The organism is Streptomyces sp. CA-243310, from assembly GCF_050936775.1.
Taxonomy (GTDB): Bacteria; Actinomycetota; Actinomycetes; order Streptomycetales; family Streptomycetaceae; genus Streptomyces.
In genome coordinates this window covers 1,350,306-1,578,410 of sequence record NZ_JBNJMF010000001.1, presented here as the reverse complement: position 1 = coordinate 1,578,410, position 228,105 = coordinate 1,350,306, and the positions used below count along the sequence as shown (strand labels likewise).

Annotated in this window: 201 protein-coding genes, 3 tRNA genes, 1 pseudogene and 1 riboswitch (2 of these 206 running past the window's edge); of the genes and pseudogenes, 81 read left to right on the top strand and 124 right to left on the bottom strand. The window is 71.7% G+C overall.

The genetic code is table 11. The features are described from left to right. On the bottom strand, positions 1-1,092 hold the 5' portion of the coding sequence (gene glgP, locus ACQEVM_RS07475) for an alpha-glucan family phosphorylase (RefSeq protein ID WP_433076257.1). It extends 1,545 nt beyond the left edge of the window; 1,092 of the gene's 2,637 nt are visible here — the first part of the coding sequence; the start codon lies at positions 1,090-1,092; its stop codon lies beyond the left edge, outside the window. Positions 1,093-1,807: 715 nt separating this feature from the next. Between glgP and ACQEVM_RS07470 the strand changes: the two genes are divergently transcribed. The 5 genes from ACQEVM_RS07470 to ACQEVM_RS07450 all read left to right on the top strand — a co-directional run bounded on the left by ACQEVM_RS07470 (position 1,808) and on the right by ACQEVM_RS07450 (position 10,574). After that, positions 1,808-3,802, top strand: coding sequence for a maltotransferase domain-containing protein (locus tag ACQEVM_RS07470; protein ID WP_433076255.1), 1,995 nt, complete (start codon positions 1,808-1,810; stop codon positions 3,800-3,802). After that, complete coding sequence (gene treS / locus ACQEVM_RS07465) at positions 3,799-5,493, top strand: maltose alpha-D-glucosyltransferase (protein WP_053677523.1); 1,695 nt, start codon at positions 3,799-3,801, stop codon at positions 5,491-5,493. The genes ACQEVM_RS07470 and treS overlap by 4 nt, the downstream gene beginning before the upstream one ends. Before the next feature lie 351 nt (positions 5,494-5,844). Then, positions 5,845-7,305: a maltokinase N-terminal cap-like domain-containing protein gene (locus ACQEVM_RS07460; RefSeq protein WP_433076253.1), complete on the top strand. Its 1,461-nt coding sequence runs from the start codon at positions 5,845-5,847 to the stop codon at positions 7,303-7,305. Beyond that, entirely contained in the window at positions 7,302-9,587 is a 2,286-nt protein-coding gene (glgB, locus tag ACQEVM_RS07455) for a 1,4-alpha-glucan branching enzyme (protein WP_433076251.1), read from the top strand. Before ACQEVM_RS07460 ends, glgB begins: the two co-directional genes overlap by 4 nt. 297 nt (positions 9,588-9,884) lie before the next feature. After that, entirely contained in the window at positions 9,885-10,574 is a 690-nt protein-coding gene (locus tag ACQEVM_RS07450) for an XRE family transcriptional regulator (RefSeq protein ID WP_433076249.1), read from the top strand. A gap of 146 nt (positions 10,575-10,720) precedes the next feature. On the opposite strand, the gene ACQEVM_RS07445 is transcribed toward ACQEVM_RS07450, so the two are convergent. Continuing rightward, entirely contained in the window at positions 10,721-11,746 is a 1,026-nt protein-coding gene (locus ACQEVM_RS07445) for an ATP-dependent 6-phosphofructokinase (protein ID WP_053677521.1), read from the bottom strand. Between the two features lie 308 nt (positions 11,747-12,054). Between ACQEVM_RS07445 and pta the strand changes: the two genes are divergently transcribed. From pta to pyk, 3 genes are all read left to right on the top strand, one after another. After that, positions 12,055-14,145, top strand: coding sequence for a phosphate acetyltransferase (gene pta / locus ACQEVM_RS07440; protein ID WP_433076246.1), 2,091 nt, complete (start codon positions 12,055-12,057; stop codon positions 14,143-14,145). Between the two features lie 62 nt (positions 14,146-14,207). Next, positions 14,208-15,422 carry an acetate kinase gene (locus ACQEVM_RS07435; RefSeq protein WP_433076244.1) on the top strand — a complete coding sequence of 405 codons (1,215 nt, stop codon included), beginning with the start codon at positions 14,208-14,210 and terminating at the stop codon, positions 15,420-15,422. Between the two features lie 63 nt (positions 15,423-15,485). After that, on the top strand, positions 15,486-16,919 hold the full coding sequence (pyk, locus tag ACQEVM_RS07430) for a pyruvate kinase (protein ID WP_351384229.1): 1,434 nt from the start codon (positions 15,486-15,488) through the stop codon (positions 16,917-16,919). Positions 16,920-17,027: 108 nt separating this feature from the next. Here the strand turns inward: pyk and ACQEVM_RS07425 are convergent, their stop codons facing one another. From ACQEVM_RS07425 to ACQEVM_RS07405, 5 genes are all read right to left on the bottom strand, one after another. Then, positions 17,028-17,261, bottom strand: a complete 234-nt coding sequence (locus ACQEVM_RS07425) for a hypothetical protein (protein WP_433076242.1) — start codon at positions 17,259-17,261, stop codon at positions 17,028-17,030. 108 nt (positions 17,262-17,369) lie between these two features. Further along, positions 17,370-18,704 (bottom strand): hypothetical protein, encoded by a 1,335-nt coding sequence (locus tag ACQEVM_RS07420; RefSeq protein ID WP_433076240.1) that lies wholly within the window; start codon positions 18,702-18,704, stop codon positions 17,370-17,372. After that, positions 18,694-19,254, bottom strand: a complete 561-nt coding sequence (locus tag ACQEVM_RS07415; RefSeq protein ID WP_433076238.1) for a DUF6114 domain-containing protein — start codon at positions 19,252-19,254, stop codon at positions 18,694-18,696. The genes ACQEVM_RS07420 and ACQEVM_RS07415 overlap by 11 nt, the downstream gene beginning before the upstream one ends. A 100-nt stretch (positions 19,255-19,354) precedes the next feature. After that, positions 19,355-20,002, bottom strand: coding sequence for a DUF6230 family protein (locus ACQEVM_RS07410; protein WP_433076236.1), 648 nt, complete (start codon positions 20,000-20,002; stop codon positions 19,355-19,357). 617 nt (positions 20,003-20,619) lie between these two features. Further along, a complete protein-coding gene (locus tag ACQEVM_RS07405) occupies positions 20,620-21,609 on the bottom strand; it encodes a tetratricopeptide repeat protein (RefSeq protein WP_433076234.1) in 990 nt (329 codons plus the stop codon). A 353-nt stretch (positions 21,610-21,962) separates the two neighbouring features. Between ACQEVM_RS07405 and ACQEVM_RS07400 the strand changes: the two genes are divergently transcribed. Beyond that, on the top strand, positions 21,963-22,601 hold the full coding sequence (locus ACQEVM_RS07400) for a TetR/AcrR family transcriptional regulator (RefSeq protein ID WP_433076232.1): 639 nt from the start codon (positions 21,963-21,965) through the stop codon (positions 22,599-22,601). A 156-nt stretch (positions 22,602-22,757) separates the two neighbouring features. On the opposite strand, the gene ACQEVM_RS07395 is transcribed toward ACQEVM_RS07400, so the two are convergent. The 4 genes from ACQEVM_RS07395 to ACQEVM_RS07380 form a co-directional block, all read right to left on the bottom strand. Next, positions 22,758-24,458, bottom strand: coding sequence for an acyl-CoA mutase large subunit family protein (locus tag ACQEVM_RS07395; protein ID WP_433076230.1), 1,701 nt, complete (start codon positions 24,456-24,458; stop codon positions 22,758-22,760). 109 nt (positions 24,459-24,567) lie between these two features. Next, positions 24,568-24,897, bottom strand: coding sequence for a DUF3817 domain-containing protein (locus ACQEVM_RS07390; protein WP_053677720.1), 330 nt, complete (start codon positions 24,895-24,897; stop codon positions 24,568-24,570). Between the two features lie 68 nt (positions 24,898-24,965). After that, entirely contained in the window at positions 24,966-25,475 is a 510-nt protein-coding gene (locus tag ACQEVM_RS07385; RefSeq protein WP_433076228.1) for a MarR family winged helix-turn-helix transcriptional regulator, read from the bottom strand. A gap of 21 nt (positions 25,476-25,496) precedes the next feature. Next, complete coding sequence (locus tag ACQEVM_RS07380; RefSeq protein ID WP_433076227.1) at positions 25,497-26,762, bottom strand: MFS transporter; 1,266 nt, start codon at positions 26,760-26,762, stop codon at positions 25,497-25,499. 149 nt (positions 26,763-26,911) lie between these two features. On the opposite strand from ACQEVM_RS07380, the gene ACQEVM_RS07375 reads away from it, so the two are divergent. Continuing rightward, positions 26,912-27,919, top strand: a complete 1,008-nt coding sequence (locus tag ACQEVM_RS07375) for a DUF5937 family protein (RefSeq protein ID WP_433076226.1) — start codon at positions 26,912-26,914, stop codon at positions 27,917-27,919. Between the two features lie 162 nt (positions 27,920-28,081). Here the strand turns inward: ACQEVM_RS07375 and ACQEVM_RS07370 are convergent, their stop codons facing one another. After that, entirely contained in the window at positions 28,082-28,387 is a 306-nt protein-coding gene (locus tag ACQEVM_RS07370) for an MTH1187 family thiamine-binding protein (protein ID WP_433076224.1), read from the bottom strand. Next, the gene (locus ACQEVM_RS07365; RefSeq protein WP_365999309.1) at positions 28,384-28,728 is read right to left on the bottom strand and encodes a DUF3817 domain-containing protein; all 345 of its coding nucleotides are present in this window, start codon (positions 28,726-28,728) and stop codon (positions 28,384-28,386) included. Before ACQEVM_RS07365 ends, ACQEVM_RS07370 begins: the two co-directional genes overlap by 4 nt. 150 nt (positions 28,729-28,878) lie before the next feature. Here ACQEVM_RS07365 and ACQEVM_RS07360 point away from each other — a divergent pair, with 150 nt between their 5' ends. The 5 genes from ACQEVM_RS07360 (at position 28,879) to ACQEVM_RS07340 (ending at position 32,222) form a co-directional block, all read left to right on the top strand. Next, the gene (locus tag ACQEVM_RS07360; RefSeq protein WP_351757140.1) at positions 28,879-29,517 is read left to right on the top strand and encodes an AIM24 family protein; all 639 of its coding nucleotides are present in this window, start codon (positions 28,879-28,881) and stop codon (positions 29,515-29,517) included. After that, entirely contained in the window at positions 29,517-30,167 is a 651-nt protein-coding gene (locus ACQEVM_RS07355) for an AIM24 family protein (RefSeq protein ID WP_433076221.1), read from the top strand. The genes ACQEVM_RS07360 and ACQEVM_RS07355 overlap by 1 nt, the downstream gene beginning before the upstream one ends. Before the next feature lie 26 nt (positions 30,168-30,193). After that, positions 30,194-30,997 carry an AIM24 family protein gene (locus tag ACQEVM_RS07350; RefSeq protein WP_433079858.1) on the top strand — a complete coding sequence of 268 codons (804 nt, stop codon included), beginning with the start codon at positions 30,194-30,196 and terminating at the stop codon, positions 30,995-30,997. Positions 30,998-31,066: 69 nt separating this feature from the next. Next, positions 31,067-31,543, top strand: a complete 477-nt coding sequence (locus ACQEVM_RS07345; RefSeq protein WP_433079856.1) for a MarR family winged helix-turn-helix transcriptional regulator — start codon at positions 31,067-31,069, stop codon at positions 31,541-31,543. A gap of 112 nt (positions 31,544-31,655) precedes the next feature. Continuing rightward, on the top strand, positions 31,656-32,222 hold the full coding sequence (locus ACQEVM_RS07340; RefSeq protein WP_433076219.1) for a PepSY domain-containing protein: 567 nt from the start codon (positions 31,656-31,658) through the stop codon (positions 32,220-32,222). 87 nt (positions 32,223-32,309) lie between these two features. Here the strand turns inward: ACQEVM_RS07340 and ACQEVM_RS07335 are convergent, their stop codons facing one another. Genes ACQEVM_RS07335 through ACQEVM_RS07325 form a run of 3 tightly spaced genes read right to left on the bottom strand, consistent with a single transcriptional unit; the run spans position 32,310 to position 34,637 of the window. Continuing rightward, on the bottom strand, positions 32,310-32,384 hold the full coding sequence (locus ACQEVM_RS07335; protein ID WP_107089157.1) for a 50S ribosomal protein bL37: 75 nt from the start codon (positions 32,382-32,384) through the stop codon (positions 32,310-32,312). Positions 32,385-32,436: 52 nt separating this feature from the next. Beyond that, a complete protein-coding gene (meaB, locus tag ACQEVM_RS07330) occupies positions 32,437-33,417 on the bottom strand; it encodes a methylmalonyl Co-A mutase-associated GTPase MeaB (protein ID WP_433076217.1) in 981 nt (326 codons plus the stop codon). A gap of 11 nt (positions 33,418-33,428) precedes the next feature. Beyond that, entirely contained in the window at positions 33,429-34,637 is a 1,209-nt protein-coding gene (locus tag ACQEVM_RS07325; protein WP_433076215.1) for an acetyl-CoA C-acetyltransferase, read from the bottom strand. A 146-nt stretch (positions 34,638-34,783) separates the two neighbouring features. Here ACQEVM_RS07325 and mce point away from each other — a divergent pair, with 146 nt between their 5' ends. The 7 genes from mce (at position 34,784) to ACQEVM_RS07290 (ending at position 45,497) form a co-directional block, all read left to right on the top strand. Then, positions 34,784-35,224, top strand: coding sequence for a methylmalonyl-CoA epimerase (gene mce, locus ACQEVM_RS07320; RefSeq protein WP_433076213.1), 441 nt, complete (start codon positions 34,784-34,786; stop codon positions 35,222-35,224). Positions 35,225-35,761: 537 nt separating this feature from the next. Beyond that, complete coding sequence (scy, locus tag ACQEVM_RS07315; protein ID WP_433076211.1) at positions 35,762-40,297, top strand: polarized growth protein Scy; 4,536 nt, start codon at positions 35,762-35,764, stop codon at positions 40,295-40,297. Positions 40,298-40,491: 194 nt separating this feature from the next. Next, positions 40,492-41,430, top strand: a complete 939-nt coding sequence (locus ACQEVM_RS07310; RefSeq protein WP_053677477.1) for a cellulose-binding protein — start codon at positions 40,492-40,494, stop codon at positions 41,428-41,430. Between the two features lie 112 nt (positions 41,431-41,542). After that, positions 41,543-42,565: an ATP-binding cassette domain-containing protein gene (locus ACQEVM_RS07305; protein ID WP_433076209.1), complete on the top strand. Its 1,023-nt coding sequence runs from the start codon at positions 41,543-41,545 to the stop codon at positions 42,563-42,565. Positions 42,566-42,567: 2 nt separating this feature from the next. Further along, entirely contained in the window at positions 42,568-43,350 is a 783-nt protein-coding gene (locus tag ACQEVM_RS07300; RefSeq protein WP_433076207.1) for an ABC transporter permease subunit, read from the top strand. Positions 43,351-43,560: 210 nt separating this feature from the next. Then, positions 43,561-44,673, top strand: coding sequence for an ABC transporter ATP-binding protein (locus tag ACQEVM_RS07295; RefSeq protein WP_433076205.1), 1,113 nt, complete (start codon positions 43,561-43,563; stop codon positions 44,671-44,673). Next, the gene (locus ACQEVM_RS07290) at positions 44,670-45,497 is read left to right on the top strand and encodes an ABC transporter permease (RefSeq protein ID WP_433076203.1); all 828 of its coding nucleotides are present in this window, start codon (positions 44,670-44,672) and stop codon (positions 45,495-45,497) included. The genes ACQEVM_RS07295 and ACQEVM_RS07290 overlap by 4 nt, the downstream gene beginning before the upstream one ends. A gap of 65 nt (positions 45,498-45,562) precedes the next feature. On the opposite strand, the gene ACQEVM_RS07285 is transcribed toward ACQEVM_RS07290, so the two are convergent. Beyond that, the gene (locus tag ACQEVM_RS07285; protein WP_433076201.1) at positions 45,563-45,910 is read right to left on the bottom strand and encodes an ATP/GTP-binding protein; all 348 of its coding nucleotides are present in this window, start codon (positions 45,908-45,910) and stop codon (positions 45,563-45,565) included. A gap of 262 nt (positions 45,911-46,172) precedes the next feature. On the opposite strand from ACQEVM_RS07285, the gene ACQEVM_RS07280 reads away from it, so the two are divergent. Next, positions 46,173-47,192: an LLM class flavin-dependent oxidoreductase gene (locus tag ACQEVM_RS07280; RefSeq protein WP_433076199.1), complete on the top strand. Its 1,020-nt coding sequence runs from the start codon at positions 46,173-46,175 to the stop codon at positions 47,190-47,192. Between the two features lie 172 nt (positions 47,193-47,364). On the opposite strand, the gene ACQEVM_RS07275 is transcribed toward ACQEVM_RS07280, so the two are convergent. After that, complete coding sequence (locus tag ACQEVM_RS07275; protein ID WP_053677465.1) at positions 47,365-47,757, bottom strand: SCO5389 family protein; 393 nt, start codon at positions 47,755-47,757, stop codon at positions 47,365-47,367. Between the two features lie 220 nt (positions 47,758-47,977). On the opposite strand from ACQEVM_RS07275, the gene nucS reads away from it, so the two are divergent. Beyond that, a complete protein-coding gene (gene nucS / locus ACQEVM_RS07270) occupies positions 47,978-48,649 on the top strand; it encodes an endonuclease NucS (RefSeq protein ID WP_433076196.1) in 672 nt (223 codons plus the stop codon). A gap of 64 nt (positions 48,650-48,713) precedes the next feature. Here nucS and ACQEVM_RS07265 read toward each other — a convergent pair whose 3' ends face one another. The 3 genes from ACQEVM_RS07265 to ACQEVM_RS07255 form a co-directional block, all read right to left on the bottom strand. Continuing rightward, a complete protein-coding gene (locus ACQEVM_RS07265) occupies positions 48,714-51,287 on the bottom strand; it encodes an ATP-binding protein (protein ID WP_433076194.1) in 2,574 nt (857 codons plus the stop codon). Between the two features lie 195 nt (positions 51,288-51,482). Beyond that, positions 51,483-51,806, bottom strand: coding sequence for an STAS domain-containing protein (locus tag ACQEVM_RS07260; protein WP_053677459.1), 324 nt, complete (start codon positions 51,804-51,806; stop codon positions 51,483-51,485). Between the two features lie 156 nt (positions 51,807-51,962). Beyond that, complete coding sequence (locus ACQEVM_RS07255; RefSeq protein WP_351384173.1) at positions 51,963-52,811, bottom strand: 3-hydroxyacyl-CoA dehydrogenase family protein; 849 nt, start codon at positions 52,809-52,811, stop codon at positions 51,963-51,965. 441 nt (positions 52,812-53,252) lie between these two features. Here ACQEVM_RS07255 and ACQEVM_RS07250 point away from each other — a divergent pair, with 441 nt between their 5' ends. From ACQEVM_RS07250 to ACQEVM_RS07235, 4 genes are all read left to right on the top strand, one after another. Continuing rightward, positions 53,253-53,825: a cob(I)yrinic acid a,c-diamide adenosyltransferase gene (locus ACQEVM_RS07250; protein ID WP_053677455.1), complete on the top strand. Its 573-nt coding sequence runs from the start codon at positions 53,253-53,255 to the stop codon at positions 53,823-53,825. A 175-nt stretch (positions 53,826-54,000) separates the two neighbouring features. Continuing rightward, positions 54,001-55,197, top strand: coding sequence for a sensor histidine kinase (locus tag ACQEVM_RS07245; RefSeq protein ID WP_433076191.1), 1,197 nt, complete (start codon positions 54,001-54,003; stop codon positions 55,195-55,197). After that, on the top strand, positions 55,194-55,850 hold the full coding sequence (locus ACQEVM_RS07240; protein WP_433076189.1) for a response regulator: 657 nt from the start codon (positions 55,194-55,196) through the stop codon (positions 55,848-55,850). The genes ACQEVM_RS07245 and ACQEVM_RS07240 overlap by 4 nt, the downstream gene beginning before the upstream one ends. Positions 55,851-55,983: 133 nt before the next feature. After that, complete coding sequence (locus ACQEVM_RS07235; RefSeq protein ID WP_433076187.1) at positions 55,984-57,888, top strand: glycosyl hydrolase family 18 protein; 1,905 nt, start codon at positions 55,984-55,986, stop codon at positions 57,886-57,888. Positions 57,889-57,975: 87 nt separating this feature from the next. On the opposite strand, the gene ACQEVM_RS07230 is transcribed toward ACQEVM_RS07235, so the two are convergent. The 25 genes from ACQEVM_RS07230 to ACQEVM_RS07110 form a co-directional block, all read right to left on the bottom strand. Next, on the bottom strand, positions 57,976-58,425 hold the full coding sequence (locus ACQEVM_RS07230) for a DUF2550 domain-containing protein (RefSeq protein WP_053677710.1): 450 nt from the start codon (positions 58,423-58,425) through the stop codon (positions 57,976-57,978). 129 nt (positions 58,426-58,554) lie between these two features. After that, a complete protein-coding gene (locus tag ACQEVM_RS07225; protein ID WP_053677447.1) occupies positions 58,555-58,929 on the bottom strand; it encodes a F0F1 ATP synthase subunit epsilon in 375 nt (124 codons plus the stop codon). 128 nt (positions 58,930-59,057) lie between these two features. Then, the gene (gene atpD, locus ACQEVM_RS07220; protein ID WP_433076184.1) at positions 59,058-60,500 is read right to left on the bottom strand and encodes a F0F1 ATP synthase subunit beta; all 1,443 of its coding nucleotides are present in this window, start codon (positions 60,498-60,500) and stop codon (positions 59,058-59,060) included. Next, complete coding sequence (locus ACQEVM_RS07215; RefSeq protein ID WP_433076182.1) at positions 60,500-61,417, bottom strand: F0F1 ATP synthase subunit gamma; 918 nt, start codon at positions 61,415-61,417, stop codon at positions 60,500-60,502. The genes atpD and ACQEVM_RS07215 overlap by 1 nt, the downstream gene beginning before the upstream one ends. Before the next feature lie 20 nt (positions 61,418-61,437). Further along, positions 61,438-63,033 carry a F0F1 ATP synthase subunit alpha gene (gene atpA / locus ACQEVM_RS07210; RefSeq protein WP_433076180.1) on the bottom strand — a complete coding sequence of 532 codons (1,596 nt, stop codon included), beginning with the start codon at positions 63,031-63,033 and terminating at the stop codon, positions 61,438-61,440. A gap of 130 nt (positions 63,034-63,163) precedes the next feature. Continuing rightward, on the bottom strand, positions 63,164-63,979 hold the full coding sequence (locus tag ACQEVM_RS07205) for a F0F1 ATP synthase subunit delta (RefSeq protein ID WP_433076179.1): 816 nt from the start codon (positions 63,977-63,979) through the stop codon (positions 63,164-63,166). Further along, positions 63,976-64,521, bottom strand: coding sequence for a F0F1 ATP synthase subunit B (locus ACQEVM_RS07200; protein ID WP_053677437.1), 546 nt, complete (start codon positions 64,519-64,521; stop codon positions 63,976-63,978). The genes ACQEVM_RS07205 and ACQEVM_RS07200 overlap by 4 nt, the downstream gene beginning before the upstream one ends. A 40-nt stretch (positions 64,522-64,561) precedes the next feature. Beyond that, positions 64,562-64,810 (bottom strand): ATP synthase subunit C, encoded by a 249-nt coding sequence (locus ACQEVM_RS07195; protein ID WP_030008695.1) that lies wholly within the window; start codon positions 64,808-64,810, stop codon positions 64,562-64,564. Between the two features lie 75 nt (positions 64,811-64,885). Further along, on the bottom strand, positions 64,886-65,707 hold the full coding sequence (atpB, locus tag ACQEVM_RS07190) for a F0F1 ATP synthase subunit A (RefSeq protein ID WP_053677435.1): 822 nt from the start codon (positions 65,705-65,707) through the stop codon (positions 64,886-64,888). A gap of 225 nt (positions 65,708-65,932) precedes the next feature. After that, positions 65,933-66,379 (bottom strand): hypothetical protein, encoded by a 447-nt coding sequence (locus ACQEVM_RS07185; protein WP_433076177.1) that lies wholly within the window; start codon positions 66,377-66,379, stop codon positions 65,933-65,935. A gap of 276 nt (positions 66,380-66,655) precedes the next feature. Beyond that, on the bottom strand, positions 66,656-67,990 hold the full coding sequence (locus ACQEVM_RS07180; protein ID WP_433076175.1) for an MraY family glycosyltransferase: 1,335 nt from the start codon (positions 67,988-67,990) through the stop codon (positions 66,656-66,658). A gap of 116 nt (positions 67,991-68,106) precedes the next feature. Next, complete coding sequence (glyA, locus tag ACQEVM_RS07175) at positions 68,107-69,336, bottom strand: serine hydroxymethyltransferase (RefSeq protein ID WP_433076173.1); 1,230 nt, start codon at positions 69,334-69,336, stop codon at positions 68,107-68,109. Between the two features lie 91 nt (positions 69,337-69,427). Further along, a complete protein-coding gene (locus ACQEVM_RS07170; RefSeq protein ID WP_053677427.1) occupies positions 69,428-70,081 on the bottom strand; it encodes a low molecular weight phosphatase family protein in 654 nt (217 codons plus the stop codon). Further along, positions 70,078-70,725 carry an L-threonylcarbamoyladenylate synthase gene (locus tag ACQEVM_RS07165; protein ID WP_053677425.1) on the bottom strand — a complete coding sequence of 216 codons (648 nt, stop codon included), beginning with the start codon at positions 70,723-70,725 and terminating at the stop codon, positions 70,078-70,080. The genes ACQEVM_RS07170 and ACQEVM_RS07165 overlap by 4 nt, the downstream gene beginning before the upstream one ends. A gap of 46 nt (positions 70,726-70,771) precedes the next feature. After that, the gene (gene prmC / locus ACQEVM_RS07160; protein ID WP_433076170.1) at positions 70,772-71,617 is read right to left on the bottom strand and encodes a peptide chain release factor N(5)-glutamine methyltransferase; all 846 of its coding nucleotides are present in this window, start codon (positions 71,615-71,617) and stop codon (positions 70,772-70,774) included. A 49-nt stretch (positions 71,618-71,666) separates the two neighbouring features. Beyond that, the gene (prfA, locus tag ACQEVM_RS07155; RefSeq protein ID WP_351385456.1) at positions 71,667-72,746 is read right to left on the bottom strand and encodes a peptide chain release factor 1; all 1,080 of its coding nucleotides are present in this window, start codon (positions 72,744-72,746) and stop codon (positions 71,667-71,669) included. A 108-nt stretch (positions 72,747-72,854) separates the two neighbouring features. Further along, the gene (rpmE, locus tag ACQEVM_RS07150) at positions 72,855-73,073 is read right to left on the bottom strand and encodes a 50S ribosomal protein L31 (RefSeq protein ID WP_053677420.1); all 219 of its coding nucleotides are present in this window, start codon (positions 73,071-73,073) and stop codon (positions 72,855-72,857) included. Positions 73,074-73,263: 190 nt separating this feature from the next. Further along, complete coding sequence (locus tag ACQEVM_RS07145; RefSeq protein WP_433076167.1) at positions 73,264-74,370, bottom strand: LCP family protein; 1,107 nt, start codon at positions 74,368-74,370, stop codon at positions 73,264-73,266. A gap of 372 nt (positions 74,371-74,742) precedes the next feature. Further along, the gene (gene rho / locus ACQEVM_RS07140; protein ID WP_433076165.1) at positions 74,743-76,914 is read right to left on the bottom strand and encodes a transcription termination factor Rho; all 2,172 of its coding nucleotides are present in this window, start codon (positions 76,912-76,914) and stop codon (positions 74,743-74,745) included. Between the two features lie 461 nt (positions 76,915-77,375). Then, positions 77,376-78,302 carry a homoserine kinase gene (thrB, locus tag ACQEVM_RS07135; protein ID WP_433076163.1) on the bottom strand — a complete coding sequence of 309 codons (927 nt, stop codon included), beginning with the start codon at positions 78,300-78,302 and terminating at the stop codon, positions 77,376-77,378. Between the two features lie 315 nt (positions 78,303-78,617). Next, positions 78,618-79,688 (bottom strand): threonine synthase, encoded by a 1,071-nt coding sequence (gene thrC, locus ACQEVM_RS07130; protein WP_267798018.1) that lies wholly within the window; start codon positions 79,686-79,688, stop codon positions 78,618-78,620. A 6-nt stretch (positions 79,689-79,694) separates the two neighbouring features. Beyond that, entirely contained in the window at positions 79,695-80,987 is a 1,293-nt protein-coding gene (locus ACQEVM_RS07125; protein ID WP_433076161.1) for a homoserine dehydrogenase, read from the bottom strand. A 124-nt stretch (positions 80,988-81,111) separates the two neighbouring features. Next, on the bottom strand, positions 81,112-82,503 hold the full coding sequence (lysA, locus tag ACQEVM_RS07120) for a diaminopimelate decarboxylase (protein WP_433076159.1): 1,392 nt from the start codon (positions 82,501-82,503) through the stop codon (positions 81,112-81,114). A 19-nt stretch (positions 82,504-82,522) separates the two neighbouring features. Beyond that, positions 82,523-83,581 (bottom strand): ArgS-related anticodon-binding protein NrtL, encoded by a 1,059-nt coding sequence (gene nrtL, locus ACQEVM_RS07115; protein WP_433076157.1) that lies wholly within the window; start codon positions 83,579-83,581, stop codon positions 82,523-82,525. Between the two features lie 185 nt (positions 83,582-83,766). After that, positions 83,767-84,261 carry a response regulator gene (locus ACQEVM_RS07110; RefSeq protein WP_267798022.1) on the bottom strand — a complete coding sequence of 165 codons (495 nt, stop codon included), beginning with the start codon at positions 84,259-84,261 and terminating at the stop codon, positions 83,767-83,769. An 82-nt stretch (positions 84,262-84,343) separates the two neighbouring features. Between ACQEVM_RS07110 and ACQEVM_RS07105 the strand changes: the two genes are divergently transcribed. The 3 genes from ACQEVM_RS07105 (at position 84,344) to ACQEVM_RS07095 (ending at position 86,614) form a co-directional block, all read left to right on the top strand. After that, positions 84,344-84,415, top strand: a tRNA-Arg gene (locus ACQEVM_RS07105). Between the two features lie 726 nt (positions 84,416-85,141). Next, the gene (locus ACQEVM_RS07100) at positions 85,142-86,125 is read left to right on the top strand and encodes an XdhC family protein (protein ID WP_433076154.1); all 984 of its coding nucleotides are present in this window, start codon (positions 85,142-85,144) and stop codon (positions 86,123-86,125) included. A gap of 81 nt (positions 86,126-86,206) precedes the next feature. Continuing rightward, positions 86,207-86,614 (top strand): DUF6479 family protein, encoded by a 408-nt coding sequence (locus tag ACQEVM_RS07095; RefSeq protein ID WP_433076152.1) that lies wholly within the window; start codon positions 86,207-86,209, stop codon positions 86,612-86,614. 149 nt (positions 86,615-86,763) lie between these two features. Here ACQEVM_RS07095 and ACQEVM_RS07090 read toward each other — a convergent pair whose 3' ends face one another. From ACQEVM_RS07090 to ACQEVM_RS07075, 4 genes are all read right to left on the bottom strand, one after another. Next, positions 86,764-87,660: an ATP-dependent DNA ligase gene (locus tag ACQEVM_RS07090; RefSeq protein WP_433076150.1), complete on the bottom strand. Its 897-nt coding sequence runs from the start codon at positions 87,658-87,660 to the stop codon at positions 86,764-86,766. Next, the gene (gene ligD, locus ACQEVM_RS07085; protein WP_433076148.1) at positions 87,657-88,541 is read right to left on the bottom strand and encodes a non-homologous end-joining DNA ligase; all 885 of its coding nucleotides are present in this window, start codon (positions 88,539-88,541) and stop codon (positions 87,657-87,659) included. The genes ACQEVM_RS07090 and ligD overlap by 4 nt, the downstream gene beginning before the upstream one ends. A gap of 109 nt (positions 88,542-88,650) precedes the next feature. Beyond that, positions 88,651-89,814, bottom strand: coding sequence for a Ku protein (locus ACQEVM_RS07080; protein ID WP_433076146.1), 1,164 nt, complete (start codon positions 89,812-89,814; stop codon positions 88,651-88,653). Between the two features lie 93 nt (positions 89,815-89,907). Continuing rightward, complete coding sequence (locus ACQEVM_RS07075) at positions 89,908-90,735, bottom strand: nuclease-related domain-containing protein (protein ID WP_433079854.1); 828 nt, start codon at positions 90,733-90,735, stop codon at positions 89,908-89,910. A gap of 372 nt (positions 90,736-91,107) precedes the next feature. Between ACQEVM_RS07075 and ACQEVM_RS07070 the strand changes: the two genes are divergently transcribed. From ACQEVM_RS07070 to ACQEVM_RS07060, 3 genes are all read left to right on the top strand, one after another. Next, entirely contained in the window at positions 91,108-91,713 is a 606-nt protein-coding gene (locus ACQEVM_RS07070) for a hypothetical protein (RefSeq protein WP_433076142.1), read from the top strand. A gap of 177 nt (positions 91,714-91,890) precedes the next feature. After that, positions 91,891-92,700, top strand: a complete 810-nt coding sequence (locus ACQEVM_RS07065; RefSeq protein WP_433076140.1) for a hypothetical protein — start codon at positions 91,891-91,893, stop codon at positions 92,698-92,700. Further along, entirely contained in the window at positions 92,697-93,962 is a 1,266-nt protein-coding gene (locus ACQEVM_RS07060) for an ATP-binding protein (protein WP_433076138.1), read from the top strand. The genes ACQEVM_RS07065 and ACQEVM_RS07060 overlap by 4 nt, the downstream gene beginning before the upstream one ends. 371 nt (positions 93,963-94,333) lie before the next feature. Here the strand turns inward: ACQEVM_RS07060 and ACQEVM_RS07055 are convergent, their stop codons facing one another. Genes ACQEVM_RS07055 through ACQEVM_RS07045 form a run of 3 tightly spaced genes read right to left on the bottom strand, consistent with a single transcriptional unit; the run spans position 94,334 to position 96,298 of the window. After that, complete coding sequence (locus ACQEVM_RS07055; RefSeq protein WP_053676486.1) at positions 94,334-94,606, bottom strand: hypothetical protein; 273 nt, start codon at positions 94,604-94,606, stop codon at positions 94,334-94,336. Positions 94,607-94,616: 10 nt separating this feature from the next. Further along, a complete protein-coding gene (locus tag ACQEVM_RS07050) occupies positions 94,617-95,330 on the bottom strand; it encodes a TetR/AcrR family transcriptional regulator (RefSeq protein ID WP_433076136.1) in 714 nt (237 codons plus the stop codon). Positions 95,331-95,359: 29 nt separating this feature from the next. Further along, complete coding sequence (locus ACQEVM_RS07045; RefSeq protein ID WP_433076134.1) at positions 95,360-96,298, bottom strand: AurF N-oxygenase family protein; 939 nt, start codon at positions 96,296-96,298, stop codon at positions 95,360-95,362. Between the two features lie 188 nt (positions 96,299-96,486). Here ACQEVM_RS07045 and ACQEVM_RS07040 point away from each other — a divergent pair, with 188 nt between their 5' ends. After that, the gene (locus tag ACQEVM_RS07040) at positions 96,487-97,596 is read left to right on the top strand and encodes a ferritin-like domain-containing protein (protein ID WP_433076132.1); all 1,110 of its coding nucleotides are present in this window, start codon (positions 96,487-96,489) and stop codon (positions 97,594-97,596) included. A 34-nt stretch (positions 97,597-97,630) separates the two neighbouring features. On the opposite strand, the gene ACQEVM_RS07035 is transcribed toward ACQEVM_RS07040, so the two are convergent. Further along, positions 97,631-99,091: a penicillin-binding transpeptidase domain-containing protein gene (locus ACQEVM_RS07035; protein ID WP_433076130.1), complete on the bottom strand. Its 1,461-nt coding sequence runs from the start codon at positions 99,089-99,091 to the stop codon at positions 97,631-97,633. Continuing rightward, positions 99,088-100,461 (bottom strand): FtsW/RodA/SpoVE family cell cycle protein, encoded by a 1,374-nt coding sequence (locus tag ACQEVM_RS07030; RefSeq protein ID WP_433076128.1) that lies wholly within the window; start codon positions 100,459-100,461, stop codon positions 99,088-99,090. The genes ACQEVM_RS07035 and ACQEVM_RS07030 overlap by 4 nt, the downstream gene beginning before the upstream one ends. A gap of 104 nt (positions 100,462-100,565) precedes the next feature. Here ACQEVM_RS07030 and ACQEVM_RS07025 point away from each other — a divergent pair, with 104 nt between their 5' ends. The 3 genes from ACQEVM_RS07025 (at position 100,566) to ACQEVM_RS07015 (ending at position 102,697) form a co-directional block, all read left to right on the top strand. Continuing rightward, positions 100,566-100,958 carry a DUF6325 family protein gene (locus ACQEVM_RS07025; RefSeq protein ID WP_053676480.1) on the top strand — a complete coding sequence of 131 codons (393 nt, stop codon included), beginning with the start codon at positions 100,566-100,568 and terminating at the stop codon, positions 100,956-100,958. Continuing rightward, positions 100,958-101,344 carry a hypothetical protein gene (locus tag ACQEVM_RS07020; protein WP_433076126.1) on the top strand — a complete coding sequence of 129 codons (387 nt, stop codon included), beginning with the start codon at positions 100,958-100,960 and terminating at the stop codon, positions 101,342-101,344. Before ACQEVM_RS07025 ends, ACQEVM_RS07020 begins: the two co-directional genes overlap by 1 nt. Positions 101,345-101,515: 171 nt before the next feature. Continuing rightward, positions 101,516-102,697, top strand: a complete 1,182-nt coding sequence (locus ACQEVM_RS07015; RefSeq protein WP_433076124.1) for an NlpC/P60 family protein — start codon at positions 101,516-101,518, stop codon at positions 102,695-102,697. Here ACQEVM_RS07015 and ACQEVM_RS07010 read toward each other — a convergent pair. From ACQEVM_RS07010 to ACQEVM_RS06990, 5 genes are read right to left on the bottom strand one after another with little or no spacing between them, the layout of a single operon-like run. After that, positions 102,643-103,908, bottom strand: a complete 1,266-nt coding sequence (locus ACQEVM_RS07010) for a styrene monooxygenase/indole monooxygenase family protein (RefSeq protein WP_433076122.1) — start codon at positions 103,906-103,908, stop codon at positions 102,643-102,645. The two genes, ACQEVM_RS07015 and ACQEVM_RS07010, sit on opposite strands and share 55 nt — an antisense overlap. Before the next feature lie 44 nt (positions 103,909-103,952). After that, the gene (locus ACQEVM_RS07005) at positions 103,953-104,582 is read right to left on the bottom strand and encodes a GTP-binding protein (protein ID WP_433076120.1); all 630 of its coding nucleotides are present in this window, start codon (positions 104,580-104,582) and stop codon (positions 103,953-103,955) included. Further along, the gene (locus ACQEVM_RS07000) at positions 104,563-104,946 is read right to left on the bottom strand and encodes a DUF742 domain-containing protein (RefSeq protein WP_433076118.1); all 384 of its coding nucleotides are present in this window, start codon (positions 104,944-104,946) and stop codon (positions 104,563-104,565) included. The genes ACQEVM_RS07005 and ACQEVM_RS07000 overlap by 20 nt, the downstream gene beginning before the upstream one ends. Beyond that, entirely contained in the window at positions 104,943-105,416 is a 474-nt protein-coding gene (locus ACQEVM_RS06995; protein WP_433076116.1) for a roadblock/LC7 domain-containing protein, read from the bottom strand. Before ACQEVM_RS06995 ends, ACQEVM_RS07000 begins: the two co-directional genes overlap by 4 nt. Beyond that, on the bottom strand, positions 105,413-108,604 hold the full coding sequence (locus ACQEVM_RS06990; protein ID WP_433076114.1) for a nitrate- and nitrite sensing domain-containing protein: 3,192 nt from the start codon (positions 108,602-108,604) through the stop codon (positions 105,413-105,415). The genes ACQEVM_RS06995 and ACQEVM_RS06990 overlap by 4 nt, the downstream gene beginning before the upstream one ends. 397 nt (positions 108,605-109,001) lie before the next feature. On the opposite strand from ACQEVM_RS06990, the gene ACQEVM_RS06985 reads away from it, so the two are divergent. After that, positions 109,002-109,775, top strand: a complete 774-nt coding sequence (locus tag ACQEVM_RS06985) for a hypothetical protein (RefSeq protein WP_433076112.1) — start codon at positions 109,002-109,004, stop codon at positions 109,773-109,775. A 96-nt stretch (positions 109,776-109,871) separates the two neighbouring features. On the opposite strand, the gene ACQEVM_RS06980 is transcribed toward ACQEVM_RS06985, so the two are convergent. From ACQEVM_RS06980 to ACQEVM_RS06960, 5 genes are all read right to left on the bottom strand, one after another. Further along, positions 109,872-110,318 carry a MarR family winged helix-turn-helix transcriptional regulator gene (locus ACQEVM_RS06980; protein ID WP_053676472.1) on the bottom strand — a complete coding sequence of 149 codons (447 nt, stop codon included), beginning with the start codon at positions 110,316-110,318 and terminating at the stop codon, positions 109,872-109,874. Positions 110,319-110,441: 123 nt separating this feature from the next. Beyond that, positions 110,442-112,838 (bottom strand): endopeptidase La, encoded by a 2,397-nt coding sequence (gene lon, locus ACQEVM_RS06975; protein WP_433076110.1) that lies wholly within the window; start codon positions 112,836-112,838, stop codon positions 110,442-110,444. A 201-nt stretch (positions 112,839-113,039) separates the two neighbouring features. After that, positions 113,040-113,828, bottom strand: coding sequence for a DUF4097 family beta strand repeat-containing protein (locus ACQEVM_RS06970; protein ID WP_433076108.1), 789 nt, complete (start codon positions 113,826-113,828; stop codon positions 113,040-113,042). 64 nt (positions 113,829-113,892) lie between these two features. Continuing rightward, positions 113,893-114,735 carry a sulfurtransferase gene (locus tag ACQEVM_RS06965; RefSeq protein ID WP_433076106.1) on the bottom strand — a complete coding sequence of 281 codons (843 nt, stop codon included), beginning with the start codon at positions 114,733-114,735 and terminating at the stop codon, positions 113,893-113,895. A 148-nt stretch (positions 114,736-114,883) separates the two neighbouring features. Then, positions 114,884-116,308 carry a glycosyltransferase family 39 protein gene (locus ACQEVM_RS06960; RefSeq protein WP_433076104.1) on the bottom strand — a complete coding sequence of 475 codons (1,425 nt, stop codon included), beginning with the start codon at positions 116,306-116,308 and terminating at the stop codon, positions 114,884-114,886. 41 nt (positions 116,309-116,349) lie between these two features. Between ACQEVM_RS06960 and ACQEVM_RS06955 the strand changes: the two genes are divergently transcribed. From ACQEVM_RS06955 to ACQEVM_RS06940, 4 genes are all read left to right on the top strand, one after another. Beyond that, the gene (locus tag ACQEVM_RS06955) at positions 116,350-116,967 is read left to right on the top strand and encodes a hypothetical protein (RefSeq protein ID WP_433076102.1); all 618 of its coding nucleotides are present in this window, start codon (positions 116,350-116,352) and stop codon (positions 116,965-116,967) included. A 447-nt stretch (positions 116,968-117,414) separates the two neighbouring features. Next, positions 117,415-118,155, top strand: coding sequence for a response regulator transcription factor (locus tag ACQEVM_RS06950; RefSeq protein ID WP_053676466.1), 741 nt, complete (start codon positions 117,415-117,417; stop codon positions 118,153-118,155). Next, the gene (locus ACQEVM_RS06945) at positions 118,152-119,231 is read left to right on the top strand and encodes a HAMP domain-containing sensor histidine kinase (protein WP_433076099.1); all 1,080 of its coding nucleotides are present in this window, start codon (positions 118,152-118,154) and stop codon (positions 119,229-119,231) included. Before ACQEVM_RS06950 ends, ACQEVM_RS06945 begins: the two co-directional genes overlap by 4 nt. A 258-nt stretch (positions 119,232-119,489) precedes the next feature. Beyond that, positions 119,490-123,422, top strand: a complete 3,933-nt coding sequence (locus ACQEVM_RS06940) for a multifunctional oxoglutarate decarboxylase/oxoglutarate dehydrogenase thiamine pyrophosphate-binding subunit/dihydrolipoyllysine-residue succinyltransferase subunit (RefSeq protein ID WP_433076097.1) — start codon at positions 119,490-119,492, stop codon at positions 123,420-123,422. Between the two features lie 93 nt (positions 123,423-123,515). Here ACQEVM_RS06940 and fxsT read toward each other — a convergent pair whose 3' ends face one another. From fxsT to ACQEVM_RS06905, 7 genes are all read right to left on the bottom strand, one after another. Further along, entirely contained in the window at positions 123,516-126,518 is a 3,003-nt protein-coding gene (fxsT, locus tag ACQEVM_RS06935) for an FxSxx-COOH system tetratricopeptide repeat protein (protein WP_433076095.1), read from the bottom strand. A gap of 63 nt (positions 126,519-126,581) precedes the next feature. Then, on the bottom strand, positions 126,582-127,847 hold the full coding sequence (locus ACQEVM_RS06930; RefSeq protein WP_433076093.1) for an HEXXH motif domain-containing protein: 1,266 nt from the start codon (positions 127,845-127,847) through the stop codon (positions 126,582-126,584). Further along, complete coding sequence (locus ACQEVM_RS06925) at positions 127,844-129,103, bottom strand: FxsB family cyclophane-forming radical SAM/SPASM peptide maturase (protein ID WP_433076091.1); 1,260 nt, start codon at positions 129,101-129,103, stop codon at positions 127,844-127,846. The genes ACQEVM_RS06930 and ACQEVM_RS06925 overlap by 4 nt, the downstream gene beginning before the upstream one ends. A 130-nt stretch (positions 129,104-129,233) precedes the next feature. Beyond that, on the bottom strand, positions 129,234-129,374 hold the full coding sequence (gene fxsA / locus ACQEVM_RS06920; protein WP_433076089.1) for an FxSxx-COOH cyclophane-containing RiPP peptide: 141 nt from the start codon (positions 129,372-129,374) through the stop codon (positions 129,234-129,236). Between the two features lie 163 nt (positions 129,375-129,537). Next, on the bottom strand, positions 129,538-132,690 hold the full coding sequence (locus ACQEVM_RS06915) for an SAV_2336 N-terminal domain-related protein (RefSeq protein WP_433076087.1): 3,153 nt from the start codon (positions 132,688-132,690) through the stop codon (positions 129,538-129,540). A 5-nt stretch (positions 132,691-132,695) separates the two neighbouring features. Then, positions 132,696-133,706: an AAA family ATPase gene (locus ACQEVM_RS06910; RefSeq protein ID WP_433076085.1), complete on the bottom strand. Its 1,011-nt coding sequence runs from the start codon at positions 133,704-133,706 to the stop codon at positions 132,696-132,698. Between the two features lie 124 nt (positions 133,707-133,830). Then, on the bottom strand, positions 133,831-135,936 hold the full coding sequence (locus ACQEVM_RS06905) for a trypsin-like peptidase domain-containing protein (protein ID WP_433076083.1): 2,106 nt from the start codon (positions 135,934-135,936) through the stop codon (positions 133,831-133,833). A gap of 132 nt (positions 135,937-136,068) precedes the next feature. Between ACQEVM_RS06905 and ACQEVM_RS06900 the strand changes: the two genes are divergently transcribed. Continuing rightward, positions 136,069-136,254: a DUF6104 family protein gene (locus ACQEVM_RS06900; protein WP_030190019.1), complete on the top strand. Its 186-nt coding sequence runs from the start codon at positions 136,069-136,071 to the stop codon at positions 136,252-136,254. 111 nt (positions 136,255-136,365) lie between these two features. Here the strand turns inward: ACQEVM_RS06900 and sodN are convergent, their stop codons facing one another. Further along, positions 136,366-136,761, bottom strand: coding sequence for a superoxide dismutase, Ni (gene sodN / locus ACQEVM_RS06895; RefSeq protein WP_030036761.1), 396 nt, complete (start codon positions 136,759-136,761; stop codon positions 136,366-136,368). 123 nt (positions 136,762-136,884) lie between these two features. On the opposite strand from sodN, the pseudogene ACQEVM_RS06890 reads away from it, so the two are divergent. Next, positions 136,885-137,166, top strand: a pseudogene (locus tag ACQEVM_RS06890) (S24 family peptidase); the annotation flags it as partial. 20 nt (positions 137,167-137,186) lie between these two features. On the opposite strand, the gene ACQEVM_RS06885 reads toward ACQEVM_RS06890, so the two are convergent. Beyond that, the gene (locus ACQEVM_RS06885) at positions 137,187-137,894 is read right to left on the bottom strand and encodes a CGNR zinc finger domain-containing protein (RefSeq protein WP_433076080.1); all 708 of its coding nucleotides are present in this window, start codon (positions 137,892-137,894) and stop codon (positions 137,187-137,189) included. An 82-nt stretch (positions 137,895-137,976) separates the two neighbouring features. Between ACQEVM_RS06885 and ACQEVM_RS06880 the strand changes: the two genes are divergently transcribed. Beyond that, complete coding sequence (locus tag ACQEVM_RS06880; protein ID WP_433076078.1) at positions 137,977-138,747, top strand: class I SAM-dependent methyltransferase; 771 nt, start codon at positions 137,977-137,979, stop codon at positions 138,745-138,747. Between the two features lie 93 nt (positions 138,748-138,840). Here the strand turns inward: ACQEVM_RS06880 and ACQEVM_RS06875 are convergent, their stop codons facing one another. The 3 genes from ACQEVM_RS06875 to ACQEVM_RS06865 are packed head-to-tail and all read right to left on the bottom strand — an operon-like array spanning position 138,841 to position 141,533. Then, positions 138,841-139,593: an amino acid ABC transporter ATP-binding protein gene (locus ACQEVM_RS06875; RefSeq protein ID WP_351749335.1), complete on the bottom strand. Its 753-nt coding sequence runs from the start codon at positions 139,591-139,593 to the stop codon at positions 138,841-138,843. 11 nt (positions 139,594-139,604) lie between these two features. Next, positions 139,605-140,552: an amino acid ABC transporter permease gene (locus tag ACQEVM_RS06870; protein ID WP_433076076.1), complete on the bottom strand. Its 948-nt coding sequence runs from the start codon at positions 140,550-140,552 to the stop codon at positions 139,605-139,607. Positions 140,553-140,582: 30 nt separating this feature from the next. After that, the gene (locus tag ACQEVM_RS06865; protein ID WP_433076074.1) at positions 140,583-141,533 is read right to left on the bottom strand and encodes an ABC transporter substrate-binding protein; all 951 of its coding nucleotides are present in this window, start codon (positions 141,531-141,533) and stop codon (positions 140,583-140,585) included. A 525-nt stretch (positions 141,534-142,058) separates the two neighbouring features. Here ACQEVM_RS06865 and ACQEVM_RS06860 point away from each other — a divergent pair. The 4 genes from ACQEVM_RS06860 to ACQEVM_RS06845 all read left to right on the top strand — a co-directional run bounded on the left by ACQEVM_RS06860 (position 142,059) and on the right by ACQEVM_RS06845 (position 145,556). Then, the gene (locus tag ACQEVM_RS06860) at positions 142,059-143,261 is read left to right on the top strand and encodes an NAD(P)-dependent malic enzyme (RefSeq protein WP_433076072.1); all 1,203 of its coding nucleotides are present in this window, start codon (positions 142,059-142,061) and stop codon (positions 143,259-143,261) included. 478 nt (positions 143,262-143,739) lie between these two features. Further along, on the top strand, positions 143,740-144,702 hold the full coding sequence (locus ACQEVM_RS06855; protein WP_433076070.1) for a zinc-binding dehydrogenase: 963 nt from the start codon (positions 143,740-143,742) through the stop codon (positions 144,700-144,702). A gap of 84 nt (positions 144,703-144,786) precedes the next feature. Further along, positions 144,787-144,996: a hypothetical protein gene (locus ACQEVM_RS06850; RefSeq protein WP_053676451.1), complete on the top strand. Its 210-nt coding sequence runs from the start codon at positions 144,787-144,789 to the stop codon at positions 144,994-144,996. Continuing rightward, the gene (locus ACQEVM_RS06845; RefSeq protein ID WP_433076068.1) at positions 144,996-145,556 is read left to right on the top strand and encodes a Clp protease N-terminal domain-containing protein; all 561 of its coding nucleotides are present in this window, start codon (positions 144,996-144,998) and stop codon (positions 145,554-145,556) included. The genes ACQEVM_RS06850 and ACQEVM_RS06845 overlap by 1 nt, the downstream gene beginning before the upstream one ends. A 4-nt stretch (positions 145,557-145,560) precedes the next feature. Here the strand turns inward: ACQEVM_RS06845 and ACQEVM_RS06840 are convergent, their stop codons facing one another. The 3 genes from ACQEVM_RS06840 to ACQEVM_RS06830 form a co-directional block, all read right to left on the bottom strand. Further along, the gene (locus ACQEVM_RS06840) at positions 145,561-146,457 is read right to left on the bottom strand and encodes a helix-turn-helix transcriptional regulator (protein ID WP_433076066.1); all 897 of its coding nucleotides are present in this window, start codon (positions 146,455-146,457) and stop codon (positions 145,561-145,563) included. 1 nt (position 146,458) lies between these two features. Next, a complete protein-coding gene (locus ACQEVM_RS06835) occupies positions 146,459-147,379 on the bottom strand; it encodes a DUF4097 family beta strand repeat-containing protein (protein WP_433076064.1) in 921 nt (306 codons plus the stop codon). Positions 147,380-147,663: 284 nt separating this feature from the next. Continuing rightward, positions 147,664-148,596 (bottom strand): LysR family transcriptional regulator, encoded by a 933-nt coding sequence (locus ACQEVM_RS06830; RefSeq protein WP_433076062.1) that lies wholly within the window; start codon positions 148,594-148,596, stop codon positions 147,664-147,666. 207 nt (positions 148,597-148,803) lie between these two features. On the opposite strand from ACQEVM_RS06830, the gene snpA reads away from it, so the two are divergent. Then, positions 148,804-149,463 (top strand): snapalysin, encoded by a 660-nt coding sequence (snpA, locus tag ACQEVM_RS06825; protein ID WP_433076060.1) that lies wholly within the window; start codon positions 148,804-148,806, stop codon positions 149,461-149,463. A gap of 83 nt (positions 149,464-149,546) precedes the next feature. Here snpA and ACQEVM_RS06820 read toward each other — a convergent pair whose 3' ends face one another. The 5 genes from ACQEVM_RS06820 to ACQEVM_RS06800 all read right to left on the bottom strand — a co-directional run bounded on the left by ACQEVM_RS06820 (position 149,547) and on the right by ACQEVM_RS06800 (position 153,734). After that, positions 149,547-149,747, bottom strand: a complete 201-nt coding sequence (locus ACQEVM_RS06820) for a hypothetical protein (protein ID WP_433076058.1) — start codon at positions 149,745-149,747, stop codon at positions 149,547-149,549. A gap of 47 nt (positions 149,748-149,794) precedes the next feature. Next, positions 149,795-150,376: a dihydrofolate reductase family protein gene (locus tag ACQEVM_RS06815; protein WP_433076056.1), complete on the bottom strand. Its 582-nt coding sequence runs from the start codon at positions 150,374-150,376 to the stop codon at positions 149,795-149,797. 87 nt (positions 150,377-150,463) lie between these two features. Then, positions 150,464-151,057 (bottom strand): GNAT family N-acetyltransferase, encoded by a 594-nt coding sequence (locus ACQEVM_RS06810; RefSeq protein ID WP_433076054.1) that lies wholly within the window; start codon positions 151,055-151,057, stop codon positions 150,464-150,466. 175 nt (positions 151,058-151,232) lie between these two features. Continuing rightward, positions 151,233-152,282 (bottom strand): family 2 encapsulin nanocompartment cargo protein polyprenyl transferase, encoded by a 1,050-nt coding sequence (locus ACQEVM_RS06805; protein WP_433076052.1) that lies wholly within the window; start codon positions 152,280-152,282, stop codon positions 151,233-151,235. Positions 152,283-152,327: 45 nt separating this feature from the next. After that, on the bottom strand, positions 152,328-153,734 hold the full coding sequence (locus tag ACQEVM_RS06800) for a family 2B encapsulin nanocompartment shell protein (protein WP_433076050.1): 1,407 nt from the start codon (positions 153,732-153,734) through the stop codon (positions 152,328-152,330). A 224-nt stretch (positions 153,735-153,958) separates the two neighbouring features. Here ACQEVM_RS06800 and ACQEVM_RS06795 point away from each other — a divergent pair, with 224 nt between their 5' ends. The 4 genes from ACQEVM_RS06795 to ACQEVM_RS06780 all read left to right on the top strand — a co-directional run bounded on the left by ACQEVM_RS06795 (position 153,959) and on the right by ACQEVM_RS06780 (position 157,511). Further along, a complete protein-coding gene (locus tag ACQEVM_RS06795; RefSeq protein WP_433076048.1) occupies positions 153,959-154,420 on the top strand; it encodes an RrF2 family transcriptional regulator in 462 nt (153 codons plus the stop codon). Positions 154,421-154,562: 142 nt separating this feature from the next. Further along, positions 154,563-155,768, top strand: a complete 1,206-nt coding sequence (locus ACQEVM_RS06790; RefSeq protein WP_433076046.1) for a globin domain-containing protein — start codon at positions 154,563-154,565, stop codon at positions 155,766-155,768. 170 nt (positions 155,769-155,938) lie between these two features. Beyond that, positions 155,939-156,529: an N-acetylmuramoyl-L-alanine amidase gene (locus tag ACQEVM_RS06785; protein ID WP_433076044.1), complete on the top strand. Its 591-nt coding sequence runs from the start codon at positions 155,939-155,941 to the stop codon at positions 156,527-156,529. Between the two features lie 73 nt (positions 156,530-156,602). Next, positions 156,603-157,511, top strand: a complete 909-nt coding sequence (locus tag ACQEVM_RS06780; RefSeq protein WP_433076042.1) for a 1-aminocyclopropane-1-carboxylate deaminase/D-cysteine desulfhydrase — start codon at positions 156,603-156,605, stop codon at positions 157,509-157,511. A gap of 58 nt (positions 157,512-157,569) precedes the next feature. Here ACQEVM_RS06780 and ACQEVM_RS06775 read toward each other — a convergent pair whose 3' ends face one another. Further along, positions 157,570-159,150, bottom strand: a complete 1,581-nt coding sequence (locus ACQEVM_RS06775; RefSeq protein ID WP_433076040.1) for a Na+/H+ antiporter — start codon at positions 159,148-159,150, stop codon at positions 157,570-157,572. 55 nt (positions 159,151-159,205) lie between these two features. Between ACQEVM_RS06775 and ACQEVM_RS06770 the strand changes: the two genes are divergently transcribed. The 3 genes from ACQEVM_RS06770 to ACQEVM_RS06760 all read left to right on the top strand — a co-directional run bounded on the left by ACQEVM_RS06770 (position 159,206) and on the right by ACQEVM_RS06760 (position 161,110). Then, complete coding sequence (locus ACQEVM_RS06770) at positions 159,206-159,466, top strand: UBP-type zinc finger domain-containing protein (protein ID WP_433076038.1); 261 nt, start codon at positions 159,206-159,208, stop codon at positions 159,464-159,466. Between the two features lie 205 nt (positions 159,467-159,671). After that, positions 159,672-160,085, top strand: coding sequence for an anti-sigma regulatory factor (locus ACQEVM_RS06765; RefSeq protein ID WP_053676432.1), 414 nt, complete (start codon positions 159,672-159,674; stop codon positions 160,083-160,085). A gap of 11 nt (positions 160,086-160,096) precedes the next feature. After that, positions 160,097-161,110, top strand: coding sequence for an RNA polymerase sigma factor SigF (locus ACQEVM_RS06760; RefSeq protein ID WP_063839456.1), 1,014 nt, complete (start codon positions 160,097-160,099; stop codon positions 161,108-161,110). A 22-nt stretch (positions 161,111-161,132) separates the two neighbouring features. On the opposite strand, the gene ACQEVM_RS06755 is transcribed toward ACQEVM_RS06760, so the two are convergent. Next, a complete protein-coding gene (locus ACQEVM_RS06755) occupies positions 161,133-161,585 on the bottom strand; it encodes a hypothetical protein (protein ID WP_267797099.1) in 453 nt (150 codons plus the stop codon). A gap of 84 nt (positions 161,586-161,669) precedes the next feature. Here ACQEVM_RS06755 and ACQEVM_RS06750 point away from each other — a divergent pair, with 84 nt between their 5' ends. Further along, positions 161,670-162,635 (top strand): diacylglycerol/lipid kinase family protein, encoded by a 966-nt coding sequence (locus ACQEVM_RS06750; RefSeq protein ID WP_433076036.1) that lies wholly within the window; start codon positions 161,670-161,672, stop codon positions 162,633-162,635. A 319-nt stretch (positions 162,636-162,954) separates the two neighbouring features. Then, positions 162,955-163,212, top strand: a complete 258-nt coding sequence (locus ACQEVM_RS06745) for a WhiB family transcriptional regulator (protein ID WP_004937597.1) — start codon at positions 162,955-162,957, stop codon at positions 163,210-163,212. A 167-nt stretch (positions 163,213-163,379) separates the two neighbouring features. Here ACQEVM_RS06745 and ACQEVM_RS06740 read toward each other — a convergent pair whose 3' ends face one another. After that, positions 163,380-164,849 (bottom strand): sensor histidine kinase, encoded by a 1,470-nt coding sequence (locus ACQEVM_RS06740; RefSeq protein ID WP_433079851.1) that lies wholly within the window; start codon positions 164,847-164,849, stop codon positions 163,380-163,382. Positions 164,850-165,496: 647 nt separating this feature from the next. Here ACQEVM_RS06740 and nagB point away from each other — a divergent pair. Further along, the gene (nagB, locus tag ACQEVM_RS06735) at positions 165,497-166,282 is read left to right on the top strand and encodes a glucosamine-6-phosphate deaminase (protein ID WP_433076034.1); all 786 of its coding nucleotides are present in this window, start codon (positions 165,497-165,499) and stop codon (positions 166,280-166,282) included. A gap of 174 nt (positions 166,283-166,456) precedes the next feature. Here the strand turns inward: nagB and ACQEVM_RS06730 are convergent, their stop codons facing one another. The 4 genes from ACQEVM_RS06730 to ACQEVM_RS06715 form a co-directional block, all read right to left on the bottom strand. Further along, on the bottom strand, positions 166,457-167,947 hold the full coding sequence (locus tag ACQEVM_RS06730; protein ID WP_433076032.1) for a glycoside hydrolase family 3 protein: 1,491 nt from the start codon (positions 167,945-167,947) through the stop codon (positions 166,457-166,459). 6 nt (positions 167,948-167,953) lie between these two features. Next, positions 167,954-168,820, bottom strand: a complete 867-nt coding sequence (locus ACQEVM_RS06725; protein WP_433076030.1) for a carbohydrate ABC transporter permease — start codon at positions 168,818-168,820, stop codon at positions 167,954-167,956. Further along, positions 168,817-169,812 (bottom strand): carbohydrate ABC transporter permease, encoded by a 996-nt coding sequence (locus ACQEVM_RS06720; protein ID WP_433076028.1) that lies wholly within the window; start codon positions 169,810-169,812, stop codon positions 168,817-168,819. The genes ACQEVM_RS06725 and ACQEVM_RS06720 overlap by 4 nt, the downstream gene beginning before the upstream one ends. Positions 169,813-169,888: 76 nt before the next feature. Further along, positions 169,889-171,178 carry an extracellular solute-binding protein gene (locus tag ACQEVM_RS06715; protein ID WP_266949780.1) on the bottom strand — a complete coding sequence of 430 codons (1,290 nt, stop codon included), beginning with the start codon at positions 171,176-171,178 and terminating at the stop codon, positions 169,889-169,891. A gap of 290 nt (positions 171,179-171,468) precedes the next feature. On the opposite strand from ACQEVM_RS06715, the gene ACQEVM_RS06710 reads away from it, so the two are divergent. The 6 genes from ACQEVM_RS06710 (at position 171,469) to ACQEVM_RS06685 (ending at position 179,195) form a co-directional block, all read left to right on the top strand. Further along, the gene (locus tag ACQEVM_RS06710; RefSeq protein ID WP_053676497.1) at positions 171,469-172,233 is read left to right on the top strand and encodes a GntR family transcriptional regulator; all 765 of its coding nucleotides are present in this window, start codon (positions 171,469-171,471) and stop codon (positions 172,231-172,233) included. A 129-nt stretch (positions 172,234-172,362) separates the two neighbouring features. Then, positions 172,363-174,576, top strand: coding sequence for a carbon starvation CstA family protein (locus ACQEVM_RS06705; RefSeq protein WP_433076025.1), 2,214 nt, complete (start codon positions 172,363-172,365; stop codon positions 174,574-174,576). Positions 174,577-174,581: 5 nt separating this feature from the next. Beyond that, on the top strand, positions 174,582-174,779 hold the full coding sequence (locus ACQEVM_RS06700; protein WP_366147277.1) for a YbdD/YjiX family protein: 198 nt from the start codon (positions 174,582-174,584) through the stop codon (positions 174,777-174,779). A 151-nt stretch (positions 174,780-174,930) separates the two neighbouring features. Beyond that, entirely contained in the window at positions 174,931-175,428 is a 498-nt protein-coding gene (locus ACQEVM_RS06695; RefSeq protein WP_433076023.1) for a GNAT family N-acetyltransferase, read from the top strand. Between the two features lie 51 nt (positions 175,429-175,479). Next, a riboswitch (cobalamin riboswitch) is annotated at positions 175,480-175,603 on the top strand. A 167-nt stretch (positions 175,604-175,770) separates the two neighbouring features. Then, complete coding sequence (locus tag ACQEVM_RS06690; protein WP_433076021.1) at positions 175,771-178,179, top strand: ribonucleoside-diphosphate reductase subunit alpha; 2,409 nt, start codon at positions 175,771-175,773, stop codon at positions 178,177-178,179. Beyond that, on the top strand, positions 178,179-179,195 hold the full coding sequence (locus tag ACQEVM_RS06685) for a ribonucleotide-diphosphate reductase subunit beta (RefSeq protein ID WP_433076019.1): 1,017 nt from the start codon (positions 178,179-178,181) through the stop codon (positions 179,193-179,195). Before ACQEVM_RS06690 ends, ACQEVM_RS06685 begins: the two co-directional genes overlap by 1 nt. Before the next feature lie 237 nt (positions 179,196-179,432). Here the strand turns inward: ACQEVM_RS06685 and def are convergent, their stop codons facing one another. The 8 genes from def to ACQEVM_RS06645 all read right to left on the bottom strand — a co-directional run bounded on the left by def (position 179,433) and on the right by ACQEVM_RS06645 (position 187,188). After that, positions 179,433-180,068, bottom strand: coding sequence for a peptide deformylase (gene def, locus ACQEVM_RS06680; RefSeq protein ID WP_433076017.1), 636 nt, complete (start codon positions 180,066-180,068; stop codon positions 179,433-179,435). 67 nt (positions 180,069-180,135) lie between these two features. Further along, positions 180,136-181,131 (bottom strand): tetratricopeptide repeat protein, encoded by a 996-nt coding sequence (locus tag ACQEVM_RS06675; RefSeq protein ID WP_053676495.1) that lies wholly within the window; start codon positions 181,129-181,131, stop codon positions 180,136-180,138. Between the two features lie 105 nt (positions 181,132-181,236). Beyond that, positions 181,237-182,514 (bottom strand): HD-GYP domain-containing protein, encoded by a 1,278-nt coding sequence (locus ACQEVM_RS06670; protein WP_433076015.1) that lies wholly within the window; start codon positions 182,512-182,514, stop codon positions 181,237-181,239. Continuing rightward, entirely contained in the window at positions 182,511-184,148 is a 1,638-nt protein-coding gene (locus ACQEVM_RS06665) for an HD-GYP domain-containing protein (RefSeq protein WP_433076013.1), read from the bottom strand. The genes ACQEVM_RS06670 and ACQEVM_RS06665 overlap by 4 nt, the downstream gene beginning before the upstream one ends. 225 nt (positions 184,149-184,373) lie before the next feature. After that, on the bottom strand, positions 184,374-184,676 hold the full coding sequence (gene rsrA / locus ACQEVM_RS06660; protein ID WP_053676413.1) for a mycothiol system anti-sigma-R factor: 303 nt from the start codon (positions 184,674-184,676) through the stop codon (positions 184,374-184,376). Then, on the bottom strand, positions 184,673-185,317 hold the full coding sequence (locus ACQEVM_RS06655) for a sigma-70 family RNA polymerase sigma factor (protein WP_008741505.1): 645 nt from the start codon (positions 185,315-185,317) through the stop codon (positions 184,673-184,675). The genes rsrA and ACQEVM_RS06655 overlap by 4 nt, the downstream gene beginning before the upstream one ends. A 379-nt stretch (positions 185,318-185,696) precedes the next feature. Then, positions 185,697-186,353 (bottom strand): alpha/beta hydrolase family protein, encoded by a 657-nt coding sequence (locus tag ACQEVM_RS06650; protein WP_433076011.1) that lies wholly within the window; start codon positions 186,351-186,353, stop codon positions 185,697-185,699. A gap of 19 nt (positions 186,354-186,372) precedes the next feature. Then, on the bottom strand, positions 186,373-187,188 hold the full coding sequence (locus tag ACQEVM_RS06645) for an SOS response-associated peptidase (RefSeq protein WP_433076009.1): 816 nt from the start codon (positions 187,186-187,188) through the stop codon (positions 186,373-186,375). Between the two features lie 53 nt (positions 187,189-187,241). On the opposite strand from ACQEVM_RS06645, the gene ACQEVM_RS06640 reads away from it, so the two are divergent. The 4 genes from ACQEVM_RS06640 to ACQEVM_RS06625 all read left to right on the top strand — a co-directional run bounded on the left by ACQEVM_RS06640 (position 187,242) and on the right by ACQEVM_RS06625 (position 190,817). Then, positions 187,242-187,955: a M50 family metallopeptidase gene (locus ACQEVM_RS06640; protein WP_053676410.1), complete on the top strand. Its 714-nt coding sequence runs from the start codon at positions 187,242-187,244 to the stop codon at positions 187,953-187,955. Between the two features lie 65 nt (positions 187,956-188,020). Next, entirely contained in the window at positions 188,021-189,358 is a 1,338-nt protein-coding gene (gene aroA, locus ACQEVM_RS06635) for a 3-phosphoshikimate 1-carboxyvinyltransferase (RefSeq protein ID WP_433076006.1), read from the top strand. 8 nt (positions 189,359-189,366) lie between these two features. Next, entirely contained in the window at positions 189,367-190,377 is a 1,011-nt protein-coding gene (gene rsgA / locus ACQEVM_RS06630) for a ribosome small subunit-dependent GTPase A (RefSeq protein ID WP_433076004.1), read from the top strand. Between the two features lie 116 nt (positions 190,378-190,493). Beyond that, entirely contained in the window at positions 190,494-190,817 is a 324-nt protein-coding gene (locus ACQEVM_RS06625; RefSeq protein WP_433076002.1) for a DMT family transporter, read from the top strand. Here ACQEVM_RS06625 and ACQEVM_RS06620 read toward each other — a convergent pair. Beyond that, positions 190,783-191,343, bottom strand: a complete 561-nt coding sequence (locus ACQEVM_RS06620) for a TetR/AcrR family transcriptional regulator (protein WP_433079847.1) — start codon at positions 191,341-191,343, stop codon at positions 190,783-190,785. The two genes, ACQEVM_RS06625 and ACQEVM_RS06620, sit on opposite strands and share 35 nt — an antisense overlap. A gap of 137 nt (positions 191,344-191,480) precedes the next feature. On the opposite strand from ACQEVM_RS06620, the gene hisN reads away from it, so the two are divergent. Together hisN and ACQEVM_RS06610 are read left to right on the top strand one after the other, a co-directional pair. Then, positions 191,481-192,293: a histidinol-phosphatase gene (hisN, locus tag ACQEVM_RS06615; RefSeq protein WP_433076000.1), complete on the top strand. Its 813-nt coding sequence runs from the start codon at positions 191,481-191,483 to the stop codon at positions 192,291-192,293. 255 nt (positions 192,294-192,548) lie between these two features. Further along, positions 192,549-192,944 (top strand): CBS domain-containing protein, encoded by a 396-nt coding sequence (locus ACQEVM_RS06610; RefSeq protein ID WP_433075998.1) that lies wholly within the window; start codon positions 192,549-192,551, stop codon positions 192,942-192,944. A gap of 91 nt (positions 192,945-193,035) precedes the next feature. Here the strand turns inward: ACQEVM_RS06610 and ACQEVM_RS06605 are convergent, their stop codons facing one another. Further along, a complete protein-coding gene (locus tag ACQEVM_RS06605) occupies positions 193,036-194,505 on the bottom strand; it encodes a catalase (RefSeq protein ID WP_433075996.1) in 1,470 nt (489 codons plus the stop codon). Positions 194,506-194,647: 142 nt separating this feature from the next. Between ACQEVM_RS06605 and ACQEVM_RS06600 the strand changes: the two genes are divergently transcribed. After that, on the top strand, positions 194,648-195,064 hold the full coding sequence (locus ACQEVM_RS06600) for a Fur family transcriptional regulator (protein WP_433075994.1): 417 nt from the start codon (positions 194,648-194,650) through the stop codon (positions 195,062-195,064). 136 nt (positions 195,065-195,200) lie between these two features. Here ACQEVM_RS06600 and ACQEVM_RS06595 read toward each other — a convergent pair. Together ACQEVM_RS06595 and ACQEVM_RS06590 are read right to left on the bottom strand one after the other, a co-directional pair. Continuing rightward, positions 195,201-195,274, bottom strand: a tRNA-Met gene (locus ACQEVM_RS06595). A gap of 47 nt (positions 195,275-195,321) precedes the next feature. Further along, a complete protein-coding gene (locus ACQEVM_RS06590; protein WP_433075992.1) occupies positions 195,322-195,918 on the bottom strand; it encodes a TetR/AcrR family transcriptional regulator in 597 nt (198 codons plus the stop codon). A 107-nt stretch (positions 195,919-196,025) separates the two neighbouring features. Here ACQEVM_RS06590 and ACQEVM_RS06585 point away from each other — a divergent pair, with 107 nt between their 5' ends. Beyond that, entirely contained in the window at positions 196,026-197,102 is a 1,077-nt protein-coding gene (locus ACQEVM_RS06585; protein ID WP_433075990.1) for an FAD-dependent monooxygenase, read from the top strand. A gap of 57 nt (positions 197,103-197,159) precedes the next feature. On the opposite strand, the gene ACQEVM_RS06580 is transcribed toward ACQEVM_RS06585, so the two are convergent. The 3 genes from ACQEVM_RS06580 to ACQEVM_RS06570 form a co-directional block, all read right to left on the bottom strand. After that, a complete protein-coding gene (locus tag ACQEVM_RS06580) occupies positions 197,160-199,016 on the bottom strand; it encodes a tetratricopeptide repeat protein (protein WP_433075988.1) in 1,857 nt (618 codons plus the stop codon). A 227-nt stretch (positions 199,017-199,243) separates the two neighbouring features. Then, positions 199,244-199,317: transfer RNA gene (locus ACQEVM_RS06575), tRNA-Met, on the bottom strand. A gap of 52 nt (positions 199,318-199,369) precedes the next feature. Beyond that, positions 199,370-202,249, bottom strand: coding sequence for a UPF0182 family membrane protein (locus ACQEVM_RS06570; protein WP_433079845.1), 2,880 nt, complete (start codon positions 202,247-202,249; stop codon positions 199,370-199,372). 131 nt (positions 202,250-202,380) lie between these two features. Between ACQEVM_RS06570 and ACQEVM_RS06565 the strand changes: the two genes are divergently transcribed. Continuing rightward, the gene (locus ACQEVM_RS06565; protein WP_433075986.1) at positions 202,381-202,953 is read left to right on the top strand and encodes a PPA1309 family protein; all 573 of its coding nucleotides are present in this window, start codon (positions 202,381-202,383) and stop codon (positions 202,951-202,953) included. A 60-nt stretch (positions 202,954-203,013) separates the two neighbouring features. On the opposite strand, the gene ACQEVM_RS06560 is transcribed toward ACQEVM_RS06565, so the two are convergent. The 4 genes from ACQEVM_RS06560 to ACQEVM_RS06545 form a co-directional block, all read right to left on the bottom strand. Continuing rightward, positions 203,014-204,102, bottom strand: a complete 1,089-nt coding sequence (locus ACQEVM_RS06560; protein ID WP_433075984.1) for a YlbL family protein — start codon at positions 204,100-204,102, stop codon at positions 203,014-203,016. A gap of 104 nt (positions 204,103-204,206) precedes the next feature. Beyond that, complete coding sequence (locus ACQEVM_RS06555) at positions 204,207-204,404, bottom strand: hypothetical protein (protein WP_433075982.1); 198 nt, start codon at positions 204,402-204,404, stop codon at positions 204,207-204,209. 178 nt (positions 204,405-204,582) lie between these two features. Further along, entirely contained in the window at positions 204,583-205,044 is a 462-nt protein-coding gene (locus ACQEVM_RS06550; RefSeq protein WP_433075980.1) for a molybdenum cofactor biosynthesis protein MoaE, read from the bottom strand. Between the two features lie 212 nt (positions 205,045-205,256). Then, entirely contained in the window at positions 205,257-206,438 is a 1,182-nt protein-coding gene (locus ACQEVM_RS06545) for an SDR family oxidoreductase (protein WP_433075978.1), read from the bottom strand. Between the two features lie 192 nt (positions 206,439-206,630). Here ACQEVM_RS06545 and ACQEVM_RS06540 point away from each other — a divergent pair, with 192 nt between their 5' ends. Next, on the top strand, positions 206,631-208,070 hold the full coding sequence (locus ACQEVM_RS06540; RefSeq protein ID WP_433075976.1) for a zinc-dependent metalloprotease: 1,440 nt from the start codon (positions 206,631-206,633) through the stop codon (positions 208,068-208,070). Then, the gene (locus tag ACQEVM_RS06535) at positions 208,067-208,603 is read left to right on the top strand and encodes an NUDIX hydrolase (protein ID WP_433075974.1); all 537 of its coding nucleotides are present in this window, start codon (positions 208,067-208,069) and stop codon (positions 208,601-208,603) included. The genes ACQEVM_RS06540 and ACQEVM_RS06535 overlap by 4 nt, the downstream gene beginning before the upstream one ends. 113 nt (positions 208,604-208,716) lie before the next feature. Here the strand turns inward: ACQEVM_RS06535 and ACQEVM_RS06530 are convergent, their stop codons facing one another. From ACQEVM_RS06530 to ACQEVM_RS06515, 4 genes are all read right to left on the bottom strand, one after another. Next, the gene (locus tag ACQEVM_RS06530) at positions 208,717-209,472 is read right to left on the bottom strand and encodes an AIM24 family protein (RefSeq protein WP_351378343.1); all 756 of its coding nucleotides are present in this window, start codon (positions 209,470-209,472) and stop codon (positions 208,717-208,719) included. A gap of 17 nt (positions 209,473-209,489) precedes the next feature. Beyond that, complete coding sequence (locus ACQEVM_RS06525; protein WP_433079843.1) at positions 209,490-210,170, bottom strand: AIM24 family protein; 681 nt, start codon at positions 210,168-210,170, stop codon at positions 209,490-209,492. A gap of 20 nt (positions 210,171-210,190) precedes the next feature. Then, positions 210,191-211,864: a TerD family protein gene (locus tag ACQEVM_RS06520; protein ID WP_433075972.1), complete on the bottom strand. Its 1,674-nt coding sequence runs from the start codon at positions 211,862-211,864 to the stop codon at positions 210,191-210,193. A 134-nt stretch (positions 211,865-211,998) separates the two neighbouring features. Beyond that, the gene (locus ACQEVM_RS06515; RefSeq protein WP_433075970.1) at positions 211,999-212,595 is read right to left on the bottom strand and encodes a M48 metallopeptidase family protein; all 597 of its coding nucleotides are present in this window, start codon (positions 212,593-212,595) and stop codon (positions 211,999-212,001) included. 367 nt (positions 212,596-212,962) lie between these two features. Between ACQEVM_RS06515 and ACQEVM_RS06510 the strand changes: the two genes are divergently transcribed. Together ACQEVM_RS06510 and ACQEVM_RS06505 are read left to right on the top strand one after the other, a co-directional pair. Then, positions 212,963-214,123 carry a ThiF family adenylyltransferase gene (locus ACQEVM_RS06510; protein WP_433075968.1) on the top strand — a complete coding sequence of 387 codons (1,161 nt, stop codon included), beginning with the start codon at positions 212,963-212,965 and terminating at the stop codon, positions 214,121-214,123. Between the two features lie 102 nt (positions 214,124-214,225). Further along, positions 214,226-215,611 (top strand): ABC1 kinase family protein, encoded by a 1,386-nt coding sequence (locus ACQEVM_RS06505; protein WP_433075966.1) that lies wholly within the window; start codon positions 214,226-214,228, stop codon positions 215,609-215,611. A 251-nt stretch (positions 215,612-215,862) separates the two neighbouring features. On the opposite strand, the gene ACQEVM_RS06500 is transcribed toward ACQEVM_RS06505, so the two are convergent. From ACQEVM_RS06500 to ACQEVM_RS06480, 5 genes are all read right to left on the bottom strand, one after another. After that, entirely contained in the window at positions 215,863-216,069 is a 207-nt protein-coding gene (locus ACQEVM_RS06500; RefSeq protein ID WP_433075964.1) for a hypothetical protein, read from the bottom strand. Positions 216,070-216,168: 99 nt separating this feature from the next. Then, positions 216,169-216,501, bottom strand: a complete 333-nt coding sequence (locus ACQEVM_RS06495) for a hypothetical protein (protein WP_365998128.1) — start codon at positions 216,499-216,501, stop codon at positions 216,169-216,171. Beyond that, positions 216,498-216,869 carry a WhiB family transcriptional regulator gene (locus ACQEVM_RS06490; RefSeq protein ID WP_053676354.1) on the bottom strand — a complete coding sequence of 124 codons (372 nt, stop codon included), beginning with the start codon at positions 216,867-216,869 and terminating at the stop codon, positions 216,498-216,500. The genes ACQEVM_RS06495 and ACQEVM_RS06490 overlap by 4 nt, the downstream gene beginning before the upstream one ends. Positions 216,870-217,053: 184 nt before the next feature. Beyond that, on the bottom strand, positions 217,054-217,395 hold the full coding sequence (locus ACQEVM_RS06485) for a hypothetical protein (RefSeq protein ID WP_433075961.1): 342 nt from the start codon (positions 217,393-217,395) through the stop codon (positions 217,054-217,056). A 168-nt stretch (positions 217,396-217,563) separates the two neighbouring features. Continuing rightward, on the bottom strand, positions 217,564-219,729 hold the full coding sequence (locus ACQEVM_RS06480) for an ATP-dependent DNA helicase UvrD2 (protein WP_433075959.1): 2,166 nt from the start codon (positions 219,727-219,729) through the stop codon (positions 217,564-217,566). 158 nt (positions 219,730-219,887) lie between these two features. On the opposite strand from ACQEVM_RS06480, the gene ACQEVM_RS06475 reads away from it, so the two are divergent. Continuing rightward, positions 219,888-220,148, top strand: a complete 261-nt coding sequence (locus tag ACQEVM_RS06475; RefSeq protein WP_267800718.1) for a mycoredoxin — start codon at positions 219,888-219,890, stop codon at positions 220,146-220,148. Between the two features lie 171 nt (positions 220,149-220,319). Here the strand turns inward: ACQEVM_RS06475 and nudC are convergent, their stop codons facing one another. The 4 genes from nudC to ACQEVM_RS06455 form a co-directional block, all read right to left on the bottom strand. Further along, positions 220,320-221,267 carry an NAD(+) diphosphatase gene (gene nudC / locus ACQEVM_RS06470; protein ID WP_433075956.1) on the bottom strand — a complete coding sequence of 316 codons (948 nt, stop codon included), beginning with the start codon at positions 221,265-221,267 and terminating at the stop codon, positions 220,320-220,322. A 50-nt stretch (positions 221,268-221,317) separates the two neighbouring features. After that, positions 221,318-222,721, bottom strand: a complete 1,404-nt coding sequence (locus ACQEVM_RS06465) for a dipeptidase (RefSeq protein ID WP_433075954.1) — start codon at positions 222,719-222,721, stop codon at positions 221,318-221,320. A gap of 9 nt (positions 222,722-222,730) precedes the next feature. Then, on the bottom strand, positions 222,731-226,414 hold the full coding sequence (locus ACQEVM_RS06460) for a UvrD-helicase domain-containing protein (RefSeq protein WP_433075952.1): 3,684 nt from the start codon (positions 226,412-226,414) through the stop codon (positions 222,731-222,733). Between the two features lie 66 nt (positions 226,415-226,480). Further along, positions 226,481-228,105, bottom strand: partial view of an ATP-dependent helicase gene (locus ACQEVM_RS06455; RefSeq protein ID WP_433079841.1) — the end only. 1,726 nt of this gene lie beyond the right edge of the window; only the last 1,625 of its 3,351 coding nucleotides appear in the window; the start codon falls outside the window, past its right edge; its stop codon occupies positions 226,481-226,483.

Genomic DNA, 228,105 nt, shown 5'->3' with positions numbered 1-228,105 from the left:
GCCGGGGTAGGACTCGGCGCCCAGTTCGAGGATCCGGTCCACGGGCACGCCGGCCAGTTCGCCGCCCTCGCCGAAGTGCCGGGCGACCAGGGACCGCTCGAAGCGGTCGATGCCGGCGGGGACGGGGGTGTGCGTGGTGAACACGGTTCCGGCGCGCACCGCCTCGACGGCGGCGTCGAAGCCGAGCCCCGGCTCTCCTCCCAGTTCCCTTATGCGTTCGAGTCCGAGGAACCCGGCGTGCCCCTCGTTGGTGTGGAAGACCTCGGGGTCGGGGTGGCCGGTGAGCCGGCAGTACGTGCGGACCGCGCGGACGCCTCCGATGCCGAGCAGCATCTCCTGGAGCAGCCGGTGGTCGCTGCCGCCGCCGTAGAGCCGGTCGGTCACCTCGCGGGCGGCGGTGTCGTTGTCCTCGACGTCGGAGTCGAGGAGCAGCAGCGGCACCCGCCCGACGCGGGCCTGCCAGATGTGCGCGTGCAGCGCGCGACCGCCGGGCAGGCCGAGTGCCACCCGGGCCGGGCTGCCGTCCTCCTCGCGGACCAGGGAGACGGGCAACTCGTTGGGGTCGAGGACGGGGTAGTGCTCCTGCTGCCAGCCGTCACGGGAGAGGGACTGGCGGAAGTAGCCGTGGCGGTAGAGCAGGCCCACTCCGATGAGCGGGACGCCGAGGTCGCTGGCGGCCTTGAGGTGGTCGCCGGCGAGGATCCCGAGGCCGCCGGAGTACTGCGGCAGGGCTGCGGTGATGCCGAACTCGGGGGAGAAGTAGGCGATGCCCGCGGGGAGACCGCCGTCGCCCTCGTGGCTCTGGTACCACCTCCCGCCGTGGACGTAGTCGTCGAGGTCGGCGGCGGCCACGGCGAGCCGGCGCAGGAACCGGCGGTCGCCGGCCAGTTCCTCCAGCCGGGCGGCGGGTACGGCGCCGAGCAGTCGGACGGGGTCGCCGCCGGCGGCCTGCCAGCCTTCGGGGTCGACGGATTGGAAGAGTTCGCGGGTTTCCGCGTGCCAGGACCAGCGCAGGTTGCGCGCGAGGTCGGCGAGCGGCAGAAGGGGTTCGGGGAGGACGGGGCGCACGGTGAATCGACGGATAGCCTTCACGTGTTCCACCTTCGCAGGGGATGACGGATCGGAGCGGTCGCACCACGCTGTGCATCCGCGCATCGACCCCCGGAAGGCTAGCGGCGCCCCCGCCGCCCGGCCATGGCGCCTCGTCGGGCCGGGCCTCCAACGGGTCGTCCGGGGAAGGCCGCAGACGGCCGGCGACCGGCCGGCACGCCGGCCGCGGGCCGCCCGGTCCGGGCCGTCGCGGGGGTGGAAATCCGGCCGGATCCCCGCCCCGCGGACCACCGGGCCGCGTGTCCCGGTGCTTGCCGGGGCACACGAGATGCGCGGGCCCGACGGAGCGGAACAAGGGTGTCTGCGGGGCTCGTGAGGCAACTGGGACAGGGGGTGTGTCGCTGCACATCGGTCGGCCCTCGCCGACTTGACGGAGCCTCGACCGATCTCGATCCGGCCCTTCGTGATCCGCGTGCCACTACGTACGAGTAGTTAACCGGGCACGCGGGTTGGGCGGGACCAGAGTGGGAAGGGCTCCCCGGGTACACGCACGGCGCACCAGGCCCCGGACTCCGTCCGGAGGCAACCCCGCCCACCTCCCGCCACCCGAGTGAACGCGGACAGGAGCGGCCATGCCCGCAGCGCAGCCGTCTTCCGAGCGGCTAGAAACAGAGCGAACAGAGCGTGCACTGCCGGCTGCCCAGACAGTCGGTCCGTTGTCACCGAGCCCTGCGAACTGCCCCCAGGTGATCCCATCATGATCGGTCGCATTCCCGTGCTGGACGTCCGCCCCGCCGTCGACTGCGGCGCCAGACCCGCGAAGGCGGTTGTGGACGAGGTCTTCGAGATCTCGGCCACCGTGTTCCGCGAGGGCCACGACGCCGTCTCCGCCCACGTCGTACTCCGAGATCCGAGCGGGCGGCTGCGGCCCCCCGTACCGCTGCGCGAGCTGGCCCCCGGCACCGACCGGTGGGGGGCCCGGGTGTCCGCCGAGGTCGAGGGGAGGTGGACGTACACCGTCGAGGCGTGGAGCGACCCGCTCGCCACCTGGCGGGCCCACGCCGCCGTGAAGGTCCCCGCCGGGATCGACGCCGACCTGACCCTCCTCGAAGGCGCCGAGCTCCACGAGCGGGCCGCCGCGAAGATCCCCAAGCGGGACGGCCGGGCCCAGGTGCTGGCCGCCGCCGAGGTCATGCGCGACGAGGAGCGGGACCCCGCCGAGCGGCACGCCGCCGCCCTCGCGCCCGAGGTGGTGGAGGCCCTCGCCAGGCGGCCCCTGCGGGAGCTGGTCACCGCCGCGAAGGCCCTTCCGCTGCTCGTCGAGCGCAAGCGGGCCCTGTTCGGTTCCTGGTACGAGATGTTCCCGCGCTCCGAGGGAGCGGTGCTGGAGCCCGGCTCGGCCCCGGTCAGCGGGACCTTCCGGACCGCCGCCGAGCGACTGCCGGCCATCGCCGCGATGGGCTTCGACGTCGTGTACCTGCCGCCGATCCACCCCATCGGGAGCACCTGGCGCAAGGGGCCGAACAACACGCTGTCCGCCGGTAGTTGGGATCCCGGCGTGCCCTGGGCGATCGGCTCCACCGAGGGCGGTCACGACGCCGTCCACCCCGAACTGGGCACCATCGAGGACTTCGACGCCTTCGTCGCGCGGGCCCGCGAGCTGGGGATGGAGATCGCGCTGGACTTCGCGCTCCAGTGCTCCCCCGACCATCCGTGGGTGGAGAAGCACCCGGAGTGGTTCCGCCACCGCGCCGACGGGACGATCGCCTACGCCGAGAACCCGCCGAAGAAGTACCAAGACATCCACCCGATCCACTTCGACACCGACATGGCCGGCATCGTCGAGGAAACGGTCCGGATCCTGCGCCATTGGATGGATCACGGCGTACGGATCTTCAGGGTCGACAATCCGCACACCAAGCCTGTCGTCTTCTGGCAGAAGGTGATCGCGGACATCAACAAATCCGACCCCGACGTGATCTTCCTCGCCGAGGCCTTCACCCGTCCCGCGATGATGCGCTCGCTCGCCGCGGTCGGCTTCCAGCAGTCCTACACGTACTTCACGTGGCGCAACACCAAGGCCGAGCTGACCGAGTACCTGACCGAGCTGTCCGGGGACCGTTCGGCCTCCGTCATGCGGCCGAATTTCTTCGTCAACACCCCCGACATCCTCCACGCGTACCTTCAGCACGGCGGTCGCCCGGCCTTCGAGGTGCGGGCCGTACTCGCCGCCACCCTGTCCCCCGCCTGGGGCGTCTACGCCGGCTACGAGCTCTGCGAGAACACCCCGGTCAAGGAGGGCAGCGAGGAGTACCTGAATTCCGAGAAGTACGAGTTCCGGCCACGCGACTGGGCGACCGCCGACCGGGACGGGCTGACCATCGCCCCGCTGATCACGGCGCTGAACCGACTGCGCCGGCGCAACCCGGCCCTCCAGCAGCTCCGCGACATCCACTTCCATTCGACCGACAACGAACAGGTGATCGCCTATTCGAAGCACGCCGGAGCCAATTCCGTACTGGTGGTCGTCAACCTCGATCCGCACCACACCCAGGAGGCGACGGTCTCGTTGGACATGCCGGTACTCGGCCTCGACTGGCACGGGTCCCTCGCGGTGCGCGACGAGCTCACCGGCGAGACCTATCACTGGGGCAGGGCGAACTACGTGCGCCTAGAGCCGGGCCGCACGCCCGCGCACGTACTGGCCGCTCTGCGACCGTCCCCGCCCACCGGAGGGTCACCCATCACATGATGATCAACGATCCCGTCCACGACACGTTCGAGGACACCCCCGCCAAGGACCGCGATCCCGACTGGTTCAAGCGGGCGGTCTTCTACGAGGTGCTCGTCCGCTCCTTCCACGACAGCAACGGCGACGGCGTGGGAGACCTCAAGGGGCTCACCGCCAAGCTCGACTACCTCCAGTGGTTGGGCGTCGACTGCCTCTGGCTGCCGCCGTTCTTCGCCTCACCCCTCCGCGACGGGGGCTACGACGTCTCCGACTACACCTCGGTGCTCCCCGAGTTCGGCGACCTCGCCGACTTCGTGGAGTTCGTGGACGCCGCGCACCAGCGCGGCATGCGGGTGATCATCGACTTCGTCATGAACCACACCAGCGATCAGCACGAGTGGTTCCAACAGTCCCGCAAGGACCCCGACGGACCGTACGGCGACTACTACATGTGGGCCGACAACGACAAGCAGTACCAGGACGCCCGCATCATCTTCGTCGACACCGAGACCTCCAACTGGACGTACGACCCGGTACGCAAGCAGTACTACTGGCACCGCTTCTTCTCGCACCAGCCGGACCTCAACTACGAGAACCCGGCCGTGGTCGAGGAGATCATCTCGGCGCTCCGCTTCTGGTTGGACCTCGGCATCGACGGCTTCCGACTCGACGCCGTGCCCTACCTGTACGCCGAGGAGGGCACGAACTGCGAGAACCTGCCGCGCACCCACACCCTCCTCAAGCGGGTCCGCGCCGAGATCGACGCGCACTACCCCGACACGGTCCTCCTCGCGGAGGCCAACCAGTGGCCCGAGGACGTCGTCGACTACTTCGGCGACTTCACGAAGGGCGGGGACGAATGCCACATGGCCTTCCACTTCCCCGTCATGCCGCGCATCTTCATGGCGGTGCGAAGAGAGTCGCGCTACCCCGTCTCCGAAATCCTGGCCAAGACCCCGGCGATCCCGGACCGCTGCCAGTGGGGCATCTTCCTGCGCAACCACGACGAGCTCACCCTCGAAATGGTCACGGACGAAGAGCGGGACTACATGTACGCCGAGTACGCCAAGGACCCCCGGATGCGCGCCAACATCGGCATCCGACGCCGGCTCGCCCCGCTCCTGGACAACGACCGCAACCAGATGGAGCTGTTCACCGCCCTGCTGCTGTCGCTGCCCGGTTCGCCGGTGCTCTACTACGGCGACGAGATCGGCATGGGCGACAACATCTGGCTGGGCGACCGGGACGGCGTCCGGACCCCCATGCAGTGGACCCCGGACCGCAACGCCGGTTTCTCCTCGTGCGATCCGGGCAGGCTGAACCTGCCGGTCATCATGGACCCGGTCCACGGGTACCAGGTCACCAATGTCGAGGCGGCCATGGCATCGCCCTCGTCGTTGCTGCACTGGACCCGCAGGCTGATCGAGATCCGCAAGGCGAACCCCGCCTTCGGTCTCGGCTCGTACACCGAACTGCCGTCGTCGAACCCGGCGGTGCTCGCGTTCCTTCGCGAGTACGGGGACGACCTGGTGCTGTGCGTGCACAACTTCTCGCGCTTCGCGCAGCCCACCGAGCTGGACCTGCGGTCGTTCAACGGGCGGGTTCCGGTGGAGCTCACGGGTGACGTGCGCTTCCCGCCGATCGGCGAGTGGCCGTACCTGCTGACCCTGGCGGGACACGGCTTCTACTGGTTCCGGCTCCGCACCGAGTAGCACGCGGGGCCTTCGCTCCCACCGGAGCCGACGTGAACCGACGTCGGCACCGGGCCGGCGAGCCGAAGGGGCACGCCCGCGGAACGGGGTCGAACGCGCGAAGGAACGCTCCACAACAGCGCTTTCGAGCACGTACGACCCCGCGAGTCGGGCTGCCGGGCCCCGGGGCGAACCGAGCCCGAGGAACGGCCCGAAGAGCAACCCGAAGAGCAAAAGGCGCGCGAATGGGTCAATCGCCCGCCCCTGTACGGATCATCCATGGCCCGACACTCGTTCACCGCCGGACAGCAACCATCGCCATCCGGGACACTCTGCGCATTCTGTGACGGCCCGGGGAAAGGACGCGACGCCATGTCGGAGGCTGCATCCGCCCGGAGTCGCCAGGCAAGCCTGGCCGCGGTCCCCATCGGACCGCTCGAACCCATGCTGCGCAACTGGCTGCCGAGGCAGCGCTGGTTCGCCGGAAAGGGGCGCGCCATCACGCGCCTTCGACTGGTCTCGGCAGTCGAACTCCTGCCACCCGGGGCCTCCCCCGGGCTGCTGCACCTGCTCGTCGGCGTGGACGCCGAGGGCAGCTCGGACTGCTACCAACTCCTGCTCGGGGTACGCCCCAACCTGCCGCCGGCGCTCGCGCCCGCCCTGATCGGGCACGCGGAACAGGGACCGTACGCCGGACAGGCCGTCTACGAGGGACTCGGCGATCCGCGGCTCGCCGCGCTGCTGCTGGAACGATTGCGCTCCCCCGGAGTCCTCGGCCCCCTGCGCTTCGAGCGGGACCCGGGAGCCCTGATCCCGGCCGCGCCGACGCCCCGGCCGCTGTCCGGGGAACAGACCAACTCCTCGTTGATCTACGGGGATTCACACATCCTCAAGGTGTTCCGCCGGGTCGGCCCGGGAGTCAACCCCGACCTGGAGCTGCCCAGGGCGCTGGCCGCCGCGGGCTGTGCCCGGGTGCCCGCGCCGGTCGCCTGGTACGAGGCCGAACTGCCCGGTTCCGAACCGCTGACCCTGGGCGTGCTCCAGCCGTACCTGCGCGGCTCCGACGACGGCTGGCAACTCGCGCTGCGCCGGCTCGGCGCCGGGGCCGACTTCACCGCCGAGGCCCACGCGCTGGGCCGGGCCACCGCCGAGGTGCACGACGCCCTCGCCGACGCCCTGCCCACCGTGGCGCTGGGGCCGGAACAGACCGCGCGGCTCGCCGCCGGGATGACCGCCCGACTGGCCGCGACCGCCAGGGAGGTGCCCGCGCTGCGACCGTACGAGGCGGGGCTGCGCGGTGCCTTCGACGCCCTGGCCGCCTCGCGGGGCGGCGGGGTGTCCGCCCAGCGCATCCACGGGGACCTGCACCTGGGGCAGACCCTGCGCACCGTCGAGGGCAGTTGGGCGCTGATCGACTTCGAGGGCGAGCCGGCCAGGCCGCTGGCCGACCGGCGGCGCCCCGAACCGGCGGTGCGGGACATCGCCGGGATACTGCGCTCCTTCGACTACGCGGCCCGCTCCCACCGGCCGTTCGCCCCCGCCTGGGCGGACGCCTGCCGGGCGGCGTACTGCGAGGGCTACGCCCGCACGAGCGGCAGCGACCCCCGCGAGGACCCCGTGCTGCTGCGCGCCTACGAGACGGACAAGGCGGTGTACGAGGCCCGCTACGAGTCCCGGCACCGCCCCGACTGGCTGCACGTCCCGATGGCGGCGATCCGGCGCCTGTCCGAACCCCAGCGGCCCGCTCACCGGCCGGGACACCCCGTGTCCCCGCCGACCACCCCAGGCTCCACCACCCCCCATCCGAAGCCCCCGAGGAGGCCGCTCGCGTGAGCGCCGCACGACAGCCGTCACCGACCGTCCGCGACGAATCCGGGGTCACCCCCGAGCCCGTTCGGAAGGCCCGCGCGCCCCGGGCCCGCAAGGCCGCGCCACCCCACGGGGTCCGGCCGGCGCCCGCGCTGGGGGCCGAGGAACGTGCCCGGCTGCTGGAGGGCCGTCACCACGACCCGCACGCGGTGCTCGGCGCCCGGGCCCGGCGCGGCGGGGTGGCCTTCCGGGTGCTGCGCCCCTACGCGAAGGCGGTGACGGTCCTCGGCAAGGGGCTGCGCGCCGAGTTGTTCGACGACGGGGACGGGTTGTTCTCCGGGCTGTTGCCGTTGTCCGGCGTGCCGGAGTACCGGCTCCTGGTGGCCTACGACAGCGACGAGATCGAGGTCCACGACCCGTACCGGTTCCTGCCGGCGCTCGGCGAGTTGGACCTGCACCTGATCGGCGAGGGCCGGCACGAGGAGCTGTGGACGGCGCTGGGCTCGGAGCCGATGGAGCACCAGGGCGTGGCCGGCACCCGGTTCACGGTGTGGGCGCCGAACGCCCAGGGGGTGCGGGTCACCGGCGACTTCTCGTACTGGGACTCCGTGGCGTACCCCATGCGTTCGCTGGGCTCGACCGGGGTGTGGGAGCTGTTCCTGCCGGGTGTCGGCGAGGGCACCATGTACAAGTACGACATCACGCGCCCGGACGGCAGCCACACCGTGCGCGCCGACCCGATGGCGCGGTACGCGGAGGTCCCGCCGGCGAACGCGTCGGTGGTCACCGCCTCGCACCACACGTGGCAGGACACGCAGTGGATGGCCACGCGCGGGCTCCGTCCGCCGCACCAGGCCCCGCTGTCCGTGTACGAGCTGCACCTCGCGTCGTGGCGGCCGGGGCTGTCGTACCGGCAGCTGGCCGAGCAGCTCCCGGCGTACGTCAAGGAGCTGGGCTTCACGCACGTGGAGCTGATGCCGGTCGCGGAGCACCCCTTCGGCGGTTCCTGGGGTTACCAGGTCACCGGATTCTTCGCGCCGACGTCGCGGATGGGCACCCCGGACGACTTCCGGTTCCTGGTGGACGCGCTGCACCGGGCCGGGATCGGGGTGATCGTCGACTGGGTGCCCGCGCACTTCCCGCGCGACGAGTGGGCGCTCGCCGAGTTCGACGGCCGGCCGCTGTACGAGCACCACGACCCGCAGCGGGCGGCGCACCCGGACTGGGGGACGCTGGAGTTCGACTACGGGCGCAAGGAGGTCCGCAACTTCCTCGTGGCGAACGCGGTGTACTGGTGCCAGGAGTTCCACGTGGACGGCCTGCGGGTGGACGCGGTCGCCTCGATGCTCTACCTGGACTACTCGCGCTCCGAGGGCGAGTGGACGCCGAACGAGCACGGCGGCCGGGAGAACCTGGACGCGGTGGCCCTGCTCCAGGAGATGAACGCGACGGTGTACCGGCGGTGCCCGGGCGTGATGACGATCGCGGAGGAGTCCACGGCGTGGGAGGGCGTGACCCGGCCGACGGACGCGGGCGGGCTGGGCTTCGGCCTGAAGTGGAACATGGGCTGGATGCACGACACGCTGCGGTACGTGTCGAAGGAGCCGGTGCACCGCAAGTACCACCACCACGACATGACCTTCGCGATGGTGTACGCGTACAGCGAGAACTACGTGCTGCCGATCTCGCACGACGAGGTGGTGCACGGCAAGCGCTCGCTGGTGTCGAAGATGCCGGGCGACTGGTGGCAGCAGCGGGCGGCGCACCGCGCGTACCTGGCCTTCATGTGGGCCCACCCGGGCAAGCAACTGCTCTTCATGGGGCAGGAGTTCGCGCAGGGGTCGGAGTGGTCCGAGACGTACGGGCCCGACTGGTGGGTGCTGGACGAGTCCTATCCGGCGGCCGGTGACCACCGCGGCGTGCGCAACCTGGTGCGCGACCTGAACCGCGCGTACACGGCGGCGCCCGCGCTGTGGGAGCGGGACACGGTGCCGGAGGGCTTCGCCTGGGTGGAGGCGGACGCGGCCGACGACAACGTCTTCGCGTTCCTGCGGTTCGCCCAGGACGGCTCGCAGTTGTTGGCGGTGTCGAACTTCTCGCCGGTGGTGCGTCACGGCTACCGGCTCGGGGTTCCGGAGGAGGTCCCGCTGTGGCGGGAGGTCCTGAACACCGACGAGGAGCGGTACGGCGGCAGCGGTGTGCGGCACCTCCAGTCGCTGCGGCCCGATCCGGTTCCGGCACAGGGGCGGCCGGCGAGCCTGCGGCTGACGCTGCCGCCGATGGCGACGGTGTGGTTCAGGCCGTAGTCACGCCCCCCTTTTCCGGGGCCCTCGCCACCCCCGTGCGCGAGGGCCCCGGATGGGATCACGGACCGGCCGTATGGCCGGTTCACGCTCTGTGACGGGGATCACTCCACGAGTGCGGAGGTATCGGCGAAATGGAGTGGCTGAATCCGTACGCTGGAAATGGATCTTCCGACCACCCCGATTACCGGACAGTCGCCAGGAAACCGGCATAAAGCCCCGATTTCCATAGGACTTTCCTACGAGTTATCAGCTTGTTTGAATGGTCTGTAGTCGATATGGCTCAGCCACTCCTACGGTGTGCTTGTGCACTCCAGCCCCCCCTTCAATGCCCCCGCCGCGCGTCGCCTGCGCGCGGCCCTGGGCATGGCGCCCGGCCACGTCGCTTATGGCCTGCGCGCCCAGTACGGACTGAATGTCGCGCCCGAAACCGTGATGGCCTGGGAGCGGGGCGAGGTCTCACCCACTTCCACCGAGCTCACGGCGCTCGCCGGCGTGCTCTGGTGTTCCCCCGGGGAACTCATCGCGGAGCCGATCACGCTGCGGGAGCATCGAATGGCCAGGGGGATGGCCGCCGAGGAATTGGCCCGGCGCATCGGTTTGGAGACGAACTCCTACCAGAAAATGGAGGACACCGGCCGCTGGAAGGGAAACGAGCGGCAGTCCGCCGCCCTCGCCTCGACGCTGGGACTGACCCTGGCCCAGTTCGTGACGGCGACGGGCAAGCACGAGGAACTGGCCGATCTGTTGCGCAGCGCGGTCACCACCCGCTGGCAGGCCTACGGGAAACCGCTGTCCAAGATGCTGCCGGTGCCGAAGGCGCACCTGGAACGGGTGCTGGAGCGGCTGCACGGCGAGTACCAGTCCCGCATGGTCGCGACCCTGAGCTGGGGCGGCGGTGAGGGCACCGCCGGGACGGGCGATTCCGGCCGGGAGTACCTCGCGGACATCGTGAACCGCTTCTGGGCCGTCGCCGGCGGTGCGGAGTAGGACGCGTTCCGGGCGGTTCGGGAACGCGCCGAAACGGCCCGGGCCGGTCCGCGGGTGGACTCGACCGGGACCGTCCGGCGGGCGGTGCGGGACGCGGGCCCCGCCGGGGTGGACCGGTCACCGGTCGCAAGACGGCCGGTCGCCGGTCAGAAGACGGACTCGGCCTCGTACATGCGGTCCTCCGGGACCGTCTTCAGCTCGGTGACGGCGTGCGCCAGCGGGGCCATCACGATGTCGGTGCCGCGCAGCGCGGTCATGTTGCCGTACTCGCCCCGGTGGACGGCCTCGACGGCGTGCCAGCCGAAGCGGGTGGCGAGCACGCGGTCGTACGCGGTCGGGGTGCCGCCGCGCTGGACGTGGCCGAGGATGACCGGGCGGGCCTCCTTGCCCAGGCGCCGCTCCAGCTCGACCGCGAGGCGGTTGCCGATGCCGGCGAAGCGCTCGTGACCGTACGCGTCGATGGCGCCCTTCTCGTACGGCATGGAGCCCTCGGCCGGGTGCGCGCCCTCGGCGACGCAGATGACGGCGAACTTCTTGCCGCGGGCGAACCGCTCCTCCACCATCTTCACCAGCGCGTCCACCTCGAAGGGCCGCTCCGGCAGGCAGATCCCGTGGGCGCCGCCGGCCATGCCGGACTCCAGGGCGATCCAGCCGGCGTGGCGTCCCATGACCTCGACGACCATCACGCGCTGGTGGGACTCGGCGGTGGTCTTGAGGCGGTCGATGGCCTCGGTGGCGACCATGACGGCGGTGTCGAAGCCGAAGGTGCGGTCCGTGGAGGAGATGTCGTTGTCGATGGTCTTCGGCACTCCGACGACCGGCATCCCCGCCTCCGACAGCATCCGGGCGGCGGTGAGCGTGCCCTCCCCGCCGATCGGGATGAGCGCGTCGATGCCGTAGCGGGTCGCCAATTCGCGGGCGTTCTCGGCCGCTTCGTGCAGGCGCGCCCGCTCCATGCGCGCTGAGCCGAGAATCGTGCCGCCGCGCGCGAGAATGCCGCTGACGGCATTGATGTCGAGCGGGCGGAAGTTGCCGTCGAGGAGGCCCTTGAAACCGTCCTCGAAGCCGATGATCTCGTCTCCGTGACCGACCGCGGCGCGGTGTACGACCGACCGGATGACAGCGTTGAGGCCCGGGCAGTCGCCGCCTGCGGTGAGAACTCCGATACGCATCGTGCTGTGTCTCCTGCTCCTGGTCGTACCTGGCCGTACGCGTGCGGGCACACGGCCGTACATATGAAGGGCGTATTGATGAAGCCTGTCCGATTGTTCCATGGGCCGAGGGTGGGTCGCTCTACGCGCCACTACCCCCGACGGGCCTTTCGGCCCCCCTGGACAGGCCTTTTTCCTGGCGGGCGACCTATCTGCCCGCAGAGGTATTGTCAAGAGGTCAAGCCCATATCAACCGGGTCAACCGACTCGGAGATCCGCGCGCGGCGCCCAGGAACCGCGCCGCGGCGACACATGGACGGAGAGCACGCGTGACGCGCAGCGTGTACGTGACCGGTATCGAGCGGGGGGACGGCCGGCAGGTCGTCGAGCTGGGAATCATGGAGCTGCTGACCCGCCAGACAGCCCGGGTCGGCGTCTACCGTCCGTTGTTGCACGACGCTCCGGACCGGCTCTTCGACCTGCTGAAGGCCCGCTACCGGATCGACCAGGACGCGGCGACGGCCCATGGCATGGAGTACCACGAGGCCTGGGCCATCCAGGCCGAGAAGGGTACCGACGAACTGGTCTCCCGGCTCGTCGACCGCTACCACCGGGTGGCCCGCGACTACGAGGTCATGCTCGTCCTCGGCACCGACTACGCCGACACCAACCTCCCGGACGAGCTCGCGCTGAACGCCCGCCTCGCCAACGAGCTGGGGGCCGTGGTCGTGCCCGTCGTGGGCGGCACCAAGCACCCCGCCGAGGCCGTGCGCGCCGAGACCCGCAACGCGTACCGGGCGTACGAGAGCCTGGGCTGCCACGTCGTGGCGATGGTCGTCAACCGGGTTGTGGCCGAGGACCGGGACCACATCGCCGAGCGACTGGCCGCCCGGATGCCGGTGCCCTGCTACGTGCTGCCGGACGACAAGTCGCTCTCCGCGCCGACCGTCGCCGAGATCACCCGCGCGCTCGGCGGCGAGGTGCTGCTGGGCGACGAGGCCGGGCTGGCGCGCGACGCGGTGGACTTCGTGTTCGGCGGGGCGATGCTGCCGAACTTCCTCAACGCGCTGACCCCCGGATGTCTGGTGGTCACCCCCGGAGACCGGTCCGACCTGGTCGTGGGCGCGCTGGCCGCGCACACCTCCGGCACCCCGCCGATCGCCGGCGTGCTGCTGACGCTCAACGAGCGGCCGACGCCGGCCGTGCTGACGCTGGCCTCGAAGCTCGCGCCGGGCACCCCGGTGGTCTCGGTCGCCGGCAACAGTTTCCCCACGGCCGCGGAACTCTTCTCGCTGCAGAGCCGGTTGAACTCGGCGACCCCGCGCAAGCTGGAGACCGCGCTCGGCCTGTTCGAGCGTCACGTGGACACCGCCGAGCTGCGCGACCTGCTGTCGGTGGCGCGCTCCGAGCGCGTCACCCCGATGATGTTCGAGCACGAGCTGCTGGAGCGGGCCCGTTCCGAGCGCCGCCGCGTGGTGCTGCCCGAGGGCGCCGAGGAGCGGGTGCTGCGCGCCGCGGACGTGGTGCTGCGGCGCGGGGTCTGCGACCTGACCCTGCTCGGCGAGGAGCAGGCGATCGTGAAGAAGGCCGCCGACCTGGGCATCGACATCTCGGGGGCCCAGCTGATCGACCCGGCGACCTCTCCCCTGCGGGAACGATTCGCCGAGTACTACGCCCAAGTTCGCGCCCACAAGGGCATGACCGTCGAGCTGGCCCACGACGTGGTCACCGACGTCAACTACTTCGGCACCCTGATGGTCCAGGAGGGCCTGGCCGACGGCATGGTCTCCGGCTCGGTGCACTCCACCGCCGCGACGATCCGCCCGGCCTTCGAGATCATCAAGACGAAGCCCGACGCCTCCATCGTCTCCTCGGTCTTCTTCATGTGCCTGGCCGACAAGGTTCTCGTCTACGGGGACTGCGCGGTCAACCCGGACCCGGGCGCCGAGCAGCTCGCGGACATCGCCGTCCAGTCGGCCGCCACCGCCGCCGCCTTCGGCGTCGAGCCGCGGATCGCGATGCTCTCGTACTCCACCGGCACGTCCGGCTCCGGAGCGGACGTCGACAAGGTGCGCAAGGCCACCGAGATCGTCCGCGAGCTGCATCCCGACCTGCTGATCGAGGGTCCGATCCAGTACGACGCCGCCGTGGAACCCTCGGTCGCCGCGACCAAGCTGCCCGAGTCGGAGGTGGCCGGCCGCGCGAGCGTGCTGATCTTCCCCGACCTGAACACGGGCAACAACACGTACAAGGCCGTGCAGCGCTCGGCGGGAGCCGTCGCGGTCGGCCCGGTCCTCCAGGGCCTGCGCAAGCCGGTCAACGACCTCTCGCGCGGCGCCCTGGTCCAGGACATCGTCACCACCGTGGCGATCACCGCGATCCAGGCCCAGACGCAGCAGGCGCAGCAGCCGGCCGGCTGACCCGCAGGCCACCGCCACCGCCACCCCCACGAGTCCCCCACACACGAGAAGGCACCGCACCCGTGACCGCATCGCGCGTACTCGTCCTCAACTCCGGCTCCTCGTCGGTGAAGTACCAGCTCCTCGACATGGCGGACTCCCGCCGTCTCGCCGTCGGGCTGGTGGAGCGGATCGGGGAGGAGACCTCGCGTCTGGTCCACGAACCCCTGACCGGCCCCGGCGCCGCCGGCGGCAAGCGCGAGCGGGTGGGCGCGATCTCCGACCACGAGGCCGCGCTGCGGGCGGTGGCCGAGGAGCTGGCCGCCGACGGCCTGGGCCTGGACTCCCCCGAACTCGCGGCCGTGGGGCACCGGGTCGTGCACGGCGGCACCGAATTCACGCGGCCGACGGTGATCGACGACGAGGTGCTGGCGGAGATCCGCAGCCTGATCCCGCTCGCCCCGCTGCACAATCCGGCGAACGTGACCGGCATCGAGGTGGCCCGCTCGCTGCGCGCCGACCTGCCGCAGGTGGCCGTGTTCGACACCGCCTTCCACTCGACGATGCCGGAGCACGTGGCCCGGTACGCGATCGACGCCGAGACGGCGGACAAGTACTCCATCCGGCGGTACGGCTTCCACGGCACCTCCCACGCCTACGTCTCGCGGGCCACGGCCGAGCTGCTCGGCCGGCCGGTGGAGGACGTGAACGTGATCGTGCTGCACCTGGGCAACGGCGCCTCGGCCTCGGCCGTGCGCGGCGGGGTGTGCGTGGAGACGTCCATGGGGCTGACCCCGCTGGAGGGCCTGGTCATGGGGACCCGCTCCGGCGACCTGGATCCGGCCGTGATCTTCCACCTGGCGCGGGTGGGCGGCCTCTCGGTGGATGAGATCGATTCGCTCCTGAACAAGAAGAGCGGTCTGCTGGGGATGTGCGGCGACAACGACATGCGCGAGGTGCTGCGGCGCGCGGGCGAGGGCGACGAGGCGGCGGCGACCGCCTTCGCCGCCTACGTCCACCGTCTGAAGAAGTACATCGGCGCCTACTCGGCCGTGCTCGGCCGGGTGGACGCGGTGGCGTTCACGGCGGGCGTGGGCGAGAACGCCCACCAGGTCCGGGAGGCCGCGGTCGACGGGCTGGCCGAGCTGGGCCTCGCGCTCGACCTGGAGGCCAACGCGGCGCGGTCCTCCGAGCCGCGCCTGATCTCGACGGAGTACGCCCGGGTGGCCGTGGCCGTGGTCCCGACGGACGAGGAACTGGAGATCGCCGCCCAGACGTACGCGCTGGTTACTCAGTAGTCACTTGGACTTTCCACCAGACGGAATATTCCGCTGCGAAACAAACCGGATAGGATCCGCTCCATGCGCCGTTCCAAAATCGTCTGCACCCTGGGCCCCGCCGTCGACTCGTATGAGCAGCTGAAAGCTCTCATCGAGGCAGGCATGAACGTGGCCCGATTCAACTTCAGCCACGGATCCCAGGCAGAACACCAGGAGCGGTACGACCGCGTCCGGAAGGTCTCCGAGGACACCGGGCGTGCCGTCGGCGTCCTCGCCGACCTCCAGGGTCCGAAGATCCGCCTGGAGACCTTCGCCGAGGGTCCCGTCGAGCTGGTGCGCGGTGACGAGTTCACCATCACCACCGAGGACGTCCCCGGCGACAAGTCCATCTGCGGAACCACCTACAAGGGCCTGCCCGGCGACGTCTCCCAGGGCGACCCGATCCTGATCAACGACGGCAACGTCGAACTCCGCGTGACCGCGGTCGAGGGTTCCAAGGTCAAGACCATCGTCATCGAGGGCGGTGTCATCTCGGACCACAAGGGCATCAACCTGCCGGGTGCCGCCGTCAACGTCCCCGCCCTGTCGGAGAAGGACGTCGACGACCTGCGCTTCGCGCTGCGGATGGGCTGCGACATGGTCGCCCTGTCCTTCGTCCGCGACGCCAACGACGTCAAGGACGTCCACAAGGTCATGGACGAGGTCGGCCGCCGGGTCCCCGTCATCGCCAAGGTGGAGAAGCCCCAGGCCGTCGAGAACATGGCGGCCGTGGTGGACGCCTTCGACGCCGTCATGGTGGCCCGCGGCGACCTGGCCGTCGAGTATCCGCTCGAAAAGGTCCCGATGGTCCAGAAGCGGCTCATCGAGATGTGCCGCCGCAACGCCAAGCCGGTGATCGTCGCGACCCAGATGATGGAGTCGATGATCACCAACTCGCGCCCGACGCGCGCCGAGGCCTCCGACGTCGCCAACGCCATCCTCGACGGCGCGGACGCGGTCATGCTGTCCGCCGAGTCCTCGGTCGGCGCCTACCCGATCGAGACCGTCAAGACGATGTCGAAGATCGTCACGGCGGCCGAGGAGGAACTGCTCTCCAAGGGCCTCCAGCCGCTGGTCCCGGGCAAGAAGCCCCGCACCCAGGGTGGCGCCGTCGCCCGCGCGGCCTGCGAGATCGCCGACTTCCTCGACGCGAAGGCCCTCGTCGCCTTCACCCAGTCCGGCGACACGGCCCGCCGCCTGTCGCGCTACCGCGCGTGCCAGCCGATCCTGGCCTTCACCACCGACACCGGCACCCGCAACCAGCTCACGCTGAGCTGGGGCGTCGAGTCCTACGTGGTCCCGCACGTGGACAACACCGACGCGATGGTCGACCTGGTGGACGCGGAGCTGCTGAAGCTCAACCGCTACCACCCGGGCGACTCGATGATCATCACGGCCGGCTCCCCTCCCGGCGTCCCGGGCACGACCAACATGGTCCGCGTCCACCACCTGGGCGGCGACGACTCCCGCGCCTGACCGACCCGACCGGCCGGACCGACCCGACCGGCTCTGCCGCACAGAGGCCGAGGCCCGCTCCCCCGTGGGGGAGCGGGCCTCGGTGTTTGCGGGGGCTGCGTACGGCCGCTACTCCCCGCCGGGGTCGATCTCCCGGCCCGTGGAGTCCCAGACCCGCAGGAAGCCGTAGCCCTCCTGGGTCAGGATCAGGGCGCCGCCCCGGAGGTGGACCGAGCTCGGCGGATCGGACTCGGCGAACTCGACGTCGATCCAGTCGCCCGGAGGGACGAGGCACTGGCCGCCGATGATCTCGAAGTGGACCATCAGCGGTTCGTCGTGGTTGGCGTGGAAACGGGTTCTCATGGCACATCGTCCCAGTGCCGGAGCAACGATCGGGCAGCACACGGACGACTGAGGCCCGCTCCGGGAGGGGAGCGGGCCTCAGTCATGCGTGCGGGGTGAGCGGGGGTTCTACTCCGCCGGACCGATGTAGTTCTTGAGGCCCGGGACCGTGAGGTTGCCGCCGAACTGGCCGGCCTGGACGACCTTGACGTTCGTGAAGAACGCGAAGGGGACGTTCAGGGGCGGCGGGCTGTTCGGGGTGAACTCGATCGGGATCAGACCGAAGAGGTTTCCCTTGAGGCTCTCGGTGTACATCGTCACCGTGCCGCCGCGGATGGTGGACGTGGAGCCCGGACGCGACTTCAGGTGGGCGACGTTCCCCTCCTTGCCGACGGTCTGGTACAGGTCCTTGATGTCCAGGGAGTCCGCCGTGAACTTCAGGACCTTCTTGACCTTGCCGCCCGCCGTCTTCACCTCGACGATGCCCGCGTAGTCCAGGCCGTAGAGGGTCAGTCGGGAGCTGTCGAGGTACCAGGGCTCGTCGGGCAGGAGCGGGATGCCCGGCTCCAGCTTGGCGTCGGCCAGCGCCTTGGCGTCGAGGGTCGGGCAGGGGAAGGGTTCCTTCCCGTCCACGTCCTTGGTCGCCGAGGTCGAGGGAGAGGGGGACGGCGAGGTCTTGTCCTCGTCGTCGTCCTTCTTCTCGTCGTCCTTGTCCTTGTCGGCCTTGTCCTTGTCGGTGGCCTTGCCCGTCTCGTCCTTGGGGGACTTGGCGGTGTCCTTGACGCCCTGGGGCAGTTCCTCGACCTTGGCCCCCGCCTGCTTCGCCGCCTCGCGGATCGCGTCCGCCGACGGGTCGGGCTTGGGTGCGGTGGACGTGGTGGGCGCCGGGGTGGCCGGCTTCTGCGCGTCCTTGAGGGGCTTGCCCAGCTCGTCGAAGAAGTCCTTGACCTTGTCGCCCACACCCAGCGGGTCGAGCGGGTTCGTGGGCTTGGTCGCGGAGGCGGACGGCGGCGGGGAGGCGCTCGCGGACGGGGTGGCCGCCGGAGTGCTCTGCTTCGCCTTCTCGGGCGTGGTGGGCTTGGAGGCGGACGGCTTCGTACCGGGCTTCGGTGCCACCGCGCTCGCGCCGGGCGCGGGGGTCGCGCTCGGCGACGTGCTCGCACTGGCGCTCGGCGAAGGCGACTTGGAGGCGGACGGCGAGGCCGACTCCGCGGGCTCGTCGGACCGCGTCACGCAGGGACCGGGCGCGAAGGGGATGTCCTTGTCGTCGGCCAGGGCCAGCTTGGGGGCCATGCCCATCCCGACGAACACGGCGGTCGGCATGGCCGCCAGTGCCATCGTCTTGCCGACGGGTATCTGGAACTTGGTCAGCAGCGACTTCCTGGGCGCCGCGTGTCGCGGGCCTTTTCTCTCACGGGACTCCGCATCTGGGGCCGAACCCCGCTGCGTCTCGTCACCCCGCACTGTTCCTCCCGCCATCGGCGTGGGCAGTCGTCTCGGTCGCGTAAGCCGTTTCCGTGTCGCGGGGACCGGGGACGGCCAGGTACGCACCGTCCGCGAGCGCTTCGTCCTTGCCCGTGGAGTCGTCTTCTTCCTCGGCGACCGGCTTGCCGGGGGCCCAGGAGAGCGCGAGGGTCCCACCCAGCAGGGAGAAGAGGAAGCCGATGAAGAAGCCACCGAGGTTGGACACCGGGAGGGACAGCAGGGCCAGGAGGATCGCGGCGACACCGGCGAAGACCCGGATGGTCTGCTGGAACCAGAGGGCGAGGCCCAGGGTGACCAGCAGTACGCCGATGATCAGCGAACTGGAGCCCGTGGTCGTCGCCATGGCGAGGGAGACGTTGCCCAACCGGAGGTCCGCGTACGGGAAGTACATGATCGGGATGCCACCGACGAGGGTGAACAGTCCTGCCCAGAATGGGCGTTGACCCCTCCAGGCACGGAAGTGGTGGCGTCCCACGGTGAGCCAGTGGGCGTCTGCGTCTGCGGCGCGAACCGGGGCCTCGGGGTTCATGGACAACAGCTCCCTGGAAACGGTGGTACGGAAAACTGTGTGGAGACCGGGAGGGTCGGCGACGACATCCACCGGCCCTCCCGGCCACTCACCGGTCCGACTACTTGACGTCGGAGTCCTTGTAGCACGGCTGGTCACCACTGAGCAGGCGCAGCTTGAGGTCGGGCAGCGTGAAGGTACCCGCCGTCGTCGCCCACGCCTTCTGACGCACCTTGGTCAGCGTGGCCGTCTTGGCCCGCTGGGAGAACATGGCACCGTCGGACACCGAGCCGGGCTTCGGCTTGGTGGTGTGGCTGCCGTCGTTCACCGCGACACCGATGTCAAGGTCGGTGAAGGTGGCGTCCGCGTCCAGCTCGGCGACATCGAGGTAGATGTTCTTGGCAACGGCGGCTTCGCCCTTGTTGCCCGTCCGCAGCTGGAGCGTGATGTTGCCGAGCGGAGTCGGCGTCACCAGGGACTGGCACATGTTGGTGATCTTGGCCGAGCTGAAGCCCGAGACCGTCACCGGGTGGTAGGACTTCTTGTCGCTGCCAAGAGTGGCACCCTCGGCGATGCTGCCGTACTGGATCAGGTTGTCACCGACGAGCTCGTCGGCCGAGACCTTGAAGTCCTGGCCCGAGACGCTGAAGGACGCCGCGAGGGCACCCTGCGCCAGACCCACACCGACCGCGGCCGTGGCCGCGATGCTCGGCACCATGACGAGAGCGAAGCGCTTCCATCTGGTCCCACCACGAACCTGAGAACTCATTTTCGTTCCTCCTTCTCGGACGTACATCTCCGGTCCGGGCAGTGCCCGTCCTGGGATGGGAGAAGTGCTACGTCCTCGGGAAGAAGCGCGAGCGGCCGAGCCGCGACCAGGCCGCGTCCGTACACAGGCGTTCACCCCCGAGCGACAACCACTGGGCCACGCGTTCGCGCAACCTGGGGGGACAGGCCCTGCCGGTGCGGCAAGTACCCCCCTGTCCCACGGCCGGTGCCACTGCCACAGGCCGACTCGGTGGGGACCCTCCACCGCGGCTCCGGATGAGCGGCTCTGCGGGAAGGACCGAGCGTGGCCGATCGTGGTCCATTCACGGCCGGGGCACAAGGGGGTTCGTTACTGGCGGGTAACGGCTGGATAACCGGAGTGAGGCCCACTGTTGTCGGGGGGCAACGCAGGGTGTCACCCAGGGCCACGACAAACGGGGAACGAGCGAACCAACCGGACAGATCGCGGGGTTCGACTTACTGCGAGTAACAGCAGCCGGGATTACCAAGTTTTGGTAAAGGGCGGCCGCTGTTTCTCTCCGTGTCAATAAATCGTCGGTGACCCGTCGATCTCGGGGGACGCCCCCGGACCGGCCACGGACCGCTTCCGGACCGGACCTAGAAGAGCACCCGCGCGAGCGCCGTACGGGCCGCCGACACCCGGGGGTCGTCCGCCCCGATGACTTCGAACAGTTCCAGCAGCCTCAGGCGTACCGTGTCCCGGTCGTCACCGAACGTCACCCGTACGGTGTCCACCAGGCGACCGAAGGCGTCCTCGACATGACCGCCGACCAGGTCCAGGTCGGCCGCGGCGATCTGCGCCGCCGGGTCCTTGGGGTTCTCGGCGGCCGCGGTGCGCACCGCCTGCGGATTCATGTCCTGGACCCGGACGAGGAGTTCCGCCTGGGCGAGGCCCAGCTTCGCCTCGGTGTTGGCCGGGGAGTCGGCCAGTACGCTCTTGTACGCCTGGACCGCGCCGGCCAGGTCGCCCGCGTCGAGCGCGACGACGGCCGCCTCCAGCAGTGCGTCGTACGGGCCGACGGGCTCGGCGGTCTCGACCGGGGCCCGTTCGGCGCTCGGGTCGACCTGGACGCCGATGAGACCGAAGCGCTCCTCCGCGACCTGGACCAGCTGGGCCAGGGTCTCGCGGATCTGCTGCTCGGGGGCCGCACCCTGGAACAGGGGCAGCACCTGGCCGGCGACCACGGCGAAGACGGCCGGGATGCCCTGGATGCCGAACTGCTGCATGAGCAGCTGGTTGGCGTCGACGTCCACCTTGGCCAGGACGAGGCGACCGTTCGCCTCGACGGTCAGCCGCTCCAGGAGCGGGCTGAGTTGCTTGCACGGCTCACACCACTCGGCCCAGAAGTCGACGACGACGGGTACCTGGTCGGAGAGCTGGATGACATCGCGGTCGAAACCGGCCTCGTCTACGTCGATGACGAGCGCGGACGGCGGTACGGCGCCGGTGGGCGAGGCGTCCGCTCCGGCGCCGCCCTGGCGGTTCGCCTCGGCGCGCGCCTGCTCGGCCTTCGCCTTGGCTTCGCCGGCGGCCTTCACCGCGGCGAGGTCGACGACGCCGCTCATGGACATGTTTCTGGGCTGCATGCGTACATCCTCCCCCGTGTGCGCGCGCCGACGAAAAAGATCGGACAAGATCGCGTGAGGAATTCCCGCACGCACCCGATCGGTGTTACCCGTGGTGTTCGTGTTGCCTGTGTTGCCGCTGCACCGCTGCTCCCCCCGCTGACGCGGTGGAGCAGCGCCTGTGCCGCTTCGGTACTGCCTTGCTTTCCTGAGGTCGGCACCAGGTCCCCACCCGGCGCCCGTAGCCTTCGCGTGGTTGTCGCTCTTACGCTACGAGCCGTAGCGTAACTCCCCCGGACCTCCGGCGCTCCGTGATCTGAACCACAGTGAACGGGCCCCCGACGGCCCACCTACTGGCGGGTATGGTCACCGCCATGCGCAACCCCAGCCCCGGCACCAGCTCCCCGCAAGGCCGCACCGGCCGCCCCCGCAGCGCGGCGGCGGACGAGGCGATCCTCGCCGCGACGCGGGACGCGCTGGTCGAGCTGGGCTGGTCGAAGCTGACGATGGGCGACGTGTCGGCCCGTGCGGGCGTCGCGAAGACCACCCTGTACCGGCGGTGGGCGGGCAAGAACGAGCTGGTGGTCGACGCGGTCGCGGAACTCTTCGACGCGCTCGAACTGCCCGACCGGGGCTCGTTGGAAGCGGACATCGAGTACGTGGTGCTGCGGTTCGCGGAGTTGCTGCGGCGGCCGGAGGCCCGTACGGCCCTGATGGCGGTGGTCGCCGAGTCCACCCGGGACGAGGCCCTGCGGGACCGGATCCGGTCGGCCATCGTCGATCGGCAGAAACGTCTCGTCGTACTGGGGCGCGAGCGCGCGCAGGCGCGGGGCGAACTCCCCTACGAGGCGGACGAGTCCCTGGCGAACCACACCACGGACCTGATCTTCGACGTGATCGCGGGCACGGTGGTGCACCGGGCACTGGTCAGCTCGGAGCCGGTGGACGAGCTGTGGGTGGCCACCTTCACGGCCCTGCTGATGCACGGCCTCCAGGGCACGACACCGGCCTGAGCGGGCCCGGGGCCGCGACGGTGACCGAAGGGCCACGACCGCGACCGGTGCCGCGGCACACGCGAAAGCCGGCCGCGGCGCCACCCTGCGGGGCGCCACGACCGGCTGTCACGAACGAGGGGATCCCCTGCGGATCGGGGATCAGCGGATCGGGGATCAGAAGCCGGGCGGCTCGGTGTACGTGCCCCACTCGTCCCGCAGGACGTTGCAGATCTCGCCCATGGTGGCCTCGGCTCGCACCGCGTCCAACATGGCCGGGATCATGTTCGATCCGTCCCGGGCGGCGGCCAGCATGGTGTCCAGCGAGGCCTTGACCTTGGCGTCGTCACGCCGTCCCTTGCGCGCGGCCAGCTCCTCGACCTGGACGCGCTCCACCTCGTGGCTGACGCGGAGGATCTCCAGGTCGCCGGTGACCGATCCGTGGTGGACGTTGACGCCGACGACCCGCTTGTCGCCCTTCTCCAGGGACCGTTGGTAGGTGAAGGCCGATTCGGCGATCTCGCCGGTGAACCAGCCGTCCTCGATGCCGCGCAGGATGCCCGAGGTGATCGGCCCGATGGGGTGCCGTCCGTCCGGATGGGCGCGCAGTCCGCGCTCCTTGATCTGGTCGAAGATCTTCTCCGCGTCGGCCTCGATGCGGTCGGTGAGCTGCTCGACGTACCAGGAACCGCCCAGCGGGTCGGCCACGTTGGCCACGCCGGTCTCCTCCATCAGCACCTGCTGCGTGCGCAGGGCGATCTCGGCGGCCTGCTCGCTCGGCAGCGCGAGGGTCTCGTCGAGGGCGTTGGTGTGCAGCGAGTTGGTGCCGCCGAGGACGGCCGCGAGGGCTTCGACGGCGGTCCGCACGACGTTGTTGTACGGCTGTTGGGCGGTGAGGGAGACGCCGGCGGTCTGGGTGTGGAAGCGCAGCCACATCGTCTTGTCCGACTGGGCGGCATAGACCTCCTTCATCCAGCGGGCCCAGATCCTGCGGGCGGCGCGGAACTTGGCGATCTCCTCGAAGAAGTCGAGGTGCGCGTCGAAGAAGAAGGAGAGGCCGGACGCGAAGTGATCGACGTCCAGGCCGCGGGAGAGGCCCAGCTCCACGTAGCCGAAGCCGTCGGCGAGCGTGTAGGCGAGTTCCTGCGCGGCCGTGGCTCCGGCCTCGCGGATGTGGTAGCCGGAGACGGACAGCGGCTTGTAGGCCGGGATGCCGTTCGCGCAGTACTCCATGAGGTCGCCGATGAGGCGCAGGTGCGGCTCGGGTTCGAAGAGCCACTCCTTCTGGGCGATGTACTCCTTGAAGATGTCGGTCTGGAGCGTGCCGTTGAGCACGGCAGGATCGACGCCCTGGCGCTCGGCGGCGACCAGGTACATGCAGAAGGCGGGGACGGCGGGGCCACTGATGGTCATCGAGGTGGTGACGTCGCCGAGCGGGATGTCCTTGAACAGGATCTCCATGTCGGCGGCGGAGTCGATGGCCACACCGCAGTGTCCGACCTCGCCGAGGGCGCGGGGGTCGTCGGAGTCGCGTCCCATCAGGGTCGGCATGTCGAAGGCGACGGAGAGTCCGCCGCCGCCGGCGGCCAGGATCATCTTGTAGCGCTCGTTGGTCTGCTCGGCGTTGCCGAACCCGGCGAACTGCCGGATCGTCCAGGTCCGCCCCCGGTACCCGGTGGCGTGCAGGCCCCGGGTGTAGGGGTACTCCCCCGGCCAGCCGATGCGCTCGAATCCCTCGTACGAGTCGCCGGGTCGGGGCCCGTAGACGGGATCGACGGCATCGCCGGAGAGCGTCGTGAAATCGGCCTCGCGCTTGCGGGCTTTGTCGTACCGGGCCTGCCAGCGACGGCGGCCCTCCTCGATGGCGTCAGCGTCCATACTCATGAATTTACTAGGACGTCCTAGTAAATGTCGATGGCAAACCCCCGGGGAGTCGTCCCGGGGGTGTCCGCTCAGGCGTGCCGCGAGCCGCGCGCCGGCGCCGAGGCTAGGCCTTGGCGGTGGTCAGACCGTCTTCGACCAGCGGCTCGACCTCGGCGCGCACCTTGCGCTCGACGAAGAAGGCAGCGAGCGGAATCGTTCCGCTGACCATGACCCAGAGCATCTTGCCGAAGGGCCACCGGGCCTTGGAACTCAGGTCGAAGGCGAACACCAGGTAGATCATGAAGAGCACGCCGTGGGCCTGCGAGACCACGAAGGTCAGGTCGGCGCCCTTGTCGAAGCCGTACTTGAAGACCATGCAGGTGCACAGCACCAGCAGCATCACGGCAGTGACAAAAGCCATCACCCGGTACCGGGTCAGCACGCTTCGTTTCATGGCCACGAGCCTAACCGTCCGTTTTGCGCGATCTTGACGCGGGCCCCGTGACGGGAGCCGCTCTCGGACTACTTCTCGTCGAAGTCGCCGGCGGACACCCGCAGGGGGCGCAGCAGGGCGAAGATCTCCCCGCACTCCTCGGTGTCGTACGCCCCGAGACCGAAGTCGATCCCCATCAGGTCCCGGGTCGCCGCCTCGACGACCTCGCGGCCCTTGTCGGTGATCGACGCGAGCGTGCCGCGCCCGTCGTTCGGGTTGGGTCGCTTGGCCACGAGTCCGGAGCGCACCAGCCGGTCCACGGTGTTCGTCACCGAGGTCGGGTGGACCATCAGTCGCTCGCCGATCTTCGACATCGTCAGCTCGCCGGCCTGCGAGAACGTCAGCAGCACGAGGGCCTCGTACCGCGCGAAGGTCAGTCCGTACGGCTTCACCACGGCGTCGACCTCACCGAGCAGGATCTGGTGCGCCCGCATGATCGAGGTGATGGCTGCCATCGAGGGCACCGGACCCCAGCGGCGCTCCCAGAGTTCGTCGGCGCGGGCGATGGGGTCGAAGGGAAGGCTGAGCGGCTTGGGCATCCACCAGACCCTACCGGGCGGTCATTTGGCGGTCAGCCCCGTCTCATCCCTCGGCACTTCCGCGGCCGGGGCACAGGCGCGCAATTCGGCCAGCAGGGCCAGGACGACGAGGGTGCCGAGCACCCCCGACGCGGTGACGACGACGTGGACGGGCAGGAACTCGGCGGCGAGCCCCGCCAAGGCCATGCCCACTCCCTGGAGGGTCATCATCCCGGTCCCGAGCAGGGTCATCGCCCGACCGCGCAGCTCCTCGGGCACGGCGTCCACGTACATCCGGTCGAGCCCGAGGGTGTACGCGTGCGCCAGCCCGGCCAGCAGCAGCGCCCCGAGGGTGACGACGATGCCCGGCCGCGCCGCGTACAGCAGGAGCGGGGACAGGCCGGCCGCCGCGAGCGGGGCCACGATCCGCGAACGCGTTCGGGCGGTGAGTACGGAGCCCGCCCAGAGTTCACCCGCGATGGTCCCGACGGGCAACGCGCACATCAGCAGGCCGAGGGCGAACGTTCCGGCGCCGATGCCGGCGACGTACGGGGCGAGCAGCGCCTCGGGGACCACGACGAAGACCGGCGGCAGCCAGAACAGCAGGGTCAGCACGCGCGTCCGGCGGTGCCGGAAGACGGCCCGCAGGCCGCCGAGCGGGGTGCCGCCGGTGCCGGCGCGGGCGGGTCGGGCCGCCGTGCCGAGGCGCAGCAGGAGTGCGGAGGCCAGGAAGCCGGCGGCGGTGAGCGCGAGGGCGCCGCGGGGTGCGAGGGCGGTGAGCAGCAGCCCGCCGAGGCCGAATCCGATGAGTTGGGCGCTCTGCGCGACCATGCGCAGCAGCGACCGGCCGAGGACGAAGACGTCGCCGGCGCCGAGGATGTCGGCGAGGGAGGCGCTGCGGGCCCCCTGGAAGAGGGGTGCGACGAAGGACATGGCGCAGCGCAGGGCGAGGAGTCCGGCGACGGGGGTCGCGGGCAGGACCATGGTCGCCGCGCAGGCCGCGCAGACGAGGTCGCAGGCCACGAGCACCCGGCGGGCGGGGTACCGGTCGGCGAGCCCGGCGAGCAGGGTGCCGCCGAGGGCGTAGGGGAGGAATCCGAGGGCGAAGGTGAGCGCGCTCATCAGTGGTGAGCCGGTGAGCCGGTACACGAGGACGGTCAGGGAGATCTCGGCGACGACGACGCCGAGCACGGACAGCAGGTGGGCGGCGAAGACGCTCCGGAACTCCCGGACCCTGAAGACGGCCCGGTATCCGGAGTCGGTCGGGTCCGTCGTGTGATCGACGGCCGGTTGGTTGACGGTTGCCATGGGGCCAGCCTGGTCGGGGCCGGGCTCCCGGGGCAGGGATTCGTTCCCCGCCGAATCTTGGCCGCGCGTTCCCGTCGCGAGGGCCTCGGGAGGATCTCGGGAAGAATCGGGAGGGCCTCGGGAAGGCCTCGGGGACCTCGGGAGGGTCGATGCCGCTCCACTACCGGTTCGGTCCGGTGGACCTGCTGCGCTGCCGCTTCTCGATCTCCCCGCGCTGGGAGACGCACGAGGCGGTCCGGGTCCTGCTGTACCGGAACCGCCAGGCCTACCACCTGCCGTGGCTGCGGGGAATCCGTGAGGCGGCGGACGGGCTGGACCTGCGTCCGCTGTGGCTGCTGATGCCCAAAAAGGGCCACAATCCGGACTTTCTCAGCCCTCCGCCGTCCGGCCCGTCGGTGACCTTCGAGGAGGAACTGGCCCGGGTGCGCGCGGCCGATCCGGGCGCCGCCCGGGAGGACCTGCGGCGCTCCCTGGCGTGTACGCCGGGGGCGTTGGAGAGCGACATCGGGCAGCGGTTGCTCGCGGATCCGGAGCGGGCCGTGCGGGAGTTGGCGGATCTGCTGGAGCGGGCCTGGGCCTCCCTGGTCGCCCCGCACTGGCCGAGACTGCGGGCCCTGCTGGAGGCGGACGTCCTCTTCCACTCCCGCAGGCTCGCGGCGGGCGGGTTGGAGGCCCTCTTCGACGGGCTCCACCCGGACCTGCGGTGGTCCGGGGACACCCTCGTCGTCGATCGGCGCACGCACCACGACCGCTCGCTCGACGGCCAGGGCCTGTTGTTGATGCCGAGCGCGTTCGTGTGGCCCGAGGTGGTCGGGGGCTACGACCCGCCGTGGCAGCCGACGGTCGTGTACCCGGCCCGTGGCATCGGCGCACTGTGGGCGGCCTCGGACGGTCCGACCCCGCGGGCGCTCACCCGGCTGTTGGGGGCGGGACGGGCCGAGATCCTGCGCGCCCTGGAGGAGCCCGCGTCCACCTCGGCGCTGGCCGAGCGGCTCCGCCTGGCGCCGTCCACCGTGTCGGCCCACCTCAAGACCCTCCAGTCGGCGGGGCTCCTCCTCTCGTCCCGCCACGGCCACCGGATCCTCTACGAACGCACCCCCCTGGCCATCGCGTTGGCCGCGGGCGTCGATCCCGGGAGCGGGTCCGCCCCGTCCTGACGGGAGTCGCGCGGTCGCGCACGGCGTCGCGGACCGGGCCCTGACCTCGGCACGGGCGCCGTCCGGGTGGCCGTGCCGGCCCCGTCGGGCACGCGAAAGCGCCCCCGGTCCGGTCGGCCGGGGGCGCTTCGCAAGGGTGCGGGGGCTCAGCCCTCGGAGCCGTCAGCCCTCGGAGCCGGCGGCGAGGTGCCGCTCGACGGTGTCCACCTTGGAGGTCATCCCGTCGCTGACGCCGGGACGGATGTCGGCCTTGAGGATGAAGGAGACCCTGGGGGCCCGCGCCTCCACGGCGGCGACGGCGCGCCTCACCACGTCCATCACCTCGTTCCACTCGCCTTCCACCGTGGTGAACATCGCGTCGGTGCGGTTCGGCAGCCCGGACTCCCGTACGACACGGACCGCGTCGGCCACGTACTCGCCGACCTCCTCGCCCACCCCGAGCGGGGTCACGGAGAACGCGACGATCATGCGCGGGCCGCCTCGCGCGCCCGCGCGGCCAGGACGCTGTCGGCCTCGTCGCGCTTGAGCAGCCGGTCCCCGTACAGCCCGCCGAACGGCAGCATCGCCAGCAGGAAGAACAGCGCCACCTTCTTGAGGGGCCACTTCGCCTTGTTCCACACGTCGAGCAGGAAGACCGCGTAGATGACGAAGAGGATCCCGTGCAGGATGCCCAACGGCATCATCAGGTAGTCGATGTCGGAGACCCGGCTGAGCAGCGAGCCGAAGATCAGCAGGGCCGGGAACGACAGTGCCTCCGGTACGGAGATGAGGCGCAGCCGGTGCAGGGCGGAAGCGGTCTTGATGTCCACGTGGAACCTTCGCGGGAGGAGGCCGGGGGGCCTTCCCAGTGTCTCAGCCGCCCCGCGGGATCTTGACCGGGGTACCCGGAACGACCGAGTGTGGCGGATATCGGCCACGAAGCCCTGTTCGGTCCCGCGCTCTGCGGATAACGTCTTCCCGTGGCTCAGTTCCGACTCCAAGGCAGCAAGGTGCTCGCCGTCGACCTGACCGGGGACGCCGTCAAAGCGAAAAACGGCTCCATGGTCGCGTACGACGGCCAGATGGCCTTCAAGAAGATGTCCGGCGGTGGCGAAGGTCTCCGCGGGATGGTGACCCGCCGGCTGACCGGCGAACAGATGACGGTGATGGAGGTCCAGGGGCAGGGCACCTGCTTCTTCGCCGACCGTGCGAGCGAGATCAACCTGGTCAGCCTGCGCGGCGAGAAGCTGCACGTGGAGGCCGGCAACCTGCTGTGCACCGATGCCGGCCTGCGCACCGGCACGACCTTCACCGGCCTGCGCGGGGCGACGTCGGGCAACGGCCTGTTCACCACGACCGTGGAGGGCTCCGGCCAGGCCGCGATCATGTCCGACGGTCCGGCCGTGGTGTTGCGCGTCAGCGCCCAGTACCCGCTGTCGGTCGACCCGGGCGCGTACGTCGCGCACACGGGGGACCTGCGGCAGTCCTTCCAGTCGGGCGTGAACTTCCGCACGCTGATCGGCGAGGGTTCGGGCGAGGCGTTCCAGATCCGTTTCGAGGGCGAGGGCCTGGTCTACGTGCAGCCCAGCGAGCGCAACACCATCGGGGGCGACATCTGATGCCGTTCCGCGAGATCAACTCCAAGATGGTCGAGGCGCAGGTCGTCCCGGGGCAGAAGATGTACAGCCAGCGCGGCGCGATGCTCGCCTACCGGGGCGAGGTCTCCTTCACCCCGAGCCTGACCGGTGGTCAGGGCGGGGTCATGGGCATGATCGGTCGCCGGGTGGCGAACGAACAGACGCCGCTGATGTCGGTCGAGGGCAGCGGCACCGTGATGTTCGGCCACGGCGGCCATCACATCCAGGTGATCAACCTGACGGGCGAGACCCTGTACGTGGAGGCGGACCGGCTGCTCGCCTTCGACGGCACCCTCCAGCAGGGCACGATGTTCATGGGCTCGCAGGGCGGCGTCATGGGCATGGTTCGCGGCCAGGTTTCCGGCCAGGGCCTGTTCACCACCACCCTCAAGGGGCACGGATCCGTGGCCGTCATGGCCCACGGCGGGGTCGTCGAACTGCCCATCACCCCGAACCGGCCGGTACACGTCGACCCGCAGGCGTACGTGGCCCACCACGGGGACGTCAGGAACAAGCTCTCCACGGCGCTCGGCTGGCGCGACATGGTGGGGCGCGGCTCGGGCGAGGCGTTCCAGTTGGAGCTGTCGGGCCAGGGCGCGGTGTACGTACAGGCCTCGGAGGAGAAGCTGTGACGCATTACTCCGGAACGAACGGCCCCGTGCCCGGCGGACCGGGAGGTCCGACGGTCTTCGACCCGTACACGCTGCCCTCCGACGACAACGTCAACGCGTACACCTTCTGCGTGGAGCTCAAGGGGAGCCAGTGGTTCCTGCAGAAGGGGAAGATGATCTCGTACTACGGGAGCATCGAGTTCAACGGCATCGGCCACGGCCGCTTCGACCGGTTGCTGCGCACGAGCTTCCACTCGCCCCTGCACGCCGCCGACTGGGTGGTGGCAGAGGGTCAGGGCAAGATGTTGCTGGCCGACCGGGCCTTCGACGTGAACTTGTACGACCTGGACAAAGGCAACCTGACGATCCGGTCGGGCAACCTGCTGGCGTACCAGCCGACACTGGCGCTGAAGCAGTCGATCGTGCCGGGCTTCCTGACGCTGATCGGCACCGGGAAGTTCGTGGCCGCGTCCAACGGGCCGGTCGTGTTCATGGAGCCTCCGCTGCGGGTGGACCCGCAGGCGCTGGTGGGCTGGGCGGACTGCCCGTCCCCCTGCCACCACTACGACCACGGCTACATGTCGGGCGTGATCGGCGGCCTGCGTTCGCTGACGGGCATCGGCGGCTCCTCGGGCGAGGAGCACCAGTTCGAGTTCGTGGGGGCGGGCACGGTGCTGCTCCAGTCGTCGGAGATGCTGATGGCGGAGCAGGCGGTCGGCGCGGTCGGCGCCGGCGCGGCGACGGGCAACGCGCAGGGTGTTCCCGGGGCCGGTCAGGGGCCGCTCGGTCAGATCGGCGTGCCGCGGATGCCCGGACAGCTGGGTGATCTACAGAGGCGCTTCGGCCTGTGATCTCGAACTGCGATCGTCCTATTTTTGTACGCAATTCAACTTTTTAGGTAGAGTTCAGTCATGGAGACCATGGAGACCGAGACGGCCACGCGCTGGCTGACCGACGCCGAACAGTGCGCCTGGCGCACCCACCTGGACGTCAGCAGGCTGCTGATGCACCAGCTGGAAAAGGATCTCCAGCCCTTCGGCCTCACCAACAACGACTACGAGATCCTCGTGAACCTCTCCGAGTCGGAGGGTCACCGGATGCGGATGAGCGACCTCGCGACGGCGACCCTGCAGTCCAAGAGCCGGCTCTCCCACCAGATCACCCGAATGGAGGCGGCCGGGCTGGTCCGCCGGGTGAACTGCGAGTCCGACCGCCGCGGCCTGTTCGCGGTCCTCACGGACGAGGGCATGGAGACCATGCGCAAGGTCGCCCCCCACCACGTGGCTTCCGTGCGACAGCACTTCATCGACCTGCTGCCGCCGGCCGCCCTGGCGGCCCTGCGCGAGTCCCTGCGCCCCGTGGCGGAGCACCTGCGGGACAACCGCGGCAAGGCCTGACGCCCCTCCCCGCGCCGGATCCGGCGATCGATCGCAGAATGGTCGATATCGCCCGCCGGTCCGCCCGCCGAGCAACCGTAGGCGCCCGGGCCGGCCCGAGGAGGTACTGCCCATGAAGCGCAACGTGATCATCTCCGCGGCCGCGGCCGCCGTCCTGACGGTCGGCGGCCCGACCGCGGCGGCCGTCGCCGCCACCGGCACCACGGCCCTGACCACGACCACGGCCACCGCCGCCCGCGCCGACGTGACCGCAGAGAGCGCGAGCGACGCGGCCCTCAAGCACCACCCGGGTGTCGTCGAGTCCCTCGACAAGGACGGCACCGTCTGGCACGTCAACGTGGTCGCCAAGAACGGCAAGAACACCGAGGTCGAGGTCGACACCGCCGGCAAGGCCACGACGCGCGACACGGACAACGACAACGCCTCCGAGTACGCACCCCTGATCGCCGCCAAGGTCAACGCCAAGAAGGCGATGGCGGCGGCCCTCGCCGCCAACAAGGGCGCCAAGGTCTGGTCCGTCGACTGGGATGACGACGACGACAACGGCAGCACCTACTGGGACATCGAGGTCAGGTCGAGCGACGGCAAGACCAAGCACGTCCACGTCGACCCCACGTCGGGGAAGGCCACCGCGTCCTCGTCGGACTCGAACGACAACGACGACAACGACGACAACTAGGACGGGACGGGCCGGGACGGTCCCCGCGCCCCGACACGACGAAGGCCGCGCCCCGGCTCGGGGGCGCGGCCCTCTTCGTGGGCGCGGTCAGGCGTTGGGACGCTTGCCGTGGTTCGCCTTCTTCTTCCTGCGGGCTCGCTTCTTGTTGCCGCGCTTCGCCATGACACCACTCCCTTACAGGGGATCCTTCGGGCCATTCCGGGCGCTTGCCAGTCTAGGTTCGCCCCTGGGAGTCCGCATCGGTCAGCGTCGCCAGCAGGGCGTCCGAGGCCGCGTACGGGTCCAGCTCCCCCACGGCGACCCGGGCCGCGAGCGCGTCCAGGCGCGCGTCCCCGCGCAGATCCGCCATTCGGGCGCGCAGCGCCGTCACGGCGATGGTCTCCACCTCGCGGGCGGCACGGGCCGTGCGACGCTCGGCCAGCACACCGCGCTCGTCCATCCAGGCCCGGTGCTTCTCCAGCGCCTCGACCAACTCGTCGATGCCCTGACCCCGCGCGGCGACCGTCTTGACGATCGGCGGCCGCCAGTCGCCCCTGCCCCGGGACTCCCCCAGGCTGAGCATGTGGTTCAGCTCCCGGGCGGTCGCGTCCGCGCCGTCCCGGTCGGCCTTGTTGACCACGTACACGTCGCCGATCTCCAGGATGCCCGCCTTCGCGGCCTGGATCCCGTCGCCCATCCCGGGCGCCAGCAGCACCACCGAGGTGTCGGCCTGCGAGGCGATCTCCACCTCCGACTGCCCGACCCCGACCGTCTCGACCAGGATCACCTCGCACCCGGCCGCGTCCAGCACGCGGATCGCCTGCGGCGCCGCCCAGGCGAGCCCGCCCAGGTGGCCTCGGGTGGCCATGGAGCGGATGTAGACCCCCGGGTCGGAGGCGTGGTCCGACATGCGCACCCGGTCGCCGAGCAGCGCGCCCCCGCTGAAGGGCGAGGACGGGTCGACGGCGAGCACGCCGACGCGCTTGCCGGCCTTGCGGTACGCCGAGACGAGCGCCGAGGTGGACGTGGACTTGCCCACGCCCGGGGAGCCGGTGAGCCCCACCACGTACGCCCCGCCGGTGAGCGGTGCCAGGGCGGCCATCACCTCGCGCAGGTGCGGGGACGCCCCCTCGACCAGTGAGATCAGCCGGGCCACGGCCCGGGGTCGGCCTTCTCGGGCCTGGGCCACCAGTGTGGGGACGTCCACCGTCGTCATCCTCGTGACACCTACGCCTTCGCGCCGGGCACGCGCACGATCAGGGCGTCGCCCTGCCCGCCGCCGCCACACAGGGCCGCCGCGCCGACACCGCCGCCGCGCCGGGCCAGCTCCAGGGCCAGGTGCAGCACGACCCGGGCGCCGGACATGCCGATCGGGTGCCCCAGGGCGATGGCACCGCCGTTGACGTTCACCTTTTCCGGGGTCACGCCGAGGTCCTTCATTGACTGCACGGCGACCGCCGCGAAGGCCTCGTTGATCTCGATGAGGTCCAGGTCGGAGACCTCCAGCCCCTCCTTCTTCAGGGCGTGGAGGATGGCGTTCGACGGCTGCGACTGGAGCGAGTTGTCGGGTCCCGCCACGTTGCCGTGCGCACCGATCTCGGCGATCCACTCCAGGCCGAGCTCCTCCGCCTTGGCCTTGCTCATCACGACCACGGCGGCGGCGCCGTCGCTGATCTGCGAGGAGGTGCCGGCGGTGATGGTGCCGTCCTTGGCGAAGGCGGGGCGCAGCTTGCCGAGGGACTCGACCGTGGTCTCGGCGCGGATGCCCTCGTCCTGCGAGAAGACCACCGGGTCGCCCTTGCGCTGCGGGATCTCGACCGGGGTGATCTCGGCCTCGAAGACGCCGTTCTTCTGCGCGGCGGCGGCCCGCTGGTGCGAGGAGGCGGCGAAGGCGTCCTGCGGGGCGCGCTCGATGCCCAGGCGGGTGTTGTGCTTCTCGGTGGACTCGCCCATCGCGATGTTCTCGAAGGCGTCGGTGAGGCCGTCGTGGGCCATCGCGTCGAGCATCTCGATGGCGCCGTACTTGAAGCCCTCGCGGGACTTCGGCAGCAGGTGCGGGGCGTTGGTCATCGACTCCTGGCCGCCCGCGACCACGATGTCGAACTCCCCGGCGCGGATGAGCTGGTCCGCGAGCGCGATGGCGTCGAGGCCGGACAGGCACACCTTGTTGATGGTGAGCGCGGGGACGTTCATGGGGATCCCGCCCTTGACGGCGGCCTGTCGGGCGGGAATCTGGCCCGCGCCGGCCTGGAGCACCTGGCCCATGATCACGTACTGGACCTGGTCGCCGGAGATCCCGGCCCGCTCCAGCGCGGACTTGATCGCGAAGCCGCCGAGGTCGGCACCCGAGAAGGACTTCAGCGAGCCCAGCAGACGCCCCATGGGCGTGCGGGCCCCTGCGACGATCACCGAAGTGGTGTTGTTCGTTCCGGACATGATGGCGGATCCCCTTTCAGCGGGGAAGCTGAGGAGTGAACGAGGGTTTACCTGAATGTACTGAGCAGTACCCGCCCCGTCACCGGCCAGTCGGTGTGATCGCTGGCACGTTGCGTGACGCCCCTCCCGAGCTGTGCACTGGTCCCATGCTGACAAGAATCGACCACATCGGGATCGCCTGCTTCGACCTCGACAAGACTGTCGAGTTCTACCGTGCCACGTACGGATTCGAGGTGTTCCACTCCGAGGTCAACGAGGAGCAGGGCGTCCGCGAGGCCATGCTCAAGATCAACGAGACCTCCGACGGAGGTGCCTCCTACCTCCAGCTCCTGGAACCCACCAGGGAGGACTCCGCGGTCGGCAAGTGGCTCGCCAAGAACGGGGAGGGAGTCCATCACATCGCCTTCGGCACCGAGGACGTCGACGGCGACGCCGACGCCATCCGCGGCAAGGGCGTCCGCGTCCTGTACGACCAGCCCCGCATCGGCTCCATGGGGTCCCGGATCACCTTCCTGCACCCGAAGGACTGTCACGGGGTCCTGACCGAACTGGTCACCTCCGCCCCGGAGGCGACGGAAGGGCACTGAGGCCCGTGGCGGGTGTCGTCGAACGACCGGTCGTGACGCCTCGCGCGGGAGTTTGCGTTGCGTCATGCCGGCCGGCGCGCGACGTGGTTCCGGAACGGCTGTTTCCGCTGCCGGACGGGCCGGTGCAGGGTGCCGGCGGGTTCGGACACCGGCGCGGGGTCCGTGCGCGTGCGCGAACGCGGCACCCGTCCCCACGGGCGGCGGACCGGCGCCCGCCGCCGCCCGTGATCGACTCCGACCGTCATCGGTCGGCTTGTCTGAAGATCTGTTCGTACCCACGGGTACACCCCGCTCCGCCCCTGCTGACAGGCGTTCTTCGGGCTCCCAACCAGGCGATGCGCGCCCAAGCGCACTGATGTCCCGTTTCTCCGGCCGGTAGAGTGGCCATGGCTCGGCCGGGGTTCGGTGCGGAGACGGGGTCGGGGCCTGTAACCCCCGCCCCGCCATCTGACACCATTCCCCGGGGGCGTCGTTCAGCGGGCGAGCGATGCTCAATTGGGAGTGAGCTTGCGACCAGGGGACGGATGGGACCGCGCTGTGCGGGGCTACGAAAGCCAGGAGAGCCACCAGGCCGAGGTCGACCATCTCTCGCGCTTCGAAGCCGAGATGGAGCGGCTGAAGAAGGAGCGCGGGAAGGCCGTCCAACACGCCGAGGACCTGGGCTACCAGGTCGAGGTGCTGCGCGCCAAGCTCCATGAGGTACGCCGCAATCTCGCGTCCCGCCCCGCCTACGACGGCGCGGACATGGGCTACCAGGCGGAGCAGCTGCTCCGCAATGCCCAGATCCAGGCCGACCAGATGCGCTCCGACGCCGAACGCGAGCTGCGCGACGCCCGGGCCCAGACCCAGCGGATCCTCCAGGAGCACGCCGAACACCAGGCCCGCCTCCAGGCCGAGCTGCACGGCGAGGCCGTCAACCGTCGCCAGCGCCTGGACCAGGAGCTGAACGAGCGCCGCCAGACCGTCGAGGCGCACGTCAACGAGAACGTCGCCTGGGCCGAGCAGTTGCGCGCCCGTACCGAGTCCCAGGCGCGCCGGCTCATGGAGGAGTCCCGCGCCGAGGCCGAGCAGGCGCTCAACGCCGCCCGCGCCGAGGCCGCCCGGCTCGCGGAGGAGGCCCGCCGCCGGCTCACCGCCGACTCCGAGGCCGCCCGCACCGAGGCCGAGAGCACCCTGCTGAGGGCCCGCAAGGAGGCCGAGCGGCTGCTGACCGCCGCCTCCTCGCAGGCACAGGAGGCCACCGAGCACGCGGAACGGCTGCGGAGCAGCACCTCCGCCGAGGCCGAGCAGACCCGGCAGCAGACCATGGACCTCGGCCGCGTCGCGGAGTCCCGGGTCCAGGAGGCCGACTCCGCGTTGCGCACCGCGCGCGCCGAGGCGGAGACCCTTCTCACGGAGGCCAAGGAGAGCGCCGCACGGCAGCTCGCCTCGGCGGAGTCCGTCAACGAGCAGCGCACCCGCACCGCGAAGGAGCAGGTCGCACGGCTGGTCGGCGAGGCCACCAAGGAGGCCGAGGTCCTCAAGGGCGAGGCCGAACAGCTGCTGGCCGACGCCCGCGCCGACATGGAGCGGCTGCGCGCCGAGGCCGGGGAGCAGGCCCGCGCCGCCGCCGCCGAGGACACGGCGGCGCAGTTGGCGAAGGCCGCCCGCACGGCCGAGGACGTATTGAACAAGGCCTCGGAAGACGCCCGGGCCACCACCCGTGCCGCGTCCGAGGAGGCCGAGCGGATCCGCCGCGAGGCCGAGGCCGAGGCCGACCGGCTGCGCGTGCAGGCCGCGGCCACGGCCGACGAGCTGAAGGGCGCCGCGAAGGACGACACCGAGGAGTACCGGGCCCGTACGGTCGAACTCCAGGCGGACGCCCGCAGGCTGCGCGGCGAGGCCGAGCAGTTGCGCGCGGAGGCCGTCGCCGAGGGCGAGCGGATCCGCGGCGAGGCGCGCCGCGAGGCGGTCCAGCAGATCGAGGAGGCGGCCAGGACCGCCGAGGAGCTGCTGGGCAAGGCCAAGTCGGACGCGGACGAGCTGCGCGGCGGGGCGACCGCCGAGAGCGAGCGGGTCCGCGGCGAGGCCGTGGAACGCGCCGGCACCCTGCGCAGGCAGGCCGAGGAGACCCTGGAGCGCACCCGCGCCGAGGCCGAGCGGCTGCGCGCCGAGGCCGAGGAGGAGGCGGAGTCCGTCCGCGCCGAGGCCGACGCGGCGGCGCGGACCCGGCGCGAGGAGACCGAACAGGCGCTGTCGGCGAAGCGCGCGGAGGCCGACGAGGAACTGGTCCGGCTCCACACGGACGCCGAGAACCGGCTGACCACGGCCGAGCAGACGCTGCGCGACGCCCGGACCTCGGCGGAGAACATCCGCCGGGAGACCACGGAGGAGAGCGACCGGCTGCGCGCCGAGGCCGCGGAGCGGATCCGTACCCTCCAGGCCCAGTCGGAGGCGGAGGCGGACCAGCTGCGCACGGACGCGGCCGACGACGCCGGCCGGGTGCGCGCGGAGGCCGAGCAGGTCGCGGTGCGGCTGCGCGGCGAGGCCGAGGCCGAGGCCGAGCGGGTGCGTACGGAGGCGCAGGAGACCGCCGACCGGCTGCGCGCGGAGGCCAAGGCCGCCGCCGAGCGGGTCGCCGCGGAGGCCGCGGAGGCGCTGGCCGCCGCGCAGGAGGAGGCCGCCCGGCGTCGTCGGGAGTCCGAGGAGACGTTGGCGTCGGCGCGCACCGACGCGGAGAACGAGCGGGCCCAGGCCCGCGAGCAGAGCGAGGAACTGCTGGCGCAGGCCCGCAAGCGTTCCGAGGAGGCACAGGCCGAGGCGGTCTGGCTGACCGAGGAGGCCGAGCGGCGCGCGTCCGAGGTCGTGTCGGCCGCGGAGACCACCGCCCAGCAGGTACGGGACGCCGTGGCCGGACTGCACGAGCAGGCCGAGGAGGAGATCGTCGGGCTGCGCAGCGCGGCCGAGCACTCCGCCGAGCGCACGAGGGACGAGGCCGAGGAGGAGGCCGGGCGGGTCCGCGCCGACGCCCACGCCGAGCGGGAGCGGGCGTCCGAGGACGCCACCCGCCTGCGCAACGAGGCCCGCGTGGAGACGGACGCCGCGAAGGCCCTCGCGGAGCGCACGGTCGGCGACGCCATCGCCGAGTCCGAACAACTGCGCACCGACACCGCCGAGTACGCGCAGCGCTTGCGCACCGAGGCCACCGACGCGTTGGCCTCGGCCGAGCGCGACGCGGCCCGGACCCGGGCGGACGCCCGGGACGACGCCAACCGCATCCGCGGCGAGGCCGCGGAGTCCCTGGACGCATCCCGCGCCGAGGGCACCCGGATCGTCGACGAGGCCACGCGGCTGGCCGAACTGCACACCGAGGAGACCCGCGCGGCGAACGCGGCCACGATCGAGGAGGCCGGCGAGCAGGCCGCCCGACTCGCCTCCGAGGCCGAGGCCGCGGCCGACGCGACCCGCGCCGAGGCGGCGGGCACGCTCGACGAGGCCCGCTCCGAGGCGAACCGGCTGCGCAGCGAGGCCGCCGAGCAGGCCGACCGGCTCATCACCGAGGCGGCCACCGAGGCGGACAAGCTCACCGAGGAGACCCGCGCGGCGAACGCGGCCACGGTCGGCGAGGCCGCGACGGAGGCCGAGCGGCTGCGCACCGAGGCGGCACGGACCCTGGACGACGCACGCGCCGAGGGCGCCCGTCTGATCGGCGAGGCCGCGGCCGAGACCGAGCGCATGACGGTCGAGACACGGGCGGCCAACGACCTCACGGTCGGCGAGGCCGCGACGGAGGCCGAGCGGCTGCGCACCGAGGCGGCGCGGATCCTCGACGAGTCCCGCGAGGAGGGCGGCCGGATCATCGGCGAGGCCACCGCGGAGGCCGAGCGGGTCACCGAGGCCGCGAACGAGACGCTGGCGAGCGCCGAACGGGACTCCGAGCGGATGCTCGACGAGGCCCGCGAGGAGGCCAACAAGCGTCGCAGCGAGGCCGCCGAGCAGGTGGACCGGCTCATCACCGAGGCGGCCACCGAGGCGGACAAGCTCACCGAGGAGACCCGCAAGGACAACGAGCGGACGGTCGGGGAGGCCGCCGCCGAGGCCGAACGGCTGCGCACGGAGGCCGCCGAGGCCCTGTCCTCGGCGCAGGAGCACGCGACCCGTACCCGGTCGGAGGCCGAGCGGGTCAAGGCGGAGGCGGCGACCGAGGCGGAGCGCACCCGCACGGAGGCCCGTACGGAGTCCGAGCGGCTGCTGGACGAGGCCCGCGAGGAGGCCAACAAGCGTCGCAGCGAGGCCGCCGAGCAGGTGGACCGGCTCATCACGGAGTCCTCGGCGGAAGCCGAGAGGCTCACCACCGACGCGCAGCAGCAGGCCCTCGCCGCGACCACGGCGGCCGAGGAGCAGGCCGACGCGATGGTCGACGCGGCCCGCAAGGAGGCCGCGCGGATCACGTCGGAGGCGACCGTCGAGGGCAACTCCACGGTGGAGAAGGCCCGTACGGACGCGAACGAGTTGCTGGTCGGGGCGCGTACGGACGCCGCCGCCATAAGGGAGCGGGCGGAGGAGCTGCGCGGCCGGGTCGCGTCCGAGGTCGAGGAACTGCACGAGCGGGCCCGCCGCGAGTCGGCGGAGCAGATGAAGTCCGCGGGCGAGCGCGTGGACAAGCTGGTGCGGGCGGCGACCGAGCAGAGCGTCGAGGCCGACAAGAAGGCCAAGGAGCTGGTGTCGGGGGCGAGCAGCGAGGCCGGCAAGGTCCGCATCGCCGCCGTGCGCAAGGCGGAGGCGCTGCTCAAGGAGGCCGAGCAGAAGAAGGCCGAGGTGACGCGCGAGGCCGAGAGCACCCTCGCCGAGGCGAAGGCGGAGGCCGAGCGACTGGTCGACGAGGGCCGCCGCGAGCTGGAGGTCCTGGTGCGTCGGCGCGAGGACATCCAGGCGGAGATCTCCCGTGTCCAGGACGTTCTTGAGGCGTTGGAATCATTCGAGGCACCTTCGGGCGGCGGAAAGCCGACGGTCGGTGGTCAGGGCGCGGGGGGCGTGAAGGCCGGAGCGGCGGCGGGTTCCACTCGTTCGAGTGGCAAGTCGTCAGAGAGCTAGTCAACACATGAAGATGTGTGCTCCTGATGGAGGTTCAGGCGAACGGGTGACAAGCATTCTGTCGCCTTGCCACTCAAAAGGGGTGTCATTGTCCAGATCAAACGCGGATTGACTCGATGACACGCCGTCTGGGCGCCTAGGATTCCCCTAACACCTCACGTAGCACCTCATCGGTCTCATTCGACAGGAACCCCATGAGCGACACTTCCTCCCCCTTCGGCTTCGAGCTCGTGCGGCGTGGTTACGACCGCGGTCAGGTGGACGACCGCATTACCAAGCTGGTCTCCGACCGCGACAGCGCACTAGGACGTATCAACTCTCTGGAAAAGCGGATCGAGGAGCTGCACCTCGAAACGCAGAACGCCCAGGCGCAGGTGAGCGACGCCGAGCCGTCGTACGCCGGCCTCGGTGCCCGGGTCGAGAAGATCCTGCGACTGGCCGAGGAGGAGGCGAAGGACCTGCGCGAGGAGGCCCGTCGCGCGGCCGAGCAGCACCGTGAGCTGGCCGAGTCGGCCGCCCAGCAGGTGCGCAACGACGCCGAGTCGTTCGCCGCCGATCGGAAGTCGAAGGCGGAGGACGAGGGCGTCCGCATCGTCGAGAAGGCCAAGGGCGACTCCGCCACCCTGCGCTCCGAGGCCCAGAAGGACGCGGCCTCCAAGCGCGAGGAGGCCGACGCGCTCTTCGAGGAGACCCGCGCCAAGGCCGCCCAGGCCGCCGCGGACTTCGAGACCAACCTGGCCAAGCGCCGCGAGCAGTCCGAGCGCGACCTGGCCTCGCGTCAGGCCAAGGCGGAGAAGCGTCTCGCGGAGATCGAGCACCGCGCGGAGCAGCTGCGCCTGGAGGCGGAGAAGCTCCGTACCGACGCCGAACGTCGCGCGCGCCAGACCGTGGAGACCGCGCAGCGTCAGGCCGAGGACATCGTCGCCGACGCCAACGCGAAGGCCGACCGGATCCGCAGCGAGTCCGAGCGCGAGCTGGCGGCGCTCACCAACCGCCGCGACTCGATCAACGCCCAGCTGACCAACGTCCGCGAGATGCTGGCGACGCTGACCGGTGCGGCCGTGGCCGCCGCCGGCTCCCCGATCGACGACGAGCCCGTCACGCGTGGCGTTCCGGCTCAGCAGAGCCGCTAGTACGACACCGCGCGTAGGCGTTGTACGCCATTGCGCCGGACGGTTGGTACCGAGGGCCTTGTGTCACCTGTTTGAGGTGGCGTGGGGCCCTCTGCCGTTCTAGCGTGGCCGCATGATCGAGCTTGAGGGCCTCACCAAACGCTTCGGTGCGAAGACGGCAGTGGACAACCTCAGCTTCCGGGTCAGACCCGGGGTGGTGACGGGCTTCCTCGGCCCCAACGGGGCGGGGAAGTCCACGACGATGCGCATGATGCTCGACCTCGACAATCCGACCGCCGGGCGGGTGCGGATCGACGGGAAGCGCTACCGGGACCTGCCGGAGCCGCTCACGCACGTCGGGGCTCTGCTGGATGCGAAGGCCATGCACGGCGGACGCAGCGCGTACAACAACCTTCTGTGCCTGGCCCAGTCGAACCGGATCCCGCGGAGCCGGGTGTCCGAGGTGTTGGACCAGGTCGGACTGACGGCGGTGGCGCGGAAGAAGTCGAAAGGATTTTCGCTCGGCATGGGTCAGCGGCTTGGAATCGCCGCCGCTCTGCTGGGTGATCCGGAGATCTTGATGTTCGACGAACCCGTCAATGGTCTGGACCCCGAGGGAATTCTCTGGATCAGGAATCTCATGAAAGCGCAGGCCGCGGAGGGGAGGACGATCTTCGTTTCCTCTCACCTGATGAGTGAAATGGCGCTGACCGCAGATCATTTGGTGGTCATCGGACAGGGAAAGCTGCTCGCCGACTTGTCGATGGCCGATTTCATTCGGCAGAACTCACGGAGTTACGTACGCGTGCGCTCGCCCCAGCAGGAGCGACTGAAGGACCTCCTGCACGGTGAGGGCATCGACGCGACCGCCGTCCCGGCGACCGGAACGCTGGAGATCGACGGCGTGGAATCGGAGCGGCTCGGCGAGCTGGCGGCCCGGCACGGGATCGTGTTGCACGAGCTCAGCCCGCAGCGGGCGTCCCTGGAGGAGGCGTTCATGCGCATGACGGCGGACTCGGTCGAGTACCACGCCCACGCGGCGGGAACAGCCGGCGCACCCCCCGACCCCGGGGCGGCCGGCCCGGCACCCGGGCCGCCCGGTTCCGGACCGGCCTGGGGCTCGTCGTACGACGCGACACGACGGAAGGGGAAGTGATCATGGCTGATTTCCCCGCCGTCCTCGCGTCCGAGTGGACCAAGATCCGTACGGTGGCCTCGACCACCTGGACACTGGTCGCCGCCCTCGTGGTCACGGTCGGCGTGAGCGCCGGCATCTGCGCGTTCATCAACGCCTCGTTCGACGACATGCGCCCGGAGGAGCAGATCACCTTCGACCCGACGCTGTCGGCCTTCGCCGGGATGGCCCTCGGCCAGCTCGCCATGATCGTCTTCGGGGTGCTGGTCGTCGGCACCGAGTACAGCTCGGGCATGATCCGCACCTCGCTCGCGGCCGTGCCGCGTCGCGGGAGCCTGCTGCTCGGCAAGCTCATCGTCGCCACCGCGCCGGCCCTGGTCGTGGGCCTCGCGACCAGCTTCCTGTCGTTCTTCCTCGGACAGGCCCTGCTGGGCGGGCGCAGCGTGGGGATCGGCGAGCCCGACGTGCTGCGCGCGGTGATCGGCGCCGGGCTCTACATGGCCATGATCGCCCTGTTCTCCATGGGCGTCGCCACGATGCTGCGCAGTTCCATGCTCGCCCTGTGCGTGCTGATGCCGTTCTTCCTGATGATCTCCACCATCCTCGGGGCCGTCGAGGCGACTCGGAAGGTGGCCCAGTACTTCCCGGATCAGGCCGGCTCCCGGATCATGCAGGTCCTCCCGCCGGGCGCGGCGGGCGGGGACGCACCGCCCTACGGACCCTGGGGCGGCTTCGGGATCATGGCCCTGTGGACGCTGGCCGCCGTGCTGGCGGGGTTCCTGGTCCTCAGGAAGCGCGACGCGTGACGGCCTGGCCGGGCCCGGCCTCCCCCGTGTGAGGATCGGGCGCCGGCGGATGTCCGCCCCGAGACGGACGTCCGCGGTACTACGGGGGATCTTCGGGTTGGTATCAGGGCTGCGTCAGGGATGCCGGCCGAGACGGAACCGTAGGAGACTGGATATCCTCTTAACCCTTACACGGGCGAGAGTCGTACCGGCCTGCTAAGGGGCAGAACCATGATCGAGGCAGTCGGCCTTACCAAGCGCTTCGGCGCGAAGACCGCCGTCGACCAGCTGTCCTTCCAGGTCAGGCCAGGTCACGTCACCGGATTCCTGGGGCCCAACGGCTCCGGCAAGTCCACCACCATGCGCATGATCGTCGGGCTGGACAGGCCCACTTCCGGCCATGTCACCATCAACGGCATGCCGTTCCGCGACCTGCCGAACGCGCAGCGTCACGTCGGCGCCCTCCTCGACGCGAAGGCCATGCACGGGGGCCGTCGCGCCCGCACCCACCTCCTGGCCCTCGCCCAGCTCTCCGGCATCCCGGTGAAGCGGGTGGACGAGGTACTGGCCGTGGTGGGCCTCCAGGACGCGGCCCGACAGCGCACGAAGGGCTTCTCCCTCGGCATGGGCCAGCGGCTCGGCATCGCCACCGCCCTGCTCGGCGACCCCCGGGTGCTGCTCTTCGACGAACCCGTCAACGGTCTCGACCCCGAGGGCATCCTGTGGGTGCGCACGCTCATGCGGCAGCTCGCCGCCGAAGGCCGTACGGTCCTGGTCTCCTCGCACCTGATGAGCGAGATGGCGCTGACCGCCGACCACCTGATCGTGATCGGTCGGGGGCGACTGTTGGCCGACATGGGCACCCAGGAGTTCATCACGCACAACTCGGCCGGATTCGCTCGGGTGCGCGCGGCCGATACCGATCGGGATGGCCGGGACACGCTCGGTGAAGCCTTCCGCAAGGCCGGTGGCCGGGTCCTCCAGGAGCCGGACGGAGCCCTCCGGGTGACCGGACTGGACCTGCCGCGGCTGTCCGACCTCGCCCACGAGGCGGGGGTACGGCTGTGGGAGCTGTCACCGCACCGGGCCTCGTTGGAGGAGGCCTACATGCGGATGACCCAGTCCTCCGTCGAGTACACCTCCACCGACGACCCCCGGGCCGAGCTGTGGGAACCGGAACCGCTGAGCGTGCCGGAGTGGGAGGCGGACGCGGCCCCCGAGGTGCCGCAGACGGGGTTCTACGCGCCCCCGCCGCCCGACGCGGGCGAGCGGCCCTTCCTGATGCCCGGCAACCCCGGCGAGCTCGCCGGCGCCGCCAAGAGCAACCCCGAGGACACCCGATGACCGGCCCGACCACGACCGCCCCCGCCGTCCCCGGGGCGCCGCACGACGACACCCGGCCGCACGTCGGGCACGCGGTGGCGTCGGAGTGGACGAAGCTGACCTCGGTGCGCTCGACGATGTGGACCCTCGGGGCACTGGTGGTGATCGTCGTCGGCATCGGGCTGCTCTTCGTGTCCCAGACCGCGGACCAGGACTACGTCGCGATGCCGTTCACCACCCCGGCGCTGTTCGGCCTGTTGGTCGGCCAGCTCGCGGTGATCGTGCTGGGCGTCCTGACCATCACCTCCGAGCACGGCACCGGCCTGGTCCGCACCACCTTCACCGCCGCCCCGGACCGGCACCGGGTGCTCACCGCGAAGTACCTCGTCTTCAGCGCCACGGCCCTGGCGGCGACGGTCGGTTCGGTCTTCGTGGTCGCCGCCGCGGCGATGGCCGTGCACAGCGGCCCCGGCGCCGGCCCGCACACCTTCGGGGAGTGGAGCGGCGCGCTCGTCGGCTGCGTCTACGTCACGCTGCTCGGGGTGCTCGCCCTCGCCGTCGGGGCACTGGTCCGGCACTCCGCCGGGGCGATCACCCTCATGCTCGGCCTGGTCACGCTGCCGCCGGTGATCGGCGGGATGCTCAGCTACTGGGAGGCCTCGGCCCGGATCGGGGAGATCGTCCTGCAGTACAACGTCCCGGTGGCGATGATGCAGTTGTTCGGCATGCCGACGGGCGAGGACACGAAGGTGCCCGGCGACCTGCCCCAGATGCTCCTGCTCCTGGCGGTGACCGGCGCCGCGGTGGCGGCCTCGTACGTGATCGTCGACCGCAGGGACGTCTAGTACGACCCGACGTCGCGGTAGCGGGCACGAGGGCCGGGCCGGACTTTCGACGACGGGGACAGCGCCTAGTGCCGGGGCGCGTTCCTGGACCGCTGCACCCGCGAGGTGCGGCGGTCCTTCGCGTTCCAGCACGCCTTGTGCCAGTGCCGCCGGTCGTCCACGCCGCCGTACTCGGGCCAGGCCACCAGGTGCGGGGTGCCGGAGGGGATCTCCTGGTCACAGCCGGGGCAGCGGTAGCGCTTGCCCGCCGCGCTCGCGCCGGCGACGTGCCGGACCTTCCACTCTTCGCCCTGGTACTCCTCGGTCTGCTCCAGACCGAACCGGTCCAGGCCCCCCGAGCCCGACCCGGAGCCCGGGTCCGAGCGGTCGGACGGATTCCCCCCGCCCCTGGGGCGGTTGTGGCGCGGTGACACGTATACCTCACGGATGCGCGGACGGCAGTGACTTTCTCCCAGACTACGCGCAGCGAGCTCGGGTACCCGCAGGGTGTCCGGAGGAGGGTGGACCGAAGGACCCGCGACACGTCGGGCGGCATGACAATCCCAATAACTTTCCTGTCAGGCCGTGCCTTTGGCACTTGTCAGACGTTGTTGCCATCAGACGTTGATGCCATGAAACGGCACCGAGCCGGTCCACCTGGGGGAGGCCGCGCCGGCCGCGAGGAGGCTAAGGGCGATGCGCGTAGGAGCGTTTGTACTGGCGGCCCAGTTCCCGGGCCAGGGACAGGGGGAGGCGCTGCACCGGGCGGTGCGGACCGCCGAGGTGGCCGAGGAGGCCGGGCTGGACTCGGTCTGGCTGGCCGAGCACCACTTCGTGCCGTACGGGGTCTGCCCGTCGGCGGTGACCCTCGCGGCCCTGCTGCTCGGACGGACCCGTCGGCTGCGGGTGGGCACGGCCGTGAGCGTGCTGCCGAGCACGCACCCGGTGGCCCTCGGGGAGCAGGCGGCCCTGCTCCACGTCACCTCGGGGGGCCGGTTCACCCTCGGGGTGGGGCGCGGCGGTCCCTGGGTGGACCTGGAGGTGTTCGGGGGCGGTCTGGACGCGTACGAGAGGGGCTTCCCGGACGATCTGGACCTGGTGCGGCGGTGGCTGTCCGAGCCGCGCGTGGGGGCGGCCGGCGAGCGGTACGCCTTCCGCGAGGTGGCTGTCGTGCCGCGTCCGTCGGAGGCGTGGGACGGCGACGGGAAGGGGCCGGAAGTGATCGTCGCGTGCACCTCCCCGGCGTCGGTGCGACTGGCCGCCGAGCGGGGTCTGCCGATGTTGCTGGGCATGCACTGCGGGGACGAGGACAAGGCGGACATGGTCGCGCTGTGGCGGCGCACCGCGCGGGACGCCGGTCACGACCCCGAGGCGGGGCACGTGTCGGCGGGGGTCTGCCAGCTGGCGGACCGGACCGCGGACGCCAGGGAGACGCTGGTGAAGGCGATGCCGGGCTGGTTCCGGCAGGGGCTGGACGCGCACGTGACGGTGGACGGCCGGCAGCGCGCGATGCGCGATCCCGTCGCCTACACGGAGCTGCTGTGCGACCTGCACCCGGTCGGTACGCCGCGCCTGGCGGCGGACCGGCTGGCGGCGACCGCGGAGCGCACGGGCATCACCCGGTTCGCCCTGCTCACGGAGGGCTCCGGCGATCTCGCCGCGACGGAGGAGAACGTACGGCGCCTGGGCGCCGAGGTCCTGCCCCGCCTCGGTTGAGATCCGGGCCCCGGGCCGACGGCGGCCGGGGAACCGGAACCCGGGCCTGCCGCTCCGGTGTCAGTCGCAGCTCTCGCGACTCGGAGCGGCAGCGGAACACCGGTGGCGCCGGGGCCCAGGTCCTGTCGTCGAAGTGGCGCCGGGCGAAACCTCGACGACGGGGCGCCGGGGCCTAGCAGTCCCGCAGTTCCGGCGACTGGTTGAGCAACTGGCCCCGGATCGAGGTGAAACGGGCGTGCCTGTCATCCGATGAGGTATCCAGCGGGAACACGGCGACACGGTGACAGTTCTGGAATGCCAGACGCACTCCGAAGTGCCGCTGGAGCGCACCACGTATCGCGTCACTCGCGAGGGCGCGCAGCAGCTGCCCCCGCGCCTGCTCGTCCGGCGGCGGCGTCTGGTTGTCGGCGAACTCTCCGCCCTCAACCTCCAGCTGAGCCACCAGCGAGCTGATCATCTCCCATGCGTAGGGCAGGGAGGTCCGGACGCAGTCGACGAAGGCGGCTTCGTCGACCTCGCCTCGCTCGGCCTGTTCGAGTAGGGCCGGTGAGACGTCGAGCGACATGGGTTCTCCTCTCGTGACCCCGGCGTTCGGGTCGCCGGAGTCTTACGGGCAGGGAAGGAGAGTCGCGACGCAGTGTGCACGCTCGACGACCTCCCGCTATCCACGGTAGGCGCCCACCGGGTACCGCACCAGGAGAATGCGCATACAACGCGCCATCCGCGAACGGGGCTTTCACGGGCGAATCGCGTGGAGGCCTGCTCGTCGAGTAGCGTTGCCGACCATGCGTCTCGTCATTGCCCGCTGCTCCGTCGACTACGCGGGCCGGCTCACCGCCCATCTGCCCTCGGCACCCCGTCTGATCCTCGTGAAGGCCGACGGCAGTGTCTCGATCCATGCGGACGACCGGGCGTACAAACCGCTCAACTGGATGTCGCCTCCGTGCACCCTCAAGGAGGGGAGCGGGGATGAAGCCGGTGTCTGGACCGTCATCAACAAGGCGGGCGAGAAGCTCATCATCACGATGGAAGAAGTCCTGCACGACTCCTCCCACGAGCTGGGCGTGGACCCGGGTCTGATCAAGGACGGCGTGGAAGCGCACCTCCAGGAGCTGCTGGCCGACCGCATCGACACCCTCGGCGAGGGCTACAGCCTGATCCGGCGCGAGTACATGACCGCGATCGGGCCGGTGGACATCCTGTGCCGCGACGCCAACGGCGCGACGGTGGCCGTGGAGATCAAGCGGCGCGGCGAGATCGACGGTGTCGAGCAGCTGACCCGCTACCTGGAACTCCTGAACCGGGACCCGCACCTCGCCCCCGTCCGGGGCGTGTTCGCGGCTCAGGAGATCAAGCCCCAGGCCCGCGTCCTGGCGACGGACCGCGGCATGGACTGCGTGATCCTCGACTACAACGCCATGCGCGGCATCGAGGACGACAAGCTCCGCCTGTTCTAGGACGTCTCTTCTCGCGGCTTCACGGCCCCGTCGGCGATTGCCGGCGGGGCCGCACCGTTCTCCCCTACCGGGTCGTGGACGCCTCCGGGGAGGTGTCGCCGCCCGTGGGGCCGGTGGTGACCGGCGGTACGGTCGGCTCGGTCGGCGTCGGTTGCGGGGTCACCGGGGACGTGGACGGCTCGGGGTCCGCGGAGGTCGGCGACTGGACGGGTGTCGACGGCGGCGTGGAGGTGCGCGGCGTCGTCGGGGACGAGGGCCGGCCGGACGGCGTGCGCGCGGGCGGTGTCTTCCCCGTGCCCGGCACGGTGCCCGGATCGGGGTGGGTGCCCGACGGTGCGGGGCGGCTCGGGTCCGCCGGATCGGCCGGGTCGGATGTTCCCGGCTCGGGTGCGGAGGTCTCCGAAGGAACGTTCCCGCTGCTCTCCGTCACGGACGTCGGAGTGGTCGACACGGCCGGTCCCTGCGGCTTGTCGTCACCCGACGGCATCACCGCCAGGGCCACCACCGTGCCCAGCACGGCCACCGTCACCGCGCCGGCCGCGGCCAGCAGCGCCGTGCGGCGTCGGGACGCCGGGGCGGGCTGCGGCGGGGCGACCGGCGGTGCGGCCGGCTTCGCCGTGAGGGGGAACGCGTCGTCGAAGACCTCCGACAGGGCGGAGGAGGACTTCTGGTCCCCCCGCTGGATCACGGGGACCACCTGTGTGACGACCTCCCCCGCGGGCGGCGGCGGGGCCCCGGGCCCCGTCGAGGTCAGGGCACCGACCGGTCGCGTCGGCGGTGACGCGGGCGGGGCGTCGGCCGGGGGCGGGGAGAGGGTCGCGGGAAGGGACGCGGCCAGGGACGTCGGCAGGGACAGGGACGGGAAGGCCGTCTGCGGCGCCGGGGTCGGGTCCCCGGTCGGAACGGTGGCGGTCTTGGAAGCCGCGGAAGCCTTGGACGTCAGGGGAGCCGCGGGTGTGACGGGCGCCGTGGGCGCCTCCAGCCGCAGCGGCGGGGACGCCACGCCCCCCGCCGTCTCCCGGTCCGTGACCAGCGCCAGCGCCCGCCGCCCCGCGACCGTGCCCCGCTTGTCGGCGAGCGCGCCCCGCAGACCGATCGAGGCCTCCAGCTCCGCCCGGGCCCGCTCGAGCCGGCCCTCGCACAGCGCGAGCACGCCGAGCTCGTGGTGGAAGTACGCCTGTTCCGCGACTTCCCCCGCCTTGCGCGCGGCCTCCGCGCCCGAGCGCAGCACCCGCTCCCACGCCTCCCAGTGCAGCGACGCCGCGAAGGCCGGGGCGGCCGTGCGCGCCAGCAGTACGGCCGCCACCACGTCGGCGCCCGCCAGGGCCGCCAGTACCGCGTCGGCCTCCGCCGCGACCCGCTCCGGGGTCACCGTGGCGTGGCCGGTCCACCAGACGTAGTGCCGGGCGGCCGTGCGGGCCTCCTCGGCGGCGCTCTCCCCGTACCCGGCCTCCTCCAGCTGCCGGGCCACCCCGGGGGCCAGCCGGTAGCGCGGTCCGACCGGGGTGAGCAGCCCGCAGCCGAGGAGTTCCGCGACCGCCACGTCGGCGTGCGTGTCCCCCACCAGGGCCGGCAGGTGCGCGTGGTGGGGCATCTCCCCGCCGAGCGCGCACGCGATGCGCAGGGCGGCCCGCGCCGATTCGCTCACCCGGGAGGCGAGGAGTTCCGCCGGCGCGGCGGCCTCGGCCAGGGTGGGCAGCGGTACGTCGACGGGTTCGCGGGGGCGCTCCTCGAAGACCCCGGGCTCCTCCTCGTCGTCCGTCTCGTCGGTCCGGTTGAGTTCGTCCCGCTGTCGCAGCAGCGCGGCGGCCTGGACGAAGCGCAGGGGCAGCCCCTCGGAGGCGAACCTCAGGTCGCCCGCCCAGGCGCTCTCCTCCTCGGTCAGGGCGCGGCCGGTGAGGGCCTCCAGCAGCAGGACGCAGTCGGCCCGGCCGAGGCCCCCGAGGAAGACCTCCTCCAGGTGCGCGTCGTCGGAGGGGGACTTGGTGTCGGGGGTGGCGGCCAGCAGGTAGGCGCATTCGGGGGTGGCCCGCAGCAGCTCGTCGAGCGCGCCGCCGCCGAGTTCCAGGTCGTCGAGGAGGACGACCGCGCCGATCTCCTTCACCCGGGCGAGGAGCTCCGGGCGGTCGGGGAGTCGACCCGAGCCCTCGTACACGGCCGCGTAGAGCGCGTGGAGCAGTTCCGCGGGTTGCTGCTGCCCGTGCCCGGAGAGGCGTACGACCCCGTCGGGCGCGACGCCCTCGCAGGCGAGGGCCACCGAGTCGAGCAGTGCGGTACGGCCCGATCCGGCGGGTCCGGTCAGGCGTACGGAGCGACCGCGGCCCAGCAGCCGTACGAGTCGCTCCCGCTCCTCCTCGCGCTCCAGCAGGAGCCGGCCGGGGAGCGGGGTGCCGGGCAGCGCCGGCGGTCTCGCGGCGGCGTCCCGCTCGGCGCGGGCGGCCGGACCGCGCTTGGCGGGGCGCTCCGTCGCGGCGCCCGGCCGCAGGGGTTCTATCTCGCTGCCGTCGACCGGGTTGACGGTGAGGGTGAAGTCCCCCGCGGTGAGGGTGACGACCCGCGCGACGGGCCCGCTCGCGGGGCCCGTCGACGCCGCCGGGGTGTCCTCGCCCGGTTCGGACTGTCCTTGAGTTCGGTCCATGACCAAGTCCCCCGATCGCGTCGCGCGCACCGCCGCTGCCGCCGTCGTACCGCCCGGCCTTCGCTCGCACACGCCGCAGTCGCTACTGGTCCGGTTTCCGCCCGAACCCTAGACCGTGGCCGGCCCCGCCGGAACCGCCGGGGTGCCTTCACCACCGGACCGTTACGTTTCTGCGGAATCCGACGCACCCGGTCGTCACACCCGCGGCAGGGACTCCGCTTCCAGCCCGCCCTCGATGGCGAGGATCCGGTGCAGTCGGGTCGCCACCAGCAACCGCTGCATCTGCGCGGGCACCCCGCGCAGTACCAGGCGGCGTCCGCTCCGGCCGGCCCTCCGGTGGGCTCCCATGATCACACCGAGGCCGGTCGCGTCCCAGGAGTCGAGTGCCGTGAGGTCCAGCACGAGGTCGCCGTGGCCGTCGTCGAGGGCGGAGTGCAGGGCCGTACGGGCGTCCGCCGCGCTGCGCACGTCGAGGCGACCTCCGACCGCGAGTTCGGCGTGGTCGCCCCTGATGTGCATATGCGCTCCCGGCAGTCCTGCGTTCGTCTGGTCCGACTGGTCCGTGGTCGGCAACTCTCACTGCAACTGACTGCCTCAGGAGCAGGGAAGTTGCCGACCGTGAGCGAACCGATACCTAATTCACCCTGTCGGGCGAGGGCATTCGAACGATCGTGCTCAGTGCTTGTAGAAGCCCTGGCCGCTCTTGCGACCGATGTCGCCCGCGTCCACCATGCGGCGCATCAGCTCCGGCGGCGCGAACTTCTCGTCCTGCGACTCGGTGTAGATGTTGCTCGTGGCGTGCAGCAGGATGTCGACGCCCGTGAGGTCGGCGGTGGCGAGCGGCCCCATCGCGTGGCCGAAGCCCAGCTTGCAGGCGATGTCGATGTCCTCGGCCGAGGCGACGCCCGACTCGTACAGCTTGGCGGCCTCGACGACCAGCGCGGAGATCAGACGGGTCGTCACGAAGCCGGCGACGTCGCGGTTGACGACGATGCAGGTCTTGCCGACCGACTCGGCGAACGCCCGCGTGGTGGCGAGGGTTTCGTCGCTCGTCTTGTAGCCGCGCACCAGCTCGCACAACTGCATCATCGGGACGGGCGAGAAGAAGTGCGCGCCTACGACCCGCTCCGGACGCTCCGTCACGGCCGCGATCTTGGTGATCGGGATGGCGGAGGTGTTGGAGGCGAGGATCGCGTCGTCCCGTACGAGCTTGTCGAGCGCGCGGAAGATCTCGTGCTTGACCTCGAGCTTCTCGAAGACGGCCTCGACGACGATGTCGGCGTCGGCGACCGCGTCGAGGTCGGTGGAGGTGGTGATCCGGGCCAGCGCCGCCTCGGCGTCCTCGGCCGTCAGCTTGCCCTTGGAGACGAAGCGGTCGTACGAGGCCTTGATCCCGTCCGTGCCGCGGGTCAGCGCGGCGTCGGTGACATCACGCAGTACGACGTCCCAGCCCGCCTGAGCGGAGACCTGAGCGATACCGGATCCCATGAGTCCGGCACCGATGACGGCGAGCTTCCCAGCCACTGCACACCCCTCGTTCTCGCATACGGCCCAGTCCCATGGCCCCTCCGGCGGAGACTAGCGCCCGCGAGGGGTCGTGTGACCGCGAAGTAACACGCGTCACGTCTCATCTGACGGACATCACACCGGGACGGCTCAGCCGTACCCGCCGCCCCCCAACCGGTCGCCGATCGGCCGGAGTCGCCCGGCCCGGCGCTCCGCTCCCCCGACCCCGGCGGGCCGCTCGGGACGGCACCGGCCCGCCAAGACGGCGACCCACCCGGCCTGTTCGGCCCCGCTCCGGACGGCGAACGTGTCGGGCAAACCGCCTACTCAGGCCCGTACCACCATCTCTGGGCCGTTGCGTACCCTTTCGGGCGGGTCCGCGGATGTCGCCGGTGGAGGGGGCCGGGTGCGCGAGGGTCGCCGCACGCGGGTTTCGGGGTCGCTCACTAGGCTGGAGGCATGGTGAACCTCACGCGCATCTACACCCGCACCGGCGACCAGGGCACGACCGCCCTCGGGGACATGAGCCGCACGCGGAAGACCGACCTGCGGATCTCCGCGTACGCCGACGTCAACGAGGCGAACGCGGCCATCGGCACGGCCATCGCCCTCGGCGGTCTGTCCGAGGACCTGGTGAAGGTCCTGGTCCGGGTGCAGAACGACATGTTCGACGTCGGCGCGGACCTGTGCACCCCCGTCGTCGAGAACCCCGAGTATCCGCCGCTGCGCGTCGAGCAGTTCTACGTGGACAAGCTGGAGGCGGACTGCGACACCTTCAACGGGGAGCTGGAGAAGCTGCGGAGCTTCATCCTGCCCGGCGGCACCCCCGGCGCGGCCCTGCTGCACCAGGCCTGCACCGTCGTGCGGCGCGCCGAGCGCTCGACCTGGGCGGCCCTGGAGGAGCACGCGGAGGCCATGAACCCGCTGACGGCCACCTACCTGAACCGCCTCTCCGACCTCCTGTTCATCCTGGCCCGGACGGCCAACAAGGAGGTCGGGGACGTGCTGTGGGTGCCGGGCGGCGAGCGCTGACGAGTCCGCCGGGCGTCGGCCGGGCGGTCGCCCCGGTCAGCCGCCGCTCTTCGGGTCCGGCGCGGTGAGCACGAACAGGGCCGGCCCCGGCAGCGGTCGACTGCACCCTTCGATGTAGCGGCTCCTCCGCCCAGCCGGCGAGGCCCGGGAGCGCTTCACCCTGTTGGATGGGAACGTGCCCTCGAAGACCCGCGCGTCCGCCTTCCGCCCCCACCGGGACGACGTGCTGCTGTGCGTCGTCAGCGTGCTCGTCGGGGTGCTCCTGTGGTCACTCGGGGTGTACAGCTCCCCGAACCGGGACCTGTTCCCCGACTGGGCGGCCCTGGTCCCGCTGCTCCTCCTCGGCCCCATGGAGCTGCTGCGCCGCACCGCACCGCGTCTGACGCTGCCCGTGGGCACCGTCGGGATCGTCGCGGACCAGTTCACCGTCGGCAGCCTGGCCACGGTCCTGATCTTCACCGACCTGATGTACGCCGCCGTCGTGTACGGCAAGCCCTCCACGGCCCGGCGGCTCCCGGTCACCACCGGACTGATCACCATCGCCGTCACGATCGTCTCGGTGGCCTGGTTGCGCACCCCGCAGGCCCTGCTGATCGGCGTGATCACCGGCATCGTCAGCTTCGGTCCGGCGCTGACCGGCGCCACCCTGCGCAACCATCGCGAGGCGGCGGAGGCGGCCCGGCTGCGCGCCGAGCAGACCGCGCTGCTGGCCGAGATGGACCGCTCGCAGGCCGTGGTCGCCGAACGGGCCAGGATGGCGCGGGAGTTGCACGACATGGTGGCCAATCACCTGTCCGCCATCGCCATCCACTCCACCGCCGCACTGTCCATCGACTCCCCCGCGACCAGCCGGGACGCCCTGGGGGTGATCCGCGAGAACAGCGTGCAGGGGTTGGCCGAGATGCGACGGTTGATCGGGCTGCTGCGGGACGCCGGCGCGGAGCAGGAGCCGGTGGCGGTGCCCTCCCTGGCCGGACTGGACGTACTCATCGGCAAGGCGCGCGTGAACGGGGCCGGCAGCGGCCTGGACTTCGTCCTGGAGGACACCCACACCGACGGGGATCCGCTGCCCGCGCCCGTGGAGCTGGCGGCGTACCGCATCGTCCAGGAGTCGCTGACGAACGCCCTCAAACACGCCGTCCCGGGAATGGTCCGGGTCCGTCTGACCTCCGCGGACGGGCTGCTGACCGTACGGGTGGACTCGCCGTACGGAGAGCGGCCCGGCCCGCGCGCCCCCGGTTCCGGCGCGGGGCTGATCGGCATGCGCGAGCGGACGGAGCTGCTCGGGGGCGCGTTCACGGCGGGACGGGCCGGCACGGTGTGGCAGGTGCGGGCGTCCTTGCCCGCCGAGGAGAGGGCGGTGACCGGGTGACCTTCAGGGTCGTGGTGGCGGAGGACCAGCGGGCGGTGCGCGCGGGTCTGGTGATGATCCTGCGCAGTGCGGGCGACATCGAGGTGGTGGGCGAGGCGGCGGACGGGGAGGAGGCGGTCCGTCTGGCCCGTGAGCTTCGGCCGGATCTGGTCCTCATGGATGTGCAGATGCCGCGGCTCGACGGGGTTTCGGCCACGCGGCAGGTGGTCGCGGAGGGGCTGGCCGACGTGCTCGTGCTCACGACGTTCGATCTCGACGAGTACGTGTTCGGAGCGCTGCGCGCGGGCGCCTCGGGCTTCCTGTTGAAGGACGCGGAGGCGTCGGAGCTGATCGGGGCGGTGCGCACCGTCGCCCGCGGCGAGGGGCTGATCGCGCCCGCGGTGACCCGTCGGTTGATCGCCGAGTTCGCGACGCCGCAGCCGGTGCGGACGGCCGTGCCGCCGGAGCGGGCCGCGGCGGTGGCCTCGCTGACCCGGCGCGAGCGGGAGGTGTGGGGCTGCCTGGGCGAGGGCCTGTCGAACGCGGAGGTGGCTTGCCGACTGGAGATGGCGGAGGCGACGGTGAAGACGCACGTCAGCAGGTTGCTGGGGAAGCTGGAGCTGCGCAGCCGGGTCCAAGCGGCGGTACTGGCGCAGGAGTTGGGCATCCAGTAGGACGCTCGAAGGGAGGTCTGGACCTCTTGACGGTTGGTCCAGACCTTTCTAATCTCACCGCAACACTGTGGTGAGCGTGTCATGACAAGAACCTTGACGCGGCGTGCTCACGGGCGGCGCAGGTCCCACCCCCATGTCGGAGTCGGCCCCACGACTTCGACGGACCTACGGAGGAGCACCCTTGAGCACAGCACCCCCACGACGCGTACGACTGTTCAGAAGGCTGGCCGCGACCGCGGTCGCCCTGGCCCTGCCCGTCGCCGGCCTCGTCGGCCTGGCCGGCACCGCACAGGCCGCCACCTCCGCCACCGCGACCTACGCCAAGGCCTCCGACTGGGGCTCCGGCTTCGAGGGCAAGTGGACGGTGAAGAACACCGGCACCACCGCCATCAACAGCTGGACCGTGGAGTGGGACTACCCGGCCGGCACCAAGGTCACCTCGGCCTGGGACGCCACCGTCACCGCCTCGGGCAACCACTGGACGGCCAAGAACGTCGGCTGGAACGGCGCCCTCGCCCCCGGTGCGAGCGTCAGCTTCGGCTTCAACGGCACCGGCCCGGGCGCCCCCTCCGGCTGCAAGATCAACGGCGGCTCCTGCGACGGCGGCACCACCCCCACCGACAACCCGCCGTCCGCCCCCGGCACCCCCACCGCGACCGGGGTCACCGAGACCTCGCTCACCCTGAACTGGGCCGCGGCCACCGACGACAAGGGGATCAAGAACTACGACGTCTACCGCGGCGGCAGCAAGGTCGCCACGGTGACCGGCACCAGCTACGCCGACAGCGGCCTGACCAAGGGCACGACGTACGCCTACACGGTCACCGCCCGCGACAGCGTCGACCAGACCGGCCCCTCCTCCGGCTCCCTCTCGGTGACCACCCCGGGCGGCGGCACGGGCCCCGGCCCCGACCCCGGTGACGGCACCAGGGTCAAGCTCGGCTACTTCACCAACTGGGGCGTCTACCAGCGCAACTACCACGTGAAGAACCTGGTCACCTCCGGCTCCGCCGCGAAGATCACGCACATCAACTACGCCTTCGGCAACGTCCAGGGCGGCAAGTGCACCATCGGCGACGCGTACGCCGACTACGACAAGGCCTACACCGCCGACCAGAGCGTCGACGGCGTCGCCGACACCTGGGACCAGCCGTTGCGCGGCAACTTCAACCAGCTGCGCAAGCTCAAGGCGAAGTACCCGAACATCAAGATCCTCTGGTCCTTCGGCGGCTGGACCTGGTCCGGCGGCTTCGGCCAGGCCGCCGCGAACCCGGCCGCCTTCGCCCAGTCCTGCCACGACCTGGTCGAGGACCCGCGGTGGGCCGACGTCTTCGACGGCATCGACCTCGACTGGGAGTACCCGAACGCCTGTGGCCTGACCTGCGACACCAGCGGCGCGGCCTCCCTCAAGAACCTGATGCAGGCCGTCCGCGGCAAGTTCGGCGCGAACAACCTGGTCACCGCCGCGATCTCCGCCGACGGCTCCAACGGCGGCAAGCTCGACGCGGCCGACTACGCGGGCGCCGCCCAGTACGTCGACTTCTACAACGTCATGACGTACGACTTCTTCGGCGCCTGGGCGGCGCAGGGCCCCACGGCCCCGCACTCCCCGCTCACCGCCTACTCCGGCATCCCGCAGGACGGCTTCAACTCCGAGGCCGCGATCACCAAGCTCAAGGGCAAGGGCATCGCCGGCTCCAAGCTCAACCTCGGCATCGGCTTCTACGGCCGCGGCTGGACCGGCGTCACCCAGGCCACCCCGGGCGGCACGGCCACCGGGCCCGCCCCGGGCACGTACGAGCCCGGCATCGAGGACTACAAGGTCCTCAAGGCGAGCTGCCCGTCCACCGGCACCATCGCCGGCACCGCCTACGCCAAGTGCGGCAGCAACTGGTGGAGCTACGACACCCCCGCCACCGTCGCCGGAAAGATGGCCTGGACCAAGCAGCAGGGACTGCGCGGAGCCTTCTTCTGGGAGTTCAGCGGCGACACCACCAACGGTGAACTCGCCAACGCGATCCACACCGGTCTGCAGTAGCCCCCACGCTCCGCACCGGTGAACCGACGAAGCCGGGGAGAAGGGTCCGTCCCCCTTCTCCCCGGCTTCCTCACGTGCCGGTACCGCTCAGGCCACGTTCACCCGCTGGCCGGGAGGCGCCGCCTCCAGCCAGGCCAGGAAACCGGTCAGCGCGTCGTCGCTCATCGCCAGCTCCAGGCGGGTCCCCCGGTGGGAACAACCGAGCACGACGGCGTCCGAGAGCAGCGCGAGCTCCTCCTCGCCCTCGGGCGCGCGACGGGCGAGGACCTCGATGGAGGAACGCTCCAGCAGCCGGCGCGGGCGCGGGGAGTAGCTGAAGACCCTGAACCATTCGATCCGGTCACCGCTGTAGCGGGCGACCCCGTACACCCATCCCTTGCCGGAGACGTCGGGCCCCTCGGCCACACCGCCCCACCGCAGGCTGCAGTCGAAGGTCCCCCCGGACCGCTGGATCAGTCTCCGGCGCAGCCCGAAGACAAAGAGCCCGATCGCCAACAAGACCACGATCAGGCCGCTCACAAGCAGAGCGAGGAGCATCTTCACCGACCTCCTCGCTCATCGAATACCGCCATGCGAAAAACGGACGTACATCGCCTCAGCCGCGACCCGGTCTGGAAGATTCCAGAACGAACCGCGGCTGAGGTCGCACACTATTCGGTACGGGGCTCAGTGCCCCGTTACCGCGCGCAGTCGGACATCCGCGCGACGCTCGGCGGCCGCGTCGGCCTCCGACTTCGCACGATCCAGTGCCCGCTCCGCCCGCTGGACGTCAATCTCGTCCGCGAGCTCGGCGATCTCGGCCAGCAGCGACAACTTGTTGTCCGCGAACGAGATGAATCCGCCGTGCACCGCGGCGACGACAGTGCCGCCCTCGCTGGTGCGGATGGTCACAGGGCCCGATTCCAGCACACCGAGAAGCGGCTGGTGACCGGGCATGACGCCGATGTCGCCGGACGTGGTGCGGGCGACAACAAGGGTGGCCTCGCCGGACCAGACATTGCGGTCCGCCGCGACCAGCTCGACGTGCAGCTCAGCAGCCAAGGTGGCTCCTCGGGTCACCACCCGGCGGGTCGGCCGGGTGTTGGGTCAAATTCTAATGGGCGTGGGGAGAGGGACGGGACGCACCCGCCCCTCTCCGTCAATCAGCTCTGCTCACGAGGAGCGGGGCTTCAGGAGACGCCCAGCTCCTTGGCGTTGGCCTTCAGGTCCTCGATGCCACCGCACAGGAAGAACGCCTGCTCGGGGAAGTGGTCGTAGTCGCCGTCGCAGATCGCGTTGAAGGCGACGATCGACTCGTCCAGCGGAACGTCCGAACCGTCCACGCCGGTGAACTGCTTCGCCACGTGGGTGTTCTGCGACAGGAAGCGCTCGACGCGACGGGCACGGTGGACAACGAGCTTGTCCTCCTCGCCCAGCTCGTCGATACCGAGGATCGCGATGATGTCCTGGAGGTCCTTGTACTTCTGGAGGATCCCCTTGACGCGCATCGCCGTGGCGTAGTGGTCCGCCGCGATGTACCGCGGGTCGAGGATGCGGGACGTCGAGTCCAGCGGGTCCACGGCCGGGTAGATGCCCTTCTCGGAGATCGGACGGGAAAGAACCGTCGTCGCGTCGAGGTGGGCGAAGGTGGTCGCCGGCGCCGGGTCGGTCAGGTCGTCCGCGGGGACGTAGATCGCCTGCATCGAGGTGATCGAGTGACCACGGGTCGAGGTGATGCGCTCCTGGAGGAGACCCATCTCGTCGGCCAGGTTCGGCTGGTAACCCACCGCGGAGGGCATGCGGCCGAGCAGGGTCGACACCTCGGAACCCGCCTGGGTGTACCGGAAGATGTTGTCGACGAAGAACAGCACGTCCTGCTTCTGCACATCGCGGAAGTACTCCGCCATGGTCAGACCGGCAAGGGCGACGCGCAGACGGGTGCCCGGGGGCTCGTCCATCTGGCCGAAGACGAGCGCCGTCTTGTCGATGACGCCGGACTCGGCCATCTCCTCGATGAGGTCGTTGCCCTCACGGGTACGCTCACCGACGCCCGCGAACACCGACACACCGTCGTGGTTGTTGGCCACGCGGTAGATCATTTCCTGGATCAGAACGGTCTTGCCGACACCGGCACCACCGAACAGACCGATCTTTCCACCCTTGACGTACGGGGTGAGAAGGTCGATGACCTTGACGCCGGTCTCGAACATCTCGGTCTTCGACTCGAGCTCGTCGAAGCGGGGCGCCTTGCGGTGGATGGGCCAACGCTCGGTGACGTTGGCGTTCTCCTCCGGGTAGTTCAGCACCTCACCGAGGGTGTTGAACACCTTGCCCTTGGTGAAGTCACCGACGGGGACGGTGATGCCCTCGCCCGTGTCGGTCACCGCGGCCTGGCGGACCAGACCGTCGGTGGGCTGCATGGAGATGGTGCGGACCAGGCCGTCACCCAGGTGCTGGGCGACTTCCAGGGTCAGCGTCTTCAGCGCGCCGTCCTCGGCCGGGTCGGCGACCTGGACCTTCAGCGCGTTGTAGATCTCGGGCATGGCGTCGACGGGGAACTCCACGTCGACGACCGGGCCGATGACCCGGGCGACGCGGCCCGTGGCGGCGGCCGTCTCAACAGTGGTCGTCATTACTTGTCACTCCCCGCGGTCGCGTCAGCCATGGCGCTCGCGCCACCGACGATCTCGCTGATTTCCTGGGTGATTTCGGCCTGGCGGGCCGCGTTGGCAAGCCGGGAGAGGCTCTTGATGAGGTCTCCGGCGTTGTCGGTCGCCGACTTCATCGCGCGGCGGCGGGCGGCGTGCTCGGAAGCGGCCGACTGCAGCAGTGCGTTGTAGATACGGCTCTCGACGTAGCGCGGCAGCAGGGCGTCGAGGACGTCCTCCGCCGACGGCTCGAAGTCGAACAGCGGAAGGATCTCGCCCTTCGCGCCGGACTCTTCTTCGACCTTGTCGAAGCTGAGCGGCAGCATCCGGCCGTCGACCGCGTTCTGCGTCATCATCGACACGAATTCCGTGTAGACGATGTGCAGCTCGTCGACGCCGCCCTCGGCCGTTTCCTTCTGGATGGCCTCGATCAGCGGCTCCGCGACGCGCTTGGCGTCGGCGTAGGCCGGGCTGTCGGTGAAGCCGGTCCACGACTCCGCGACCTTGCGCTCGCGGAAGCCGAAGTAGGCCAGACCCTTACGGCCGACGATGAACGTGTCGACCTCCTTGCCCTCGCCGCGCAGCCGCTCGCTGAGCCGCTCCGCCTGCTTGATGGCGTTCGAGGAGTAGCCGCCGGCCAGACCGCGGTCGCTCGTGATGAGCAGGACCGCGGCGCGCACCGGCGTCTCGACCTCGGTGGTCAGGGCGTGCTTGGTGTTCGAGCCGGTCGCCACCGCGGTCACCGCACGGGTGAGCTCGGTCGCGTACGGCATCGATGCCGCCACCTTGCGCTGCGCCTTGACGATGCGCGAGGCGGCGATCATTTCCATCGCCTTGGTGATCTTCTTGGTCGCCGTGACGGCACGGATGCGACGCTTGTAGACCCGGAGCTGCGCTCCCATGAGTCAGGTCCCTTCCGTCGTCACTTGGAGACGTTGACGGCCGGCGCGTCCTCGCCCAGAAGCTTGCCGTCCGAGGTCTCGAACTGCTGCTTGAAGGCGGCGATGGCGTCGGCGATCGACGTCAGGGTGTCGTCCGACATCTTGCCGCCCTCGGAGATGGAGGTGAGGAGGTCCTTGCGCTCGCGGCGCAGGTGCTCCAGCAGCTCCGACTCGAAGCGACGGATGTCGTTGACCGGGACCTCGTCCATCTTGCCGGTGGTACCGGCCCAGACGGAGACGACCTGCTCCTCGACGGGCATCGGCTGGTACTGGCCCTGCTTCAGCAGCTCGACCAGACGCTTGCCGCGCTCCAGCGAGGACTTCGAGGCGGCGTCCAGGTCGGAACCGAAGGCGGCGAACGCCTCCAGCTCGCGGTACTGGGCGAGGTCCAGGCGCAGACGGCCGGAAACCTGCTTCATCGCCTTGTGCTGGGCGGAACCACCGACGCGGGAGACCGAGATACCGACGTTCAGCGCCGGGCGCTGGCCCGCGTTGAACAGGTCGGACTCCAGGAAGCACTGGCCGTCGGTGATGGAGATGACGTTGGTCGGGATGAACGCCGACACGTCGTTCGCCTTGGTCTCGACGATCGGCAGACCGGTCATCGAACCGGCACCCATGTCGTCGGAGAGCTTCGCGCAGCGCTCCAGCAGACGGGAGTGCAAGTAGAAGACGTCACCCGGGTAGGCCTCGCGGCCCGGCGGGCGGCGCAGCAGCAGCGACACGGCGCGGTAGGCGTCGGCCTGCTTCGACAGGTCGTCGAAGATGATCAGGACGTGCTTGCCGGCGTACATCCAGTGCTGGCCGATGGCGGAACCGGTGTACGGCGCCAGGTACTTGAAGCCGGCCGGGTCGGACGCCGGGGCGGCGACGATCGTCGTGTACTCCAGCGCGCCGGCGTCTTCCAGGGCGCCGCGAACGGACGCGATGGTCGAGCCCTTCTGGCCGATGGCGACGTAGATGCAGCGAACCTGCTTGTTCACGTCGCCCGAGCGCCAGTTGTCGCGCTGGTTGATGATCGTGTCGACGGCCAGAGCGGTCTTGCCGGTCTGACGGTCGCCGATGATCAGCTGGCGCTGGCCGCGGCCGATCGGCACCATCGCGTCGATGGCCTTGTAGCCGGTCTGCATGGGCTCGTGGACCGACTTGCGGACCATGACGCCCGGGGCCTGCAGCTCGAGGGCGCGGCGGCCTTCGGTCGCGATCTCGCCGAGACCGTCGATCGGGTTGCCGAGCGGGTCGACAACGCGGCCGAGGTAACCCTCGCCGACACCTACGGAGAGAACCTCACCGGTGCGCTGCACCGGCTGGCCCTCCTCGATGCCACTGAACTCGCCGAGGACGACCGCACCGATCTCGCGCTCCTCGAGGTTGAGGGCGAGACCGAGGGTGCCGTCCTCGAACTTCAGCAGCTCGTTCGCCATGGCGGAGGGCAGGCCCTCCACCTTCGCGATGCCGTCGCCGGCAACGCTGACCGTTCCGACCTCCTCGCGCGAGGCCGCGTCCGGCTGGTACGACTGGACAAAGTTCTCCAGTGCGTCCCGGATCTCCTCCGGCCGGATCGTGAGCTCCGCCATCTGGGTTCCCTGCTCTCCTTGTTGGGCCTGAAGCTTCTTAGGGGTCTGGGGGCGACCCCCAGGAATCTTCTGCAAGTTCTGCACGGCCCAACCGGGCCGCTAGGAATGCTTTGTTCTAGTTGGTGGCTGGTCAGCCGGCCATGCGGCGGGTCGCCTCGGAGAGGCGGTCCGCGATGGTGCCGTCGATGACCTCGTCGCCGACCCGCACCACGATCCCGCCGAGGACCGCGGGGTCCACGTCGAGGTTGAGGTGCATCGGGCGGCCGTACAGCTTGGCCAGCACCGCGCCGAGACGCTGCTTCTGCGCGTCGCTGAGCGGAACCGCGGTGGTCACGATGGCGACCATGCGGTTGCGGCGCTCGGCGGCGAGCGTGGAAAGGGAGTCGAGTCCCGCTTCCAGGCTACGTCCACGCGGGTGCGTGACGAGTCGGGTCACCAGTCGCTCGGTGACCGCGTTCGCCTTGCCGCCGAGCAGGCTGCGCAGCAGCTCGCTCTTGGCGGCGGCGGTGGCCGCCCGATCGGTCAGCGCGGAGCGCAGCCCGGTGTTCGAGGCGACGATCCGGCCGAACCGGAACAGCTCGTCCTCGACGTTGTCGAGCCCGTTCGCCTGCTGGGCCGCGGTGAGGTCGGCGGTGGCCGCCAGCGTCTCCAGCGAGTCCACCAGGTCGCGGGACTGCGACCAGCGGGAGCGCGCCATGCCGGACACCAGGTCGAGGGTTTCCCCGCCGACCTGGCCGGCCAGCAGGCGGCCCACGAGCTCGGCCTTGGCCTCGCCGGGCTGCGCCGGGTCCGTGATGACCCGACGCAGCGAGACCTCACGGTCGAGCAGCGCGGTGACGGCAGCCAGCTCACCGGCGAGCTTCGTCGCGTCGACGGACGTGTTGTCCATCAGCGCGTCGAGACGCTCACGCGCGGAGGCCAGTGCCTCGCGGCTCGCTCCGTTCATCGGGCGGCCTCGGCCTTCTCCTCGAGCTCGCCGAGGAAACGGTCGATCGTGCGGCTCTGTCGGGCGTGGTCCTCAAGGGACTCGCCGACGAGCTTTCCGGCCAGGTCGGTGGCGAGCTTGCCCACGTCCTGACGCAGTGCCTGCGAGGCCGCCTTGCGGTCAGCCGCGATCTGGGCGTGGCCGGCAGCGATGATCTCCTCACGCTGCCGCTGGCCCTCTGCGCGCAGTTCTTCCTTGAGCGCAGTGCCCTGCTCCAGCGCTTCCTGGCGCAGGCGCGCGGCTTCGTGCCGAGCTTCGGCGAGCTGAGCCTTGTACTGCTCGAGCACGCTCTGGGCCTCGGTCTGGGCCGCCTCGGCCTTCTCGATGCCACCCTCGATGGCCTCGCGACGCTCGTCCAGAACCTTGTTGATGTTCGGGAGGAGCTTCTTCGCGAGGAAACCGAAGACGATGACAAAGGCGATCAGGCCGATGACAAGCTCGGGGATCGGCGGGATGAGGGGGTTTTCCGCCTCTTCGGCCGCGAGCTGAACCAGAGGGTTCACATCAGTGCCTTCCGTCTAAAGGGTCTGTTCGCTACCGGGATCAGGAGGTCGGGTAGACGAACGGCATGACCAGACCGATCAGCGCAAGCGCCTCACAGAAGGCGAAGCCGAGGATCTGGTTGGCGCGGATCAGGCCGGCGGCCTCGGGCTGGCGGGCCAGCGCCTGGGTGCCGTTACCGAAGATGATGCCGACGCCGACGCCGGGGCCGATGGCCGCGAGGCCGTAACCGATGGAGCCGAGGTTGCCCTTGATTTCGACGCCAGCAGCGAGGGTCTGGAGAGCGGACATGCCGGTTCTTCCTTCTCTTTCATGGACCGGTGGGGGTTGGCCACCGGACGACTGTTGGTTTGGGGGTGGGGCCGGTCAGTGGTGCTCGGCGACGGCGCCCTGAATGAAGCTGCAGGCCAGCAGCACGAAGACGTAGGCCTGGACAGCCTGGATGAAGAGCTCGAACGCGGTCATCACGATGACCATCACGAACGACACACCCGCGTAGGCGATGCCGATGCCGTTCAGCAGGTACCAGCTGGCGATCGTGAAGAGCAGCAGCAGGGTGTGGCCGGCGAACATGTTGGCGAAGAGACGGACCGCGTGCGTGAACGGTCGGACGATCACGTTCGAGAAGAACTCGATCAGCATGACCAGCGGCAGGATCCCGCCGAGCGACTTGTCGTAGCCCGTGAGGTTCTTCAGACCGCCGACGAAGCCGTGGCGCTTGAAGGTGACCGACATCCACATGAAGTAGATGACCAGGGCGAGACCCGCCGGGTACGCGATGACCGCGGTCACCGGGAACTGCGCGAGCGGGACGATCGACCAGAGGTTCAGCATCCAGACGAAGAAGAACGTCGCGACCATGAAGGGGACGTACTTCTCGCCTTCCTTCTTGCCGAGCGTCTCGTAGACGATCCCGCGGCGCACGAAGTCGTAACCGGCTTCGGCGACCATCTGGAGCTTTCCGGGAACAAGCTTCGGCTTGCGGAAGGCGGCCCAGAAGAATCCGACGATGATGATCGACCCGAGCAGGGCCAACAGCATCGTCTTGTTGAAGTAGACGGTGCCGTCGATGTCGCCGAAGATCGGCTCGAACAGGAACGAGTGCAGGCCAGGAGCCGGGAAGCCACAGCCGTCGAAGATGTGGCAATCGGTCTCGAAGGCGAGCACCTGCGTCGGGTCAGCACTCACCGCGGGCTCCTTCAGCGTGGCGCATAGGTACGGCAACCTCGTTGTGTCGGCGCGGCGCACAGCCGCGGTTCGGCACGGGACTGGTCTTACGGATGTGGGGGCGGCTTGCAGGCAGTGAGCCTCGCGTTGAAGCAGGCGTCAGCTCAGATGCCTGCGCCCGCGATGCCGCAGTTGGCACCGGACGATAGCAGCATCTCGAACGCGCACTTATTCCGCCCCTACCGTTCACGAAGAGGACCCCGTGTTTTCGGGCTTCTCACCCTTGTCACGCTTGGCGGACTCGGGCTCGACGTAAAGGATCTTGGCCTTCATGTGCGCGCGCGTCTGCGCGGCGATCCAAGCAAGGGTCGCCGCGACGATGGTGATCGCGAATGCCCTGGGATTGAACAGCGTCGTGTTCTGGAACACGGCGACGAAGACGAAGAGCAGCAGGATCTGGGTCGTGTAGAGCGCCAGACCCATCATCTGGAACAGATGCGGCAGCGATCGTGCCGTCCGCTGCAGGATGACAAAACCGATCCCCATGAACAGGATCACGACGATCGTGGCCATGACGGCCCCGAGAGCCCCCTTCCCGCCGGCGACGACGCCGCTGACGGCAGCGGCCACGAGGCCGACCGCAGCGGTGGGTACCGCGGTATGCAAAAGGGATCGGGCGTCATCGGACAGCATGGCGCATGGCTCCGCGTGATGGTGGGGGTATACGGGACTCGTACGGGACGAGCGTAAGCCCGGTCCGAGTGAGAGCCTCGGGCCAATGGACCGTCGCACTACGGTCCTTCGGCTCTGTCGCCGGGTTTAGTGAACGGTATCACAAAGTATTTGATGAGAGCTTTACCCGGTGGGTGTGCTGACTGTCACACATGAGAGTGACCCTGCGCGTGTGTGCAGGACAGTCATGCGGCTTGTCTGGTAAAGGGAGTTCATGTCGGACATGCACCTCCGACGTCAGCGCGCGGAACCGGCCTTACGCCGGTCGGGGAGGCGCGAACGGGGGCCAATCGCAGTCGCGCCGTTGACGCCGGACACCCCGGCCGCGATCGGGCGGGCCGGCTGCGGCTCCGTGCCCGACGCGTCCAGCGCGGCCGCCTCGGCCGCCGCCTCCGCGGCCCGCTCCGCGTGCCGATAGCGCGGCGGCACGAGACCCTCCGCCCACCTCGGCGCGCGCGGGGTGAACCGCGGCAGCAGCAGGAGGACGAGGCCCAGCGCGCTCAGCGCCGCGATGGCGAGCACGATCCACATCGAGGTGGAGTGCACGGAATAGGCCACGGCGCCGAAGGCGATCAGGCCGGACCAGAAGTACATGATGAGGACCGCGCGGCTGTGCGAGTGCCCCAGTTCCAGCAGCCGGTGGTGCAGGTGGCCGCGGTCCGCCGCGAACGGCGACTGGCCCTTCCAGGTGCGCCGGACGACGGCCAGCACCAGGTCGGCCATCGGGATCGCGATGATCGTCAGCGGCAGCACCAGCGGGATGAAGACCGGCAGCATCGCGTGGGTCGCGTTGCGCTCACCACCCGCGAACAGCGCCATGGTGTCGGGGTCCACCTGCCCGGTGATCGAGATCGCCGAGGCGGCCAGCACCAGGCCGATCAGCATCGAGCCGGAGTCGCCCATGAAGATGCGGGCCGGGTGCATGTTGTGCGGCAGGAAGCCGAGGCACATGCCCATCAGGATCGCGGCGAAGAGCGTGGCGGGGGCCGCCGCCTCGATGCCGTAGCCGAACCAGATCCGGTACGCGTAGAGGAAGAAGGCGCAGGTGGTGATGCAGACCATGCCGGCGGCGAGCCCGTCGAGGCCGTCCACGAAGTTCACGGCGTTGATGGTGAGCACGACGAGGGCGACGGTCAGCAGGTTGCCCTGCCACTGGGTGAGCGAGACGGTGCCGATGAAGGGAACCGGAATCCACAGGATCGTCAGGCCCTGGATGACCATCACGCCCGCGGCGATCATCTGGGAACCGAGCTTGATCAGGGCGTCGATCTCGAACTTGTCGTCGAGGACGCCCACCAGCCAGATCAGCGCCGCTCCGGAGAGCAGTGCCCGCGGTTCGTTCGAGGCGGTGAACACCGCGTTGAGGTTCGGAAGGTGGTCGGCGACCAGGAGGCCGGCGCACAGACCGCCGAACATCGCGATCCCGCCGAGCCTCGGCGTCGGTTCCCGGTGCACGTCACGCGCGCGCACCTCCGGCATGGCCCCGGCCGCGATGGCGAACTTCCGCACGGGCCCGGTCAGCAGGTAGGTCACCGCCACCGTGACGCACAGCGTCAGCAGATATTCACGCACGGGCTGCCCCAGATGTATCGCCGGCCATCTCAGCCCCACACATTAGCTGCGATGTACCCCACTCCGAGGACGCGCGGGGAGGCTACCGCGGTTGCGGTACGCCCGGCTTGTCCCTGTCAGTACCCATACGGTGGAAATTCGCGCGTCAGCTCTTCGACCTCCGTACGGGTTTTCGCGGCTTCCCCGTGGAGGGCGTTCACAAACAGCGCGCCGATCCGTCGCATTTCGGCCCCGCCCATGCCCTGCGTGGTCACGGCCGCCGTGCCGAGACGGAGCCCGCGCTGTTCCCCGTACGGCAGGGCGCAGGTGTCCAGCACGATCCCGGCGGCGGCCAGCAGGCCGCGCGCGGTCGGGCCGTCCAGTCCGAGCGGGGCGGGGTCCACGCTGATCAGGTGGGTGTCGGTGCCGCCGGTCGTCACGAGGAAGCCGTCGGCCTCCAGCTCCTCGGCGAGCGCCCGGGCGTTGGCGACCACCCGGTGGGCGTACGTGGTGAACGCGGGCCCGGCGGCCTCCCCGAAGGCCACGGCCTTCGCGGCGATGGTGTGCATCTGGGCGCCGCCCTGGGTGAAGGGGAACACCGCCCGGTCGACCCGTTCCGCGAACTCGGCGCCGCACAGGACCATGCCTCCGCGCGGACCGCGCAGCACCTTGTGCGTGGTCGCGCAGATCACGTCCGCGTAGGGGACGGGGCTGGGGGCCGCCCCGCCGGCGACCAGGCCGATCGGGTGCGCGGCGTCCGCGATCAGGAACGCCCCGACCTCGTCGGCGATCTGGCGGAAGACCCCGTACTCGGGGTGGCGGGGGTAACAGATCGAGCCACAGACGATGGCCTTGGGACGGTGCCGGCGGGCGAGTTCGTGTACCTGTTCGTAGTCGATGAGGCCTGTCTCGGCGTCCACCCCGTAGCCGACGAACTCGAACCAGCGGCCGGAGAAGTTCGCAGGTGAGCCGTGTGTGAGGTGGCCGCCGTAGGGGAGCCCCATCGCCAGGACCGTGTCACCGGGGCGCAGCAGCGCGGCGTACGCGGCGAGGACCGCGGAGGAACCGGAGTGTGGCTGCACATTGGCGTGATCCACCCCGAAGAGGGCGCGGGCCCGCTCGACGGCGATCCGCTCGGCCAGGTCGGCGTACTCGCAGCCGCCGTGGTGGCGGGCGCCCGGGTAGCCCTCGGCGTACTTGTTGGCGAGCGCCGATCCGAGGGCGGTGAGCACGGCGGGCGAGGTGAAGTTCTCGGCGGCGATCAGCTGGAGGGTGCCGGCCTGCCGTCGCGCCTCTCCGGCGAGCACGTCGGCCATCTGCGGGTCCTGCTGCCGCAGCAGGTCCGTGGGCTGGGTGATGACGCTCATGGCGCGACTCCAGAGGCGTGTACCGGGTACCGCCCACTGTAGGTCCGCGGTGCCCGGCGCGCCTTGTGGCGCCCGCCGCGCGGGTGAGGCCTCAGCGCCCCGCGGTGACGCCCGTCAGGGCCGTGACCACGGGGTCCAGGGCCTGGTTGATCTCGTCGCCGATGGAGCGGAAGAAGGTGATGGGGGCCCCGTACGGGTCGTACACCTCATCGGCGTCCGGCGAGGGGGCCAGCAGCCAGCCGCGCAGCGCGGCGGCGGCCCGTACCAGGGCGCGGGCGCGCTCCGCCATGCCGTCGTCCAGCGGCGGCAGGGTGGCCGGATCTATCGCCCGCACGAGCCGGGTGAACTCTTTCAGCGTGAAGGTCCGAAGCCCCGCGGAGTGGCCCATGGAGATGACCTGTGCCCGGTGGTCCCGGGTCGCGGTGAGCACCAGGTCGGCGCGTATGACGTGCTCGTCCAGCAGCTCGCGCCCGGTGAACCCCGAGGCGTCGGCCCCGAAGTCGGCGAGGACGGCGGCGGCGTTGGCCTCCATCGGCGCCCCCTCGTGACCCCAGGTGCCGGCGCTCTCCACGATGAGGTCACCGGTCACGGGGCCGCCGAGGCGGTGCGACAGGGCGTGCCGCGTCAGCCGCTCGGTGATCGGCGAGCGGCACACGTTGCCGGTGCTGACGTGGAGTATGCGGAAGGATCCGCCCCCGGCCACGGCCGGGAGGTGTCCTGCTATGCCACGCCCCTCAGGGCTCACGGGGCCACCTCGAGGTCGGGTACGACCTCCCGCAGCTGGTCCGCGGTCAGCGCGCCCTCGCGCAGCAGGACCGGGACCTTCCCGGTGACATCGACGATCGACGACGGCTGGATGCCGGGGGTCGGCCCGCCGTCCAGGTACACGGACACGGAGTCGCCCAGCATCTCGCGGGCCGCGTCGCAGTCCTCGGGGGCGGGGTGCCCGGTCAGGTTCGCCGAGGACACGGCCATCGGGCCGACCTCGGTCAGCAGCTCGATCGCGACGGGGTGCAGGGGCATCCGCACGGCCACGGTCCCGCGGGTCTCCCCCAGGTCCCAGGCCAGCGACGGCTGGTGCTTGGCGACCAGCGTCAGCGCGCCCGGCCAGAAGGCGTCGACGAGTTCCCAGGCCTGCTCGGAGAAGTCCGTGACCAGGCCGTGCAGGGTGTTCGGCGAGCCGATGAGGACGGGCGTGGGCATGTTGCGGCCGCGCCCCTTGGCGGCGAGCAGGTCACCGACGGCCTCGGCGCTGAAGGCGTCCGCACCGATCCCGTACAGGGTGTCGGTGGGCAGCACGACGAGCTCGCCGCGGCGCACGGCGGATGCGGCTTCGCGCAGGCCCGTCTTGCGGTCCGTCGCGTCGTTGCAGTCGTATCGCCGGGCCATCAGCGGGCCTCCTCAAGCAGCGGGGTGGTGACGGGAAGGGGCGCGCTCACGGCAGGGCCTTGCGGGCGGTCGCGAAGCGCGGGCGGTTGTTGAGGTCGGGGTGGTCGGCCGCGTCGGCCCAGCCCCGCTCCTCGGCGAAGATCCACGGGACCTGGCCGCCCTGGGTGTCTGCGTGCTCGATGACGACGATCCCGCCGGGTCGCAGCAGCCGGTGGGCGGTGCGCTCGATGCCTCGGATGGTGTCGAGGCCGTCCTCGCCGGAGAACAGCGCCATCTCGGGGTCGTGGTCGCGGGCCTCGGGGGCGACGTACTCCCACTCGGTGAGCGGGATGTACGGCGGGTTCGAGATCACCAGGTCCACCTGGCCGTCCAGTTCGGGCAGCGCGCTCAGCGCGTCTCCCTGGTGGACGGTGACCCGGGAGCCCTCGGCGTTCTTGCGGGTCCACTGGAGGGCGTCCTCGGACAGCTCGACCGCGTGCACGCGCGAGCGCGGCACCTCCTGGGCCATGGCCAGGGCGATGGCCCCGGACCCGGCGCACAGGTCCACGATCAGCGGTTCGACGACGTCCATCGCCCGGACTGCCTGTATGGCCCAGTCGACGACCGACTCGGTCTCGGGCCGGGGCACGAAGACCCCGGGGCCCACCTGGAGCTCCAGGTACCGGAAGAAGGCGCGGCCGGTGATGTGCTGGAGCGGCTCGCGCGCCTCGCGCCGGGCGATGGTCTCCCAGTACCGGGCGTCGAAGTCGACGTCCTTGACGTGGTGCAGTTCCCCCCGTTTGACGCCGTGCACGAAGGCCGCGAGTTCCTCGGCGTCGAAGCGCGGTGAGGGCACGCCGGCGGCGGCCAGCCGCTGGGTGGCCTGGGCCACCTCGGCAAGCAGCAAGTTCACGCTGGTCCTCCGGGCTGCTGTCGTACGGGGGGGGTGGTGCGGGTCTGGATCAGTGGGCGGCCGCGAGCTTGGCCGCGGAGTCGGTGTCGACGCAGGCCTGGATGACCGGGTCGAGGTCGCCGTCGAGCACCTGGTCCAAGTTGTACGCCTTGAAGCCGGTCCGGTGGTCCGAGATCCGGTTTTCCGGGTAGTTGTACGTACGGATCTTCTCGGACCGGTCCACGCTGCGCACCTGGCTGCGGCGCACGTCGGAGGCCTCCTGCTCGGCGGCTTCCTGGGCTGCGGCGAGCAGCCGCGAGCGCAGGATGCGCATGGCCTGCTCCTTGTTCTGGAGCTGGCTCTTCTCGTTCTGGCAGGAGGCGACCACACCGGTCGGGATGTGCGTGATGCGCACGGCCGAGTCGGTGGTGTTGACGGACTGGCCGCCGGGGCCCGAGGAGCGGTACACGTCGATGCGGAGGTCGTTCATGTTGACCTCGACCTCGACCTCCTCGGCTTCCGGGGTGACGAGCACGCCGGCGGCGGAGGTGTGGATGCGGCCCTGGGACTCGGTGGCCGGCACGCGCTGGACGCGGTGCACGCCGCCCTCGTACTTCAGGCGGGCCCAGACGCCCTGGCCGGGCTCGGTGGCGCCGTTGCCGCCCTTGGTGCGGACGGAGACCTGTACGTCCTTGTAACCGCCGAGTTCGGACTCGGTGGCGTCGATGATCTCGGTCTTCCAGCCCACGCGCTCGGCGTAGCGCAGGTACATGCGCAGCAGGTCGCCCGCGAAGAGGGCGGACTCGTCGCCGCCCGCGCCGGCCTTGACCTCAAGGAGCACGTCCTTGTCGTCGCTCGGGTCGCGCGGAACGAGCAGCAGGCGGAGCTTCTCGGTGAGCTCTTCGCGCTGTGCGGTCAGTTCCTTGGCCTCGGCGGCGAAGTCGGGGTCGGTCGCCGCGAACTCCTTGGCCGTCTCGATGTCCTCGGCCGCCTGCTTCCACGCGCGGAAGGTGGCGACGATCGGCGTGAGCTCCGCGTAGCGCTTGTTCAGCTTGCGGGCGTTGGCCTGATCGGAGTGGACCGAAGGGTCGGCGAGCTTCTTTTCCAGATCGGCGTGCTCGCCGATCAGTTCCTCGACCGCCTCGAACATCGGGGGCTCCTGGAGATAAGTGAGAAAGGGCTGCGGGACGAGAAAGGCGCCGGCCCGGCTGCCCCCGTGCGAAACGGTGCGCAGCCGGGATCCGGCGCCGGAGGCTCGCTACTTCGAGCCGGCAGCCTTGCCGAAGCGGGCCTCGAAGCGGGCCACACGGCCACCGGTGTCGAGGATCTTCTGCTTGCCCGTGTAGAACGGGTGGCACTCGGAGCAGACCTCGGCACGGATGGTGCCCTCGGTCAGGGTGCTACGGGTCGTGAACGACGCGCCACAGGTGCAGCTGACCTGGGTCTCGACGTACTGGGGGTGAACATCGCGCTTCAAGGTGTCTCCTAGATTCGGGAGGGCGCCGGGTCGCAGGAGCCGAATTGCGCGCTGCGTGAACCGGGGCCGACAGACCAGTCTGCCAGGACCGGGCCGCCTGTCAAAATTCTGAGGACGCCCTCCTCAACAGGGAGCGACGGGCATCTATTCCGGCCCCGTGAGGAACCGCTCTGACCTGCGGCGACTCGCGTCAGGGGCTCTGTACGATCGCCCCGGCCGTGCCCTTGTCCCCCGCCGAGTCCGCGGTCGCCTCGGCCGGAATCGGCTGGTCGGCGAGCAGGGAGTCCCAGACCATCTTCGACTCCTTGGTGAGCGGGACGACCCGATTGGGGTCGACGGGGTCGCCGGCCACCGGGAGGGTGATCATCTGCATGTCCGCGCCGTCGATGCCCTGGAGTCCCTGCGCGAAGCCCATCAGGGACTTCACGTCGCCGAGCGCCCGGTCGGTGGTGATCGCCTTGGTGGCGGAGTCCGCCAGGCCGAGCAGCCGCTTGGGGTTGTCGAAGACGCCGACGTTCTTGACCTGCTTGATCAGCGCCTTGATGAAGGCCTGCTGGAGTTGTATTCGTCCCAGGTCGCTGCCGTCGCCGACGCTCTTGCGGGTCCGGACGAGGCCGAGGGCCTGTTCGCCGTTGAGCTTGTTGACGCCTGCCGGCAGGTTCAGGTGGCTGGCGCCGTCCTTGATCGGCTTGGTGGTGGTGACCTCGACGCCGCCGAGGTTGTCGATGATCTTCTTGAAGCCCGTGAAGTCGACCTCGATGTAGTGGTCCATGCGGATCCCCGACATCTTCTCGACGGTCTTGACCGCGCAGACGGCCCCGCCGACCGTGAAGGCCTCGTTGAACTGCGAGCGGTTGCCGCCCTTGTCCGTCTTTCCGTCCGAGGTCTCGCAGGAGGGGCGCTTCACGATGGTGTCGCGCGGTATCGACACCACGCTCGCCTTCTTGTGGCCCTCGTACAGGTGGATGATCATCGCGGTGTCGGAGCGGGCCGAGCCGCCGTCGTCGCGGCCGTACTCGCCGTTGGCTCCGCCGCGCGAGTCCGAGCCGAGGACCAGGATGTCCATGGAGCCGTTGTCGACGTTCTGCGGGCGGTCGGTGCCGAGCGCCTGGTCGATGTCGACGCTCTTCAGGTTCCCGTTGAACTTGAAGTAGAAGTAGCCCAGTCCCCCGCCGCCCAACACGACCACGCCGGCGGCCGTCCAGGCGACGACGGTCAGGGCCTTGCGTCGCCGCGGCGGCGGCTTGCGTCGGCGCCCTCCGCCTGCGGCGCGGCGGCCCGTGCTGTCCTCGGTCATGGTCTCCTCAGTCCTGCGTACGGCGCCCGGCCCGGTCGGCCGATCTCCCCCTGCTGCCCTTTGACACAGACGGACTAACGTCCTTCAGGGTTCCACGCCCGCAGACCCGATCGGGCCCCCCTCACGGGCCGCCGACCCTGCGGCGGCCACCGCGTGCCGGGGCGCTCGCCTGGGGTTTCCCGACGGGAGGGGGCCGCGTGCACGGGGGTGCCGAGGGGGCGCGAGTGTGTCGAACGTCGCACCGAGTACCGAGAGCGTGTACGCCGCGTGTACGAACCGACATACGCCCGCGCACCCCGGACACGACGAAACCGCCCCCGCCGCGGAGGGCGGCGGGGGCGGTTTCGGTCGGACGTTCGGCTACGGCGACGGTCAGTCGTCGTTCTTGCCGCCGGGCGTCGTCTTGGCGATCTGCATCAGGAACTCGGCGTTCGACTTGGTCTTCTTCATCTTGTCGAGCAGCAGCTCGATCGCCTGCTGCGAGTCGAGGGCGTGCAGCACCCGACGCAGCTTCCAGACGATGGCGAGCTCCTCCGCGTTGAGGAGGATCTCCTCCTTGCGGGTGCCCGACGGGTCGACGTCGACGGCCGGGAAGATGCGCTTGTCGGCGAGCTTGCGGTCGAGCTTGAGCTCCATGTTGCCGGTGCCCTTGAACTCCTCGAAGATCACCTCGTCCATCCGCGAGCCGGTGTCGACCAGCGCGGTGGCCAGGATGGTCAGCGAGCCGCCGTCCTCGATGTTGCGCGCGGCACCGAAGAAGCGCTTCGGCGGGTACAGCGCGGTCGAGTCGACACCACCGGACAGGATGCGGCCGGAGGCGGGGGCGGCGAGGTTGTACGCGCGGCCCAGACGGGTGATGGAGTCCAGCAGGACGACCACGTCGTGACCCAGCTCGACGAGACGCTTGGCGCGCTCGATGGCCAACTCGGCGACGGTGGTGTGGTCCTCGGCCGGACGGTCGAAGGTCGAGGAGATGACCTCGCCCTTGACCGACCGCTGCATGTCGGTGACCTCTTCCGGACGCTCGTCGACCAGGACGACCATCAGGTGGCACTCGGGGTTGTTCGTGGTGATCGCGTTGGCAATCGCCTGCATGATCATGGTCTTGCCGGTCTTCGGCGGGGCCACGATCAGGCCTCGCTGACCCTTTCCGATCGGCGACACGAGGTCGATGATGCGGGTGGTCAGCACGCCCGGGTCGGTCTCCAGACGGAGCCGGTCCTGCGGGTACAGGGGCGTCAGCTTCTGGAACTCCGGCCGGCCTCGGCCGGATTCGGGCGCCATGCCGTTGACGGAGTCCAGGCGCACCAGGGCGTTGAACTTCTCGCGGCGCTCGCCGTCCTTGGGCTGACGGACCGCACCGGTGGTGTGGTCGCCCTTGCGCAGGCCCGCCTTGCGGACCTGGGCGAGGGAGACGTACACGTCGTTCGGGCCGGGCAGGTAGCCCGAGGTCCGGATGAACGCGTAGTTGTCGAGGATGTCGAGGATGCCCGCGACGGGGATCAGAACGTCGTCGTCGGCGACCTGCGGCTCGCTCGGCGCGAACTCGTCACGGCCACGACGGCCACGACGGTCGCGGTAGCGGCCACGACGGCCGCGACGGCCGTCCTCACCGTCGAAGTCGTCCTGGGGGCCGTTGTCCTGACGGTCCTGACGACCCTGCTGGCCCTGGTTCTGGCCCTGGCCACGCCCGCCCTGCTGCTGACGGTCGCCGCGCTCCTGGCGGTCGCCGCGGTCCTGCCGGCCTCCGCCCTGAGCGCCCTGACCGGCCTGGCCCTGGCCCTGACCCGGCTGGGTCTGGCCGCCCTGGGCCTGACCCTGACCGGCCTGACCCTGGCCGGCCTGGCCCTGGTCGTCGGCCTTGGCGCCGCGGTCACGGCGCTCGCGGCGGCCGTCGCCGCGCTCGGCACGGTCACCGCGGTCGCGACGGTCGCGGCGACCGCGACCCTCGCCGGCCTCCTGCGCCTGGCCACCGGAGACGGCGGTCGCGGCCTCGGCCTTGACGTCGGTCTGCGCGGCGGGGGCGGTCTCGGTCTTCTGCTCGACCTGCACGGCGGCGGGCGCCGCGGACTCCGGGCTTCCGGAGGGGGCGGTGGCTCGACGGCGGCGACGCTCACCGGCCGGGGCGTCCTCGCCCCCGCGCTCGGCCTCGCTCGCGCGGGAGGGGCCCCCGGCCGGCTGGCCCGGGATGTCGATCTGGGACTGTTGCGCGGCCTTCTCGACGGGCGCCTCGGCGGCGACGTCGCCCGTGCGGGCCTTGCTGGTGGCGCGGCGCTTCGGCTTGGCCTCGGCGGTGTCCGCGGCGGCGGCCTTGGGGGCGCTGCCGCCTGCCTGCGCCTCCTTGATGACCTCGATCAGCTGGCTCTTGCGCATACGCGCGGTGCCCCTGATACCGAGGCCGGACGCGACCTGCTGAAGCTCGGCCAGGACCATGCCGTCGAGGCCGGTGCCGGAGCGGCGACGCTTGGGCGCGGCGCCCGCGGCGGGGGCACTGGTGTCGACGTTGGTGTCGGCAGCGCCCATCAGATCGGTGGTGTCGCTCACGAAGGGTCCTTCCCTGGAGCGGACGTCGGCCTGTCTGGCTCGGCGACCGGTTGTGCTGTCCGACAACAGACCATGACCTGATGGGTCGTGGACCGCGGCCGGGACGGTGGTCCGCCGATAGGGATACGGCGGAAAGAAACGTGCGTGGGTGGTTCCGGCGAGAAGCCCCCGAGCTGAAAGCGTGGGAATGTCACGCCGATTCCGGAGCGTGCTCGAAACTGCTGGTGGCGATCAAAGCAGTCGGGGAGGCTCCCGGAAGAAAGGTGGTCCCGAATCGGGACACTGAGCACCGAGCCATGGCGGCTTCGGATGCGCACTTGAGACTAACACTACCGGATCCAACAGACATTCCCCCTCTCAATCACCGGCTGTAACGCCCTTCCGCGCGAGCGACCTGCCCGGCCGCCCGCCCTGGTCACTGGCTCGCCCTCCCTTTTCGGCCGCGGCCATTCGGGAAAGGCTCAGCCGCCCTGCGTGCCCAGCGGAAGTACGCTCGCGCCCGCGGCGTCGAGGGCGAGCCGGTTCGCGGCCCACCCCTCGCCCGCGAGCCGCGCGACCTTGTCGGCCGCACCGTTGTCGACCAGCGCGAGGACCGTGGGGCCCGCGCCGGAGATGACCGCGGGAATGCCGTCCGCCCGCAGTCGGCCCACGAGTGCCACGCTCTCGGGCATCGCCGGGGACCGGTATTCCTGGTGCAGCCGATCCTCGGTGGCGGGCAGCAGCAGCTCGGGACGCCTGGTCAGGGCTTCCACGAGCAGGCCCGCACGCCCCGCGTTGACGGCCGCGTCCACGTGCGGGACGGTGCGCGGCAGCAGGCCGCGCGCGGTCTCGGTCAGGACCGGCTTGGACGGCACGAAGACCACCGGAACGATGGAATCCGCGGGCTCCATACGGATGGCCTTGGCGCTGCCGCCGTCCATCCAGGCGAGGGTGAAGCCGCCGAGGAGACAGGCGGCGACGTTGTCGGGGTGGCCCTCGATCTCGGTGGCGAGTTCCAGCAGCGCGGCGTCGTCGAGTTTCGTCTCCCCGCCTATGGTCACCGCGCGGGCGGCGACGATGCCGGCGCAGATCGCGGCGGAGGAGGAGCCCAGGCCCCGACCGTGCGGGATCCGGTTGGCACAGACGACCTCCAGGCCGCGCGGCTGTCCGCCCAGCAGGTCGAAGGCGGTGCGCATGGCACGCACGAGGAGGTGGCTCTCGTCGCGCGGGAGGGTGTCGGCGCCCTCGCCCGCGATGTCGATGTTCAGGCCGGAGTCGGCGACCCGGACGACCACGTCGTCGTAAAGCCCCAGGGCCAGACCGAGGGCGTCGAAGCCCGGGCCGAGGTTGGCGCTGCTGGCGGGGACGCGCACTCGTACGGCGGCGGCGCGGAACGCTGGACCTGCCATCGGTCGATGACACTCCTTGTGACTGTGCGAGATCTGGTGCTGGGCGGGATCTTCGCTGCGAATGTACTGGGGAACGCACGACATCCGAAGGCCCGTGGGGCAGCACCGAGTCATATGCGCGGTGGCGGATGTAAGTACAGCGTATCGAAGGAAGGTTCTCTCGCGACATAGGGCGCACAGGAGGCGCACGATGCGTGTCGACTTCTTCCGCTGAATTCCGCTGTCTTTTGTGCCGTACGGACCGAGTTGCCGGATTCCGGGGCTTTCGGAATCCGGCAACTCGGCGAGGGGCCCGACCGGGGTCGGACCCCGGGGTCAGATCAGGCCGAGCCGGGCGGCCGCGGCCTCGGCGTCCACCGGAATGGTGACGGGCTGCGGGGCGCCCGCGACGGCCCAGTCGGGGTCCTTCAGGCCGTTGCCGGTGACCGTACAGACGATCTTCTGGCCGGGGTCGACCAGTCCGAGATCGGCGGCCTTGAGCAGGCCGGCCACCGAGGCGGCCGAGGCGGGCTCGACGAAGACACCCTCCTGGGCGGCCAACAGACGGTAGGCCGCGAGGATTTGGCGGTCCGTCACCTCGTCGATGAAACCGCCCGACTCGTCCCGGGCCTGCAGGGCGTAGTCCCAGGAGGCCGGGTTGCCAATCCGGATCGCGGTCGCGATGGTGTGCGGCTCCTTGACGACCTCGCCGCGCACGATGGGCGCGGAACCGGAGGCCTGGAAGCCCCACACGCGGGGCGTACGGGAGGACAGGCCGTCGGCCTTGTACTCCTTGAAGCCCTTCCAGTACGCGGTGATGTTGCCGGCGTTGCCGACCGGCAGCACGTGGATGTCGGGGGCGTCTCCGAGCGCGTCGACGATCTCGAACGCGGCCGTCTTCTGACCCTCGATGCGCACCGGATTGACGGAATTGACCAGCGCCACCGGGTAGTTGTCGGACAGCGCGCGGGCCAGGTCCAGGCAGTCGTCGAAGTTGCCGTCGACCTGAAGGATCTTGGCACCGTGCACGAGGGCCTGACCCATCTTGCCGAGCGCGATCTTGCCGCGCGGCACGAGGACGGCACAGACCATGCCGGCGCGGACCGCGTAGGCCGCGGCCGAGGCCGAGGTGTTGCCGGTGGAGGCGCAGATGACGGCCTTGGCGCCCTCCTCCTTGGCCCGGGTGATCGCCATCGTCATGCCGCGGTCCTTGAAGGACCCGGTGGGGTTGGCGCCCTCGACCTTCAGGTGGACCTCACAACCCGTGCGCTCGGAGAGCAACTGGGCCGGGACGAGGGGAGTACCGCCCTCACGGAGCGTGACCACCGGAGTCGTGGCCGTGACCGGCAGGCGGTCCCGGTACTCCTCGATGATGCCGCGCCACTGGTGGGTGCGATTGCTGCTCATGGGTCCTTACTCCCCTTCAACACGCATGATGCTGGCGACACCGCGCACGGTGTCCAGCTTCCGCAGCGCCTCGACGGTCCCGGTGAGGGCGGCGTCGTGCGCGCGGTGAGTGACGACGACGAGGGAGGCCTCGCCGTCCTTGCCCTGTTGCCGGACGGTGTCGATGGAGACACCGTGCTCCGCGAACGTGGTCGCCACCTGGGCGAGGACGCCCGGCTTGTCCGCCACATCGAGGCTGATGTGGTAGCGCGTGACGACGTCGCCCATGGTGCTGACCGGCAGCTGGGTGTACGCCGACTCGCCGGGCCCCGTTGCCTCGGCGAGCTTGTTGCGGCACACGGCGACGAGGTCGCCGAGGACCGCGGACGCGGTGGGGGCACCGCCCGCGCCGGGCCCGTAGAACATGAGCCGACCGGCGGCCTCCGCCTCGACGAAGACGGCGTTGTACGCCTCGCGGACGGACGCGAGCGGGTGGCTGAGCGGGATCATCGCGGGGTGCACGCGGGCGGTGACGGACTGGCCGTCGGCGGCGCGCTCCAGGATCGCGAGGAGCTTGATGGTGCAGCCCATCCGCTTGGCGGAGGCGAAGTCGGCCGCGCTGACCTCGGTCATGCCCTCGCGGTACACGTCGTCGAGGCGGACCCTGGTGTGGAAGGCGATGCCGGCGAGGATCGCGGCCTTGGCGGCGGCGTCGTAGCCCTCGACGTCGGCGGTCGGGTCGGCCTCGGCGTAGCCGAGCGCGGTGGCCTCGTCGAGGGCCTCCTGGTAGCCGGCGCCCGTCGAGTCCATCTTGTCGAGGATGAAGTTCGTCGTGCCGTTGACGATGCCCATCACCCGGTTGATCTTGTCGCCGGCGAGGGACTCGCGCATCGGGCGGACCAGCGGGATGGCGCCGGCGACGGCCGCCTCGTAGTACAGGTCCAACCCGGCGGCGTCGGCGACGGCGTGCAGCGCGGCGCCGTCCTGGGCGAGCAGCGCCTTGTTCGCCGAGACCACGGAGATGCCGTGCTCGAAGGCGGTGTGGATCAGGGCGCGGGCCGGCTCGATGCCGCCGATGACCTCGATGGCGACGTCGATGTCACCGCGTTTGAGGAGGGCGGTCGCGTCGGTGGTGATGAGCGCCGGGTCGATGCCCTCGCGCACCTTGGAGGGGCGGCGCACGGCCACGCCGGCGAGCTCGACGGGCGCGCCGATCCTGGCCGTGAGGTCTTCGGCGTGCGTCGTCATGATGCGCGCCACCTCTGAGCCGACCACTCCACAGCCCAGCAGCGCCACCTTCAGCGGACGCGTACGCATCATTCGACCTACGCCTTTCGATCTTCCATCGCTACCCGGGGCGCGGTTTGCACACCAGGTGTGAACCAGTCTCACTCAATGGACAGCAGTTTCCATCCTCGGTCCATTGAGTGAGACGTCTATTTCATCATCCGAGGTCGAGACTCAGGAGATCCTCCTCCGTCTCCCGACGGACGATCACTCGCGCCTGTCCGTCGCGCACGGCGACGACGGGCGGGCGCAGCGAGTGGTTGTAGTTGCTGGCCATGGAGCGGCAGTACGCGCCGGTGGCCGGTACGGCCAGCAGGTCGCCCGGGGCCAGGTCGGCCGGCAGGAACGCGTCCTTGACCACGATGTCGCCGCTCTCGCAGTGCTTGCCGACGACGCGCACGAGCATCGGTTCGGCGTCGGAGACGCGCGAGACCAGGTTGACCGTGTACTCGGCGTCGTAGAGGGCGGTACGGATGTTGTCGGACATGCCGCCGTCGACGGACACGTACGTCCGCAGCCCCTCCAGCGGCTTGATCGTCCCGACCTCGTACAGCGTGAAGGCCGTCGGGCCGACGATCGCCCGTCCGGGTTCCACGGAGATCCGCGGGGCGCGCAGCCCGGCCGACTCGCACTCGCGGGCGACGATCTCGTGCAGGGCCTTGGCGATCTCGTGGGGCTCGCGCGGGTCGTCCGCGGAGGTGTAGGCGATGCCGAGGCCACCGCCCAGGTCGATCTCCGGGAGTTCGACGCCGTGCTCGTCGCGGACGTCGGCCAGCAGCCGGACCACGCGCTTGGCCGACACCTCGAAGCCCGCCATGTCGAAGATCTGCGAGCCGATGTGGGAGTGGACGCCGAGCAGCTCCAGGCTGTCGTGCCCGAGTGCGCGACGCACGGCCTCGGCGGCGGAGCCGTCCGCGACGGCGATGCCGAACTTCTGGTCCTCGTGGGCGGTGGCGATGAACTCGTGGGTGTGTGCCTCGACGCCGACGGTGACGCGGATCTGCACCGGCTGCCGTACGCCGAGCTCGCGCGCGATGTGCGCGACGCGGGCGATCTCCTGGTAGGAGTCGAGGACGATGCGGCCGACGCCGGCCTCGATGGCGCGGGTGATCTCGGCGACGGACTTGTTGTTGCCGTGGAAGGCGATGCGTCCGGCGGGCATCTCGGCGGCGAGCGCCGTGGCCAGCTCGCCACCGGAGCAGACGTCGAGGTTGAGCCCCTCCTCCTTGAGCCACTTCACCACGGCCTTGGAGAGGAACGCCTTGCCGGCGTAGAACACGTCCGCGTCCGGCCCGAAGGCGTGCGCCCAGGCGCGGCAGCGTTCGCGGAAGTCCGACTCGTCGAGGAAGAAGGCGGGCGTCCCGAACTCCTCGGCGAGACGGGTGACTTCGACGCCTCCGACACGGACCACGCCGTCGTCGCCGCGCGTGACGGTCCGGGCCCAGACCTTCTCGTCGAGCGCGTTCAGGTCGGCGGGCGGCGGGGCGTAGTGGCCCTCGGGCAGGACGTCGGCGTGGCGGGGGCCGGCGGGGTGCGCGGAACGGCTCATCGAAATCTCTCTTTGCGGGTCACAGGCGTTCAGGGGCGTCCATGCCGAGCAGGGTCAGGCCACCGGCCAGCACCGTCCCGGCGGCTTCGGCGACAGCCAGCCGGGAACGGTGGGCGGCCGAGGGTTTCTCGTCGCCCCGGGGCAGCACCCGGTACTGGAAGTCGAGCAGGGCGTCGGCCAGCTCGACGAGCTGCCGTACGAGCCGTTCGGGCGCACGGTGGTGCGCGGCGGCCTCCAGGGCGAGGGGGTGCTCGGCGAGGACGCGCAGGAGGGCGTCCGCTTCGGTCACATCGCCGACCCCTTCTTCGGGCGCCTCGCCGGCCATCTCCCCGGGGAGGCCCTCGAACCCGAACCCGAACCCGAGGAGGGCCGCGTTGCGGGTCAGCGCGCGGGCGCGGGAGTGGGCGTACCGGACGCGGAAGAACTCGTTGGACTCGTCCTGCGCGAGCAGCCGCTCGGGGAACACCGGACTCTCGTGGGGCGCGACGGCGAGCATGGCCCAGGTGGCGGCGTCGGCGCCGAGGCGCGCGACGACATCCCCTTCCGCGGCGGGGACGGGGGCGATGTTCGGAGCGGTGTCCGGGACGGCGGCGGTACTCGGCGCCGCTTCGCCGGCAGTCGGCGTCGAGCCCTGCGTGGCCGCGATCCTCAACAGGGCCTCGCGGACGACGCGCGCGCGGAGCCCGGGGCGGGGGGCGGGGGGCGGGGCGGGTCGCGGGGCAGGGTCCGGGGCGCATCCGTACCGGATCCCCTGGGCGTGGATCTCCCGCACCAGATCGGCGACGGAACGCTTGCGCAGTACGAAGTTCAGGAACCCCGCCCCGGTGACCTCGACGCGCTCGATCCCGTCCGCCACCTCCAGCCTGCGCGCGAGCACCGCCGCCACCTCACCGGGGGCGCGGCGGGCCGACCTGGCCACCTGGAACGCGACGGGCGTGGCGTACTCCCCCACCCCACCGGGGCGGGTCCGCTCGACCACGACCCGGTCGGGAACGACCGCGTCCGCCGGAAGCTCCCCGTCCTCGACGGCGCAGCGCACGGCGCGCACGACGGTACGAGAGAGGTCAGCGGGGGTCACGTCACCCAGCCTAGGGGAGAAGCCCCCGGGTCACGCGAAGGGTTTCGGCATGTGAACACACACATGAACACACACGTGAACACATACAAGAGGACAGGGCGCGCGCGAACCGTCAGGCACGGCGTCCCTCCGTCCCGTCCCGGCGTCGGTCCGTCCCGTCCCGGCGTCCGTCCGTCCCGTCGGGCTCACCCTCGTCCTCTCCCCGCCGGTGTCCCTTTCCGTTCGCGCCGGTCCCGGCGCTCGGCCAGCCTGCGCACGACGCGCACCAGCTCGGCGGGCTCGAAGGGCTTGGCGAGGAACGCGTCCACACCGGCGGCGATCCCGACCTCGACCTCGTACTGAGTGCACGCGCTGACGATGGCGACGGGCAGATGCCGCGTCCGCGGATCGGCCCGCAACTGCGCGGCCGCCCCGAACCCGTCCAACCGGGGCATGACCACATCAAGGGTGATCACGTCGGGACATACCTGATGCACGACGTCCAGGCACTCGGCACCATCGTTCGCGGTCACGACCTCGAAGCCCTCCAGCTCGAGATTGACCTTGATCAACTGCCGGATGACCTTGTTGTCGTCGACAACAAGCACCCGACCCGAGGCGCCTGACACAACTCGAGAGTAGGTCCGCCACAGCCCCCGCGTCCGGGTTTTTGCCACTTCCACCCCCTGCGGGCGACGCACTCCCCACTCCCCGGTAAACGAGTTCCTGATCACCCGGTGAGAGCTGGTAGTGTTCAACCCGTCGCCGCAAGTCGGCGGACGCGCCCCCGTAGCTCAGGGGATAGAGCAACGGCCTCCGGAGCCGTGTGCGCAGGTTCGAATCCTGCCGGGGGCACTTCGCAGGAAGTGCCCAAAGACCCCGCCATCAGCGAGTTCGCTGAGACGGGGTCTTCGCGTATGCGCGGCCAACTGCCGTGTTGCGCAGGCGTATCGCGGAGCACCTCGACCATACGCGGACCGGTGTCGTCCGCGGCCGGGTGGGCGCGCAGGGCGCGCTGGAACCATGCGGCCAGGACGGGGAGTTCGGCGTATCCCCGGGCCTCGTCGGTGAGGGCCTGTCCGTCGGGGGGTGGCGAGGGCGCGCAGGACCCCGGTGCGGAGGGTGACGGCGTCCTCGTCGTTCGGGCCGATGAGTGCGACCGGGGTCTCCTCGGGGGGCGGCGCATGGGTGAGGACTTCGGGGACCGCGGCCCAGGCGGCGAGCAGCGGCGGCAGTTTGCCCGGGGGCGGGCCGGCGGCCAGGGCGTCGTGGCGGTCGCTGGGTGGCAGCCGGGCCGGGGGCTTGGGGGCCCGCGTGCCGAACCTTCGGGGTCGGGGGATGCGGGGGGGGCGCGGACGAGCCCGCGTGGCGTGGTGGATCTGATGGGCCCGGTGAGGCATGGAGGGCATGGCGTGGGCGGCCCTGGGTTCCGGTGGTCCGTACGAGGGGGTGGGGGGTGGGTCTGTGGGATTTGGGGGGTGGGGTGTGGGGGTTGGCGTGCGTAGGTTGGGGGTGAGGCCACCTTGCGCCGCTGACCAGGTGCTTTGTGGCGGGCTCTGACGATGAGGATGGGGCGGCGCGATGCGTGAGTTGGTGGAGACGGCGCGGCGGTGGGTGGCCGAGGGGCGGGAGGCCTATCTGGCGCGGCCCGTGACCGAGCAGGGGTTCGGGCCGCGGGATCCCGCCGGGGCGGTGTTGGTGGATGCCGGCGGGGAGTGTGTGGGGGCTCTGTATCGGGGGGTCTTCGATGCCGAACTCGTCGTCGAGGCGGGGGGCTTGGGGGGCGGGGAGAGCGCGCGGGTGTGCGAGCTGTCCGTCGGGACCGGGGAGGCCGTCGAGGCGCGGTTGACCTGTGGTGGACGGGCCGAGGTGTTGTTGCAGCCACTGGTGTCGGTCCCGGGCGAGTGGTGGGACCTGCTGGGGCAGGGGGCCGGGGTGGCGCTGGTGACGCGGTTGAACGCGGCGGCCGATCGGGCGGTGAGCGAGGTGGTGCGGGCCGTGGACCTGCCGCCGGATGACGCCGCGCGGCGGGCCGGGGAGTTGTTGGCGACCCGGCGGCCCGGGCGGGACGCGCTGTACGGAGGTTCGGGGCTGGTGCTCGTGGAGGCGTACCCGTCCGCTCCGCACGTGGTGATCGGGGGCACCGGGGAGCTGGCCGAGATCATCGGGCGGCAGGCCGCGCTGCTGGAGTGGGGGGTGACGGTCGTGGAGTCGGCCGCGGAGGCCGCGAGGGTCCTGGCGGATCATCGGGACGCCGCCTGTCTGGTGCTGCTCAGTCACGAGCCGGACTTCGACGTGCCGACGCTGCGGACGGCGCTGGCGCTCGGGATCCCTTACGTGGGGGCGCTCGGCTCCCGCCGGACCACCACGCGGCGCCGTGAGGGGTTGATCGCGGCCGGGGTGGGCGCGGCGCAGCTGGCGCGGGTGCACGGGCCGATCGGCCTGGACCTCGGGGCGCGGACCCCGGCGGAGACGGCCTTGGCGATCTGCGCCGAGATCCTCGGGGTGCTCGGTGGGAGGGACGCGGGCGGGTTGCGGGATTCCGAGGGGCCGCTGCGGGGGTAGCGCGTGCCCGCGACGCCCGGGGCGGGGAGGTTTCCGATGCTGCGGAAGTGAATCCGGGCGAAATGCGGGAAACTACTACACATGGACACGAACCTGATCTTTCTCGCGGCGGACAGGACCCTCACGAACATCGCGTGGCTCTTGGTCGTCGGACTGATCGTCGTGGGCTTCCTGCTCGGCGGCTTCATGCTGGGCAAACGGGTTCGCGCGCACGAGCCCGCGCCACCCACCACCGAGAGCCAGCCCCACCTGCCCGACGGCGGTGCGGTGCTGGAGGTCTCCGAGGAGCGAGAGCCCGTGGAGTTCCCCACCACCGGTCTGCGGCCCCACGAGATGCAGGGGTACGGGAACTTCGGTTCCCGGAGCCACAGCCACCAGGAGGACGCCCGCGCCGAGCGGGAATCCGGGTACGAGCACCCCAATCCGCGGCCTCCGGCGGACAAGAAGCCGCCGACGGTGCCCCCGCTGGGCGGCGCGAAGCCGGCCTGACCCTCGGGCCTGACCCCTGGGCCGGGCCCGACCCCGCCCCGACCTCCCACCGCCCGACCTCCGACCCGTGCCGCCCGCGCGGGTCGGAGGTCGGCGTGCTTCGGCGATCGGTCGGCGTGCTTCGGCGATCCGTCAGGGATCCGCGCGGGTCAGAGGAGGTCGGTGCGCAGGCGCAGGACCTCCGGGGGCGGGTGCCGGCCCGAGGTCTGACGTACTTCCGCCGCGAGTGGCGGGTCCAGCGGGCGGTACGGGACCTCGCCCAGGCCGATGGCGGTGACGGTCGCCCCGGCCGGGGCGGTCTCCGCGCGCCGGGCGAGGGCCGCCGCCAGTTCGGTGCGCAGTGCCGGGGACAGCGGGCTGGACACCAGGGGTTCCTCGTCCTCGCCGGGGAGGACGAGGACCAGCGCGAGCGGGCGGCGCGGGCTGCCGGTGTGGCCGACGACGGCCGCGTCCCGGACGTTGGTGTGGCGGAGCTTGCGCCAGCCGCGGCGGCCGGCCGGGTAGGCCTGGTCCAGCCGTTTGACGACGAGGCCCTCGACGCCGCCGGCGGGAAGGGTCTCGTACCAGGTCTCGGCCAGCTCCGGGTCGGTGGTCATGGGCACCGGTTGCAGGGGTGGGCCGAGCGGGAGCAGCAGGTCGACGAGGAGGGCGCGGCGTCGTTCGTACGGGCGGGCGCGCACGTCGAGACCGGCCAGTTCCAGTACGTCGAAGGCGGCGTACGAGGCCGGCAGGGTACGGGCGAGAAGCGCGGCCCTGGCCGGGGTGGCGGCGGCCCGTCGCTGGACGAGCGCGAAGTCCGTCCGCCCGGCGTGCCAGACGACCACCTCCCCGTCGAGGACGGTCCCGGCGGGCAGCAGCAGCGCCGCCGCCGCGAGGTCGGGGAAGGCGGCGGTGACGATGCGCCCGGAACGGGCCTGGAGGACCGCCTCCTCGGCCGTGCGCACGACGACGAGGCGGTGGCCGTCGAACTTCGGCTCGTACGCGAGACCCGGCTCGCGCGGCAGGGTGGCGACGGCGGTGGCGAGCGCGACCCGGACCGTGCTCACGGCAGCCCGCCGGACTGGTCCGGGTCGAGCAGCGGGGCGCAGAGGTCGCCGTCGCGGGCCAGCCGGGCCGGGATGTCGTCGGCGAGGAACACCAGCTCGGCGGGGTCGCGGCAGGCCTCCACCTCGTCCCAGGAGACGGGTGCGGAGACGGTGGGGAGGGCGCGGGCGCGCAGGGTGTAGGGGGCGGCGGTGGTTTTGGCGGCAGCGTTCTGGCTGTGGTCGACGAAGACCTTGCCGGGACGCAGGTTCTTGGCCATCCGGTGGACGATCAGGTCCGGGAGTGCGCGTTCGGCCTCCTGGGCGAGGGCCTTGGCGTACGCGGACACCCGCTCGGACGGGGTCGGCTCCAGCGGCGCGATCAGGTGGAGGCCCTTGGAGCCGGAGGTCTTCGCGCAGGCGCGCAGCCCGTCGGCGGCCAGGCGCTCGCGGAGCCAGAGCGCGGCGGCGCAGCACTCGACGACGGTGGCGGGCGGGCCGGGGTCGAGGTCGAGGATCAGCCGGTCGGCGATGGCGGGGGCGGCGGCGGGCCACTGGTGGGTGTGGAACTCGACGACGAGGTTGGCGGCCCACATGAGGGTGGGAAGGTCGCCGACGACGACCTGCTCGGCGGTGAGGTCCTCGGACCGGGGAACCGGGGTGGTCCGCACCCATTCGGGTGTGCCGGGCGGCGGGTTCTTGGTGAAGAAGAGCTGACCGTCCGGGCCGTCGGGATAGCGCAGGAACGAGACCGGCCGGTCGTGGAGGTGGGGCAGCATCGCATCCGCCACGGAGGCGTAGTAGTGCAGGACCTCGCCCTTGGTGAAGCCGCTCTCCGGGTACAGCACCTTGTCCAGGTTGCTGAGCGAGATGCGGCGCCCTTCCACCATCGTGATCGGCGCCATGTGAGCAGACTGGCACGGATCGGGAGGAAGCGGGCGGTCAGGGAGGCCAGGCGGGTGGGGGCCGGGCGGGCGGGTGGCCGGGGGTGGCGGGTGGACGGGCGCGGGATCGTCAGGCGGAGGCCGCGCGTCGGGTCGTCTTCTTGGCCGCCGCGGTCTTCGCGGTCGTCGCCTTCGCCGTTCCCGTCGTCTTGGCCGTTCCCGTCGTCTTGGCCGCGGACGCGGCGGTGCTCTTCGTCGCGGATCTCTTCGTCGCGGTGGTCTTCTTGCCGCCGGTGTCCTTGGGTGAGGCGGTGGCCTTCTTCGCCGCGGAGCCGGTGGCCTTGCGGGCCTGGGTCGTCTTCGCGGTCGTCGTCTTCGCCGCCTTCTTCGCGGGGGCGCTCTTCTTGTCCGTGGCGGTTCTCTTCTCCGCCGCGGCCTTCCGCGTATTGCCGGGCACGGGCAGCGTGCGCACCTCGGCGTCCGTCTCCCCGTCCGCGGCGGCCGGCTCCCCGCGGGATTCCCTGGCCGCGCGGACGCTGTTCTCCAGGGCGGCCATCAGGTCGATGACCTTGCCGCCGGTCGGGGCGGCCTCCTCCTCGCCGCGGGGCGGTTCGACGCCCTGGAGCCTGGCCTCGATGACCTGTTGGAGGGCTTCCTGGTACTCGTCGTGCAGCGCGGACAGGTCGAAGTCCTGGGAGAGCATGTCCATGAGCGAGCGGGCCATCCGGAGTTCCTGGGGGCGGATCGTCACGTCCCCCTCCGGGGTGATGCCCGCGGCGGGTCTGACCTCGTCGGGCCACAGGCAGGTCTGGAGGACCAGGGTGTCCTCGTGGACGCGGAGCACGGCGAGGGCCTCGCGCGACCGGATGGCGATCTTCGTGACGGCGATCTGCCCGGACTCGGTGAGGGCCTCGCGGAGCAGGGCGTACGGCTTGGCGGCGGCGCGGTCGGACGTGCCGACGTAGTAGGCCTTGGAGAACATCAGCGGATCGATCGTCGAGGCGTCCACGAACGCCAGCACGTCGATGAGCTTCTTGCTCGGGAGGGGAAGGTCGGCGAGGTCCTCGTCGGACAGCATGATCATGCTGCCGTCCGGAGCCTCGTAGCCCTTGGTGATCTCGTGGTACGGGATCTCCACGTCCTCGGCCTCGCAGACGCGCCGCAGACGTACGCGTGAGCCGTCCTTCGCGTGCACCTGGCGGAGCGGAATGTCGTGCTCCTCCGTGGCCGTGAAGAGCTGCACCGGGATCGTGACCAGCCCGAACGAGATGGCCCCCTTCCAGGTAGCCCTCATGCCGCGCTCCTTCCCTGGGGAGGCCCTCAGGCTATGCCGAGGAGCCGGAGCGCGACACTCGAAGGCAGCCGGGTCCGCGCCGACGGCGGCTCGCTACGCACGGGCCCCGGTTCGCCGCCGGGTGGGGCGGAGCCAGGTGCGGGTGTCGCGGGCGAGGGCGTACAGGGCGTCGACGTCCGGGGGCTTGAGCGTGGCCGGGTTCGAGGCGAACCGGGCGGCGGCGGTGCCGGACCGGAGGATGCGTACGTCGCGCAGGGTGGGGGCCACCTCGACGTGCGAGGCCTCGACGAGGGCGAGCGCGGGGAGGACCGGCGCCGTCAGCACGCGGGTGGCGTACGCGGCGGCGAGGCGGACCAGCCGGGGTTCCGGGCCGGGTTCGGCCCGGCCCACGGTGAGCAGGAGGTCCCCGATCCGGGCGCGCCGGCGGAGACCGGGGACGGTGCGGACGCAGAGGACGCCGGGCGGCCCGATGAGGAGGTGGTCGATCACGCCGCCGTCGGGCAGCGGGACGGCGTGCAGGACCCGGCAGTCCTCGCTCTCCAGTGCGTCGAGTTCGGCGCCCATCCGTTCCAGGGCCTGGAGTTCCCGGCGGATCCGGTGTCGGCTGCGGGCGCCCGGGGAGCCGTACGTCAGCTCGCCCACCAGGGGCTCCCCCGGACGGTTCGGGGCGAGGTCCTCGTCCGGGGGCAGGGCGAGGCGGAGCAGGTCGGCCGCCGTGGGCACCGGGGGCGGGCCGACGGTGTAGTCGCCGGTCAAGTACGGGCGCAGGGCCGTCAGGACCGCATCGCGGCGGGCGTCGGACAGCAGGCTGACCCGATTGGCCCGCCGGTCGTACCAGGCGACCGCCTCGCCGTCGGGCAGGTTGACGTACAGCCGGCCCCGGCCTGGCCGGCCGCTCGGCAGCACCTTGAGTCCGGGCATCGTCCTCACCCCCGCACTCCATGGGAGCAGGCCGGCCGCCGACGGACAATCCCCCTGCCGGGTCCTCGGGCCGAACCCGGTCGTTGGAGTGGCGCAGGGCTCCTCGTGGGAACGAGGGGCTGCGCGGGGCGTGCGGGGCCGGCGGGTCCTGCGGGTTCTGCGGGGCGGTCGGCGGTCGGCGGTCGGCGGTCGGTCCTGTAACGGCCCGTGTAACGACTCCGACGGAACCCCGTCGGGTTGCTGTTACAGAAGCACCGCTGTACCGCAATGACGGACGCCTACGTTTATGGCACCTGAACACGCCCGCATGTCACCCGAATACGCCCGGCCGCCTGGACGCGCCGGGACCCGACCCGCAACGAAGGACCTCCCGTGAGCACCCTCAGCCGTCGCAGTCTCGTTCGCGCAGCCGCCGTGACCGCATGCGCCGGCAGCCTCCTGGCACTGCCCACCGCAGCCGCGCTCGCGGACGGGGTGCCGGCCGCGTCGACCGGGCAGCGGACCCTGGTCAAGAGCCTCTCCCTCGCGGACGGCGAGTCCCTGGCCCGGGTCTACCGGGTGGCCGACGACGCCTACGAGGCCGAGATCCTGCGCGACGGCGCCCGGGTCGCCACGGTGGCCGGTCGGGACGGCGCGACCGACGTCGGCGGTTCCGGCGACCTGCACGTCTCGCTGCGGGCGGACGGCCGGCTCACGTCGTGGGTCGGTGACACCCGTCCCGCCGGCAACACGTCGCACGCCCTCTTCGGCGACGGCCACAAGACCGGGACGCGCGACGGACACGCCGTCCCCGTCTCGGCGCACACCACGGAGTCCGCGGCGCGTGCGGGCGGGACCGCGGAGGCGTTGCGCCTGAACACGGTGGCGGACGGTCCGGGCGAGGGCGTGCTGCTGCTCGCGGCGGGCGGCGGCATCGCGGCCATCGGCGCCGCCGGGCTCGGCTTCGCGATGGTGCGGCGCGGACGCACGGAGGGCTGACACCCCGCTCCGACGCCTTGTCGGGGGGGGTGGGGGCGGGCGGCGGCGGGGGCCGGTGTCGTCCGGATCGGCCCGGAGTCCACCGGGCGGACACGTGAGCAAAAGGGATGTATCTCTGCATAAGGTGGCTGGAATCCGACCGTCACCGGCCTGCCGCAGAGAGGATGGCCCGCCCCCGTGAGGACGCTCCCCGTACGGACGCGCACCGTTTTGCTGCTGCCCGTCCTGCTGCTCCCGGTCGCGGGCTGCGGCGGCTCCGGCGAACTGGTCGCCGCCGGGCCGACGCCGACGGCGAGCGGGCCCGTGAACCTGTGGCCGGGGCGGCAGGGGGCCGTGGTGCCGCCCGCCGACCCGGGGGGCGCGCCGCCCGAATACGTGCCGGGGCTGCCCCGGGTCGAGGACCAGGACGTGCACGAGGTCGATCCGGTGGCGCTGGTCCAGGCCGAGCTGCGCGCGCACCCGAACGCCGACGTCGGCCCGGACGGGATGCCCCGGGAGACCGCCGACGCGGTTCTGGCGTGCGGGAAGGAACCGACCGGGAAGTGTCCGGTCCTGAGCCCGTACTACCGGGACTTCACCGGGAACGGGAAGGACGAGATCGTCGTCGGGATCGAGTTGCCCGACAAGATGCTGTCCGTACGGGCCTACACGGCGGACCCCGACGGGCGGCTCAACCGGATCATGGCCACCATCGACACCGTGATCGGCGTGGAACTCGCCGGCCGGGACGTGATCCTGCGGGCTCCGAGCGGCAACAACGGCTACGAGCTGATCACCGCCTGGTCCTGGGACGGGAAACAGCGCACCATGCTGCCGACGCGCGAGCAGATCGTCCGGGTGCCGGGGCCGGCGCGCCCGCAGCCTTCGACGGACGCGACCCCGGGGGCGGGTTCGGCGACGGGGACGCGTTCGCGGACGGGGACGGGGACGGATACGACGACGGGCGCGGGTTCGCGGACGGCTGCGGCGGACGGGTCCTCGTCGTGAGGCATCGGTTGCCGGCGTGGACCGCTTCGCTGACCTGGAAGGCGGCCTGCTTCATCGTGATCATGTGCTGCTCGCTGGCGGCGGTGCTGGGCGCGCTGGTGCACGTGGAGGTGACCCGGCAGACGGTCGGGACGGCGCGCGACAAGGCGTTGGAGAGGCTGCGCGACGCTTCCCGCGCGTACGAGGCCGGCGAGGCCCTGCCCCCCGATTCGGGGCTGGACCCGACGGAGCTGCCGCCGTCGCTGCGCGAACTCGCGGTCGGTGGCCGGCAGGGAACGGTCGTGGGCACCCACGACGACCGTCCGACGATGTGGGCGGCGGGCCCCGCGGACGGTCGGGCCCTGGCCACCGCCGTCGACTACAGCCAGAGCGCACGGACCATCAGCGGCCTGGACCACGCGATCATCGGTTCCTCCCTGTTGGCGATCGGAGGAACGCTGCTGGTCGGGGCGTTCGCCGTACGGCGTGTGACCCGGCGGCTGCACCAGACGGCGACGGTCGCCCGGCGGATCACCCAGGGGGACCTCGACGCGCGGGTCGGCGATCCGCGGACGCGGGACCCCGCGCGGCACCAGGACGAGGTGGCGACGGTCGCGGGCGCGCTGGACACGATGGCGGGCAGCCTCCAGGCGAAGCTGATGAGCGAGCAGAGGTTCACGGCGGACGTGGCGCACGAGCTGCGGACGCCGCTGACGGGCTTGCAGGCGGCGTCGGAACTGCTGCCGGAGGGACGGGCGACGGAACTCGTACGGGAGCGGGTCCGTACGATGCGCCAACTCACCGAGGACCTGCTGGAGATCTCCCGACTGGACTCGGACAGCGAGGCCGTGGATACCGACCTGCACCAGCTCGCGCGGCTCGCCGGGAGAGTGGTGCGGGCCTCGGGGACGGACACGGAGGTGGTCGTCGTCCGGGACGCACACGTGGAGACCGACCGGCGGCGGCTGGAACGGGTGCTCGGCAACCTGGTGGCCAACGCCCACAAGCACGGGCGTGCGCCGGTGGTCCTGACGGTGGACGGGCCGGTGGTGACCGTACGGGACCACGGCGACGGCTACCCCGACTACCTGATCGCGCACGGCCCGCAACGCTTCCGGAGCGGGTCGGACTCCCGCTCGGGGAAGGGCAAGGGGCACGGGCTCGGGCTGACCATCGCGGTCGGACAGGCCCGGGCCATCGGGGCGCGGCTGGAGTTCCGGCGCGGAGCGGGGGGTGGGGCGTTGGCCGTGGTCACCCTTCCGTTGCCCTGGCCGGGCGGGTGAGGGTGCCGTGGCCCTGGCCGGGCGGTGCCATGGCCCTGGCCGGGCGGTGCCATGGCCCTGGCCGGGCGGTGCTGCGGCCCTGGCCGGGCGGTGCTGCGGCCTGGCGGGACGGGTGCGACTGCCGGGCGGTGGGGCGGTGCCGTGCGACGTCGATGCTGCCGGCCCCGGCTGCGCCGGGCGCCTCAAACGCCGGCGAGGCTGGAATAGGCCACCGCTGGACCCATCGGAACGAAACGGGGTCCACCCACCCAGGGGCTGAAACAACGCACCGCCGGACGGGTCGCCGCCGGACCGGCTCACCCGGGCGCCTCAAATGCCGGCGGGGCTGAGAGCGGCGGCGGCCGGGCGGAGGCGGCTGGCGCCTCGGCCCGTTACGCGGGGGGTGGGGTCTTGGTCCAGGGCCAGCGGGGTTTGGGCCTGGTGCCCGAGGGGACGAAGGTGTACTTCCAGCCCTTCTGGAGGCCCAGCCGCTTCGAGTAGCCCGCCGGGACGCGCTCGTACAGCAGGACCGTCGGGGCGCCGCCGTCCGGGGCGGGGACCGGGATCTCGTACCACTTGGCGGGGTGCCCCGTCGGGCCGAGGAGGATCGGGAGGGTCCGGCCGTCCATCGGGCCGCCCTCGAAGGGGGTGGGTTGGCTTCTCACCCCTCCAGTGTCACAGCAGGTGGGCGGCCTCGGAGACCACGGGGATCACGCGGCGGGCGAGCACCCCGACCGGTCCGTCCGCGGATTCCAGGGACAGGGCAGTGCGGGCGGCGGCGGCGGTCTCCGGATCGGTGGCGGCGGTCGCCGTGAGCAGGGCGATGAACTGGTCCAGCAGCCAGTCCCGCAGCTCCTGCACGCCGGGCTGCTTGTCCTCGTCGATCCAGATCAGCGAGGCCGCCTCGACGGCGGTGATCCAGGTGCGGACCATCATGCGCAGCCGCGGGCCGGGGTCCGGGGCGCCGAGGTGGACGAGGATCTGTTGGGCGGCGGCCCGGCGGATGCCGTCGACGGTGGCCGTGGTGCGGGAGGTCTCGACCACGCTGCCGCCGTTGAGGAGGGCGGAGAAGCCCGCGTCGTGTTCGTCGACGAAGGCCAGGTAGCGGTCCAGGGCCCGGGACAGCCGCCGGGTGAGGGGGCCGGCCTGGGGTTCGGCGAAGCACTGCTCCAGGAGTTCGGCCGCGGAGCGCAGGGCGGCTTCGTAGAGCTGTTGCTTGCCGCCGGGGAAGTAGCGGTAGACGAGGGGGCGCGAGACACCGGCCGCCTCGGCGACGTCGTCGAGGGAGACCTCCTCGGGTGCCCGGTGCGCGAACAGCGTCAGGGCCGCGTCGAGGAGTTGGGCCCGTCGCTCCTCGACGCTCAGCCTGCGGTACGCGCGTACGGTCATGCCCGCAGGGTAACCCCCGGGGCGGCGCCTCAGGCCAGGAGTCCGGAGCTCTGCCAGAGCCGGCGGCCGACCCCGCGCAGGATTCCTATGTCGTCGAGGAAGTCGGTGAGCCGCTTGGCGCCGGTCTGCATGACCTCGCGCCGGTGGCCGCTCGCCTTGACCTGGGCGACGGCTTCGTGGCGGTCGAGGCCGATGTTGTCGTAGACCTGCGGGTTGACGAAGGCCAGCGAGAAGACGCGGGCGGCCTCGCCGCAGCTGATGCGGGTGAGTTCCTGTTCCCAGCGCGGGGCCGTCAGCATCTGGCGGCGCAGTTCCTCGCGGGCGTAGCGGACGTGCCGGGCCTCTTCGATGACGTGGATGCGGGTGACCCCGCGCACCAGCGGCTGGATGCGCTCGTCCGGGAAGGTGAGCCGTTGCATCCAGTCCAGGATCTCCTCGCCGAGCAGCGTGCAGGCGAAGGAGCCGGGGGTGGTGGAGATCGTCTTGAGGACGCGGGCGAGGTTGTGGTTCGCGCGGGAGACCGGGTACGCGGGGGCTCCGCCCTTTTGGATCATGCGGGCGAACATCATGGAGTGCCGGCATTCGTCGGCGATCTCGGTGAGCGCGTAGCGGACGTGATTGCTGGTCAGCGACTTGTCGTAGATGTGTCGGACGAGCAGCTGCATCAGGATGATCTCGAACCAGATGCCGAGCGAGGCGAGTGCCGCCGCCTCGTGGCGGGACAGCTCGATGCGCTGCTCCTCCCCCATCTTCTTCCACATGGGGGTGTCGTAGAGGGAGAGCAGTTCGGGCGGCCAGTAGTACTTGCCCTCGATCGGCGGGGCGTCCCAGTCGAGTTCCTTGTCGGGGTCGAAGGAGTGCTTGGCCGAGGATTCGAGCAGTCGTTCGGCGATCTGTTCGCGGTCCTTGAGCAGGCCGAGCGCGTCCTGCAGGACCCGGCGATCCGTGCGGTCGGTCGTGGTCGTCATCTCGGGGGCACCTCGCCCGTCGTGTGGGGTCGCCGCCGGGCGGGTCACCGGCGGTCACTGCTTATGAGACTGCTTGTCAGCAAGGGCGTCAATCCCCCGCGCACGACTTGTTGACCCCGTGTCTACCAACGTGTGACGCTGCCAACTGTCCGCTCTTGCACGGAAGTACGTGAGACGAAGGGGCGTCCATGTCGACGCACGAGCTCTACACCACGGCCCCGGGCGAGGCCGTCTGGCAGGTCCCGGCCTCCGGCGCGGCCCGTTTCAGCTGGGAGTACGACGGCGGCCGGGAGCGGCTGCTCGCGCTGTACCAGAAGGGCAAGGACAAGCAGTGGGACGGCGCCAAGCGCATCGCGTGGGACCTGGAGGTGGACCCGAACGACCCGCTCGGCACCCCCGACGAGGCGTTGACCCTGTACGGCACCCGGCACTGGGCCAAACTCACCGACAAGGACAAGGGCGAGCTGCGCCGGCACTACGCGTCCTGGAACTTCAGCCAGTTCCTGCACGGCGAGCAGGGCGCCATGGTGTGCGCGGCACGCATCGTGGAGTCCGTGCCGGACCTGGACGCGAAGTTCTACTCCGCCACCCAGACCATGGACGAGGCCCGGCACGCGGAGATCTTCGGCCGCTTCCTGCACGAGAAGGTCGGGATGCTCTACCCGGTCAACGACAGCCTCCAGGGGCTGCTCGGGGACACCCTGCGCGACTCCCGCTGGGACATGCCGTACCTGGGGATGCAGGTCCTCATCGAGGGGCTGGCGCTGGCGGCGTTCGGGATGATCCGCGACACGACCGACAAGCCGCTGCCCAAGCAGATCCTCGCGTACGTGATGCAGGACGAGGCGCGTCACGTGGCCTTCGGTCGGATGGCGTTGCGGGACTACTACCGGCAGTTGACGGACGCCGAGCTGCGCGAGCGCGAGGAGTTCGTGATCGAGGGCTGTTACCTGATGCGGGACCGGCTGCGCGGGGTGGAGGTGCTGGAGAACTTCGGGATCTCGCGCAGGGAGGCCGAGGAGTTCAGCGAGCAGTCGGAGTTCCTGCACCTCTTCCGGAAGCTGCTGTTCAGCCGGATCGTGCCGTGCGTCAAGGACATCGGACTGTGGGGCGAGCGGCTCCAGAAGGCGTACCTGGACATGGGCGTCTTCGAGATGGGCGACTCCAACCTGGACCTGCTGATGAGCCAGGACGAGGAGATCGCCGAGGCGCTGGACCGCGAGCGGTTCGCCGCCGAGGAACGGGAACGGGTGGCGGAGGTGGCCGACGCCGTCGCGGAGGGCTCCGAGGGCGCGTAGGGCCCGGTTGCCCGCACACCCGGTCGGCCCCCGGCTACGGCTTCTTCAGAGCCGCCTCCATCACCGCCCGCGCGATCGGCGCCGCGGCGCTGTTGCCGCTGATGTCGCGGCGGTTCGCCGCCGCGTCCTCGACCACCACCGCGACGGCCACCGCCGGGAACGGGGCGTCGTCGGCCTTGGCCCAGGAGATGAACCAGGCGTACGGGGTGCCCGCGTTGCCGACGCCGTGCTGCGCGGTGCCCGTCTTGCCGCCGACCGTCGCACCGGGGATCGCCGCGTTGCGGCCCGTGCCGTCCCGCACCACCTTGACCATCAACTCCTGCATCCGCATCGCCGTGCCCGGACTCATGGCGCGGCCCAGGGTGTGCTGGTCCGCCCGCCGGACCGGGTCCCCGTCGTCCTGGGTCGTACGGTCCACCAGGTGCGGGGACTTGAGTTCGCCGCCGTTGGCGACGGCGGCGGCGACCATCGCCATCTGCAACGGGGTGGCCTTCGTGTTGAACTGCCCGATCGAGGACAGGGCCAGCTGGTCCGGGCTCATGTCGGTGTCGAAGTTCGACCGCGACACCCAGGACGGCACCCGCAGCGTGTCGTCGTTGAAACCGAGGCGCTGGGCGGCCCGCACCATCCCCTCCAGGCCGACCCGCACACCGATCTTGGCCATGACCGTGTTGCAGGACCACTGGACCGCCTCCGCCATCGAGGCGTCGACGCAACCGGTGCCCGCGTTGGGCAGCAGGGTGCTCGTGCCGGGCAGCGGATAGGGGTCGGGGGTCTCGGTGGGCGCGTCCACGTCGGTGACCACCCCCGCCTCCAGGGCGGCCGCCGCGGTCACGATCTTGAAGGTGGAGCCGGGCGGGTACGTCTCGCGCAGCGCCCGGTTGAGCATCGGCTTGGCGGGGTCCGCGTTCAGCCGCTCCCAGGCCGCCTTGACCCGTGTGCCGGTGCCGGACAGCACGGCCGGGTCGTAGGAGGGGCTGCTGACCAGGGCGAGGATCCTGCCGGTGGCCGGCTCCAGGGCCGCGACCGCGCCGCGCTTGCCGGCCAGCCCGGCGTACGCGGCGCTCTGCAGGGCGGCCCGGACGGTGGTCGCGACGTTCCCGCCGGCCGGACGGCCTCGGGCCAGGTCGTACCAGAGCGGGAAGGCCGAGAGTCCCGGGTCGGTGCCCGAGAGGAGGGCGTCCTCGGCGCGCTCCACGAAGCTGGTCCCGTAGGTCTGGGAGGAGAAGCCGGTGACGGGGGCGTAGAGCGGGCCGTTGACGTACGTCCTCTCGTGGCGCAGCAGTTGGCCGCTGTCGCGGGAGCCGGTGACGGGTCGGCCGTCGACCAGGAGGTCCCCGCGCGGCTCGGCGTACCGCGCGATGGCGGGGCGCTTGTTGGCCGGGTTGGCGCCGTAGGCGGCGGACTCCCAGATTTGCACCCGGGCCACGTTGCACAACAGGGCGACGATCAGCGCCGCGCAGAAGTACCCGCACCAGCGGATGTACCGGATCATTCGGCGACCTCCGGTTCCATGGCCTGGGGTCGGCGCGCGCAGTCGCCGAGTCGGATCAGCAGGGCGACGATGATCCAGTTGGTGACGACGGAGGAGCCGCCCTGGGCCAGGAAGGGCATGGCCATGCCGGTGAGCGGGATCAGCCCGGTGACCCCGCCCGCGATGACGAACACCTGGAGCGCGAGGATCGAGGCGAGTCCGGTGGCGAGCAGCCGTCCGAAGGGGTCGCGCAGCGCGAGTCCGGTGCGAAAGCCCCGGTCCACGAGGAGCCCGTAGAGGACCAGGATCGCGGCCAGGCCGACCAGCCCCAGCTCCTCGCCGGCGGTGGCCAGGATGAAGTCGGACTTGGCGGCGAACCCGATGAGGAAGGACTGGCCGTGGCCGAGGCCGGCGCCGAGGAGCCCGCCGGCGCCGAAGGCGAAGAGGGACTGGGCGAGCTGGCCGGGGCCCTCGCCCCGGTCGATGGAGGCGAAGGGAGTCATCCAATCGTCCACCCGGCTGTGCACGTGGGGCTCGAACGTCGCGACCGCGTAGGCCCCCACGGCGGCGAGCAGCAGCCCGATCGCGATCCAGCCGATCCGGCCGGTGGCCGTGAAGAGCATGATCACGAAGAGGCCGAAGAAGAGCAGGGAGGTGCCGAGGTCCCGTTCCAGGATCAGCACCCCGACGCTGAGCAGCCAGATCGTGAGGATCGGCCCGAGAACCCGGCCGGGAAGCAGCTTGAGCTTCCAGAAGAGCCGCCGGCCGCCGAGGGCGAGGGCGGTGCGGTTCGCGGCGAGGTAGGAGGCGAAGAAGACGGCGAGCAGGATCTTGGCGAACTCCCCCGGCTGAAAGGAGAGGCCGGCGAGGCGGATCCAGATGTGGGCCCCGTTGACGGCCGGGAAGAAGACGGGCACCAGCATCAGCACGAGGGCGACGGCGACGGACAGGTACGCGTACCGCTGGAGCACCCGGTGGTCGCGCAGCACCCCGACGACGAGCACGAACAGCACGACTCCCAGGGCGGACCAGCGCAGTTGCTCCCCCGCGGTGAGGTGGTGGGGGGTGGTCAGGTCGAGCCGTTGGATGAGGACGAGGCCGAGGCCGTTGAGCAGGAACGCGATCGGCAGTACGAGCGGATCGGCGTGGGGGGCGCCGAAGCGGACGGCGAGGTGGGCGAGGAGGGCCGCGCCGAAGAGTCCCGCCGCGTAGTGCGAGGAGCCCTCGGGGAGCCGGCCGGTGGACGCGTGGCCGACGTGGAGGTGACCGAGTACGGAGATCAGGACTGCCCCGATGAGCAGCGCGAGCTCGACGCCGCGACGCTTGGTGGCGCGGTCGCCGCGGGGTGGGGGCGGGGTGGGCTCCGCAACCTTCGCCGTCAGTGCGGTCATACGGGGAAACGTAGCAAGGGCGCGGGGCGTATGTCCGTTTATGTCATAGAGTGCCGAAGAGTCGTCACAAACGGTCGGACCATCGGAATCGGGAGTCTCGCCCCATGGGTCCTGTGGAGTTCATCGTCCTGGCCTTTCCGGAGGAACAGTTGCGGGTCCCGGCCGTCGAGGCCGTGATGGGGCTCCGCAAGGCCGGGGTGGTACGGCTGATCGACGGTCTCGTGGCCACGCGGACGGCGTCCGGGGAGGTCATGGCGTCCGAGTTCGACGAGTTCGTGGAGCTGGCGGGCCTGCTGGCGCATCGGGAGGCGACCCGGCTGATCGGCCCGGAGGACGTCCGCGAGGCGGCGGAGCTGCTGGAACTCGGCAGTTGCGCGCTCCTGCTGGTCGTCGAGCACGTGTGGGCCGAGGACGCGGCCGTCGCGGTACGGGCGGCGGGCGGGCGGATCGTCGGGTCGGTCCGGATCCCGGCCGAGCGGGTGGGGGTGGTGGCCTGATGTTCATCAGACCCGTGGCGGCGGCGCCGGCCCGGGCCGACCGGCCGCCGGGCCGACCGCTGCTCCGCGGCCTCCTGGCGCGGGCCTCGGGCACCCCGGACCCCGGTCGGAACGCCGCACGGCCCCCGAACCCCGTCCCGCCGGCCGCGCGGTACGCGGACCGGTACCAGGACCCGGACCCGGATCAATACCAGGACCAGGACCCGGACACGGAAGTCGACGCCCACGCCGGCACCGACGCCTCGGCGGGACCGGCCCCGCACGGGTCGACCGGTCCGGGCGAGGGGCTCGTGCGGGAGCTGGCGCAACTGGCCGCCCTCGCCCGCGAGGGGCTGCTGACCCCGCAGGAGTTCAGTGCGGCCAAGGCCCGCCTGCTGGGTCCCTGACGGGCCGCGCCCCGGGGCCTCGGGCTCGGGCTCGGGCTCGGGGCGCGAACCGGATGTGGGCCAACGGGTTTCGCGTGGGGCCGGACGGGTGGCCGGGACCTCGCCGCCGGCCCCGCGTGGAGGATTCGTCATACCGGGCGTGGCAGCATCGGCCGCCCCGGAGGTGATTACATGACAATTCGACTGCTCCGTGTCGCCTGTGTGGCCGCCGCCTTCCTCATGACGGCCGGTCCCCCGCCCCTCGCCCACGCCGAACCGCTGCCGGCCGCCCCGGCCGCGGAGCCCGTCGGCGTCCTGCTCACCCGCCTCCAAGGCCTGTACCAGAAGGCCGAACAGGCCGCCGAGGCCTACAACTCCACCGAGGTCGCCCTCAAGTCCCGCCAGGACGAGGAACACCGCTCCACCGCCGGGCTCTCCCATGCCAGGGCCGCGCTGCAGACCGAGCGGGCCGTCGTCGGCCGGCTGGCCCGGGAGCAGTACCAGGGGTCGCGCGCCGGCGTCCCCCCGTACGTCCGCATGCTGCTCCTCGGGGACTTCCAGAACGCGGCCGACCAACGCCGGCTCGCCGCGCGCGAGGGGGCCCGGACGGCGGGTGTACTGGCCCGGCTGGAGCGGGGCGAACAGCGGGCCGGGGCGCTGGCCGGCGCGGCCCGCAAGGCCCTCGACGCCCAGCGGGCGCTGACCGCCGAACAGAAGAAGCAGCGGGACGAGGTGACGGGCCGGCTCAAGGAGGTCGAGCGGCTGTTGGCCTCGCTGAGCGCGGAACAACTGGCGCAGCTCGACGGCCGCGAGGCCGCGGACACCGCCGAGGCGCAACGGGAGCTGGTGGATTCGGGCCGGCTCGGTACCCCGGGGGCCGTGAGCGCCCGTACGCCGACGGCCGCCGGCGGGGAGGCCCTCACGTACGCGGCCGCGCAGATCGGGAAGCCGTACGTCTGGGGCGCGGAGGGGCCGGGGTCCTTCGACTGCTCCGGGCTGACCTCCCGGGCCTGGGAGCACGCCGGGCGGGCGATCCCCCGGACCAGCCAGGACCAGTGGGCCCGGCTGCCCCGGGTCCCCCTGGACCGGCTCCGGCCGGGGGACCTGGTGGTGTACTTCCCCACCGCCACGCACGTGGCCCTGTACATCGGTGACGGCAAGGTGATCCAGGCACCCCGACCGGGAGCCACCGTCAAGGTGTCGCCGATCGCCGCGAATCCGGTCCTCGGGGCCGTCCGGCCGGACGCGGCAGGGGCGCCCCTCGCCTCGTACACCCCGCCGCGACTGCCCGGGTCGGCCGCGGCGGGGGATGACACCGGCTATTCGGCGGAGGAGGCTCCCGCGGCCACGGTGGCCGTGACCTCGGCCAGGTAGTCGGCCGCGTCCTCGGGGTCGTAGAAGTACGCGTCGAAGTCGGCCGGGTTGTCGAAGCCGTTGGCGAATCGATCCGCCACCGGCTGGAGCTGCCCGGCCGCACCGATCAGGTTCAGCACGTGCTCCGGCGGGACCCCCAGCATGGCGTTGGTCCACTGGGTGACCGGCTTGCCTGTCGTGAACCAGAACTTGTCGAACGTGGCCTTCATCCACGCCTCGTCGAACGGCTTGTCGCCGTGCATGAGGATCGACGAGAGGTACGAGGCCGCGCACTTGGCCGCCGAGTTGGAGCCCTGCCCGGTGATCGGGTCGTTCGCCACGACCACGTCCGCCACGCCCAGCACCAGCCCGCCGCCGGGCAGCCGGCCGATCGGGTTGCGGACCACCGGCGCGTACCGGCCGGCGAGGGTCGCGCCCGCGTCGGTCAGCTCCACCTTCGTGGCCCGCGCGTGCTCCCACGGCGTGAACTTCTCCATCAGCTCAAGGGCCAGCGCCAGGTGCGCGGAGGGGTCCGTCGTGCCCTTGAACGCGTCGATCGGGCCGCCCGGGACGCCTTCCCAGAACAGGATGTCCGCGCGGCCCGACGTGGTGAGGGTCGGCATGACGAACAGCTCGCCGACGCCCGGCACCAGGTTGCAGCGCACGGCCTCCGTCTCCGGGTGCTCGGGGCGGGGCCCCAGGCCGTGCACGTAGCTGACCGCGAGCGCGCGCTGCGGGGCGTCGTACGGGGAACGCGCCGCGTCCCGCCCGAACATCGACACCAGCTCGCCCTTGCCGGCGGCGACCAGGACCAGGTCGTAGGCGCGGGAGAAGTAGTCCAGGTCGGCGACGGACGCCCCGTGCACGACCAACTGCCCGCCGCGCTGCACGAAGGTGTCCAGCCAGCCGGCCATCTTCACGCGCTGGTCGACGGACTGCGCGTCCCCCTTGAGCCGGCCGAGCCAGTCGACGGCCCGGCCGCCGTCCGGGGCGGCGACCGAGACGCCCAGCCCCTTGATCCTGGGCGCCTGCCGCGACCAGAAGTCGAGCTGGAGGTCCCGCTCGTGCTGGAGCGCCGTGTCGAACATGCACTGCGTGGACATGACCCGTCCGGTGCGGATCTCGTCCGCCGTCCGGTTGGACATCAGGGTGACCTCGTACTCCTTGGACTGGAGTCCGAGGGCGAGCTGAAGACCGGACTGACCGGCTCCCACGACGAGTATCTTGCGCATCACGTTCTCGATTCGGGTCTGTCAGGCCGCCTGACCTGGTGGATCTATTCGGGAGTGGCGTCGAGGGCGTGACCCACGAGGGCCAGCAGCGATTCGACGACGGTCGCCCGCCGCCGGGCGTCCATGATCACCACGGGGACGTGGGGCGGGACGGTGAGCGCCTCGCGCACGTCCTCCTCCGCGTAGGAGGCGGAGCCCTCGAAGTGGTTGACGGCGACGGCGTACGGCAGGCCACAGCTCTCGAAGTAGTCGAGGGCCGGGAAGGCGTCGCGCAGCCGGCGGGTGTCGGCCAGCACCAGGCCGCCGATGGCCCCGCGCACCAGGTCGTCCCACATGAACCAGAACCGTTCCTGGCCCGGGGTGCCGTACACGTACAGGACGAGGTCGTCGGCGAGCGTGACGCGGCCGAAGTCCATCGCGACGGTGGTGGTGCTCTTGTCCGGGGTCCCGGACAGGTCGTCGGTGGGCTCACTGGCCTGCGTCATCACCGCCTCGGTGCGCAGCGGGGTGATCTCGGAGAGGGAGGACACGAACGTGGTCTTGCCGACGCCGAATCCACCCGCGACCAGCACCTTGACGGCCACGGGCGCGCGCGAGCGGTCGTACTGCCAGGACTGGGCGGGCTCGTCGTCAGGGGGGACGTCGATGTGACGGTCAGAGACGGCGAAGACCACTGAGCACCCTTTCGAGCAGTGCGCGTTCGGGACGGCCGGTGCCGTGTCCCGTGCCGTAGACGCGTATCCGGCCCTGGTCGGCGAGGTCGCTGACCAGGACCCGGACCACACCGAGCGGCAGTTTCAGGAGCGCCGCTATCTCGGCGATCGTCCGCATGCGGCGACACACCTCGACTATGGTGGGCATCTCGGGCATCCGGTCGGGCGTGACGACGGGACCGCTGTCGAGGGCGGCGACGAAGGTCTCCACCAGCAGGACCTGCGTGAACCGGGTCCGGCCGCCCGTCAGCGAGTACGGGCGGACGCGGGCGGGGCGGCGGTCGGCGCCGCGTATCGGCAGCCGGTCGGAAGCCGGACTCCTCACGGGGTGCTCTCCATCGACTGGCGCAGCTCGCTGCGGACTTCGGGGGTCAGTACGTGGCCGGCGCGGCCGACGAACAGGGCCATGTGGTAGGCCACGACGCTCATGTCGCAGTCGGGCGTGGCGTGCACGCCGAGCAGTGAGCCGTCGCTGATGACCATGACGAAGACGGAACCGTGCTCCATCGCCACCATGGTCTGTTTCACGGAGCCGCCGTCCATGAGGGAGGCGGCGCCCGTGGTCAGGCTGCCGAGCCCGGACACGATGGTGGCGAGGTCGGCCGAGGCCCCTCGGGGGCCCTTGGGCCGGTCCTGCGGGGACTGCGCCGGCGGCTCGGAGGAGAGCAGCAGGAGCCCGTCCGAGGAGACGACGGCGACGGAGTTGACGCCGGGGACCTCCTTGACCAGGTCGGTCAGCAGCCACTGCAGGTTGCGGGCCTGGGTGCTCAGTCCGTACGTACTGGGCGCGGTCATGTGCGTGCCTCCTGTGCGGTGTCCCCCTGGTCGGTCTGTCGCCGGTCCTGCCCGCGGTCCTGTGCGAGCTCGGCCTCGACGACACGTCTGCCGTCCTGGGTCCCCTGGTAGAACCCGCCGAGCCTGCGGCGCAGTTCGTCGGCGTCCACCCGGCGCGGTTCGGGCCGCGCGTCGGCGGGGCGACCTCCGGTGGCCACGTTGCGCGGGGTCCGCTTGGGGAGTCCCTTGTCGGTCAGGACGTCTTCAGGGTGGCCGGCCTGGCGCGGGACCCAGTGGTCCTCGGCGTCGGCCCGCCGGTGCGGATCGGGCGCCGCGGCGGCGGACCGCACGGGCAGTCCCGGTGCCGCGTCGGGCCGTGTCCGGCGGGGCAGGCCCTGGGCGGGGTCCGCGTCGCCCGGTGCCGCGGCCTCGGGGTCGGGGTCGGGCACCGTGAAGGCCTGCTCGGCCGGGGCCGTCCGGGCGTCCGGGGTCACGAAGGCCTCTGCGTCGGCCTCCGACACCACCCGGGCGAGGAGTTCCTCGTCGGCGGAGAGCACGGGCTGCGGATCCGGGACGGCTGCCGGGGCGTCGCTCGCGTGGCCGGCCTCGTTCGCGGCGTCGTCCGTACTCTCGCCCGCGGCCTCGTCCGTGGCGTCGCCCGGGTCGCTCGGCCCGTCCGGGGCGGCGCTCGCGGCCGGCGCGGCCGGCTCTTCGGCGGACGCCGGTTCCTGCGGCGCCCACGCGGGGACGGTGCCCGCCCGGTCGGCGGTCGCAAGCGGCTCGGAGTCCGCACGGGCCTCGAACTCGGCTTGGACCTCGGCCTCGAACGCGGCGTCGAACGCGGCCTCGGTCTCGGCGAGCGGTTCGGCCTCCGGGTCCGAGAGCGGTCCCGGAACGGGGTCCGTCCCCTTGCCGGACCCGGCGTCCACGGCCGCGTCTACTGCCGCGTCCGCCGTCACGTCCGTGTCCACGACCGGGTCGCCGAACGCGGCGGCCAGGTCGGCGGCGATCCCCGGATCCCCGGCCGGTTCGGCCGCCGGTTCGTGCGCGGGCTCGGCCGCGGCCTCCACGACCGGGTCCGCCGCCGGAGGCGTCCGCTGGGACATCAGGGTGTTCTCGTTCGCCTCGGCGACGGCCCCGGGCAGGCGCAGCCCGGACGCGCCGGGCGTGGCCAGGGAGTGCAGCGGCGAGGCGGGCGGCGTGGTCGGCAGCAGCGTCGCCGGGACGACCACGAGGGCCTCGGTCCCGCCGTGCCGGGGCGCCCGCAGTTCGGCGGTGACGCCGTGCCGGGCGGCGAGCCGGCCGGCCACGTACAGCCCGAGGCCCAGGCCGTGCTCGGCCTCGGGTTCCTCGTCGTACGCCTCGGGGGTGGCCAGTCGGGCGTTGAGGGACGCCATCCGGTCCTCGGTGACGCCGATGCCCTCGTCCAGTACGGACAGCACCACTTCGCCGGTGTCCAGCAGCCGGCCGGACACCTTCACCTTGACGTCCGGCGGCGAGAAGGTCGTCGCGTTCTCCAGCAGTTCCGCGAGCACGTGCGAGATGTCGTCGGCGGCGTGCCCGGCGACCTGCGTGTACGAGGGCATCGCCGCGAGGTCGACGCGCTCGTACCGCTCGATCTCGCTGACGGCGGCCCGCATGACGTCGACCAGCGGCACCGGCAGGGCCTGTCCGTGGCCGTGTTCCTGGCCGGCGAGGACCAGCAGGTTCTCGTTGTGACGGCGCATCACCGTCGCGAGGTGGTCGAGCTTGAACAGGGTCGCGAGCCGGTCCGGGTCCTGCTCCTCGGACTCCAGCTCCTCGATGACCGCCAGTTGGCGCTCCACGAGACCCAGGGTGCGCAGGGACAGGGACACCGACGTCGTCGACATGACGCGGCGGTGCTCTTCGAGCCCGGCCCGCAGCTGCCTGAGTTCGGCGTCCAGGGCCTCGCGGCCGGAGGTCAGTGCCTCGTTGCGGCCGATGAGGCGGCGCCGGTCGGCGTCGAGTCCGGCGATCCGGGTGTGCAGGGAGACCGTCTGGTCCCGTACCGCGTTCAGGTGGCGGACGACCTCGGCGAACTCGTCGTTGCGGCCGGTGAAGCGCACCGGCTCGACGGAGCCCTCCGGGGTGGCCAATCGCTGGGCGCCCCGGCGGAGCACCGAGAGCGGCCGGGTCAGGGAGCGGGCGACGGCCGTCGAGAAGCCGACCACGAACAGGAACAACACGCCCACGAAGGCGATCAGCAGTTCGAGACGGGTCACGTCGTCGTCGCGCAGGGTCGCGAGGGCGGTGGCCCGTCGGCTCGCCAGCGTGGATTCGACCGACTGCATCCGGTCGACGCGGGCGGTGAGCGCGGCGCCCACGGCGGCGCGGTCGACCTTGCGGTCGGTCGAGTTCAGGGTCGGTCGGTCGGTGAGCCGCTTGAGGTACTCGTCGGCGGTCTTGACCTCGGGTCCGGTGACGGTGGCGGCGAGCGTCTCCCGTACGTCCGGTCGCGCGGTCCGCGAGAAGTCGTCGAGGGCGGCCTGTTCCCGGACCCGGGAGCGCTGGGCGGCGACGGTGAGTTCGTCGACGGGCGCCAGGCTCACGGCCTGCTCGGAGCGCGGGACGGCCAGGGCCGCGAGCAACAGGCCGCGGGTGGCGCCGGCCTGTTCCACGGCCTGTCCGAGGGGGGCCAGCGGCCGGGTGGTGACCAGCGCGGCCTCCGCGCGGGGCGGGGTCAGTTCGACGAGCCGGTCGCCCGGTGCCATGAGGTCCGCGATGACGCCGGCGTAGGCCTGGTGCGCGTCGAGGGCGCCGCCCTTGCCGTCGAGCGCCTCGCTGCGGACGGCCCCGATCCGGCCGAGGGCGACGGACAGGTCCTCGTCGGCCTCCGCACGGACCTCTTCGAGCTGCCGGTCCGTGCGCGCGGTGCGCTCCTGGACGGCGCTCTTGCCGGAGGCGGGGCGTCCCTTGGCGACGTACTCGATGACGGCGTCGCGTTCGTCGCCGATCAGGTGCGCCAGGGTGAGGGCCGCCCGGGTCTGCTCGGCGAGCGTGACCAGCCTTTGGGAGTCGTTCAGTTCTCTCGTCGCGGAGACGACGGCGGGCGCGCCGGCAACCAGGACCGTGAGGCCGGCGACGGCCACACCGATCACCAGCCTGCGGCGCACGCGGACGCGACGTCCTGCGATGGCGGGGCCGTCGGCGCTGGCGGTGCCGTTCTTCCGAGACCGCTTCTTCTGCACCGGTGCTCGCAATCCTGTACGTGTGCTCGTGCTCGTCTACTCGTGTGGCCGAGGTAACGGCCGGTCAACAAGTAAACGCTCCCTGCCCCCTCGTACCGCCTCAGACCATTGCAGTGTGTTGGGAAGAGAGCCGTACATCGCCCACCCGGCCACTCGAAGGAGTGAACATCAAGGAACAGTTGGCGACCAACTCGGGCGGCGTCCGTCAGGGTCCGACCGTGGACGGGTGGTTGAAAGATGGCTGCGCGCTTTGGCAAGATGCGCGCCCGCACCGCCGGGCCGGCCCGGTACCGCCCGCCACACGCCCCACCCGCCGGTACGGACCTTCCTCGGGCCGGGGTTCGGCGCGCGACCGCCCGGAGCGGCCCGCCGACACCCCCACAGGCAGAATGTCCGTATGCGCATCGACCTGGCGACGGCTCCCGGGAACCCGGAACGCCCCAATGAGGACTGGCTGTCGGCCGCGATGCCCACGTCGGGCGGCGGCGTCGTGGTGGCCCTCGACGGGGTGACCCCACCGCGCGGGGACGACGGGTGCGTGCACGGTGTGCCCTGGTTCGTGGCCCGCCTCGGCGGGCGATTGACCGAACTGTCCGGATCGCGGAAGGACATGCCGCTGGACCGGATCCTGGCGGCGTCCATCGAGAGCACCGCCGAGGCCCACCGGGGCACCTGTGACCTTTCTCACGCACGAACGCCACAGGCGACGGTGGTCGTGGCCCGCTGGGACGGGGCGACCGTGGAACACCTCGTGCTGTCGGACTCCGTCCTGCTGCTCCACACCCGGGGCGGTGGGGTCCGCGCCGTTCTCGACGACCGACTGGACCGGGTGCCGCGCGAGGCGCTGCGCTCGGTGGCCGCCGCGGACGCGCTGCGCAACGTCGAGGGCGGGTTCTTCACGGCCGCGGCCGATCCTGAGGTGGCGGGCCGCGCGGTCACCGGGCGGACCCCGCGCTCCGAGGTGCGGGCCCTGGCCGCCCTCACGGACGGCGCGAGCCGTTGGACGGACACCTTCGGGGAGGGCGACTGGGCGGCCTGCCTGGGAGTGCTCCGCAAGGAGGGCGCGCAGGCGCTGATCGCCCGCGTGCGCGCCCTGGAGCGCGACCCCGCCCGCCCGTCGGGCCGCCACAAACGCCACGACGACGCGTCCGCGGTGTACGCGGAGCTGTGAACGGGGGCCGTGAACGGGGGCCGTGGCACGGGAGCCGTGGCGCGGGACCTGTGACGGGCGCCGGCGACGGCGACGGCGACGGGAACGCGGGTCCGGCTATTCCGAGTCCGCGCCCTGGTTCAACTGGTTGAGCAGTCGAGCGAGTTCCGCGACCTCCCCCCGATCCCAGTCGGCGAGCTTGCGCATGTACTGCTCGCGCCGTGCCCCCCGCACCCGCAGGAACCGCGCCCGCCCCTCCTCCGTGAGCCCGACCAGGAAGGCCCGGCCGTCGGCCGGGTCCGGTTCGCGGGCCACCAGCCCGAGCACCTCCAGGGCCCGCAGCTGACGGCTCATCGTGGCCTTGCCCACCCCGAAGTACGCGGCCAGTTCCGTGGCCCGCTGGCGCCCCGCCGCCTCCAGCCGCACCAGCAGTCCGTACGCGGCCGGCTCCAGCTCCGGGTGAAGTGCGCGGGCCATCTCGCCGGAGGAGGCCCGGGCCCGCCGGAGGAAGACGGACAGCTCCCGCTCCAGGGCAAGGAACTCCTGGTCTTCACTCCCGTGCACGTCCGGCTCCTGTCGATGGTGGTCCCGTCGCGGTGTGTGTCCGCCCGGTCAGTATTTCGCAGCGGGTACGCCGACGGCCCGGGGCCCCGCCGAAGCGGGGCGCCGGGCCGTCCGTGTGCCGGATCAGGCGGCCACCGCGGCCGGGACCTCCGCTCCGGCCAGGGCCAGCTCCAGCACCTGGCGGACATCCGTCACCGGGTGTACCTCCAGCCCCTCCAGCACCTCGGCCGGGACGTCGTCCAGGTCGGCCTCGTTGCGCTTGGGGATGATCACGGTGGTCAGGCCCGCCCGGTGCGCGGCGAGCAGCTTCTGCTTGACCCCGCCGATGGGCAGCACCCGCCCGGTCAGCGAGACCTCGCCGGTCATGGCGACGTCGGTGCGGACCTGGCGGCCCGACAGCAGCGAGGCCAGCGCGGTCGTCATGGTGATGCCCGCGCTCGGTCCGTCCTTGGGGACCGCGCCGGCCGGGAAGTGGATGTGCACGCCCCGGTCCTTCAGGTCGGCGACCGGCAGTTCCAGTTCCGCGCCGTGCGAGCGCAGGAAGCTCAGCGCGATCTGCGCGGACTCCTTCATCACGTCGCCCAGCTGGCCGGTCAGGGTCAGCCCGGCGGCGCCGGTCTCCGGGTCGGCCAGGGAGGCCTCTACGTACAGGACGTCGCCGCCGGCCCCGGTCACGGCGAGGCCGGTGGCCACGCCGGGCACGGCGGTGCGCCGCTCGGCGGGGTCCTGCGCGGACTCCGGGACGTGGTGCGGTCGCCCGATGAGCGCCCGCAGGTCGCCGGCGCCGATGTGGAACGGCAGCTTCCGTTCTTCCAGCTCGTGCTGCGAGGCCACCTTGCGCAGCAGCCGCGCGAGGGAGCGCTCCAGGGTCCGTACGCCCGCCTCTCGGGTGTACTCGCCGGCGAGCCTGCGCAGGGCGTCCTCCTCCAGGACCACCTCGTCGGCGCCGAGACCGGCGCGCTCCAGCTGGCGGGGCAGCAGGTGGTCGCGGGCGATGACGACCTTCTCGTCCTCGGTGTAGCCGTCGAGACGGACCAGCTCCATGCGGTCGGCGAGGGCTTCCGGGATGGCCTCCAGGACGTTGGCGGTGGCCAGGAAGACCACGTCGCTGAGGTCCAGTTCGACCTCCAGGTAGTGGTCCCGGAACGTGTGGTTCTGGGCGGGGTCGAGGACCTCCAGCAGGGCGGCGGCCGGGTCGCCCCGGAAGTCGGAGCCGACCTTGTCGATCTCGTCCAGGAGGACGACCGGGTTCATCGAGCCGGCCTCCTTGATCGCCCGCACGATCCGGCCGGGCAGCGCGCCGACGTAGGTCCGCCGGTGGCCGCGGATCTCGGCCTCGTCCCGTACGCCGCCGAGGGCGACGCGCACGAACTTGCGGCCCATCGCGTGGGCCACGCTCTCGCCGAGGCTGGTCTTTCCCACCCCGGGCGGGCCCACGAGGGCCAGCACGGCCCCGCCGCGCCGCCCGCCGATGACGCCCATGCCGCGCTCGGAGCGCCGCTTGCGGACCGCCAGGTACTCGGTGATGCGGTCCTTCACGTCACTCAGTCCGGCGTGCTCGGCGTCGAGCACGGCCCGGGCGCCGCGGATGTCGTACTCGTCCTCGGTGCGCTCGTTCCAGGGCAGTTCCAGCACGGTGTCGAGCCAGGTGCGGATCCAGGAGCCCTCGGGCGACTGGTCGCTGGAACGCTCCAGCTTCTCGACTTCCTTGAGGGCGGCCTCCCGTACCTTCTCCGGCAGGTCGGCGGCCTCGACGCGGACGCGGTAGTCGTCGGACTCCTCGCCGTCCTTCTCGCCGTTCAGTTCGCGCAGTTCCTTGCGCACCGCCTCCAACTGCCGCCTCAGCAGGAACTCGCGCTGCTGCTTGTCGACGCCGTCCTGGACGTCCTTGGCGATGGACTCGGCGACGTCCTGCTCGGCCAGGTGGTCGCTCAGCGCCTTGACCGCGAGCCGGAGCCGGGCGACGGGGTCGGCCGTCTCCAGCAGTTCCACCTTCTGGGCCAGGGTCAGGAAGGGCGAGTAGCCGGAGTTGTCGGCGAGCGCCGACACCCCCTCGATCTGCTGCACCCGGTCCACGACCTGCCAGGCGCCGCGCTTCTTGAGCCAGCTGGTGGCGAGGGCCTTGTACTCCTTGACGAGCTCGGTGACGGCGCCGGGCAGCGGCTCGGGCACCGACTCCTCGACGGTCTCGCCCTCGACCCAGAGCGCGGCCCCGGGCCCGGTGGTCCCGGCGCCGATGCGGACGCGTCCGCGCCCCCGGATGAGCGCGCCCGGGTCCCCGTCGGAGAGCCGTCCCACCTGCTCGACCGTTCCGAGCACACCGGTGCCCGCGTACTGTCCGTCGATCCGCGGCACGAGCAGCACCCGGGGCTTCCCGCTGCCCGCGGCGGCCTGGGCGGCCTCCACGGCCGCCCGCACGTCGGCGTCGGACAGGTCCAGCGGGACGACCATCCCGGGCAGCACGACCTCGTCGTCGAGCGGCAGTACGGGCAGGGTGAGCGATACGGACGTCGAAGCCATGATCTTCCCTCCGGCAGTGAAGTTGAGCTATGCCGACTCAATGCCGATGAGCCCCCCGATGTTCCCCCACCACCGTTCGCCGGGGGCGAACACCCCTGCGAGGCCTGTGCCGGAGAGCCGTGTGGGGTTGTCCCCAGTGCTCCATCGGGGGCTTGATCAGGCGATCGGCCCCCGCCCGGTTCCCCGCCGATCCCCGCCCCCTCAGGCCGCCGAGACGCTGACGTCGCCCGAGGTGGTCCTCACCGCGAGGCGGGCGTCGGCCGACGGGTCGGTGGGCAGGGCGACGCGGCGGTCGCCCGAGGTGGTGGAGACGTCGACCCGGTAGGGCGCCGACGGCACCGTCAGGGTGACGTTGCCCGAGCCGGTCTCGGCGGCCACCGAGTTCGGGGACGTGGCGAAGGTCAGGCGGGCGTCGCCGGACGCGGAGCGGATGTCGGCTCCCGGGCCGGCCAGGGCCGAGCCGGTGATGTCGCCGGAGGACGTACGGGCCTTCAGCGCGCCCGCGATGCGGTCCACCTTCACGTCGCCCGAGGAGGTCTCGACGTCGGCCGCCGCCACCCCGGTCACCGTGACGCGCCCGCTGCTGCTTTCGAGCTTGACCGTCGCGGAGGCCGGCACCTCCAGGCGGTAGTCGACGTAGCAACTGCCGGTGCAGCCGGTGTCGAAGGTGAGCAGGCCCCCGGAGACGTGCTGCTCCGGCCGGGGCGCCGTGTCGCCCCGGTAGTGGACGGTGCGGTGGACGGTGACGCCCGGGCCGCTCCCCGGCGTCACCTCGATGGAGCCGTGCCGGGCGCCCGTGATCTCGACCGCGGTGACGGCCTCGGGGACGGTGGCGTCGGCGCTCGCGGTCTTCATGGTGTGCGCGGTCAGTGAGCACCCCGTGAGGAGGAGCGTGCCGACGACGGCGCAGGCCGCGGCTGCGGTGCGGGCGGGTCGGGAGGCCCGGGCGAGTGCACGGGGGCGGGCGGCGGGCGCGGTGTGGGAAGGCATGACGCCAGTCTGTCGAGGCGTCGGCCGCGGGGCGATGGGGCCGGTACCCGGGGTCCGGGTGGGGTTAACCCCCGTTCGTCACCGGCCGGTTGGACGGCATTCCCCACTCGCTCCAGGAGCCGTCGTACACCGCGAGGTCCCGGTACCCGGCGAGTTCGGCGCCGAGCGCGAGCACGCAGGCGGTCACCCCCGACCCGCAGCTGAGGTACAGGCGTTCCCGGTCGCCCGCCAACTCCGCGAAGGTCTCGTGGAGTTCCGCGGCGGGACGCATCAGGCCGTCCGGCCCCTTGAGGTCGCCGAAGGGCAGGTTCAGGGCGCCCGGCATGTGTCCGCCGCGCAGCCCGGGGCGGGGTTCGGGGGCGGTGCCCGCGAATCGTTCCCGGGTGCGGGCGTCCAGGACGGCCGCCGCCGGGTCGGCCAGGACGTCGGTGACGGCGGCGGCGTCCACCAGCAGTCCGGCGCGGGGCCGGGCGGTGAAGGTGCCGCGGGGGCCGTCGTACCCGGGGCGGGTGTGTTCCACGGGCAGGCCGTCGGCTTCCCACGCGGGCAGTCCGCCGTCCAGGACGGCGGCCCGGTCGAAGCCCATGGCGCGCAGCATCCACCAGGCACGGGCGCTCGAATGGAGGCCCGCGGCGTCGTACACGACGACCGTGGCCCGGTCGTCGAGGCCGAGGTCCCGCATCGCGCGTTCGAAGTCGGCGGGGGCGGGCATCGTGTGCGGGAGCCCCGTCGTGTGGTCGGACAGGGCGCCGTCGAGGTCGAAGGGTCGGGCGCCCGGGATCCGTCGGTCGAGGCCGCGGTGGGGGGCGACGGAGGCGTCGAGGACGACCAGGTCGGGCTCGCCGAGCCGGGCGGCCGCCCAGGCGGTCCCGACGAGGGGGCCCGGGGGGTTCTCGGACACGGTCATGCGGCGCCTCCGGCAGCGTGGTCCACGGGCTCGGCGGTCCGACCCGCCTCCCATCCAACCACCCTCCCCGGCGGGCCACTCGGGCCGTCGCACGCACCGGCCGGCCGCGAGCCGCACCCCGGTCACGGTCACGGCCTCAGCCCCGGCCTCAGTCCCGGTCGCAGCCGCCGGCCGGGCCCCGGGCCGCGTAGACCACGATCCGCGCGCCCCGCACCCGCGTCTGCGAGCACTGCACGTACCCGGCGGCCAGCGCCTCCCGCTTCGCGACCTCCGCCGGGTACGGGTCCAGGGGTTGCCCCTCCGGGTCCAGCAGGGCCACCACCCGGGGAGCGCCCGCCAACCGCGTCCGGATCTCGTCCGGGTCGGCCTCCGTGCCCCACAGGCTCCGCGAGGCGGTCGGGGAGCGGTCCAGGGCGAGGTCGCGCAGGGGGGCGTACACGGCGGGCGAGGACAGCAGCCACTCGCGGCGCCGGGACGGCATGAACAGCACGGCGTCCCCGGGCCGGGCCCGTTCCCGGACGGCGGCCGCCACCGCGAGCACGTCGTCCTTGCGGCTCTCCGGGGTCCGCAGCCACACCGACCACCAGCCGAACGGCACGAGCAGCGCGGCCGTCAGCACCCAGGGCCGGAGCCCGCGCGCGGTCGCGAGCCGGGTTCCGGCGAGCAGGGCGAGCCCGGTCAGCGCGTAGAGGACGTACCGGTCGACGTACCAGGGGTGCGCGAGCGAGACGAGCAGCAGCAGCCCGGGCGGCAGCAGCGCGAGCGGCACGGCGACGCGGACGAGTTCGCGGGGCACCGACGTCCCCCGGGCGAGCAGTGCCACCGCGAGCACGAGCACCCCGTACGCCGCCCAGTCCCGCAGGCTCGGCCGACCGAGCCAGCCCAACTGCCGCTCGGCCTGCGCCGCGCTCACCCGGGCCAGCGGCAGCAGCGCGACCACGACGACGACGGCGCTCCACCGCCAACCGCGCGAGCGCCGGGCGACGCAGCCGTGCGCGAGCAGGGCCAGTACGGCGAACTCGTGAAGCCAGCAGCCGAGCAGCAGCACCGTCGTGTACGCCGCCCACCGCTCACACAGCATCAGGTGGCCGGCCCACACCACGGCGCAGGCGACGAACGCGTACGAGCGTCCCTCCTGCGCGTACATCTGCACGGGCGGCAGGACGGCGTAGACGGTCCCGGCGTACAGCGCGGCCCGCTCCCCCGCCAACCGGTGGGCCATCGCGGCCACCCCGGCGGCGGCCAGGGCGGTGGCGGCGACGGACGGCAGGCGCAGCGCCCACAGGCCGCCGTCCCACAGGGCGAACACACCGTGCATGAGCAGGTAGTGGAGCCCGTGGACGGCGTCGACCTGCCCGAGGAGCGCCCACAGGTCGCCCAGGGGGCGGTGCGCCACCTGCACGGTGACGGACTCGTCGCGCCACATGCTGCCGCCGGCCGGACCACGTTCCAGGGACCAGAGCCCCAGGGCGACGGCGACGAGCGGGGGCACCCACCGCCAGAGGGCCGTGCGGGCGGTGTCGCGGCTGATGTCGGCCTCCGGGTGCTTCCGCGTGACGGGTGCGGACTCCATACTCGGGGTCCGGGTCGGCCGAATTCCCGCGGGGGTGTGGCGTGCGCGCAGGGCGAGCGGGACGGGCGGAACGGACGACGACGGTATCGGGCGCGGTGCTCGGCGCGGTACTGGCCGCCGCGCTGCTCGGCGGGTGCGGCGCCGGCGAGGAACCGGCCGCCCGGCACACGGAAACGGCGACGGTCGGCGCTTCGTCACCCGCGACCCCGACCACCGGCACCCCGTCCGCCGGCGGCCCGAGCGCGTCCGCCCCCGGCGATCCGACGAGCCCCGGTCCCGGTCCCACCGGCACGGCCCCGGCCCCCTCGCCCCGCGTCACCTCCCCGGCCGCGACCCTGGTCCGGGTCACCCGCAGCGGCGGCTTCGCCGGCCGCACCGGCACCCTGGTGATCGGGGGCGACGGCTCCTGGACCCGGCTGGACGGGCGGGCGAAGGAGGTCGGCCGGGGAAGGCTGACGGGCCCTCAACTCGACACGCTGCGCGCCGCGCTCCGGGAGGCCGACTTCGCCCGGCTGCCCCGGACGTCGAAGAGCGGGACCGTGTTCGACGGGTTCACCTACGCCTTCGTCCACGGGGGCTTCGAGGTGACGACCGGCGACGGCTCGGTGCCCATCGCCCTGACGCGGGTGTTGGACGCGCTGCCCCCGTTCGAGGACTGAGGGGGCGGACGGGGAGCCGGTGTCGCCCGGCGCGGGAGGCGCACGAGAGCATCGTCAACGGCTGCTCCCCGAGGGACACTTCGGAAGGCCGCTCCGAACGCCCTGTGATCGAGGCGGCGTTCGGGGTCCCGTCCCCGCCGGGCCCGGCCGTGCTCGTCGGCGGTCTCGGCGTCGGCTCCTCCCTCGCCGCCGCGGACCTCGCCGCCCGCCGGGCCCGCCCGACCACCGGCGGGGCGCTCGCGGTCGGGTCCGCGCGATCGTTCGCGACCTTCGGACAGGCCCTGCGGAATGCCGGATTCGAGTCGGTACGGACGGAAGAAGTGCGAGTCGCCCGAGGTGTCCCGGACGTCGTCCACCTCTCACGGGGCTCCGGTCGGCCCCACATGGCCGCAGGCCTGCGCCTCCTCTACGCTGCACCCCATCACGCGGGTTCTTCAGGGGCGGGACATGGAACAGACACACACCACCCACAACGGCGCCGCGGCCACCCCAGGCGCCCAGCGGCGCGTGCTCGTGGTCGAGGACGACCGCACCATCGCCGACGCCATCGCGGCCCGGCTGCGCGCCGAGGGCTTCCAGGTCCAGGCCGCCCACGACGGCCCTGCCGCCGTCTCGGCGGCCGAGAGCTGGCTGCCCGAGCTGCTGGTGCTCGACGTCATGCTGCCCGGCTTCGACGGGCTGGAGGTCTGCCGTCGGGTGCAGGCACAGCGCCCGGTGCCGGTGCTGATGCTCACCGCCCGGGACGACGAGACCGACATGCTGGTCGGCCTCGGGGTCGGGGCGGACGACTACATGACGAAACCGTTCTCGATGCGCGAGCTGGCCGCACGGGTCCACGTACTGCTGAGACGGGTGGAGCGGGCCACACTGGCCGCGACCGCCCCGCGCGGGGCCACCCTGCGCCTGGGCGATCTGGAGATCGACCACGCGCAGCGCCGGGTCCGCGTGCACACCGAGGACGTGCACCTGACACCGACGGAGTTCGACCTCCTGGTGTGCCTGGCCGGCACGCCGCGGGCGGTCCTCTCCCGGGAGCAGTTGCTGGCGGAGGTGTGGGACTGGGCCGACGCGTCCGGGACCCGTACCGTCGACAGCCACATCAAGGCGCTGCGCCGCAAGATCGGCGCGGAACGGATCCGCACGGTCCACGGCGTCGGGTACGCCCTGGAGACCCCGGCCCAGCCGTGAGCCAGCGGCAGCCGGGCGGCGGGCTGCGGCCGTACTCGCCGTTCTCGATCAAGACGAAGCTGGGCACGCTCGTCGTGGTGTCGGTCTTCATCACCACGGGCCTGCTGCTGGTGGCCCTGCGCACGGACACCGAGCTGCGGTTCATCACGGTGTTCTCGGTGATCGCCTCGATGCTGATCACCCAGTTCGTGGCGCACGGCCTGACGGCGCCGCTGGACGACATGACCACGGTGGCCCGGGCGATCTCCCACGGGGACTACACGCGCCGGGTGCGCGAGGCGGGGCGCCGCGACGAGCTGGGCGACCTGGCCGCGACGATCAACCTGATGGCGGACGACCTGGAGGCCGTGGACCGGCACCGCAAGGAGCTGGTCGCCAACGTCTCCCACGAACTGCGCACGCCGATCGCGGCCCTGCGGGCGGTCCTGGAGAACGTGGTCGACGGGGTTTCGGCCGCCGATCCGGAGACCATGCGGACGATGCTGAAGCAGACGGAACGCCTGGGCCGGCTGGTGGAGACCCTGCTGGACCTGTCGCGTGTGGACAACGGGGTGGTCCCGCTGCGGGCCCGCCGGTTCGAGGTGTGGCCGTACCTGTCGGGGGTGCTCAAGGAGTCGGGGCTGGCGGCGGCCGGGCGGCCGGGCCTGACCACCGGTTCGGGCGGGCACACCCGCAACGACGTCCACCTGCACCTGGACGTGTTCCCGTTCGAACTGACGGCGTACGCCGATGCGGAACGCCTGCACCAGGTGGTGGCGAACCTGATCGACAACGCGGTCAAGCACAGCCCCCCGCACGGCCGGGTCACGGTCCGGGCCCGGGCCGGCGACGCGCCCGGGAGCCTGGACCTGGAGGTGCGGGACGAGGGTCCCGGGATCCCCGAATCCGAGTGGCACCGGGTCTTCGAGCGGTTCAACCGGGGCAATTCCGGGGGCGGCGACGGGGGTACCGGACTGGGCCTGGCCATCGCCCGCTGGGCCGTCGGCCTGCACGGGGGGCAGATCGGAGTGGCCGAATCGTCACGCGGCTGCCGCATCCTCGTCACGCTTCCGGGCAGCTCCCAGGCATCGCGTTGACGTAGGGTTCGAGTGGGAAGGACATGATCTCGGCCACACGCGCCGGGGTCCGTCAGGGGTGCGAAGCCAAGGGGGCCGCAACCACGGTGTCCCCTACCCGAACCACGCTTGTTTCCCGCCATTCCAAGCGGTGAAACCCGCCTTTCGATGTGACCTGCGCGACGTAAGTCCCGCCCGGCCTGCATCGGACGCCCGGGGAGGCGTAGCCTTTATTCCCGCTGTCCATACCTTGTGAAGCGGAAGAGGGCGGTTGCCGCCGTGTCGCCACAGTCCCCCAGTAACTCGAGCACCACGACCGAAGCAGCAGAGGGCGGGAAGACCCCTGCCTCAGGCTTCGGTGCCAATGAGTGGCTCGTCGACGAGATCTATCAGCAGTACCTCCAGGACCCGAACTCGGTCGACCGGGCCTGGTGGGACTTCTTCGCCGACTACAAGCCCGGGGGCGCAGCAGCCCCCGCCAAGGCCGACGGTCCCGAGAAGTCCCCGACGACGAAGGATGGCGCCTCCGCACAGGCCGCCAGCCCCGCCGCCCAGGCCCCGCAGGCCCCCGTCGCGGCCGCCACGGGGGCGGCGAGCGCCGGTGCGAGCACCGGTGCCGTGAGAGCGGCTGACGCCGCGCCCTCGGCCGCGACCACGCCTGTGCCAGCTCCTGCCCCTGCTCCTGCCACCCCCTCTGGTGCCCCTGCCGTGACTGTCACCTCCCAGGCCCAGGCCGCCGCACCGGCCGCGCCCTCCGCTCAGGCTCCGGCTGCCGCCGCGCCCGCTCCCGCAGCCCCCAAGGCCGCGCCTGCCACCGAGGCCCCCTCGGGCCCCGAGCTGGTGACGCTCCGCGGCCCCGCCGCTGCCGTGGCGAAGAACATGAACGCCTCCCTCGACGTCCCGACGGCCACGTCCGTCCGCGCCGTCCCGGTGAAGCTGCTGTTCGACAACCGCATCGTCATCAACAACCACCTCAAGCGCGCCCGGGGCGGGAAGATCTCCTTCACGCACCTCATCGGCTACGCGATGGTGCAGGCGATCAAGGCCATGCCGGCCATGAACCACTCCTTCGCGGAGAAGGACGGCAAGCCGACCCTGGTCAAGCCGCAGCACATCAACTTCGGTCTGGCGATCGACCTGGTGAAGCCGAACGGCGACCGTCAGCTCGTCGTCGCCGGCATCAAGAAGGCCGAGACCCTCAACTTCTTCGAGTTCTGGCAGGCGTACGAGGACATCGTCCGTCGCGCCCGCGTCGGCAAGCTGACGATGGACGACTTCACGGGCGTCACCGTCTCGCTGACCAACCCCGGCGGTCTGGGCACCGTGCACTCCGTGCCCCGCCTGATGCCCGGGCAGTCGGTCATCATGGGCGTCGGCTCCATGGACTACCCCGCCGAGTTCCAGGGCACCTCGCAGGACACCCTGAACAAGCTGGGCATCTCCAAGGTCATGACCCTGACCTCGACCTACGACCACCGGGTCATCCAGGGCGCGGCCTCCGGCGAGTTCCTGCGCATCGTCGCGAACCTGCTGCTGGGCGAGAGCGGCTTCTACGACGACGTCTTCGAGGCGCTGCGCATCCCGTACGAGCCGGTCCGCTGGCTCCGGGACATCGACGCCTCGCACGACGACGACGTCACGAAGGCCGCCCGCGTCTTCGAGCTGATCCACTCCTACCGGGTCCGCGGCCACGTCATGGCCGACACCGACCCGCTGGAGTACAAGCAGCGCAAGCACCCCGACCTCGACATCACCGAGCACGGCCTCACCCTGTGGGACCTGGAGCGCGAGTTCGCGGTCGGCGGCTTCTCCGGCAAGTCGATGATGAAGCTCCGCGACATCCTCGGCGTGCTGCGCGACTCGTACTGCCGCACCACCGGCGTCGAGTTCATGCACATCCAGGACCCGAAGCAGCGCCGCTGGATCCAGGACCGCATCGAGCGCCCGCACTCCAAGCCGGAGCGCGAGGAGCAGCTGCGCATCCTGCGCCGGCTGAACGCGGCGGAGGCCTTCGAGACCTTCCTGCAGACGAAGTACGTCGGCCAGAAGCGGTTCTCCCTGGAGGGCGGCGAGTCCGTCATCCCGCTGCTCGACGCCGTCATCGACTCGGCCGCCGAGGCCCGCCTCGAAGAGGTCGTCATCGGCATGGCCCACCGCGGCCGGCTGAACGTCCTGGCCAACATCGTCGGCAAGTCGTACGCGCAGATCTTCCGCGAGTTCGAGGGCAACCTCGACCCGAAGTCGATGCACGGCTCCGGCGACGTCAAGTACCACCTGGGCGCCGAGGGCACCTTCACGGGCCTGGACGGCGAGCAGATCAAGGTCTCGCTCGTCGCGAACCCCTCCCACCTGGAGGCCGTGGACCCGGTCCTGGAGGGTGTCGCCCGCGCCAAGCAGGACGTCATCAACAAGGGCGGCACGGACTTCACCGTCCTGCCGCTGGCCCTGCACGGCGACGCGGCCTTCGCCGGCCAGGGTGTGGTCGCCGAGACGCTGAACATGTCGCAGTTGCGCGGCTACCGCACCGGCGGCACCGTGCACGTGGTCATCAACAACCAGGTCGGCTTCACCGCCGCCCCGGAGTCCTCGCGTTCCTCGATGTACGCGACCGACGTGGCCCGCATGATCGAGGCGCCGATCTTCCACGTGAACGGCGACGACCCGGAGGCCGTGGTCCGCATCGCGCGGCTCGCCTTCGAGTTCCGTCAGGCGTTCAACAAGGACGTGGTCATCGACCTCATCTGCTACCGCCGTCGCGGCCACAACGAGTCCGACAACCCGGCGTTCACCCAGCCGCTGATGTACGACCTGATCGACAAGAAGCGCTCGGTGCGCAAGCTCTACACCGAGTCCCTCATCGGTCGCGGCGACATCACCCTGGAAGAGGCCGAGCAGGCGCTCCAGGACTTCCAGGGCCAGTTGGAGAAGGTCTTCGCGGAGGTCCGCGAGGCCGCCACGCAGCCCGCCGCCGCCCCGCAGGTCCCGGCGCCCACCGCCAACTTCCCGGTCGCGGTGAACACCGCGGTCTCGCAGGAGGTCGTGAAGCGGATCGCCGAGGCCCAGGTCAACATCCCCGACACGGTCACCGTGCACCCGCGTCTGCTGCCGCAGCTCCAGCGCCGCGCGTCCATGATCGACGAGGGCACGATCGACTGGGGCATGGGCGAGACCCTGGCCTTCGGTTCGCTGCTGATGGAGGGCACCCCGGTCCGGCTGTCCGGTCAGGACTCCCGCCGCGGCACCTTCGGTCAGCGTCACGCGGTCCTCATCGACCGGGAGACCGGCGAGGACTACACCCCGCTGCTGTACCTGTCGGACGACCAGGCCCGCTACAACGTCTACGACTCGCTGCTCTCCGAGTACGCGGCCATGGGCTTCGAGTACGGCTACTCGCTGGCCCGTCCGGACGCGCTGGTCCTCTGGGAGGCCCAGTTCGGTGACTTCGTCAACGGCGCGCAGACCGTCGTCGACGAGTTCATCTCCTCGGCCGAGCAGAAGTGGGGCCAGACGTCCGGCGTCACGCTGCTGCTGCCGCACGGCTACGAGGGCCAGGGCCCGGACCACTCGTCCGCGCGTCCCGAGCGCTTCCTCCAGATGTGCGCGCAGGACAACATGACGGTCGCGATGCCGACCCTGCCGTCGAACTACTTCCACCTGCTGCGCTGGCAGGTCCACAACCCGCACCACAAGCCGCTCATCGTCTTCACCCCGAAGTCGATGCTGCGTCTGAAGGCGGCGGCGTCGAAGGCGGAGGAGTTCACCGAGGGTTCGTTCCGTCCGGTCATCGGGGACACCCGGCTCTCCTCCGGAGAGGGTGACCCGAACGCGATCCGCAAGGTCGTCTTCTGCTCCGGCAAGGTCTACTACGACCTGGAGGCCGAGCGGGAGAAGCGCGGCGTCACGGACACCGCGATCCTGCGCATCGAGCGTCTGTACCCGCTTCCGGGCGCGGAGCTCCAGGCGGAGATCGCCAAGTTCCCGAACGCGGCGAAGTACATCTGGGCGCAGGAGGAGCCGGCGAACCAGGGTGCGTGGCCGTTCATCGCGCTGAACCTGATCGACCACCTCGACCTGGCGGTCGGCGCGGACATCCCGGCCGGCGAGCGGCTGCGGCGCGTGTCGCGTCCGCACGGTTCGTCCCCGGCGGTGGGTTCCGCGAAGCGTCACCAGGCGGAGCAGCAGCTGCTGCTGAACGAGGTCTTCGAGGCCTGATCGCCGCACCTGCCCGAACCGTGAAGGCCCGGACCCCTGAGGGGGTCCGGGCCTTCCGGCGTCCCCGGTCGCGGCCGGAGCCCCGGTCGCGGTCTACGGCTGGGGTTCGAAGTCCCAGTAGGGGCGGGTCTGTTGGCGTGCGGACACGGTGTGGACGTGCTGCGGCCCGAGGGTGCGCATCAGCGCCCGCAGCCCGGCGTCCTCGTGCTTGGACGCCTCCACGTCCTCCCGGACGGCCCGCAGGTCGGCGGCGAGGGCGATCTCGGCGCTCAGGGTCATGGGGTGGTCGGGCCCCAACACCTGCCCTGCGGCCCGCAGGGTCTCCCGGCTGAGGTCCACGGCGTCCTCCAGCCGTCCGGTGATGTTGCGGTGTCCGGTGGCGTTCAGGGCGCAGCCCAGCGTCCAGGGGTGGCGGTCGCCGAGCGCGCCCCGCATGCCGACGAGGGCCTGTTCGGCGAGGTTGAGGGCCTCCTCCCGTTCGCCCTGGGCGCGGAGCACCAGGCCGAGGTTGCCGACGGTGCCGATGCTGTACGGGTGGGCCAGGCCCAGTTGTGACTGGTAGCCGCGCACGACCTCCTCGGAGATCCGGCGGGCCTCGCCGACGTCCCCGTACTCGCGCAGGTAGGTGGCGTAGTCGGAGGCGACCATCAGGGTCCAGGGGAACTCGGCGCCGAACACCCGGGTCGAGCGTTCCAGGACGCCGCGCAGGCGGGCGCCGGCGCCGGGGATGTCGCCGGCGCGGCGCAGGCACATGCCGAGGTTGTGTTCGGCGCGCAGGGTCTGCGGATGGTTGGGGCCGAGGACCTGGGCGTTGAGTTTGAGCCCCTGTTCCTGGCGGGCCTGCGCCTCGCGGTAGCGGCCCATGAGCCGCAGGCCCATGGCGCAGCCGATGCCGGAGGAGAGGGTGGCGATGTGGCGTACCCGCAGGACCCGTTCGCGGCGGCGCAGGGTGTCGAGGTCGGTGTCGTACGCCTCCTGGTAGCGGCCGAGGAGGCGCAGGGCGACGGCGACGTTGTTCTGGGCGTTGAGGGTGGTGGAGTCGTCCTCGCCGAGCAGTTCGCGGTACGTGGTGAAGGCGTGTTCCAGCAGCAGGCGGGCCTGTTCGAACTTGGCGGTGCCGAGCAGCACTCCCGCGTACGTGCTGGTCGCGCGCAGGGTCTCCAGGTCGCGGTCGCCGCGTTCCTCGACGAGCCGGTCCGCGACCGACTTGGCGAGGACCTCGGCCCGGCGGAAGTGGCCGAGCATGCGCAGGGCGCCGCCGTGGTGGTAGCTGAGTTCGCGGACCTGGTCGTGGTCCTCGCCGAGCATGGACCGCCAGGCGCCGTCGGTCTCCTCGGCGAGCCGCAGGCAGGTGCGGTACTCCCCGGCGAGGATCAGGTAGCGCAGGCAGTGCAGCAGGAAGTTCTGGATGCCGGGGTTCGTGCTGGTCAGGACGCCGGCTGTCTCCAGGTGCGGGATGAGTTCGGCGTACCGGGGCCAGAGCCGGGAGTCGGTGGGCCGGCCCGGGTCGGCGGCGGCGAGGACCTGGCGGACGGCGCGGGAGAGCTGCTCGGCCTCCTCCTCGCCGAGGTCGTCGCGGACGATGTTGTGGACCATGCGGTGCAGTTGGACGGTCTCCAGACCGCCGCCGCCCTCCTCGACGGACAGGTCGGAGTACTCCAGGCGGACCACGGAGAACTGCACGAGCTTGTTGAGGGCGGCGTTCCAGCGGATCTGGTCGTTGATCAGGCCGGCGAGGTGTTCGGGGACGTCGGCGGCGGGGAACTCGCGCAGCAGGCGCAGCGGGACCCGGCCCGGGGCGAAGAAGACGAACAGGCGCAGCAGCGCGAGGGCGTCGGGGAAGTTCTCCCGGACGTTGTTGAGCAGGATCGCGAGCGCCGTGGGGAAGGGCAGCGGGTAGTCGTCGGAGAGGGTGACGGCCTCGTGGGTGTCCAGCCGGCGTCGGAGCAGGGTGAGGTACTCGCCGACGCCGAGCGGTGAGTCCGCGAGCCAGCCCGCGGTCTGGTCGAGGGCCAGCGGGTAGTCCTCCAGGGCCTCCGCGAGCCGGTCGGCCTCGTCACCGGAGAGCCGGCGGGCCCGGCGGCGGATGAAGGTGACGGACTCGGGCCGGGCGTAGAGGGGGACTTCGACGAGGCTCGTGTGCCGGGCGGCCCACTCGCGGTTGCGGGAGGTGATGATGACGTCGCCGGCGCCGGACGGCAGCAGGTCGATGAGGTCGTCGGGGTGGTCGCAGCCGTCGAAGACCAGCAGCCAGCGGTGGTAGGGGGTGCCGCGCCGCAGCGCCTCCAGCACGGCCCGGATCTGCTCGCCGTAACTGCCCGCGCCGCGCGGCAGGTCGAGGGCGGGGGCCAGGTCGGCGAGACGTTCGCGCAGGGTGGGCCGGTCCTCGGCGGGGACCCACCACACCACGTCGTACTCGGAGGCGAAGCGGTAGGCGTACTCGGTGGCCACCTGGGTCTTGCCGACGCCGGAGAGCCCCAGCAGGGTGACGGTGGACGCGCCGGGGGGTGCCTCGGTGAGGGCGGACCGCAGGGCGCCGATGACGTCGTTGCGGCCGGTGAAGCGGGGGTTGCGGCGCGGGACGCGGCCCCAGACCTCCGGGGGGTCGTTGGGGAAGCGGGGGCCGCGGCGACCGCTCTCGGTGCCGATCCGGTCGGTGGGCAGCTCCAGTCGGCGCAGGACGCGGTACTCGGCCTCGTACGCGTCCAGGCCCCACAGGTCGGTCTTCTCCAGCGCGGCGACGGCGCTGGGCAGCGGGGAGTCGGTGAGGCAGACGGCCGCGAACCGGTCGGGGTGGGCGCCGGTGACGGTGCGCAGGGCCGCGTTCCACTCCTCGTCGGTGCGGGTGCCCGCGGAGAAGTAGCGCTCGCTGAGGACGACCAGGATCCGGCCGCCGGAGCGGGCCAGGTCCTCCAGGGCCTCGGTGAGGCCGCGGCCGGCCTGCGGGTCCCAGCGCTGCAGGGCCACGCGGTGGCCGTGCTCCTCCAGGCGGTGGGCGATCCACACGGCCCAGGGGCGGTTGAATCCCGCGAAGCTGATGACGAAGCGTTGCGGCTGCGGGGCTCCGTCGCGGTCGTGGCGCATACCGGTCGTCATGCGGCCGTCTCCCTGGAATCCGGGCGGTGGACGGGTTTGAAAGGTACCGCAGCGGACGGTTCGTCAGCCCTCGGCGAAGTCGGTGAGTTCGGGGTGGTTCTCGCACCAGGCGAGGCGTTCGCGCTCCAGGGTCCGGCGGGCCGTGGCGTACTGGTTTCCGGGCGGCGGCAGTTCGTCCATCGCGCGTTCGGCTGCGGCCATGCCGTCGGTGAACTCGCGCCCGGTGGGCGTGAGTCGGGGATGCCCGCGCAGCGCGGGCAGCACGGCGGCCACCTGGGCGCGGACCCGGGCGTGCCGGGCCCAGGCGCCCCGCGCCCCGTACAGGGCGGCGCGTTGCCAGTAGCCGGCCAGGGCCAGGTGGGCGTACGCCCCGTGCAGCAGCCCGTCCAGGGGGCGCGGGTCGCTGCGCCAGGGCGCCCAATGGCAGGGGGTGCGGTCGGCGGTGTGCAGGGTCAGGACGTCGGCGAGGGCGGTCAGCTTCCCGTGCTGGACCTCGTGGACCAGGGTGGCGGCGAGGGCGGGCGGGGCCTGCGTCCGGGCGAGCACGGAGCCCGCGGCGGCGGGCAGGGTGGCGCCGCTGGAGCGGGAACCGCCGGCCAGCGGGACGACGGAGCGCAGGAGGCGGCCCATCTCGTCGGCGCGGCCGGCGTCGTAGCGGCCCAGCAGGGTGAGCGCGCCGGACCACTGGGTGTCCCAGCGCTTGTGCCCCTTGGGGGTGAGCCGCCGGGCGGGGCGCACGGGGGCCGGGGGCCCCGAGGGCGCCCGGTACGGGTCGAGGTCGTCGAGGGCGGTCCGGCCGCCGGGCAGCCCGTGCAGGGGCACGGCGTCCACGGCGGTCTCCCAGGAGCGTTCGGTGACGGCGAGCGGGCCGGGGCGGTCGGGCCGCAGCAGGCCGAGGGTCGGCAGGACGAGCCGGCCGTGCACGGGGCGCAGGGTGGTCTTGAAGGTGATGCCGGAGCGCAGCGCGGCGGCGGCGGCGAGCGCCCCGAGGTGGCCCAGGTCGGGTGCGGGTCCGTGCGGGTCGTGGAGCCGGCGCAGGGTCTCCTCGGCCCAGACCCCGGTGGCGGGGTAGTGCAGTACGTCCCGTGCCGCGTCGGGATCGTGCCGCTCGGCCTCCTCCAGCAGCGCCCAGTGGTCGGCGGTCTCGGCGCCGGGTGCGGCGTCGAGCACGGCCCGCAGCAGGAGCAGTCGCTTGGACCTGCGGACGTCGCGGACCAGGCGGGTTCCCTCGGCGGAGGGTTCGGTGGAGGCGAGGGCGCGCAGGGTGTGGGAGCTGACGGCGAACGGGGCGAGGCCGGCGCCCGCCGGGGGGTGGGGGTCCTCGCTCATGAGGCGGCCCGTCCCGCGGCGGTGTGCAGCGCCCGGGCGACGTGCCGGATGAGGACCTGGAGGTCCGCGCAGTAGACGGACGGCCGGCGGAAGCCCTCGCCCTCCCGGTAGCGGTGCGGGTAGTGGCCGCCTCCGCACACCTCGACGAGTTCGCAGGCGCGGCAGCCCGGCGCGAGCGCGTCCCGTCCGAGCTGGCGGGCGGCGAGTCCGGGATGGTCGAGCAGTTCGTCGAAGCTGTGGTGTTCGACGTGGAGTCCGGTGGCGGCGGCGCCCTCGTAGGCCGACTTCAGCGAGTCGGCCTGTTCGATGGCGCCGTCCGTCTCGATCACGGCGGTGGTCGCGGGGGCCAGTCCGAGGGTCTCGGTGGCCTCGGGCAGGCCGAGGAGCAGGGCGATGATCTCCTCGAAGATCCGGATGCGGGTCCGTCGCGCCCCGTCGTGCCACCAGCGCTCGAAGACGGCGAGCAGCCAGTCGGCGTACGGGGTGGTATGCGGGGCGCTGCCCGGGGGCGGGTCGTTCCAGTTGGCCAGGGGCAGCAGCAGGCCGAGGGTGGGCGGTGCGAAGCCGAGCAGCGAGGAGTACACCTCCAGCGGGTCCTGCGTGACGTCGACGACGCACAGCACCCCGGCGTAGCTCTCCGGGTGCCGGGCGAGCAGCCGCAGCCCCCGGGCGGCGGCCCCGAAGCCGGGCCGTCCGGCGTGGTCCACCCGGCGGGCGTTGTGCGCGGGCAGTCCGCCGTCGAGGCTGACTCCGACGCGGATGCCGGCGGCGGCGAGCGCGGCGAGCCGGCCCCGGGTGAGCAGGGTGCCGTTGGTCTGCACGGTCGCGGTGACCCGCACGCGGGGGCCGGCGGCGGCCCGGACGGCCTCGACGGGGGCGGCCAGCTCCTCGGGCGCGCCGAGCAGCGGTTCGCCGCCGTGCAGGACGAGGTCGACGCGGGTCAGGTCGTGGGCGGCGGCGTGCTCGGCGATCCGTTCGGCGGCATGGCGTGCGGTCGTGGGCGTCATCAGCGGGGGGCGTCCGCGCCAGCTCTGATCGGCCATCTCGTAGACGTAGCAGTAGGTGCAGGCGAGGTTGCAGCGGCTGTGCGTCTTGAGCACGAACTGCCGTATCGGGTGCGGTCGGTGGCCCGCCGCACGCAGGGCGGGCACGTCGAGCCGGGCGTAGGGCCAGGGGGCGTGGTGCGCGTGACCTGCGGGGAGGGCGCGGGTCGACCGTTGCGCCGGCACGACATCGCTCGTGGTCGCTCGCCTCATCGCCTGCGCCTCCCTCCCCCGGCTACCGCCGGGGGGACCCCCGGGACGGTGCATCCCTGCCCTTCGGACGGCCCGGACTAACGGCGGAAAGTGGTCAACTCCCATGGCCGTCGGCCATGGTGGGTGCGCGTCAGGTGATGCCCGAGTCGAAGGCGTTCAGGATCTCGGCGGGGTGGGTGACCCGCTCGACCATGCCCTTGATCACCTCGGCCAGCACCGGATGCTCGATCTCCCGCAACGCGGTCAGATCCAGCCCGGACAGGTCCGGCAACCGCCCGGGGCACCTCCGGACACCGGCCGTCGCCTCCTGTCGTCCCGTCACCATCTCTCGTCCGCCCCCCTGTCGTGTCCCGGGCCGGACGCTCGCCGGCCCTCTTCCCCCCGCCGCCCGCCGGGACCGGCCCGGACCGGTCGCACCGGCGTGCCGGACGCGGTCACAGCCCGGCCTCCAGGACACGGATGCGGGCCCGGAGCCGCTCGGTCCGTCGCTCGGCGTCCCCGCCCCCGAGGCCCTGCCACAACTCCACCGCGGAGCGGTACGCGTCGAGTGCGGCGCGCGGCCGGGCCAGCCGCTCCAGCACCTCCCCCCGCAGCTCCTGTGCCCGCACCGCCAGCCGGAGCGCCGCCTCCCGGTCCGGCCCCGGTTCGGTCTCCGATGCCTCCCGCCAGGCCCGGCGGTAGGAGTCCGCCGCCCGGTCGAGCCGGTCGACGGCCCGGGTGTGCCCGTGGATCTCCCGCTGGACGTCACCGTGCTCGCGCCAGGCCGAGGCCCGCTCCAGCGGGCCTCGGCCGTGCCGGGCGGCCAGTTCCAACAGGTACTCCGCCTCGCGCAGGTCCACCACGTCGCCCTCGTAGGCGTGCCGCAGCCGCAGGCCCGCGGCGAGGCGGCGCAGCCGGTGCCCGGCGCGCGGGTCGGACTGGGGCACGGCGGCCCGGCTCTCGCGCAGCACCCGCACCGCGGTCGACGCGAACCGGTGGGCTTCGGCGTCGGGCGCCCGTGCCCGGTCCAGGAGCGCGTCGCCCCACTCGGGGAGCAGTTCCCCGAAGGCGTCACCGTCGCGGGGGATCAGCCGACGGGCCCGTCCGTACGCCTCGGCCGCGTCCTCCAGCGCCCGCGGGTCCGCGTCCCGCGCGTACCGCGCCCGGTGCACGCGGGCCAGGCACACCAGCGCGGCCACCCGCGGTCCGGCCTCGCCGGTCTCGGTCAGCGCGGTGGCCAGTTCCCCGGCGGCCTCCTCCAGGCGTCCGGGCAGGTGGCTCAGGGCCGCGGCGCGCTCGACGCGCACCCGGGCGCGTGCCTCCGGTTCGGCCCGCGGGTCGGCGGTGAGGCGGGCGGCGGCCTCCTCGGCCAGCGCCGCGCGCTCCGTCGGGTCGGGGGTGTGGGGCAGCAGGGCCAGCAGGACCCGCCCGAGTTCCCGGCCCCGGCGCGCCTCGGCGTCCCCGGCGTCGGCGGGGTCGGCGAGCGCCTCCAGCGCGGCCCGTGCCTCGCGCAGCGCCCCCGGGTCGTGGCGCAGTTCGCCGAGCCGGACCAGGGTGCGGGCCCGGCGCACGGCGCAGTCCAGGCGCAGCGCCCGGTCGACTTCCGGCGCGGCGCCGGCGGCCGTGAACTCCCGGTCCGCCGCCTCCAGCAGCGCGCCGTCGGGACGCCCGCCGTCCGGCGCGACGCCGGCGAGCGCCCGTTCGTACAGCACCCGGCCCCGCAGGGCGCGGGCCCGGGCGGCGGCCTGTCCCTCGACGGCCCGCTCGGCCTCCGCGAGCAGTTCCGGGTCCCGCTGGAGGGCCCACAGCCGCAGCAGGGCCCCGGCCAGTTCGGCCTCGGCCTCGCCCGGCGGGTCGTCGGGTCCGGGCGGGGCGGCCACCGCCCGGCGCAGCAGGGTGACGGTCTCGTACAGTCCGCGCTGTCCGCCGTCGAGCGGCCGGGCCAGGGCGGTCCGCAGGGCCCGCTCCCGCGCGTCGGCGGCGGGTGTCGCGGGCGGCGGCGGGGCCTCGGCCGGGTCGGGCGGCGGGCCGGGCAGGTAGCGCCGTACGACCTTCGCCGACACCTGGGCGAAGGCCTGCGGGAGCCGGCCGGCGGGCATCCGTTCCTCGGCGGAGTCCACCGCCGCGCCGGTGAGCTGGGAGACGGCCAGCGCGGGGAAGTTGCGCACGCCCCGCCCGAAGTGGGCCAGGACGTACTCCGAGCAGTGTTTGAGGACCAGGGCGGCCTCGTCCCGCCCCAGCGGCCCCAGCAGCACGTCCCGCACGCCCGGCACGAACGTGTACCAGCCGCTGTCCGGCCCCCGCCGCAGCAGCCCGCTCAGCAGCACCTCGGCGAGGTCGGAGGGCTCCGAGTCGGGGAGCATCGTGCGCTGCACGAGCCGCATCACGGGCAGGGTGAGCGGCGCCGCGGCGAGGTAGACGGCGAGCTGTACGGCTCCGGGGGATGCCGACGAGCGGAAGCGGCTCACCAGCTCGCGCGGCGGTCGTGCGGCCCGGGGCGGCGGTGCGGGGGCCGCCGGATGGTCGGCGAGGACCCGGCCGACCTCGGCGGGCACGGGCCCGGTGCCGAGGCCGGCGACGAGCCGGGCCCAGGCTCCCAGGGCGTGGGCGTGGGGCGGCAGGACGGGCACGGTCAGCCCGCCGGTGGGGCGGCCGGGGCGGGGCGGCCGTTCCGGGCGGAACCGCAGCCGGCGCCCGCAGCCCTCGACCCGGGACAGCTCCCCGCGTTCGGTGGGCAGCCAGCTGCGGCCCCACAACCGCTGGGGCAGCGGCTGTACGACGACGCAGGGGGCGCACTCGGCCCACCGGTACAGGAGCCGCTGCGCCTCGCCCTCGCGCCACACGGGGCCGGCGCAGTCGGAGACCACCATGGTCAGGGTCCGCCCGGTGGGGTCCCGCAGTTGTTCCCCGGACCGCAGTGCGCCTCCCGGCGAGGGGCCGCGTCCGATGAGCGCCGTCCCGTCGCCGAGCCGGTGCAGGTAGTGGACCTGTACGTCCCGGAAGGCGCCCAGGCGTTCGCACACGGAGCGCAGTTCGTCGAACAGGTCCTGCCAGACCGCCATCGACGGGGAGGCGTCCATCACGAGCCGGACGGTGGCCTCGCGTCGGCTGTCGGACCGCAGCACGGGGATGACCAGCCCGAGCGCCCGGGCGCTGGCCTCCGCGGTGGCCGCCTCGTCGAGCACGGTACGGGTGGCCGGCGCGGCGGGCCGGCGCCGTTGCAGGGCGCGCAGGGCCCGTTGGACGTCCATGATCCTGGGCAGCGCGGTCGCTCCGGGCACCCGTACGGGCAACCCCGCCGGGGCCTCGACCTCGACCTCGGCGCCGGGGGACCGGCGGCCCGCCGGATACAGCGTGACCGGGTCCTCCGGGTCGCTGTCCTCCCGTTCGGGCTCCGGCGTCCGGGGTGGTCGCGTCGACTCGGTCCGCGCCGGTGTCCGTGAGCGGCGCACGCGCGCGGGCCGGGTGCCGGGCTCCCCCGGTGGTCCCGCGGTCCGCCCGGCCAGCCACAGGGCGTCGGCCAGTTCCTCGGCGGACGGGTCGAGTCCGGCGGCCCGCAGCAGGGCGGCCAGTTCACGGATCGGCTCGGTCGGGGAGGCGGGGGGCACGGGGGTCACCTCGGCCGGTCGAGGCGCTGGATGAGCAGGTCGGCGAGGTCCTCCCGGGTGGGCGGGGCCGCGTGGTGGGTGAGGTAGATGGCGTTGAGCAGTTGATCGGCGGCCACGAGTTCGGTCTGGGAGCGGCTGAGGAACTCGCGGATCAGGTCGGCGCCCAGCCGGGCGGCCTCCTCTCCCAGGTGCGCGCGGACCATGGTGGCGAGCCGTTTCTCCCCGGGCTGTCCGAGCTTGAGCTGGATGCAGCGGCGCAGCAGGGCGGCGGGGAAGTCCCGTTCGCCGTTGCTGGTCAGGATGATGAAGGGGAAGGCCCGGCAGCGGATCCGACCGTCCCGGACGGCCACCTTGGCGCCGTCGTCGGTGAGCACCCGCACCTCGGGTTCGGTGTCGGCGACCCGTTCCAGCTCGGGCAGCGTGAACTCGCCCTCCTCCAGGACGTTCAGGAGGTCGTTGGGCAGGTCGATGTCGCTCTTGTCGATCTCGTCGATGAGCAGGACGCGGGGTCGTTCCGTGGGCAGCAGCGCCGTCCCGAGCGGTCCGAGCCGGATGTACTTCCCGATCCCGGGCGAGCCGCCCGGGTTCCCGCCGCCGGCCGCGATCTGTACGTCCTGGAGCCGGGCGATGGCGTCGTAGCGGTACAGGCCCTCCTGGAGCACGGTGCGTGAGACCACGGGCCAGCGCAGGACGCGGCCGAGCTTCAGTTCGTGGGCGACGGCGTGCGCGAGCGTGGACTTGCCCGTTCCGGGGAAGCCGGTGACGAGCAGCGGCCGGCGCAGGTACAGCGCGGCGTTGACCGCCTCCAGCTCCTCGGGCTCGGGCCGGTGCATCTCCGCTGCCTGTCGGTGTGCGCCGAGCCGGCGGGCCACGTTCGCGTCGGCCACCGCGCCGGGGCCGCCCGCCTCCAGGGCGGGCCCGCCGTCGAAGTCCCGCCAGGGGGGCGGGTCGGGGAGCGCGTCGATGCCGTCGTGGGGTTCACCGACGCCCCGGTAGATGAGCCATTCCTCGTTCACGTCCGCTCCTCCCGTGCCGTGCGCACCGTTCCCGTGCCGTCGGGGGGCGTCTCCCGGCGCCGCCCCGGGTCCCCCGGCCCCGCCCGCCACCGCGGCGTACCGGGGCACCTCCGGGGAGGGCCCGTCACAGGTCCCCCTGGAGCGGTTCGTCCTGCGGCAGCGCCCGCCCCGGGTCCTCCCACACCAGCGTCATCCCGGCGGCCCAGTAGGCGTCGGGGTCCGCCCCGTGCGCCCGGCCCCGCAGGGCCTTCAACCGCAGGGGCAGCACCGTCGCCCGTCCGGCCTCGGCGAGTTCCTCGCGCAGCCCGCGGTGGAACGGTGCGCACGACTGCCCCGGGTCGGCCGGTGGCCGCCGGCACACCAGCACCCCGTACCCCGCGTCGCGCACCGCGTGCAGCGCCCCCAGGGTGGGCTCGGCGGCAGCGTCCCGGCACAGCACCGGGACGGTGTTGTCGACCAGCCCCGCCAACCAGGCCGGTGAGGGGCTGCGTTGACGGCCCCGGAAGCAGTCGGCGCGCCGGCCCTGCAGCGGGCCCTCCTGGACGCGCGCCCATCGTCCGCCCGGTCCGGCCGCGCCGGCTTCGCGCGCCGTCCCGTCGCCCGGGTACCGGAACACCACCGGCCGCTGGACGCCCACCGGGGTCCCTCCCGCGACCGTCCACTCGTCGACCGCCAGCCCGAACAGCTCGGGTGCGACGGCCACTTCGAGCAGCGCGGTCGCCTCGTGCGTGTCGCACCGCCGGAAGCCCTCGGCGAGCGCCGCCCGCGAGGCCGCCGCCAGACGGGCCGGGCCCACCCGGGTGCCGGAGTCCAGCGGGGTGACCCGCTGCGGACCCGCGAGCACCGAGACCCGCCAGTCGTAGACCTCCTCCCAGCTGTGCGCCCACACCTCCAGGAGGACCGAGGGACCCGCCGGCAGGGCGCCGGCCGCCCGCGTCCGACCCCGGACCGTCTGCCCGGCGCGGGCCCGGCGGCGCAGTTCCCGGTCCGCGAGGCCCCGGTCGCGCCGCTCGCCGAGTTCGCGCCGCAGGGGTCGCCACAGTCGCTCCGCGGTCGTGCGCACCCAGTCCCACAGCTCTTCGTCGGCGCCCGGGGAGGGCGGCTCGCGGTGGTCGGCGACGCTGACGTCGGTCGCGTACCGGAGCATCGCGGCGGCCTCCCCGCCGGCGCCCGGCGGATCGTGCAGCAGCCCGAGGCCGTCGCGCCAGCTGAGCGGGGCGGGCAGCCCGGTGTCGGGTTCCTCGCCGCGGGCGGCCTCGGCGAGCGCCCGGACCGCCTCCGAGGAGCCGGGCGGCGGCAGTTCGGCGAGGAGTCCGCACAGGGTGGTGCGCTCGGCGGGGGTGAGGCGGGTGAGTCGACCCCGGCCGCCGTGGGGGTCCTGTTCCTCGCCCGGGAGTTCGTCGTGGACGTCGGTCCAGGTCCGGCGGCTGTTGAGGTCGCTGAGGTGTTGGTCGTAGTGGTAGAGGTCGTGGGCCTGCATGACCCTGCGGTACAGGCCGATCTGCCCGGTGCCGGCCATGGGCAGGGTGCGCAGTTGGGCCACGGACACGGCGAGGCCGCCGCCGCCCGCGTGCCGTCGGGCCTTGATCACCCCGATGACCTCGCCGCGCGCCAGGTCCACGACGGGGCCGCCGGACATGCCGGGTTCGATCTCGTCCTCGTCGCCGAGCCGGATCGCCGCGCCGCCCGCGGCGGTGCCGCGCAGTCGTGTCGTGCGGCCGGTGATCTCGCGCATGCCGAGGTCCTCGGTGCAGCCGAAGTACGCGGCCTCGTCGATGCGGGGCCGGGCCCGGTCGGTCAGCCACACGCAGGCGTGCGAGACGGGGGCGAGGACCCGGATCAGGGCCAGGTCCGGCAGGTCCCACAGGGCGCCCCGGCCGGGGCGCCGCTCCTCCAGTCGTTCCGGGAGCACGCATTCGACCCGCCCGGCGACCGTCCCGGTGACCGCGCCGGCGCCCGGGAGGCCTCCGGCGGTGCCGGAGAGGAAGGAGATGCCGACCTCGCGTCCGACCAGGCGCACCGCAGCACCCCCTTCGCCGATCACGTGCGCGCACGTCAGGACCCAGCCGGGGGCGATGAAGAAGCCGCTCCCCCACGTGGGACCGGACCAGTGGCTGCCGGGGAGTGCATACCCGTCCGGGGGCGCGTGCACGCGTACGGTGGCGGCCCGGACGAGGGGCTCCAGGAGCTCGAAGGCGCGCGCGGCGCCGCCCGTGCGCCCGTCCTGCATCCCCCGCCCCCCTCAGGTCGTGACCATCCAGGCTAGCGGCGGCCCGGGGAGGGCGGGAGGTCTCGCCGCGAGCCGGGATTATCCTGGCGGGAAACACCCCACGCACACCTTCATCACGGCACGGAGCCCGACTTGTACTTCACCGATCGCGGCATCGAGGAGCTGGAGAAGCGGCGCGGCGAGGAGGAGGTCACTTTCGAGTGGCTCGCCGAGCAGCTCCGCACCTTCGTCGACCTGAACCCGGACTTCGAGGTCCCGGTGGAGCGGCTGGCCACCTGGCTGGCGCGTCTCGACGACGAGGACGAGGACGAGGAATAGCAGGTGCCGGGCGGTCCCCCGCGGACTTCCCGACGTCCCTCGCGGCACCCATGGCGAAGGGGCCCGACCGTTTCCGGTCGGGCCCCTTCGCCATGGGGACGCGGGCCTGGATCAGGCGGCCTTGGTCTCCCAGAAGATGCGGTCGATCTCGGCGATCAGGTCGAGCGCCTTCTGACCGGTCGCCGGGTCGTTCGACGCCTTGGCGGCCGAGAGGGCCTTCAGGGTGTCGTTGACCAGGGTGTGGAGCTGGGGGTACTTCTCGAAGTGCGGCGGCTTGAAGTAGTCGCTCCACAGCACCGAGACGTGGTGCTTGGCCAGCTCGGCGCGCTGCTCCTTGATGGTGATCGCGCGGGCGCGGAAGTCCGCGTCGTCGTTGGCCTGGTACTTCTCCTGGACGGCCTTGACCGACTCGGCCTCGATACGGGCCTGGGCCGGGTCGTACACGCCGCAGGGCAGGTCACAGTGGGCGGAGACCTTCGCCTTGGGGGCGAAGAGGCGGGAAAGCATGGAGTTTGTCCTCCTCGTGATCGTCTTCTCAAGGGGGAGATTACTCGCTGACCGACCGGAATTCGCGGGCGCCCCTGCGGGCTTAGGACAAAAGTCCAGCGTCGCGGCGCCCGCGGTGAGCGAATGTACGGACCCATGCGGCAGCATGCGGAGGGGACGAGGAGGTCGCTCATGGTGGAGGACAAGCGCGCCTGGAAGCGCTTGGGCGTGGTGGACGTGTACGGGCCGTCGATGGTGCCGACGCTGGTCCACGGGGATCAGCTGGTCGTCCGGTACGGGGCGCCGGTGCGTCCGGGGCACGTGGTCGTCCTGCGGCACCCGTTCCAGCAGGACCTGCTGGTGGTCAAGCGCGCGGTGGAGCGGCGGTCGGGTGGCTGGTGGGTGCTCGGGGACAACCCGTTCAACGAGACCGGCGACAGTGCCGACTACGGGACGGTGCCCGCGGAGCTGGTGCTGGCGACGGCGTTGGCGCGGTGGCGGCCTTGGCCCTCGGGCCCGGAGGGTCGGCGTTCGCTGAGGACCTGGCTGTCCTGGGCGGTCTCGGCGGTGCGGCCGCTGCGTGCGGACTCGTCCGCCTCCAGGCGCTTGCGGGCGCGGTAGGCGGCCACGTTCGCGCGGGTGGCGCAGCGGTCGGAGCAGTAGCGACGGGACCGGTTGGTGGAGGTGTCGAGGTAGGCGTTGCGACAGGGCGTCGCCTGGCACAGGCCCAGGCGCTCCGGGCCGTGCGCGGTGAGGTGGAAGGCCAGCCCGAAGGAGGCCATGGCGGCGTAGCCGGCGGAGGCGTTCGAGGGGTGTTCGGCGAGGTGGATGTGCCAGTCGGGGCGGCCGTCGTCGTCGAGGGTCTCGTGCCCGGAGACCTGGGGGCTGACGGGGAACTCCATGAGCAGGGAGTTCAGCAGGTCGACGGCGAGCACGTGGTCGCCGCCGTCGGCGGCCTCGAAGACGGAGCGCAGCCGGCCGCGGACGTTGCGGAAGCGGGTGACGTCGGTGTCGGTCACCCGGCGGGCCATCTGGGTGCCGGCCCCGAAGAGCGCGCGGACGGCGTCCACCGAGGTGAGCGAGTCCTTGTTGCGGGCCGGCTCCTCGGTGTTGACCAGGCGCACGGCGTAGTCCGAGTAATGGGCCAGTTCCACTTGTAGTCCTTACGGCTGCGGATTAGGGTCTGCGGTAACAGCTACTACTGGTTCGAGGGTATTACTTAGGGAGGGGTTCGGGATGACCGAAGCGTCGAATCCGGTGACCGTCGGGGACTGGCAGGCCTGGCAGGACAGCTGGGACCGGCAGCAGGAGTGGTACATGCCCGACCGCGAGGAGCGGTTCCGGGTGATGCTGGACATGGTCGAGGCACTGGTGGGACCCGCTCCCCGGGTTCTGGATCTCGCGTGCGGTACGGGAAGTATCACGGACCGCGTGCTCAAGAGGTTCCCGGAGGCCCGCAGTACGGGCGTGGACCTGGACCCGGCCCTGCTGACGATCGCCCGCGGCCACTTCGAGGGCGACCCCCGGGTCGACTTCGTGACCGCGGACCTCAAGGACCCCGACTGGACGGCGGCCCTGCCGCACGACACGTACGACGCGGTGCTGACCGCCACCGCCCTGCACTGGCTGCACAGCCCGCGGCTCACCGTGCTCTACGGGCAGCTCGCCCCGCTCGTGCGCGAGGGCGGGGTCTTCATGAACGCCGACCACATGCCCGACCCGACGACCCCGCGGCTCAACGCCGCCGACCGCGCCCAACGGCACGCCGGCATGGACCGGGCCCGGGCCGCCGGCGCCGTCGACTGGGCCGAATGGTGGGCGCTGGCCGCGGCCGACCCGCTGCTCGCCGAGCCGACGAAGCGCCGCTACGAGATCTACGGCGAGCACGCCGACGGGGACACCCCGGACGACGCCTGGCACGCCCGCACCCTGCGCGAGGCGGGTTTCGCGGAGGCCCGCACGGTCTGGCGCTCCCCCTCGGACGCGCTGGTCCTGGCCCTCAGGTAGGGCCACCGGAACCGGGCGGCCCGGCGGCCCGGCCCGGAAACGACGGGAGGGGCGGTACGGAAATCCGTACCGCCCCTCCCGCGCGTCGATCGGTCACAGCACCTTGGACAGGAACGCCTTCGTCCGGTCGTGCTGCGGGTTGCCCAGGACCTCGCGCGGGTGGCCGGACTCGACCACCACGCCGCCGTCCATGAAGACGAGGTTGTCGCCGACCTCGCGGGCGAAGCCCATCTCGTGGGTGACCACGATCATGGTCATGCCGGACTCGGCGAGGTCGCGCATGACGTCGAGGACGTCACCGACCAGCTCCGGGTCGAGCGCGGAGGTGGGCTCGTCGAAGAGCATCAGCTTCGGCTCCATGGCCAGCGCGCGGGCGATGGCCACGCGCTGCTGCTGACCGCCGGAGAGCTGCGAGGGGTAGTTCCCGCCCTTGTCGCCGAGGCCGACGCGGTCGAGGAGCTTGACGGCGCGCGCCCGCGCCACCGCCCGGCTCTCGCCCTTGACCATGACCGGGGCTTCCATGACGTTCTCGACGGCCGTCATGTGGGGGAACAGGTTGAAGCGCTGGAAGACCATGCCGATGTCCCGGCGCTGGGCCGCGACCTCGCTGTCCTTCAGCTCGTAGAGCTTGCCCGCCTTCTCGCGGTACCCGACGAGCTGCCCGTCGACCGAGAGCCGGCCGGCGTTGATGCGCTCCAGGTGGTTGATGCACCGCAGGAAGGTGGACTTGCCGGAGCCGGACGGGCCGACCAGGCAGAAGACCTCACGGGGGGCGACCTCCAGGTCGATGCCCCGGAGGATGTGGGCGGGGCCGTACGACTTGTGGACGGCCTCGGCCTTGACCATCGGCTGGGCGGTCACTTAGCCACCTCCGTACGGCGGAACATGTTCAGGTTGGCCTTGATCCGCTGCAGCGGGGTGGGCGGCAGGGAGCGCAGCGAGCCGCGGGCGTAGCGACGCTCCAGGTAGTACTGGCCGACGCTGAAGACGCTGGTGAGCGCCAGGTACCAGATGGAGGCCACGAAGTACATCTCGATGATGGCACCCGCGGTGGAACCGATGTTGCTGGTGGCCCGCAGGAGCTCGGTGTACTGGACCGCCGAGACCAGCGACGAGGTCTTCAGCATGTTGATGAACTCGTTGCCCGTCGGCGGGATGATCACCCGCATCGCCTGGGGCAGCACCACACGGCGCATGGTCTGCACCTGCGTCATGCCCAGGGCGTGCGAGGCCTCGCTCTGGCCCTCGTCCACGGACTGGATGCCGGCGCGCACGATCTCCGCCATGTAGGCGCCCTCGTTCAGGCCGAGGCCCAGGAGGGCGACCAGGAACGGGGTCATGACGTCGACGGTCTCGTTCTTGTAGATCGGACCGAGGTCGATGTACTGGAAGATCAGCGGCAGGCTGAACCACACCAGCAGCTGGACGTAGACCGGGGTGCCGCGGAAGAACCAGATGTAGAGCCAGGCGACGGCGCTGGTCACCGGGTTGTTCGAGAGCCGCATCACCGCGAAGAGGATGCCGAGCACCAGGCCCAGCAGCATCGAGGTGACGCTGATGAGAATGGTGTTGCCGAGGCCGGAGATGACCGTCGGGTCGAACAGCTTGTCGCCGACGGTGCCCCAGTTGACATTGCCGTTGGCGAAAGCGAGAACCAGCCAGCCCAGCACCGCGATGACGACCACGGCACTGATCCAGCGTCCGTAGTGACGGACGGGAATTGCCTTGATGGCCTCGTACGGGGTGGCCGAGGGGCCGGGTCCGGCCGGAGTGGCGGCCGGACCCTTGTCGATCTTGTCAGTCACAATGACTGCCCTTCAGTGGAGCGCCCGGAATTACTGACCTGCGTTGACGGTCGCGGACTTGACGGCGCTGTCCTTGACGTCCCACTTCTCAAGGACCTTGGCGTAGGAGCCGTCCTTGATGATGGCGTCGAGGGCCTGCTTGAGGGCGTCACGCAGCTGCGTGTTCTCCTTCGCGACACCGATGCCGAAGAGGCCGACGTCGCTCTGCTGGCCGGTGACCTCGAAGTCGTTGCCGCCACCCGAGGTCTTCGCGGTGTACGCGGCGACCGGGTAGTCGTTCAGGTCGGCCACGGCGCCGCCGGCCTTGACGCGGGTCTGCGCCTCGGCGTCGGTGTCGAAGGCCTCGATGGTGAGCTTCTTGTCCCCGCACTTCTCGGCCTGCGCCTTGAAGGTGTCCTCGTAGATCGTGCCGCGCTGGACGGCGACGGTCTTGCCACACAGGTCGTCGAGGGACTTGACGCCCTGCGGGTTGCCCTTCTTGACGATGAGCGAGACGCCGGACGAGAAGTAGTCGACGAAGTCGACGCCCTTGCCGATCTTGGCGCCCTTGTCGTCCAGGCCTTCCTGGCGCTTCTTGTTGTCCGTGATGGACGACATGATCGCGTCCTGGCGGCCGGTGTAGACCGAGGTCATCAGGCCGTCGAAGGTGCCGGCGGTGAACTGGAACTTCACCCCGAGCTGCTTGCCGAGGGCCTCGGCGATGTCGGGGTCGACACCGACGATCTTGTTGCCCTCGGTGAACTCCATCGGCGCGTAGGCGGCGTCCGTGCCGACCTTGATGACACCGGCGTCCTGGATCTTCTTCGGCAGCGCCGAGAAGAGCGGGGCGCTGTTGGTCTTGCCCGAGGGAGTGGAGCTGCCGCCATCGTCGGTCTGGTCGCCACAACCGGTGAGGATGAGGGCGCCGGCGACCGCGATAGCACCGGCCGCGGCGATCCGGGACCGGGCGGCGGTCGTACGACGGGTGGTGCTTGCGGTCATGAGCTGGTTCCTCCGGCAGTGGGGAAAAAAGCATCCGAGAACGGTCGGGGCACGCACCATCGAGTGTCGCGACCTTGTGTGATTACGGCATCTTGCCATTCGGACTGAGACATTCAGGGTGCCCGTCAGGTCAAAATCGGATAACGGGCGACCTGGGGTGCCCAACAGGACTGCGGAGAACGGGCTTCGCGGCGGGATTATGCGCTGTGACCAGGGCTTTCCCCCGCAGTATTTGCGGTGCGTCTCGCCCATTGGACACCAAGGTTTGGACTTTTCGCCAAAACGCGGACAACCGGCCTACGATCGAGCGGGAATCGACTCGTCTGAGCGAGCGTTCTTCCGGTAGAACAGATCCTTACACCCCTCATCCGGGGCTCAGGGCGCGCGTGCGGCGCGCCCGCGCGTACGAACCTCCTCTTCGCGGAGACGGGCCAACCGTCGATGCGGAGCACGGACGCGGTGCCCGCCCACCCCTTAACCAGGAGTGGCCACCCTCAACGATTAAAGACTTAAGGGGTCAAGAAAGTGGCAGCGGAGATCGTCAATCCTCGCAGCGACAGCGTGACGGACAACAACCCCGACGCGGTGTTCGCACTGCACCGGGGCGGCAAGATGGCCGTGCAGGCCACCGTGCCGGTCCGCGACAAGGACGACCTGTCCCTCGCGTACACGCCCGGTGTGGCGAAGGTCTGCAGCGCCATCGCGGAGAACCCGGAACTCGTCAACGAGTACACCTGGAAGTCCAACGTGGTCGCCGTCGTCACCGACGGCACGGCCGTGCTCGGCCTGGGGGACATCGGTCCCGAGGCCTCCCTCCCCGTGATGGAGGGCAAGGCGATCCTGTTCAAGCAGTTCGGCGGTGTCGACGCGGTCCCGATCGCGCTCGCCACCAAGGACACGGACGAGATCATCGAGACGGTCATCCGTCTCGCGCCCTCCTTCGGCGGGGTCAACCTGGAGGACATCTCCGCGCCCCGCTGCTTCGAGATCGAGCGTCGGCTCCAGGAAGCCCTGGACATCCCGATCTTCCACGACGACCAGCACGGCACGGCCATCGTGACGCTGGCCGCCATGCGCAACGCGGCGAAGCTCACCGGTCGCACCCTCGGCGACCTGCGTGCGGTCATCTCCGGCGCGGGCGCGGCGGGCATCGCCATCGCCAAGATCCTCGTGGACGCCGGCATCGGCGACGTGTGCGTCACCGACCGCAAGGGCGTCGTCTCGGCCGACCGCTCCGACCTGACGGACGTCAAGGCGGAGATCGCGGGCCTGACCAACAAGACGGGCCGGACCGGCTCCCTGGAGAGCGCCCTCGCGGGCGCGGACGTCTTCATCGGCGTCTCCGGCGGCACCGTCCCCGAGGCCGCGGTGGCCACGATGGCGAAGGACTGCTTCGTCTTCGCCATGGCCAACCCGAACCCGGAGGTCCACCCGGACGTCGCGCACAAGTACGCGGCGGTCGTGGCGACCGGTCGTTCGGACTTCCCGAACCAGATCAACAACGTGCTGGCCTTCCCGGGCATCTTCGCGGGCGCCCTCAAGGTGCGCGCGACCCGGATCACCGAGGGCATGAAGATCGCCGCCGCCGACGCCATCGCCGGCGTCGTGGGTGACGAGCTCGCGGCCGACTACGTCATCCCGTCGCCGTTCGACGCGCGCGTCGCCGAGGCCGTCACGGCCGCGGTCGCCGCCGCGGCGAAGGCCGACGGCGTGGCCCGTCTGGCCTGACGTCACGGTCCGTCCGCGACACTGGGCTGTACGGGTGAGGGCCCGGTCGGATCCACTCCGGCCGGGCCTTCCTCGCGTCCGGGCCCGACGGCGGGGCAACGGAGTGCCGGCCCCGCGGACGCGTCCGAGCGTGAAGGGCCGGCGTCCGCGCCGAGAACGCACCCTCCCGGCCCCCGAACCGGGAGGGGTCGCTCCGTCCGTCGCCCGGTCGAGCCGGGCGGTCGTGAGGGGTCGCCGCCGGGCGAGAGCGCCGGACGGGACCACGGGCGGAAAATGACAGGCTCATGGCGAGCATCACCGCAGGCCAGAATGTTACCCCCGATCCCGACTCGATCCCGACGTTCCGATTGGGCATGCGAGCCACACAAACCAACTGGTACGGCGGGTACTTGGAGGCGGATCGACCATTCCGCTCGACTCCCCCGCCGACCTGACGCCTCTGGTCAGGCCGCACTACCGAGCGGTAGCGTCTGGCGGCATGTTCGCTGCCTACGCCGCCCGAATCGACCGAGACCAGCCGCTGAGCGGCCTTGAGCTGGGCGACCGCCCCGCCCCCGAGGCCCGCCCCGGCTGGGTGACCGTGAACGTCAAGGCCGCCTCGCTCAACCACCACGACCTGTGGTCGCTGCGCGGAGTCGGCCTCGGCGTGGAGAAACTGCCCATGATCCTCGGCTGCGACGCCGCCGGGATCGACCAGGACGGCAACGAGGTCGTCCTGCACTCCGTGATCGGCCAGAGCGGCCACGGGGTCGGCCCCGACGAGCCGCGCTCGATCCTGACCGAGCGCTACCAGGGCACGTTCGCCGAGCAGGTGACCGTCCCCGCCTGGAACGTCCTGCGCAAGCCCGCCGAGCTGTCCTTCGAGGAGGCGGCCTGCCTCCCCACCGCCTGGCTGACGGCGTACCGGATGCTGTTCACCAACGCCGGCGTGCGGCCCGGGGACTCCGTCCTGGTCCAGGGCGCGGGCGGCGGGGTCGCCACCGCCGCCATCGCCCTGGGCAGGGCGGCGGGCCTGCGCGTCTTCGCCACCAGTCGGGACGAGGCCAAGCGCAAGCGGGCGGTGGAGCTGGGCGCGGTGGACGCGTTCGAGCCGGGCGCCCGGCTGCCGCAGCGGGTGGACGCGGTGATCGAGACGGTCGGTGCCGCCACCTGGTCGCACTCGATCAAGTCCCTGCGGCCCGGCGGGACCCTGGTCATCTCCGGCGCGACGAGCGGCGACCGCCCGGCCCACGCGGAACTGACCCGCATCTTCTTCCTGGAGCTGAAGGTGGTCGGCTCGACCATGGGCTCGAAGGACGAGCTGGAGGACCTGCTGTCCTTCTGCGCGGCCACGGGCCTGCGGCCGGTCATCGACGAGGTGCTGCCGCTGGACCGGGCGCGCGAGGGCTTCGAGAAGCTCGCGTCCGGAGACCTCTTCGGCAAGGTGGTCCTGACGGTCTGACGGCCCGATCCCCGCCTCCCGCACCGGACATCGGGCGTCAACCGGGGTTGACGCGCTTCGGCATGTCAACCTACATTGACATGCATGACCGAAGCGACCGATCTCGCCGAACGGGCCGGCGACCGTGACCCGCGTGTGGGCCTGCGTGCCGTGGCCGCCCTCCGAAGGCTGCTGGAGCAGTTGGAGGCCGTACAGGTACGCAGCGCCCGCGCGCAGGGATGGTCCTGGCAGGAGATCGCGGCCGAGCTGGGCGTCACCCGGCAGGCCGTGCACAAGAAGCACGGGAGGCTTTGATGTTCGAACGCTTCACGACCGAGGCCCGCACCACGGTGACGGGCGCGGTGGCCGAGGCCCGACGGGCCGGGGCCGACGCGGTCACCGAGGAGCACCTGTTGCTCGCCCTGCTCGCGCAGGGCGCGCTGGATCCGCTCGGCGTGGACCGGGCGGCGGTGACAGCCGGCCTCGCCGAGGCCCGCCGCCGGGGCGGCATGACCCGCGCCGACGAGGAGGCGCTGGCCGGTCTCGGGATCGACCTCACCGAGATCCTCACCCGGATCGAGGAGACCCACGGCGAGGGCGCCCTGTCGCGCACCACGCCCCGCAGGCGTGGTCTGGGCGCCTCGCTCCGCTCGGCCCTCGGCCGCCCGGAGTCGGACAACCGGCACGTCCCCTTCACCCAGGGCGCGAAGAAGACCCTGGAGCAGTCCCTGCGCATCGCGCTGGGGCGGGGGGACCGCCACATCGCCGCCCTGCACCTGTTGCTGGCCCTGCTCTCGCGTCCGGGCACGGTCGCCGAGGTCCTCGCGGACCACGGCGTCACCCTGGCCGGCGCCGAACGGGGCCTGGCGGCCTGACGGCCTACACGGGGTCCGGACGGAGTTCCGCCGTGACCCGGGTCGCCGCGACGGCCAGGTGCGCGCGGGCCTCGGCCAACTGCGCCGGGCTCACCCCGTGGTCGCGGGCCGCGTCGCGGATCTCGTCGCGGAAGCGGTCCAACAGCCGGTCCAGGTCGCGGATCGGGTCCGCGCTCGGGGTCAGGTCCTCGGCCCAGGTGGAACCCACGTCCGAGGCCGCGGTCGACGCGCCGGGCGCGGAGGCGGGGGCGCCCCCGCCGAGCCAGGCCCCGGCCAGGCCGCCCAGGACACCGCTCGACTTCGCGAACTGCTCCTGGAGCTGGCTCGCGATGCGCTGGACCTCCTCGCGGGCCCGGTCCTGGGCCTCCTTGGCCTGACGGCGGGCCTGGTGGGCCTCCTCGCGGGCCCGGCGGCTCTCGTCCTTCGCCCGCCGCGCCTGCTCCTTCCACTCCGCCTTCGCCTTGCGGAGCTCCTCCTTGGCGGCCTTCCAGCCCTCGTCCTCGACCCGGGTCGTGGTGGCGGACGCGGCGGCCGCGCGCATCTCGCGCCGCAGGTCACCCGCCGCGCCCCGGACGTCGTCGCGCATCTCGGCGGCCAGTTCGGACACCGAGTCGCGGATCTCCAGCTCCAGGTCGGCCAGTTCACCGCCGCGGTCGGCCAGTTCGGCGCGGCCGGCCTCGGTGATGGAGTACACCTTGCGCCCGCCCTCCGTGGCGTACGTGACGAGCCCCTCGGCCTCCAGCTTCGCCAGCCGCGGGTACACGGTGCCCGCGGAGGGCGCGTACAGCCCCTGGAAGCGCTCCTCCAGCAGGCGGATCACCTCGTACCCGTGCCGCGGGGCCTCGTCCAGCAGCTTGAGGAGGTAGAGGCGGAGGCGGCCGTGGGCGAAGACGGGCGGCATGTCAGAGCACCTTCTTGTCGAGCGCGAGGGGGGCGGCGGTCTCGGCGGTGTCGCCGGCCGGGCGGCGCAGCAGCGCGATGGCGCCGGAGACGGTGGTGGCCCGCAGGGTGCCGGTGCCGGCTCCGAGCGTGCCGGTGATCCGCTTGGCCCCGAACTGGCCGGAGACCCGCAGGTCCTCGAAGGCGTTGGAGACGCCGCCGGTGGCGGTGTTGGCCTCGACCCGCGCGTCGGCCGGGTGCGGCAGGCGGATCGCCACCTGACCCGAGACCGAGTTCAGGGAGATGTCCACCGGACTCGGCGCGATCGGGTCCAGGGCCAGGTCGATGAGCATGTCGCCGCTGACGGAGTCGGCCCGTACGTTGCCGCCCGCGCCGTCGACCACCGTCAGGCCGCCGGAAACCGAGTGGAAGCCGAGGCCGCCGGTGACGGACTGGGCCTCGACGCCGCCGGAGACGGTGTTCACCTTGACCTTGCCGGAGAGGCCCACCAGGGTCGTGTCGCCGGAGACGCCGTTGACGTCGGTGTCGGCGCTGATGCCGGAGACGAAGGAGGTGGCGCTGACGGCGGCCAGCTGCACGGAGGTGGAGGCGGGCACGGTGAGGGTGACCGTGACGGAGCGCTCCCAGGCCTTGCGGCCGTCGCCACCGGACCACGACTTCCACGGCTTGCTCTCGAACCACTCCTTGATGCCCCGGGAACCGTTCCAGGGGAGGTCCTCGTAGGAGAGGGTGAGGACGCCGGCCTCGTGCACGACGTGCAGCGGCGGGCCGTCGACCTCGGCGACTTCCAGGCGGGCGGGCCCCTCGTCGGAGGCGACGACGTTCACGGTCCCGCCGACGACACGGACGCGGAGTTCGGTCACCGGCTGCTCGAAGGTGAGCTTCTGGGGTTCGGCGACGGACCACGTCATCTGCTCTGCCATGGTGCTGATCCTCCTCGTGCGTTCACGGACCGGACTCGACGCACGCAACATATCGCGTCTTGTGGTTAACACGATATATCGCGGTTGAGGGAAGTCAAGCGCATCCCTGAAATCCCCATTTTGCGATGATCTGCCCAGTTTTCCGGGCATGTGGAACCGGCGCGTGCGGCGGGCGCGGCGCGCGGACGGGGCGGAGCACGGCCGGACGGCGGAGGCCGCACGAGGGAGCCGCCGGCCCGGCCCGGTACGACCGGAGGCGGGGCCGCGGGTGATCCCGACAGTGCCTAGGCGGCCAGGAGGGGGCTCGCGTGGTGGTGGAGCCAGGCCCGGTACGGCGGGGTGCGCAGGGCGGCTTCGCGATAGGCCGCGCGGAGGTCCTCGTACACCTCGGCGTGCGCACCCGGCAGGGTGGCCAGGAGCAGCCGTACCGCCAGCGGGTCCCCCGACAGCGGCCGGATGGCCATGTCGTCCCGGGGGCCGGAGGTCGGCTGGCAGGGGGCGACGGCCTCGCCCGAGACGATCAGCGAGGTCGCGGTGTGGTAGTCGGCGTGCAGCACGGGCGGGTCCAGCCCGGCCCCGGCGAAGACCCGCCGCAGACCGTCCCATTCGCCGTCCACGGACGGGTCGACGGTCCAGCGGTCGGCGGCCAGGTCGCGTAATTCCACCACCGGCCGGCGCGCGGCGGGATGATCCCTGGACATGGACACGAACTGCGGTTCGCGCTCCATCAGCACGTGCAGTTGCAGGCCGGGCGGGACCCGCAGCGGGCTGCCCTCCACCTCGTGGACGAACGCCACGTCGAGCTGCCCCGACGCCATCATCCGCAGCAGCGCGTTGGCCGACACGTCGACCACCAGCGAGGTCTCGGTCTCGGGCGAGCGCCGGTGCAGGCGGCGCAGCCAACCCGGCAGCGCCCGGCTGGCGGTCGAGCCGATCCGCAGTCGGGGTCCGTGGGCGGCGGCCCGCGCCTCGGCCACCAGGGCCGCCATCTCGGCGAGCAACGGTCTCGCCCGACCGAGCACGGTACGGCCGAATGGCGTGGGACGACATCCGGTCCGTTCGCGCAGGAACAGTTCCCCTTCCAGGGCCCGTTCGATACGGCGCAGTTGGGTCGTCAGCGAGGGCTGGCTCACGCCGAGTTGCCGCGCCGCCTTGTGCAGGCTGCCGGCGTCCGCGATGGCACACAGTGCGCGCAGGTGCCTCACCTCGAGCTCCATGACCCGAGAGTAGGGCGGGCGCACGGCGCCGCACCAGTCGCTGATAGCCCCCCGAATCCCGCCATTCTCACGCTAGTTGACCTACCGAAAACTTCCCGATAGCCCGGCGTTATCGATGGCTGACATCATCCGCCGGCCCCTTCCGCTCCCGCAGACTCCGGTACCGAACGACCCACCCCCCACACCGGATGAGTAGGAGCCCCCCACATGCGCCACTCCCGTAAGTCCATGCTTGCCGGCAGCATCGGCCTCGGCCTGGCCGCCGCCCTGGCCTCGGTCGCCCCCACCGCGAGCGCCGCCCCGGCGCCCGTCGGCAACGCCGCGAGCTACGCCGCGTACGAGCGTTCCACGGAGAACGACGCCGCGACGAAGGCCTTCTTCCAGGCCGTGCGGGCTTCGGTGGCCGAGCAGCGCGCCGCCAACCCGGGCGCCCTCGCGGTGACCGTCACGTACAACACCCGCAGCGCGCCGAGCTTCCGCAGCCAGATATCCCGCTCCACCCAGATCTGGAACAGCTCGGTGAGCAACGTCAGACTGCAGGAGGTGTCCTCCGGCGGGAACTTCTCGTACCGCGAGGGCAACGACTCGCGCGGTTCGTACGCGAGCACCGACGGGCACGGCCGGGGTTACATCTTCCTGGACTACCGGCAGAACCAGCAGTACGACTCCACCCGCGTGACCGCGCACGAGACCGGCCACGTGCTGGGCCTGCCGGACCACTACTCCGGTCCGTGCAGCGAGCTGATGTCGGGCGGCGGGCCGGGCACCTCGTGCACGAACCCCAACCCGAACTCCGCCGAGCGTTCGCGCGTCAACCAGCTCTGGGCCAACGGCCTCGTCGCCTCCGGCCTCGGCACCAAGGGCTAGGTCACACCGGTTCCGCGGGGCCCGGGTCGTCTCTTTCGGATCGTGCCGGGCCGCGCGGGTCGGGCACGTTCCGGGAGGACGGCCTAGACGTCCCTGGGGACGTACGTGGAGCAGTCCGGGTTCCTGCATGAGCCCGGGCCCCACTGCGGCACGAAGATCCCGAGGGACTTGCGCCGCCGGACCACCGTGTTCACGGAACGCCCGCAGGCCGGGCACGACTGCTGTTCGTGCCCGGCCTGCGGGGCCACCGTCTCGTGCCTGCGCTGAAGCTCTTCACCGGCCATACCTCAAAGGTAGGCCGGTTCCGCGTTTTCGGCGGGGCGGCGGCGGGTCAGCGCCTGCGGGCGTAGGTGGTGACCACCTGGCCGCCGGCGAAGGACCGGACGTCGGTCAGTTCCAGCTCCCGCAGCGCGAATCCCGCGCGGGACATGGGGATGCCGGAGCCCACGAAGACCGGGTACGTCTTGACGACGAACTCGTCGATCTCCTCGACCAGCTGCCCGACCAGGTCGGCGCCACCGCAGAGGTAGATGCCCAGACCCGGTCGCGCCTTCAGTTCCCGCACGCGCGCCGCCACGTCCCCGCTGATGATCTCGACGGCCGGGTCGGGCGACTCGGTGAGCGAGCGGGACGCGACGTACTGGTCGAGGTGGGCGTACGGACTGGTGATCCCGACCTTGTACGCCGGGTCGTAGGTGCCGCGGCCCATCACGATCGCGTCGAAACGCCTCGGCGCGCCGGGGTCGAGGCCGAGCGCCGCCCGGACGTGCGTCGGCACGGTCTCGGGGAACTCGGCGAACATGGCGCCGGAGTACTCGGGATCCAGCCACGTGTTGAAGAAGTCACCGTCACCGTCCGGGTCGGCGATGAAGCCGTCGACGGAGGTGGCGAGGTAGTACGTGAGCTTGCGCAAGCGATTCTCTTTCGCCGGGGAGTGCCACCGTTTCGGTGCACAGCAGTCAAAGTACTTCAGACGAAGTGCTTTGGCTACGCCTTTTCCTCAGCCCCGCGACTTGCGCCACATCGGCCACATCAGGGGCCCCTCCGGCAGGCGCACCGCCGTCCCCGTGAACTCCCAGCCGAGCCGCTCGTACAGCCCCCTGCTGCGCTCGCTGCTCGCCTCCAGGTAGGCCGGCAGCCCCTCGCGGTCGCACCGCTCCAGCACCGGCCGCATCAGCTCCGTGCCGAGCCCCTCGCCCTGTCGGTCGGGCGCGACGGCGATCATCAGCAGGTACTCGTGCTCCTCGGACGTCGGGTGCACCTCCCCGGTCAGCCGGCCCACCAGCTCGCACCGCTCGTTGTCCGGGTCGGCCACCGCCCGCATCCTCGCCGGGACCTCGTCCTCGCCCTCCGGCTCGCCCGCCGGGATCCGCAGCCACAGCGCCGCCGCCGAACCGTCCGTCGCGTAGTCGATCCGCCCGTCGGCGAGCACCACGTCCACGAAGACCCCGAGGAACTTCCCGTGCACGGCCGCCCGGTGCTCCGGATCCGGGAAGACCCAACAGCTGACGGGGTCCTCGCGGAAGGCCTCGTCGAGCAGCCGCGCCACCGCGTCCCGGTCCGACCGATCCGCCTGACGTATCTCCAGCACCACTGGACCCACCCCTCACTCGCGCGTCAACGACTGCGGGTGATCCTAGAGTTGGCCCGAACGGCCCGGAAGGCGCGCACACGACCGCGCGCGCGAAAAGGCCTGTTCCCCCGCCGTACGGTGCGGGAACAGGCCCTTCTCCACGCGTGCGGGCAACCTTCCGCGCGGCCCGGCGGACCTACCTGGTGCGCCGGGTGACGAACTCCGCCAGCGCCAGCAACCCGCCCGCCGCCCCCAGGTCCGGGACGGCCCTGGAGAGCTGCTGCACGGCCCGGCCCATCCGGTCGGCGGCGTGGGCCTGCGCCCAGTCGCGCCCCCCGGCCCGGTCCACGGCGCCGGCCGCGGCGCGGACGTCGTCCCCGGTCATGGGGCCCGCGTACAGCGCGGCCAGTTCCTCGCCCGCCGCGGTGCCCGAGGTGAGGGCGGCCACGACCGGGAGGGACTTCTTGCGGGCGATCAGATCCGCGCCGGCGGGCTTGCCGGTGTGCCCGGGGTCCCCCCAGATGCCGATCAGGTCGTCGATCAACTGGAAGGCCAGGCCGGCCTCCCGGCCGAAGGCGTCCATCGCGTCGACCTCGTCCGGACCGGCCCCCGCGTACAGCGCCCCCAGGGCGCACGCACAGCCCAACAGGGCCCCGGTCTTGGCCGTCGCCATCGTCAGGCACTCGTCGAGCGACACGTCCCCGCGCCGCTCGAACGCGCAGTCCGCCTGCTGCCCGGCGCACAGCTCGATCACACAGGCCGACAGGCGGGCCGCCGCCGCCGGGGCGGCCGGGTGCGGATCCTCGGCCAGCAGCCTCAGCGCGAGCGACATCATCGCGTCGCCCGTGATGATGGCGTCCGGCATCCCGAACACGGTCCAGGCCGTGGCCCGGCCGCGCCGCCGGACGTCCTTGTCGATGACGTCGTCGTGCAGCAGCGTGAAGTTGTGCGCCAACTCCACTGCGACGGCCGCGCGGACGGTGTCCCCGGCCTCGGCGCCGGCCCCCTGGAGGGCCTGCGCCGAGGCGAGGACGAGCGCGGGCCTGATGGCCTTGCCCGCGTTCCCCGCGGCCGGTCCGCCGTCCGCGTCCTCCCAGCCGAAGTGGTACATCGCCACGCGTCGCATCCCTGCGGGCAGGCTCTCGACCGCCCGGCGCAGTTCCGGGTTGACCGTTTCCTTCGTCCGCTCCAGCAGGGCCGCGGCCTCGTGCCCCTCGCCCGTGGTGATCGCCTCAGTGGTCGCCATCGCGCTCCCCCGTACTCCCCCGTCGCCGTTCGGCCGGGCCTCTCATCAGCGCCAGCGGGCGATCTCGACGTTCTCCAGCACGCCGAGCGCGTCCGGCACGAGCACCGCGGCGGAGAAGTAGGTGGTGACCAGGTACGAGATGATCGCCTGCTCGCTGATGCCCATGAAGCGGACCGACGTGCTCGGCTCGATCTCGTCCGGGATGCCCGGCTGGTGCAGACCGATCACGCCCGACTCGTCCTCGCCGGTGCGCATGCAGAGGATGGAGGTGGTCCGGGCGTCGCTGATCGGGATCTTGTTGGACGGGAAGATCGGCACCCCGCGCCAGGACGGCACCCGGTGGCCGCCGATCTCGATCGACTCCGGGTAGAGCCCGCGCTTGTTGCACTCGCGACCGAAGGCGGCGATGGCCTTGGGGTGCGCGAGGAAGAGCTTGGATCCGCGCCGCATGCTGAGCAGCTGGTCCATGTCGTCGGGGCTGGGCGCGCCGTCGTGCGGCTGGATGCGCTGGTCGTAGTCGGCGTTGTGGAGCAGTCCGAAGTCGCGGTTGTTGAGCATCTCGTGCTCCTGGCGCTCGCGCAGCGCCTCGACCGTGAGCCGCAACTGCTGCTCGGTCTGGTTCATCGGCTGGTTGTACAGGTCGGCGACACGGGTGTGCACGCGCAGCACCGTCTGGGCGATGGAGAGCTCGTACTCGCGCGGCCTGGCCTCGTAGTCGACGAAGGTGCCGGGCAGTACGGCCTCGCCCTCGTGGCCGGCGGAAAGGTCGATCGCGGCCTCGCCGTACTTGTTGGTCCGCTGGGCGGGCAGGGCGCGTACCTCGTCCACGTGCGCCCGCAGCGAGTCGACGCGGTCGGCGAGGAGCTGGAAGTCCTGGCGGGAGAGGACGAGCGCGGTGCCGGAGGTGGCGGCGCGGGCGGTGTACTCCCAGATGGCCTCTTCGTCGACGAGGGCGTCCTCGCCGAAGTAGGCGCCGTCGGCGACGGTCTGCAGGACGGCGTCGTCGCCGTAGGGGCCGGTGCCGATCTGGTCGATCCGGCCGTGGGCGAGCAGGAACACCTTGTCGGCGGGGCTGCCGAAGGAGGTGAGCTCCTGGCCGGCCTCGAAGTCGACCTGGTGGCACCGGGCGGCGAGTTCGGTCAGGACGTCGATGTCCTCGTAGTCGCGCAGCAGCGGCAGCTCGCCGAGTTCGGCGGGGATCACCTGGACCTGGGTGCCGGTCTTGATGAACTCCACCCGGCCGTCACCGACGGAGTAGCTGAGCCGCCGGTTGACCCGGTACGTACCGCCCTGCACCGACACCCACGGGAGCATCTTGAGCAACCACCGGGAGGTGATCTCCTGCATCTGCGGGGCGGACTTGGTCGTGGTTGCCAAGTTCCGCGCGGCCGAGGTCCCGAGACTGCGCTGCGGTGCCTGGACTTCGGATTCGGAACCTGCCTGGACCGACATGTGTTTCCCTTTCGATCACTCCATGGATCTGCGGGATCAGCCTTCCAGCGCACAGCGTGGTGAGACCATTACACAAAAGGGTGGGACTACTCCGTATGGGGCGTGGGCACTCTGATGCGTCCCTTTCTCCCCTCCAGCCCCTCTGACCCCTCCGGTTTCAGCCATCCCTGCCCACCCCTCCGACTTAACTTGCATCAGAGATTCAAGTTTTCTACGGTGGTGCCATGCGGCTGACCCGATTCACCGATCTGGCGCTCCGCGTCCTGATGCGCCTGGCCGTCGAGGACACGGACCTCCCCACGACGCGCGAGGTCGCGGCGACCATGGAGGTCCCGTACACCCACACCGCGAAGGTGGTGGCCAGGCTGCAACACCTCGGCCTGGTCGAGGCGCGGCGCGGCCGGGGCGGCGGGCTCGCCCTGACCGGCGCCGGCCGCGCCGCCTCGGTGGGCGCGGTGGTGCGCGAACTGGAGGGGGTCGGCGACGTCGTGGACTGCGACGGCGCCGTCCCGTGCCCGCTGCGGAGCGCCTGCCTCCTGCGGGGCGCGCTGCGCCGGGCCCAGGAGGCCTTCTTCGCCGCACTGGACCCGCTCACGGTGAACGACCTGGTGGCGGCCCCCACCGGGCCGCTGTTGCTGGGCATCTCGGGCGGACCGCCCGGTCGGGGCGGGCGCCCCGCCGACTGAGGTGCGGATGGCCGGTTCCGAGCGGCCGTCCCCCCGCCCACGCCACACCCGAGGGTTCTTCGAACGGATCTCCGCATCACCCCGGAGACCCTCGCGCCCTTTAATTGGTATCCAATAGTCCATTTAACAGAGGAGCTGCCCGATGCTGTCCGAGAAGTCGACCGCGACCGTCCGCGCCACCCTGCCCGCCGTGGGGGCGGCCGTCGGCGACATCGCGGAACTCTTCTACGCGAAGCTGTTCGCCGCCCACCCGGCCCTGCTCCGCGACCTGTTCAACCGCGGCAACCAGAAGGCCGGACTGCAACAGCAGGCCCTGGCCGGCTCCATCGCCGCGTTCGCAGGCCACCTCGTCCGGCACCCCGACACCCGGCCCGACGTGATGCTCGGCCGCATCGCCCACAAGCACGCCTCGCTCGGCATCACCCGCGACCAGTACGCGATCGTCCACCGGCACCTGTTCGAGGCCATCGCGGAGGTTCTCGGGGAGGCCGTCACCCCCGAGGTCGCCGAGGCCTGGGACGAGGTCTACTGGCTGATGGCGGGCGCCCTCATCGCCATCGAGGAGCGGCTCTACGCCGAGCAGCGGGTGGTCGCGGGCGACGTCTGGCGCCCGTGGACGGTCGTCCGCCGCGTCGAGGAGACCGTCGACTGCGCCACCTTCCACCTGGTACCGGCCGACGGGGCGCCCGCCCCCGGCTTCAAGCCGGGCCAGTACGTCTCCGTCCAGGTCGAACTCCCGGACGGAGCCCGGCAGATCCGCCAGTACAGCCTCTCCTCGTCGCCCGCCTCCCCGGTCCGCGCGATCACCGTCAAGCGGGTCCACGGGCCGGCCGCGGCGGGCCCGGACGGGGAGGTCTCCCACCACCTGCACGCCGAGGTCGGCGTCGGCGACACCCTGCGCCTCTCGGCCCCGTACGGCGACCTGGTGCTCCAGGACCCGACCTCGCCCGTGCTGCTGGCCTCGGCCGGGATCGGCTGCACGCCGATGCTGTCGATGCTGGAGCACCTGGCCGAGACCGGGCACGCCGCCCCGGTGACCGTCCTGCACGCCGACCGGTCCCCCGCCGACCACGCCCTGCGGGGCGACCACCGGGCCTTCACGCACAAGCTCGCCGACGCCTCGGCCCGGTTCTGGTACGAGACCGGCCACGAGGACGCCGCGGCCGCCGACGGGGTGGGCCGGCTCGACCTCTCCGACGTCCCGGTGGCCCCGGGCACCCACGCCTACCTGTGCGGGCCGCTGCCCTTCATGCGGGCGGTCCGCGAACAACTGCTCGCCAAGGGCGTACCGGCGGCGGACATCCACTACGAGGTCTTCGGGCCCGACCTGTGGCTCGCCTCCGCGTGACGGCCGGGGTCGGCGGGACGGAAGAGGCGGACGGGACCTCCGGGAATGTCCTGATTCGCTCGCTCGCCGTACGAACGCGCTAGCCGCGGAAGGATTCCCTCCGCTACACCGGAACGTGATGGGCCGGACACGAAAGGTGACCGGCCCCTCACGCACGGAAGGAGGCGTTCATGTCCGCACCCATGTCCGCAGACCGTTTCCTCACCCAATTGCGCAACGAGGGACTGCGCGTCGTCGAGGTGGGCGCCTGGCGCACCCACAACCGCAACCACAAGGGGCCCTGGGGGCCGGTCAACGGGGTGATGATCCATCACACCGTCACGCAGGGCACCGCGTACACCGTCCAGCTCTGCCGGGACGGCGACGAGGACCTGCCCGGCCCGCTCTGCCACGGCGTGATCACCAAGGACGGCCGGGTCCACCTCGTCGGCTACGGGCGCGCCAACCACGCGGGCTCCGGCGACTCCGACGTCCTGGCCGCGGTGATCGCCGAGAAGCGGCTCCCCCCGGACCACACGGCGAACACCGACGGCAACCGACACTTCTACGGCTTCGAGTGCGAGAACCTCGGCGACGGCAAGGACCCCTGGCCCGCGGTACAGCTCGACGCCATGGTCCGGGCGGCCGCGGCCGTCTGCCGCTTCCACGGTTGGACCGAGCGCTCGGTGATCGGGCACCTCGAATGGCAGCCGGGCAAGATCGACCCCAAGGGGTTCACGATGACCTGGTTCCGCGAACGCGTGGCGGACCGCCTCAAGTGACCGCCCCGCCAAAGGGCGGACCCTGACACCGTCCGCCCCCGGCGCGGCCACCGTCACCGGCGACAATGGGCGGGTGGACAGCCCCGTGGATCCCCGCTCCCTCCTCCGGCCCCGCCCGCCGTCGCCGCTGGTCGAGGCGTCGGACGGGCGGTTCGAGCGGCACGGCGTGCGGTTGGTGCTCAAGCGGGACGACCTCGTGCACCCCGAGCTGCCGGGGAACAAGTGGCGCAAGCTCGCCCCGAACCTGCGGGCGGCCGCGGACGGGGGGTTCCCCGCGCTGGTGACCTTCGGCGGGGCCTACTCCAACCACCTGCGGGCCACCGCCGCCGCCGGGCGGCTGCTCGGGCTGGCGACGGTCGGGGTGGTCCGGGGCGACGAGTTGGCCGGCCGGCCGTTGAACCCGTCCCTGGCCCGCTGCGCGGCCGACGGGATGCGGCTGCACTTCACGTCCCGGTCGGAGTACCGCCGCAAGGCCGAACCGGGCACCCTGGCCCGGCTGCTCGCGGCGGCGGGCGCGGAGGGCGCGTACGTGATCCCCGAGGGCGGCAGCAACGCCCTCGCCCTGACCGGTTGCGCGGAACTGGGCCGCGAACTGCGCGGCGCGGCCGACGTGGTGGCGGTCGCCTGCGGCACCGGCGGCACCCTGGCGGGCCTGGCGGCGGGGCTGGACCCCGGACAGCGGGCGTGGGGCGTGCCGGTGCTCGCGGGTGGCTTCCTGGAGGCGGAGATACGTTCCCTCCAGCGGGCCGCGTTCGGCGGCCCGGCCGGGGACTGGACCCTGGCCGAGGGCTTCGACCACGGCGGCTACGCGAAGGTCCCGGCGGAACTGGAAGCGTTCGCGGCGGACTTCGAGCGCCGCCACGGGGTCCCGATCGAGCGCGTCTACGTCGCGAAGCTGCTCTGGGCGCTGACCGCCCTGACGGAGTCCGGCACGTTCCCCCCGGGCACCACCCTCGCGGCCGTCGTCACGGGCCGCCCCTGATCCCCGCCGCCCCGGAACGGCGGGCCGGCCCCGGCCCGCCGCCCGACGCGCCCGGGGATCAGGTGGAGTCCTCCCGGTAGGCCGCCGCCTCCTCCAGGTCCAGCCTGCGCAACAACGCCCGCAGCATCTCGTCGTCGATCCGCCGCTGATCCCGCAGCGTCACGAACACCTCCCGCTCGGCCTCGATCATCTCGCCGGCCAGGCGACGGTAGACGTCGTCCGCCGACTCGCCCGTGACCGCGTTGACCTCGCCGAGCCGTTCCCACACCGCGTTGCGCCGCCGCTCCAGCACCGTGCGCAGCCGGTCCGCGAGCGGCGGCGGGAGCGCGTTCGCCGGGTCGGCGAGCAGTTCGTCGAGCCGCTCCTCGGCCGACCGCGACGCCTCGCTCTGCGCCTGCGCCTCGGCCAGCGTCTCGGCCTGCGCGTCCCGCGCCGGCAGCCTCAGCAGTCGGATCAGCGGGGGCAGCGTCAACCCCTGGACCACCAGGGTCCCGATGACGGTGGTGAAGGTCAGGAACAGGATCAGGTTGCGGTGCGGCACGCTCAGCGGGACGGAGAAGGCGATGGCCAGCGAGACCACCCCGCGCATGCCCGCCCATCCCACGATGACCGGCGCCTTCCAGTTGGTCTCCGGTTCCCGCTCGCGGATCCGCTCGGACAGCACCCGCGGCAGGAAGGTCGCCGGGAACACCCACACGAACCGGGCCACGACCACGGCCAGGAACACCGCCAGCGCGTACCAGGCGGCGTCCGGGCCCGCGTACTCGTCGAGCCCCTTGAGGACCACCGGCAACTGGAGCCCGATCAGCGCGAAGACCACCGACTCCAGGACGAAGGAGATCACCTTCCACACCGCGGCCTCCTGGAGCCGGGTGGCGAAGTCGACCTGCCAGTTGCGGTGTCCGAGGTACAGCGCGACGACGACCACGGCGAGCACCCCGGACGCGTGCACCCGTTCGGCGGCGGCGTACGCCACGAAGGGGATCAGCAGCGACAGCGTGTTCTGGAGCAGCGGGTCCCGCAGTGACCTGCGCAGCAGGTGGATGGGCACCATCAGCAGCAGGCCCATGCCGACACCGCCCACCGAGGCGAGCAGGAACTCGACGATCCCGCCCGCCCAGCCCGCGCTGACGCCGACCGCCGCCGCCAGGGCCACCTTGTAGGCGGTGATGGCGGTGGCGTCGTTCACCAGGGACTCGCCCTGGAGGATCGTCGTGATCCGGTTCGGCAGGCCGAGTTTGCGGGCGATGGCGGTGGCGGCCACGGCGTCCGGCGGCGCGACGACCGCGCCCAGCACCAGGGCCACCGGCAGCGACAGACCGGGCACGACCAGGTAGGCCGCGTACCCCACGGCGAGCGTCGCGAAGAGCACGTACCCGACCGACAACAGGGCGATCGGCCGCGCGTTGGCCCGCAGGTCCAGGTAGGAGCTCTCCATGGCGGCGGTGTGCAGCAGCGGCGGGAGCAGCAGCGGCAGCACGATGTGCGGGTCGAGCGTGTACGACGGCACGCCCGGGATGTACGACGCCAACAAACCGGCCGCGACGAGCAGCAGCGGGGCCGACACGGACGTCCGACGGGCCAACCCCGCGACCACCGCGCTGCCCGCGACCAGCGCCACCAGCGGCAATACCTCCATCGAAGACCCATCCTCATCAGTCCGCGGGCGTCCGCACCTCAGTACGCTGGCCATCATGAGCGAGTGCACCCACGTTGCCGAACTGCCGCGCCCCGAGCCCATCCCCCTTGCCCAGACCTGTCCCGAATGTCTGGCACTCGGGAGCCATCCGGTGCAGCTGCGGATGTGCCTGGCGTGCGGTTACGTGGCCTGTTGTGATTCCTCCCCCTACCGGCACGCCACGGCACACCACGATCAGACGGGCCACCCGATGATGCGCAGCTTCGAACCGGGCGAGACCTGGCGGTGGTGTTTTGTCGACGGTTCGATCGTCTGAGGCGGGGTAGGTCAACCCTCCGCCGGTTCCCCTGATTTGGGCCCGCAGACCCCTAGCCACTGTCCGTACCCATGGGCTTACCATCGGTCACCGGCCTGCGGGCGTGGGTACTTCGGGCAGGTGTCACACGGGGTGCCGCGACACGATCGCCCGGATCGCGATAGCGTCACCGGCGAACAGAGCTCGTACCACCTTGGAGGTGAGGGTGTCCCAGATCGCAGGCGAGCCCGGGACCCAGGACTTCGTGGAAGTCCGGCTGCCGGCTGCGGGTGCCTACCTGTCGGTGCTGCGAACGGCCACGGCCGGCCTCGCCGCACGTTTGGACTTCACCCTCGACGAGATCGAGGACCTCCGCATCGCGGTGGACGAAGCCTGCGCGATCCTGCTCCAGCAGGCCGTGCCCGGCTCCGTCCTCAGTTGCGTCTTCCGGCTGGTGGACGACTCGCTGGAGGTCACGGTCTCCGCACCGACCACCGACGGGCGCGCACCGGAGCGGGACACGTTCGCGTGGACGGTCCTGTCGGCGCTGGCCGGCAAGGTCGAGGCGACGGTCGAGGAGGACCGGACAGTGAGCATCAGCCTCTACAAACAGCGCGGCGCGGGGCCAGGCCCGGCGTGAGCGGCGGGGAGATCCCGGTGCGGGGCGGGGATCGGCCCCGGGTACGACACGAGGTCGACGGTGGCATCCCGGAGCAACTGCACGCCCGGCCACACCCGGCCGACGCGGATGCGGAAGACGGCTTTTTGGACTCGGCGGAGCGACGGGCGGGCCCTGTGAGCGAGAACCAGCACGAAGAACCACAACCAGCACAGCCACCGCCGGCCGCTGCCACGGCCCCGATGGCCCCGATCCCGATGGCGCCGGCGGCACACGTGCCGCTGCCGGATCCGCGCGACCGCAGTGGCGCGCGGGCCCTCTTCTTCGAGCTGCGGGAACTGCCCGACGGCTCGCCGGAGCGGGCGGAACTGCGCAATCGGCTGGTCCGGATGCACCTGCCGCTGGTCGAGCACCTGGCGCGCCGGTTCCGCAACCGCGGCGAGCCTCTGGACGACCTGACCCAGGTGGCGACCATCGGCCTGATCAAGTCGGTGGACCGGTTCGACCCGGACCGCGGCGTCGAGTTCTCGACGTACGCCACGCCCACGGTCGTCGGCGAGATCAAGCGCCACTTCCGTGACAAGGGCTGGGCGGTGCGGGTGCCGCGGCGCCTTCAGGAGCTGCGGCTCTCGTTGACCACGGCCACGGCGGAACTCTCGCAGCAGCACGGCCGCTCCCCCACGGTGCACGAGCTGGCCGAACGGCTCGGCATCTCCGAGGAGGAGGTGTTGGAGGGGCTGGAATCGGCCAATGCCTACAGCACGCTCTCCCTGGACGTCCCCGACACCGACGACGAGTCGCCGGCCGTCGCGGACACCCTGGGTTCGGAGGACGAGGCGCTGGAGGGCGTCGAGTACCGCGAGTCCCTCAAGCCGCTGCTGGAAGGACTGCCACCGCGGGAGAAGCGGATCCTGCTGCTGCGGTTCTTCGGCAACATGACCCAGTCGCAGATCGCGCAGGAGGTCGGCATCTCCCAGATGCACGTCTCCCGACTACTGGCCCGCACCCTGGCCCAGCTCCGGGAGAAGCTCCTCGTCGAGGAGTAGGACGTACGGATCGACGTACGGGTTATCGGGTCTGTTCCCCAGGCCCGATACCAAGCGCCTCGGTGGCCGTCGGGTTCACGAGCAGCGCCCCCACGGCCACGGCCGTGAGTGCCAGTGCCACCGCGGCGGCGACCATCGCCCCGCCCGTGGTCCACAGGGTCCAGGCGACCGGCATCGCCATCAGCTGGGTGATCAACGCCGGGCCGCGGCTCCAGCGGCGGCCCAGGCGCAGCCCGCGCGCCGCGATCAGCGGGAGCGCGGCCAGCGCGAGCAGCGTGACACCCCCGGTCTCGGCCTGCTGCGGGGAGTCGGGATCGCCGGCGATGCCCACGTACAGCATGTAGACGCCGAGGCCGGCGAGCGCGAGGCCCTCCAGCGCGGTGAGCACGGCGGCGGCGGTCAGCCGACCGGGCAGCGCGACGGGGGACGGCGCGGGCGAGGGGGCGGGAACGTTCGAGGTCGGCTTCTTACTCACCCCAGCAGGGTAGCCGCGCCCCGCCCGCCCCCGAGGGGACGGGCAGTAGGGGCCTCCCGCGGAGGGGTGGGTAGGCTGGCGCCCATGCGTGCACTTCTCGTGGCCAACCCAGCAGCGACGACAACCAGTGCGCGCACGCGTGACGTCCTGACCCACGCCCTGGCCAGCGAGATGAAGCTGGAGGCGGTGACCACCGAGTACCGGGGGCACGCGCGCGACCTCGGACGCAGGGCGGCCCACGAGGGTGTCGACCTCGTCGTGGCCCTGGGCGGGGACGGCACCGTCAACGAGGTGGTCAACGGACTGCTGCACAACGGGCCCGATCCGGACCGACTGCCCCGGCTCGCGGTGGTCCCCGGCGGATCCACGAACGTGTTCGCCCGTGCGCTCGGGCTGCCGAACGACGCCGTCGAGGCGACCGGCGCCCTGCTCGACGCGCTCCGCGAGGAACGCGAACGCACGGTCGGTCTGGGTCTGGCGGCCGGCACCCCGGGCACGGAGGACGAATCGGTCCCGGCGCGCTGGTTCACCTTCTGCGCGGGCTTCGGCTTCGACGCGGGCGTGGTGGGGCGGGTGGAGCAGCAGCGGGAACGCGGCAAGCGTTCGACGCACTCCCTCTACGTGCGACAGCTCATGCGTCAGTTCTGGGACGAGCCGAACCGCAGGCACGGCACGGTCACGCTGGAACGCCCCGGCGCGGATCCCGTGACGGATCTGGTGCTGTCGATAGTCTGCAACACCTCGCCGTGGACGTATCTGGGCAATCGTCCGCTTTACGCGTCCCCGGAGGCGTCGTTCGATACCGCGCTTGACGTACTGGCGCTCGATCGTTTGTCAACTCCGGCGGTCGCCAGGTACGCCACGCAGCTCCTGACCTCGACTCCTGAACGCGGGCCGCATGGCAAGCATGCGGTGTCTCTGCACGATCTGACCGACTTCACCTTGCATTCGAAGGTTCCGCTCCCGTTCCAGATGGACGGCGACCACCTCGGCCTGCGCACCAGCGTTCGGTTCACAGGCGTACGCCGTGCACTGCGTGTGATTGTGTGAGTGGAAGGGCCCAAAGTCCTTTCACTCGAACGTATACACGCCGGTCCACCCCCAGGAACTAGGGCTGTGACCTAGTAGACACCGACGAATCCAAAAAAACTTTCCGGAAGGGGTTGTATCCCCGTCCGAGGTTTGCGAATCTCTACATGGCGATCGGGACAGCCCGCAGAACCCGGCACCCACACAGATCGCCAGAACCCCTCCACGAATCTCGGACCCCGCCAGGCAACTGGGGGTCGGCCCTTCCCTCACGGGGGGATTCGTGAAAGCGTTCACATTCACAAGCAACCTGCCCGCAATACAAGGAGATGGAGCAGCCATGGACTGGCGTCACAACGCCGTTTGTCGTGAGGAAGACCCGGAACTCTTCTTCCCCATCGGCAACACCGGTCCTGCGCTGCTGCAGATCGAGGAAGCCAAGGCCGTCTGCCGCCGCTGCCCCGTGATGGAGCAGTGCCTGCAGTGGGCGCTCGAGTCCGGTCAGGACTCCGGCGTCTGGGGCGGTCTCAGCGAGGACGAGCGCCGCGCGATGAAGCGCCGCGCCGCTCGCAATCGGGCGCGCAACGCCACCGCCTGACATCGACTTTCGAGCCTCGAGCCGCAGCGCGTAGAAACCGTATAAGCGCTCAGCAACGTGCTCTTGAGCCCCGGACCGAGAACCTTCGGTCCGGGGCTCAGTGCTGTGCGGGAGGCGACGAGGGCCGAAATGGTCACCCAGGGTGACGTTCCGGCTGCTACTCGCTGCTACTTCTGTGGGCTGGCCGGTATGTCGAGGACGACCCGGGTGCCGCGCGGTTCGACCCGGACCATGTCGAACGTGCCGCCGAGTTCGCCCTCCACGAGGGTGCGCACGATCTGGAGCCCGAGGTTGCCGGCCCGCTGCGGGTCGAAGCCCTCGGGCAGGCCGCACCCGTCGTCGAGCACCGTGATCAACAGTCGGGCGTCGGTCCGCCCGGAACCGGAACGCGCGGCGGACACCTCGACGGTGCCGCCCTCCCCCTGGGTGAAGGCGTGTTCCAGGGCGTTCTGCAGGATCTCGGTCAGCACCATCGACAGTGGGGTCGCGACCTCGGCGTCGAGGATCCCGAACCGGCCGGTGCGTCGGCACCGCACCTTGCCGGGCGAGATCTCGGCGACCATCGCGATCACCCTGTCGGCGATCTCGTCGAACTCGACCCGCTCGTCCAGGTTCTGAGAGAGCGTCTCGTGCACGATCGCGATCGATCCGACGCGGCGCACCGCCTCGTTCAGAGCCTCCCGACCCTGCGGGGAATCCATCCGGCGGGCCTGGAGCCGCAAGAGCGCGGCCACCGTCTGGAGGTTGTTCTTCACCCGGTGGTGGATCTCCCGGATGGTCGCGTCCTTGGTGATCAATTCACGTTCGCGACGACGCAGTTCCGTCACGTCGCGGCACAGCACCAGGGAACCGATCCGGGTTCCCTTGGGCTTGAGCGGGATCGCCCGCAGCTGGATGACGCCGCCGTTCCCCTCGACCTCGGTCTCCCGGGGGGCCCAGCCGCTGGCGAGTTTGACCAGGGCCTCGTCCACCGGGCCCCGGGAGGGCGCGAGTTCGGCGGTGGCGTTGCCCAGGTGCTGGCCGACCAGATCGGAGGCGAGACCGAGCCGGTGATAGGCGGAGAGCGCGTTCGGGGACGCGTAGGTGACCACCCCGTCGGCGTCGAGCCGGATCAGGCCGTCCCCGACGCGCGGGGAGGCGTCCATGTCCACCTGTTGGCCGGGGTACGGGAAGGAACCCGCCGCGATCATCTGGGCCAGGTCCGAGGCCGACTGGAGGTAGGTCAGCTCCAGCCGGCTCGGTGTACGCACGGTGAGCAGGTTGGTGTTGCGGGCGATCACTCCCAGTACCCGGCCCTCGCGGCGGACGGGGATCGACTCGACGCGGACCGGGACCTCCTCGCGCCACTCCGGGTCGCCCTCGCGCACGATCCGCCCCTCGTCGAGCGCCGCGTCGAGCAGTGGACGCCGGCCGCGCGGAACCAGGTGGCCGACCATGTCGTCCTGATAGGAGGTCGGCCCCGTGTTCGGGCGCATCTGCGCGACCGACACGTAGCGGGTGCCGTCGAGGGTGGGCACCCACAGCACGAGGTCGGCGAAGGAGAGGTCGGAGAGCAGCTGCCACTCGGAAACCAGCAGGTGAAGCCACTCCAGGTCGGTTTCACCGAGAGCGGTGTGCTGGCGTACGAGGTCGTTCATGGAGGGCACGTGGCGAGCGTACCCCGGGTATGGCCATGACTTTCCCCACGGCTCTTACCCAGGAGTACCCAGGAGGGGCCCCGTCCGCGTACTGTTGGAGGAAGTGACGGGTTGGATACCCCCGTCATTGGATGGACAGAACAGAATGGTCTAGTCCACAATTGACTTACGCTTCCGCCCTCCCCGCACAGGAGGACGGATCGAGGTAACCCGCGCGCTCTGCCCTGACCGCGCAGGCTCCTCCCACCGGCCGGAGGGAACCGCACACCCGCCGGCCGTAAGTACTCCGGGCTACGGTGCCGGGCGGGTCGAGGGTCCCGTCCTGCACCGTGGCCCAGAGGAATTTCAGGGCCGCGTCAGCCCATTCCCCGCATTTCCCCGCCGCGTTCGCGGGAGCCGGGGCAATTCCGCGCCCTTTTCCCCGGGCCACCCCTTCACGCGATGATCGCGACACCCGCGAAGCCGCCTCCCCCGCATGCCCCCACCCCTGCACCGTCACGCTCCGTGTTCGCGTGGGACCGGTCGCCGGGAGGCCGCGGGAAGGGGGCGGGATCACCATGTAAATGAGGGGAGCGACCCGCCGGGAAGGGGTCCGTTCTGTTAGATTGGTCTATACCACACCACCTCTCCAGATCGGCAGGCCCCGCGTGGAAGTTGTCATCGTCCCGGACGCCAAGGCAGGCGGCGAGCTCATCGCGGAGGCCATGGCCGCCCTGGTCCGTCGCAAGCCCGACGCCCTGCTCGGCGTGGCGACCGGCTCTACCCCGCTGCCCGTCTACGAGGCCCTCGCGGCCAAGGTCCGGGCCGGCCTGGTCGACGCCTCGAAGGCCCGCGTCTGCCAGCTCGACGAGTACGTCGGCCTGCCGGCCGGCCACCCCGAGTCCTACCGCGCGGTCGTGCTCCGCGAGGTCGTCGCGCCCCTCGGGCTCACCGAGTCCTCGTTCATGGGGCCGGACGGGTCCGCCGAGGACGTCCAGGCGGCCTGTGTCGCCTACGACGAGGCGCTGGCCGCCGCCGGCGGTGTGGACCTCCAGCTGCTCGGCATCGGCACGGACGGGCACATCGGCTTCAACGAGCCGTGCTCCAGCCTCGCCTCCCGCACCCGGATCAAGACGCTGACCGAGCGGACCCGCGTGGACAACGCGCGCTTCTTCGACAACGACATGGACCAGGTCCCGCACCACGTCATCACCCAGGGCATCGGCACCATCCTCGACGCCCGCCACCTGGTCCTGCTGGCCACCGGCGAGGGCAAGGCCGAGGCCGTCGCGCAGACGGTCGAGGGTCCGCTGTCCGCGCTGGTCCCCGCGTCCGCGCTCCAGCTGCACCGGCACGCCACGGTCGTCGTGGACGAGGCCGCCGCGTCCAAGCTGAAGCTCGCGGACTACTTCCGCCACACGTACGCCGACAAGCCCTCCTGGCAGGGTCTGTAGCCGACGGCCACGAAGGGCCGGGACCGCCCCTGACAGGGCGGCCCGGCCCTTCCGCGCACCCGGCGCGCCGGCCGCCCCCGGACACGACGGAGCCGGACACGACGGAGCCGGGCACCCCCGTGACGGGTGCCCGGCTCCGTGGTCCGCGAGGCGGCCGGATCCGAAGGAGTCGGCCTAGACGCCCGCGATGACCTCCGCGGCGGCCCGCCCGCACACCCGCGAGGCGCCGTGCGTCGCGATGTACAGCGCCCCGCGTGGCTCGGCGCGCGGCAGGCCCATCTCGACCACCACCGTGTCGGGGCGGGCCGCGACCAGCGCGTCCAGGGCGTCGGTCATCCACGGGTGCCGGTGCGCGTCCCGGACGACGGCGACGACGGTGCGGTCCCCCGCCGCCGCCAGGACGTCGGCGGCGCCGGCGCCCTGCGGGTACACGCCCGACCGGGTGCCCGGGAGCAGCCCGGCCAGTTCCGCCGCGACGCCCCACGGGGTCTCGTCGCCCACCGCGATGTTCGCGACGGGTGCGAGCGTGGCGACGTACGGGGCGGTGACGGGAGTCGGCGCACCGCTCACGACCACCGCCCTGCGGGCCGCCGTCAGGCCGATGTCGGGCGCGTTCCCCTCCCGCGCGCCCGCATCGGTGACGGCGGCCCGGGATCGCCGGGTCCACTCGGCGAGGGCGCGGACCCGGGCGGCGGCGTCGGCGAGCCGCTCCTCGGGCAGCGTGCCCTCGCGGACGGCGGCGACCAGCGCGTCGCGCAGGGCGAGCACGGTCGCCTCGTCGGCGAGCCCACCGCCCACGCAGATCGCGTCGGCGCCCGCGGCGATGGCCAGGACCGAGCCGCGCTCGATGCCGTACGTGCCGGCGATGGCGTGCATCTCCATGCCGTCGGTGACGATCAGGCCCTCGTAGCCGAGTTCCTTGCGCAGCAGCCCGGTCAGGATGCGCGGGCTCAGCGTGGCCGGGCGGGTCGGGTCGAGGGCGGGCACCAGGATGTGCGCGCTCATGACGGCCTTCGTGCCGGCCTCGATGGCGGCATTGAACGGTACGAGTTCACGCGCCGTCAGGGTGTCGAGGTCCACGTCGATGCGGGGCAGCGCGTGGTGCGAGTCGACGTTGGTGTCGCCGTGGCCCGGGAAGTGCTTGGTGCAGGCGGCGACTCCGGCGGCCTGGAGCCCGGTGACGTACGCGGCGGTGTGGCGGGCGGCGAGGTCGGTGTCGGCGCCGAAGGACCGCACGCCGATGACCGGGTTGTCCGGGTTGGAGTTGACGTCGGCGGAGGGCGCCCAGTTGAGGTTGACCCCGCACTCGGCCAGCCGGCGGCCCAGCTCCCGGGCGACGTCACGGGTCAGCCCGGTGTCGTCCACCGCGCCGAGGGCCAGGTTGCCGGGGAAGGACGAGCCGCCCCGGACCTCCAGGCGGGTGACGTCGCCGCCCTCCTCGTCGATGGCGACCAGTACGTCGTCGCGCTCGGCGCGCAGTTGCGCGGTCAGCGCGGAGAGCTGGTCGGGCGAGGTGATGTTGCGGCCGAAGAGACCGACCGCGGTGAGGCCCTCGCCGACCCGGCGCAGCAGCCAGGAGGGGGCGGTGGTGCCCTCGAAGCCGGGCTGGAGCACCGCGAGGGCGTCCCGGGTGAGGGTGTCGGTGTGGTGCGCAAGAACAGTCATGGGCCGTTATCCCTTCACGGCGCCGGCGGTGAGGCCCGCGGCCATCTTGCGCTGGACGATGAGGAAGAGCACGACGATCGGGATCGCCATCATGGTGGAGCCGGCCATCATGGGTGCGAACTCGGTGCCGTTCTTGGTGGTGAAGTTGCCGAGCCAGACGGTGGCGGTCTGGTTCTGCTGGCTCATCAGCATCAGTGCGTAGAGGTACTCGTTCCACGCCTGGATGAACCCGTAGACCGAGGTGGCCACCATGCCGGGGGCGAGCAGCGGGAAGACCACGCGCAGGAAGGCGCCGGTCGGGGTGCAGCCGTCGACCTGGGCGGCCTCCTCCAGTTCCTTCGGGATGTTGACGATGAAGCCGCGCAGCGTCCACACGGTGAAGGGGAGGATGAACGTCAGGTACGTGATGATCAGGCCGGTGAGCTTGTCGTACTGACCGAGGTCGTTGAGGAGCAGGAAGACCGGGATGATCATCGCGACGAGCGGGATCATCTGGACGGCGAGGATGCCGACGATCACGATCTTGCGGCCGCGGAAGGCGAAGCGGGAGATGGCCAGGGCGGCCAGCATGCCGACGACGATGCCGATGGAGACGACGACGAGCGAGACGATCATGCTTCGGCCGACGGGACCCCAGAAGTCGGAGATCTCCAGCGCGCGCCGGAAGTTGTCCAGGGTGAAGGTGCGCGGGAAGAAGTGGGGGTTCGGGTCGATCGCGTCCTTGGCCGGCTTGAAGGCCGTGTTCAGCATCCAGTAGACCGGGAAGCCGACGGTGGCGAAGACCACGAGGCCGATGAGGTTCCAGCCGAGCTTCGACTTCGCCTTGTTCTGCTTGCGGCGGGCGACGGGCGGGGTCGTGGTGGTCGAGGTCACTCCACCTCTCCGATCTTGAGCATCTGGCGCATGTAGACGGCGACCACTCCGAGCAGCAGCAGGACGGTCACGAGGGCGATGGCGGAGCCGCCCGAGTAGTCGTTGACCACGAAGGCCTGCTGGTAGGAGTAGGTGGTCAGCAGCTGGAACTCGGCCTCGGGGTTGCCGTTGCGCATCACGAAGACCTGCGGGAAGACGCCCATGTCCCAGATGACCGAGAGGGTCGTCAGCATCACGATGATCGGCTTCAGGATGGGCAGGGTGACGTGGCGGAACACGCCCCACGCGCCGGCGCCGTCGAGGCGCGCGGCCTCCTCCAGCTCCTTGGGCACCTGGGTGAGGCCCGCGCTGAGGGTGATGACGACGAAGGGCACCGCCCCCCAGACCACCAGGAGCATGATGACCGCGAGGCCCTGGGGGCCGCTGGCGAACCAGTTGTGCCCGATCATGTCGACGCCGGGCAGCTTGCTCATCAGGTAGTTGAGGACGCCGTAGTCGGCGTCGAAGAGCCACTTGAAGACGGCGGTGGCAACGATGATCGGCATGCCCCAGCTCGCCACGAGGGCGATGCTGATGAGCGCCTTGACGAAGCCGGACACCTTCTGGAGCAGCAGCGCGATCAGCATGCCGATGACCATCGTCAGGACGACGGCGCCGGCCGCGAAGACGGCGGTGCGCAGGACGACGGTCCAGAAGACCCCGTCGCCGAGGATCTTCGTGAAGTTGTCGAGCCCGACGAACTCGGCGTCCTTGAAGCCCCAGAGTTCGGACTTGCCGAAGCTCTGGAAGGAGAGGGACACGAGTCTGAAGAGCGGGTACCCCATGACGAGGACGATGACCAGGAGGCACGGGGCGAGCAGCAGCCACGGGGTCGCGCCGGAACCCTTGCGGGTCGGCTTCCCCGGCTTGCCCGTACGTCCCGTCCCGACTCCAACGGAGGTGTTCTGCTTCGCCGGCGGCAGGTCGGCGGTGGTTGTCTGTGCGGCACTCATCGCGCGCTCCTCGGGGGTCCCTCTCTTGACGGGCGGCAGGGCCCCGCCGATGTGGCGGGGCCCTGCCGGCTACAGGTCACTTGGTGTTGATGACCTTGTCGATCTCGGCGTCGGCGGCCTTGGCCGCGTCCTCGACCGACTTCTTGCCGGTGCCGATCTCCTGGAGAAGGGTCTGCAGGAGCTTGGCCTTCTCGACCTGGCCCCAGCCCGGGGCGGTCGGCACGAACCAGGAGGACTCGGCGGCGGTGGCCGCGACCTGCGTCGCCGGGGCGGACTTCAGCGGGCCGAGGTCCGTCTTGTTGTTGGGCAGGTTGCCCTTGGCGATCAGGCCCTTCTGGCCCTGCGCGCCGGTGAAGGCGTTGATCCACTCGGAGGCGATGTCCTTGGCCTTGGACTTGGCCGGGACCGCGAGGTCGGAGCCGCCGAGGAAGACCGGGAGGTTCTTGCCGTTCGGGCCGGGCTGGACGAAGTTCTCCAGCTTGTCCTTCAGGCCGCCGACCTTGTCGTTCTTCGGGTCGGCCGCGGTGGCGCCCTCCCAGGCGGCGGCGAAGATGGCGGCGGAGTTGCCCTGGGCGAAGACGACCGGGCGGTCGGACTCGTCCTTGGTCTTGTCCGCGTGCATGTACTTGTCGAGGAGCTCCTTGTACTGCTTGAGCCCCTTCAGCGACTCGGGGGAGGACAGGGTGCCCTTCCACTTGTCGCCGTCCTTCTTGGCGATGGCGCCGCCGGCGTCGTAGACGTAGGACATCGCGGCGTACCAGTCGGGCGAAGGCTGGTACAGGGCGCTGAACTTGTCGCCCTTGGCGGCCTGGATCTTGTCCAGCGCGCCGGTGTACTCGGCCCAGGTCTTGGGGGCGGCGGTGACGCCGGCCTCGGCGGCCAGGTCCTTGCGCCAGGTGCCGACGCGGCCACCGGCGTAGTACGGGACGCCGTACGTCTTGCCGTCGTAGGTCACGGACTCCTTGAGGGCGTCCAGCCACGCGGAGGAGTTGTCGAACTTCGACGGGTCCACCTCGGAGAAGGCTCCGGTCGACATGTAGCCGATCATCTCGGAGTTGCCCATCTCGACGACGTCGGGCGCCTTGTCCGTGGCGAGGACGGCGTCCAGCTTGGCGTTCTTGTCCGGCCAGCCGTAGTACTCGTGCTTGACGGTGAGACCGGGGTGCTTCGCGACGACCGCGTCGTCGGCCGCCTTCACCAGCTCCGGCCAGTTGTTCTGGGCGTCGACCGTCAGCCAGACGGTCAACTCCTTGGCGCCGGACGCCTTGTCGGCAGTGTTGCCGCCCTTGTCGTCCGAGCCACCGCACGCCGCCAGGCCGATAACCATGCCCGCGACTCCAACCGCCGCGATGAGCTTGCGCTTCACGCCACCCTCCTCAGGGATGCCTTCATGCACTTCCCTTGCCCGCCGCGGTGACATACGCGAAGTACTGCACGTGGGGCCGGGATCCGATCCATATTGGTTTAGACCAGTAACCGGAGCTTGGCCTAGACCTTTAGGGGTGTCAAGGGTCTAATGAGCGGGTGATCGGTCCGTTATCGGACCGACACCTGGGGGAGGGAGGAGGCCTGTCCTCCCGCTCGTGTCACGATGTGACCGCACATATGGAGGAGCCGGTGACGGCAGCGAAACTGGAGTCGGGAAGGCGGGCGGCGATGGCCACCGAAGGGGCGACCACGGAGCCGGAAGGCGGGGCGGCCACTCGCACGGCGCGGGTGCCCAAGTACTACCGACTCAAGCGGCACTTGCTCGACATGACCGAGACGCTCCCCCCGGGCACACCGGTGCCGCCGGAGCGCACGCTGGCGGCCGAGTTCGACACCTCGCGGACCACGGTCCGCCAGGCCCTGCAGGAGCTCGTCGTCGAAGGCCGGCTGGAACGCATCCAGGGCAAGGGCACCTTCGTGGCCAAGCCCAAGGTGTCCCAGCCCCTCCAACTCTCCTCGTACACCGAGGACATGAGGGCCCAGGGGCTGGAGCCCACCTCGCAGCTGCTCGACATCGGCTACGTGACGGCCGACGACACGCTCGCCGGACTGCTCAAGATCACCACCGGGGGGCGGGTGCTGCGCATCGAGCGACTGCGCCTGGCGAGCGGTGAGCCGATGGCCATCGAGACCACCCACCTGTCGGCGAAGCGCTTCCCCGCGCTGCGCCGTTCACTGGCCAAGTACACCTCCCTCTACACCGCCCTCGCCGAGGTGTACGACGTACGGCTCGCGGAGGCCGAGGAGACCATCGAGACCTCGCTGGCCACCCCGCGCGAGGCCGGACTGCTCGGCACCGACGTCGGCCTGCCGATGCTGATGCTCTCCCGGCACTCGCTGGACGCCGACGGCGAACCGGTCGAATGGGTACGTTCGGTGTATCGCGGCGACCGTTATAAATTCGTCGCCCGCCTTCAGCGACCTGCCCTCTGATCAACGGTTGACTCCTGATCGACCCCCGGTGGACGCTCGTACCGCTATACGGACGGGGGCTTACGTTCACCGGTCAGGCCCCCGTAGATTCCCTGCGCCCAAGCAGTGATCAACGAGGGGACGACGATCATGGCGGAACCGGAAGCAACAGGTACACAACGGGACACGGCGGGAGCCTCGTCAGGGGGGCTCTCGCCGAAGTCGATCGCCGTCTGGGTACTCGTCGGTCTCATCGGCGCGATCGGCTGGGGCGTACTGGCCCTCTCCCGGGGCGAGGAGATCTCGGCCGCGTGGCTGCTCGCCGCCGCCCTGGGCTCGTACGCGATCGGCTACCGCTTCTACGCGCGCTTCATCGCGAACCGCGTACTGAAGGTGGACAAGACCCGGGCGACCCCGGCCGAACGCCTCGACAACGGTGTCGACTTCCACCCCACCGACCGTCGCGTGCTCTTCGGTCACCACTTCGCCGCCGTCGCCGGCGCGGGCCCGCTGGTCGGCCCGGTGCTCGCCTCGCAGATGGGCTACCTCCCGGGCACGATCTGGATCGTCGCGGGCGTGATCTTCGCCGGGGCGGTCCAGGACATGGTCACGCTCTTCTTCTCGACCCGGCGCAACGGCCGTTCGCTCGGACAGATGGCCCGTGACGAGATCGGCCCGGTGGGCGGAGCCGCCGCCCTGGTCGCCGTGTTCGCCATCATGATCATCCTGCTCGCCGTGCTGGCACTGGTCATCGTCAACGCCCTGGCGGACTCCCCCTGGGGCGTCTTCTCCATCGGCATGACCATCCCCATCGCCCTGCTCATGGGCTTCTACCTGCGCGTGCTGCGCCCCGGGCGCGTCACCGAGGTCTCCCTGATCGGCGTCGCCCTGCTGCTGCTCGCCATCGTCTCGGGCGGCTGGGTCGCGGACTCCTCGCTCGCCGAGTTCTTCACGCTCGACAAGCAGACCCTCGTCATCTGGATGGTCGCGTACGGCTTCGTGGCGTCGGTGCTGCCGGTGTGGATGCTGCTCGCGCCCCGCGACTACCTCTCCACCTTCATGAAGGTCGGTACCATCGCGCTGCTCGCGGTGGGCGTGGTCATCGCCATGCCGATGCTGAAGATGCCCGCGGTGACCGAGTTCGCCTCACGCGGCGACGGACCGGTCTTCGCCGGTTCCATGTTCCCCTTCGTGTTCATCACCATCGCCTGCGGCGCGCTGTCGGGCTTCCACTCCCTGGTCTCCTCGGGCACCACCCCGAAGATGATCCAGAAGGAGACCCAGGTCCAGGTCATCGGCTACGGCGCGATGCTCACCGAGTCCTTCGTCGCCGTCATGGCGGTGATCGCGGCGTGCATCATCGAGCCCGGACTGTTCTTCGCGGTCAACTCCCCCGCCGGCGTGGTCGGCACCACCGTCGAGACCGCCTCGCAGGCGGTGACGAACTTCGGCTTCGCCATCTCGCCGGAGGCCCTCGCCCAGGCGGCGAAGGACGTGGAGGAGACCAGCCTGCTGTCGCGGACGGGCGGCGCGCCGACCTTCGCACTCGGAATGTCGGAGATCTTCTCGTCGGTCATCGGCGGCGCCGGGATGAAGGCCTTCTGGTACCACTTCGCCATCATGTTCGAGGCGCTGTTCATCCTGACCACCGTCGACGCGGGCACCCGGGTCGGCCGGTTCATGCTCCAGGACACCCTCGGCAACGTGCACAAGTCCTTCAAGGACGTCAGCTGGAAGCCGGGCGTGTGGATCGCGAGTGCGGTCGTCGTCGGTGGCTGGGGCTACTTCCTGTGGGTCGGCGTCAGCGACCCGCTGGGCGGCATCAACCAGCTCTTCCCGCTGTTCGGCATCGCGAACCAGCTCCTCGCGGCGGTGGCCCTGGCCGTCTGCACCACACTGTTGATCAAGTCGGGCCGACTGAAGTGGGCCTGGGTGACGGGCGTCCCCCTGGCCTGGGACGTGGCGGTCACCCTCACCGCCAGCTACCAGAAGATCTTCTCCGACAACCCGAAGATCGGGTTCTTCGCGCAGCGGGACCTGTACCAGGACGGCATCGAGGCCGGGAAGGTGCTCAAGCCCGCCAAGAACATGGGCGAGATGCACACCGTGGTCACCAACGCCACGGTGGACGGCGTCCTGTCGGTGCTGTTCGCGGTCCTGATCATCATCGTGCTGCTGGACGCGGCCCGCACCTGCGTCAAGGCCGTCCGCAAGCCGGAGACGGTCACCCTCACCGAGACCCCGTGGACCGAGTCGAGGATCGTCGCCCCGGCCGGCCTGATCGCCACCCCCGAGGAACGGGCGGAACTCGCCGCGGCGGGCCTCGACTCCGGCGGCGGCAAGACCCGGGAACCGGTCGCGTGAGCGGCCTGACGGCCGTGCGCGGGGCGTGGGCGAAGACCCGGTTCTACGTCCGCGAGTTCTCGGGCGAGGCCGCGTACGACCGGTACGTCGCGCACGCCCGCGCGCACGACGCCGACGCCGAGGTCATGACCCGGCGCGCCTTCGAGCGGGCCCGCACCGACGCCCGCGAAGCCGACCCGCGCGAGGGCTTCCGCTGCTGCTGACCCCGTCCGGGGCCCTCGAAGGGCCGCCGCGTTCCCCCGGGAACCCGGCGGCCCTTTCGCGTGCCCGTCCGCGAAGGGGGCGCGCCCCCTTCGCCTCCCCGTCCGTGGACACGTGCGACCCCTCGCCCGCCCGTCCGACACACTCGACGGCATGGACATCGTGATCAGGGCGGCATCGGTCGCCGAATTCGAAGAGCTCGGCGACATCACCGCGCAGGCCTACCTGGACGACGGGCTGCTGGACTTCAACGAGGACGCCGCGTACCTGAACGTGCTGCGCGACGTGGCCGGCCGGGCCGCCTCCGGGGAGGTGCTCGTCGCGGACCACGACGGCACGGTCCTCGGCGGAGTGACGTTCGCCTCGAACACGAGCCCGCTGGCCGACATCGCCGGCCCGGGCGAGGCGGAGTTCCGGATGTTGGCCGTCGCCGGCGAGGCGCGCGGACGCGGCGCGGGCGAGGCCCTGGTGCGGGCGTGCATGGCCCGGGCGAGGGCCCTGGAGGGTGTGACGCACCTGGTGTTGTCGACCCAGAGGTCGATGGCGGGGGCGCACAGGATCTACGAGCGCCTCGGCTTCACCCGAACACCAGAACGAGACTGGGCCCCGATCCCGGGCCTCACCCTCCTGACCTACCGTCTGGAGCTGTAACCACGCCGACACAACATGTGGGGGGTCACGCATCCACCCGCCCCCACATGTATGCTCGTGCTCGCTGTCGTCGCAGGGGAATCCGGTGCGAATCCGGAACTGTCCCGCAACGGTGTGAAGTGCACCCATTCGTGCAACTACAAGTCCGAGGACCTGTCGACAGCGCGCCCGGCTCGACCGAACCGGGTGCAGACACGTCCGGGCCTCGCGGTTGGGCCGGTGGACGCCATGCGGTGCACGTACCGCCCGCCCTGTCCGGGCCGGAGCGTGCGCGGTCCGCATGCGCCCGCTCGCGCCCGCGCCGTCGGTGTTCCCGGAGCCGAGCAAGGGAGAGCTCCCCCCGTGACCATCGCGCCCTCCGCACCGCGCGCAGAGTCCGTTCCGTCCGAGTCCGCGATCGAGACCGCGATCACGTCCGGGGGACCCGGGGCCGCGCTGCTGCGCACCCTGACCGAGCTGACGGCCGACCTTCCCGACACCGACCCCGGCCGCGTCGCCGCCGCCGCCCTGCGCGGTCGCAGCTCCGCCGCCGACGAGGCCGAACTGCGCGGGCTGGCCACCGAGGCCGCCGCGGGTCTGATCTCCGAGGACCCCGCGTACTCCCGGTTGGCCGCGCGCCTGCTGACGCTCGCCGTCCGCGACGAGGCCGCGGGCCAGGGGTCCACCTCGTTCTCCGCCTCCGTCGAGGTCGGCCACCGCGAGGGCCTGATCGCCGACCGCACGGCCGAGTTCGTGGCGACCCACGCGAGCAGGCTGAACGCGCTGGTCGAGCACGCGCTCGCCGAGGGCGCCGACGACCGCTTCGGGTTCTTCGGCCTGCGCACCCTGCACAGCCGCTACCTGCTGCGCCACCCGATCACCCGCCAGGTCATCGAGACCCCCCAGTACTTCATGCTGCGCGTGGCCTGTGGTCTCGCGGAGAACGAGACGGTCCAGGCCGTCGAGGAAGTGGCCTCGCTGTACCGGCTGATGAGCCGCCTCGACTACCTGCCGTCCTCCCCCACCCTCTTCAACTCCGGCACCCGGCACCCGCAGATGTCCTCCTGCTACCTGCTGGACTCCCCGCTGGACGAGCTCGACTCGATCTACGACCGCTACCACCAGGTCGCCCGCCTGTCGAAGCACGCCGGCGGCATCGGCCTGTCGTACTCCCGCATCCGCGCCCGCGGTTCGCTGATCCGCGGCACCAACGGCCACTCCAACGGCATCGTGCCGTTCCTGAAGACCCTCGACGCCTCCGTCGCGGCCGTGAACCAGGGCGGCCGGCGCAAGGGCGCCGCCGCCGTCTACCTGGAGACCTGGCACGCGGACATCGAGGAGTTCCTGGAGCTGCGCGACAACACCGGCGAGGACCAGCGCCGCACGCACAACCTGAACCTGGCCCACTGGGTGCCGGACGAGTTCATGCGCCGGGTCAACGCCGACTCCGACTGGTCGCTGTTCTCCCCGGCCGAGGTCCCCGAGCTGGTGGACCTGTGGGGCGACGATTTCGACGCCGCCTACCGCAAGGCCGAGGCGGCCGGCCTGGCCCGCAAGACCATGCCCGCCCGGGAGCTGTACGGCCGGATGATGCGCACCCTCGCGCAGACCGGCCAGGGCTGGATGACGTTCAAGGACGCCTCCAACCGCACGGCGAACCAGACCGCGGAGCCGGGCACCGTCGTCCACTCCTCGAACCTGTGCACCGAGATCATCGAGGTCACCAACGACGGCGAGACGGCCGTCTGCAACCTCGGTTCGGTCAACCTCGGCGCGTTCGTGGTCGACGGCGACATCGACTGGGAGCGGCTGGACGCGACCGTCCGCACCGCCGTGACCTTCCTCGACCGCGTGGTGGACATCAACTTCTACCCGACCGAGCAGGCCGGCCGTTCCAACGCCCGCTGGCGTCCGGTGGGTCTGGGCGCGATGGGCCTCCAGGACGTCTTCTTCCAGCTGCGGCTGCCCTTCGACTCCCCCGAGGCGCGGGCGCTGTCCACGAAGCTCTCCGAGCGGATCATGCTGGCCGCGTACGAGGCCTCCTGCGACCTCGCCGAGCGCAACGGCCCGCTCCCCGCCTGGGAGCAGACCCGTACCGCCCGCGGCGTCCTGCACCCGGACCACTACGACACCGAGCTGAACTGGCCGGAGCGCTGGGAGGCGCTGCGCGCCCGGGTCGCGACCTCCGGCATGCGCAACTCGCTGCTCCTCGCCATCGCCCCGACCGCGACGATCGCGTCGATCGCCGGTGTGTACGAGTGCATCGAGCCCCAGGTCTCCAACCTCTTCAAGCGCGAGACGCTCAGCGGTGAGTTCCTCCAGGTGAACGCCTACCTGGTGGCCGAGCTGAAGCGGCTCGGCGTGTGGGACGCCCAGTCCCGCGAGGCGCTGCGCGAGGCCAGCGGGTCGGTGCAGGGCTTCGGTTGGATCCCGGCCGAGGTGCGCGAGCTGTACCGCACGGCGTGGGAGATCCCGCAGCGCGGCCTGATCGACATGGCGGCGGCCCGTACGCCGTTCCTCGACCAGTCGCAGTCGCTGAACCTGTTCCTGGAGACGCCGACCATCGGGAAGCTGTCCTCGATGTACTCGTACGCCTGGAAGCAGGGCCTGAAGACCACGTACTACCTGCGCTCGCGCCCGGCGACGAAGATCGCCCGCGCGGCGTCCGGCTCCGCCGTCCCGGCGGCGGCCACCCCGCTTCCGCAGGCCGTCGACGCCGACGCGCTGGCCTGCTCCCTTGAGAACCCCGAGTCCTGCGAGGCCTGCCAGTAATGAGCTCCAACGAGAACAAGAACCTCCTGGACCCGGGCTTCGAGCTCACGCTCCGCCCGATGCGCTACCCGGACTTCTACGAGCGCTACCGCGACGCGATCAAGAACACGTGGACGGTCGAGGAGGTCGACCTCCACTCGGACGTCGCGGACCTCGCGAAGCTGACCCCGTCCGAGCAGCACATGATCGGCCGCCTGGTCGCGTTCTTCGCGACGGGTGACTCGATCGTCTCGAACAACCTCGTGCTGACCCTGTACAAGCACATCAACTCCCCGGAGGCGCGCCTGTACCTGTCGCGCCAGCTGTTCGAGGAGGCCGTGCACGTCCAGTTCTACCTGACGCTGCTCGACACCTACCTGCCCAACCCGGACGACCGGGCGGCCGCGTTCGACGCGGTCGAGGAGATCCCCTCGATCCGCGAGAAGGCGCAGTTCTGCTTCAAGTGGATGGACTCGGTCGAGAAGATCGACCAGCTGGAGACGGCCTCCGACCGGCGCCGCTTCCTGCTGAACCTGATCTGCTTCGCGGCGTGCATCGAGGGCCTGTTCTTCTACGGCGCCTTCGCGTACGTGTACTGGTTCCGTTCGCGCGGCCTGCTGCACGGTCTGGCCACCGGCACCAACTGGGTGTTCCGTGACGAGACCATGCACATGAACTTCGCGTTCGAGGTCGTCGACACGGTCCGCAAGGAGGAGCCGGAGCTCTTCGACGACGCCCTTCAGCAGCAGGTCACCGACATGCTGAAGGAGGCCGTCGAGGCGGAGCTGCAGTTCGGCCGCGACCTGTGCGGTGACGGCCTGCCGGGCATGAACACCGAGTCGATGCGCGAGTACCTGGAGTGCGTCGCGGACCAGCGTCTGGTGCGCCTGGGCTTCCCGCCGGTGTACGGCTCGCAGAACCCGTTCTCGTTCATGGAGCTCCAGGGCGTCCAGGAGCTGACGAACTTCTTCGAGCGCCGCCCGTCGGCCTACCAGGTCGCGGTCGAGGGCACCGTCGACCTGGACGAGGACTTCTAGGAAGTCCCCTTCCGCACACGGCGGCACGACCTGGCAGCGCCCCCGCCCACGGGGTGGACCTCCCGGATCAACGGGGGTCCCGGGCGGGGGCGCTCCCGCGTTTCCCGGACGACGCCAACGCGCCCTGTCCGCACAGGAGTTGCCGGAACCCTCCGGCGAGACGATCGACGCCGTCGCGGACCTGCGGTTTCGGCAGCGGGTCCGCGCTGCGCCACCGCGGCCCGCGGGCGGAGCGGCTCAGGCGTTCGGGACGACCTCGTAGCGCGGGGTGCCCTCGTCCATCTGTCGCAGGGCGTCCTTGCGGTCGCGCTTCGAGAGCCGGTCGATGTACAGGTACCCGTACAGGTGGTCCGTCTCGTGCTGGAGGCAGCGCGCGAAGTAGCCGGTGCCCCGGACCTTGATCGGGTTGCCCTGCTCGTCCTGGCCGGTGACCTCGGCGTAGTCCGGGCGGGCCAGCGAGGCGTAGGCCGTCGGAACCGACAGGCAGCCCTCGTTGGAGTCGTCCAGCACCCGGGCGCCGGCCGGCAGCTCGACCGGCTTCGGGTTGACCACGACACCGGTGTGCCGCTTGCCGTCGTCGTCCGGGCAGTCGTAGACGAAGACCTTGGCGTCCACACCGATCTGGTTCGCGGCCAGGCCCACGCCCTCGGCGGTCTTCTGGCTCGCGAACATGTCGTCGATCAGCCGGGCCAGTTCGTCGCCGAACTCGGTGACGTCCTTGCATTCCCGGTGCAGGACCGGATTGCCGACCACCGTGATGGGGCGGGAGGTGCCGCGCTCACGGTAGGCGAGCTCGCGCGCCTCACAGTCCTCCGTGTCCACGACGTAGCCCTCTTCGTCGACCGGGACAACCTGGTTCTCCTGCTGCGCCATGTCCGCCGTACGCCTTCCGTAAGTCCGCCGAGTCACCGATGTGACCCGTACAGCCTACGGCCCCGACTCAGCAGACTTCCTCCAGATCCCGCCACTCGCGACTGTCCGGGCTGTCCGCCACCCAGCCGTCGAGGAGCCCGCGCACCAGACCGGCGGGCGCGGCGATGCCGCACTCGCGCTCGGGGACCCACAGGGAGCCGGAGCCGGCCGTGCGGTGGCCCAGCGGGCCGGGATGGCCGGGTTCGCTGTGATCGTGCGGGTCCGGGTGCTGCTCGTCGCCCTCGTCGCTCGGCATCGCGCTCTCGGAGCACGTCCGGCACAGGAGTCGCACCGACGAGGACCAGTCCTCGGCGGCGAAGCCCGCGTCGGAGGCCAGCTGCTCCAGGGCGTCGCGGTCGGCCTCGGTGGCCGCCTCCAGCAGCACCACCCAGGTCGGCACCGGCGAGGGCGCCCACAGCTCGATCTCGTCGAAGACGGGATAGGAGGGGCCGGCGGCGGTGATGCGCTCGCCGTGCGGCACCCCGTCGTGCAGGACGACCTCGCCCCAGCGCCGCCCGGAGGACGGCAGCGGGATCGAGAGGACCTCGATCCGGGCCGGATCGAGCCTCCGCCCCCAGACGACCTCGGCCTCGCCCTCGGGCGAGAGCCGCACGGCGGCGCTGCCCAGTTCCATGCCGACGGGCTCGCCGGCCCCGCCCGTGCCGTGCGGGTCCCCGGGGACCTTCAGGCCGTACGCCTGCCAGGCCCGGCGGGCCAGCGGCCAGTCCTGGAGCGCGGTCGCGGCGATGCCGACGTTCCACCAGTCCGGGGCACCCGTCTCGCGGTCCAACAGGGCCACCGCGCGCAGCCCCGCGGCCCGCGCCTGCTCCCAGTCGTGCCGGAACTTGTGCAGCAGGGCCAGGTTGAACCAGGACTCGGACAACCAGGGCTCCAGGTCGGCCGCTCTGGTCAGCAGCGCGCCCGCGTCCTCGTACCGCCCGTCGCCGATCAGCGTGAACGCGCGGTCGGTGGCCTGCCGCCACGAGGCGGAGGGCCGATGCCGTACCTTCCCGAAGATCCTCACGATTCCCGCCTGCCGGTCCAACGGTGCAGCCTTGCGGACACCCTCACGGACACTCCCACTCGCATCCAACCATGCCCACTCGGACGGCCGCTCATTACCCATGGGTTACCCAGGCGGGACGGGAACGACTCGGGCACGTCCGTCCCTGGCCAGAACCCTCGCCAGGGACTCCACGACCTCCGGCTGGTAGTCGTGCCCGGTGCCCAGCCGCAGACGCTCCAGGGCGGCCAGTGAGCCGCCCGGGTGACCGCTCCCGCCGCACAGGTCGTCGTAGGCGTTCACCGCGCGCACGATCCGGGCGGCGACCGGCTGCTCACGGTACGGATCGGCCTGCCGCTCCACGACCACCGCGACCTCCGCGGGCACCCCCGTCTGCCGGGCCACCTCCCCGCCCAGCCCGGCAATCCGGCGGGCCTCGGCGGCGGGCAGCCCGGCGGTCGCCCCGGCCGGGACCGGATCGACGAGGGACAGCTGCCCGATGTCGTGCATCAGGGCGGCGTACTCCAGCACCGTGAGCTCCCGCTCGGACAGACCCAGCTCCCGCCCGACGGCGCAGCTCAGCGCCGCCACCCGCAGGGAGTGGCCCGGGCGGGTGTACCCGGCGATCTCGGTGGCCCGGGCGAGGGAGGTGATGGTCTCGCGGTAGGTGGTGCGGATCGCGGTGATCCGGTGGAAGGACAGCTGGGTGAGCAGCAGCGGAACGCTGAAGACGGGCAGGGCCCACACCCCCGCCACGGCCACCGCCAGCGCCATGACGAGGCCGGTCGCGCAGATCGCCGAGCCGATGCCGGCGAGCGCGCGCAGCTCGTCGCGCAGCAGGGGCCCGTACGGCCACCCGGTGCGGGACGCGGCGAGCGCGGCGGCGAGTACGGCGTCGCACAAGGCCGTCAGGCCGAGCAGGAGCAGCAGGAAGACCACGAGGTACGGGCCCCCGCCGACCATTCCCTCCAGCCGGCCGGAAAGGTGGAGCGGCTGGAAACAGGCGGCGGCGAAGCCGACCGTGAGCACCTGGCGGGCCACGTGGTCGAGGGCGGGCCCGCGGCCCCGCGCCACGTGCGGCACGAGTCCGACGAGGGCGGCGGCGAGCACGACGGCGACCGTCTGCAGGGCCCCGTGGTGGGTGGGGTGCCCGGCGTTCTCGCCGAGCAGGGCGTACGCGAGGGCTCCGGCGGAGCCGAGGGGTGCGGGCCGGCGGTCCTCGGCGGTGGGGTTCCCGGCGGCGTCCCTGTGGTCGCGGCGGGCGAGTTCCCCGATGGCGACGAGGCCGCCGAAGGCGAGGGCGACGCCGGTGTCGGCGAGGCCGTGCCACAGGGTGTGGCCCAGGGCCACGAGGGTGAGCAGGGCGGCGGCGGCGCGTACCGCCGGGGCGGTCGGCCCCCTCACGGGCCGGTTCCGGGTCGGGGGCCGGGGCGGGGGCCGGTTCGGGGTCCGGGGCCCGGGCCGGTTCCCGTCCCGGTGGCGGGGCGCACCCGGGGCGTCCGGCGGCCGGGGGCCCGTCCGGGTTCGGGGGCGTCGTCCCGGGACCGGCCGCCCGGCGGGCCCGGTTCCGCGGGCGCCGCCGACGGTCCGCCCTGGGTCGGCAGTCCGGGCAGCGCGCCCTCGGCGGGGCCGCCCGCGCCCCCGGGACCGGCGGGGCCACCCGGACCGTCGCCGATGACCTGGAGGTCTTCGTCGGAGGTGACCACCGGATGCCAGCCCTCGCGCCCGATGGCGCCGACCAGGGCGCGCACCATGGCCGGGTCGAACTGCGTGCCCGCGCACCGCTCCAGCTCGGCGAGCGCGACCGGCACCGGCCGCGCCCTGCTGTACGAGCGCGTCGACGTCATCGCGTCGAAGGAGTCGGCCACGGCCACCACGCGCGCCGACACCGGGATCTGCTCGCCGCGCAGCCCGTACGGATACCCCGACCCGTCGACCCGCTCGTGGTGGTGGAGGATCGCCGCGCGGGCCTCCCCCAGGAAGCCGATGCCGCGGACCATCTCGTGCCCGTACTCGGGGTGCAGTTCGATGATCCTGCGTTCCTCGGGGGTCAACGGCCCGTCCTTGCGCAGGAGTCGGGTCGGTACGCCGAGTTTGCCCACGTCGTGCAGGATGCCGGCGATACGGACGGCTTCCATCCGGTCGTCCGCCATCCCCAGCTCGCGGGCGATCATCGCCGAGGCCTGGCCGACCCGCTCGCTGTGGCCGCGCGTGTAGCGGTCCTTGATGTCCACGGCCTGTACCAGCGCGCGGATCGTGGCCTGGTGGGCGGTGCGCTCGCGGTGGTACTGGGCGAAGACCCAGCAGGAGATGTACATCGGCAGCAGGACCAGCAGGGCGGCGGGCAGTCCGTACGGGCTGCGCCACATGACGGCCATCATCAGCCCGGCCAGCCCGTGCACGCAGTGCGGGGCCAGGGACCGGACCGACAGCCCGACCCGGACGGTGGCCGGGGGCCGACGCTCGGCGGCGACGAGGATCGCCCCGTCGAGGAGGGTGAGGACCACGCAGAAGGCGACGGCGGCGACCGCAGCGGGAAGCAGGAGGTAGGGGAAGTCGGCGACCCAGGCGATCGGATCGGCGCCCGGCGCGCCGCCGGCGGACGGCCCGGGCATCCCGCTCGCGACCGGTCCCCGCCCGTCGAGCGCCGCCGGACCGCCGAGCAGCCCGTACGTGCGTCCCGCCGCCCAGGCGGCCGTCGCCTGCTGCGCCGCGTGCCACACGCGACGGACCCCCGCCGGTCGCCGGACCACCGGGCCGGCCAGGGCGCCGGGCACGGCCACGAGCGCGGCCGCGGAGGGCGGGAGCAGGAAGACGGCGGCGAGCACGACGGGGAAGAAGGTGCCGATGCCCTCGGGCACCCGGCCGGCGAGGCGCGGGCAGATCCGCACCGACTCGCAGCCGAGGTAGAGCGCGGCGAGCAGCGAGAGGGTCGGCCAGGGGGTGTCGGGGCGGAGTGCGGTCGGCAGCACGCACACCGACGCCACGAGGACCGCGCACACGACGAGGACGCGCGCCGCCGGCGGAAGTACCCGCATGGCGCTCTCCTCCCCCTGGGCCGTGCACGGCGGGCACCGGAGCGGACCGGTACCGGAAGGGGAGAATAGGTGGGGCCCCACACGAAGTGGGCCACATTTTCACATTGTGTCGTTCGGGTGCCCCCGGATTAGCACCTTCGAGTGAACGAAGGGAACGACCGGGGGCGGTTGTTCGGAAAGGCGCGGCCGGCGAATCCCGGGTGACCGGGAAACGAACGAGTTCGATCAGCCCGTCGCGGGATCGGCCGTGACGTCGTGGTCGGGCACGGCCTGTCCCGAACGGATCAGCTCGATCCGTCCCATCACCTTCGAGCGCAGATCGGTCGGCACGTCGTCCGAGCCGCAGCAGCGCTTGACCAGCTTCTTCACGGCCTGTTCGAGGCCGTACTTCTCAAGACAGGGATTGCACTCGCCGAAGTGTGTCTCGAACTTCGTGCAGTCACTGTCGGGCATCTCGTGGTCCAGGAACTCGTAAAGATGATCCAGGACCTCTGCGCACTCCGTCTCGTGCGGCTCTCCGCAGCTCATGAGCCCGAGCCTTTCAGGTCGTTCGACTCTCCGGCACCGGCGGGGACCAGCCCGCGCTCACGGGCGTAGTCCTCCAGCATTCCGCGGAGTTGACGGCGCCCACGGTGCAGTCGGGACATGACCGTACCGATGGGTGTACCCATGATGTCCGCGATCTCCTTGTACGCAAAGCCCTCCACGTCGGCGAGATAGACCGCGATGCGGAACTCCTCCGGAATGGCCTGGAGCGCTTCCTTCACATCCGAGTCGGGCAGGTGGTCGAGCGCCTGCGATTCGGCGGACCGAAGGCCCGTCGACATGTGCGACTCGGCGCGCGCCAACTGCCAGTCCTCGATCTCCTCCGCCGCACTGCGCTGCGGTTCGCGCTGCTTCTTGCGGTAGGAGTTGATGAACGTGTTCGTCAGGATGCGGTAGAGCCATGCCTTGAGGTTGGTGCCCTCGCGGAACTGGTGGAACGACGCGTACGCCTTCGCGTACGTCTCCTGGACCAGGTCCTCGGCGTCGGCCGGGTTGCGCGTCATGCGCAGCGCGGCGGAGTACATCTGGTCGAGGTAGCCGAGGGCGTCCCGCTCGAAGCGCGCGTTGCGCTCCGGGGTCGTCTCCTCCGCGTGGCCTTCGTCGGTCCCGGCGACAGGACCCACCTCCTCCGACAGCGTGGCGGCTCCGAAAGCGGATCCGCTCGAATCGGAGAATAGTCGACCTTCCCGGCCCTCCGCCGCCCGAAGCGTCCCGCGCTTGGGAGCAGGCAGCACCGTCCAGTCCAGGTCAGCGGCCTGCGGACGGTTCTGGCTGATGACCTGGGTCATGCGCTCCCTCTCCTCCGACGAACTTCCCGTACGTACCGACATTCGGCACAACAGACGGCCCGGGCCCGGCATTCCCGGGGCCTGTGGGGTTTCCCGGATCCGTCAGGTCGGCTCCGAGGGGCGCGTGATCCGGATCACGCGGGAATCCGTCAGGTCGGGCCCGCGGCTCGCGTCGCCGGCCGCCGGGGGCCTCGGTCGGCAGCCGTCCGAGGGCTCACTGCGACAGCCGTCCCAGCCACCCCGCGACGGCCCCGGTGATCACGTCGAGGGTCTGCTCCTGGGTCCGGTCGGCCCTCTTCGGCACGGCGAACCCGTGGTCGCCGTGCTCCACCGCGACGAGTTCGTACGGATCGTCCCCGGCCGGCTCGGGAAACTCCTCGGGCCGGCCGAAAGGATCCCGGCCGCCTTGGACCACCAGAGTGGGCCGGCCGGCCCCCAGCAGCTCCTCGGCCCGGGACTTCTCGGGCCGGCCCGGCGGGTGCAGCGGGAACGCCAGGGCCAGCACCCCGGCCGCGCCCAGCTCGGCTGCGGTCCGGCAGGCCACCCTGGCCCCGGCGCTGCGCCCGCCGGCCACCACGGGCGGTCCGGGCCGGGTCAGCGCCGGCCACAGCCCGCGCCAGCCCTCGTCGAGCACCTTGGGAGCGGCGGCGACCTTCTTCCCGGCGACCCGCCAGGGCTGCTCGACCAGGGCCACGGTGATCCCGCGGGCCGGCAGGACGGCGGCCAGCGCCCGCAGGTCCCGGGCCTCGATCCCGCCGCCGGCGCCGTGGCTCACGGCGAGCACGAGCCGGGCCTTCCCGGCGGTGGCGGGGTGCCAGGTGATGCGGGCCTCGCCCGCAGGCGTCGGGACGCTCTCGGTACGCGTGGTCATGCGCCCCATCCTGCCCGGGTCAGAAGAGGGTCTCCTCCTCCGGCGCGGCCCGTTCCTCCAGCAGCTCGGGGCCGTTGTTGCGCACGCTGCTGACGGCGGTGGACACCGCGTACGCCCTCATGAGCCCGCCGGGCGGCGGCGCGAGCAGCGCCTGGAGCTCGTCGGGGTCGGTGCGCGCCGGGTCCAGCCAGGGGTCCCACTTGTCCGGGGTCAGCATCAGCGGCATGCGGGGGTGGATGTCGGAGAGCGACCGGGGCCCGTCGGCGGGGGCCACCCCCAGCGGTCCGGTCTCGGCCTCGGTGGTGATGACCGAGCAGGTCACCCACCAGGCCGCCGGATGCTCGTCGGGCAGGGTCCGATCGCGCCAGAACTCGTAGATCCCGGCCATCGCGAAGACGGCGCCGTCGGAGGGCAGCACGAAGTAGGGCTGCTTGCGGGCCCGCTTCTTCTTCCCCTCGACCTCCAACTGGCGCTCGTCGTGGGCGGTGACCCACTCGTAGTAGCCGTCGGCGGGGATGATGCAGCGGCGCTGGGCGAAGGGGCGGCGGAAGGACGGCTTCTCCGCGAGGGTCTCGGCGCGGGCGTTGATCATTCGGGCCGCACCCTCGGGGTTCTTGGCCCAGGAGGGGACCAGCCCCCACTTCACCACCCGCAGCTGTCGAACCGGACGCGGGCTCGGCGCGTCCTTCAAGGGACGGTCGAGGACGATGTGGACCTCTTTCGTCGGCGCCACGTTCCAGTCGGGTGCCAGGGACTCCTCGGGCTCCCACTTCTCGACGCCGAAGATCCCCGCCAGATCCTCCGGCGCCCGACTCGCTGCATACCTTCCGCACATGCCTGCAACACTGCCACGACACCCGCCCACCACCGCAAGGAGTCCGCCACTCCATGGACAGCATCACGACGGCCGGTCTCTGGGACCGGCTCACCGGCATACAGCCCGAGCCCGAGCTGTGGCTGGTGATAGCGACCGGGGTCGTCGCCCTGGCCGCCGTGGCGCCCCGCCCGGTGTGGCGGATCTCCCGCAACGCGATCACCATCGCGCACGAGGGCGGTCACGGGCTGCTCGCGCTGCTGACCGGACGCCGGCTCGACGGGATCCGGCTGCACTCGGACACCAGCGGGGTGACCGTCAGCCGGGGTCGGCCGACCGGGCTCGGCATGGTCCTGACGGCGGCCGCCGGGTACACGGCGCCCTCGCTGCTCGGGCTCGGCGGGGCGGCACTGCTCTCGGCGCACCGGATCACGCTGCTGCTCTGGGCGGCGACCGCGCTGCTGGTGGCGATGCTGGTGATGATCCGGAACGCCTACGGGCTGCTCACGGTGGTGCTGACCGGCGCCGGCTTCGTCCTGGTGTCCTGGCTGGCCCCGGCCGAGGTCCAGGCGATGTTCGCGTACGGGGTGGTGTGGTTCCTGCTGTTGGGCGGGGTCCGGCCGGTGTTCGAGCTCCAGGCCAAGCGGAGGAACGGTGGAGCCCCGGACTCGGACGCGGACCAGCTCGGTCGGCTCACGCACGTGCACCCGGTCGTCTGGCTGCTGATGTTCCACGCCGTCGCGCTGTGTTCGCTGATCGGCGGCGGGCGCTGGCTTCTCGCCCTCTGAGACGGGGACGACGACCGGCCGGCGATCAAGATCCGGGTACGGGCGGAGCCACTAAAGTGGAGGCCATGACCGAGACCCCCGCGCTCCACGCCCTCTGGCCCGCTCCGCTCGCGGACGGCACCGTCCACGCCACCGTCACCGTGCCGGGTTCCAAATCGGTCACCAACCGGGCCCTGGTGCTCGCCGCGCTGGCCTCCGAGCCGGGCTGGGTGCGCCGCCCGCTGCGCTCGCGCGACTCGCAGCTGATGTCGGACGCCCTGCGCGCGATGGGCGTCGGCATCGAGGAGACCGTCTCCTCCAGCTCCGCCGACGGTGACAGCGGCGAGGCGTGGCGGGTCATCCCGGCCGCGCTGCACGGCCCGGCCACCGTCGACGTCGGCAACGCGGGCACGGTCATGCGCTTCCTGCCGCCCGTGGCCACCCTGGCCGGCGGCGACATCCGCTTCGACGGCGACCCGCGTTCCTACGAACGCCCGCTGGGCGAGGTCATCAACGCGCTGCGCGTCCTCGGGGCCCGCATCGACGACGACGGCCGGGGCGCGCTGCCCCTGACCGTGCAGGGCGGCGGGGCCCTGGAGGGCGGCACGGTCGAGATCGACGCCTCCAACTCCTCCCAGTTCGTCTCGGCGCTGCTGCTGTCCGCGCCGCGGTTCAACCAGGGCGTCGAGGTCCGGCACATCGGTTCGACCCTGCCGTCGATGCCGCACATCCGGATGACGGTGGAGATGCTGCGCGCGGCGGGCGCCCAGGTGGACACCCCTGAGGCCGGCGGCGAGAAGGACGTGTGGCGGGTGGCGCCCGGCGCGCTCCTGGGCCGCGACATGGTGGTGGAGCCCGACCTGTCGAACGCGCAGCCCTTCATGGCGGCGGCGCTGATCACCGGCGGCACGGTCACCATCCCCGACTGGCCGCGCCGCACCACGCAGCCCGGCGACGCGCTGCGCCGCATCTTCACGGAGATGGGCGGTTCCTGTGAGCTGACCGACGCGGGTCTGGTCTTCACCGGCACCGGGAAGATCCACGGCATCGACGTGGACCTGGGCGAGGTCGGCGAGCTGACCCCGGGCATCGCGGCGGTGGCGGCGCTGGCCGACTCCGAGTCGATCCTGCGCGGTGTCCGGCACCTGCGGCTGCACGAGACGGACCGGCTGGCCGCGCTGACCGCCGAGATCAACGGGCTCGGCGGCGACGTCACCGAGACCGCCGACGGTCTGCACATCCGCCCGCGCCCGCTGCACGGCGGTGTCTTCCACACCTACGACGACCACCGAATGGCCACCGCGGGCGCGGTGATCGGTCTGGCGGTGGAGGGCGTGCTGATCGAGAACGTGGCGACGACCGCGAAGACCCTGCCGGACTTCCCCAGGATGTGGACAGACATGCTCGCGGGAACGGGAGCGTAGGGCCCGTCATGCGCAGGTACGGCAAGAACACCGACGAGGACGACATCCGCTCCCGCCCGAACCGCAAGGGCAATCGGCCGCGTACGACCATCCGCCCCAAGCACGAGGACGCCTCGGAGGGCTTCGTCCTGACCGTGGACCGCGGCCGGTTGACCTGCCTGGTCGAGGACCGCACGGTGCACGCGATGAAGGCGCGCGAGCTGGGCCGCAAGGCGGCGGTGGTCGGCGACCGGGTCTGGATCGTCGGTGACCTGTCCGGCAAGAAGGACACCCTCGCCCGGATCGTGCGGATCGAGGAGCGCAGGTCCGTCCTGCGGCGCACCGCGGACGACGACGACCCGTACGAGCGGGTGGTCGTCGCGAACGCGGACCAGCTGGCCATCGTCACGGCCCTGGCCGATCCGGAGCCGCGGCCCCGGATGATCGACCGCTGCCTGGTGGCGGCGTACGACGCCGGGCTGGAGCCGCTGCTGGTGCTCACCAAGTCCGACCTGACGTCCGCCGACAAGATCCTGGAGATCTACTCGACCTTCGGCCTGAACTACGTGGTCACCAACCGCGAGGAGCTGGCGACGGGCGACGCGGCGGAGCGGGTGCGCGAGCGCCTGAACGGCCGGATCACGGCCTTCGTCGGCCACTCGGGCGTCGGCAAGACCACCCTGGTCAACTCGCTCGTCGCGGCGGACCGCCGGCGCGCCACCGGCCACGTGAACGCGGTGACCGGCCGCGGCCGGCACACCACCACCTCGGCGCTCGCGCTGCCGCTGCCCTCGGGCGACGGCTGGGTGATCGACACCCCGGGTGTGCGCTCGTTCGGTCTGCACCACGTGGACCCGTCCCGGGTGATCCTGGCCTTCCCCGAACTGGTCCCCGGTACCGAGGGGTGCCCGCGCGCGTGCAGCCACGACGAGCCGGACTGCGCGCTCGACAAGTGGGTCGAGGACGGCCATGCTGACCCGGCCCGGCTGTACTCGCTGCGCCGCCTGCTGGAGACGCGGGAGCGCCGCGACGGCGACTGAGCCGGTCGGCGGCCCGGCCGTCCGGCGGCGGGCCGGGTTTGTGGGAGCACCGGTCGGGATAAATGCTTGTTCGCACCAAGTGACGCGATGTCACATGACGCGGGGAGGCGTACGCCATGGCGTGGCTGCTGGTCGTGGCCGCCGGAATCCTGGAAACGGGCTTCGCGGTCTGCCTCAAGCTGTCCCACGGTTTCACCCGTCTGTGGCCGACCATCGCCTTCGCCTGTTTCGCGCTGGGCAGCTTCGGTCTGTTGACGCTCGCGCTGAAGAAGCTCGACGTGGGTCCGGCGTACGCGGTGTGGACGGGCATCGGGGCGGCCGGGACCGCGATCTACGGCATGGTCTTCCTGGGCGACCTGGTGTCCACCCTCAAGCTCGTCTCGATCTCGCTGGTCATCCTCGGCGTCATCGGACTTCAGCTGTCCGGTTCGGCGCACTGACCAGGCGCAGCAGTTCTCCGGTGCCCGGCTCCTCCCCCGGGGCGATCACGTAGGACAGCGCGAGCCGTACGACGAGTTCGCACCGCCCCGCCGTTTCCGGCGTGAGCGCGGCGGAGGCCCGGTCGCGGACCGCGCGGATCAGTTCTCCCGGGCCGAGCGCGGGAACGCCCGGTCGGGACCCGCGTCCGGGCGGCGCCGGCAGGTTCCCGTTCCACGAGCCGGTCAGCAGGGCCTGGACCAGGGGGCGCGCGCGGGCGGCCCGTACGGTCCACTCGGCCACTCCCGCGAGCCGGTCGGTGGTGCCCGCCTGGGTGGCCAGGGTCCGGTCCACGCCGTCGAGGTACCAGTCGGCCTCGCGGCGGACCAGGGCCCGGCCCAGCCCGGCCTTGCCGCCGAACTCGTTGTAGAGGGTCTGTCGGGACACCCCGGCGGCGGCCGCCACGTCGACCATCCGCACGGCGGGCCAGGGGCGCGCGGACAGCGCCGCTCCGGCCGCTTCCAGCAAGGATTCCCGGGCCGCCGGCATCGACGCCTCCCCCGATTGGCTCACCCGATTGGCTCTCCGGCCAGACTTGACGGGTCGACAGATCCTGTCAAGGGCGCCTCTCGGCCGTACCGTGGACGGCGTTCGCCGGGCCGCGACAGTCTCGATACTGTTCGACCATGCCCGAGTATGACGATGACCTCCGCCTTGCCCTTCAGCTCGCCGACGCGGCGGACGCCGCCACGATGCAGCGCTTCCGAGCCCTCGACCTGCTGGTCGAGACGAAGCCGGACATGACCCCGGTGAGCGAGGCCGACAAGGCCGCCGAGGAGATCGTCCGGGCCGGGATCCTGGCCGCCCGCCCCGGCGACGCGATCCTGGGCGAGGAGTACGGACTGGAGGGCGAGGGTCCGCGCCGTTGGGTCGTGGATCCCATCGACGGCACCAAGAACTACGTGCGCGGTGTTCCGGTCTGGGCGACGCTGATCTCCCTGATGGCGCAGGATCCCGAGGACACCGACGGGGCCTTCCGTCCCGTGGTCGGCGTGGTCTCCGCGCCGGCGCTGGGCCGCCGCTGGTGGGCGGCGCAGGGCGGCGGCGCCTTCGCGGGCGGCGCGCTGGGCGAGACCACGCGGCTCGGGGTGTCGAAGGTCGCGACGCTGGACGACGCCTCCTTCGCCTACTCCTCGCTGAGCGGCTGGGAGGAGCAGGGCCGACTGCCCGGCTTCCTGGACCTGTCGCGCGCCTGCTGGCGCACCCGCGGCTACGGCGACTTCTGGCCCTACATGATGGTCGCGGAGGGCTCGATCGACCTGTGCGCGGAGCCGGAGTTGAGCCTGTGGGACATGGCCGCCCTGGCGGTCGTGGTCCAGGAGGCCGGCGGCCGGTTCACCGACCTGGACGGGGCCGAGGGCGTGCACGGCGGGAACGCCGCCGCCTCGAACGGTCTGCTCCACGAGGAGATGCTGGCGCACCTGCGCCCGCGTGCCTGAGGTCCGGGGAGGGGGTCGGCCGGAAGCCGGATTCGGACCTCCCCGGTCCCCGTGACCGGGGCCGGGCGCGCCCCGTACCGGCGGATGCGCCCGCGCGTGCCGAACGCGCCCTCTTGATGACCCTCCGTGTTCGTGGGAATCTGAGGATCCCCCCGCTTGTGCGCTTGTGAAGGCCTTCTCGAAGTGCGACCTCGCACGGCCTCCGCCTCGCGCACCCACCCGAGCGGGGGAATCACCCAGGAGGTGGCTCCCTTCATGCTCGTCCGTGACGCCATGAGCACCGTGATCCTCACCCTCGGACCCGCGCACACCCTCCGTCAGGCGGCCTGCCTGATGTCCGGCCGACGCGTGGGCGCGGCCGTCGTCCTCGACCCCGACCACAGTGGAATCGGCATCCTGACCGAGCGCGACGTCCTCAACTCGATCGGCGCGGGACACGATCCCGACCGTGAGTCCGTGGGTGCGCACACCACCAACAACGTCGTGTTCTGCACCCCGGAGGCGACCGTGCAGGAGGCCGCCGAGGCCATGGCGCACGGCGGTTTCCGGCATCTGATCGTGCTGGAGGACGGTGGCCCCGTGGGCATCGTGTCCGTCCGCGACGTCATCCGCTGCTGGGCGCCGGTCCGGCGCAGCGCCGTACCGGCGTAACCCTCGCGGGCCGGGGCCCGTCGGCGATACGCCGACGGGCCGGCCCTCCCGAGGGAGCGCCGGCCCGTCTTTCGCCACGACAAGCGGTGCGTCAGCCGCGAAGGGCCTGGACCGCGGCTTCCAGCCGCTTGCCGAAGTCGCCGTCCGCCTGGCGGAAGTTGTCGATCGCGCGCTCGACGATGTCGTCGCGCGAGACCTTGGCGATGAACCCGGACAGGTTCTCGATCAGCCGGGTCTTCTCGTCCTCCGAGTAGAGGCGGTAGAGGTTGCCGGCCTGGACGAAGTCGTTGTCCTCGCCGTGCACCGCGGCCGGGTGGTTGCCCGTGCCGCCCGTGAGGGGAACCGACTGCCACAGCGGACGGTCGATCTGGTGCGGGCCGCCGAAGCTGTTCGGCTCATAGTTCTTCGCGCCCTTGTGGCGGCCGTCGTACAGGTGGCCGTCACGGGAGTGGGTGCGCGCCTCGGTGGCGTGCGGGCGGTTCACCGGCAGGTGGTCGGCGTTGATGCCGACGCGGTAGCGGTGGGCGTCGCCGTAGCCGAAGAGACGGCCCTGGAGCATCTTGTCCGGGGAGGGGCCGATGCCGGGGACGAAGTGGGCCGGGCTGAAGATGCTCTGCTCGACCTCGGCGAAGACGTTCTCCGGGTTGCGGTTGAGCTCAAGCTTGCCGATCTCGATCAGCGGGTAGTCCGCGTGCGGCCACACCTTGGTGAGGTCGAACGGGTTGAAGCGGTACCCGGCCGCCTCGGCCGCGGGCATGATCTGGACCTGGACGGTCCAGGACGGGAAGTCGCCGCGCTCGATGGCCTCGCGCAGGTCGCGCTGGTGCGAGTCGGGGTCCTCGCCGGCGAGCCGGTTGGCCTCGTCCTGGGTGAGGTTCTTGATGCCCTGGTCGGTCTTGAAGTGGTACTTGACCCAGAAGACCTCGCCGGCCTCGTTGTTCCACTGGAACGTGTGCGAGCCGAAGCCGTTCATGTGGCGGTAGGAGGCCGGGATGCCGCGGTCGCCGAAGAGCCAGGTGACCTGGTGGGTCGACTCGGGGCTCAGGCCCCAGAAGTCCCACACGTTGTCGGCTTCCTGCGAGCCCGTGTACGGGTCGCGCTTCTGGGTGTGGATGAAGTCGGGGAACTTGATGGCGTCCTTGATGAAGAACACCGGGGTGTTGTTGCCGACGAGGTCGTAGTTGCCCTCTTCGGTGTAGAACTTCAACGCCCAGCCGCGGGGGTCGCGCACCGCGTCGGCGCTGCCGAGGTTGCCCGCGACGGTGGAGAAGCGCAGGAACGTCTCGGTCTCCTTGCCGACCTCGGACAGGAACTTCGCCCGGGTCCACTGCGAGACGTCGCGGGTGAGCGTGAAGGTGCCGTAGGCGCCGGCGCCGCGGGCGTGCACCACACGCTCCGGGATCCGCTCGCGGTTGAAGTGCGCGAGCTTCTCCAGCAGGAGCTGGTCCTGGACCAGGACGGGCCCGCCGATGCCGGCGGTCTCGCTGTTCTGGTTGTCCGCGACCGGAGCCCCGGCCTCCGTGGTGAGCGGTCCCTGCGTCACGTGCGCCTCCTGCGTCATTCCTGCCTCGTCCTGCCCTCGACCCACCTTCGGGCCGTGCCGTACTCGATCCTACAATGGACATTGTCCAAGTCAAGCAAGCATCCAATCTCGCACTCGTTCGGGAGTTACACGGAGTCCCCGCGCTGTTAGGCTGGCGTCCATGAGTGACCTGCTGCAACGACTCCGCGGACGCGGATGGCGCATGACCGCACAGCGGCGCGTCGTGGCCGAGGTGCTCGACGGTGACCACGTTCACCTGACGGCAGACGAGGTGCACGCACGGGCCGTGACCAGGCTGCCGGAGATCTCCCGGGCGACCGTCTACAACACCTTGGGCGAGCTCGTGTCCCTCGGCGAGGTCCTGGAGGTGTCCACGGATCGCCGCGCCAAGCGGTACGACCCGAACGCGCACCAGCCGCACCAGCACCTGGTCTGCGCCCTCTGCGGCGCGATCCGCGACGTCCACCCGGCCGGCGACCCGCTGGCCGACCTGCCCGCCGGCGAACGCTTCGGCTTCGTGGTCTCCGCCGTCGAGGTGACGTACCGAGGGGTCTGCCCGAACTGCGCGGTCGCCTGACCCACCCCGAACGGCACGAGGGCCCGGAAGCACGACGCTTCCGGGCCCTGCTCGTTCGTGACGCGCTTTCCATCCGGGAACGATCCGGAAACGACCGAAGGCCCGGATCCATGGGATCCGGGCCTTCGACCTTCAGTAGCGGGGACAGGATTTGAACCTGCGACCTCTGGGTTATGAGCCCAGCGAGCTACCGAGCTGCTCCACCCCGCGTCGGTAAACCCGACTGTACGGGAGGCGTCGCGGCAGATGCAAATCGGTTAACCGGCCAACCCTCGCAACAGAAGAGCGGTGAGGGTGTCGACCACCTCGTCGTCGTCGAGCGGGACCCCGGCGGTCATCGCCGCGTAGCCGAGCATCGAGATCATCGACCCCATGGCCGCCGCGACGAGCCCGGGATCGCCGGGCAGCGGCCGACCCTGCTCGCGCATGTACTCCAGGTGTCGACGCAGCGGGCCCGTCTCCCGCGTCAGCCGCTCCCACGCCCGACCGGCACCCGGGGGCTCGGTCATGGACTTCTGGAAGAGGGCCACCACGACGGGCAGGTGATCCCGGAAGACCCCCCAACTCGCGGCGACGTGCGTACGGAGCTGCGCGGGATCGGCGAGGTCGTGCTCCCGAGGGTGCTCCTCGGCCCCCACGGCCGTGTCGACCTGGGCCCCCATGTCCGCGAGCAGCGCTTGGAGCAGCTCCTCCTTGCCGGCGAAGTGCTCGTAGAACGCACCGGTGGAGCGTCCCGCCGCCCGGGTGATGTCGGTGATCTTCGTCTGGGCGTACCCCCGCTCCAGGAACAGCCCTCGGGCGGCCTCCTTGAGCGCCGCCTCCGTGCCGGCCGCCCGCTCCTTGCGCACTCCCACCGGGATCCCCTTGCCGCTTGACTCCGTCGTTGCGCCGTCATCATACTGAATCGAGTTTCACCGAATAATGATTCAGTGAATGTAGATTCAGCGAGAAGGGCACAGTCATGCGCATCTCAGTCATCGGTGGCGGAGTGGCCGGAGCCGCGAGCGCCGTCGCCCTGCGCCGGCGCACGGGCGCCGAGGTCACCGTGTACGAGGCCTACGAGGACCCGGCCGGCATGGTGGGCTCGTTCCTCAGCCTGGCCGTCAACGGGCAGCGCGCCCTGGAGACCCTGGGCTGCCTCCCCGCGGTCCGCGCGGCCGGTTTCCAGGTGGCGCGCCAGCGGATGTGGTCGGCGTCCGGGAAGCTCCTCGGCGAGGTCCCCCGGGGCCGGCTCGCCTCCGACACCCTGCACAGCACGACCCTGCTCCGCGGACGCCTGGTGGAGGTCCTGCGGGCTGAGGCGGTGAGCGCCGGCGCCCGGATCGTCACGGGCGAGCGGGTCCGCGCCGCGGACGTGGACGGGGACCTGGTGGTGGCTGCGGACGGCATCTGGTCCGCGTCCCGCCCCGCCCTGTCGGCGACGGCCCCGGTCCCGCGGTACGCGGGGCTCTACAGCGTGTCGGGGGTCTCGCGGGGCCCGGACCTCGACCCGGACACCTACCACATGGTGTTCGGGCGGCGCGGGGCGTTCCTGTACGTCCCGGCGTCGGACGGCTCGGTCTGGTGGTCGGCCCAGGTGGCCTCGCCGGAGCCCCCGGAGAGCGCCGAGGTGACCCTGCCGCTGCTCGCGGAGCTGTACGCCGGGGAGGCCGGGCCGTCGGAGATGCTGGCGTCCGCGGTACGGGTCGATCGTGCGATGCCGATGCACCGGATGGCAGAGGTACCCGTCTGGCACGACGGCCGCACGGTGCTGATCGGGGACGCCGCGCACCCGGTGGGCGCGGGGCAGGGCGCCTCGATGGCCGTCGAGGACGCGGTGGCCCTGGCCGGATGCGTGGCCTCGGCCCCCTCGGTCCGCTCCGCCCTCGACGCGTACACCCGCCTGCGCCGCCCCCGGACCGCCCGCATGGGCAGGTCGGCCGGTGCGAACCGCGACTCCAAGACCCCGGGCACCCTGCAACGCCGCGTCAACGACGCCCTGATGCCGCTCGTCTTCCGCCACGCGTACGCCCGCTCGACGTCATGGCTCTACCGCTGACCCCGAACGGCGCCTCTCAGCCGTTCGGGGTCGGGCGGGTCGGGCGGGTCGGCCGAGTCAGGCCGAGAGTTCCTCGGCCAGCGCGTCCCGCAGCCTGGCGGCCCGTTCCGAGACCTCCGCCGGCCCCAGCTCCATGGCCCGCACGCACCACTTCTGCCCCTCCGTCAGGTCCCCCTGCCGCGCGGCCAGCAGCCCCAGTCGCAGCGCGGCCCGGCCGTGTCCGGACACCGCCGCCCGCGTCCACCACAGGGCGGCCTCCGGCTCGTTGCCCTCCCGTGCCAGCAACAGCCCCAGGTTGAAGGCCCCGTTGCGGGAGCCGGCCTCGGCCGCCTCCCGGTACCACCGCGCCGCCATCGCCAGATCGCCGCGCGCGGCGGCCAGCATCCCGACGCGCACCTGCGCCCGCCGGTGCCCGTGTTCGGCGGCCCGCTCGTACCACTCCTCGCTCTCGGTGCGCGCGGCGCCGCCCGCGGACTCGCCGAGGGCCGGCGGCTCCGGCGGCGGGGCCAGCGATTCCAGCAGCGAGGCCAGCCGGAAGGCCGCCTCCGCGCTGCCGCCGCCCGCCGCGCACCGCAGGTGGCGTTCGGCGGCCCGCTCCTCGCCGTCCCGCACGAGGGCGATGCCCACCTGCAACGCCGCGTCGGTGTGCCCCGCCGAAGCGGCCCGCTCGTACCACTTCAGCGCGGTGCGGTCCTCGTCCCGACCGGCGAAGAGGATGCCCAGGTTGAAGGCGGCGTCCACGCTGCCCGCCTCCGCCGCCTTGGAGAACCACGGCTCGGCGCCCTCGGTGTCACCGCCCTGCAGCAGCAGGATGGCCAGCGCGTTGGCCGCCTCGCGGTGGCCCGCGTACGCCGCGCGCCGGTACCACTGCTCGGCCTGCGCGGTCCGCTCCTGCGCGGCGCACAGCAGGGCGAGGTTGTAGGCCCCGTTCTGGTCGCCCGCGTCCATGGCGGCCCGGTACCACTTCTCGGCCGTCTGGGTCTCCCCGCGCGCGGCGTGCAGCGCGCCGAGCGCGTTGGCGGCGTTGCCGTCCCCGTCCTGGGCGGCCCGGTGCCACCAGGCGGCCGCGCTGTCCTCGTCGCCCGCGTCGCGCAGCAGGAACCCCAGGGCGCAGGCCGCCCGGGCCTCCCCCTGCTTGGCGGAGGTCAGGTACCAGCGCCCGGCCTCCTTGAGTTCCCCCCGCGCCTCCAGCAGCGCGCCCAGGTGCAGGGCGGCCCGGCGGTGTCCGCGCGCGGCGGCCTGCCGGTACCACTGCTCGGCCTCGGCGGGGTCGCCCTTGCGCAGGTGCCGCGCCAGTCGGTACGCGGCCTCGCGGTGCCCCTGCTCGGCGGCCGCGCGGAACCAGCGCTCGACGCCCCGGTCCCCGCGGTGCTCCAGCAGGTCGGCCAGTCCGTACGCGCCCAGGGCGTGGCCGGATTCCGCCGCCTGCCGCAGCCAGTACTCGGCGGCGGGCTCGTCCCCCCGCTCGCGGTAGTAGCGGCCGAGGGCGTGCGCGGCGGGTGCGGATCCGGCCACGGCGGCGACGCGCCACCAGCCGGCGGCCTCCTCGGGGTAGCCCCGCTGGTGAAGCAGCACGCCGAGGTTGTTGGCGGCGGCCCGGTCGCCCTCGCCGGTGGCTCCGCGCAGGTACGGCTCGGCCCCGGCGAGGTCGCCGCGGCGCAGCAGCAGCGCCCCGAGCACGCTCATGGCGCCGGGGTCGCCCTTGTCGGCGGCCACCCGGTGCCGGGCTTCCAGCTCGGCGTCACTGGCCACGTCGGCTTCGCCGAAGGCTTCGTCCGCGAAATCCGCATCGGTCAGTGCGGTCTGCGCGTCAACGGTGCGAGCCGCCTCAACGGCTCCCGTGTCCGGCTCGGCCTCCGCCCTCACAAACCGCCCTGTCTCCAGCAGAGTTGACCTGTCCCCCATAAATCCCATCGTCGCATCACCTGCTACCCGCGTACACCTGGTATGTCGCAGCCAGTGAGGTCACTACAGCGTTTTGTCGACATGCCCACAGAGAGACAAGTCAAACACGCTCCTGCCCCAACTCACCCGCCCCAGCGACCCCGTGTCTGTCACGCGTTCGTCACGCGTGCTGTCCGCGCCCCGTCGCGAACACGACGAAGGCCCGGATCCCATGGGATCCGGGCCTTCGTTTTCAGTAGCGGGGACAGGATTTGAACCTGCGACCTCTGGGTTATGAGCCCAGCGAGCTACCGAGCTGCTCCACCCCGCGTCGGTGAAACCACAGTAGCACGACGCGGGACGGAGCCATCACCAAGTGATCGTCAGCCTCCGGACTTGGGGGCCGTGATCTTCGCCTCGGCGTCGATCGCCCGCTGAAGCGCCGCCTTGATGTCCTCCTGCGCCTTGCCGAACGCCGTCCAGTCACCGGACTGGCGGGCCTTCTCGGCCGCCTCGATGGCCTTCTGCGCGTCCGACAGCGCCGCCTTGACCGTGGGGTCCTGGGCGGTCGGCGGGGTGACGGTTCCTTCGCCCGGCGGGTTCTCCGGGGTCACGGGCACGGTCGGCGCCTCCGCCCCGAAGACCACGTTCAGCGCCTTCTCCAGCGTGTCCTCGAAGGCCGTCTGGCCGCCGTAGGTCACCAGCACCTTGCGCAGCAGCGGGTACTTCAGGTTGGAACTGCGGACGTACACCGGCTCCACGTAGAGCATGCCGCCGTCCAGCGGCACCGCGAGCAGGTTCCCGTACTCGACCTCGGAGTCTCCACCGCGCAGCAGGCGGATCGACTCGGCGATCTTCGGTTCGGACTGGAACTTGCTCTGTACCTGCTTGGGGCCGTCGACCGGCTTGCTGGTCGGCAGCTTCAGGATTCTGATCTTGCCGTAGTCCGGGGTGCCCGGCTCGGCGTTGACCGCCATGTAGGCGCTCAGGTTGTCCCGCTCGTTCGGCGTGAACGTCGTCGTGAGCGAGAAGACCTGGTCCTTCTCCTGCTGGCCCGGCATCTTCATCGACAGGTAGTACGGCGGAAGCGCCGTGCCCGCCTTGACGGTCGGGTCGTCCGGGACGGCCCAGGCCTCACTGCCGCTGAGGAAGGTCTGCGGGTCCGTGACGTGGTAGCGGGTGAGCAGCTCGCGCTGGACCTTGAAGAGGTCCTGCGGGTAGCGCAGGTGGTCCATGAGCGCCTTGGGGATCTCGCTCTTGGCCTTCACCGTGCCCGGGAACGCCTTCATCCACGTCTTGAGGACCGGGTCCGCCTTGTCCCACTGGTACAGGTCGACCGTGCCGTCGTAAGCGTCGACGGTCGCCTTCACCGAGTTGCGGATGTAGTTGACCTGGTTCTCCTGGGCGACCACCGCGCGCTGGCTGTTGGTCAGCGAGTCCGCGGTGCTCTGGCCCAGCGTGGTGCGCGAGGCGTACGGGTAGCCGTTGGTCGTCGTGTAGGCGTCGACGATCCACTTGATCCGGCCGTCGACGACCGCCGGGTACGGCGCCCCGTCGATGGTCAGCCACGGCGCGACGGCCTCGACGCGCTCCTTGGGCGTGCGGTGGTAGAGGATCCGCGAGCCCTCGCCGATGGCCCCGGAGTACAGGATCTGCGGCTCGCTGAAGGAGAGCGCGTACGCCGCCCGGTTGACCGGGTTGTCGAGGTTGACCCCGGAGTCGCCCTTGTAGCTCGTCTCCTTCTCGCCCTTGTCGTCCGAGTAGTCGAGCTCCTTCTGCGGTCCGCCGACGATCGAGTACTGCTTCGTCATCTCGCCGTAGTAGATGCGCTGCTCGAAGTCCGTGCCGAACATGCCCTTGGAGGGCAGGTCGGACTGGGTGAAGTCGGGGGCGCCCTGGTCACCGACGGTGGTGCCCTTGGCCGCGACGACGCCGTAGCCGTGGGTGTACTTGAAGTGGTCGTTGATCCAGTTGTTCTTCGGGATGCCGCCGATGTTCAGCTCGCGCAGGCCGATGACCGTGTCCTGGCCGTTGTACCGGTCCACGGCGAGCGTGGACGGGAAGCCGTAGTAGCCCTTGACCTGCTGGAGCTGCTGGAAGGCCGGCGAGACGATGTTCGGGTCGAGGAGACGGACGCTGGCCGTCGTGTCCGCGGTCTGGCGCAGCTTGGTCTTGTCCTCGGTCTGCGGTACGCCCGGGTACTCCTTGACCTCGGACTGGGCGATCCCGTAGGCGTCGCGCGTCGCCTTGATGTTCTTCTGGACGTACGGCGATTCCTTGGCCTGCTCGTTCGGCTGGACCTGGAACTTCTGCACGATCGCCGGGTAGAGCCCGCCGATCAGGATCGCCGAGAGGACCATCAGGCCGAAGCCGATGACCGGCAGCTGCCAGGTGCGGCGCCACAGCGTGGCGAAGAACAGGACCGCGCAGATCGCGGCGATGGCGACGAGGATCGTCTTGGCCGGCAGGTAGGCGTTGGCGTCGACGTAGCGCAGACCGGTCCAGTTGTCGGCGGCCTTGAAGTCGCTGGACTTCACGGCGAGGCCGTACCGGTCGAGCCAGTAGGCAATCGCCTTGAACGTCACGAAGAGGCCGAGGAGCACCGACAGGTGCCCGGTGGCCGCGGCGGTGGCCCGGGCGCCGGGGCTGGTGACGCGCAGTCCGCCGTACAGGTAGTGCACGACGGCGGCGGCGATCACCGACAGGACGATCGCGGCGAAGCCGAAGCCGAGCAGGAAGCGGTACCAGGGCAGGTCGAAGGTGTAGAACGACACGTCCAGGCCGAACTGGGGGTCCTTCTGTCCGAAGGGCACCCCGTTCACGTACATCAGCCAGGTCTTCCACTGGCCGGCCGCCGAGGCGCCCGCGATCAGGCCGATGATCGCGGCGATGCCCAGGAGCAGCCACTTCTTGTACGGCGCGACGCTCATGCGGTAGCGATCGAGGCTCTGCTGCTCCATCGACATCGCGCTGAGCGGCGGCCGCAGTCGGTGCGCCAGCCAGATGTTGAACCCGACGGCACCCGCCATCAGCAGGCCGAAGACGGCGAAGAGGCCGACCTTGGTCCACAGGGTGGTGGTGAAGACCGAGGAGTACTGGACGGATCGGAACCAGAGCCAGTCGGTCCAGAAGCCCGCGAACATGATGAACAACATGGCCAGGACGGCGAGGACGCCCAAGGTCATCAATAGAGTCCGGGCACGCCGGGACGGGCGGCCGACTCTCATCCGTGGCCCGGAAGGGCCTCCGCCGCGGTCCGGCATCTGGAAAGCCAAGGTGCGCACCTCTGAAAGTCGCTGGGTCTGGTCATCAACGGGCCCCCGATCGTAGAGCCCACTCATGCAACTTACTGAGGCTTTAGTCAGTTCCCGGTATCGGGTGGAAAGGAGGCAGGATGTTGTCCATGTCCAACCTTTCTCCTTCCGCCGGCACCCCGATGGCCGCCTCCCCGCTGACGCGCGCCGTCCTTGAGATCGACGAGTACGCCTCCACCCTCGGCTGGGACAAACCGGCCCGGCTGTTCGCCCTGGTCGACACCGCCAAGCTGCGCAAGCAGGAGCCGGGCCTCGCCCGGCAGCTGGGCCTCGACCAGGACGACGCGGGCAAGAGCCAGCTCACCCCGATCGAGCAGGACGAGGTGCCCGCGGGGACCCCGCTGGACAAGTTCCTGGGAACCATCGCCTGGCCCGCCGCGATCGTCGGCTGCGCGCTGACCGTGGAGCGCCTGATGCTGCCGCCGTCCGCGGAGGCCTCCGTCCCCGAGGGGCTCGGTGACAAGCAGCTGGCGAAGTGGGTCGCCGCACATCCGGACCGGCAGGAGGTGCGGCTGACCGTGGGTGTCCTGCGGGACGGGTCCCGTGAGTCGGCGGTCCGGCTGCGCGAGAAGGACTCGTCGACCGAGGTGCTGACGGGCGCGACCCTGGTGCCGGGGCTGGCCGAGGCGCTGGCCGCGACCTTCCTGGACTGACCGGACCCGGTCAGTCCCGTCAACCCGCGCGTACCCGCGCGCGTATCCGTCGGGGGCCGGTCAGGGCTTGCCGCACTTCGGCAGCCCTGCCGTCTCCCCCTTGGAGATCTTCTCCAGCGCCTTGGTGGCGTCGTCGATGGTGGACACCTTCACCAGCGTGAGGCCGTCCGGCACGTGGGAGGAGGCGGCGGCGCAGTTGTCGGCCGGGGTCAGGAAGTACTCGGCTCCGGCCTGACGGGCGCCGATGGTCTTCATCTGGATGCCGCCGATCGGTCCGACCTTGCCGTCGTCGTCGATGGTGCCGGTGCCGGCGACGAACTTTCCGCCGGTGAGGTTCTCGGGGGTCAGCTTGTCGACGATGCCGAGCGCGAACATGAGACCGGCGCTCGGGCCGCCGACATCGGCGAGGTTGATGCCGATCGGGAACGGGAAGGTGTGGTCGATCCCGGCCCGGATCCCGACGATGGCGTGGCCGTCGTCCTCCGCCTTGCCCGTGGTGACCTTGATCTTGGCGGTGGCGCCGGGCTCGCGGTTGGCCTTCTCCGCCTCCGCCATCTCCTTCGCGGGGACGACGACGAACTCGACGGGCTCCCCGACCTTGTGCTTGGTGACGAGCCTGGCCACGTCGGCGGCCTCGGCCACGGGGGTTCCGTCCACGGACTTGATCACGTCGCCGGCGTGCAGGCTCCCCTCGGCGGGGCCGCCCTTGACCACGGAGGACACGATGACGTGCGGGGTGACGGGGATCTTCAGCTGCTTGAGCGCCGCGACCTTGGCGCTCTCCTGGGACTGGCTGAACTCCTCGGCGTTCTCCTGCGTGGACTGCTTCTCCGTCTTCCCGTTCGGGTAGAGGTTCTCGTGCGGTACGACGATGTTGTCGCCGGACAGCCAGCCGTACGCCGCTTCCAGCAGGTTCATGTCGTAGTCCGCGCCGGTGACCCGGACGGTCGTCATGTTGAGGTGACCGCTGGTGGGGTAGGTCTTGTGCCCCGAGATGCCGAGGACCGGCTCGCCACGCGAGTCCCCGAGCGTGTTCACCGTGGGGCCCGGGCTCATCTCGGAGTACGGGACCTTCAGGAACACCCCTGCGCAGAGCAGCGCGAACAGGACGAGGGTGGAGGCGAGCATCGTCGCGGTGCGGCGTGGCATGGATCGACAGTACGGGACGCCCCTGGCGGGCGGCCCGTGGGGCCGGGCCGTACGGGGTCGTGCGCGGGAACTCTCAGGCGATTCTCAGGGACTCGCGGGACGCCTCAGGCGGCATCGGAACCGGAGTGCGCCTCCGCCTTCGTCCTGGTGTGGTCGGTCTTGTCCATGACCTCGCGGAACCTCGCGTAGCCGGCCAGCTCGGATATGTCGCCGGATGTCCGGTCGCGAGCCGCCCAGCTGCCCCATATCGCCGCGCCGATGGCGGCGAACAGCGGAATCAGCAACCACGCCAATGACGCCATGGACGTGCCTCCCTGCCCCGAAAGTACGTGTCGTTGGTGGCTTCAACGCTCGTGCCCGGAAAGGGGTTACGCAAATCGGGGGCGTGTTGCGCGGCCGAACGGGTGCGAGGCTACCCCCTTGCGGGGGCGGCCCCGCGACCGGGGGTGTATCGGGGGTGCGGAGGTCGCGCGGGAGGGTTCAGCAGGCGCCGACCCACTCCTCCGATCCGTCCGCGAACGTCTGGTGCTTCCAGATCGGCACCTCGTGCTTGAGGTCGTCGATCAACATCCGGCAGGCCTCGAAGGCCTCGCCGCGGTGCGGGCAGGACACGGCGACGACGACCGCGAGATCGCCCACCGCCAGGTCGCCGACGCGGTGGACGGCGGCGAGGGCGCGGACCGGGTACTTGGCCACGACGCGCTCGGCGACGCGGCGCATCTCGGCCTCGGCCGTCGGGTGGCAGGAGTAGCCGAGGGAGTCCACGTCCGCTCCGCTGTCGTGGTTGCGCACGGTGCCGACGAAGAGGGTCGTCCCGCCCGTCGCGTCGTCCCCGACGGCCTGGAAGACCTCGTCGATCGAGAGCGGGGTCTCACGGATTTCGAGCAGGCGGATCGGGTCCGGAGCGGCCTGCTCGCCGGGGTGGTCGAAGTGCGGAGCCATACAGCCATCGTGCACCACGGCTTTCGGATCGCGGTAGAGCCGATTCGACCGGCTGTGCGACCCGGTCGTATGGAGCCTCCTACAGGACGTGGGGCTCCGGCCCGCTCTCGACCGTGGCCCGGCCCGACCTCGATCCGACCTCGATCCGGCCCCGACCCGCATCCCGGGCCCGCCCCGGGCCGGCGGTCCGGGGCGGGCGTCGGCCCGGCGTCTCAGATCCCCCGGCGCTTGCGGGCACGGCGGACCGCGGCTGCCGCACCGAGGAGGGCGACGGTCGCGCCGGCGGCGCCGGCGGCCGTGGCGGCGTCCTTGCGGCCCAGGCGGCGGCCCGCGACGGTGTGCCGGCCCGCGACCTCCTGGAGCAGTTCGGCGAGCACTTCCTCATTGGTCCAGCGGGGCCGCCAACCGGCCGCGTGCAGTCCGCTGACGCTGACCACCCACGGGTGCATCGTGTAGGCGAGGTCGCCGGCCGGGGAGGGCGTCAGGCCGATCCGGTGGAGTCGGGCCGCGGCGCCCAGGGCGACCGCGGAGGGGAGCTCCATGCGGCGGATGCCGCTCAGCTCCTCGACCTCCTCCTGCTCCAGCCAGCCCTCGCAACCGACCGCCAACTCGCCCTCGACCTTCTCCAGCGCCGCGTACTCCAGGGCGCTGACCAGGTCCTCGACGTGGCAGAACTGCCAGGTGGGCCGGGATCCGGCGACCACGAGCAGGCGCGGCGACTCGAAGTACCGGGTCAGCGCCGTGTCGGTGCCTCCGACCAGGACGGCGGGGCGCACCACGGTGACGTTCAGCCCGGGGTGCGCGCGGGGTGCCCGGCGACCGAGCCGCTCGATCTCCAGCAGGTCCCCGACGCCGGTGGCCTCGGCGGTGGCGCGCAGCTCGGAGTCCTCGGTCAGCGGGATGTCGTTGTCCGGGAGCGCCCCGTAGACCATGGCGGAGGTGCACAGCACGACCCGGTGCACCCCGGCCGCGGCGGCGGCCGTCAGGACGGTCTGGGTCCCGCGCACGTTGTACGCCGTACGGGCCGCCGGATCCGTTTCGAGGTCGAGATCGAGCGCGAGGTGGACGACGACGTCCGCGCCGCGCAGCTTCTCGGCAATGGCGGGGTCCCGTACGTCCAGGACGTGCCACTGCGCGGCCGCGCAGTCGCCGCGGCGCTCGTCGATCGCGACGACCTGCTTGACCTCGTCGGATTCGACGAGGCGGGCCACCAGGGCGGCGCCGACGCCGGACGCGGCACCGGTCACGGCGATCACCGGGTTGTGCCGGCGGAGGCCGTTCTCGTTTCGCGTCTGGCGAACGTCAGGGGCGCTGTCACCGTGCTCAGGGCTGTCTTCGGCGTCCTGCGGCGCGCGGCTGTGCTTGTCCGAAAGCTGCGGATCCGGGGAACTCACCAGGCGTCTCCAGCGGTTGTCTTCAGTAGGGACGCGCCGTGACGCGTACCTACCAGGTGACGTCCATCCTGCCGCAGCCCAGGAGCCGGCGGAGCACCGAGCCCGGAAGCGGGCGGGGTGTCTACGCTGGGTGGTGTTGTCGGACCATTGCCGTCGGCTCCCGCCGGCGGCCCTACGAGCCGAGGAAACCCCGTGAGCGACACCCCATTCGGATTCGGCCTTCCGCCGGAGGAGCCGGAGAACGGCGACGAGGGCAAGAAGAAGGGCAATGAGGGCGGTCAGGGCGGCCCGGCGAATCCGTTCGGGTTCCCGGGCATGGGCCTGCCGGGCGCCGGCGGCCCGGGCGGTGCGGACAACCCGTTCGCCTCGATGTTCGGTGCCATGAACCCGAACGACCTCGGCGCGGCCTTCCAGCAGCTCGGCCAGATGCTGAGCTACGAGGGCGGTCCCGTGAACTGGGACATGGCCAAGGACATCGCCCGCCAGACCGTCGCGCAGGGCACCGCCGACGGGGTGAAGGACGCCAGCGTCGGCGTCGCCGAGAAGTCGGCGGTCCAGGAGGCCGTACGCCTGGCCGACCTGTGGCTGGACGGGGTGACCTCGCTGCCTTCGGGTGCGAACACGGCGGTGGCGTGGAGCCGCGCCGAGTGGGTCGAGGCGACCCTCCCGGTGTGGAAGGAGCTCGTGGACCCGGTCGCCGAGCGCGTCGGCGCGGCCATGGGCGGGGTGCTGCCCGAGGAGATGCAGGCCATGGCGGGCCCGCTGCTCGGCATGATGCGTTCCATGGGCGGCGCCATGTTCGGTCAGCAGATCGGGCAGGCCGTGGGCGTGCTCGCGGGCGAGGTCGTCGGCTCGACCGACATCGGGCTCCCGCTGGGCCCGGCGGGCAAGGCCGCCCTGCTGCCGCTGAACATCGAGGGCTTCGGCAAGGACCTGGGCGTGCCGGCCGAGGAGGTCCGGCTGTACCTGGCGCTGCGCGAGGCCGCGCACGCGCGCCTGTTCGCGCACGTGCCGTGGCTGCGCTCGCACCTGTTCGGCGCCGTCGAGGGCTACGCCCGCGGCATCAAGGTCGACACCTCGAAGCTGGAGGACGTGGTCGGTCAGCTCGACCCGTCGAATCCGGAGCAGTTGCAGGAGGCCCTCGCGGGCGGCATGTTCCAGCCGCAGGACACCCCGGAGCAGAAGGCGGCCCTGGCGCGCCTGGAGACGGCGCTCGCCCTGGTCGAGGGCTGGGTCGACGCGGTGGTGCACGAGGCCGCCAAGCCTCGCCTGACCTCGGCGGACGCCATGCGCGAGACCATGCGCCGCAGGCGCGCCTCCGGCGGTCCGGCCGAGCAGACGTTCGCCACGCTGATCGGGCTGGAGCTGCGTCCGCGTCGGCTGCGCGACGCCTCGCGGCTGTGGGCCTCGCTCACGGACGCGCGGGGTGTGGACGGTCGCGACGGGCTGTGGGAGCACCCCGACATGCTGCCGACGGCCTCCGACCTGGACGACCCGGACGGATTCGTGCACCGCGAGCAGTTGGACTTCTCGGAGATCGACAAGATGCTCGGCGAGGCCGCCGAGAAGCGCGATCAGGGCGACAAGGGTGCCGGAGACGGCGACGACGGCGAGGGTGAAGAGAAGAAGTGAGCCTGTACCACGACGCGGTCGCGGTCCTGAAGGATCTCGCGCCGACCGACGAGCAGCAGAGCGGGCTGCGGGACCTCTACCTGGAGCACCTCGCCGCCCACCACGACGGGGTCTACAAGCCCTGCCGGGCCGGCCATGTCACGGGCAGCGCGCTGGTGATCGACCCGGTGCGGGGGCGCGTGCTGCTCACCCTGCACAAGAAGCTGGGCATGTGGCTCCAGATGGGCGGTCACTGCGAGCCCGGTGACGCCACCCTCGCGGACGTGGCACTGCGCGAGGCCGTCGAGGAGTCGGGGATCGCCGGCGGGCTGACCCTGCTGCCGGGCGGGCCCGTGCGGCTGGACCGGCATCCGATCCCGGAGCCCTGCAACTGGCACCTGGACGTGCAGTACGCGGCGCTGGCCCCGGCCGACGCGGTGGCCGAGATCAGCGAGGAATCGCTGGACCTGCGCTGGTTCCCGTACGCGGAGGTGGCGGCGGTGGCCGACGCCTCGGTCGTGCGGCTGATGGAAGCGAGCCTGGCGCGTCTCTGAGACGTCCGGGACGGCATGCGGAAGGGGCGGGTCCCTCGGGACCCGCCCCTTCCGGCGTCACGCGCGACGTGCGCCGCTCTTCCGCGCCGTGCCGTGTCGCGCCGGGCCGTGGATCAGTTCCAGGCGTTGTTCTGGTTCTGACTGTGGGCGCCGTGCTGGCCCATGCCGAACTGTGCCGCTGCGCCCTGACCGATCTGGGCGTTCTGCGGCGGCAGTGCCTCGCTGGGCTGCACGAGGGCGAAGCCGGTGCCGAGGAAGCTCAGCTCCCAGCCCTCGCCGGTGTTGCCGCGGCGCCGCCAGACTCCGGTGGAGTGCGTCTGGGCCTGCATCTGCACCCGCAGGGAGGTGGACCAGGCGACGATCGCGTCGGCGTCGGCGTTGACGTACTTGTCGGGGGTGACCTGCATCATCAGCGGCTGACCGGAGGTCATCAGGGCGACCTTGCCGCGACCGCTGATGTTGAGCTGGTACTTGCCGGAGCCGGAGATCCCGTACTGACTGTCCACCGCGATGGCCTCGGTGTGCAGGGTGGAGTCCAGCGCCAGCACGTAACTGCTGTCGACGGTGAGACCGTCCTGGTCCACGTCCACGACGTGCACGTACTGGGCCAGGTTGGCCAGGTAGACCGTGCCCTGCCCGGAGCAGCGCATCAGGTCCAGGCCCTCACCAGTGCGGGCGCGGGCGGTGCGCTGGGTCGTGCTCTGGTACTCGCCGTCGAAGTCGATGATCCCCTGGTAGGCGACCATCGCGCCCTTGCGGGCGAGGACGTCGTCGGTGCCGCTCAGGGAGACCCGCAGCAACTGCGGGTTCTGGACGGTGTACCGCTCCTGGGACTGCGCCTCGGCGTGGGCGAAAAGTGCGCTCTGCATGATGTGTCCGCTCCCCCTCAGCCCCGGGTCCGGAGCCGGTCGGTGCTGTCCTCGCTGGGCTGTACCACGACGATTCCCTCGCCGGAGAAGGCCATCTGGTAGGCCTCACCGCTGCCCCGGCCGATCATCGACGAGGCCTTGAAGCTGCGCTTCCCCTTGACCTTGAGGTTCGGGGACCAGGCGACGAGCGCGTCGGGGTCCACGTACGTCTCGTCGTCGCCGCGACCGCAGTCGACGACGATCGGGGTGCCGCGGGAGGTGATGGCCACCCAGCCGGTCCCGGAGACCTGCACGTTGAACAGGCCCTGACCGGCGAACTTGGCCATGCCCTTGACCCGTTCGACGCCCCACTGGAGGTGGGCGTCGAAGGCGAGCAGGTTGGTGCCGTTGACGGAGAGGGCGTCGTTGTCGAGGTTGATCACGACGACGTCCGCGCCGTAGTCGGCGAGGTAGAGCAGGCCGTCGCCGGTGCACTTCATCAGCGGGGCGCCCTCCCCGGTGATCCATTGCGAGGCCATCTGGCGGACGGCGGGCGGGTTGGGCTCGTACTGGACGAAGCCCTCGTACGCGACCATCGATCCGGTGCGTGCGAACAGGTCCTGGCCGCTCTGCATGGCGACCTTGAGCATGGCTCGGCCGTGGTTCTCCATGCGGGCCGTGACGGGGGTCGGGGCGAATCCCGCGAGTTGCTGGTTCATGGCGTTCATGACGGGCTCCCTCAGACCTCGTACGGCTGGACGACGATGAAGTTGCCGGGCGCGCCGCGGAACTGGAGGTTCACGGTCTCCCCGCTGTGGCCCGGGTAGGCGTTGCGGCGCAGCCGGACCTGGCTGGAAATGATCACCTGCGAGGCGGCGGACCAGGCGACGATGGCGTTGCTGTCCGCGAAGGTGGTCGGGGTGACGGGCAGGACGACCGGGACGCCCTGCGTCTTGACGATCACCGTGCCGCTGCCCTGGAACTGCATCGTGAACAGGGCGCCGCCGGGAATGCCGTGACCCTCGATGCGACGGACCTCGTGCTGGAGGGACTCGTCGAAGGCGAGGACGTTCTCCGCGGAGACACAGATCCCGTCGCCCTGAAGCTCGATGGCGTGCAGGTGGGCGCCGTTCTCGGCGAAGAAGACCTGGCCGCGACCGGTGCAGCGCATCAGCTGCATCTCCTGGCCGGTGGCGTTGCCGACGATGCGGCCCGCGAAGCCGGCTCCCTTGTAGCTGAAGTCGACCTTGCCCTGGTAGAGCACCATGCTGCCCTGGCGGGCGAGGACGGCCTGGCCGCCCATGGACAGGTCCACCCGCATGAGCTGCTGGTTCTGCGGGGTCCAGCGGGTGCCGGTGGGGGCTTCCTTGTACGGCTGGAGCGCGGCCGCGAGGCCGTGCCCGGCGGCGGCCGGCCGGGATTGCTGCGCGTACTGGGGCGCCTGCCCGCCGAAGGCCGGTTGTCCGCCGTACGGGGGAGCCTGCGGGCCGGGAACCTGACCGTGCGAGGGCTGCTGCCCGTAGGGCGCGGGGGCGGGGCCCGGCGGCGGTACCTGGGCGCCGTAGCCGGACTGCTGCCCCGGGACCTGACCGTACGAGGGGGTTCCGGGCTGCTGCGGGGGGTGGGGCGGTTGACCGTACGGCGCGGCGGGCTGCGTCGTGAGGGGTCCGACCATCGTCGGGGCCGAGTGCACCGGCTGGTGCGGGGCGCCGGCCGGTCCGCCGAACGACGGAGCGGGGGCGTGGGCCGGGGCGGGGGCTTGGGCCGGGGCGGGGGCTTGGGCCGGGGCGCCGAAGGCGGGTGCCGGGGCGGCCGCCTGCGGCGGCGGGGCGAACCCGGGCGCGCCCGCGGGCTGGGCCGGGGCCTGCTGCTGCGGCTCCTCGTCCTCGGCGACCTCGCCGCCGAAGTTCTTCAGCAGCGCGGCGAGTCCGCCGTCGAAGCCCTGCCCGACGGCGGCGAAGCGCCACACGTCCTTGAGGTAGAAATCGCCGATCATCAGGGCGCGTTCGGTGCTGAATTCGGCGCCCGTGAACGAGTAGCGCACGACCTCCTCACCGCCGGCCACGATCCGGATGTAGCCCGGACCGATCTGCGACATCTGCCCGGGGCCGTCGATGGAGGCGGCGAAGGACAGCTTGTGGATGTTCTGCGGGATCCGGTCGAGGGTCACCCGGAAGGATTCGCTGTCGCCCGCCTGTGTGCCGAGCTGCTGAATGGACTCTTCCGGCGACTTCGGCTGGTTGTAGAACACGAAGTAGCGATCGTCCGAGAGCTGCTCGTTCGCATCGAGGCCGAAGCAACTGATGTCGATGGCAAGCCCGGGCCCGGCGATCTGGACGCCCACGTACAGATCGGTGCCCGCTGTCAGATCGCTGATCTTGGCCTTGTGGCCGCGTTGGAATTCCCTGGCCATACGTCCGACCGTCCCCCATCCCGACTGTGAATGCGTGCCGCAGGCTAACGGCTGCCGCTCAGGCTAACGGCTTCCGCCGACATCCAGCCAAGTCGGTACCGACCCGGTACACATCGCGTCCGGTCACCCCATGATCATTCGTCCCGCGCTCCGGGGACCGCGGGAAGGCGCTCGGCCGCGACCACTCCCTCGAGGTATCCGCGGGCCCGTTCGGTCTTCGGGTACGCCTCCAGCAGTTGCCAGAAGCGCGGTCCGTGACCGGGGACGAGGAGGTGGGCCAGCTCGTGCAGCAGCACGTAGTCGACGACGTACTCGGGCATGCCCTGGAGGCGGTGGGAGAGGCGGATGCTGCCCTCGGCCGGGGTGCAGGAGCCCCAGCGGGTGTTCTGATTGGTGACCCAGCGGACCGAGCGGGGGCGGGCACGGCCGTCGAAGTACTGCTCGGACAAACGCTCGGCGCGTTCGGTGAGTTCCGTGTCGCCGAGGGTGCGTTTGCCCTCCTGGGCGGCGAGTTTGTCGAGCATGACGCCCACCCAGCGCTGCTCCTCGGCCTCCGACATCCGGGCAGGGATCAGGACGACCGTCCGGTCACCCTCACGGTAGGCGGAAACGGTCCTGCGGCGGCGCGCGCTCCGGCGGACTTCGACGGCGCGCTGCGAGGGATCGGCGGACACGCCAGCACGGTACCCGCTCGTCGTGACGGAAGTCCCGCTCGTCCGCGCTTCGAACATGATCGATTCGCCGCCGACATCGGAAACGCTCCCTCACACCCCTTTTCTCCATCTCATATGCCTAATACCCCCTGCCTGTGGACAACTTCGCACACGGATTCCCGGGGGCGGGCAGTGTTGCGGATGGAGGCGGAAGACCGCCTCGGAGGCTCGCGGATCAAGGGGGTCGCGGACCGGCACGCGGACTGGCTCACGGGCCGGCTCGCGGACTGGCTCAAGCGCCGGTTTCACGGATCGGCTCGCAGATCGGCTCGCGGGTCGGTTCACGGGCCGGCTCGCGGACCAAGCGGACTCGGGGCGGCAGGAACCCGGGGCCGCGGGGGCTCAGGGACCGCAGGAAATCGCGGACGGGATCGAGGGGACGACGATGTATCCGAAGGTGAAGCCGGCGCTGGCCAGGGCCTGGCGGGATCTACAGACGGTGCAGTTCGGGGTGACGCCCGCCCACGCGGTGGTGCTCGGCCCGGTGGACACGGCCACCGGGGCGTTCATCGACCGGATCGACGGGACACGGGGGATCGAGTTGCTGCGCGCGGAGGGCGCGGGGATGGGGTTGTCGGAGGGGCGGGTGGACGAGTTGATCCGACGGTTGGCGGGGGCCGGACTCCTGGATGACGCCACCGCGGGAGGGCCGCGGGCCCAGGCGGTGCGCGGGCGGCCGGAGAGCCTGGAGCGGCTCGGGCCCGATCTCGCCTCGCTCTCGCTGGTACACCGGGAGCCGGGGGGTGACTTGCGGGGAGTCGCGGCCCGGCGGGCGATACGGGTCCAGGTGCGCGGGGGCGGGCGGGTGGGCGCGGTGATCGCGGCTGTGCTCGCGGGGGCCGGGGTGGGCCGGGTCGAGGTGCTCGACGGGGGACGGGTCCAGTCGGGCGATGTGGCACCGGGCGGGTTGGGGCCCGGGAGCGTGGGCCGGTTGCGGGCGGAGGCCGCGGGGGCGCTCGTGCGGCAGGCCGCCCCGGGACGCGCCCCCCGGGCCGGGGAGGGGGAGGGACCGGAGCCTGGGCTCTCCCTGGTGGTCGTCGCTCCTCGGGACGGGCTCCAGGCGTGGGCCCCCGATCCGGAGACGGCCGCGGACTGGGTGGCCACGGGCACCCCGCATCTGTACGCGGGAGTGTTGGAGGGCACGGGCCTGGTCGGGCCGCTGGTCCTGCCGGGGGTCACGGCCTGCGCGGGCTGCATGGAGCGCGACCGGATCGACCGGGACCCTGCCTGGCCCAGGATGCTTGTGCAGTGGCGGTCGGCGCACCGCCGCCGCACCACGGCGGCGTGCGATCTGGGTTTGGCATCGGCGGTGGCGGGATTGGCGGCGGGGCACGCCCTGTCCTTCCTCGACGGGCACCTGCCCGCCTCGACGGGAGCCCGGTGGGAGGCGGCGTTACCGGGCCTGAGCTGGGAGCCCTCCGAGGTTCGCCCCCATGGGGACTGCCCGTGCTCCGCCGTCTCGATCCCGGACGCGACGCCGGTTCCGGCCGGCCACGGCCGGGGCGGTGCGACCGTGCCGGGGAGGGGACGGGGAGGATCGGGCTGAAGGGGCCGCCGGGGGCCATGACAGGATGCGTTTTGTCTGTCTCAGGGGGCGCGCCCCTGAACCGCCGCTCGCGGCACGGCTGTCTGGGAACTGGAGGGGCGTATGTCTGATCTTCCCCGGAAGGCGGTCACCCGTACCGTCAAGCTGGCCGCGCTGCCACTGGGCTTCGCCGGTCGGGCCACCTGGGGTCTGGGAAAGCGGATCGGAGGCAAGTCGGCGGAGATCGTCGCGCGGGAGCTCCAGCAACGCACCGCCGATCAGCTGTTCCGGACGCTCGGCGAGCTGAAGGGCGGGGCCATGAAATTCGGCCAGGCCCTGTCGGTCTTCGAGTCGGCCCTGCCCGAGGAGATCGCCGGCCCGTACCGGGCGGCGCTGACCAAACTCCAGGAGGCGGCCCCGCCGCTGCCGGCGGCGCGGGTGCACCAGGTGCTCACGGAGCGGCTGGGCGAGGACTGGCGTGACCTGTTCCGGGAGTTCGAGGACACGCCCGCGGCGGCTGCCTCGATCGGCCAGGTGCACCGGGCGGTGTGGCACGACGGCCGGCAGGTGGCGGTGAAGGTCCAGTATCCGGGCGCGGGCGAGGCGTTGCTGTCGGATCTCAGGCAACTGAGCCGCTTCGCAGGGCTGTTGGGGCCGCTGATCCCGGGCATGGACATCAAGCCGCTGATCACCGAACTGCGTGACCGGGTCGCGGAGGAGTTGGACTACGAGCTGGAGGCCGAGGCTCAGCGGACGCACGCGGACGCGTTCGACGGCGACGAGGACGTGGTCGTGCCGGACGTCGTGCACCAGGGCGACGAGGTGCTGGTGACCGAGTGGATGGACGGGACTCCGCTGTCGGAGGTGATAGCGGACGGCACCCGGGAGGAGCGAGACCGTGCGGGACAGTTGCTGGCCCGGTTCCTCTTCTCCGGGCCTGCGCGGACCGGGTTGTTGCACGCCGATCCGCATCCCGGAAACTTCCGGCTGATATCGGGCGAGGACGGCCGGATGCGGTTGGGTGTACTGGACTTCGGGACGGTCGATCGCCTTCCGGGCGGCTGGCCCGAGCCCATCGGCCGGTCGCTGCGGCTGACGCTGAGTGGTGACGCCGAGGGAGTCTACGAGCACCTGTGCACCGAGGGGTTCGTGAAGGAGTCCATCGAGTTGGACCCGGAGGCGGTGCTCGACTATCTGGAGCCCCTCCTCGAACCGGTCGAGGCGGACGAGTTCACGTTCACCCGCCCGTGGCTGCGCGGCCAGGCGGCTCGGATCGCCGATCCCCGCTCCCCCGCGCACCAGTTGGGACGACAGATCAACCTGCCGCCGTCGTACCTGCTGATTCACCGGGTCACGCTGAGCACCCTGGGTGTGTTGTGCCAGTTGGGTGCGACGGTGCGGCTCCGCGAGGAACTGGAGTCCTGGCTCCCGGGGTTCCTGCCCGAGGACCGGGAGGACGACCCGGTACGCGGGAAGGCCCCAGGGAAGGTCTGCGAGCAGAGGGAGTAGTACGCCGCCCCCTGGCGGTGTCGACCCGGCCCGGTGGCCGGGCTCGGGCGAGAACGTGCGCTCGGGCGGGAACGTGCGCTCGGACGGCCAGGACTTGCGCGGCCGGGGCGTACGTGGTCAGGGGCTTACGTGGTCGGGCTTCCGGTGGCCCCGCTTCACGCGGCCGGGCGCCGGGCGGCCCGGGGCTTCCACACCACTCGGCTCCACGCCGCCCGGCCGGGCCGTGGCTCAATTCCGGGGCGGGGTGTCGGTCACCACCAGGAGGAGTCGAGCCGGCCTTCGATCGCCCGGAGGTTGGCGCGGGCGCATTCGACGCAGAAGTACTGCCTGGTTCCGTTCTCCACGAAGCAGGTCCAGGTGGGCGGCGCGCCGTCCGGGGCGTCGACGCCGCATCCCGCGCAGACGGCGGGCTGGGCCTCGGGTCCCTGCGGGGTGGGGCGGGGAGTCGGCTGGTCCACCCGCAGACGATATCTCCGGCGGCGGTGGACGCGCTCCGCAACGCCCCGGGGGGACCGGTCCTTTCGGACCGGTCCCCCCGGGTGCTGTTCCTTCGGTGCTCAGTTCATGACGGCCATGGCGAGGGCCCGCCGGGCGCGCAGCGAAACGCGCTCGGCTCGGCGCTGCATGCGCCGGGCGGCGACCAGGCGCAGGGCGTGACGCTCGGCGTCCGCCTCACGCATGCGGTCGTCCATATGGGCACGAGCCATGGCTTCTGGGATGAGTTGCATTTCGCGGGTCCTGTTCTGACGCGAGGTGATCGCGCCTGCGGTGATGAAGTCTGCGGTGGCGGAGCCGTGCGGCTGCTCGCTCGTGGTGGTGTGGGTGGACATGAGGGCCTGCTTCAAGGGGTCGCGCGTCAGGGGGCGGTCGATGGTGCCGATGGCGGTCATGCCGCGACAACCGGGTTCTTGCGCGGACGACCACGGGGCCGCTTCCGGGCGACGACGACGCCCTGGACGAAGAGCTCGCCTCCCCAGACACCCCAGGGCTCGCGGCGCTCCTTCGCGCCGGCGAGGCAGGCCTCGACCAGCGGGCAGGTGCCGCAGAGCGACTTGGCGTACTCGACGTCGGCCGGGGACTCGGCGAAGAAGACCTCGGGGTCGAAGGTGCGGCAGGGAACGGGTACGCCGAGGTTCTCGATGGCGTCGTCGAGCGCGGTCAGCGCGGTGAGGGGAGTCAAGGTGGAGTCCTCCGGGACTGCGGGCGGGGAGATCGTCTGGGTCTGCGGTACGGACGGGGCGTGCGCTTCGAGTTGCACGGTGGTTTCTTCCTCGTCTTGTGTGACTAGTCGGTCCGGCCGGGGTCGGCCGGGGGTCGGCTGGTACCTGTTCTTGCCAGTCCCGAGGCCCCTTCGCTCCGCAGTCCCCGTTCGGGGACAAACAGAAGGGCCGCGGATCCCGGGTGGGGTTCCGCGGCCCTGAAGGCGCCGGTCTGATCGTCGATCAGACTGGATCACTCCAGGGTTCGAGCCCGCGGAAGGCCCACATCAGGTGGTGCTGCTGCTTCGTCTGCTTCGTCTTGACTCCGGCACCGGCCGCCGCAGCCGCAAAGCCATAGGCGCCATGCGCCTGGGCTTCCTCAGCCATTACTGCCACCGGTGCCTGGGTCGGTCGCTCATTGCGAACACTCGGCCGCAGCGCGGACGCCGCGAGCAGGGCAGGGGTCCCCGAGGAAATCGTGGAGACGCCTGCGGCGAGAATCGGGAGGAGCGAGGAGACACCGAGCGGGCAGGAAGCGGCGACCGAGCGATCGGTCATTTTGGTGGTCGTCATCAAGCTGGTCACTGGTCTCGCCTCCTCTCGGCGTCTCGGGGACGGGGGCCCGGGGGCCTGTCCCATGCGTATTCGGATAAGTACAGCACGGAACCGGGGCTTCGAAGAAGCCAACGTTTCCGTTGCTAAGAACCTATGGGGATTCGCCGGGCATGTGCAAACTATTTTTCCGACGAGTTTCTACGCGTCGTCAGGATCTCCGACGCCAGGCTCCTGGCCTGCGCAGATGGCCAGGACGTCGACTCCGTACCGCTCAAGCTTGCGGCCACCCACGCCGGAGATCATCGAGAGCTCTCCGGCCTCGGACGGCGCGGCCTCCGCGATGGCCATCAGCGTCTTGTCCGTGAAGACGCAGTAGCCGGGCAGGCCCTGCTGCTTCGACTGGACGGCGCGCCACTCGCGCAGCCGCTCGTACAAGCCCTCGTCCATGTCCGACGGGCAGTCCTCGCAGCGCATCAGTTTGAGTTCGCCGGCCTCGGTCAGGGTCTTGCCGCAGACCCGGCACAGCACCGGGCCGCGAGGGCCGCGCTTGCGGGGACCTCGCTCGGACGCGGCGCCGTTCCTGCTTCCCGGGACGGCGGAGCCCGGCCGCAGGCCGTTCAGGAAGCGACTGGGGCGTCGGGAGGCTCTGCCGCCCGGAGCCCGGGAGAGTGCCCAGGAGAGGGTCAGGTGCAGCCGCGCCCGGGTGACGCCGACATAGAGCAGCCGGCGCTCCTCCTCGACCTGCTCGTCGGTCTTCGCATAGGTGATCGGCATCATGCCGTCGGTGAGCCCCACGAGGAACACCGCGTCCCACTCCAGGCCCTTGGCGGCGTGCAGCGAGGCGAGGGTGACGCCCTGGACGGTGGGGGCGTGCTGGGCGGCCTTGCGTTCGTCCAGTTCCACCGTGAGTTCGGACAGGCCGGCGCCCGGGCGGGAGCGGGCGAAGTCCTCGGCGAGCCGGACGAGCGCGGCCACGGATTCCCACTGGTCGCGCACGGCGCCGGAACCGGCGGGCGGCTCGGCCGTCCAGCCGGTGGAGCTGAGCACGGCCCGGACCTGGGACCCGAGCTCGACGACGTCGTCCAGGAGGGGATCGTTGCCGCCGGAGCGGGCGGCCCCGCGCAGGGCGAGGATCGCCTTCTGGACCTCGGCGCGCTCGAAGAACCGCTCGGCTCCGCGCAGCTGGTAGGGCACTCCGGCGTCGGCGAGGGCCTGTTCGTAGACCTCGGACTGGGCGTTGATCCGGTAGAGCACGGCGATCTCGCCCGCCGGGACGCCCGCCGCGATGAGGTCCCGGACCCGCCCGGCGACGCCCTCGGCCTCGGCGGGCTCGTCCGGGTACTCGGCGTAGACCGGGTCGGGGCCGACCTCGCGCTGGGAGACCAGCTCCAGCCGGTGTTCGGCGGCGCGGCCCTTGGCCTGGTTCAGCAGGCCGTTGGCGAGGTGCACCACCTGGGGGGTGGAGCGGTAGTCGCGGATCAGCTTGACCAGGGTGGCCTGCGGGTACTTGGTGCGGAAGTTCAGCAGGTGGTCGGGGGTGGCGCCGGTGAAGGAGTAGATCGTCTGGCTGGCGTCGCCGACCACGCAGAGGCTGTCGCGCTCGCCGAGCCAGAGGTCGAGCAGGCGCTGCTGGAGCGGGCTGACGTCCTGGTACTCGTCGACCACGAAGTGCTGGTACTGGGTGCGGATCTGCTCCGCGATGTCGTGGCGGTCCTGGAGGATCCCGACGGTGAGGAGCAGCACGTCCTCGAAGTCGATCATGTTCCGGTCGCGCTTGAGCTGTTCGTACGTCCCGTAGATCTGGGCGATCTCGGCCGTGTCCCGGGGGGCCTCGCGGCCCGCCTTCAGGACGGCCGCCGGGTAGTCGGCGGGGACGGTCTGGGTGACCTTGGCCCACTCGATCTCGCCCGTGACGTCGCGCAGCTCGCCCCGGTCGAGGCGGACTCGGCAGCGGGCGCCGGCCTCGGCCACGAACTGGATCTTGCGTTCCAGCAGTCGGGGGACGTCCCCGCCGACGGCCTTCGGCCAGAAGTACTGGAGCTGGCGCAGGGCGGCGGAGTGGAAGGTCCGGGCCTGGACACCGCCCGCTCCGAGGGTCCGCAGCCGGCCCCGCATCTCGCCGGCGGCGCGGTTGGTGAAGGTGACGGCGAGCACGCTGGCGGGCATCAGTTGGCCGGAACGGACCCCGTAGGCGATCCGGTGGGTGATCGCGCGGGTCTTGCCCGTGCCCGCTCCCGCCAGCACGCACACCGGTCCGCGGAGGGTCGTCGCGACCTCGCGCTGCTCCGGGTCGAGGCCCAGGAGCACCGCGTCGGCCGAGTCGGCTTCGGCCGGGAAGGATGAGGAGTGCGTTGCTGCTGTCACCCCGCCATGCTGCCAGGTCTCCAGGGGCGGACGGGAAACCTGTCCACAGGCCGCCCGCTCCGGTCGTACTGGTGCCGGGAGGGCTCCGCGGGAATGGCGGGACGGTGTCGGGCGTTCGAGTACTCGGACCACCGCGACCCCACGAAGGAGACCGCAGCATGCAGGACACGGGCACCGTCACGATGTACAGCACGACCTGGTGCGGCTACTGCACCCGGCTGAAGAAGCAGCTGGACCGCGAAGGCATCGCGTACGACGAGATCAACATCGAGCACGACCCCGCGTCCGCAGCGTTCGTGGAGAAGGCGAACGGCGGCAACCAGACGGTTCCCACCGTCCTCGTGAAGTCGGCCGCCGGCAACGAGTCCGTCATGACGAACCCGAGCCTCGCCCAGGTCAAGCAGGCCCTCGCCGTCTGACCGTCGAGGCACCGCCCGACACACGGACCACCGGACACGGACCACCGAACACGGTCCGGCCCCGGTCGGGTCGACGTGGCGAACGTCACGCGCGTACGAGAGAGGCCCCCGCCGCGGCGGGGGCCTTCTGTCGTGACGGACGTCACGGGCGCGGGGCCCGCGCGACCCGCCTCACGCGGCGGGGCGCGGCAGCGGCTCCCCGTACCAGAGTTCGACCAGGCGGGCCGCGATGGAGACCCCGGCGGGCGGGAGCACCTCGCCCGCCTCGATCGCCTCGCGGAGGTCCTCGCGGGAGAACCAGCGGGCCTCCTGGATCTCCTCCCCGTCCACCGTGATCTCCGAGGTGACGGCGCGGGCGGTGAAGCCGAGCATCAGGCTGTACGGGAACGGCCAGGGCTGGCTGGCGACGTAGTCGACCGCGCCGACCTTGATCCCGGCTTCCTCCCAGACCTCGCGGATCACCGACTGCTCGATGGACTCGCCCGGCTCCACGAACCCGGCGAGCGTCGAGAAGCGGCCCTCGGGCCAGTGCACCTGCCGGCCCAGCAGCGCGCGGTCGTGCTCGTCGGTGACGAGCATGATCACGGCCGGGTCGGTGCGCGGGTAGTGCTCGGCGCCGCAGCCCGGGCAGCGGCGGATGTGCCCGGCGGCGGCGACCACCGTGCGCTCGCCGCAGCGGGAGCAGAAGCGGTGCATGCGCTGCCAGTTCTCCAGCGCCACCGCGTGCACCATCAGCCCGGCGTCGCGCGCGTTCAGCAGCAGGCCCGCCTCGCGCAGGCCGGCCGGGCGGGCCGACTGGTCCATGCGGCCCGGCAGGGAGTCCTTCTGCAGCGCGAAGTACCGTACGCCCTCCTCGTCCGAGCCCAGGAAGTAGCGGTGGGTCTCGGTGACCGGGGCCTCGAAGGCCGGGGTCATGACGATGCCGGTGCCGCCGTCGGGGGTGTCGTCGATCAGGACCTGGCCGCCGGAGACGACGAAGACGCGGGTCGTCGGATGACTCCAGGCGGCGGCGAGCCAGGCCTCGTCGAGGCGGTGGTGCGCGGCGCGGTCGATCCCGGCGGCCGCGGCGAGCGTGATGGGGCGCTCGGGCTCGGTATGGGTGCTCACAGGTACTTCCAACTCCCCCGGTGGTGGGACAGGCAGGCAGGGTGGGACGGCGGGTGGGTGCGTCAGGCGGGCTTCCAGTGGGCGGCCAGGTCGCCCCACAGGTACGCGGCGGTCTCGACGCCCTTGAGGAGCAGGTCGAGTTCGACCTTCTCGTTCGGCGAGTGCCAGCCGTCGGAGGGGACCGAGATGCCGAGGAACAGGACGGGTGCGTCGAGCACGTCCTGGAGGTCGGCGGCCGGACCGGAGCCGCCCTCGCGGGTGAAGCGGATCTTCTGGCCGAAGGCGCGGCCCATGGCGCGCACCACGGATTGCAGCGCCGGGTGGTCGAGCGGGGTGAGGCAGGGCCGGGTGGGGGCGCCGAAGACGATGGAGTGCCGGATCCCGGCCGGGACGCGCTCGGCGACCCAGGTCCTGACGGCTTCCTCGACCTCGTGGGGGTCCTGCCCGGAGACCAGTCGGAACGACAGCTTCAGGTGTGCGCAGGACGGCACGATCGTCTTGCCGCCGGGGCCCTGGTAGCCGCCGCCGATGCCGTTGACCTCGGCGGTCGGGCGGGCCCAGACGCGCTCCAGGGTGGTGTGTCCCTTCTCCCCCGAGGCGGCGTGCGACTTGGCCGTGCGCAGCCACTCGGCCTCGTCGAAGGGCAGTTCGGCGATCAGTGCGCGCTCGGCGTCGGTGAGTTCGACGATGTTGTCGTAGAAGCCCGGGATGGTGACCCGCTCGTCGGCGTCGTGCAGGGCGGCCACGAGGCGGGCGGCGACGGTGGCCGGGTTGGGCACCGCGCCGCCGAAGGCCCCGGAGTGGATGTCCTGGTCGGGGCCGTGGAGGTCGATCTCACAGTCCGCGACGCCGCGCATGCCGGTGCACACGGTGGGGGTGGTCTCGGACCACATGCCGGTGTCGGAGACGATCACGACGTCGGCGGCGAGGCGTTCGGCCTCGCGCTCGACGAGGGCGCGGAAGTTCGGGGAGCCGGACTCCTCCTCGCCTTCGACGAGGAGCTTGAGGTGCACGGCGGGGGCGTCGGCGCCGGTGGCCGCGAGGTGGGCCCGGACGCCGAGGGTGTGGAAGAGGACCTGGCCCTTGTCGTCGGCGGCGCCGCGCCCGTACATCCGGCCGTCCTTGATCACCGGCTCGAAGGGGTCGGTGTGCCAGCCGTCGGCGAGGGCGGCGGGCTGTACGTCGTGGTGCCCGTAGACGAGGACGGTGGGGGCGGCCGGGTCGGCGGCGGGCCACTCGGCGTACACGGCGGGGGCGCCCGCGGTCTCCAGGATCTCGGTGACCGGGAAGCCGGTGGCCCCCAGCTGCGCGGCGAGCCACTCGGCGCTGCGTCGTACGTCACCCGCGTGCTCGGGCTGCGCCGAGACGGAGGGGATGCGCAGCCAGTCGGCGAGTTCGTCGAGGAAGGCCGCGCGATGGGTGTCGATGTACGTGCGGACGACGCTGTCCGCCTGGGGGTCGCTCATGCCACGAGCCTAGCCGTCCGTGTGATGGTCACTTTTCGTGTCCGTTTTGCCTTGGAGGATCCGCTCAATGCCGGCGCGGTCGGGAAGGGCGTGGGGCCGGATCACGCGGCCGCTGCGGACGTGCAGGAACGCGGCGTCGACCCGATCGAGCGGGGTTCCGGTGGCCTCCGCCCAGGCCAGGCGGTAGACGGCGAGCTGGAGGGGGTCGGCCTCGGTGGTGCGGCCCGTCTTCCAGTCGACGATCTCGTAGTCGTACGGACCGTCGTGGTGGCGGTACACGGCGTCGATCCGGCCGCGGACGACCCGGCCGGCGAGGGTGAGCTGGACCGGGGCCTCCATGCGGTGGGGGGTCCGGTCGGCGTAGGCGCTGCGCTCGAAGGCGGCCTTGAGGGAGTCGAGGTCGGCCTCGTCGGCGATGTCCTGGTCGGAACCGGGCAGTTCTCCGGCGGGGTCGAGGACGTCGAGGAGCGGGAGGGGCAGTTCGTCGAAGCGGGACTCGACCCAGGCGTGGAAGCGGGTGCCCTGCCGGGCGGCGGGCTGCGGGGGCTTGGGCATGGGGCGGGCGAGGTCCCGGACGAAGCCCTGCTCGTCGGAGGCGAGGCGCAGCAGGTCGGAGGCGGACAGGGCGGAGGGCAGCACGACGTCGCGCACGGCGGCGCGGGAGCGGCGCAGTTCGCCTTCGAGGGCGTCGAGGTCGCGGTCCCAGGAGGCGATGGCGCGGGCCTCCTCGGGGGTGAGGCGGTCGGCGCCCTGGCGCGCGGGCGCGGCGCGGTGGGGGGTCGCGGCGGTGGGTTGGGCCGGGACCCGGGCACCGGGCGCCGCCCGCCGGTCCTCGTACGGCTCTTCGTGCGCGGCCGGGGCACCGGGCGCGGGCAGGGCTTCGCCCGGGGCCCAGAGGTCCTCGTCGGGCGGGGGCGCGGAGGTCGTGTCCCGGTCGGCGTCCCGGGCGGGGACGCGGGCCCGGTGCGGGGCGGCGCCGGGGGCCGCGTCCGCCGACCGGGGCCGGGGGGCCGTCTCCGACCAGGGGTCCGCGTCCGGGTCGGCCTCGGACCACGGGTCCGGGTCCGGGTCCGGGTCCGGGTCCGGGTCCGGGTCCGGGTCCGGCCAGGGTTCCGTGCCGTATGCGGGGTCCTCGCAGTCGGGGGGCCACAGGTAGGGCTCCTCGGGCGGCGGAGGGGTCGCGAGGTGGGCTTCCAGCAGTGCGGCCGCGCGGCGGCGCAGGCGCAGCGAGGTCGGGTCCAGGGGCAGGGGCCAGGAGTGGTCCGGGGCTCCGGCCTCGGACAGGGCCGGGTTCTCGGCGCCGGGCTCGGGATCAGGCGCCCAGGCCTCGATCTCGCCGTACCCGGCCTCGCAGTGGGTCCGGAGCGCGGAGAGGAACGCCGACGGGCCGCGCGGCTTCTTCTGGCTCGGGCCCCACCAGTGGCCGGAGGCCAGCAGCAGGGAGCGGGGGCGGGTGAAGGTCACGTAACCGAGGCGGAGTTCCTCGACGGCCTTGTGTTCCTTCAGGGCGGCCTTGAAGGACTTGATCCCCGCCGAGGTCCACGCCGGGTCCCCGGGCAGGGTGGAGGCGTCGCCGCGCAGGGCGTACGGCAGGACCTTGGCGTACGAGGTCCAGGCCTCCGGCGGCTTCTCCTTCGGGAAGGCGCCCGCGCACAGGTCGGGGACCACCACCACGTCCCACTCCAGGCCCTTGGACTTGTGGGCGGTGAGCACCTTGACGGTGTTCTCCCCGCCGGGGAGGGCGTGGTCGAGGCCCTTCTCGTACTGGGCGGCGGTCCGCAGGAAGGCCAGGAAGGCGAGCAGCGAGGCCTCCCCGTCGAGGGCGGCGAACCCGGCGGCCACGTCCATGAAGTTCGACAGGGTCTCGCGCCGGCGGGCGGCGAGGGCGTGCGGGGAGGCGGACAGTTCCACGTCGAGGCCGGTCGCGGCCAGCACCCGGTGCAGGACGTCCATCAGGGGGTCGGCGAGCGAGCGCCGCAGGTCGCGCAGCTCGCGGGCGAGGTGGGCGAAGCGGACGCGGGCGTCCGCCGAGAAGGGCAGGTCGTCGGCGGCGGAGGCCCCGGAACCGTCCAGGAAGGTCTCCAGCGCGTCGGCGAGCGAGACGACCTCCGCCGGGTCGACGCCCTCGACGGCCGCCGCGAGCCGCCCGTCCGGATCGTCCGCGCCGGCGGGGGCCCGGCCGATCAGCTGGCGTGCCCTGCGCCCGAGCAGCGCCAGGTCGCGGGCGCCGATGCGCCAGCGCGGGCCGATCAGCAGCCGGACGAGGGCGGCGTTGGCCCCCGGGTCCTGGAGCACCTCGCAGACCGAGACCAGGTCGGCGACCTCCGGCAGGTGCAGCAGGCCGGACAGGCCGACCACCTCGACGGGGACGTCACGGGCCACCAGGACCGCCTGGATCCGGGCGAAGTCCCCGGCCGAGCGGCACAGCACGGCGATCTCGCCGGGTTCGGTCCCCGTGCGCACCAGGTGGGCGACGGAGTCCCCGAGCCACTCCAGCTCCTCGGCGTGGGTGGGCAGCAGGGCGCACCGGACGGACCCGTCCCGTTCGGCGCCGGGCGCGGGGCGCAGCGCCTCGACGCCCTCGTGCATGGCGCGCAGCGGTGCGGCCAGCCCGTTGGCCAGGTCGAGGAGGCGACCGCCGCTGCGGCGGTTCTCGCCGAGCGAGAAGCGGGTGGCGGGGCGGCCGTCGGCGTGCGGGAAGTGCTCGGGGAAGTCGTCGAGGTTGGCCACGGAGGCGCCGCGCCAGCCGTAGATCGCCTGACAGGGGTCGCCGACGGCGGTGACGGCATGGCCCGTGCCGCCGCCGAACAGCCCGGACAGCAGCATCCGCTGTGCGACGGAGGTGTCCTGGTACTCGTCGAGCAGGACGACCTTGAACTCCTCGCGCAGCAGGGCTCCCACCTCGGGCCGGGTGGTGGCGAGCCGCGCGGAGAGCGCTATCTGGTCGCTGAAGTCGATCAGGTCGCGGGAGCGTTTGGCGACGCGGTAGCGGGCGACGAGCTCCAGCAGTTCCAGCCGGCCGCGGCCGGCCTCGGGGACCTTGCGCAGGTCGTCGTTGGTGAGCCGGGTGTCCGCGAGCACGTCGAGGAGTCCGGTGTCGTACGCGCGGAGTTCCTCGGGGGTCACGAGGTGCTCGGAGAGTTCCGCGTCCAGCGCGAGCAGGTCGCCGACCAGGTCGGGGAGGGACTTCGTCAGCGACGGGTACGGGCCGGGCGCCTCGCGCAGCACGCGCGCGGCGAGCTGGAAGCGGGTGGCGTCGGCGAGCAGTCGGGCGCTGGGCTCCAGGCCGATGCGCAGACCGTGGTCCTTGAGGAGCTGCCCGGCGAAGGCGTGGTACGTGGAGATGCGCGGCTCGCCCGCGAGCTGGTCGGGGTCGGCCGGGGAGGGGTCCGGGTCGCTGATGCCGGCCCGCGCGAGGGCCTTGCGCACGCGCTCGGCGAGCTCGCCGGCGGCCTTGTTGGTGAAGGTCAGGCCGAGGACCTCCTGGGGTGCGACGGCGCCGGTGCCGACCAGCCAGACGACGCGGGCCGCCATGACGGTGGTCTTGCCGGAGCCGGCGCCCGCCACGATGACCTGGGGGGCGGGCGGGGCGGTGACGCAGGCCATCTGTTCGGGCGTGAAGGGGATCCCGAGGAGCTCCTTGAGCTGCTCGGGATCGCTGATCACCGCCGGGACGGTCGGGCGCGCGGACACGTGAAAAGGCTAGCCGCCGGCACCGACACTCCCCACCGCCGTCTCGACGAGTGAGCCGGGCGCGGCTCACTCCACGGTCTGGCGGCCCTCCGGGAGGGCGCTGCACGAGCTGCGGAAGGAGCACCGTTTGCAGTGCTCGCCGGCGGCGGGCGTGAACCGCTCGTCCAGGACCCGGCCGGCGGCGTTGGCCAGCAGGTCGCCCACCCACTCGCCTTCGAGGGGCTGCTGCGCCTGCACCTTGGGGACCTCGTCGCCGCCGTCCTTCTTGGGCGCGCCCTGGCGCAGCTGGACGAGTTCGGCGCCGCCGGGGTCGGGGCGCACGCCGTCGAAGGCCTCGTCGACGGCGCCCTCGCGCACGGCGAGCTGGTAGACGGCGAGCTGGGGGTGGCGCGCGACCTCGTCCTTGGTGGGGGCGGCCTTGCCGGTCTTGAAGTCCACGACGTAGGCGCGGCCCTGCGGGTCGGCCTCGACCCGGTCCATGGAGCCGCGGATCCGCACGGCGAACTCGCCCGCCTCCAGCGTGACGTCGAAGTCGTGCTCGGTGGCCACGGACTCCCGGCCGCCCCGGTCGGTGGTGTGCCAGCGCAGGAAGCGTTCCAGGGCGGCGCGGGCGTTCTCCTTCTCCTGGCGGGACTTCCAGGGGGCGTCGAAGGCGAGGGCGTCCCAGACGGAGTCGAGGCGCTCCATGAGGACGTCGAGGTCGGCGGGCGTACGGCCCGAGGCGACCTCGTCGGCGAGGACGTGGACGACGTTGCCGAAGCCCTGGGCGGCGGTGGAGGGGACGTCGGCCTTGACCTCGCGGCCCAGGAACCACTGGAGGGAGCAGGTGTTGGCGAGCTGGTCCAGGGCCGATCCGGACAGCGCCACGGGGCGGTCCCGGTCGCGGAGCGGGACGCTGCTGCGGGTCGGTTCGTACAGCCCCCACCAGCGTTGCGGGTGCGCGGCGGGGACCAGGGGGCGGTCCTCGTCGTCGGTGAGCACGGCGAGGCGGGCGAGCCGGCGGGCCGCGGCGTCGCGCAGGGCCTCGGAGGCCTCGGGGTCGACGGTGGTGGCGCGCAGTTCCGCGACGAGCGCGGGGACGGCCAGGGGGCGTCGGGGGCGGCCGGTGACGTCCTTCGGGGTGACGCCGAGTTCGGTGAGGAGGCGGGAGGGCTGGTCGCCGTCCTCGGCGGGGGCCTTGACGGCGGTGACGACGAGGCGCTCGCGGGCCCGGGTGGCGGCCACGTAGAACAGCCTGCGTTCCTCGGCGAGGAGGGCGCCGGGGGTGAGGGGTTCGGCGAGGCCGTCGCGGCCGATCCGGTCGGCTTCCAGGAGGGAGCCGCGCCGGCGCAGGTCGGGCCAGAGCCCCTCCTGGACGCCGGCGACGACGACGAGGCCCCATTCCAGGCCCTTCGACCGATGGGCGGTCATCAGTCGGACGGCGTCGCGGCGGGTCGCGCGGGTGGTGAGGGTGTCGGCGGCGATGTCCTCGGCTTCGAGCTGTTCGAGGAAGTTGAGGGCGCCGCGACCGCCGGTGCGGTCCTCGGCGCGGGCGGCGGTGTCGAAGAGGGCGCAGACGGCGTCGAGGTCCCGGTCGGCGTTGCGTCCGCCGGCGCCGCCGCGACGGGCGCCGCGTTCCAGGCGCTGCGGCCAGGGGGTGCCGTCCCACAGGGTCCACAGGGCCTCTTCGGCGGTGCCGCCGCCCTGGAGCA

Bases quoted from the DNA above. Each gene is read 5' to 3' on its own strand.
- ACQEVM_RS06875 (WP_351749335.1), bottom strand. From the start codon at position 139,593: ATGGTCAAGGCCGAGGCCGTCCACAAGTCGTACGGCCCCGCCCACATC.
- ACQEVM_RS06855 (WP_433076070.1), top strand. From the start codon at position 143,740: ATGTTCGCTGCCTACGCCGCCCGAATCGACCGAGACCAGCCGCTGAGC.
- ACQEVM_RS07265 (WP_433076194.1), bottom strand. From the start codon at position 51,287: ATGGACCGAACTCAAGGACAGTCCGAACCGGGCGAGGACACCCCGGCG.
- sodN (WP_030036761.1), bottom strand. From the start codon at position 136,761: ATGCTTTCCCGCCTCTTCGCCCCCAAGGCGAAGGTCTCCGCCCACTGT.
- ACQEVM_RS07290 (WP_433076203.1), top strand. From the start codon at position 44,670: ATGACCGGCCCGACCACGACCGCCCCCGCCGTCCCCGGGGCGCCGCAC.
- ACQEVM_RS07040 (WP_433076132.1), top strand. From the start codon at position 96,487: ATGTCGACGCACGAGCTCTACACCACGGCCCCGGGCGAGGCCGTCTGG.
- ACQEVM_RS07355 (WP_433076221.1), top strand. From the start codon at position 29,517: ATGCCGTTCCGCGAGATCAACTCCAAGATGGTCGAGGCGCAGGTCGTC.
- ACQEVM_RS06570 (WP_433079845.1), bottom strand. From the start codon at position 202,249: ATGCCGGACCGCGGCGGAGGCCCTTCCGGGCCACGGATGAGAGTCGGC.
- ACQEVM_RS06695 (WP_433076023.1), top strand. From the start codon at position 174,931: ATGGACATCGTGATCAGGGCGGCATCGGTCGCCGAATTCGAAGAGCTC.
- ACQEVM_RS06750 (WP_433076036.1), top strand. From the start codon at position 161,670: ATGCGTGCACTTCTCGTGGCCAACCCAGCAGCGACGACAACCAGTGCG.
- ACQEVM_RS06850 (WP_053676451.1), top strand. From the start codon at position 144,787: ATGACCGAAGCGACCGATCTCGCCGAACGGGCCGGCGACCGTGACCCG.
- ACQEVM_RS06820 (WP_433076058.1), bottom strand. From the start codon at position 149,747: ATGGCCGGTGAAGAGCTTCAGCGCAGGCACGAGACGGTGGCCCCGCAG.
- ACQEVM_RS07075 (WP_433079854.1), bottom strand. From the start codon at position 90,735: ATGCCCGGACTCAAGGTGCTGCCGAGCGGCCGGCCAGGCCGGGGCCGG.
- ACQEVM_RS06580 (WP_433075988.1), bottom strand. From the start codon at position 199,016: ATGGGATTTATGGGGGACAGGTCAACTCTGCTGGAGACAGGGCGGTTT.
- ACQEVM_RS06515 (WP_433075970.1), bottom strand. From the start codon at position 212,595: ATGTTCGAAGCGCGGACGAGCGGGACTTCCGTCACGACGAGCGGGTAC.
- ACQEVM_RS06925 (WP_433076091.1), bottom strand. From the start codon at position 129,103: ATGAGGCGAGCGACCACGAGCGATGTCGTGCCGGCGCAACGGTCGACC.
- ACQEVM_RS07195 (WP_030008695.1), bottom strand. From the start codon at position 64,810: ATGTCCGCTCTCCAGACCCTCGCTGCTGGCGTCGAAATCAAGGGCAAC.
- ACQEVM_RS07020 (WP_433076126.1), top strand. From the start codon at position 100,958: ATGTTCATCAGACCCGTGGCGGCGGCGCCGGCCCGGGCCGACCGGCCG.
- rsgA (WP_433076004.1), top strand. From the start codon at position 189,367: ATGCGCAGGTACGGCAAGAACACCGACGAGGACGACATCCGCTCCCGC.
- ACQEVM_RS07205 (WP_433076179.1), bottom strand. From the start codon at position 63,979: ATGAACGGAGCGAGCCGCGAGGCACTGGCCTCCGCGCGTGAGCGTCTC.
- lysA (WP_433076159.1), bottom strand. From the start codon at position 82,503: ATGAGCCGTTCCGCGCACCCCGCCGGCCCCCGCCACGCCGACGTCCTG.
- ligD (WP_433076148.1), bottom strand. From the start codon at position 88,541: ATGGCGCCGATCACGATGGTGGAAGGGCGCCGCATCTCGCTCAGCAAC.
- ACQEVM_RS06930 (WP_433076093.1), bottom strand. From the start codon at position 127,847: ATGAGCGAGGACCCCCACCCCCCGGCGGGCGCCGGCCTCGCCCCGTTC.
- ACQEVM_RS06620 (WP_433079847.1), bottom strand. From the start codon at position 191,343: ATGCCGGCGGCCCGGGAATCCTTGCTGGAAGCGGCCGGAGCGGCGCTG.
- ACQEVM_RS06555 (WP_433075982.1), bottom strand. From the start codon at position 204,404: ATGGCGTCATTGGCGTGGTTGCTGATTCCGCTGTTCGCCGCCATCGGC.
- ACQEVM_RS07445 (WP_053677521.1), bottom strand. From the start codon at position 11,746: ATGCGTATCGGAGTTCTCACCGCAGGCGGCGACTGCCCGGGCCTCAAC.
- ACQEVM_RS06805 (WP_433076052.1), bottom strand. From the start codon at position 152,282: ATGGCGACCACTGAGGCGATCACCACGGGCGAGGGGCACGAGGCCGCG.
- ACQEVM_RS07385 (WP_433076228.1), bottom strand. From the start codon at position 25,475: ATGCCCAAGCCGCTCAGCCTTCCCTTCGACCCCATCGCCCGCGCCGAC.
- ACQEVM_RS07215 (WP_433076182.1), bottom strand. From the start codon at position 61,417: ATGGGAGCGCAGCTCCGGGTCTACAAGCGTCGCATCCGTGCCGTCACG.
- ACQEVM_RS07100 (WP_433076154.1), top strand. From the start codon at position 85,142: ATGCGTGAGTTGGTGGAGACGGCGCGGCGGTGGGTGGCCGAGGGGCGG.
- ACQEVM_RS07370 (WP_433076224.1), bottom strand. From the start codon at position 28,387: ATGATCGTCGCGTTCTCCGTGACCCCGCTCGGGGTGGGCGAGGAGGTC.
- ACQEVM_RS06510 (WP_433075968.1), top strand. From the start codon at position 212,963: ATGTATCCGAAGGTGAAGCCGGCGCTGGCCAGGGCCTGGCGGGATCTA.
- ACQEVM_RS06560 (WP_433075984.1), bottom strand. From the start codon at position 204,102: ATGCCACGCCGCACCGCGACGATGCTCGCCTCCACCCTCGTCCTGTTC.
- ACQEVM_RS07395 (WP_433076230.1), bottom strand. From the start codon at position 24,458: ATGGACGCTGACGCCATCGAGGAGGGCCGCCGTCGCTGGCAGGCCCGG.
- ACQEVM_RS07025 (WP_053676480.1), top strand. From the start codon at position 100,566: ATGGGTCCTGTGGAGTTCATCGTCCTGGCCTTTCCGGAGGAACAGTTG.
- hisN (WP_433076000.1), top strand. From the start codon at position 191,481: ATGCCCGAGTATGACGATGACCTCCGCCTTGCCCTTCAGCTCGCCGAC.
- ACQEVM_RS06995 (WP_433076116.1), bottom strand. From the start codon at position 105,416: ATGACCGCGCCCAGTACGTACGGACTGAGCACCCAGGCCCGCAACCTG.
- ACQEVM_RS07460 (WP_433076253.1), top strand. From the start codon at position 5,845: ATGTCGGAGGCTGCATCCGCCCGGAGTCGCCAGGCAAGCCTGGCCGCG.
- ACQEVM_RS07165 (WP_053677425.1), bottom strand. From the start codon at position 70,725: ATGGCCCGGCGATACGACTGCAACGACGCGACGGACCGCAAGACGGGC.
- mce (WP_433076213.1), top strand. From the start codon at position 34,784: ATGCTGACAAGAATCGACCACATCGGGATCGCCTGCTTCGACCTCGAC.
- ACQEVM_RS07260 (WP_053677459.1), bottom strand. From the start codon at position 51,806: ATGCACATCAGGGGCGACCACGCCGAACTCGCGGTCGGAGGTCGCCTC.
- ACQEVM_RS07390 (WP_053677720.1), bottom strand. From the start codon at position 24,897: ATGAAACGAAGCGTGCTGACCCGGTACCGGGTGATGGCTTTTGTCACT.
- ACQEVM_RS07305 (WP_433076209.1), top strand. From the start codon at position 41,543: ATGATCGAGCTTGAGGGCCTCACCAAACGCTTCGGTGCGAAGACGGCA.
- ACQEVM_RS07425 (WP_433076242.1), bottom strand. From the start codon at position 17,261: ATGAGAACCCGTTTCCACGCCAACCACGACGAACCGCTGATGGTCCAC.
- ACQEVM_RS07050 (WP_433076136.1), bottom strand. From the start codon at position 95,330: ATGACCGTACGCGCGTACCGCAGGCTGAGCGTCGAGGAGCGACGGGCC.
- glyA (WP_433076173.1), bottom strand. From the start codon at position 69,336: ATGAGCGTCATCACCCAGCCCACGGACCTGCTGCGGCAGCAGGACCCG.
- ACQEVM_RS07145 (WP_433076167.1), bottom strand. From the start codon at position 74,370: ATGACCGAGGACAGCACGGGCCGCCGCGCCGCAGGCGGAGGGCGCCGA.
- ACQEVM_RS07375 (WP_433076226.1), top strand. From the start codon at position 26,912: ATGCCGCTCCACTACCGGTTCGGTCCGGTGGACCTGCTGCGCTGCCGC.
- ACQEVM_RS06495 (WP_365998128.1), bottom strand. From the start codon at position 216,501: ATGACCGCCATCGGCACCATCGACCGCCCCCTGACGCGCGACCCCTTG.
- ACQEVM_RS07400 (WP_433076232.1), top strand. From the start codon at position 21,963: ATGCGCAACCCCAGCCCCGGCACCAGCTCCCCGCAAGGCCGCACCGGC.
- ACQEVM_RS06840 (WP_433076066.1), bottom strand. From the start codon at position 146,457: ATGCCGCCCGTCTTCGCCCACGGCCGCCTCCGCCTCTACCTCCTCAAG.
- ACQEVM_RS07095 (WP_433076152.1), top strand. From the start codon at position 86,207: ATGGACACGAACCTGATCTTTCTCGCGGCGGACAGGACCCTCACGAAC.
- ACQEVM_RS07080 (WP_433076146.1), bottom strand. From the start codon at position 89,814: ATGAGGGCTACCTGGAAGGGGGCCATCTCGTTCGGGCTGGTCACGATC.
- fxsT (WP_433076095.1), bottom strand. From the start codon at position 126,518: ATGACGACCGGTATGCGCCACGACCGCGACGGAGCCCCGCAGCCGCAA.
- ACQEVM_RS06525 (WP_433079843.1), bottom strand. From the start codon at position 210,170: ATGAACCAGCAACTCGCGGGATTCGCCCCGACCCCCGTCACGGCCCGC.
- ACQEVM_RS06745 (WP_004937597.1), top strand. From the start codon at position 162,955: ATGGACTGGCGTCACAACGCCGTTTGTCGTGAGGAAGACCCGGAACTC.
- pyk (WP_351384229.1), top strand. From the start codon at position 15,486: ATGCGCCGTTCCAAAATCGTCTGCACCCTGGGCCCCGCCGTCGACTCG.
- prfA (WP_351385456.1), bottom strand. From the start codon at position 72,746: ATGTTCGAGGCGGTCGAGGAACTGATCGGCGAGCACGCCGATCTGGAA.
- ACQEVM_RS07030 (WP_433076128.1), bottom strand. From the start codon at position 100,461: ATGACCGCACTGACGGCGAAGGTTGCGGAGCCCACCCCGCCCCCACCC.
- thrC (WP_267798018.1), bottom strand. From the start codon at position 79,688: ATGAGCAGCAATCGCACCCACCAGTGGCGCGGCATCATCGAGGAGTAC.
- ACQEVM_RS06640 (WP_053676410.1), top strand. From the start codon at position 187,242: ATGGACAGCATCACGACGGCCGGTCTCTGGGACCGGCTCACCGGCATA.
- ACQEVM_RS06950 (WP_053676466.1), top strand. From the start codon at position 117,415: ATGGAACAGACACACACCACCCACAACGGCGCCGCGGCCACCCCAGGC.
- ACQEVM_RS06970 (WP_433076108.1), bottom strand. From the start codon at position 113,828: ATGCCTTCCCACACCGCGCCCGCCGCCCGCCCCCGTGCACTCGCCCGG.
- ACQEVM_RS07325 (WP_433076215.1), bottom strand. From the start codon at position 34,637: ATGTCCGGAACGAACAACACCACTTCGGTGATCGTCGCAGGGGCCCGC.
- ACQEVM_RS07405 (WP_433076234.1), bottom strand. From the start codon at position 21,609: ATGCAGCCCAGAAACATGTCCATGAGCGGCGTCGTCGACCTCGCCGCG.
- ACQEVM_RS06865 (WP_433076074.1), bottom strand. From the start codon at position 141,533: ATGACCGCAAGCACCACCCGTCGTACGACCGCCGCCCGGTCCCGGATC.
- ACQEVM_RS06800 (WP_433076050.1), bottom strand. From the start codon at position 153,734: ATGTCGGTCCAGGCAGGTTCCGAATCCGAAGTCCAGGCACCGCAGCGC.
- ACQEVM_RS07185 (WP_433076177.1), bottom strand. From the start codon at position 66,379: ATGCTGTCCGATGACGCCCGATCCCTTTTGCATACCGCGGTACCCACC.
- ACQEVM_RS06880 (WP_433076078.1), top strand. From the start codon at position 137,977: ATGACCGAAGCGTCGAATCCGGTGACCGTCGGGGACTGGCAGGCCTGG.
- ACQEVM_RS06705 (WP_433076025.1), top strand. From the start codon at position 172,363: ATGGCGGAACCGGAAGCAACAGGTACACAACGGGACACGGCGGGAGCC.
- ACQEVM_RS06610 (WP_433075998.1), top strand. From the start codon at position 192,549: ATGCTCGTCCGTGACGCCATGAGCACCGTGATCCTCACCCTCGGACCC.
- ACQEVM_RS06645 (WP_433076009.1), bottom strand. From the start codon at position 187,188: ATGTGCGGAAGGTATGCAGCGAGTCGGGCGCCGGAGGATCTGGCGGGG.
- ACQEVM_RS06770 (WP_433076038.1), top strand. From the start codon at position 159,206: ATGAGCGAGTGCACCCACGTTGCCGAACTGCCGCGCCCCGAGCCCATC.
- ACQEVM_RS06830 (WP_433076062.1), bottom strand. From the start codon at position 148,596: ATGGAGCTCGAGGTGAGGCACCTGCGCGCACTGTGTGCCATCGCGGAC.
- ACQEVM_RS06790 (WP_433076046.1), top strand. From the start codon at position 154,563: ATGCTGTCCGAGAAGTCGACCGCGACCGTCCGCGCCACCCTGCCCGCC.
- ACQEVM_RS06600 (WP_433075994.1), top strand. From the start codon at position 194,648: ATGAGTGACCTGCTGCAACGACTCCGCGGACGCGGATGGCGCATGACC.
- ACQEVM_RS06905 (WP_433076083.1), bottom strand. From the start codon at position 135,936: ATGCAGGACGGGCGCACGGGCGGCGCCGCGCGCGCCTTCGAGCTCCTG.
- meaB (WP_433076217.1), bottom strand. From the start codon at position 33,417: ATGACGACGGTGGACGTCCCCACACTGGTGGCCCAGGCCCGAGAAGGC.
- ACQEVM_RS07340 (WP_433076219.1), top strand. From the start codon at position 31,656: ATGAAGCGCAACGTGATCATCTCCGCGGCCGCGGCCGCCGTCCTGACG.
- ACQEVM_RS06665 (WP_433076013.1), bottom strand. From the start codon at position 184,148: ATGCGGGTACTTCCGCCGGCGGCGCGCGTCCTCGTCGTGTGCGCGGTC.
- ACQEVM_RS06720 (WP_433076028.1), bottom strand. From the start codon at position 169,812: ATGAGTGCCGCACAGACAACCACCGCCGACCTGCCGCCGGCGAAGCAG.
- ACQEVM_RS06650 (WP_433076011.1), bottom strand. From the start codon at position 186,353: ATGACCACGCGTACCGAGAGCGTCCCGACGCCTGCGGGCGAGGCCCGC.
- ACQEVM_RS07295 (WP_433076205.1), top strand. From the start codon at position 43,561: ATGATCGAGGCAGTCGGCCTTACCAAGCGCTTCGGCGCGAAGACCGCC.
- ACQEVM_RS07035 (WP_433076130.1), bottom strand. From the start codon at position 99,091: ATGATCCGGTACATCCGCTGGTGCGGGTACTTCTGCGCGGCGCTGATC.
- thrB (WP_433076163.1), bottom strand. From the start codon at position 78,302: ATGGCAGGTCCAGCGTTCCGCGCCGCCGCCGTACGAGTGCGCGTCCCC.
- ACQEVM_RS07310 (WP_053677477.1), top strand. From the start codon at position 40,492: ATGAGCGACACTTCCTCCCCCTTCGGCTTCGAGCTCGTGCGGCGTGGT.
- snpA (WP_433076060.1), top strand. From the start codon at position 148,804: ATGCGCCACTCCCGTAAGTCCATGCTTGCCGGCAGCATCGGCCTCGGC.
- ACQEVM_RS06845 (WP_433076068.1), top strand. From the start codon at position 144,996: ATGTTCGAACGCTTCACGACCGAGGCCCGCACCACGGTGACGGGCGCG.
- def (WP_433076017.1), bottom strand. From the start codon at position 180,068: ATGGCGCAGCAGGAGAACCAGGTTGTCCCGGTCGACGAAGAGGGCTAC.
- ACQEVM_RS07415 (WP_433076238.1), bottom strand. From the start codon at position 19,254: ATGAACCCCGAGGCCCCGGTTCGCGCCGCAGACGCAGACGCCCACTGG.
- aroA (WP_433076006.1), top strand. From the start codon at position 188,021: ATGACCGAGACCCCCGCGCTCCACGCCCTCTGGCCCGCTCCGCTCGCG.
- treS (WP_053677523.1), top strand. From the start codon at position 3,799: ATGATGATCAACGATCCCGTCCACGACACGTTCGAGGACACCCCCGCC.
- lon (WP_433076110.1), bottom strand. From the start codon at position 112,838: ATGGCTTCGACGTCCGTATCGCTCACCCTGCCCGTACTGCCGCTCGAC.
- ACQEVM_RS06835 (WP_433076064.1), bottom strand. From the start codon at position 147,379: ATGGCAGAGCAGATGACGTGGTCCGTCGCCGAACCCCAGAAGCTCACC.
- ACQEVM_RS06710 (WP_053676497.1), top strand. From the start codon at position 171,469: ATGGCCACCGAAGGGGCGACCACGGAGCCGGAAGGCGGGGCGGCCACT.
- ACQEVM_RS06605 (WP_433075996.1), bottom strand. From the start codon at position 194,505: ATGACGCAGGAGGCGCACGTGACGCAGGGACCGCTCACCACGGAGGCC.
- ACQEVM_RS07300 (WP_433076207.1), top strand. From the start codon at position 42,568: ATGGCTGATTTCCCCGCCGTCCTCGCGTCCGAGTGGACCAAGATCCGT.
- ACQEVM_RS07410 (WP_433076236.1), bottom strand. From the start codon at position 20,002: ATGAGTTCTCAGGTTCGTGGTGGGACCAGATGGAAGCGCTTCGCTCTC.
- ACQEVM_RS06985 (WP_433076112.1), top strand. From the start codon at position 109,002: ATGCGCATCGACCTGGCGACGGCTCCCGGGAACCCGGAACGCCCCAAT.
- ACQEVM_RS07280 (WP_433076199.1), top strand. From the start codon at position 46,173: ATGCGCGTAGGAGCGTTTGTACTGGCGGCCCAGTTCCCGGGCCAGGGA.
- ACQEVM_RS06775 (WP_433076040.1), bottom strand. From the start codon at position 159,150: ATGGAGGTATTGCCGCTGGTGGCGCTGGTCGCGGGCAGCGCGGTGGTC.
- ACQEVM_RS06730 (WP_433076032.1), bottom strand. From the start codon at position 167,947: ATGACTGTTCTTGCGCACCACACCGACACCCTCACCCGGGACGCCCTC.
- ACQEVM_RS07015 (WP_433076124.1), top strand. From the start codon at position 101,516: ATGACAATTCGACTGCTCCGTGTCGCCTGTGTGGCCGCCGCCTTCCTC.
- ACQEVM_RS06550 (WP_433075980.1), bottom strand. From the start codon at position 205,044: ATGGCTCCGCACTTCGACCACCCCGGCGAGCAGGCCGCTCCGGACCCG.
- ACQEVM_RS06520 (WP_433075972.1), bottom strand. From the start codon at position 211,864: ATGGCCAGGGAATTCCAACGCGGCCACAAGGCCAAGATCAGCGATCTG.
- ACQEVM_RS07250 (WP_053677455.1), top strand. From the start codon at position 53,253: ATGGTGAACCTCACGCGCATCTACACCCGCACCGGCGACCAGGGCACG.
- ACQEVM_RS06795 (WP_433076048.1), top strand. From the start codon at position 153,959: ATGCGGCTGACCCGATTCACCGATCTGGCGCTCCGCGTCCTGATGCGC.
- ACQEVM_RS06965 (WP_433076106.1), bottom strand. From the start codon at position 114,735: ATGACCGTGTCCGAGAACCCCCCGGGCCCCCTCGTCGGGACCGCCTGG.
- nucS (WP_433076196.1), top strand. From the start codon at position 47,978: ATGCGTCTCGTCATTGCCCGCTGCTCCGTCGACTACGCGGGCCGGCTC.
- ACQEVM_RS07235 (WP_433076187.1), top strand. From the start codon at position 55,984: ATGTCGGAGTCGGCCCCACGACTTCGACGGACCTACGGAGGAGCACCC.
- ACQEVM_RS07345 (WP_433079856.1), top strand. From the start codon at position 31,067: ATGGAGACCGAGACGGCCACGCGCTGGCTGACCGACGCCGAACAGTGC.
- ACQEVM_RS07230 (WP_053677710.1), bottom strand. From the start codon at position 58,425: ATGCTCCTCGCTCTGCTTGTGAGCGGCCTGATCGTGGTCTTGTTGGCG.
- ACQEVM_RS06530 (WP_351378343.1), bottom strand. From the start codon at position 209,472: ATGCAGAGCGCACTTTTCGCCCACGCCGAGGCGCAGTCCCAGGAGCGG.
- ACQEVM_RS06505 (WP_433075966.1), top strand. From the start codon at position 214,226: ATGTCTGATCTTCCCCGGAAGGCGGTCACCCGTACCGTCAAGCTGGCC.
- ACQEVM_RS07125 (WP_433076161.1), bottom strand. From the start codon at position 80,987: ATGATGCGTACGCGTCCGCTGAAGGTGGCGCTGCTGGGCTGTGGAGTG.
- ACQEVM_RS06960 (WP_433076104.1), bottom strand. From the start codon at position 116,308: ATGGAGTCCGCACCCGTCACGCGGAAGCACCCGGAGGCCGACATCAGC.
- ACQEVM_RS06475 (WP_267800718.1), top strand. From the start codon at position 219,888: ATGCAGGACACGGGCACCGTCACGATGTACAGCACGACCTGGTGCGGC.
- ACQEVM_RS06740 (WP_433079851.1), bottom strand. From the start codon at position 164,849: ATGAACGACCTCGTACGCCAGCACACCGCTCTCGGTGAAACCGACCTG.
- ACQEVM_RS06585 (WP_433075990.1), top strand. From the start codon at position 196,026: ATGCGCATCTCAGTCATCGGTGGCGGAGTGGCCGGAGCCGCGAGCGCC.
- ACQEVM_RS06685 (WP_433076019.1), top strand. From the start codon at position 178,179: ATGAGCTCCAACGAGAACAAGAACCTCCTGGACCCGGGCTTCGAGCTC.
- rsrA (WP_053676413.1), bottom strand. From the start codon at position 184,676: ATGAGCTGCGGAGAGCCGCACGAGACGGAGTGCGCAGAGGTCCTGGAT.
- atpA (WP_433076180.1), bottom strand. From the start codon at position 63,033: ATGGCGGAGCTCACGATCCGGCCGGAGGAGATCCGGGACGCACTGGAG.
- ACQEVM_RS07045 (WP_433076134.1), bottom strand. From the start codon at position 96,298: ATGACGACCACGACCGACCGCACGGATCGCCGGGTCCTGCAGGACGCG.
- ACQEVM_RS06465 (WP_433075954.1), bottom strand. From the start codon at position 222,721: ATGAGCGACCCCCAGGCGGACAGCGTCGTCCGCACGTACATCGACACC.
- ACQEVM_RS07470 (WP_433076255.1), top strand. From the start codon at position 1,808: ATGATCGGTCGCATTCCCGTGCTGGACGTCCGCCCCGCCGTCGACTGC.
- atpD (WP_433076184.1), bottom strand. From the start codon at position 60,500: ATGACGACCACTGTTGAGACGGCCGCCGCCACGGGCCGCGTCGCCCGG.
- ACQEVM_RS07010 (WP_433076122.1), bottom strand. From the start codon at position 103,908: ATGCGCAAGATACTCGTCGTGGGAGCCGGTCAGTCCGGTCTTCAGCTC.
- ACQEVM_RS06785 (WP_433076044.1), top strand. From the start codon at position 155,939: ATGTCCGCACCCATGTCCGCAGACCGTTTCCTCACCCAATTGCGCAAC.
- ACQEVM_RS06565 (WP_433075986.1), top strand. From the start codon at position 202,381: ATGTTGTCCATGTCCAACCTTTCTCCTTCCGCCGGCACCCCGATGGCC.
- ACQEVM_RS06625 (WP_433076002.1), top strand. From the start codon at position 190,494: ATGGCGTGGCTGCTGGTCGTGGCCGCCGGAATCCTGGAAACGGGCTTC.
- ACQEVM_RS07275 (WP_053677465.1), bottom strand. From the start codon at position 47,757: ATGTCGCTCGACGTCTCACCGGCCCTACTCGAACAGGCCGAGCGAGGC.
- ACQEVM_RS07380 (WP_433076227.1), bottom strand. From the start codon at position 26,762: ATGGCAACCGTCAACCAACCGGCCGTCGATCACACGACGGACCCGACC.